Here is a 230686-nt window from a genome sequence, read left to right on the forward strand (position 1 = left end):
GCTTTCGTGGTGATCGTGCCACTTATGATCCTTATGCTTTTTGTGCTTCCAGTCAGAGCTTTCTTTCTGGTCGTAATCGCTGCTCTCTATATGCTTGAAATATTTGCGTTCTTTTTTTCTTTTGCATTTGCTGCATTTACAATTATGCTCATAATGTTCATGGTCAGTAAACATATCGGACTCTCCTTCCTTTTATATTAATCGATCTACTACAGCATATGGGGAAAAGCCGTTTCCGTATGGGGAAATAACTACTTAGAAAAAATTCTTATCATAAAGAGGCAGTGTGAAATTTGCTATTTGTGTATTTTAGATTCAAAATTAAAGTACAAAATAAAGTTACCGTTATTAAGTGGAGGTCTGTAAAGTGTTAAAAAAAGGAATGGAGCATTATATCCAAAAAAAGCTTAGTGAAAACAAAGACAGCATGGAACTTTTTCGAGAGGAAAAAGAGTATGGAATTAAACATGATTTATTCGATCAGGGCTCGGTTTCAATCATTGAGATGCCATCTGAAAACCGATTTAAAGACGCGTATATCGAAAGGGGAGATAAGGCAACAGATGAGTTTCTTGCCCGTGAAGATGAAGACTTCCTTGAAGAAAAGATAAATTATTTTGATAAACATAAAAATGAATTTTTGTATGTAGAATCACAATGGTGGGAAATGGTTGGCGCTGATGCTGTATCATTTGAAAAAGACGATGTATTTGGTAATTACGACGTTATGCTTGGTTTGAAGCTGCAAAAGAAACAGGATTCGAAAATCCGGCAATTTCTAAGCGAGAATCTTGCAGGTGAAGGTGCCGCGTACGATTTAATCTTTGATGGAAATGAAGGGGTTTGGAGTCTTAATTTTTCTTTAAATGATCTCGAAGGATATGATGAAGAACTTACTGTTGGCCAGGCTTTCGGGTTGATTTACAGCTTTTTAATGAAACTTGCTGAATCAATCGAAGTCTAATAAAGAGATTAAAAGACGCCTTATGGCGTTTTTTTTAAGGTTTTCCCTTAAATTTTGCTGCTTCTCATAATTCCCACTAATGAACTATCCTTGAAATAGCCAGTTGAATCCAGAGAACGCTGCTTTCTTTTAAATAAACTCTTTAGTTTAGCAGTGTGTTACTATGCTAATATACTAAAATTTACCATATTGGGTTGACAGATAAGCAGTTAGCCACATAAAATTAGGTTAGTTATTAGTTAATAGTAAAAATTCTGAAATCGGGGTAAATAATGAACCGGAATATTGGAATAGGGAAGGCAGCGATCCTGCTGGCGACCTTGTCAGAAAATGAATTGGAATTATTGAGCCCTGCTTTAGATAACATTAGTTTTTGTCTTGGTCAGGTTGGCTCTATGAATATGCAGAAAGTCATTTCTGCAGTTGAAACGGCTGCAAAGCGAAATGGGCTTATACACTCTGGATTGTATCGCGAAACACATGCACTCTATCATGCGATCATGGAAGGGATGGAAGGGGTAACTAGAGGCCATCTTGCAATTGGCGATATGAGCAGGACAGTTGGTCTTCGGTTTGCTGTTGTCCGGGGAAAGCCTTTCTCAGCGGCTGCCGAAGGGGAATGGATTGCAGTAGCTTTTTACGGAACAATTGGAGCTCCAATAAAAGGCTCGGAGCATGAAACAGTTGGTTTAGGCATTAATCATATATAGTTTTGCATTGCCTATAGTCAAAAGTCAGAAGGAGGCGATGATGGTATAAATATGCCATTGTCGTCTCCTTTTTATATTAATTATTTCATTAGGAGGCAATTATTATGGTGGTATTAACCGGGGCATCGCTGAATCTTCAACATGTTAAGCGTGTATGCTTTGACGGAGAAGCTGTTGAAATCAGTCCGGAAAGCATGCAGAAAGTTCAAAAGAGCAGGGATGCAGTAGATAAAATTGTTAAAGAGAAGCGGACAATTTATGGCATAAATACGGGCTTTGGAAAATTCAGCGATGTAATCATTGATGAGCAGGATGTTAATGCACTCCAGCTGAACCTCATTCGTTCCCACGCTTGCGGAGTAGGAGACCCTTTCCCTGAAATTGTTTCAAGGGCCATGCTGTTGTTGCGCTTAAATGCTCTATTGAAAGGTTTTTCCGGTATAAGGCCTTTGATTGCGGAACGGCTGGCGGCATTGTTGAATAATCATATCCATCCAGTTGTTCCTCAGCAGGGATCACTCGGGGCTTCAGGTGATTTGGCACCACTTTCGCATCTTGCGCTCGTATTGATCGGAGAAGGTAAAGTCTTTTACAAGGGAAGGGTTTGCGCGACAGCAGAGGCATATAAAGAAGAAGGTTTGAACCCGATCTCATTACATGCTAAAGAAGGGTTAGCTCTAATCAACGGCACCCAGGCTATGACCGCAATGGGTGTGGTTAACTGGATAGAAGCGAATCAGCTGGCACTGCAGAGTGAATGGATCGCCGCTTTGACAATGGAAGGACTGGAAGGTGTAATTGATGCATTTCATCCATCAATACATGAAGCCAGGGGCTATAAACAACAGAAAGATGTTGCCGAAAGGATGCGCAGATTACTGGAAGGGAGCAAGCTTACCACAAGACAGGGAGAAAAACGAGTGCAGGATGCCTACTCGTTAAGATGCATTCCCCAGGTTCATGGTGCTTCCTGGCAGGCCCTTGATTATGTGAAAGAAAAATTAGAAATAGAAATAAATGCTGCTACAGACAATCCGCTAATATTTGATGATGGGAATCTGGTCATTTCAGGTGGAAATTTCCACGGACAGCCAATCGCAATTGCAATGGACTTTATGAAAATTGCAGTTGCAGAATTTGCAAGTATTTCCGAGAGACGGATAGAACGTTTGGTAAACCCGCAATTAAATGATCTCCCTCCTTTTTTAAGCCCCCAGCCAGGGCTGCAATCAGGAGCAATGATTCTCCAATACAGTGCGGCGTCGCTTGTGTCAGAGAATAAAACTCTTGCCCATCCGGCTAGTGTAGATTCGATTCCTTCTTCCGCAAACCAGGAAGACCATGTCAGCATGGGGACAATCGCTTCCAGGCACGCCTACAGCATCATACAAAATGCAAGGAGAGTGCTGGCGATTGAGTGTATATGCGCACTCCAGGCTGTCCAATATCGCGGAATTGATAAAATGTCACCTCATACAAAAAGCTTTTACGAGGATGCGAGAAATATCATTCCTTCTATCACCGAGGACAGAATCTTTTCTGAGGATATCGAAAGACTTTCAGAATGGCTTAAAAAAAATAATAGACAGTGGACAGCTATAGGGCAGAGAGAATTAAATATGGTATAAAAAGAGCTTCTTTTGGCAGGCCAGAAGATTCAGGAAATAAGTTGTTACTATCAAGGGAATCAATGTGATTCCAGTCATTTTTAGTTTTGGAAGCCTCTCCATGGACAAAATCATCAGTCCCATTTTAAAAGAGTAAAAATCAAATAGAATAAAGGAGTGTTTTAACATGAAAATAGAATCTTCCAAAGAGATTCGCGCAAAAAAAGGCCTGAAGCTAGAATGCAAAGGTTGGGAACAGGAAGCAGCTTTGAGAATGCTTTTCAATAACCTGGACCCTGAAGTAGCTGAAAAGCCGGAAGACTTGGTAGTCTATGGCGGAATAGGGAAGGCTGCGAGGAATTGGGAGTCATTTGAAGCGATCGTGAATACTCTGCGCCGCCTGGAAAACGATGAAACATTGCTGATTCAATCCGGCAAACCAGTCGCGGTATTTAAAACACATAAAGCTGCTCCTAGAGTATTATTATCCAATTCAGTACTGGTGCCTAAATGGGCAAATTGGGAACATTTCCATGAACTTGATCAAAAAGGCTTGATGATGTATGGGCAAATGACAGCAGGAAGCTGGATCTATATTGGTACACAAGGTATTTTGCAGGGAACGTTTGAAACATTCGCAGAGGCAGCCAGACAGCACTTCGGCGGCTCACTGAGAAATACGATTACATTAACAGCAGGGCTAGGAGGGATGGGTGGTGCCCAGCCGCTCGCCGTCACGATGAACGGCGGCGTATGTATCGCTGTTGAAATCGATCCTAAGCGGATCCAAAAGCGGATTGATACCCGGTATTGCGATAAAATGACGGACTCAATAGAGGAAGCGATGAGATGGGGGACGGATGCAAGGAATAAAGGAGAAGCTTTATCCATTGGACTTATTGGGAATGCAGCAGAGGTACATTATGACTTACTTCAGCGTAATTTCAAGGTAGACATTGTTACGGACCAGACTTCTGCTCACGATCCTTTAAACGGATACATTCCGGTAGGTTATACTCTCGAGGAAGCTGAAAAGCTTAGAAAAGAAAATCCAGAAGAGTATGTTAAGCAATCTTCCCGCTCCATGACTAAGCACGTTGCCGCTATGCTGGAGTTCCAGAGGAAAGGGGCAGTCACATTTGATTACGGAAACAACATACGCCAGGTTGCCAAAGATCAAGGAGAAGAGCATGCCTTCGATTTCCCTGGATTTGTTCCTGCATTTATACGGCCGCTTTTTTGCGAAGGCAAGGGACCTTTCCGCTGGGCGGCTTTATCGGGAGACCCAGAAGATATTTACCGTACGGATCGGCTGATTAAGGACCTTTTCCCAGAGAATGAACCACTCCAGCGCTGGATTGAAATGGCTCGTGAAAAAGTGGAGTTCCAGGGGCTTCCTGCCCGCATTTGCTGGCTGGGCTACGGTGAACGAGTAAAAATGGGATTGGCAATTAATGAATTAGTCCGTAAAGGTGAGTTGAAAGCGCCCATTGTAATAGGACGTGACCATCTTGATTGTGGTTCAGTAGCCTCTCCAAACCGGGAAACAGAGGCTATGAAGGATGGGAGTGACGCGGTCGGTGACTGGGCTATCCTTAACGCTCTTATTAATGTTGCAGCTGGCGGTTCATGGATATCAGTACACCATGGCGGCGGCGTAGGAATGGGTTATTCTCTTCATGCCGGTATGGTTGTGGTGGCCGATGGGACCGACCTGGCAGAGGAAAGATTGAGAAGAGTCCTGACAACTGATCCAGGCATGGGAATCGTACGCCATGCGGACGCCGGGTACGATAAAGCGGTTGAGGTTGCAAAGGAAAAGGGCGTCGACATTCCAATGTTGAAATAAAGTCATTAAGAAGAAAGGTTGGTTCATTTGGACTTTGATTTGCTAGTACACAATATAGGGCAGCTCATTCTGCCTGAATATACTGGAAAAGCTTTAAAAGGGAAAGAAATGAAGCGATTGAATGTAAAAGAGTCAGCAGCATTTGCAGTAAATGATGGCAGGGTTGCATGGATAGGATCAGATGCAGAAGCGAAATCCTTTAACGCCAAAGTAAAGCTCAACGCAGAAAAGAAGGTTGTTTCACCGGGCTTGGTCGATCCTCATACACATTTGGTCTTTGGGGGGTCCCGTGAGCATGAACTGGCGTTGAAGCAGGAGGGAGTCCCTTATCTCGAAATACTGGCAAGTGGGGGAGGCATTTTGTCCACTGTGGAAGCGACAAAAAGTGCTACATTGCAAGAACTCATAGATAAAGCAAGCTTCCATTTAGAAAGAATGCTTTCCCATGGTGTAACAACTATTGAGGCAAAGAGTGGATATGGACTGGAAAGAGAGACTGAACTGAAGCAGCTAAGAGTCGTGAAACAATTGAATGAAAAGTATCCTGTTTCCATCGTATCCACCTTCCTGGGACCGCACGCCATCCCGCCATCCTATAAGGGAAATGAAGATGTATTCTTACAGGAAATGACGGCTTTGCTTGAGGAGATCAAAGAAAAGAATCTGGCGGAATTTGCGGATATTTTCTGCGAAACAGGTGTATTTTCAATTGAACAATCAAAGTTGTTTTTACAAAGAGCAAAGGAAAATGGTTTTGGTTTGAAGATCCATGCCGATGAAATTGACCCCCTTGGAGGAGCAGAATTGGCGACATCACTGGGAGCGGCGAGCGCCGACCATTTAGTGGCAGCCTCTGATAAAGGAATCGCAATGCTTAGTGAGAGCGAGACAGTTGCCGTATTGCTTCCTGGGACGACCTTCTATTTAGGGAAAGACCATTATGCAAGAGCAAGGAAAATGATTGATGATGGAGCCGCTGTAGCCCTGGCAACAGATTTCAATCCAGGAAGCTGCGTAACCGAGAATTTACAATTGATTATGTCCCTGGCAGCACTGAAATTAAAAATGTCATCTGAAGAAATCTGGAATGCAGTAACCATTAATGCAGCACACGCAATTGGCAGAGGTGAAAAAGCTGGAACACTTGATGTCGGCAGGCAAGCGGACTTCGTCGTATGGGACGTTCCAAATTACAAGTATATTCCTTACCATTACGGTGTGAATCATGCAAATTGCGTATATGTTTCGGGAGAAATCATATGGGAGAGGATGCCTTTTGGAAAATTTCAGTTATTTGAATCCAGGTAAACCGGCAATGTTTAAGGACCAGTATGTTACGAAGGTCAGCGAGTGTATTGTCCCTTTTGCAGCTGAGCAAAGCGGTGATGTCGGATTGGTCGGACTGCCCTTTTCTAAAACGTCCATTTCATTTTCCCAGGCAGCGGAGGCACCAAAAACCATCAGGGCCTGCCTGGGCAATTTTTCTACTTACTCAGGAGAACAAAACAAAGACTACAAAGATGTAAAAATTATCGACTTCGGGGATGTAATCACACATCCAACAAATACTGAAGCAAGTATTGATCGAATGTATATCAGTGTTAGGGAAATGCTGGATAAGGGTGTTTGTGACCGTTATATCCTTTTAGGAGGTGACCATGGAGTAAGCTATCCGTCCATAAGAGCCTTTCAAGAAAAATATGGAACAGTGGGGATCATCCAGTGGGATGCCCACCATGATGTCCGCAACTTGGACGATGGGGGAAGAACAAATGGAACACCTTTCCGAAGCCTATTGGAAGGAGGTTTTATTAAAGGGGAGCACCTAGTGCAAATTGGAATCAGGGATTATGCAAACGCAAGGATGTACCATGAATACACAAAAGAAAATGCAATTTCTGTATACACTATGGCTGACGTGGAATCTCAAGGCATCATTCCAATTGTAAGGCGGGAGGTTGAGCGTCTGTCCCATCTTGTGGACTTCATTTACTTATCAGTAGACATGGACGCAGTAGATCAGGCTTTTGCACCTGGCTGCCCTGCAATTGGTCCTGGGGGATTGACAAGCAGGGAATTATTGGCCAGTATTTCTGAAGCCTCTCATCATGAAAAGGTTATTGCCATGGATATTGTAGAAATCGACCCATCAAAAGATTTCCGTGATATTACAAGCAGACTCGCAGCAAACGCCATGCTTAAATTTATGTATGCAAGGATAGAATGAAAATTAACAACAATATTAAAAGCCTGTAAACCTTATGATAAGTTTACAGGCTTTTGTTCGTTATTTATTTTTTAACAATTGATCAAGCATGTCGGAGAGAGAAGAGTTTGGCTGAAGGTTTTCCGGAGAAAATTGTTTCTTCAACTCATCTCTCATTTTCCCCTGGCTAATGTTTAAATTGTCCTGGAGTTTTTTGTAGTTACGCTTCTGTTCGCGCTGCCTCATCAGGTTGTCCATGAGCTGTTCATTCATCTTGCGCATTTGTTCGACCATATCTTTGCTGTTTTGATTATTCATCCCTTAACCTCCTTCTCAACCGTTCTGCCTTATTACAGAACATCCAATTTAACGACTACAGCGATCAGGATTTGCAGAAGGGCTTGAATATTAACGGCAACGTCTGTGTCAGTGGTAGTTACTTTTACGTTCTTGGAACTTTCAACAATCGTTTTTTGAGTGTTTCTCTGCTTATTTTTCATTACTTGTTTGATATCCTGTACTACAGCATTTCCGCGATCAGTATCCCCGATTGTAATGCTGATTACTGCTGCAATCGCTGCCTGTAGACCTAACTGTAAGGAGACAGCAGCTTGAGTATCAGTTGTTTGTACATCTACACCCTCAGAATCCTTGATGATAATCCATTCGAATGATTGTTGGTCAGTTTTCATGAACTGATCACCTTCTTGCAAAACCGTTGCGCCGTCATCGCATTTGTCTTTTCCTTTATCACAGTGGTCCAATGCTCTCCACTTTTTATCTTCACTCATGTTAATTTCACCTCTTTTATATAAATTTTTAATTACAATACGTCAAGCTTTACGACTACTGCAACCAGTACCTGAAGCAATGCCTGGATGTTGACAGCCAAGTCTGTGTCAGTAGTAGTAACGTTAATATCTTTAGAGTTTTTAATGATGATTTTTTGCTTGTTCGTTTGCTCTGAATCTAGTTTCTGGGATATCTCTTGTGCAATCTTGCGGCCCCTGTCTGTATCACCAACAGTAATGCTTACGACTAGTGCAATTGCTAATTGCAACCCTACTTGAAGAGAAACCGCTGCCTGTGTGTCAGTTGTCTGGACACAGATATTACAAGAGTCCTTGATCCAAATCAGTTCATCAGAATCCTGCTCAATCCCTGAAAACTGAAATCCATCCTGTACTACGTCTTCATCTTCTTCTTTTTTGGACTTATGTTTCCCGTCGTCGTATTTATCGCCGTGGTAGCCATAGTCCTGAGGTTTGCCAAATTCATGGTAATTCTTGCTTGCCATTTATTTCACTCCCTTTTACTTGGTATGGAATATCATATTAAGTTGCATGCTGTATAGATTGTGTGTATTCACTAGTTGCCTAGTAATATTTCAAAAAAAAACGCCCTTTTTTTAAGAGCGTTTAAATTAGGATTACTTATCTGTACTAGAGTTCTTTTTTGAATGATTTGAATTCAGGAAGGTATCTACCTGCTTACTTAGATCTTCTACTAACTCTCTGATTGCTTGCTTCTTATCGTCAGTTATTTGGTCTTTGACTTCTTCCGTGTTGATACCGTTTTTCTTGAATAAATCGTTTACAAGCAAGTCAATGATACTGTTTGGAATCCCGTTAGGCTTATTCTGGTCGGCCATAATCTTCTCTCCCTTTTGTAGAATATCGTCGTTTTAGACTATGCGAATAAGTCTTAAGAAGACACAACGAAGTTTGGGGAAGAACAGCAAATATAAGCCTATTTTCCATTTATTGTGGATTTCCATCCCGAAACGTCGGGGTTCTATATAGAGATTAAAGGGAAGGGGACCCATTTTCTTGCTATGCTATCTACAGCAATCAGGGGTACAGGGGGTTACTGAAATTCAGTTAAGCAAAAGGAGAAGGACCTAATGGCGGTCCTTCTCCTTTTGCTGAAAACCAATATGTCAATTAATGAGACGGTTTATCCTTTAGCTTTTAAATACATCAGAAACCATTTCGAAGGATTTCAGTCTTGCTTTATGGTCAAAAATTTGCGCATTGATAATCATTTCGTCTGCCTGGGTTTCATCCAGGAATTGCTGAAGTTTCGTTTTAATGGTTTCGGGACTTCCAACGATTGAGGAGCCAATACGGCTGCCCAGCAGCATTTTTTCATACTCGCTCAGCTGATCCTCCAGGTTCTTGACAGGAGGAAGCAGGGGACTTGGGTTATTCCTGAACAGGTTAAGGAACTGCTGCTGCATGGATGTTGCCAGGAACTCTGCTTCCTCATCAGTTTCGGCTGCAATCACGTTCACACCCACCATCGCGTATGGCTCTTGCAAAACATCTGAAGGCTGGAAGTTCCTTCGGTAAAGCTTTAATGCACCAATTGTATTTTCCGGCGAAAAATGGCTGGCGAATGAAAATGGCAGCCCGAGTTGTCCCGCAAGCTGCGCACTGTAGCCACTGGAGCCTAATAGCCAGATTGGAATGTTCAGTCCTTCACCGGGTATCGCCCTGACACTGCGATATTGCGAATCGATTTCCGGATTGAAATAGGCGCGAAGCTCATCCAATTGCTCTGGGAAGTCCTGACCATCACTTCGACGTTCGCGCCGTAGCGCATAGGCCGTCACCTGATCAGTTCCTGGAGCGCGTCCGAGTCCAAGGTCAATGCGACCCGGGAAAAGAGATTCAAGTGTTCCGAATTGTTCAGCGATAACAAGTGGGGCATGGTTAGGAAGCATGATCCCGCCTGAGCCGACTCTGATGGAAGAGGTTCCCGCTGCAACATGGCCGATTACAACCGAGGTAGCGGAGCTTGCGATGCCAGGCATATTATGGTGCTCTGCTAACCAATATCGGTTATAGCCCCATTTTTCAGCATGCTGGGCAAGGTCAAGTGTGTTTTTGAATGCATGCGCTGCTGTGCCCCCTTCTAGAATCGGGGACAAGTCGAGCACAGAATACTTTATATCGTTTAAACGTTTATTTTCTGTCATTTTTCCATCTTCCTTCATTTAAAAATATTAACTGCCAGGAATAGCATTTTTCCTGTTACCAGCGTTTATACAATAGTATCAATTATCTTTCGGCAATCAAAATAAAATGTTTTGAGAAGGCTCTTTTCTCAAACTTTGTTGCTTTGGACTACTAAATAGGATTGTTTGACCTATTTTTCTTCACAAAATTGAATCTTTTGGGAGAAAAGAGCAGCAAACTTAATACTGACAGCAAAATAGCCTTATATTACGTTAAAATGGGTTTTAGGTTTTTAACAACAATCTTTACGAAAACAGCCTTTGAGAAAAAAGGAATACGGAAATTCTGGTGAGGGAATTGGGGAGGTAGGGGGAACAAGCTTATCTAATCAATGATAAATATTCATAAACCTCCCGCATGTTTTGGTAGCCTTGTTCCCGGGCTTTTTGAATATAAAAAGCCCAAAGCCTTGCTGCCATTTTTGCATCCGCAAGTGCATGGTGCCGATCTCTCACTTCAATCCCGCACTCAAGGCAGATTTGTTCCAAAGGCAGCGAATAGACTAATGGCTGGAATAATCTAATCAAAAATGAAGTATCAATTACTCTGTGGTCAAAATTCAAGCGCAATTGTTCACTTGTACATTTCTTCATAAAGGCTTGTTCATGCTTTGCATGGTGAGCCACAAGTACTGAGGTGCCTATGAAATTTAAAAACTCCATCAGAACCTGAGAGGTTATTGGGGCACTCCTTAGTTCCTCCTCGGTGATAGATGTCAGCTTAAGGACAGCAGGCGATACGGGGATTTCAGGGTTGACCAAAGAGTAAAATTCCTCGTTATCAAGTATTCTGGAGCCAATTACCTTAACAGCTCCTATAGAGAGGATTCTATCGCCTTTTTCAGGATTAAAGCCAGTTGTTTCGAGGTCAAAAACGATGACTGGCAGTTCTTCCAGCGGACAGTCCAGGCTGTTTTCTTTCTTCATTTCTTTTTGCAGCTGCCTTAGAAACGACATTTGCTGTCGGTTTGCATGAGGGGGCATTCCAGCATAGATGTTCGATCCAAGCCTGCCAGTCATTTGCCGGAAAAAACGAACCATATCATTCATTCCCATATATCTTACATCCTCTCAAAAAGCTTTCTGACATGTTCATAAAATTGTTCACCAACTTTAAGAATGTCCTTCAATGATTTCTTTTCTCCTTTTGTGAGCTTACTGGTATTTACATAATGGCCGGAGTCATAATCTCTATGGGCTCCATGTTTTAGCCGGAAGTCAAGGAGAGCAGAGAAATTCTTGCTGTATAAAGAATTATCATGATAGGGCAGGACCTTGTCAGACACACGGCTGATACGGGAGAGTGTGGGAGTTTCTTTTATCCCTTCATAAAATGACAACAGCCTTGCTGCATTTACAAATGGTAAAAACGCTGTCTCCTTTAAATTAATGGATCCAGAAAAGGCTCCATGACTTTCTACTATCAGCTGACCAAGTACTCCGACCCCTTTTTTCAGATACATTGTGTTATCGAGCATCCTTAATAGTAATTGCTCTCTGTTAACTTCATTAAAAGCTTTATCTTTTAAGCTGCTTAACAGGCAGGAATCCCCGTGAATAGACCTGGCATCTGCAAATATTAGTAAATAGCGGATTGATTCCCAGGTAGATTGACCAGCCCAGAGTCCTAGTTGATCCTCCCAATCTTTCATTGATTTGCACCACAATGGATTGCTTGCCATAACAGCTCCGGGACATTTTTTATAGCCAGTGAGCTCTAATCCTCTGGAAATCTCTTTACCTAACTGTAAAAAATAGTCCTTCGCATCATCATTGTGAGCAGTGAACACAAGTCCATGGTCCTGGTCACTCCAAATCGTTTGCTCCATTCGCCCGGCACTGCCCATGACGAAGAATGAGAAAGGGGAAGGGGGACTCCCGTATCCTTCTGAAAAATTGCTTACTGCAGCGGAGATGACTTGGTCATAGATTAGGTCATGGAAATGATTTAATTGTTCATTGTTAAAAGAAGCTTCCGTCAGTCCCTTGGCTTTTAATGTGTTTATATTAGAATAAATATTGAGGTTCATAACCTGAATTCCCCTTTCGCCATCATCAAAAGACGGCTGCCCACGATATGGGCCGCCGTTCGAAAGTGTTAATTTCCATTAATCTAATTAACAGATGGCTGCTGTGAATTTAAAGGGACATTGGTTGTACTTTTAACATCCACAGATCCCTTAGCCGCTGCTTCCTTGTTGACTAATTCCGGATACCCATAGCTCCCATGTTCACTAATGTCCAAACCGATGATTTCTTCCTCTTCGGTTACCCGCAAGCCCTTCATTGCGACCTTCATTATCGATAAGATGATGAAGGATACGATGAAAGCGAACGCACCTGACGCAATTACACCTAGCGCCTGTACTCCCAGCTGTTCAAAACCGCCTCCATAAAGCAAACCCGGATTGCCAACCACGGCCAGCTCTGGTGTCGCGAAGAATCCTGTAGATAGAGTACCCCAAACACCAGCTGTTCCGTGGACTGATAGCGCGAAGATAGGATCATCTATCTTTCTGCTTTCAAAGAAACGAATACTATAGAACACTAGGATGCCAGCGATCAGTCCAATCACAACTGCTGCCCAAGTATCAACAAAAGCACATGATGCTGTAATGGCTACAAGGCCTGCAAGTGCTCCGTTCAGCATCATTGGAACATCCGCTTTGCCAACGACAATCCACGAGATGAGCATAGCTGCAACGGTTCCAGCAGCTGCGGCAAGATTCGTGTTAAGCGCAACAAACCCAAAGAATGCTCCATCGACAGAAACGGTGCTTCCAGCATTAAATCCAAACCAGCCAACCCATAATAACAGTACGCTCAACGCTGTGAAAACCTGATTATGCCCTTCGATATTATTAGCAGAACCATCCTTATTGTATTTTCCAATACGAGGCTTTAGAAGAATGGTGGCAGCCAGTGCTGCCATAGCTCCCGTCAGGTGGACAACAGTTGAGCCAGCAAAATCCTGTTTTCCATGTTCAGCAAGCCAGCCGCCGCCCCAAATCCAATGGGCAATGAACGGATAAACAAAAATGGAGAATAGGAGTGCAAAAACAAGATAGACAGATAATTTTGCCCTCTCAGCAAATCCTCCAAAGGCAATCGTTAAAGAGATCCCCGCAAATGCAAGCTGAAATAGAAAGAATACAGCACCTGAAAGTCCTAATCCCTCTACATCATAGCCTGAATAAAAAAAGTCTGAAAATCCAAGAATTGAGTTTCCTTCTCCAAAAATAAGTCCATAGCCTACAGCCCAGAAAACGATTGATGAAATACCAAATGTCAAAATTGTTTTTCCGGCAATGTGGCCGGCGTTCTTCATTCGTGTGGATCCAGTCTCAAGAAGGATGAAACCTCCAATCATCAAAATAACTAAAACCGCGGAAATCATAACCCAAAGACTATTCATTACAAATACCGTATCCATTTGTTTCTCTCCTTTCAAATTGTGAATGTAGTTTGTATTCTCGCATGTATTTTTTTAACAATCTACAATCGCGTAAGGAAACCTAACATGATTTTTAGTAAAGGCTCTTTTCTCAAACTTTGTTGCTATTGACTACAAAATAGGATTGAATGACCTATTTTTCCTCACGAAGTAGAGTTTTTTGTGAGAAAAGAGCATCTCAACTTAATACCGACCTGCAAAGTGGCTTTATATTACGTTAAAATCGGCTTTAGGATTTTAACAACAATCTTTACGAAAACAGCCTTAGTAAAGGCTCTTTTCTCAAACTTTGTTACTATTGACTACAAAATAGGATTGAATGACCTATTTTTCCTCGTAAAGTAGACTTTTTTGTGAGAAAAGAGCATCTCAACTTAATACCGACACGCAAAATGGCTTTATATTACGTTAAAATCGGCTTTAGGATTTTAACAACAATCTTTACGAAAACAGCCTTAGTAAAAAAAGAAAACCTCCCGAATTGGAGGTTTTATAGTTTAATATTTTCGAACGCCGAAACGGGCATTCAATTGACCCTGAATCATTTTCTTATGAGCTTCTTCATCAGTCCGTTTCTTTTCCCGGATCATTTCCTGTCGAATTTCGTATGTCTGGACACCATCTTCAATCTTATTGGCAATCTCGACTAATTGTTCAACATCAGCAAAAGAATACCTCCTGCTGCCGCCAGGGGTCCGGTCCGGGAAGATCAGCTTCCTTTCTTCGTAATAACGGATCTGCCGCTCTGAAAGTCCAGTTAATTCTTTTACAATACCTATCGTGATTACTTTTTTATCTTTATAGGAAGATTCATTTGCCAACCTGATTCACCACGTTTCAATTGTTAATTTATTTTATGTTATATTTTCTCACATGAACACTATACTTGGCAAAGATTATCATTAAATATCATTTATTAAGCCCGTTACAGATATTTTGAAGTTCTGTGATTGTCATTTTTTTCAAGTTTTCTTCTGTTTCGTCAGTAATTCCTGATGTAAGCAAGTGGCGGATATAATGGTCCTTGAGCTTTTCAATTGCAGAACGTAAATGAAATGACATTTTATCGCCTCCTAATAAATACCATTTTGTGCTGCTCTCAACAAATCCTGAGCATGATTTCCTTGTCGTTCCAATAACTCTTCGAATAATTCATCCCGAAATGTATCGATCAGGATAATTAAGTAAGCCAAATCCAAATCACTTGGTTGGTCCATCTTTGTTCCTCTTTTCCATACCTTAATTTTTTTCTATCATAAAGGCGTTTTTAAAAGTAGTCAGTAAATGTGTTAGAAATTCTCACCAGATTTTTTGGCTGATGACTAATGAATGAGTAAAAATAAGGTAAACCTATAATGATTTGTCCATAAGGAGGAATAAAAGATGGAACAGAATATGCAGCCGGAAAATAGAGGGTATGTCATAAATGAATATGATGTACTTAAAAAGGTCATTCTTTGCCAGCCGCAGTATATGACAATCCGTGATGTGATAAATGAAACCCAGAAACACTTCAAGGATGAGGGCATACATATAGAAGTTGCCTTGGAACAGCACAGTGAATTTGTGAATACATTGAAAAATTTCGGAGTGGAGGTCATCCTGCTTCCATACCATAAAAAATACCCTGAGCAAGTATTCACTAGGGATATCGGTTTTACAATCGGCCAGACCATTTTTGTTGCTGACATGGCGAGTGATGTCCGCAAGGGAGAAGAAGATGTCCTGAAACAGTGGCTCGAAGATGAGGAAATATCTTATTACAATTTGTTAGGTGACCAGATCGAGGGCGGAGATGTTGTCATTGACCAGGACACAGTGTATGTAGGGTTAAGCAATCGCACCAATCAGCAAGCAGCAGATCATTTACAAGGTTTGCTGCCGCAGTTAAACGTGCGAGCCATTCCATTTAAAGCAGAGTATCTGCACCTGGATTGTGTCTTCAATGTCGTATCACCGGAAGTTGCACTGATCTACCGCCCGGCATTGACAGAGGAAGATATTAAATTATTCAGTTCGCGCTATGATTTAATTGACGTTAGCGAGGAGGAACAATTCACTCTAGGGACTAATGTACTTTGTATAGGAAATAAAAGAATCCTAAGTCTGCCAGTAAATAAAGATGTGAATGAACAACTCAGAAGTAAGGGATTTGAAGTAATTGAAGTCGATATCACAGAAATTATTAAATCAGGCGGGTCATTCCGCTGCTGTACACTTCCGATTTTGCGCGAGAAAGGTGTACATTAATACCTGATGGAATGAGCGGGAGACGATCGTCCTCTCGCTTTTTTATTTGGCTCTTTTCTCAAACTTTGTTGCTATTGACTACAAAATAGGATTGTATTACCTAAGTTTCTTTACAAAATTAAGGCTTATTATGAGAAAAGAGCTTGCAAACTTAGTACCGACATACAAAAAGACTTTACATCACGTTAAAATCGGCTTTAGGATTTTAACAACAGTCTTTACGAAAACAGCCTTTCATTTTAAAGGATACAAGGCCAACTTCAGACAGCTTTGCAGAGAACCAGCGAAAACATGTCCGAACATGGAGCAACCTAGTGTAAGGACAGCATGAAACCAGCTAAATCCCTGACCGGACTTGTGTTTTTATACAGTTTAAATAATAGTTTACTGTTAAATATCAGTTTTTGATTGTCCTTTAGCCTAAATTATCTTATAATTCAAAATAGCAAGAAATCAAATTTGTAAAGGGGGATTCATTTGGAAGCTTTTGTTTCTTGGCTCAATGGGATTTTGTGGAGCAACCCGGTCATTTACATCATTTTGGGAATCGGCTTGCTTTTCTCAATCCTGACACGTTTTCTGCAAGTTAGACTTCTGAAAGACATGGTTAAACTAATGTTCACAGGAAGAAGTTCCGATGCTGGTGTTTCATCTTTTCAGGCCTTATCTATCGCTTTATCTGGCAGGGTCGGAACAGGTAATATCGCAGGTACTGCCACGGCTATTGCAATGGGTGGTCCTGGTGCTGTTTTCTGGATGTGGACGATTGCGTTTATCGGGGCAGGAAGTGCATTCGTAGAATCAACTTTAGCCCAGATCTACAAAGTTAAGCAAGATGGTCTCTACCGAGGCGGCCCGGCATACTACATCGAAAAAGGTCTTGGAATCAAATGGTTCGCGATTGTATTTGCCATAGCTGCTTTGCTGGCAATGTCTCTGCTAATGCCGGGAATTCAGTCGAACTCGATTGCACTTGGTCTTGAAAACGCTTTTGGTGTAAGCAAGACAGTGACGGGTTTTATCGTAATCGCACTTTTAGCACTAATCATTTTCGGAGGCGTCAAAAGGATTGCAACAGTTGCCCAATATACTGTTCCATTTATGGCTGTTGGATATATCCTTGTGGCCCTTGTCATTATCGGCATGAATATCTCTGAGGTTCCTGCAGTTTTCTCCTTGATTTTCAAAAGCGCATTCGGTGCTGACTCAATGTTTGGCGGTATTCTTGGCAGCGCAATTGCATGGGGGGTAAAACGAGGTATCTACTCCAATGAAGCAGGACAGGGTACTGGTCCGCACGCAGCCGCTGCTGCAGAGGTTTCACACCCGGCGAAACAGGGTCTGGTCCAGGCGTTCTCTGTTTACATTGATACTTTATTTGTTTGTTCCGCTACAGCATTCATGATTCTGTTCACAGGAATGTTCAACACGGTTGGGGCTGACGGTGCATTCATTGTCGAGAACCTTAAGGGTGTTGAAGCAGGTCCAGGCTATACACAGGCTGCCGTTGATGCGGTTCTTCCAGGATTCGGGGCGGAATTTGTTGCTGTGGCATTGTTCTTCTTCGCATTCACAACAATCATGGCCTACTATTACATGGCTGAAACAAACATTGCCTATCTCCTTAGAGGAAGAGATGGAAAAGTGCCTATGTTTATCCTTAAGGTTGTTATTCTGGCTGCAACCTTCTATGGTGCGGTCAAGGAAGCGGCTCTTGCATGGGCGCTGGGAGATGCAGGTTTGGGATTAATGGTGTGGCTCAACCTCATAGCCATTGTCCTGCTAGCGAAGCCGGCATTGATTGCTTTGAAGGATTATGAGGAACAGAAAAAGCAAGGCCTCGATCCAGTCTTCAATTCAAAAAAGCTAGGCATTAAAAATGCTGAGTACTGGGAAGAAGAATATTCCTTCAATCATGATAAAGAAAAAGTATCATAATATTGTCATATCGGAAGAGCTGCCTCTTATGGGCAGCTCTTTTTCAATACTAATCCAGTTTATTTATATTGTTTTGGTGGAATGGGAAGGATGATAGTATTAAGGTTGTTGCGGGGGAATATCATGAAAATGTTGTGCATTGACGGTGGCGGCGTAAGAGGTGTTTTTCCGATTGCCATCCTGCAAGCGATAGAAGAAGAGTATGAAACGCCTGTAGGTGATCTGTTTGACATTATATCAGGGACCAGCACCGGAGCCATCATTGCTGCATCCGCAGCGTTGAACACATCAATGCAAGAGGTGATGGAAAGGTACGAAACCTATGGAGAAAAAATCTTTGAAAGAAAGTCAAAGGTCGGACTTTTCAAAAGTGTCTATAGTGACAGGTATCTGCGGCGGCTGTTAAAGCAGGCCTTCAAGGATCTATCACTGAAGGATATCGAAAAACCTTTACTGATTCCTGCTGTGGATATTACTCACGGAAAACCCTATATCCATCGAACGGACTTCGGTTATTCGTCAGAGAATGAATTATCGATAAAATTATGGGATGCCGTTTTATCGTCCTGTTCAGCACCCATTTATTTCCCCCCAAACAATGTGAACAATCAGTATTTATCTATCGACGGAGGATTATGGGCTAATAACCCTTCACTGGTTTGTATAACAGAAGCCTTGCATCATTTTAAAACGGACTTAAGTGATATCCGGATACTGTCCATTGGCACAGGCCAGCAGAATATTGATTTCACAATAGAAGAGGATCGATACTGGGGAATCCGTCAGTGGCTCCCATTCCAGCTACCATCCTTGAAGGTCATGCCAAAGCTTTTGGATCTGGCTATGGATCTTTCTTCTGAATCAGTTTCCTATCATTCCAGACTATTGCTGCGTGAAAATTACCTCCGCTTAAATACGGCTTTAACGGAGGAAATCCCGTTTGACGATTTTACTTATATGTCTCAATTAAAGGAATTGGGACGGCAAGTGTTCGACGGACACAAGAAACAGATTGCCGCATTCTTAAATGAATAGTTGATGATACTTTCTGTTTAGATTACTCTTAAAATGGAATATTGAAACGATCGATTAGAAATACTATTCGGTGCAGAAGGACAGAAAAGGGAGGAATTAGATTGGAAAAGATTGAAATAGGCGAAGTATTCACAATCAGTGACGAGAATGATGTAGAACAGGAGGTCGAGGTGATCGCTACGGTCACGATTGAAGGATCTGATTACGCAGCAGTAAGCTTTGTAGAAGATCTTCAAACCGAGACGGACGAAGATATTGACATCTTTTTCTTGAAGGTGGATGAAGACGGAGACTTTGGGGCAATTGAATCTGATGAGGAATTTGAAAAGGTGTCTTCCGCATTTGATGAAATGATGAATGAAGAAGAATAATGAACAGGAGGGAGGTTAAGCCTCGCTCCTTTTTTGGTATTATAAATAGGAGTAAAAAGCTTTATTGGTAAAAAATCTGTAAACAGAAGGAAATCAAACGATTTTGTCGAAATGTTCTTAAAGGAGTTGATTCAATTGGATAGCGTCGTCCTTGTTACTTTTAAAATTAAGGGAATTCCGATTCCTATTAAAATAGCATCTACTACCGAACCAAGCAGGGAGCAAATACTTAAGAAAATTTCGGATTTGGCCAAGGGATATGACCTATCAGGCGAGATCCAATTCAAGAAGCTCCTTAAGGAAAACGGCCATAAAATGTATATATATGAAATTGGCGACAGGAAATGCATGGTACTGGTAGAAAGGCTTGAGAAAATAAAAGAGTTTGAAGAAATCGGCTCCTAGCACTTCAGCAGCTAAAAGAGAGGCTACCCTCACCTATTTGAGCCTTAGTAAAAGGAGTTACTTTTTATTATCTCTCTCCTAAACAGTTTCGCTTTCATTATGAACGGTATTTCTCAAGAATTGAAAAAAGAATGTTTATCACTGGAACTGAACTGGACAACTGAATCTGCAAAAAAAAGGGAAGCCCATAACGGCTTCCTTCACTATTTCCTGGTATAGTACCGAGGATCTTCCTGTGTTTTTAATTCACCTGCGATTAAAGCCGTGGCACTGTGATCCCCTTTAGCATCAAGACCTGCTTCCCATACCATCAAGCCTCCCAGCTGTTGGGAGAGGGCAAGAGTTGTTTTCTTTTTCAAAGTGGGATGGCCATTATAATGGTATGTTGTCCCATTCATTTCGACCTGGTCATTTCCGGCATTAGCAGGGTGATGTTGGATAAGAGCTTCGTATGAGACCTGTTTGATCGAAGGATCCTCAGGCTGTGCATATAGCGGCACACCCAGGACAAGTTTCTCCCTCGAAAATCCATGCTTGTCAAAAAGGGCTGTCCAATAGGCTACTATATTAGCAGAATAAGAGTAAGGTGATAAATTCGCAGCGTTATATTCTCCATCCCATTGGCCATCATAAGCCATCAAATTGACATGATCAAAGTACTTGAACATGGAAGGCTCAAAAACGACAGAGTGAATTTCAGTCCCTGTGACACTATGCACCTTGGCGTTTACCGCGATCGAAAGTTCTTTCCCATTTGGTTTCAGCTGTTCACTTAATTCCTTTGCGAAGTAAGCTAGATAGCGGGCATCTTCTGAAGAGCTAGGATGCTCAAAATCAATATCGACTCCATCAAGCTTTTCTTTTTCTGTAAAACTTACAAGCTCGCGAACTAGTCTTTTTCTTGATTCAGAGTTGGAAATGGCCGCCTTGAAATAATCATAGGATTCTCCGCCATTAATGTGGTACCAGCCGCCGATTGCCAGCATAACCTTCGTATCGTACTTTTGCGCATTAGCAACAACCGCCCTTAAATTTTTAACGGAATAATCGCCATTCATTAACAGGCTTCCATCCTTGTTTGGATGCGCAAACGAAAAAACAACATGTGTCAGATTTTTATAATCGATGTCTTCAGGCTTCCTGAAATCCTGAACATATCCAATCAAAACCTTTGCTTCTCGCTCTTTCAGTTGTGGTTCTTTTTTAACTCCAGGTAGTTTGGTTGAATGTGCAGCTTCAGCACTGATTGCGATCGTTTTGATTTTTTGTGTATTTGAATATAATGTTCCAGTTATAAAACCGCCCATGAAGGTGAGTAAAACAATCATCATAGGCAGGAAACGTTTTTTCATAAGGTATCCTCCTGTGTTTTATCAACCTCAAAATTGTAACAGAGAATACACCTTTATAGCTGTGGAAATATCAGCCTGTATATGATGGCGATAGATTAATAAACGAGTTTCAGGGAATATAATGAATATACTTAAATGATAGGAGCGGAATGTATGGACACAAAGGTAGTAAGGGTTGGGAGTACGGAAATGAGTTTTATTGATGAAGGCAAAGGAAATCCAATTCTTCTCATACATGGATTTGCCGGCAGCAAGCACTATTGGGATAAAATCATTCCTCAAGTCGCCAACGAGTACCGGGTGATTGCACTTGATCTGCCTGGACACGGGGAGTCAGGCATGTCAAAAAACAACTATTCAATTGAGGACATGGCCGGGACAATTAAAGAATTACTTGATCAAATAGGGTTGGATAAAGTGACCATGTTCGGTCATTCACTCGGCGGTTATATCACCCTGGCATTTGCAGAGTTATATCCTCAGCATTTAAACGGCTATTCTTTAGTACATTCGACGGCTAATCCGGATTCCGATGATGCAAAGGAAGCTAGAGAAGCAAATGCAAAGAAGATTCAGGAAGAGGGAGCGGAACCATTTATCGAAGGACTTTCCAGAAAGCTATTTTCTCCTGAAAATACTGTAGAAAATTCAACGGAAATCGAAGAGACTGTGAAAATTGGCATGAATACAATAGCGGAAGGCCTTGTCAGCGCATTGATCGCCATGAAAAATAGGCCAGATAGGAATCATGTGTTGGAAGACACTGAACTGCCTGTTCTTTTGGTTGCAGGCGAAAAGGATCAGATTATTCCTGCTGAAAAAACATTTACTGTAACGAAACCGAATATCGAAAAGCAAATCATTGAAGGTGCCGGCCATATGAGCATGTACGAACAGCCGGAAGAACTTGTCAAGGTAATGAAGGATTTTCTCTCAAAAATATAACGGTCCAAGGCAGCCTGTCCGCGTAGGGCAGGCTTTTTTATTTATCTTTCAGGGATGATAAAATATATTCAGCAAGTGTAAAGGAGTGAATGTTTTGGGGGATAGAATAGTTTTAGATGGCCATCCCATCTTGGTCAAAAGTTTAGAAATGGGAAATCAAGGCGGACTCAAGCGAATTGCAGTGGAATTTTCCGTTACAAGCGAAGACTATCATGATGTCACCACATTATTATATAAAGGAGAATTTGATGTGCAGGTTCCTGCGCGAGATGCAGCCTTTAGAGGAAAAATCGTCGAGTACTCGACCTCTGTTACGAATTTATATAAAAGCGGGCAGGTCGGTACCTTTAAATTAGCCTTATTGGAAATAAAGGAGTAAGCCATGAAGTTAAGTATACTTGACCAGGCACCGATTTCGGCGAATCAGATGGCCAGAGCTGCATTGGAGCAATCCGTTTTGCTTGCACAGACTGCCGAGAAATTAGGGTATACACGTTACTGGATCGCTGAGCACCATAATATACCTGGTTTGGCATGTCCAGCACCTGAGGTCATGCTGCCCTATATCGGGGCAAGGACAAGCAAGATTCGAATAGGTTCTGGCGCTGTATTGCTTCCACACTACAAACCGTATAAAGTGGCGGAGCTTTATAATTTGCTTGCAACATTGTTCCCAGGCCGGATTGATATCGGAATCGGCCGTGCTCCAGGAGGATCTGCAGAAGTAACAAATGCTTTATCAGACAACTTCCTGCAAAATGTTTGGAAACTGCCTGAATCATTGAAGGACTTGCTTCATTTTATTAATGACAATCATCCGGAAGACAGTGAACTTGCTAAAATTACAGCCGCACCCTTACCAGAAGTCCCTCCTGAACCCTGGCTTCTCGGCACGAGTAAAAAAAGCGCGAGGCTCGCGGCTGAGTACGGAATGGCTTATGCGTTTGGTTTATTTATGAGCGACAAGGACCCACAAGACATTTTGCAAGGATATTATAATTCCTTCAAGCCAGGAAGCACAAAATCTCCGCATACCATTTTGACTGTTTCGGCCATATGTGCTGAAACCACTGAACAAGCGGAAGAAATTGCATTAAGCTCGCTTATATGGAACATCCAGCAGGGAAAAGGAGAAGGTTTATCTGGTGTACCTTCTATGGAAGCCGCAAAGGAATACAAGCTTACTGGAGAGGATTATCAAACTGTAGAAAAAATGAAGCGAAAAATGATTATAGGGAATCCAATGCAAGTAAAAGAGAGATTGCTTGATTTGCATCAGAAGTATAACGCTGATGAAATAATGGTCCTGACTATCACATATTCACCAGAGGACCGCATAAAATCCTATGAACTAATTGGGGGTGAAATGCTTTAGCGGCGAGTGGACATTTCGTGTTTCAATAACCCGTATTGAGACACTTTTTTCATTCTGGTATTCTGTTTCGTGCTCCAAGAGTGCCTATTTGGACATGAACACTTTAGTTCCACCGTATACTAACCTCTTAACAAATCTTCCATTTAAGGTATAATATTATCTGTGAGAAGATGCTGCAGCATTTATCTAAATAATTGCGGCTATCTGATATAAGTTGAAAGAGAGTGGAATTTATGGGTCGTAAATGGAACAACATTAAAGAGAAGAAAGCGTCCAAGGATGCAAATACAAGCAGGGTTTATTCAAAATTCGCGCTTGAGATTTATGTTGCAGCCAGACAAGGTGAACCAAATCCAGAATCCAACCAGGCGCTGAAATTCGTCCTCGAAAGAGCGAAGACATATAATGTACCAAGAGTCATTATTGACCGTGCAATCGATAAAGCCAAGGGCGGAGCCGAAGAAAATTATCAGGAGCTTCGATACGAAGGGTTTGGCCCTAATGGATCCATGGTGATCGTTGATGCACTTACAAACAACGTAAACCGTACTGCTTCCAATGTGCGAGCTGCTTTTGGTAAGAACGGCGGGAACATGGGAGTAGCTGGATCCGTATCTTATATGTTCGACAAAACTGCAGTAATCGGATTTGAAGGAAAGTCTGCTGATGAGGCATTGGAAATATTGATGGAAGCGGATGTTGATGCACGCGATATCCTTGAAGAAGATGAATCCATCATTATTTATGGTGAGCCTGACCAATTCCACGCAATCCAGGAGGCATTCAGGAATGCCGGTATCTCAGACTTTACTGTAGCTGAACTTACCATGCTGCCTCAGAATGAAGTGGCTCTGGACCCAGATTCGCAGGAACAATTCGAAAAGCTCGTTGATGCGCTGGAAGATTTAGAGGATGTACAGCAGGTATATCATAATGTTGATTTAGTATAATTAAACGTAAAAAACAAACCCATCAAAATTGAATGGGTTTGTTTTTTTTGAAAAAATTTAACCTGCCAATTTATGTTTGTCCAGTTCCTTGTCCAGTTTACCTAATAAGATTAACCTGTACATGCGGAAATCTGCACGGAGTGACCAGACGGGGTGCCCGAATGTGGCTGGCTTGTTGCCTTCGATAAAGAAATGGCTGAACCATGCGAACGCGTAAGCAGTGACTGGAGCCAACAATATTAACCAGAAGTTAAACGTAATGAGAGCAGCGATCAAAAATACGAAAACGAAACTTGTACCAACAAAATGCCATCCTCTTGTTGAACGTTTACTATGCTGCGATAAATAGAAAGGCCAGAACTCTTCATAATCTTTAAACTCCATTGTCAACCTCCTAATATTATTTACTAAATATAGTTCTATGTGATGCTAAAAATTCCTCTAATTTTCAAGAATACAGATTTCTTGCGGGAAGAAAGGGTAAATTAATAAAGGCTCTTTAGGAAGGCTGTTATCGTAAAGTTTGTTGTTAAAATCCTAAAGCCGATTTAAACGTAATATAAAGCTATTTAGCAGGTCAGCATTAAGTTTTCATCCTCATTTCTCCTTATTAAGTCAACTTTGCAAAGAAACATAGTTCATTCAATCCTATTTTGCGTTCAATAGCAACAAAGTTTGAGAAAAGAGCCTTTCGGAAACGTTGTTCTTTCCCTGCCAAATAGATTTTTACGGTTATTCAGAGCGCTATTCAATGCACGAGGGAAAAAATCCGAGACAATAATTGGCTTTTAAAATATTGGAGGTGCACCATGGCTTCAAAAGGCGATCTAGTCCAATCCATTAAAAATCATGCAGTAAGATTTGATACATATGATGACCTCGACGCAATTGTAGAAGCTGCTGCAGAAAAACAGTATGTGATGCTGGGAGAGGCTTCTCACGGAACATCCGAATTCTATACCATCAGGGCAGAAATCAGTAAAAGATTGATTGAAGACCATGGGTTTTCTTTTATTGCTGTAGAAGGTGACTGGCCATCGTGTTTCACTGTGAATCAATATATTAAAGGGTTTAGTGACACCGACTCTCATACAGCACTTAAAGATTTCGGCCGCTGGCCCTCATGGATGTGGGCAAATGAAGAAATACTTGAACTTGTAAGATGGTTAAAGAACTATAATGAGTCAGCAGAAAAAGCAGTTGGTTTCTACGGTCTGGATGTTTACAGTCTGTGGGAGTCAATGGAAGAAATCATCCGGCAGCTTGAAAAAATTTCGCCAGGTGATGTCGAGTCGGCGAAACAAGCTTTTTCCTGCTTCGAACCCTTTGATCGACGGGGGGAGACTTATGCAATTTCATCAGCATATTATGGGGAAAATTGTACAGAGGAAGTTATAAAGGTTCTGATTGACCTTCAGAAAAAGCGGAAGAGTTACCCTAAAGGGCAGGAGGGTGACTTGAATTTGGAGGTTAACAGCCTTGTCATGCTAGACGCTGAACGTTACTACCGGGCAATGGCCAAAGGCGGTGCAGAGGATTGGAACATCCGTGATACCCACATGGTGAGCGCTCTTGAAAAAGTCGTGCATGCCCATGGAGAAGGTGCCAAAGCAATCATATGGGAGCACAATACCCATATTGGAGATGCAAGGGCAACAGATATGGCGGATGAAGGCATGATAAATGTTGGACAAATTCTAAGGGAAAAATATGGCCAGGGTGTTTACGCAATTGGTTTTGGCACACACCATGGCACAGTGATTGCTTCTGACCAGTGGGGTGGTTCTGTCGATGTAATGGACGTTCCGGAGGCCCAGAATGGAAGCTGGGAGGATGCTTTGCACCAGGCAGGGGCATTCGATAAATATATCTTATTCAGCCAGGAAAACGAAAGGGATTTTGATCGTGTGTTGGGTCATCGGGCAATAGGAGTTGTCTATGATCCAAAACTCGAACATTTAGGGAACTATGTTCCATCTTATATTGCCAGAAGATATGATGCCTTTATTTTTATCGATGAAACCAGAGCCTTATCACCAATATTCTTATGAACCTAAAAACGTCCCTTAAAATGGGACGTTTTGTGTGTAAGCTTTACGGCTTCAGGACAACTTTAATGCAGCCGTCCGTCCTGGTGTCAAAAATTTGATAACCGTGTTTCGCTTGATCTAGAGGAAGAACATGAGTGATGACATCGCTTAGATCCATTTTCCCATTAGAAATAATATCATAAAGGTAGGACATATAAGGGATTACCGGTGCCTGGCCCATCTTGAGATCCACGTTTCTCTGGAAAATGTCGCCTAGAGGAAAAGCATTATATCTGCCTCCATAGACACCGGTGATTTGGATTGTACCAGCCTTGCGGACAGCCTGGGAGGCTATGACAAGACCGCCCATCGCACCACCATGCAGCTTCAAGCCAGTAGCCAGGTATTCAAGCGGAGACATTTTTCCGCTCATACCCGTGCAATCAATGACAATATCAGCTCCGCCTTTGGTGATCTCCTTCAGGTATTCGCCGGTATTCTGGTGTTCCTCTATGTTAACTTTTTCAACTTTATTTGTCTTTTTTGCATGCTCTAAACGGTAGTTCAAATGATCAACAGCTATTACTCTCTTCGCTCCTTTAAACCAGGCGAATTTTTGCGCGAGCAAACCCACCGGACCGCAGCCTAAAACCACCACTGTGTCGCCTGATTTGACACCTGCATGGTCAACGCTCCACAATGCTGTTGCTGCAGCATCTGCCAAAAGTACAAGTTTTTCATCCTCAACTTCACAATCCTCGGGGATTTTAAAAGGAGTGAAATTCCCGTAAGGAACACGCATATATTCAGCCTGGCCGCCAGCGTAACCGCCCGTTGTTTCCGAGTAGCCAAAGAAACCTCCCATTTCTCCATGTGGATTGGAATTATCACACTGTGAAGTGATGTCATTTTTACAATACCAGCATTCTCCGCAGCTGACATTGAAAGGAATGATCACTCTGTCGCCTTTCTTTAGCTTGTTCACACCAGGTCCAACTTCTTCGACTACACCCATTGGTTCGTGCCCAATTACGTAGTCTGTAGGCAAATTCGGGATCATTTGATGCAAAAGGTGCAAATCAGACCCGCAAATAGCCGAAGCTGTTACTTTTATGATGATGTCATCTGAATTCTTTATTTCAGGATCTTTTACATTCTTGACCTGTATATTTTTGCTCCCTTGATACGTAACGGCTTTCATAATAGACATTCCTCCTTTATTTATCTGGTGTCGCGAACATTCCAAGCCGATCCGTGTCAATTGGGAATAGATCCATCTCTCCGATACTTACTGCCATGTCCGCAGATTTTAAATCCAATTCCACTTGCTTTCCAACATCATGGGGGTACAGCCAACCCTTCTTCATCATCAAATCGGAAACTTCAGCGTGAAGGTCAATCGCTTGTTCCATTTGATTGTATAGGGATTTCCTAAGCTCTCCATTGGCTGTTTCAGTGATGGCAATACCGTAAGTGTGTATACCAGTTTTGATCCAGAGGAGAAAGTCCAGCGCAAATGATGCATCGGCCATCTCGGGCATGTGCTCAGCACCCTGGGGATCAAGGTAATCCATTTCCATCAGACTTCACCTTCCTTCAATGGTTTTGTTCTAGCACCTTTATAAAATACTTTCAATTCATCAATTGCTGCGATCGACTGTTGGACATCTTTTTCCATCAATGCTTTCAGGTCGTTATCAAAACAGAGACCCTGCATCAATTTTGATTTAAGGACACTGATTGTTTTAAAATTCAATATTTCATGAGCTTCCATCGTTTCATGGAAGGCAAGTGTTTCTTTCTCCATAAATTCACCTCCAATAAGAACATATTTAATTTTCCAATTATGGAGGGTGTTTATACAGAATGTCAGAATAATGGAATGTATTAATGGAAATATAACAGGGAGAGCTTAGAAATAGGAGAGATTGCTTATGACGAAATATTTAGGTATACATGAGACCCTTGAATTGCTGGAGGTTATGACGTTCAAAAGTGTCACATTAACAAAAGCAACAGCTATGGGCTTGCTTGTTAAGGACTTAAGGCTAAAAGAAATCTTAACCGATGAAGTGGTGGCATCAACCGCACATATCAATCGGATGAAGGAGCTTTTGACCAAGAAGGAGGAGAATCGGGCATGACGAACATCTTGCACAATCTGGCGGGCATGGCAGGGATGACAGACCAGGTAATCGCAACAGATTATTTAATTTCCATTAAGTCAGGGATCCGAAACCTTTCATTCGCAATAACGGAAACTGCCACACCCGAATTAAGGGAGGCATTTCGAGAACAGCTGAGGGCGGCAGTAGAAGCTCATGAAAACATTTCAGAGTATATGATTGAAATGGGATTTTACCACCCGCATAATCTTGGAGAACAAATCAGAGTGGATTTGGATACTGCTGATACCGCTTTGAACCTAGCGGATTAAACTGTAAAGACTGCATACGCAGTCTCTTTTTATACGGAATTTTTGTAACAAATTTCGTTTGTAGTTGTCCAACTGCAGTGCTTTTAAACCCGTTAAGTTTAATCCGCTTGTTTTACAGGAATAGACTGATATATTGGAATTGCAGGTGGGACACATGGTAGATACTTTTATTAGGGACATTTCTCGCGGGGATATTATCAGACTTGCTGTATTTTTAGTGATCATTATAGTAGGAAATTGGCTAATAAAAAGGGTTGCTAAGGTTTCGGCTGCACAAGATTCGAGATTTATCCAAAGATCTCTGCCGATAATCGATTCGCTTGCGGACTGGCTAACTTTTTATGGGATTATCATTTTACTCCTATTAACCTTCTCAGAGAATGAATGGTTATTTGAACCGCTATATACCCATGGGGAAGTAAAGGTGACAATCTTGCTGATTGTCATAGCCTTCCTGATCGTTTCGCTGGCACACAGGCTAGTTAAGCTTTTCAATAAGTATATTTTATCCTCGATCTACGATTACTACGGAGTGGATAGAGGATTGGGCTACACTTTCAACCAAATCATATACTATACTGTTATGTTTGCCGCACTGGCTGTAAGTCTGACCAGTGTCGGGATCAACCTGACTGCGATAGGAGCCGTTTTTGGAGTTCTTGGCATTGGTATTGGTTTTGGCATGAGGAATGTTGCTGGTAACTTTGTATCGGGTATCATTATTTTGTTTGAAAGACCAATTGAGGTAGGGGAAATCATTGAGATCAATGATAAGGTCGGACGGGTAGAAAATATCCGCTTAAGATCTACAATTATCCGTACTGCAAAGGAAGGGACTTTGATTGTTCCTAACCAGTATTTTATCGAACAGATCGTCAAGAACCGAACCAGCGCAAGAATGATGGCTCAGGTAAAGGTGAGTGTCGCTTTTGGAACAGATACCCATATGGTGCAGGCACTGCTTGAACAAGCGGTAGACGAAATTAAGGAAAATGAGGAGGGCATCCTTGATTCTCCGGAACCTGATATCCGTTTTATTGATTTCCACAGCAAGGCAATGGAGTTCCTGATCGAAATTCCGGTCGTTAACTTTGAAATTAAAGAGAAAATCGAAAGTAAATTGAGACATATGGTAGCAGCGATTTTTGTCGATAAAAATATTCAGCTGCCAGCAATAACCTTCCAAATGAGTGATAAAACTAACCATTTCACATCAGAAGAAGCAGAATAAGAAAAAGGAGAGTTTACCAGCATGGCAAACTCTCTTTTTGATGCTGATTAAATGTTTTTAAGAGCATCAACAATATCAGTTTCTCCAGAAATTAAATCAAAAGATTTCTTGAATGTATTTTTCGCTTTTAAGCATGCCAATACGGTTTTTGCTACATCAACTCTTGGAATCGAGCCCGTTTTCAGGTTCTCAGCAACCTCAATTTTACCCGTACCTGCTTCGTTCAGTAACCCGCCAGGCCTGATGATTGTATAATTCAGGCTGCTCTGCAATAAAGCGCGATCCGCATAGTGTTTTGCGACATAATAAGGCTTAATGGCTTCAGACCAATTCTCTCTTTTGTGTGCTTGCAGGGCACTGACCATTATGAACCGGTCAATCCCAGCCTGTTCTGCAGCCTCCACCGTTTTCACAGCGCCGTCAAGATCCACTAACAGAGTTTTATCCAAACCTGTATGTCCTCCTGAACCTGCCGCGAACACAATGGCATCGCAGCCTTTTGCTGCAGATGCGATGTCTTCAACGGTACCTTCAAGGCTTGCGATTACAGTTTCAACACCTTTTTCTTCAAACTCCGGAGTTTGTTCCGGTTTTCTCAGCATCGCTCTTACATCATGTTCGCTGCTTTCTTTAAGCAGATCAACGAGTTGTTTGCCAATCTGTCCATTTGCACCTACGACAAGTACTTTCATCAGATAACCTCCTTGAAAATTCTTAGGTCATACAAAATAAAACTCTGGTTCACATTAAGGTTTGTATAACGCACATGTATATAATCTACCCTTTATTTACTATTGTAAAAGGTATGAATTGAACTATTAAATCCAATTAGGTATGGATTATATGAAATGGGGAAAATAAAGAGAAACTTTTTATTCTTATTGGAGGGGGACAGGATGGTGAATTACAGTGGACTAATAGAGAAACAAAGACAGTTTTTTTTCAGTGGAAAAACAAAGGAAATTCCATTCAGGCTTGAGGCTCTGAGATTATTAAGAAGCTTGATCAAATCCCATGAACAGGAACTGATGGATGCCTTAAAGGCGGACTTGAATAAGACTGAGTTTGATTCATACCTAACCGAGATAGGAATAGTACTTGAGGAGTTGCGGTTTACCATAAAGCATGTCCGCAAATGGGCAAAGCCAAGAAAAGTAAAATCTACTCTGACTTTGTTAGGGTCTAAAAGCTATATTTATCCCGAACCGTATGGAGTAGCTCTTGTCATTGCTCCATGGAACTATCCTTTCCAACTGGCGGTAGCCCCTTTAATTGGAGCTATCGCTGCCGGGAACTGTGCCATCTTAAAGCCTTCAGAGCTTACTCCCCGTACCTCCGGGGTCCTCGCGAAGCTCATTCATGATAATTTTCCTGAGGAATATCTGGCTGTTGTTGAAGGTGGAGTGGAAACCAGCCAGGGACTTTTAAGAGAGAAACTGGATTATATCTTCTTTACAGGAAGTGTTCCGGTGGGAAAGATCATAATGGAAGCGGCAGCTAAGAAACTTACTCCCGTTACCCTTGAATTAGGAGGTAAAAGTCCATGCATTGTACACCATGATGCCCATTTAAAGTTTGCAGCAAAGAGAGTTGCATGGGGCAAGTTCATGAATGCAGGACAAACCTGTGTTGCTCCGGACTATCTTTATATCCATAGAAGTGTAAAAGATGAATTTTTAAAGCTGTTAAAAGAATCAGTAGAGGAATTATACTCATTGGATGCGATTTCAAGCGGAAACTTTACGAAAATTGTAAGTGAGCGGCATTTTAACAGACTAACGGGTTTCCTCGATAATGGTGACACATTCTTTGGCGGAAGAACAAATGAAGAAAAGCTTTCAATAGAGCCTACCGTTCTAACCAATATCAATTGGGAAGATGAAGTGATGGAGGACGAAATTTTCGGTCCGATTCTTCCTGTCCTGGAATACGATGATTTGTCTGATATGATAACGAGAATCAATGCTCGGCCAAAGCCGCTTGCACTCTATATCTTCTCTGAAAGTGAACAGGTCCAGAAAATGATTCTTGAACATATATCCTTTGGCGGTGGATGCATCAATGATACCGTCTACCACTTAAGCTCACCGTACCTGCCATTTGGCGGTGTAGGTGAAAGCGGTATCGGGGCTTATCATGGGCAGGGCAGCTTCGATGTATTTTCACATGAAAAAAGCATATTGAAGCAAACCACTCGCTTCGATCTTCCATTCCGGTATCCTAATACCAAGAATGCGCTAAAGAAAGTGAAGCTGTTTATTAAATAGGCATGGATTTGCAAATTGTAAGGAGGATGGAACACATGGGTGCAGTAGAACGCAGCGGTTATATTTTCGAACCGGAATACAGTGTGATTAACCAGGATGGAGCAATTCATGTATATCATAAAGGGGAATTCATCGAAGAGCTGAGATTTTCCTTCCAAGGCGAAGCTCCTGATCCCAGTCTTACTGAGCGACTAATCGACCAATACTGTGAAAAGCATGGAATTGACTAATGGGTTTTACTCACTGTGAACAAAAAACAGCTGCTCCGAAAAAGAGCAGCTGTTTTTATTTTCAGCATATAAGAAAGAAAATTAACTTATGCAGTAACATTCTCGTCTATTTCAACCTCTTCTAAAGTTTCCCCTTCAGAGCGGGCAACATAGACGGCGCAGGCAGCATCACCGGTAATGTTCACAGCGGTTCTGCACATGTCAAGGAGACGGTCAACCCCCAGCACTAAAGCTATAGCTTCAACAGGCAAGCCTACTGAAGTTAATACCATAGACAGCATGATCAATCCCACTCCAGGGACGCCTGCTGTTCCGATACTTGCCAGTGTCGCAGTCAATATGACGGTCAATAATTGTCCCAGTCCCAGTTCGGCTCCATAAACCTGAGCAATGAAGATGGTAGCAACCCCTTGCATTATGGCTGTTCCATCCATATTGATCGTGGCTCCCAGCGGCTGCACGAAACCACTGACACTTTTGGAAACTTTGAGATTATTTTGCAGTGTTTTCATCGAAATAGGAAGGGTAGCAGCACTGCTAGAAGTACTGAATGCAACAATCATAGCTGGTGAGAATTCTTTGATGAATTTAATTGGATTCAGTTTTCCAAGCAAAGATACCGCTGACCCATAGGTGATAACAAGGTGAAGCAGCAGGACGAAAAGAACCACGAACATATATTTACCCATTGCTGCGATTGCCTCCAGTCCCTGGCTGCCGATTGCCGTTGCAATCAAACCGAAAGCGCCGTATGGAGCGAACTTCATGATCGCCTGAACTAAATACATTAGTACTTCATTGGCCTGTTCGACCAGTTTAATCAATCCAGCTGCTTTTTCACCGACTCTTGCTATACCAAAGCCAATGATAATTGAAAATGCAATCACCTGGAGCATTGAACCCTCGACCATGGCTCCAAGAGGATTGGCAGGAATAATATTCAATAATGTTTCAATAACCGGCGGTGCCTCAGCAGCTTCAAAGCTTGCGCCCTCCAATTGGAAGCTGCCTGAACCTGGTTGAACCAGAAGTGCCATTCCAATCGCCAGAACTAATGCAATTGCGGTAGTAATCAGGAAAAAAGAAATCGTCTTGCCGCCGATCCTGCCGAGCTTCTTAGGATCACTAATTCCCGCAGTTCCTAGTATAAGAGAAACGATTACAATAGGGACGACAAGCATTTTAATCAAATTGACAAAGATTTTTCCAAGAGGGACAAATACATAACTATTGACTGTTTCGAACACTTCAGGCAACGCCAAGTTAAAAATAAGACCGACAATAATACCCAATCCCATACCATAAAGGATTTTGCGCGTGAGTGACATTTCATCTCCTCCTAATAAAAAATAATAATAAATGAAAGCGCTTACTAAAATAACTGATAATTATAAATATTTTGTTACACTTAAAGTATGACTATTTTCGCTTGAAAAGACAATATGTTTTCTGAATATTTTAAAAACATATGTTGTGAATGAGAGTGAGGTATATCTATGTTATATTTTAGTTAACTTTTCTTTTGAAGGCAGTGATATAGAGTGGATGCTCAAGGTAAATGGAATCGAAAATACATGGATAGGTTAATAGACGGGAAGCCTCCGGAACCGAATAGAAGGCTGCTAAGGATGGCTGCTTATTTGAAAGGCGGGACAGCAATAGACTTTGCCTCAGGACTGGGAGGCAATAGCATTTATCTGTCAGAACTAGGCTATGACATGACTGCAGTTGATATTTCCGACGTTGCTATAAACTATGTACAAGCGGAAGCAGCCAGACGAGGGTTGAATATTACGGCTAAAGTAACTGATCTCACAAAAGAAAGATCCTTTTTAAAAGACCATAAGCATGATTTAGCGGTAATGACCTATTATCTGGACCGTTCTGTATTTCCACTACTAAAACAAGTTATCAAGGATAATGGATATTTATTCTTCGAAACGTTTTACAAACATAAAACTGCAAATAACGGGCATATTTCGAGTCAATACAAGCTGGAATCGAATGAGCTGCTGAAAGAATTAGGAGATTGGAAGATTCTCTTTTTTGAGGAAGATGAACAGGAAGGACGACAGACAATTTTTTGCCAGAAAAAGAATGAATTCCAATAGAATTTAAGGTTAACCCCTGCTGATCTATGAAAGAAGCAGAAACAGTAAGGACCTGTTTCTGCTTTAGAAAGACTAACTTTATATAGATTCTGCTATCACTTTACGTTCGAATTTTAAAGCTACAAACAGGAAGGAGAAGGCGGCAATCACCCGGAACAGTGATATCAGATTCATCGCCGCATTCATTCCAAAACCATTAAGGAGCAGGACACCCATCTGCGGGGCAATAAACCCGACGATCGAAAGCAGGAAGTTATAATTGGCAATATAATTCGTTCGGTCTGTCTCTGGAGAAGCTTTAAGGAGCTGGTTGAACAACAGCAGATTGGTTCCAGAAACAAACAAGCCAATCCACAGATTAATCATTGTCAGGTAGACGAGATTTGTTGAAAGCATCGTCAAAGCAGGAGCAGTTGCCATACCGGCTGCTGCAATAAATAAAACGAAGCTGTTTCCCCGGCGGTCTGCAGCATTCGCCCACCATTTTATACTGATGATTTGCGCCAGCTGGTTTGTGACAGAAAACAGGCTCAGCCACAATGCAGTGGCATTTGCCTCTTTGATCTGATAAATACTGAACAGGGACCAGGCCATCTGCGCGGAAAAGCCGAACAATAAGGCAGAAATAACGAATGCTAAGAACGGCTTATGCTTATATACTGCGAGCGAAAGCTTCTTGCTTTTCTCGTCTGTAACTTTTTCATTCATAGGCCTTTCAGGTTCCTTGTGTTTAAAAAGATAATATATCTCAAACACTGCAAATAAAAATGCAGCAATGAATAATAATTGGTAAGGAAAAGCGTTATCTTTATCAAATTGCTGCAGGAATACTCCAGTACTAAATGTGACAGCCATTGCTGCTATCGTGTTGTATCGGTTACGGGAGCTAAAAAATTCCCCTCTGCGTTTTTCAGGAACCAAATCCCCAATCATTGACTGCCATGACAAACCAGATAAGGCACCAGGAAAGTTTAGCAGTGCAATCAGGATCACCAGTGCCCATGCTGCATAAGGACTTCCAAGGAAGGGAACGAATAGGATCAAGCTGAATATTAAACGGGTGAGCAACGTTGAAATTACAGCAAAATTCTTTTTGCTCTGCACTCGATTAAGCCAAATAGCTCCCGGAATCAATGCAAGCATGCCTATTATGGAAGGCAGGGAGACAATCAAGCCGATTTGCTGGTTGGTTGCTCCCAGAACTCCAATTGCAAACAAAGGGATATAACCGTTAACCATGTTAGTAGCTGCAGTTGAAGCAAGCCCGCTATAGATGCTCAACTTCTCATTTTCATTAAATTTCAATCCTTATTTTTCTCCTCTCAAATAAATTGCACGAATTGGATTGTACGATTTTGCTTCTCGATTGGCAATAGAAGCAGATAAAAACGGTACATTAAGCATACCTTCTCAATAAAGAACAGAGAGTTTCCTGCCCTATCTTTTCTAAAAGGATTCGCCGATCGTTTTACTCGTACCACAAAAAAAGAATGCCTTCGAAAGCATTCTTTTTCACTTTAGAAAAATCTTTTCAGAACTGCGTCTAAATTCTCGATCCGTCTTGAATAGCTTGAAAGCTGTATGTGGAACTCTTTCAAGTCCTTTTCACTTGTTAGGAAGCTCAATACAGCCTCTTCAATACCAGCAATAGGGGCTTTCATAGCGAGTTTCTCCTCAAGCAGGAACTTTTCGTTTTGCTCCTCGGGACCTGGAAGTGATTCAAGCAAGAACAAAGGAATTTCTTTGCGGAGGCATTCACTGACAGTAATACCCCCAGGCTTGGTTAAGGCTGCATCAATCCGGTCGTATAATTCATTCATTTCCTCTCTATCTGCAATATAAGAGACCGGGATGATGCGCGGATTTTGAAGCTTTTCTATTTTCCAGAACAGCTTATTATTTTTTCCACATAACACATAATAATTTAATTCAGGAGCATGTCCCAGCTGTTTAACAATATTTCCAATTTGCCCTACGCCCATATTCCCCCCAGCCACTAACACGTTAAAAAGTTTTTTGTTTTTATTTTCCGTTATTTTCTTTTTATCTGTGATTTTCGGATGAACAGGGATTCCTGTAACAACAATCTTACTTTGAGGGACTCCGTTTCGTTCAAGAAATTGCTTAATTGTGTTACTGCCAGCAAAATGCAAATCAATATTCCTTAGTCCCCAAACGGAGTTGATAAAGAAATCCGTATAAGCGTTAATTACAGGTATAGGAAAATGATGCTGCTGCTTCAATACATTTAAAAGATATGAAGGGAGGCAATGTGTGCAGATAATAAGATCGGGATCTTCCGCATTGATAAGCCTCTTCATACTTCCCAAGAACATAAATTCGTATAATATATACCGTTTCTCTTCCTCATAGTTTTTACATGCATTTTGGCGGTACAGCCAGCTATAAAACGAAGGACTTAGTTTCAATGCCTTTAAATAAATATTGGTAGAAATGCTTTCCGCTATACGGGAGGTATAATGGAAAATGTCTATTTTCCTGACCTCTATTGTCCGATCTATTTCTTTGAAACAGTAACTTAATGTATCAGCTGCCTGGTGATGTCCCGAAGGCATTTGTAAAAACGGCAATATAAGAATTTTTGTCATCTATTCTCAAAACCCTTTTTTTCATACTATTCGCTTCCATCTCCAAATCCATTCCAGAATGTTTAATCCTTTCATTACCATTTCTAAAAAATAGGCAATTTAACCAACCTATAATTGTACGAATGGAAAGGAGCTAGGATAGAAATGGTAAGATCAATTTTTATATCTATGTGGAGCTGGATAGATCCTTTATACTTCTGGTTTACCCGGCTGCAATATATATGTCCTGAAAGTAAAGATAAAGGCATGTTCAGGGTTCGTCTAACGCGATACAAAGGAAAGGAAGTTATTTTGTCAGATGGAATAAAAATTCGCAAAAATGATCTTCTGCTTAAAATCCATTTACATAATGTCAGGATTTTTAAAGATGTTGCCAGGATAAAAAATGACGTTTCTAGGGGAAGATTTGTTTTTCGCGGTGTGATGGAATCTATGCCGCTTTTGAGTGATTACATCCTAAATCATCCGGAAAATTCAAACATAAAAGGAATTATAGGTATTACCCTTATCAATAAAGGTTTTAAGCCACTCGGCTTTGAGTGTATCCAGCCGGATAGCAAAATTTATGCAAGGTTTAAACAATTAATGCAAACTCCAATCTGGCTGCTTTCGAATTCACATCCGCTTTCTGGCAAAAAAGGAATACAATGTCCGGTATACTTAATGATGTCAAAAGAAAAGCTGTTAGAAAAATATAAAAGATAGTATTTCCTTCAACTCCCTCTAGCCCTTTCTCCTCATCCTTACTATACTGGATAGGAGGGAGGGGAGACTATGGTCCTGTTTTTGATTTTTTCAGCTTTAATTGGAGTGGTATTTTTCTTCGCAAACAGAAACACCAAGAAGGTCGAAATTAATACGATTTCTGTATCCAGACCTAATATCGAAGTTTCATCAAACAACTTGAAAATTCTCCACCTATCTGACCTGCATCTTGAAAATATCTCTGTAAATCCAAATGAGTTATATAATATAGTTTCGGGACAGCCTGTGGATCTTATTGCCCTTACGGGAGATTTTCTCGACCGTAAAAGGAGCATTCCAAAGCTTAGAGGTTATCTAGAAGTATTAAATAAGCTGAATCCCAAGTATGGTATGTATGCAGTATTCGGCAACCACGATTATGTTTTAAAGGGGAAGAACTTTGAAGCTTTGAAAAGGACACTTGAGGATAATGGGTGTCAGACACTACAAAATGAGCACATTACCATTAAAGTAAATGGGGAGAAGTTGAATATCATAGGTATTGATAATTACAGTACTCATCATAGTGATGTTCATAAGGCATATCTCAATGTGCCTGAAGGATACAACCTTGTTTTGACCCATGATCCTAATGTCGTACTTGAGATGGAAGAAATCCACTTTGATTATTTATTATCCGGGCATTTCCATGGCGGTCAAATCCATTGGCCGAAGCCTTACCATCTGATCAAAATGGGCAAGCTAGTCCGTATGAAAATGGTCAAAGGCCTGCATTACCATGGAGGGAAGCCGTTTTATATCAGTGAAGGGCTTGGCCAAACAGGGGTCAATATCCGTATTGGAAGCCGTCCAGAAATAACTTTCCATGAATTATCGTAAAAGATGAAAGCTTGCCATCCGTACTATGGCAAGCTTTTTTCTGTTTCGTTACCTCAGCTAAAAGCTAACTAGGATCAACTTCGTCAAGGGAAAGTGAATATACATTAGTAAACTCTCCTTTTTCTTTCTCCTCTTTTGAAGCGTCCATATCCAGTTCCTCTTGATCATCCATTCCGGGAGCAATGGTCGGTTCTTTCATATTTTCTTGTTTCTTTTTCACGAATTCGTTACCTCCATCAATAAGATCATGCCAATATAGTTTGTGTGAAATAAAGAGATATTATTAGCCAATCGGTAAATACTGAAAATCACTGAATGAATGGACCCAGGGGTTTCATATAATATGACTATGACCAAACGGGAGAGGGATGCATATGTATAATATACTTTTGTTTACCGATTCAGGTGTCGATGACTCACTTGCACTGATGTACGCACTTTTACGCCCAGAATTAAATGTTGTTGGTGTTGTAACCGGATATGGAAATATCACGAAAGAACAGGCAATAAATAACACAGCCTATTTATTGCAGCTGGGGGGAAGAGAGGATATACCGATCATCGCAGGTGCCTCTGGTCCTTTATCAGGGGAGTTAGCCACTTTTTATCCTGAAATTCATGGTCCAGAGGGGCTTGGTCCCATCAGGCCGCCCGAGGACCTTGGGGAAGTTAAGGTATATGATATTAATAAAATTCTTGATATTGTGAATCAGTACTCCGATAATCTAGTAATCGTTGGTGTTGGAAGGCAGACCGAGCTGGCCATACCCTTCATACTTTATGGCACGGAAGCTTTTAAAACGGTCAATGCCGTGTATATCATGGGAGGAGCTTTCCTCGTTCCAGGTAACGTCACAGCGGAAGCCGAGGCAAACTTTTATGCTGATCCAATCGCTGCAAATCAAGTGCTGGAAAAGGCAAGGAATGTATTCTTGCATCCGCTGAACATTACCAATAAAGCAATCATTCCTCCTGCAGTGATCGATTATCTTGCTCAAAACAGCCAGTCTCCTTTTAAGGATCTGATAAAACCTGTTTATGATTATTACTTTGAAGCTTATAAAAAGAATGTTCCTGGCATTACCGGGGCACCACTTCATGATGTCATCACATTAAGCGCTCTTGTTAACAAGAACATGGTAAAATATTTGCCAAGGCGGGTCACTATTGAACTGTTTGGACGGGCAAGGGGTAAAAGCATTGCTGATTTTAGGCCGAAACCTGAGCCGGAGCCGGAAGAGAATTTAGATTGGATCGGCATGGAAGCCGATATCCCTGCCTTTATAGAGGATTTCACCCTGACATTTATGGGAACGACCACAACTAAAAGCTAAAAATGAAGTCACGGCAAATCAATGTAACGAGTTCTCTTTTGGAGTGCAAACGCGAAATTACTATTCAAATAGCAAGTTAAATTGTTTACGATTTAGCATGCTATTTTTTATTGGTATAGAACGTTTATGACCAATTTTATTTGATAATCAATACTTTACTTAGCAAACCAATTAGTAAAGTGAGAATGAATATTCTCATGGTGTAAGTTTATATGCAAAACGCTTGTTCATACTTCGTTAAATTTGATAGGAATGGCAAATTTCCAAATGTAAAATAGATGCACCAGGAGAAAGAAGTTCCGGTCCTTAGATAAGAAAACAGCGAAAGTAAAATAAGCGGAGGTTTTCCGGTTATATTCAGAATCAAGCATGTTTTTGGCTGAATAAGCGGAGTATTTCCGGTTATGCCAAGCAATATCAACCAATTTAATGTATTTCGAGTAAATAGACGGAATTTCTCCGTCTATTTAGCCTATTTTCAATGCAATTTACTTATTAAGCGGAATTTTTCCGACTATTTATCAGATCCGGTATTTCTTTGAAAACTCCCCAAAATGTAATTCCAATTATAACGACTTTGAATTATAAAATTCAGAAGTTAAAAAGCATGATGATTTAATTGCTAATCACCATGCTTTTTCTACATTACTTGTACTGTTATTTATGATTTCGCACTCCCAAAGAAAATCCAGATCTTTGCCGGGAGTTCTTTTCGATCACTGGTCTATATACTTTGCTTGATCTCATGCAGTTTATTTTGTTTACCACTTGAATAAATCATCACTAATATGCTTGTGGTTATTAAGATTCCATGGAAAACCCAGACCATTTTTGCCAGTGTGAGGGCTTCGAGAAGAAGAGGGGCAATCACAAAACCAAGTGCAAAGCCTAATGATTTTAACAGCATGCCAACTCCAAATATTCTTCCTCTTATGTAATTTTCCGTTTTCTGGAGGATTGTGGCGTGCAGAGTCGTAAAACAGGCATCAAAGACGCCGGTAAAAAAGGCAAACAGCAGGACAATCCAAACATTCTTGTTTGACAAAAAGATAATAAATCCAGTTGACATCATAACCGCTGCAAGAAAATATGTACGATACAAGTTGTGGCCCTGCAGAAATTTCAATCTTGGCAACAGAAGGGTGGCCAACACAGAGCCAACTCCCCAGATACCCCAGATCAGTCCATAAATCAAGCTTTGTTTGCTCGAATCAATTGAGTCTGCCAGCAAAGGAATACCTAGATTGTGAGAGGCACCTGCAAATGATCCCACGAGGAAAACAATATTTACGTACAATAACATCGGCACAGAAAGGATGAAAGAATATACTTCTTTTAAATCCTTACCAATCTGGATAACCTTTTGTTTAACTCCATTCGTTATCAAACCTGGTTGAGCTGGATTAGATGTTTCCCACTTAATTTTGATCAGTACTGCTGCAGATATTAGATAAGTAGCAGCATCGATAATCAGGGTAACCTGGTAACCAAGAAAATCCGTGATCACTCCTGCACCAATGAACCCAAAAACCAGGCTGATCGATGTCAATCTCGAGATCAGAGCATTGGTCTCTAATACCTTATCCTGGCCAAAGATTTGCGGTATTTCCGCACTGTAGCTGACAGCAAAAAAGCTGCTCGTCAACCCTATCAAGAAGCAGACGATCAGGATCATGACTGGATCAGGAAAGGGGATCAAGCTCAGGATGATGAATGCCCTAAAAACATCGGTCCATATCATGATTTTCCTACGGTCAAAACGATCTGCGAGAACACCTGAAAATAAGCTGGATAAAACTCCGCCCAATGTCCGGAATGCCATGGTAGCAGCAAGCCAGGCAGGACTTCCTGTTGCCATATACATCAAAACATTGATTGCGATTAAATCCATAAAGGTTCCAAGGTCGGAAAATGCTTTTACATAAAGAAAAACTTTGCGGTTCATAGGATCTCCCTTAATCATGAAGTTTAGTTATTCTGTTATATTTTAAAGATTTTAAATTTACTTCGCAATACGAAATTTCAGTTTTTTGCTATAATAGAATAAATTTCTTCATTGAAAGGGAGAAACTCCCTGGCCAACGGGGAGCTCTTTTTATTTTGCAATTACCACCATGACCTGCCATACCAGGGGCGACAACCGAAACCATACCATGGACGGCGGCCAAATCCGTACCACGGTCTGCGGCCGTACCAGTACCCAGGTCGGCCATAACCATACCACGGACCGCAAAATCCATACCGCCATAAAATGCAGGTGCAGCAGCAAGGAATAATAACGGAATAATCCTTTCATCATTCTGATGATCTTGCCTGTGAAAATAAGTTTGAGGATAATTCATTGAGCAACCTCCTATATTTTATTCAATATAGGATATGTGACTAAAAATTTGATGGCATAAAAATAAAAAAATAGACAGTTGCCCATGCTTCTAAGAGAATGGAACACTATAAAATCAAAGGAGGAACACAAAACATGATTCAATTAATCAATCAAACTGTCATGCATAGTTATCCAGGAATGGTCGCACTGGTTACAGTGTCTCATAAGGAAGAAAATAATATAATGGCTGCTGGCTGGCATTCATATATATCATATGATCCGCCAATTTATGGAGCAGCTATTGGCCGTGAGCGATATACTTATCAACTGGTAAAATCAGCAGGGAAATTTGCCATTAATTTTGTGCCTTTTGAATATTCAAATCTTATTCAGCAAGCAGGCGTGTATTCAGGTTCGAAAATCAACAAATTTGATATGGCGAACATCAGTGTTGACCACGGGTCAGCTACAAACTCACCGATACTGCGTGATGCTTATATTGCGTATGAGTGTGAAGTTATCGATCGGAATACATACGGAGACCATGACTGGTTTGTGGCAAACATCGTGGGTTTTTACCGGGATGATGATAAATTTCTTGCTAACGGATTGCCAGATTTCGAAAAGCTTTCAATTCCGCTATACATAGGGAGGTCAACTTATACAAAAGTTGATAAAGATAATCATTTTATTTCCCACCCGGTAAAAGAAATATAATTGAAATAAGTAAGCTGATGATTCAAAAAGAGAAAAGCTGAATTAGAAAACAGCTTTTCTCTTATACTATATTAAATGCGTGTCTTTTAGTTATCCCGCGAACATCCTGCAAGCCTGTGCACAATGAAAACAAATTTCGGCACATTGCTGGGACATCATGTCAGGGAATTTTGCACATTCATTTCCGCAATTTTCACAGATAGCAGCACAAATATGGGCTAATATCCTTGCATGGCAGCTGTTTCGTGCAAGGTATTTGGCCATGATTGTACATATATCCGCACAATCCCTCAATAACTGGATTTGCAGATCTCTTCGATTATCATGGTGTGCACAAATTAGGTGCGTGACCATATGCTCGCATGTTGCTTCACAAAGCTGGACCATTGCCAGCAACGAATCGTGGCCTCCCATCACGCCTGCGACAGATGCTTTTTGATTATCCATATGACTTCCCGATTGAATAGGATTCATATCCATACCTCCTTTTTCTATACGGTTCATGTATATGGAAGAACTATCAAAACTGTGCTCCTTTACATTCTGCAAAAACCAGTGGGGCAATGGGGCGCATATAGATACAAATCCAAGCGAAGCAGTGATGGATAACCATTAAATTTTTTTAAGAAGGGGAATGGGATGGGAAACATAAAGAAACATTTATTTGTTTCATTTCTGGCATTTTTATTGAGTTTAATATTTTATTATAGCCGATCTGGCTGGAATACAATGCATTCCTTGAACAGAGCATTTGCGGATGTGGCCTTATTATATCTGATTATTACGATGATTCTGGGTCCGCTAAGCAAATTTCATCCTGTTTTTCACCGTTTTTTATCCTGGAGAAGAGAGCTGGGAATATGGTGCGCAATAATGGTATTATTTCATCTTTATATCCTTTTCAAAGGGTGGTTTTACTGGGAGCCAATTAGATTAATTATCGGAGTTAATCAGGTAACAGGCCAGCTTGATTTTGATCCTGGCTTTACACTTGCCAATCTAATTGGGTTTGTCAGCTTGTTCTATCTGCTTTTGCTTAGCCTGGTATCAAATAATCGCTCTGTCAAGATATTAGGGGATAAAGGGTGGGAGCACCTTCAAAGACAAAGTGGCACTCTGTTCGTGTTGGTTATATTGCACACCACTTTCTTTCTGTTCTTTTTTCGATTCGGGCAGTATAACTGGTTACAAAAGCCATTTCTTGTTATTATTGCAGCTATATTTATATTGAAATGGGCCGCATTTATACTAACTGTAAAAAGGAATCGACCTAAAAACGGCAGAGAAAAAAATTAATTAAGTAAAAAGTTCATAGGCCAGTGACCGGAATCAAACTAATCAAGCATTAAAGCCAAACAACGTTAAGCCATCACTTGTAGATGAGTGCAGGTGGCTTAACGTTCATGAGCATAACTCATAATTTGGTCGTTGTTTGCAATTGAAAAAACGGGAGGAGGGTTGGCTCGGCCGTTTCTATAAAAATCATTTTACTAGTTTACATAACATAAATTCTAGGAAGTTGCATAAAATCATTATAGTATTGTCTCACTAACTAAGTATACTTAAACTAGTGAGACGCAATCGAAAATTCACCTGGATTCTCATGATATTAATTTGTTTCTGCTTAAAATAATGACTTCTAATTTAATTAAATTTTTTTTGGTTAGTTCAAGTCTATTGCTTCAGTTCATTCCAGTTTGCATCTGGGTCTTATTAGAAAAAACTTCTTATATCTCGTTTCGCGCCAGAAGTTTTCCATTCGCTTTATTTATGGTATTAATCATACTGTTAACTGTCTCTATCCTCTTTAACAATTTCCCTTAGTTTACATAATATTATTATGTACCTTCTTTTCCGGTTCATGCATGCTGTATTTAAAAAAGCACAGGTCTCATGCCTGTGCTTCTGGTGTTCTTTCTTTATTCGCTTTGTTAAGATACGTTCTAGGCGTACCATAGCAGCGGATTTGATTAAATTCTGGATAGATCGATGAAAACTGTACGTAAATTGGCGCATCAAGCAGCCATGGATAATATGTGAAAAAGCTTCTATCTCCATAAATCATCGCAGTCAATGCTAAATCCAATTCTTTCTTGAAAATCATGTATCGGATTCTGGACATATTCAAATCGTATTCGCCGTTGCTGATATAAACCTTTCCATACAGTAAGTATTCACCGTTGAGTGTCACCCAGTCGGCCAGTACTTCATCGCGCATTTCATAATTGATGGCCTGGTAGTCATAGACATTCCCGATGGCAAGAAATAATTCTCCAGTAAGGTCAGAATGAGTAAAAGTATATTTCCTGCTGTCTATAGGCACAAAAGCAGTTGCTGGTGGAATAAAGGTAACTTTCAGTCGTTCTGGCTTGAATTTGCTCACGTCAGAAGGCTCCTTCCTGATAAAAGAATCCTTTTCCGATAGCTTATGCCAGTTGTGGGAATTACGTGACAATCGCCTATTTTATTGAGCTTTCAGGGGTTTGACTTCAGCACTTAATAATTCCCATTTTCCGTTTTCATATAACCAGGAAGATTCAAGATTGGCGATTCCATCAGCATTATACGCTCCATTTATCCGCTGGCTCCCTTTTAATCCGTAAAGGCCATTTTTGACCTTCTCTGTCTCTAATAATCCGAATGGAAGAACCATTAGTTCTGCCGGTTCATTTAATTTTCCATCCTGATATAGCCCGAGCCTTTCATAATCATCTTTCCTGTCGCTTAAGTCAAAGCTGTACGACTGGCCTGTTTCCTCAATCGTAATGGAAGCCTTGTATCCATCCTCAAATTGACTGCTGACTGCCAAAGGTTCTGGCACAGTGAGATTGGTAACTTGGAAATCCCTTAAACTATATAAGTAATAATTCGAAAGACCTCCGCTTCCTCCCGTAGGAACACTGATAAATATGTCTTTTACAGAATCGTGATTCAAATCTTTATATATAGCAGCAGGATCGTAGCCACCCTCTAGATCGATCTTATAGATTTCTCCATTGGAGGCTCTGATTTTCAGGAAAATATTATTGAGATATTGAGCCCCTTCTTCATAAGGCACGCCTTTCACATAAATCAAATCTTTCTTCCCATCGCCCGTAACATCCACTTTTCCCTCTGATATTGTCACCGTTTTCTCACTGGATTCCCCTGCGTATACGCCGGTGAAGGCGGTTAACGACATAAAAAAGAATGCGCCAAACGTGATTAATAGTTCCCTTTTCATTTTAAATCACCCCGTTGAAGTTATCTTCTCCAGAAATGGTAAAAAAATGCATAAAAAACCCCTCTGACCGAATCAGAAGGGTTAGTTACTATTACTTATTTTTGGACTCTACAGCCTTTTGATAATCCCAGGACTCTATTCCTGTCAAACCATCAATTGAATCAGCATAGAAAACTGGATCTTTTCCTTGTTTTCGCTGTTCCCTGTAATCCTTTAATGCTGCCATAGCAATCTTCGCTAGCAAGGTTATGGCTATAAGATTGATCAATGCCATGATACCCATGAAGAGATCTGCCAAATTCCAGACGATGGCTAGCTCGGCAATTGAACCGAACAAAACCATTCCTATAACAGCAAGACGGTAAATAAAGAGAGCAGTAGGGCTTTTCTTGATGAATTCAATATTCGTTTCACCATAATAGTAATTTCCAATAATGGAGGTGAATGCAAAAAGGAAAATAGCTCCGCCGACGAACGCTGGTGCCCATGAACCGACATGAGCTGTCAGAGCTGCTTGAGTTAACTGTATTCCATCCAAATCAGGGTTCGTATATTCGCCCGACATAATGATGATAAAGGCTGTTGCCGTACAAATCAGTAAAGTATCCGTAAATACACCTAATGTTTGGATTAGGCCTTGTTTTACTGGATGGGTTACAGCCGCAGTAGCAGCTGCATTTGGTGCACTTCCCATCCCGGCCTCGTTGGAGAATAGTCCTCTCTTGATTCCCATCATAACCGCTGCTCCCATTCCACCGCCTACTACTTCCTGCAGGCCGAATGCGTTCTTGACGATCAGTGAGAGCATTGCAGGGATTTCTGTGAAATTCATGATCACAATGATCAATGCAAGGATTAAATATAACACTGCCATGATTGGCACGATAATTTGAGAGACAAAAGCGATCCTTTTAATTCCGCCAAAAATGACCGCCGCAGTCATAACAGCCAAAATGACTCCCATCCAAAAGCGATCGAATCCAAACGCCTGGTCAAAGGCAAGGGAAATGGTGTTGGATTGTACAGAACTAAACACCAAGCCAAAAGTAAAGACAATAATTATAGCAAATAAGATACCCAGCCATCTCTTATTTAACCCTCGTTCCATATAATAAGCTGGACCGCCGCGATATTCTGCCTCGTCTTTATCTTTAACCTTATAAATTTGGGCTAGAGTACTTTCGATAAAGCTTGATGCTGCTCCTATTAACGCAATGATCCACATCCAAAAGACGGCTCCTGGCCCTCCGGCAGAGATGGCTGTCGCAACTCCAGCCAGGTTCCCTGTACCAACCCTTGAAGCTAAGCTGACTGTAAATGCCTGAAATGATGACCTGCCCCGTTTCCCTTCAGAAGATACAGTGGCTGGATCTTTAAGTACCTTGATCATTTCAGGGAAGTATTTGAATTGAACAAATCTGGTTCTGAACGTAAAATATGTACCCAATACAACCAGTACAGCAATTAATACATAGCTCCACATATAATTGTTTAATTCGGATATAATGTTGTTGAAAATCTCCATAAAAAACTCCTTTATTATGTATTAGACAAAGATATTTTAGTATAGTTTTTAATGTACCAAAATTGTAATCGCTTTACAATGGTACTTCACTCCCATTATCAGATTTGCCTCCGAAAGACAGGAAGCTACCTACCTATTACCCTGATTATTGGATTAAAAACAAAAAACACAGCAAATACACTGTGTTTTTTGTTGGAACTGGTATTATTGCGAGCCTTTTGCTTGTTCATTCTCACTTTTCCAGATACCTGTAAGCTTTCCAGTTTCACTATCATCCACAAGGAAGGATCCATTTGTATATCGATCGCTGAACCTTAATTCTGTAGCTTTCACTGAAACAATTTGCTGTTTTTCTGACTGGAAGAATAATTCTTCATCGTCCTGGACTGCCTCCACACCAATAATACGGTGAGGGTTTGCTTTCAATTCACGCAGCATGACAACACCGCGTTTAGCCCTGGAAGTCTTCTCGAACTCAGACATCTTCATTTTTTTAACGGCACCACGCTGCGTAGCTATGACGATGGAATGGCTGCGATTGTTGTCAATAGTTTTCCCGCCGACAACATAATCCCCATCCTTCAGGTTCATCCCCTTTACTCCAGCTGCCCTGACTCCAATTGGACTAATTTCTTCTTCGCTGAACCACAGACCATAACCGAGATGTGATGCAAGGAATAAATCCTTCTCACCATTGGTTACATGTACATCGATGACACGGTCGTCACCTTTTACATTGATTGCGGTTAGCGGCTTGGAGTAACGCTGGGCTTTATAAAGGTTTAATTCAGATTTCTTTACCATGCCATTCCTGGTCACAAATACAAAGAAAGAATTCTGTTCGAAATCCGTGACAGGGACAGCCTTTATGATTTCTTCATCCCGGTCTAACGGCACAAGGTTTGCAACATGCTGGCCAAGGTCTTTCCAGCGGATGTCAGGAAGTTCATGGACAGGCAAGTATAGGTAGCTGCCTTTATTTGTGAACAACAGCAGGACATCCTTTGTATTCATATTCAACTGTGATAAAAGCCTATCCGTGTCCTTCATCGCAAAATCCTGCCCATTGGAGGCGGCATATGATCTTTGGCTGGTTCGTTTAACGTATCCATCCTTCGTCACAGTAACGATGACATCCTCGCTTGCAATCAGTACTTCAAGGTTAATCTTGATTTCCTCAATCTCTTCCTCGATTTTTGTTCTGCGCTCATCAGAGAACCGCTTTTTGACATCCTTCAGTTCCTTTTTGATGACAGATAATAGCTTTTTCTCACTGCCGAGTATCGCGGTAAGCTCCTCTACTTTCTTGGCAAGCTCCTCTGCCTCGGCTTGAAGGGCAGTAATATCGGTATTCGTCAGGCGGTATAATTGCAAGGATACAATTGCTTCAGCCTGTACTTCAGTGAATTCAAATTTCTTAATCAAATTATCTTTGGCGTCACGCTTATCCTTTGAAGCACGGATTGTTGCGATCACCTGGTCGAGGATAGATAAAGCTTTCATAAGCCCTTCAACGATATGCTCTCGGTCACGAGCTTTTTGAAGGTCATATTGGGAACGCTTTGTCACAACATCCTTCTGGTGGTCAATATAAGCATCAATCAATTCGGCAAGTCCCATCAATACAGGTCTTTTCTTGTTGATGGCAACCATATTGAAATTATAGGTAATCTGCAAATCGCTGTTCTTATACAGGTAATTCAAAACACCATTTGCATCAGCTTCTTTTTTCAGCTCAATTACGACACGGAGCCCTGTGCGGTCGGTTTCATCACGCACTTCCGAAATGCCTTCCACTTTACGGTCAAGCCGGAATTCATCAATCCGTTTGACTAGATTGGCTTTATTGATTTCATAAGGAATTTCTGTGATGACAATCTGCTGTTTGCCGCCGCGGATGTCTTCGATTTCGGCTTTACCGCGAACGATGACCTTTCCTTTACCGGTTTTATAGGCTTTAGTGATTCCCTCAACACCCTGGATGATTCCTCCTGTGGGGAAATCCGGAGCTTTAATGACTTTCATCAAATCTTCCACAGTGCACGCAGGATTGTCCATCCTCATGATGACCCCATCAATCACTTCCGCCAGGTTATGAGGAGGAATATCTGTCGCATAACCGGCGGATATCCCGGTAGAACCATTGACTAGCAAGTTTGGGAACATCGCAGGGAGTACCGTAGGCTCACTTGATGTGTCATCAAAGTTCGGGATGAATTCGACTGTTCTTTTCTCGATATCCCTTAACAGTTCACCCGCAATGGCAGACAATCTTGCTTCTGTATAACGCATCGCAGCTGGAGGGTCACCGTCTATGCTTCCGTTGTTACCATGCATTTCGACAAGATAGTTCCGCACTTTCCAATCCTGGCTCATACGGACCATGGCTTCATATACAGAGGAATCACCGTGCGGATGGTAGTTACCAATTACGTTACCGACTGTCTTGGCTGATTTCCGGAAGCCTTTCTCACTTGTGTTTCCTTCCACGTGCATAGCATACAAAATCCTGCGTTGAACAGGTTTGAGCCCGTCCCTCGCATCAGGAAGTGCACGTTCCTGGATAATATATTTACTATAACGGCCGAAACGGTCGCCTAATACATCTTCTAATGGGAGGTCACGAAATTTTTCAACTGAACTCATTCGCCAGCAACCTCCTCTGTAACTGAGATATTTTCATTTTCAAGGATGTTTCCATCTTCCTCCAGGCCGAACGCTACATTGGATTCTATCCACTTCCTGCGTGGTTCCACCTTATCCCCCATAAGGGTTGTCACTCTTCGCTCCGCTCTAGCTGCATCGTCAATTCTAACCCGGATCAATGTCCTTGTCTCAGGATCCATCGTGGTTTCCCAGAGCTGATCGGCGTTCATTTCCCCGAGACCCTTATAACGCTGGATAATATAGCCTTTACCGACCTTCTTCATCGCGTCCTTCAGCTCTTCGTCGCTCCAGGCATATTCGATGACTTCTTTTTTGCCTGTTCCCTTGCTGACTTTATATAGCGGCGGCAGGGCAATGAATACCTTACCGGCTTCAATCAGCGGCTTCATATATCGGTAAAAGAATGTCAGCAACAGCACCTGGATATGGGCACCGTCGGTATCGGCATCCGTCATGATGACTATTTTGTCATAGTTGATGTCTTCTACATTGAAGTCAGAACCTACTCCGGCACCAATGGCATGGATAATCGTATTGATTTCTTCATTTTTGAAGATGTCCTGAAGTTTTGCTTTTTCGGTATTAATTACTTTACCCCGCAATGGAAGCACAGCCTGGAATTTCCTGTCGCGGCCTTGTTTGGCAGAACCACCAGCGGAATCACCCTCTACCAGGTAAAGTTCATTTTTCGCAGGGTTCTTGGATTGTGCTGGCGTCAGTTTGCCAGACAACACCGCATCTGATCTCTTTCTCTTCTTCCCGCTTCTTGCATCCTCGCGCGCTTTTCGGGCAGCTTCACGCGCCTGATAAGCTTTGATGGACTTTCGAATCAGTAATGTACTGAAATCAGGATTTTCCTCAAGGAAATATGATAAGTGTTCAGAAACGACAGAATCAACCGCGGATCTGGCTTCACTTGTTCCCAGTTTCCCCTTTGTCTGGCCTTCAAATTGCAGCAGCTCTTCAGGAATGCGCACGGAAACAATGCCCGCCAACCCTTCCCGAATGTCAGCGCCTTCAAGGTTCTTGTCCTTCTCCTTAAGCAACCCAACCTTGCGGGCATACTCATTGAATACCCTCGTCATCGCCGTTTTGGCACCTGCTTCATGTGTACCGCCATCTTTTGTCCGGACATTGTTGACGAATGAGAGCACATTCTCAGAGTACCCATCGTTAAATTGGAAGGCAAACTCAACTTCTATTTTGCTGTACTCACCTTCAAAACTGACAACTGGATGCATCACATCTTTTTCTTCGTTCAAATATTCTACGAATGCCTGTATTCCAGTCTCATAATGAAAAACATCCTTAGCATCATTACGCTCATCGATTAACTCTATTTTAAGTCCTTTTAACAAAAAGGCAGACTCTCTAAGACGTTCAGAGAGGGTATCATAGTTATAAGTTAACGTAGAGAAAATTTCCGGGTCAGGCTTAAAGTGGATTGTCGTTCCTGATTGGTTGGTTTTTCCGATCTTTTCAAGGGTTGTCACTGGTTTTCCGCCATTTTCAAAACGCTGCTCATAGATGAAACCATCACGCTTGATGGTTACAACCAGCCATTCTGATAATGCATTTACAACGGATGCACCTACACCATGAAGGCCGCCGCTCGTTTTATATCCACCCTGACCAAACTTTCCGCCTGCGTGCAGGACAGTAAGGATGACCTCTGGAGTTGGTTTGCCTAGCTTATGCATCCCCGTTGGCATGCCTCGGCCTTTATCCTGGACACTGATGGAATTATCTTTATGGATTTTGACGATGATTTGATTACCGTAGCCGCCAAGTGCTTCGTCTACAGAGTTATCAACGATTTCGTAAACGAGGTGATGAAGTCCCCGTGTATCCGTGCTGCCGATATACATACCCGGCCTTTTGCGTACCGCTTCAAGGCCTTCAAGCACCTGTATGGCATCATCATTATAATCAAAAGCTTGCTGATTTCTTGCCACAAACATACCCCTTTCATTTCTAGCAATCAACATTGACGGTTTTTATGTATAGTGTCAATGAATTCGTTAAGTATTCGTCTTTTTTTATAAGGCTTTTTCGTATTGATAGTTGCTTTTCGTAGAAAATGTCTATTCCAGCGCGTATTTTAGCTTCGAAACTGTATTCTTGGTTTCTAAAATGAAGAAAGACATTAGACTCATACAAACCCATAAACCCGTTTTCTTTAGCTTGTAAAACAACACGTTTACGAAAAGAGCCATTGAAAAAGTAGTAAGGTTCTTATCTCCTTTTTCAGAATCAGAACAATTGTTCTCTTAGTTATTTTACCATAAGAATGGCGTCTATGCTTAATTGTAGCGATTAATTGGGATTTGGCAAACGGATTTCAAGAATTAATTGGAATTTTGTCATAAAAAATCGGTTATTTGGGGACTTATGTGAAGCTTTCATGTCATTTTTTTGCTGTTAAATTCGATTCCATAGAGAAGTAAACCTCTTTCACCCTTCCACTTTCACCGGCCATTTAAACTCCCAGAGATTTCCGCCGTTAATTTTTCAATTGTACTGCAACATAAGAACAAATACATTTTACGGAGGCCTTTTATTTATGAGAAGAGCGAAGGTGTTCATTCTTGGATCGTCATTCATCCTTCTTCTCGCCCTTACTGCAGGCGGGGTGTTCAGGAGTGATGATGATCAAACAGGACATGGAGCACGAACCCATTCCTCGGGACAGCAAAGTATGTTGACACGGTCTATGGCAAAGGTTAATAACGTGAAGATAGGTGAGGAAATCAAGCATCAACTTGACACTCAAGAAGAAGTCACACTAATTTTTCATAATAAAAAGGATACAAGCCATTATTATGACCATGAAGCCACAGTTGACTTTGTTAACGAACCCAGTGTTGAGGAATTAGACCAAATTACACGCGATATTAAAGGCTGGGTCATCAAGCATCTAAACTCAATTTATATTTTCAGGTCAACGGTGATGGAAACGCCGGAAATGATCGATTACTTTAATCAGAGAAAAAATATAGAATATGCTGAACCCAATTTTATCTTGATGCAAAATGAAGTGAACGGTCCCAATGACCTGCTCTACCAGGAAAATTATCAATGGAATTTGCCAGTCATAGGTACTGAGCAAGGATGGAAGGTAACCCGCGGAAATGAAGATATTGAAATAGCGATTGTCGATACAGGTGTTGATTTGGACCATCCCGATTTAAGGAACCGCCTTGTTAAAGGCTATAACGTGATTGATGAAAAATCTGAACCGGATGATGACAACGGGCATGGAACCCATGTAGCGGGAATCATTGCTTCGGAAACGGACAATAACGAAGGTGTGGCGGGCATGACATGGTTCAGCAAAATCATGCCGATAAAAGCAATGGGCGCAAAAGGCTATGGCACAACCTTCGATATCGCAAAAGGGATCGTCTGGGCGGTCGACCATGGTGCCGATGTCATCAATCTTAGCCTTGGCAATTACCAGCCTTCAAGGGTTCTCGAAGAATCTGTACGTTATGCCTATAAGAAAAATGTGGTCATGGTTTCTGCAGCTGGCAATGATGGTTCAGACCAGCCGACCTACCCTTCTGCATATCCTGAAGTATTGAGTGTTTCTGCAGTAGACTATAATGGGAACAGAGCAAGCTTTTCAAACTTCGGGGATTATATTGATATTGCCGCTCCGGGTGTGTATATTCCCAGCACGTATTTTAACCAGCAATATGCTGCCCTTTCCGGGACCTCAATGGCCGCACCGCATGTCGCTGGCCTTGCTGCTTTAATTAAATCTGCCAACCCTGACTTAAGCAGTTCTCAAGTGATTAGGATCATAAAGAATTCCGCGATCGATCTGGGGGAGCAAGGGAAAGATAGTAACTATGGAAATGGCTTAATTGATGTTAATTCAGCACTGCAGGAAGCAGGCAGAGAAAAGCCAAGCCTTCGCAAACAGGAGAAGTCGTTATTTGACTGGCTCAGATAATGCTTAATCTGTAAAACAACAAGCCGCCATTGATTTTTGGCGGCTTGTTGCTGTCAGACGAGATTATATAGTTGTTCATCAACCTGTTCAAGAAGCGGACTAAGCCTTCCTTTAGAAAGGACATACAGCTCATGCATTGCCCTTGTGCAGGCGGTATATAACAATTTCCTTTCTTCAGCTCTTGTGTAGGACGATGAATCGTAAATGATCACCGCGTCGAATTCAATCCCTTTAGCCAGGTATGTCGGTACAACATTGACACCATTTTCAAACGTCAATGTCCCTTTTTCGATCAATCTCGCATTATACGCTTTTTTGACTTCCTCGAAAGCTGCTTTGCTTTCTCTGGCAGTTTTGCAAATAACCGCGATATTTTTATGTCCTGTTTTCTGCAAATCGGAAATAATTTCATTTGTCATCAAAATATGATCGCTGTCTTCACGGCTTTGAACGATAACCGGCTTTGGTCCTGTTCGATTGAAAGGCTCAATCAAATCTCCTCCCTCGATCAATTGGCAGGTAAACTCTACAATTTGTTTCGTTGACCGGTATGTCTTCGTAAGCCTGTAAAGTTCCTTTTCCCCAAATTCAAGGGCTGATTCCGCAAGAATAGTGGGGGCGCCTGTTGGTCCCGAGTAAATTGCCTGGTTAATATCCCCTAGCAAAGTCATCTTGCTGTATGGAAACAGCATTTTAATATAGGCAAATTGGAAAGGGGTATAATCCTGGGCTTCATCAATGAATACGTGGCGTATCGAAGTATTCGATTTCCTTCCTTCAATCAAGTCTTGAAGGTACAGAAAAGGAGTCGCGTCCTCATATGCTATATATCTGTTTTCCAAGTTACTTATGGCTTGTTCACAAGACACAGTCCAATTTTTAGGCATTGAGTCAGTTTTTAGCTGATCATCCTTGAAGAAATTCATGTAAACGGCTCTGATATTAATGAATTTTAATCTTCTAACCGCATTGAACAATGGCTTAAAACGTCTTTTAACTACCATTTCCGATAGCCACTGCTGCTCACGATCATAATCATGGAAGGTATCATCAGCTCCTCCCTGTTTTTGCTGACTTTGTTTGAAGGCCTCCAGATAATCTTCCTTTTCAAGGAATTGAATCTCTTTTTCAACCCATTCCTGGGACAATTCTGCTTTTGCTTTTTTCTTTAGTTCCTTTAACAGCCATTCCTTCACAAGCTGAACTCTATTTGGAATTGAAATATTGCTGTCGAGTGAGTCATAGTAAGCCGCTATGTCCTTCTTTGATATGATCGACCGTTTATTTAACCCTAAACTCTTAAAAACAAGAGTCTCCCTGGCAAGTTTCGCGGCGTACTGATCCAATAATTCTTTAAATTCCAAACTCGCCTTAAAACGGATGCTTTCAATCCTGTCTAAATAACTTTCATTTTTTTCTGCTTCAAGCAGAAACTCCATCTGCTCAAAAGAATCTTCCAGTTGATAGTCTGAGCTAAAACGAGTTGAAAGATATTCCTGGAAGGTGGCCTGCTGCATATTTTCCTCGCCAAGCTCGGGCAAAACCGTTGCAACATAGCTATTGAAAAGTGGATTTGGTGAGAATAACATGATATTTTCTGATGTAATGATATTCCTGTACTTGTATAGTAAATAAGCGACACGCTGCATGGCTGCAGAAGTTTTGCCGCTTCCGGCCACACCCTGTACGACCACAAGGCTGCTGGAGTCATTGCGGATGATTTGGTTTTGTTCCTTCTGGATGGTAGCCACAATGGTTTTCATCTGGGAATCGGCATTGTTGCCCAGGACTTCCTGAAGCATTTCATCACCAATTGTTACCCCGGTTTCAAACATTGCTTTAATTTTGCCGCCTTTAATAACGAACTGGCGTTTTATCTCCATTGATCCTTCAATTATATCTGTTTCTGTTTTATATTGTGCCGGACCGGGGGAGTAGTCGTAATAAAGACCCGAAATTGGCGCTCTCCAGTCATAAATCAGGAAATTTTCTTCCTTTTCATCCATAAGAGTTGCAATCCCTAAGTAAATTCTATCAGTTTCGTTTTCCCCATCTTCTTTAAAATCCACTCTGCCGAAGTAAGGAGAAAACCTTAGGCGGGATAATGTTTGCAGCTGCTTGATCATTTGTGATTGTGTTCGCTCACGTTCTGATAAAAGAGCGGCCTGCTGCTTGATGCTCGTGAAGGTTTCCGCTACGTCATCAGCTTCATCAAAGTTAACCGTAACATCCTCCCAGAAGGTTTTTCTGATTTGAAGAGCATCTGAGCCTACATCACTTGAACTTTCATTCCATTTTTCTGCTTTTTTATCAATTTCCTCAATGATTGAATCGACACGTTCCTGTTCCATTTCTAAATCTTTAAGCTGCTTTTCTTCCACAAAAAATCACTCCCAAACTCAAAGCTCTTATACTTGACTGCCTCTTCATTTTGTGTTATTGTTATGTTAGAATCTTCATGCATGTAACACTTTACCTAAATACTGCCAACTTTCATTTTACTATGTACATATCTCTATTACAAATATCTAATACCTAAAACCACCTTAAGGGTGCTTTTTTATTTTTTACATTAGTTTTAATTATATTTATTCTATTACCAACCTTTTTAAACATAAAAACCGCGATGCTGATTTTGCTGCACGCGGTTTTTTCATGTTTTTTTATTAATCGTTTATTTGCTTAGTTTGATTACGGATGCAATATTTGCTGCAATTCTTTCGACATATGTGTGAGCGTTTTTAAATGCGTCATCCAAAGTAATGACACCTGGTACTATGCTGAACACAGCGTCGATCCCATGCTCGTGGACAACCTGACTGTCCGAGGCTACATTCCCTGCGATGGCAATGACAGGTACATTATGTCGTTTCGCTGTCTTGGCAACGCCAATAGGAGTTTTCCCGAAAATTGTCTGTCCATCAATCTTGCCCTCACCAGTAATGACAAAATCGGCATCTAGTAAGTGGGTTTCTAGATTGGCAGCTTCAAGTACAATGTCCACTCCTCTTTTTAACTCGGCTGACAGGAATGCCATCAACCCGCCACCAAGTCCCCCTGCTGCTCCGGCGCCGGAAACATGTTCGATATCCTTGCCAAGGTCTGTAAGGATAATTTCAGCGAAATGGCGGAGGTTGTTGTCCAATACTTCAACCATTTCAGGGATTGCTCCTTTTTGCGGTCCGAATATATGCGAGGCGCCTCTTAAGCCTGTTAACGGATTATCTACATCGCAGGCAACATCAATCATTACTGTTTCCAGCCGTTTATCTATTCCATCCATGTTAACTGAGGCAAGAGAATCTAAAGCTCCTCCACCCTCGCCAATTTCATTTCCACCGGAATCCAGAAGCATGATCCCTAGGGCTCTTGCCATGCCGGCACCTCCATCATTAGTGGCACTCCCGCCGATTCCAATGATGATATGTTCAACACCATGATCCAGAGCCGCAGCAATCAATTCGCCTGTTCCCCGAGTGGTAGTAACCAGCGGGTTTCGTTCTCCGGGAGGTACAAGATGGAGTCCTGAGGCCGCGGCCATCTCTATGACCGCGGTCTTTTCGTCGCCGGATATACCAAAAAAGGCATCAACCGGAGTACCGAGCGGCCCTGTTACTGTTTTCGTGATTATTTTCCCGCCAGTGGCATCAACAAGGGATTGAACAGTTCCTTCGCCTCCGTCTGCCATCGGTACTTTTACGAAATTTGCTTCAGGAAGGATGTTTTTCATTCCATTTTCGATCGCTGTAGCTGCTTCAAGCGCTGTAAGGCTCTCTTTAAAAGAATCTGGTGCAATTACAATTTTCATGCTCGTTTCTCCTCTCATAGTATACCCGAGTATCAATCCATTGAAATGAAAGGTCCGGACTTAGAAAAAATCCAGACCGCTTTTTATTTATCCGAAAAACTTGAAGATACCAAAGATTAGCGTCGATACGATCGCAAGAGTTAAACCGACTGCTGTTTCGTAAGGAATCAATTTTAGACGCTCTTTAATCTCCATGTTGACACTTCCGCCTGTTGCGTGGAAAAAGCTTCCGTGTGGCAGGTGGTCAAGTACGGTGGCGCCAGCGTGAACCATGGCAGCACCGGCTAAAGCAGTGACACCCATTTCCAAAATGGTTGTTCCGAATACCTGGGAAGCAACTGCTGTTCCCGCAGTTGTCGAAGCAGTAGCAGCGGACATGAAAATACCGGATACTGGAGCTAGGACGAATGCTGGAAGACCAAGTGCATCCAGGCTGTTAATCAAAACGTCCTTTAACCCTGAATTAGCGATGATTCCCGCAAGTGTACCTGTACCAAGGAGCATAATAGCTACACCAGACATTTTACCGAGACCTGCAACCGCATAGTCATTGATATGCCTGATTCGGCCCATTGCAAGTGCTCCGGCGATCCCCCCTGCTGGCAGGGCGATCATAGGATCGATGTTAATATCAAACAAAGGTCTTAGTGCAAGCAGAATGATTGTTACTAATGGTGCGACAATCGCTGGGACAACTGCCGGAAGTATCCCTTTAACGGTTGTTTCACTTTCTTGAGCTGTAACCATAGCACCTTTATTAACTAGCTTCTTTGCTAAAATATACGTAACGGTCAATCCGAAAACAGCTGGAATGATTCCAGCAGCCATCACAGATGTCAATGGGATTTGGAACGCATCCGCTGCAGCTATTGCATTCGGATTCGGTGACATAATATTCCCAGCCTTACCGCCGCCAATCATCGCAAGCAGGATAGCTGTTTTGGAAATACCTGCTTTATTGGCGATTGCCAATGCGATTGGCGCAACAGTGATAACTGCAACATCAACGAATACCCCAACAGTAGTCAAAATCATTGTCGCGATGGCCAGGGCAAGCAACGCTCGTGTCTCCCCGACCTTCTTAACAATTGTTTCAGCGATTACGGCAGCAGCACCTGATTCGATCAGGACGCCTGCAAGCACACCGGCAGCCAGAATTCTTAATACTGCAGGTATAATCCCCTTCGCCCCTTCCATCATCAGGGCAACTGTGTTCGTGACATCAACTCCGCCTACAAGGCCACCGATCAGAGCACCGGCGATCATTCCATATGCTGGTGAAACTTTCTTTAAAATAAGGAAAATAGCTACTACTAGTGCTACAATAGCGCCGAAAGCGCTTACTTGAATATCCACGGTGATTCCTCCTCTAAACTTTTTCGTAACCCAATTGTAAGCGCTGTCTATTCTTATTACATTAGTCAAACCATCAAAAAAAGACCTGTAATAGAACAGATCTTTTGTGCAATTGCACAATTCATTCCAGCTCATTATTAAGAAACGACAAATACAGGTGAAGCAGGTCAGTCGTTTTGCGTGGGTCCTTACCTGTTATTTCTGTGATTTTATCAAGACGGTATCGAAGCGTGTTCCTGTGAACAAATAGTTTCTGTGAAGCCTTATTCATGTCGCCGTTTGTTTCGATAAGTGCTCTTAAAGATTCAGTCAGCTCACCCTTTACATCCTTTTCTTTCAAATTTTCATAAAACGGCTGCAAATCTTCCGTCAGCCCTTTTTTAGCAGCACTTAAAAGAAATACAGGGAGGTAATAATCCTCATAAAAGTAAATGTCATGCTGGGAGCTCAATTTCAACCCTGAATTCAGTGTGAGGACTGCCTGCCAGTAGGACGCTTTTACCCCTGACAATCCTTCACGGTATTGACCAACCCCGATTTTCACCTGTATATTATCATTCTTTCTTAAACCATTAAGCCATGTTTCTGTTATGGTTCTTATGAATAGATCTATGTCGTTGCGAGGAACCACTTTTAAAACAACGATCCTATCGTGCTGCATCAATAATAAATCATCTTTTTGCAGTCGGTTTTTTAAATAGCCAAATGTTTTCTTTCTGTCAGGAGTCATGATGACGATAGCTGTCCTCGCTAATTCAATATCAATACCCAGACGCATAGCTCTTTCAAGAAAGAGCGAGTCATGTTTGCCTTCAGAATGGATGATTTGGCTGACAAGCTCCTCCTTCAGCCTTTCATCCCATTGGATCTCATTCATCAAAACCGCTTGCTGAAGACTTAGCTCAGCAGCGATGCGAACAAGTTCTCCGTAACTTCTTATTTCATCCGGGGAGCCAGTTATACCAATAACACCCATGATTTTGCTATCAAAAAAGATGGGTAGGTTTATTCCAGGGCGCACTCCATGGAGCCTTTTAGCCTCCTCTTCGGTTATTTCAAAACCAGTTCCTTGTTTGATTACGATGACTGCGCCCTCATGGACGTCATCTATGCGGTTTGGGTCGCCTGATCCAATAATCACGCCCCGGTTATCCATTATATTGATATTTTTCCCGATGATCCCCATTGTCCTGTCTACAATTTCTTGAGCCAGCTCTTTGTTTAAAAACTCCATGTCAAAATCCCCGCCTTGCGAAAGCTATACTGTCTTTTATTATGGCTGATAATTTGCCGAAACAAAAGTAAAGCGTGAGAACATAAGTCCTCACGCGCATGTTATTTCGTTAAAGCGTGTTCTACCTTGATGCACCTGTCCATGATCACGGTATACCCTTTTTCTTTTAGGAAGTTATAGGCCTCTTCGTTCTCTAGACCAAGCTGTGCCCAGAATATCTCAGCATCGATTTCGGCAAATTCTTTCGCAACCTCCATCAAGTATTCCGAACGGCGGAACACATTGACAATATCTACATGCCCGTCGATTTCTTTAAGTGTTTTAACAGCTTTCACGCCAAGAACCTCGTCAACAGTAGGATTGACAGGGATGATTTCAAAGCCTGCTGCCTGCATTGCCTGTGACACCATATAGGAAGTCCGCTGCGGATTATCGCTCAATCCGACAACTGCAATCCTTTTTGCCTTCTTAAGGATTTGGCCTATTTCTTCGCGGCTTGGATTTTTAATTGCCATATTATATCACTCCTAAGGATTAATTTGACCCTAACATTTATTTTATCGTACTATTCTGCAGTCTCAAATCAACTTGCCTAAGAATCCCATTCTCTTTTTCTTAGGCTCTTTTCGTAAACTTTGTTGCTTTCTCTAATAAAAGTTAAAATCGGCTACGGATTTCTAATGATATGGAGCGGCAGGGAAGTTTTATACGAAAAGCTGCATTCAATGCGAAAACAGCCTTTTCTTGTGAAGTGTGAATTGATCCACGGCAACAGCAATCAACGTGCCTAGGATTAAACCATTATTAAGAATTGAAACAAGGACAGGCGGAATATTGCGGAAAGCCTCGTCCGGAATGAACATTGCCCCTACTCCGGCCAGAAGGGAGGTTCCAATAACGACCCTTATCTTTTGTTTATCGTTCTCACGATCAAATTCCGAGAATGCGATCCCGGTCATATTTACAAATATAACAAAAGTAACGGAGTAACCGACGGGAGCTGGAAGCGCCGCGAATAAATACATCACATGAGGCAGCATACTGGCAAGGACGATCAACAATGAACTTATGATAAAAGGCAGGGTTCTTGTGATACCGGTAGCAGAAATAAATCCTGCTGCTCCAGAGATTGGAACAGACCCAATCGCCGAGAACACTCCTCCAAGCAGCTGATTGATTCCTGCTGTATAACCGCTGGCCCGGTACCGGAAATCCTTAATGTCTGACCCCATATCTTTTAAAACTTGTCCGGTAACCCTTATGCTAGCTAACATATTGGTAATCAACAGGAACGTTATAAAAATAGAAGTCACAATTAAACCGGAATCGAAAACAGGCTTCCCGAATGCGAAAACTTCCGGAAGTGCGATTGCTGCTCCATCGTATCGTTCGTTTGCTTTTCCCAGGTCAAAAATTTCAAAAAGCGCCCAGCCAGCGGCCAGGCTGATTAAAATGGCATACCGACTGACCCACTTCATATGATGCCTTGTCAGATAGAATGTAATCCCAAACAGAATTAAGCTGAAGAACGCAATCGGAAGGCTGACTTCAGTATTTCCGCCATCTAGTCCTGCCATTCCATTCAGGAAGGATCCGCTGAGCTGAATGACAAGCAATAGTAAGTATATCCCGCTGACTACAGGTGTGAATAACACTGCCAGTCTATCGATAAGTTTGAATAAACTTAATAGGAAGAATACAATACCGCTGATGATCATGGCTCCTTCTAAAGCCTGCAAGGTTTCAATTCTGGATGAAAAAAGTGTCGTACTCAATCCTGCATATATGGTAAAAACACCCCACCATAGTCCCGCAGGACCCTCATTAATTGGCATACGATGTCCGAACAAGGCCTGCAGCAGACTCGAAATGCCTAATACAAACATCGTCCTTTGAACCAGTCCGGTCGTCTCTAAATCATTCAATTGGAATAAATCAGCGATCGCAATTGGTGCAACGATTGAACCAGCAATGATAAACGCCATCCACTGTATGGCTGATAATATTGTCTTCATCCTAAAATCTCCATCTTCTTGCTGTAATAGATTATAGTTCAGATATTCTGATATTCCACTCAGGTATTTATCCTGATTCTATAATTGAAGTCCATTTTCCTTCGCCTTTAATCATATCGTACTTAAGGTTACTGTAAATGAGAATGAATTTTTTTAGTAAAGGCTGTTTTCGTAAAGATTGCGTGATCAAAAGCCATTTTGTAGTACGAATTAAGTGTGCAAGTTCTTTTCTCATCATTAGCTTTAATTTTTTGAAGAAACATAGGTCATTCAATCTTATTTTGTAGTCAATAGCAACAAAGTTTGAGAAAAGAGCCAACATAAAAAAGGGCATCCACATGGGGTGCCCTTTATGTTAATAGCTAGTAAACCATAATATTCTTTGAATCCAATAGATTATATATTTAAATGGCGTCATCTTGTCCTTATTTTCTTCATAATCCAGTGTATACTTTGCCCGTTCGTTATTCCAGATTCTATTGAAATACTGGTCAATATCTTTGATGACTTGACTGTCAGAGTCCGCTGTAACCTTAATGTTGGTTTCAAGATTTAAATCATCGAGATTCCGTCGTGTAAAGTTGGCGGACCCTCCGAGTATCACACTGTTATTTCCTCGGTCAAAATAAATCAATTTAGTATGATATTGCTCCTGGCCAGCATTGTACCATTTAATCTTGATATTTTCGCTGCCAAATTCCATTATTTCTTCTGATACCGGAATGTTGGGCAAACCTGATTTCTGGTTGCCAAATGCATTGGTATTAGGATCAAGTATAATATTGATTTTCGCTCCCCGATCGGCGGCCTTGTCCATCTCGTCGATGACTTTCCTCTCGGCAAGGTAGAACATACCTATCCAAATATGATCGCCTTTTCCCGTATTTTTCAACTCGTTCAGGAGATGCTTGAGGATTTTCCCTTCCGTTAAAATCTGGACCTTAATATCCCCTTTATCTTTTACAGGTTTGTAATCAGGGAGGTCGCCGCCTCCTGAGAAATTGATTACAGCCTGCTCGGACTCCAGGATGTCTCCTATTATATTTCCGCTCGTTTCAAAGGCTATGTTGGAGTGGAAGCCGCTTGCATCATGCGGGTTCGCGGATGCAACGATCGCTGTCTTTTCAGTGACGAACACTTTCCTGTGATTAGCCTTTAGGTTCAGCAGTTCAAGATAGGAGCGGAGCGTTACGTCAGGTGCATTCTTTGCCATCGGGTTTGGAATCCATCCTTCCCCCGATTGGCCAAACCACTGGAGAAACACCCGCCAAAAAGCAGTATATATTGGATTGGAATCCCTTAATGGATCCAGATTGGTGAAAACAATTTTTATATCATTTTCCCGAAGTTTTTTTAACACACCGGATTTATGGGATCCATAGGTCAAATTAATTTCATCAGTTATAAACACAACCTTAAGGTCTTTATTCTTTTTTTTCTGGGCAATAAGTTTATCACTGATAGATTCGCTTATCTCCGGATAACCCATATCCTCCTTGTAATACCCATTGAATAAAAACATATCCAGGACGATGAACTCTTCCGCTTCTTCAATCCTTTTAATGATGGTATCGAATATTTCATGCTCGTATTTTTTTTCACCGTCCATCCCCTTGTAGGTTAAATCAGATAAAAAGCGGACATCCTTGACGTGGTGGACTTCCCCTTCATATGATAGGCCTTCGGGGAGCTCTTTGTTCGTTTGGTAGACAGCGGTTATCCCAAGTATTATTGCAAGGATGATTAGGAACAATAATGGTTTCCTATTAGCTGGATTTTTCCCGATCCTCATTTAGAAGGGCTCCTTAATATCGTTGATATACTTACTTATTCACTTATTCAGCAATTTATAAACTTAGCCAGCAGGAAACTTCAGCCATTAAGGAACAAGTCAGTTTTTGTTCAAGATTTGCATGGAGTTTTTAAGAGAACATGGTAAAATAAAAGAACCTTAAAATCTTAAAAGGAGAATATTTCATGGCATTAAACGCAATCATCATTATTCTAGCTTACTTGCTGGGATCAATACCTTCTGGCCTCATTATCGGAAAAGTGTTCTATGGCAAAGACATCCGTGAACATGGGAGCGGGAACTTAGGCGGTACAAATACCTTCAGGACGCTGGGAGTGAAAGCTGGTTTAGCAGTAAGTATTGCTGACGTCTTGAAAGGGACCCTGGCGGCAAGTCTGCCTTTGCTGCTGAATGCTGATCTCCATATGCTTTTAGTGGGGGTTTTTGCTGTAATTGGCCACATGTACCCTGTTTTCGCCGGATTCAGAGGAGGTAAAGCGGTCGCTACTTCAGGTGGTGTTTTACTGGCATACATACCGGTATTATTCTTATTCATGCTCATTATCTTTTTCATCAGCTTGTACATAACAAAGTATGTTTCCCTATCATCGATCCTGACCGGTATAGCCGCGTTCATTTACTCGCTGTTTACACAGGACCTTCCATTGATACTGGTTGTCGCTGTCCTGGCCAGCTTCGTCATTTACAGGCATCGCGCTAACCTTGAAAGAATCCGCAACAAAACAGAGCCGAAAATCAAGTGGCTTTAAAGCTTTAGAAAATAAAAAACAAGCCGGCAAACCATTTAAATAGGTTTGCCGGCTTTTTATTTTCGGACGATTCCAAAGTCTTTCAATGCCTGTCCAAGATTGTTATACATTTTTACATTATCAAAATTGATGCCTAGAGTAACCACTGAATGAGCCAGTTCCGGTCTCATCCCGGTCAGGTTCACGTCTACTCCGGTCAATTTAAGACTGTCAATTATTTTAAATAATTCCTGGGCAACCATTGTATCCACTATGAATACGCCTGACAGATCTATTATCAGACAATCTACTTCATTATCCTTCGTTTCTCTAAGCGTGTGTTCCATCAGGATCCTTGCTCTGTGTGTATCTATATCACCGATGATCGGCAGGACGGCTACTCCGTCCACAATCGATATAACAGGTGTGCTCAGCTCATCAATAACCTCCTGCTGCGCCCGCAGACGTTTATTGGCCTGTCCAGTGTAGGAGTTGGTGAAAATGATTATCTGCCCGTCAATGAACTCATTTATAAGATTACCCAACCTCAAACTTTCTTCTGTACTAAGATTTTCACTTTTTTCGGCCATTACCGAGAGTTCCTCCCACAATACACCGCGGATACTATTAAAATGCTGAATGGATTCACTGAGAGAGAGACCCAAACGCACTTTATCTTCACTCATCCTTTTACCCCAATCCTTGACCTTTTCGTCGTCTGATTCCCCGATTAATTGACTTTCTAGCAAATGGATTAATTCTCTGATTTGCTCTTTATATAACTTAATTTTGGGTTGGTTGGTTAACTTGATAAATGCTTCTGGCTGATTTCCATCAATTGAATCCAATATATTGTTCAGAATTTTTTCTTCTCTGTCATTAAGAAATTCTCTAAAAAACTGAATGGCTTTATCCATTTCACAGCTCCTTTTGCTAGTTCTATATAAAATATTTTTTGTTCTTTATAAAAAATAGAGCGTTTTTGCTGGTATAATATAGATGATTATGTCATATACATTCGAAAGAAATCGAATTTAAACTGCCCAATTTAAAGGACGTGAATTCCTGATGAAATTACCCGAAACTATTATACTTCAAACTAATCAAGTCCCAAACACACCGGAAAAAGAAGTGAACGAAATCATAGCAATAGCATGCTCTAAACCCTTTCAATTCAGCGCTGAAATGGAAAGACAACAGTCGGTATCCCAAGCTGACCCAACAAGCAAAAAATATTTCTTGCCTCATAAAGTCGATATATCTAAGGAGGAGTTGACAATGAATGATTTAGATGCAAAAAAAGCAGATCTCGAAAGCAAAAATTTAAAACTTGAACAGGAAATTATTGAAAAAGAGCAGACATTAATGATCCTGCAAAAGGCCATTCAAACTGCCACAAGTGATTTTCAAGCGATTTCAGCAAGCCATTTGGCAGCCGGGTTAGCCCATGAAATTAGAAACCCGCTGACAACACTAAAGGGTTTTATCCAGCTGCTGAAGCCGGAACTTCAGGCTGTTGGCAAGCAGGAGTTCGCAGACGTAGCTCTTGATGAAATTAACCGAGCCAACAGCTTACTAACTGATTATCTTTCTGTTTTAAAACCTGGCTCTTCTGAGAAAAGGAAGCTGTCTATAAACGAGTTGGCAGCAAGTATGATCAAACTATTCTCAAGCGAGGCGATTTTGAAAGATATCGAAATCAGTGGTGAATTTCCCGGTAAAGAGTTGTATGTATTGGCAGATAAAAATGCGATTAAACAGGTCTTGGTCAATTTGTTGAAAAATGCAATCGAGGCTGTTGAAGGAAATCATAATCCAAGGGCTTCTATAAAATTAATGGTTAGTAAAGATAGGGATTTAGTTGCCGTAAGTGTGATCGATAACGGCGGCGGAATTGATGAATACTCCCTAAAGAAGATTTTCTCTCCATTTTACACTACAAAAACAGGGGGCACAGGGATGGGATTGGCAATCAGCAAGCAAATAATCGACAATCACGGGGGCGAATTGAGTGTAACCACTCAACCCTTTAAAACGATATTCAAATTTTCGCTTCCTGCTGTTTAATTTGCCGGACTTCCGATAATTCGAAAAATTGTCATATTGAAAATCGTTCATTTCTTCCTATGACTGATAAAATGTAGGTAAGAACAAGGGAAAGAAGGCGGATTGTAATGGAAGAAGTTATTAAGCAGGCTGAAAGTTTTGTGTTTACAACCACAACCGCTGATGTAACGACGCCTGATGATTTTATTGTAGAATTTCTTACTGAAAATCCTGACAATGAAAAAAATCATCCTTCTGCGATCAAGATAAAGAATATAGATGAACTACTCGATTTCCTGGAGATCATGGAATGGTAATCTGATTTGTTAAGCTATTCACTGAATTTTGGATTTTCCCTATTTGAAAAAAGACTAAAAATTACACCCTCACAAAATTAGATATTAGAAAAATGCGATTCCGGATAGAACCGCATTTTTTTTGCATATATTGCTTACACTTTTAGCAATTTGAACTTTCCCGTACCAAAAACATCTTTTACATAATCCAGTTTTGTATCAATGAAATAAACTGAATCACCTTCATGAATCAAGATAGGAACCTCTTCAAATGTAAAAATCTGATCATTCTTTAATGGCTGCTCTTCCAGAGCAACCCGAAGCTGAGGTCCTCCTCAGCCGATTCCCATCGTCAGTCTGACATATAGCTTTTCTCCACCCTTGCTCTCTTTGAGTACTGCATGATGCAATATTTTATATGCACTTTCTGTTATTTTGAACAATTCCTCTCCCCTTCCTTAGTCATTTTCTTTCATATCCTTTTTGTAAAAAGCGATTATCGAATTATGACAAAATAATTAACATCATATTGAAATTTATTCATTTACCACCATTCTTATAATATATTATCCTTAGAGGCGACATAATAAAAATGCCTCATTCTAATCTGGGGAGATTAACATGAGAAAAAAGGAGAATAAAACTTATGGATTGGCCTTGTTTGCTGGCTTAGGTGTTTTGGCATCTGTATTAACATTCCAGATGTACCATGAAGCCGAGGCAAAGGCACCGAGAATTAAAATGCAATCTCAAAAATCTCATCTTGAAAGAAGCTTTGATGTTAGCGGCAAGAGTTTTGTAGAAACAGTGAAGCTTGGAGCTATCGGTGATATCCTGATCCACGATACAGTTTATGAAGATGCCTTTGTGAATCCAGGGTATGACTTCAAACCAATGCTCAGTAATGTCAAAAAACACTTAATAGAACCTGATCTTTTGCTTGCGAATCAGGAAACACTTCTTGGCGGAGAAGAAATCGGTTTATCAAGTTACCCAAGTTTCAATAGCCCGGTTGAAGTTGGAGAGGCATTGATCGATGCAGGAGTGGATATTGTATCGAATGCAAATAATCATTCCCTTGATAAATCTGAAAAGGGTGTCCTTGCATCCATAAAGAATATGGAAGCTGCAGGTCTTCCTTATGTTGGTTCGTACAAGGACGATGCAGACAAGCATGAATTGCGGATTTTAAATAAAAATGGGATATATGTTTCTTATTTGTCTTACACCTATGGAACAAATGGCATCCCAGTCCCTTTTGGAAAGGATCACCTTGTGAACCTCATTGACCGTGAAGCAATGAAAGCGGAGATACACCGCGCCCGAACAGAATCAGACATTGTCGTTATGAGTATCCATTGGGGAAATGAATACCAGCGTTTCCCTACCAGTGATCAAAAGGAGCTTGCCCAGTTTCTAATCAATGAAGGTGTTGACATCATCTTTGGCCATCATCCTCATGTTCTGCAGCCTATGGAGTGGCTGATGGCAACTGACGGCAGAAAGGCATTGGTCGTCTACTCTCTGGGAAATTTCCTGTCAGGACAAATGTGGGACTATAAAGATATCGGCGGTCTTGCTACTGTTGAAATAACAAAAACCATCACACCGGATGGCAATAAAGTAATATTGCAAAACCCTGATTTCCTTCCAACCTTCGTTTCGAGCAGCAGGCAAAGTAATTACCGAGTTGTTCCATTGCAAGAAGCCAGTCAATACGGCCTTGCTGGAGCTGAAAATAAATACCATGAGATCATGCATCATATGACTCAATTAATAAAAGAATAATTGTGAGAGAGCCCGGTCCATGAAGACCGGGCATTGCTTATGTTATAATCATTCTATCTGGTATGGAAGGAGAACAATATGAAAATTACAATTAATAATGATGCAGCAGCATGGTATGAAAATGAAATGGACCTTTCAGCCGGAAGCTATTTGCGATTTTTTGTCCGGTACGGCGGTTTCAGTTCAATCCAGAAAGGTTTTTCATTAGGTGTCTCCAAGGAAGAACCGGATCACATTGGCGTAAAGACAGAAAAAAATGGGATCACCTATTATATTGAAGAAAAAGATATTTGGTATTTTGACGGCCATGATATGATCGTGGAACTACACCCGGTTGGCCATGAACCTGACTTCAAATTCGAAAAGAAATAAGGCAGACGCGCAGTCTGCCTTATTTTCTGTCATTTAGTAGAGGGTTTTTAATTCCCTCCTGTTCAAGGATTTCAGCTTGCTTCCCACCTAATAAATCAAAATGAGGGTAGGCAGGCTTTCTCTTGTCAATCCACTCTGGCCGCAAACCATACTTTCTCCCCCACTCAGCTAATCTGTCAAGATCGCTGCATCCTACCTTCGTAACCGTTGAACAGTCCGGGAAGCGGTCATCAATCCAGTAATGGGTCAGGAAGGCGAGCTCTCCTCTTTCAACCTTATTCTTCCATTCCTTAAGCTCGTGGCGCTTTATCCCGAAAGCCAATCAGACCTGCTCCTTTACATCTTCAGGCTTTTTCACCGCCTGTAAATACGCTTCATGCCAGTCAGGATAGCTCCTTTTTAGCGAGATTGGCCGGAAGCTATCTTTTTTAACACAGACATGTTTTGAACTGCCTGTCAATGCCAGCTCCCCTTCACCATTGAAGATTTCATATTTATAGACAGAGCGGATCCCATCATACTCCTCCACCCAGGTCTTAATTGTAGCAGTATCTCCATATCTCAATGGTTTTTTATAGGAAGCCTGTATATCAAGTACAGGTGAAATGACTCCACCCTTCTCCATCTCTGCATAATTAAAGCCGAGCTCTTTGATCAATTGTGTTCTGCCCAGCTCCATCCACACCAGATAATTAGCGTGATACACGACCCCCATCTGGTCTGTTTCCGCATAACGAACCTCAATCTCCCTTGTAGAAATTATCATTGGTATTCCCCTTTATTTTTCAAGAATTTTTATCCTATAAGTTTTTTTAAAGCCGCTTCAAAATCCTGTTTTTCCAGGTATAAAACATCCTCATCCAAATCCTCAAAATTATCGTGGTCAATCAATCGATATGCCTGGGATTGAATCGCTTCATCCACTAAGTTTGTGGCGAATCGCCCATTCCCTTTTATTTCTGTTTCTGAAAGTTGCTCAGACAAAAATGCTTCTGCTTCTGTACCCATTCTATATTGATACTTGCCAGCGTAGTTCCTGATGATGAGCAGCAAATCACCCACATTATAGTCAGGAAAGTGGAAAAACTTCTTGAACCGTGACCTGAGGCCAGGATTGCTTTCCAGCAGCATATCCATTTCAGCAGGATAGCCAGCAAGAATCACGACGAGATTTTCATTATGCCTTGTCATTTCATCGACAAGAGTATCAATAACTTCCTTGCCAAAATCACCCGAGCTTTGGCCAAGCAAAGAGTATGCCTCATCAATAAATAATACTCCTCCTAGTGCCTCACGGATTTTTTTCTTTGTCTTGATGGCTGTCTGTCCAACATAACCAGCGACAAAATCCGCTCGGCTGCTCACGATAAGGTGCCCCCTCTTCAACATGCCGCACTCCTTCAAAAGTTCTGCGTAAATCTTAGCTACAGTCGTTTTTCCTGTTCCCGGATTTCCGGTGAATACAGAGTGAAGCTGAATCGGCACAGCAGGCAGTCCTTTTTCCTTTCGCAGCTGCTGCATCTTTACGAAGGAGATCAGGGAGGTAACCTCTGCTTTTACAGTGTCCAATCCTACGAGTGCATTCAGTCTGTCGAGTGGTTTTTCAGTTGAAATATTTGCTGTAGCTTCAAAATCCTCTTTTTCCAATAAGGTATAGGTCGAAAAGTCATGTTCTTCACTTTGCCTTGATCCCTTTTTAAAAATCGCTTCCAACACAAGGTTGCGAACCGTCCTGGCATTTCCAAAGGTATCGTCGACTCTTTCCTTTTCGATCCGATCCGTAAGCTCAAGCTTTGCCGCTTCTGTCATGGCATAATCGTTATCCTGTGCAGCTTGCTCAGCGATTTGTAATAGCTCACTATTCGAATAATCAGGAAGATGAATTAAATTTGATTGAGGGAAACGTGATCTTAAACCTGGATTCGCATCAAGAAATTGTCTCATCTCCTCTGGATAACCAGCAAGAATCACGGCGAATTTACCGCCATACTCTTTCCCGGTCATTAAGGAAACGAGAGTATCAATAGCAGTTTGGCCATAATCATTCCCCGTCTGGCCTTCCCGCTTAAGACTGTAAGCCTCATCAATAAAAAGTACCCCACCCAGGGCTTGCTCGATGATCTTCCTGACATTTTCTTCTGTTTGTCCAACATAAGCCCCTACAAGCTGGGAACGGTCCGCCTCGATTATTTCTTCTCGCGGCAGTACTCCAAGCTGGTGATAAATTTTGGCGAGCAATCTTGCCAATGAAGTTTTCCCTGTTCCTGGATTTCCGGTCAGGACCATATTCAAGCTTTGATCATCCTTCGTTTGCAGTCCAAGTTCTTTCCGTTTTTGCTGATATTTCAAGAACCGGTAAAAATCATTCACTCTCTCCTTGACCGATTCAAGTCCTATCATTTTGTGAAGTTCAGCCAAAGGATCAATGTCAGATAGTTTTTGGCTTTCCGATTCCTCCGCAAATTCTTCTTCCCAGTTCAGCTTGATTCCTTCAAGGGTTTGCAGTCTTTTCTGCATTTCTTCAAAGTGGACAGCTGTGTGAAAAACGCCGGTAACCGACTCTTCATATAACTCAGTTGCTTTCAGGAGAGCTGCAGTCTCTTCTATTGCCTTTTCCAGCAAATTGGTCAGCCTGTTGAATTTAGCTTCAGCTTCAGAGCCTGTTTCAAGCTGCTGGGCTTGAAGGTCATCCAGCTCTTCTTCAGCATGTGACAGGAATTGCTGCGAAATATTTATGTACTGCTCTGCAGTTTTCTTTTTTAACGCCCGATTATCAGTTTCCCTGATCCGAGGGTACACTAGCTGGCCAAATAGGTTACCCTTATTTTTCCATTGATTACCTGACAGCAGGGATTTTGCTTTCTTGTTTGCTGTATCGTGTTCAATCGCCGTCCTTAACCACTCAAGGGCGAGAGAATCATACCCGTTTCGCTGGGCTCTCGATTGCGCAGCCAAAGTCAGGGTTTGAGACAGTTGCTTATGGTTTTCCATTTTTGACAGTTTCCTGATCGCGGTGATCAAACTGGCTTCATCCTGAATAAAACCTTTTGTATTTATCTCCTCTTCCCATAGCTTGATCTGTTCATCCATAGGAATTTGCTTTTTTTGTCGATCCATCTAAATCACTTCTTTATCTAAAGAGTTTTCGTTGTTTTAGTTTACATTCCGTATATTATCACATTTTCAACCAAACGGAAAAAGACCCGCCTGTTGACGGGTCCTTTGGATTTACTGCTGGTTATGCGCTTCATCCTTGATTTCAGCCCTGAAGGCATCGATACTCTCTCTGCGGCGCTCATTCTTTGTCTTGATTCTTTGCTGGTCTTCAGGACTGGAGTTGACCATTGCAGCTTCCGCATCTTCCATATTCTCAATCGTATGATGGATCATAGACTGCAGCTTTTCTACATTATCGCTTCGATCATCTGGCTTTGGTGTATTGTTTGCCATGGTAATGTACCTCCTTCTAAAAAGTACACCAATAGTATGCAACTAGTCATATCAATTATTAGCGGAAAACAGTGGATATCTTTTATTGGCAAAAATAAAGGCCCGCCAAATCATTGGCAGGCATATTCACTCGGTTATTCACCTTTAGTTTGTATTACCTGGGCATGTTCACCCGACTTATCATTCATCTTCTTCCCTTTATTGCCACTGAATCCACGCGGCTGAGTGCCAAGGTGGCTTGGAACATAATGCTTGCTGTCCCTTTTAGGATTGCTCATGTATATCCCTCCTCTAGAATAAGTTTCTCCTAAAGAAGAGGTATTCATAAATGGTAATGTATGATATTTACTCAGCCTTGCCCAAGTGTTTTTGCTCCAATTTAGCCTCGATCTTCTCGAGTGCATCACGGTCATTCAGAAGTTGGCGTTTATTTTCCATAACAAGCTCTTGAAAAGAACGCTTTCTAGGTTTTCTCATCGTGTTCACCATCCTTTGTCATCATTGTAACAGTTATTATGTCCGGAAACGGTTTCAATTATTACAACTTTTTGAAAATTTAATCGTATTTTATTCATACCCACTAATTTCGTGTATTGCCCATGCAATTTTTACCATAAAAAAACACCAGTAGACTGTACTGGTGTTACTTCATGAGTTCCTGCATTTGATCGTATGTCATCGAACCGATGTGTTTTTTTAAAATCAATCCCTGCTCATCGATTATAAATGTTGTAGGAATGGAAATGATCGAGTATGTTTGCTGTGTGGATCCATCATGATCAAGCAGTATAGGAAAGGTTAAATCATTATCCTTCACAAATGATTGTACATTGTTCTGGGGATCCAGATTGACGGCCAGAATTTCAACATCCTTCGACTTTTCTTTGTAAAATCGCTCCATCGCCGGCATTTCTTCTTTACAGGGCGGACACCAAGTAGCCCAAAAGTTCAGCATCACCTTTTTACCTCTGTAATCTTTCAAGCTTACCTCTTCACCGGCAAGGTTTTTCAATTTGAAATTTGGAGCTACCATCCCGGCATCAATTCCTGTTGCTGCTTTTGATGCTTCAATTGCTTGTGGTTCCTCGATTGTATAAAACTGCTGGAAAATGGCAAACAAAACCAGGCCAGCAAGAATACCAGCCGCAATCGCTTTTTTGACCATAGGAAAACCCCCTTCGGTTAATTTACAAGTAGGATATCCCAAGTATACAAAGATAATGAAAGTGGAAAAGTGAGAAAATTTGAGGATTATGTGAATTTTAATGAAGAACTGCACTCGCTCTGTTTTGTCCGAACCTCGGTCATCTTCGGACAAAATCAACCTGCACTCGCTCTGTTTTGTCCGAACCTGGGGCATCTTCGGACAAGATCACCTGCCACTCACGGAGTTTTGTCTGAACCTGGGTCCTCTTCAGACAAACTCAACCTGCACTCGCTCTGTTTTGTCTGAACCTAGGTCATCTTCGGACAAAATCAACCTGCACTCGCTCTGTTTTGTCCGAACCTGGGTCATCTTCGGACAAAATCAATCGACACACACGCTATTGTCTTAGAACTCTGCCCCATCTTAATCCAAACTATCCATGCGCAAAAAAAGCCAGGGAGTGCATCCCTGGCATACAACCATGCTTATTGTTCAAACAAACGTGGCAGTTCTTCGATGTAGTTTCCTCGCATGATTCCTTTTTCTGTAATGATTGCGGTTATTAAGTGATGTGGCGTTACATCAAATGCAGGGTTGAAAACCTTGACGCCTTCAGGTGCTGTTGATTTTCCAAAACCAGCAGTGATTTCTTCTGCTGCCCGTTCCTCAATAGGTATCTCATCACCTGTTTTTGTATCAAGATCAATTGTAGATAAAGGCGCAGCGACATAGAAAGGAATATTATGGGCTTTTGCAAGTAACGCGACACCATAAGTCCCGATTTTATTGGCTACATCTCCATTGGCTGCTACACGGTCACAACCTACGATGACTGCCTGGACCTTTCCCTGTTGCATGACCATGGCGGCCATACTGTCAGTGATAAGGGTAACATCGATTCCAGCCTGCATTAATTCCCACGCTGTCAGACGCGCCCCCTGGAGCAACGGACGGGTTTCATCCGCGTACACCTTTATATCCATTCCGCGTTCTTTAGCCAAATAGATTGGCGCAAGCGCTGTTCCATATCTTGCTGTGGCAATGCCACCAGCATTGCAATGAGTTAACACAGTCATGCCGTCTTTAAATAATGTTAAAGCATTCTCACCAATGGAATTGCAAACATTTTCATCCTCCTGGCGAATAAGATGGGCTTCCTGTTCCAGTAGCCTTTTTATTTCAGCTACAGGCTTAGAGCTTGATTGCTTAGCACATGTATCCATCCTCTTCAATGCCCAGAATAAATTGACTGCAGTAGGTCGAGATGTGGCAAGATAATCTGCTTTCTCTTTAAAAAACTCATAAAATGCATCATATTCACTTTCAGGGGCATGCTTGATGCCAAGGGCCAGCCCGTAAGCAGCTGCAATGCCAATTGCTGGAGCACCTCTTACTTTAAGCTGTTTAATCGCATCCCATACATCTTCAATATTCTTGATTTCAAGGAATTCTGTTTCCTGGGGAAGTTTTGTTTGGTCTAATATATATAGTTTCTCACCATCATACTTGACGGACTGTAAAAATGATTCTTCCATGGTGATCCTCCTTCTGGCTTTTAAGACAATTCTGAACTAAATATCATTTTATCAATTATAGGCTCCATGGCAAGTGAAAATTATTTTTAAAGAAATGTTTTTACCTTCAGCAAGAGTCGACACATACAAAAAGCAGCGCCAATTGACGCTGCTTTTACTGTTTACCGGTAATATAGTATGGTGGAACTCTTAACCATCCTTTTTCCTGCATAAGCGATTTAAATGTCAAAGAAAAGGTGATTTTCATCATATGGTATTTTGCAAATAAGTAACCAACATCCGACCTGACAGATTCAGTAATTCCCCTTGTTGCAGAAGTGATTCCGACTACAAGATTGTAAGCAATCAGATTGGCAATTTCCTCATCATTCATCTTTGCGCCTTCAGGAAGTCCCTGGTATTCACCGACCATCTTTTCCGCTCCAACGTCAGGGAGAGGGATTCCTTCATCCTTGAAAAACTGTGTTAATTCCTTGATCATTGGTCTGTGTACATTTTCGATGATATCCGTGATTTTTTCTTTGAGTTCAGGATCTTGCGCTAAATTATATGCGTGCTGATCGTAGCGGAGAGTTTGTTCGGTCCCATGGAGATAAAACCATAGATTCATTACTTCTCCAACATGTAATGGCTTTTTGTCACCGTCCATAAAAGGGACGAATGCATCCTTCATCACTTCAAGAAGATTCAAAGCATGGCACCTTCCTTTCTGCAAAAGAATTTGCAGTTATTATTGGAAGAATAAAACCCTTTTATTCATGACCGTTTTCAGTGATGCCAAGCCTGTGTTTTACCAACTCGATAAAATTTCTTGCCGGCCTGGAGAGGTGATGTTGTTTTAACCAGATCAGCCCTACAGATGAAACCAATTCAGCATCTGAAATATTACGGGCAAAAAGATCAGAGTATCCATATGATTGAAAAACAGATTCAGGAACAATTGTTGACCCAATACCTGAGGATACCATTTGCATTAGGACATTCATATCTGAGCATTCACAAATGACCTGAAGCGGCAGCTGTACTTTTGTAAAAGCGTCGTGGATTATATTGAAGCTGCCCAGTCCCTCTGTAGATGGAAGAATTAACGGGTAGTTGCTGATTTCTTTTATGGATATCTTGTCTTGTCCGTTTTGCCTGCAAACGAAAACGAATGATTCATTATATAAATGAAGGTAGTTTAGATCTTGATTGGCCAATGGAAGCCTGACCAGCCCCAGTTCAATTGTTCGGTTTTTTACAAGTTCAGCCAAGTAAGCCGAATCATTTTGTACAATTCGCAAATAGACTAGCGGAAAGGAGGAATGAAATGCTTCCAGCCATTCGGGAAATTCCGGCACAGATAGAGTGTTGATCCCAACTGATAAATTCCCCTTCCTCCCTTCATCCGTTTCCTGGAGTTCATTCTTCACTTCCTCAAAAGCATGGACAATGTTAAGTGCATGTCTATATAGCAGCTGACCCTTATCAGTCAATTCCAGCTTTTTTCCATGCCGCTCAACGAGCATCACTCCTAGTTCTTCTTCCATTTGTTTTAATTGTAGGCTTAACGGCGGCTGGGACATATGAAGTCTATGTGCTGCAGCAGTAATATTCTTTTCTTCGGCGATTGCGATGAAATAACGCATTTGTCTAATATCCATAAAAACTCCTTCTATTTAAAAAAGATATGATTTTAATATAAATTATATATTTTAAATATAACTCAAGTCTATGGTACGATATTTTCATTCGTTTCAAAACGGAAAAATTTATCTGTAAAAGAGAGAGGAGAAAAAATGGATAAATTATTTCAATTACAGGCACATGGTACAACGATTGGGAGAGAGTTATCTGCAGGCCTTATTTCCTATATCACAGTTGTATACATCATCATTGTCAACGCAACAATATTAGCAGCAGCAGGCATCCCGCTCGAAGCAGGGATCATCGCTACGATCCTTACCGTGTTCGCAGGCTGTTTGCTCATGGGATTCTGGAGTAACACTCCAATTCTAGTGATTCCGGGTATGGGGTTAAATGCGATGTTTACTTATACAATCGTGCAGTCGGGCGGTTTCGCATGGCAAGAAGCTCTTGCAATGGTTTTTGTATCTGGTATCCTGTTCATGCTATTAGCCTTCACTCCGCTCGCAAAAACAATCATTGCATCCATTCCTGACTCATTGAAAGAAGCAATCACAGTCGGTATAGGAATACTGTTGATCTTAATTGGTTTTGATAATAGCGGGATTATTACAAGCTCAGAGCATACCCTCCTAGAAATCGGGGATCTAAGCAGCTCAACTGCGCTAATCACATTGGTTGGTTTAATTGTCACAGTTGTTTTATTTATTAAAAATATTCCAGGCAATCTATTGCTCAGCATAGTTTTCACTTCTGTACTTTCCCTTCTTTTCGGGGACTTCGGAAGTGGTGGAGTTTCGTGGACCATGCCGTCTATTGGCGAGTATACAATGGTTTTCGGGCAGCTGTCATTTGCCCAGGCAGGTAATTTTGTTTTCTGGCTGACTGCCTTTTCTCTTGCAATGGTCGTCATTTTTGAAAACATCGGTCTGATCCATGGCCATACAAAAATGCTTAACCAGACTCAAAAAAGTAAGAAGGCACTCCAGGCTAATTCGATTTCGGTTGCCACTGCAGGGATTTTCGGCACGAGCCCAACAGTATCATCTGTAGAAAGTGCTGCAGGGATAGCGGCTGGGGGCCGAACAGGATTAACAAGCATTACTACAGGTGTCCTGTTCCTGGCTTCGATCGTGCTTATTCCTGTTATTAAAGTAGTCCCTGAAAGTGCGGTATCACCTGTATTGATTTTAATAGGAATATTGATGCTTCAGAATATAGCAAATATCAAGCTTGATGATTTAATGGAAAGCTTCCCAGCACTTTTGATTATTGTTCTGATCCCATTAACCTACAGCATTGCTGACGGGATGGCGATTGGATTTATCCTATACCCGCTAATAAAACTGCTGATGGGCAAAGGCCGGGAAATACAGCCTGCACTTTATATGATTGCTTTGCTGTTCCTTGGCAATTTCGTGCTGCAGTATGCACTTTAATACAATCAAAAGCCTCGAAAAACCCAAAACTGTTCGGTTTTGGGTAGCATAGGGCAATAATGACAAGACAAATGGCGCGGAAATTGTCCGCGCCATTTGTCTTATTGTTCGACCTTTTATTTGAGTGAAGATTCGCTTTCTCAGTCGGACTGCTTCACACTAAGTACAGTGATCGTAGCCAAGATAACCATCATTCCAACAAGTTGAATGGTGGTCAAATGATCTCCCATAATCAGTACGCCAAATAATGAAGCTGTCACTGGCTCTACCATAGCAACCATGGAAGCAGTTGTTGGGGCAGTCCTACGAATGCCAATCACATAAAATATAAATGACAATCCAGCACCCACGATCCCTAATAGAAGAAACCATCCTATGTCGCTTGACGTAGCCACAGCAGCTGCTTCCTCTTTGTCTGCGAAAAGAAAAAGGATGAGACATAATGAAAAGAATGCAATGGTTAATGTTGTCTGCGGCTTTCCGATAGACGAGGCATTTTTGAACCCAAATATAAATAATGCATAGGAAAGACCAGCAGCTAGCCCCGTTGTCACTCCTAGAAAACTCACTGAAACCGATTCGGTGTTGTAGGCACCTGTAAGCAGGGTAATGCCTATAAGTACACCTGCAATACACCCCCATTTAAACCAAGTTGAACGTTCTATTCGCAACAAAAAAGATATTAAGAGGACAAAGACAGGTGCCGTGTACATTAAAGTAGCAGCAACAGCAATGCTTGAAGCTTGAATACCCAGAAAATAAAAAGTGAAATTTCCAGCAACTCCAACACCCGCCAACAGGGACCAGATGTATAAGCGAGTGGAGAAAGTCCAATTTTGTCTAAAGTGAAAGAGAAACCAAGCAAAAAAACATATAAATCCAACAGCACCCCGGTATAGTGAAATCACAATAGGATCCCATCCCTTGGTCATTAAAATATCGGCAATTCCTCCACTAATTCCCCAGCATATTGCGGCTAGTATAACTAAGCCTACCCCTGCAAATTTCATCTTGTGCCCCCTTATAGTGGCTTGAATTTTTTGATCCCGCGCCCTTAATAACGAAAATTAAAGTGCAAACAGTTCTCTTTAAGCTCTCATCATCAATATATGTTTTAAAAAAGGTATTAACGATAATTCCCTTGTTTTCCAAACTAAAACCTAAGTCAGATTACATGAAGCAAGGACCGTATTCCCTAAAGGAATTTATGAAACAACAAAAGCATTGTCTGAGAAGAATTGAATCGGAAATAACACTCTAGGTAGAATAAACTTAAGGAAGAGGATATTACTGACATCGTTGAGACTGGTTAATGGTGATTATTTTGGATACGTAAAAAAAATAAAAATGGCGTGTCAAAACTGATGTCAGTTTACACGCCATTCTTATTGTCATTTATAAGTTATGCACCCAAGATCAGAAGGTTAAAAAAATCCCAAGGCGGTTTTAATTTGCTCTTTTGAGAACATGTGATGATGCGTTTGTATGAACGTTTGGTATGAACTTTGAAGCTTCCTGCAACAGATGGATTTGTGCCGCTTGCGCCTGGTCAACTGTCCCCATGCCATACATCTTCAAGGACTTCTCAAGTACAAGCATAGATTCATGACCGTTTACATAGTAGAGACTCTCACCAGCACGAGGGTAATAGGATTCAAGGGGTTTTATATTGGAGATGACATGATACTGTGCTTCTCCGTTTTGAGAGTACCCCGCGATCACAGCTTCAAAGGGCTGTCCATCTACCATTAGCGTGGGATTATTGATCAATAATTGAATTGATTCAGCCATTTTCTTAAGACTGAACCCTTGCATAACAAGAGTTTCAGCAGCGCTGATGGCCATCATGGCATATTCTTCATCACCAGAGTAAGCAATTACGGCTGTATTTGGTATTAACTCTTTAAATCTGATATCATCGAGTTTCTGATGAATCCCATAATCCGTTACCAATGAAATAAAATCCTCTCTTGCTACTATTGATACAAGGCCCATAAAAACCACTCCTTATATTCCATCATCTACCTTAAACATACCTCTTTGGGAGTAAATATCAATAGGAGAAGTTGTCGACTCATCAGAAGTTTTCGCGGATTTTGTAAGATTAGTGAATGAGGAGAATTTTACAAGCTTAAAGTAGTCTAGGAAGGTAAATTTAGTCATCATTTTACTCTATCAATAGCTTTAACAGGTCCAAGAAACCAACATCGACAACGGGTGAAAAGCTGTCATGAATAACCCATTATCTTGACAGGTTCAGTTCCTTCAGATGAAAAGCTGTCATGAATTACCCATTATCTTGACAGCTTTAGCCCAACAGGCAAAAAGCTGTCATGATTTACCCATTTTCTTGACAACTTTTGCTCTATCAGGTAAAAAGCTGTCATGATTTACCCATTATCTTGACAGGTTCACCCCATCCAGATGAAAAGCTGTCATGAATAACCCATTATCTTGACAGCTTTAGCCCCATCAGGCAAAAAGCTGTCATGAATTACCCATTATCTTGACAGCTTTAGCCCCATCAGGCAAAAAGCTGTCATGAATAAGCCGTGATTTTTTTCAGGTCTTATACCGAATTAAAGGCAATGATTTTGTGCACTACAATACACAAAAACCCCCTGGTCCGCTTAAGGATTCAGGGGGGTTATTTTTATTATTTTACGCTTTTAATTTATCACGAAGAACCATTTGCAGGATCCCGCCGTGACGGTAGTAGTCGATTTCGACTTCTGAATCGAAACGTACAAGAGCTTCGAAAGTCTTCTTGTTGCCGTTTTCGTCAGTTGCTGTCACAGAGATGATGTCGCGTGGGCGAACCTTTTCATCAATCTGCACATCGAATGATTCTCTTCCTGTCAGGCCAAGAGTTTCTGCGTTTTCACCAGCTTTGAATTGAAGTGGCAGTACGCCCATCAATACAAGGTTAGAACGGTGGATACGCTCGAAGCTTTCAGCGATAACAGTTTTGATTCCTAATAGGTTAGTACCTTTTGCAGCCCAGTCACGGGATGATCCCATACCGTAATCTTTTCCTGCGATAACCATTAGACCAGTGCCTTGCTCTTTGTACTTCATGCAAGCATCAAAGATGGACATTATTTCGTTCGTTGGCCAGTAAGTCGTGAAGCCGCCTTCTGTGCCAGGAGCGATTTGGTTCTTGATACGGATGTTTGCGAATGTACCACGCATCATGACTTCGTGGTTTCCACGGCGTGAACCGTATGAGTTGAAGTCACGAGGCTCTACACCCTTTTCACGCAGGTATTTTCCAGCTGGTGTATCTTTTCCTATCGCACCTGCAGGAGAAATATGGTCAGTTGTAACAGAGTCACCGAACTTGCCGACAATACGAAGGCTGTTCAATGGAGCAACTTCCCCAGCCTCTGGAGTCAAGCCTTCAAAGAATGGCGGGTTTGCAATATAAGTTGAGTCATCATCAAATGTGTAAAGTGGATCGCTGTTTGTTTGGATCTCGTTCCACTTCTCATTGTCAGTGAATACTGTTTCATACTCCCTGCGGAATAGTTCTGGAGTAACAACGCGGTGAACGACTTCGTTCACTTCTGCAGTTGATGGCCAGATATCCTTGAAGAATACATCGTTGCCATTCTTGTCTTTACCGATAGGATCATTCTGAAGGTCGATGTCCACAGTACCTGCAAGAGCATATGCAACAACCAATGGCGGTGAAGCCAGGTAGTTAGCTTTTACGAGCGGGTGGATACGGCCTTCAAAGTTACGGTTACCAGAAAGGACAGAAGTAACTAGAAGGTCGCTTTCAGCAACAGACTTTTCAATTTCCGGCTTCAATGGACCAGAGTTACCGATACATGTAGTACATCCATACCCAACAAGGTTGAACCCTAGTGTTTCAAGGTAAGGAAGCAATTCAGAATCACGAAGGTATCCAGTAACAACCTTTGATCCTGGTGCCAATGAAGTCTTGACGAACTTAGGAACTTCCATTCCAAGCTCAACAGCTTTCTTGGCAACAAGGCCTGCACCTACAAGTACGTATGGGTTCGATGTATTTGTACAGCTAGTGATCGCAGCGATGGCGATTGCACCAGTCTTCATTGTCGTTTGATCACCATTAGCGAACTCAACAACAGCTTCTTTATCGATTTCTTTCTTGTCTAAGCCAAATCCCTGGTTTCCTGCAGGAGCAGTCAATGCTTCCTTGAAGGACTTTTGCATATCTGATAGCGGGATCAAGTCCTGTGGACGCTTAGGGCCGGAAAGGTTAGCTTCGATTTCTGAAAGGTTGATTTCTACAACATCAGTATAAACTGGCTCCAATGCAGGATCGAAGAATAGTCCGTTCTCCTTGCAGTATGCCTCAACCACTTTAATGTGATCCTCCGTGCGTCCAGTTAATCGCATGTAATCCAATGCTTCTCCGTCAACCGGGAAGAAACCGCAAGTTGCGCCGTATTCTGGTGCCATGTTGGCAACAGTCGCACGGTCAGCAAGTGGAAGTGTGACAACGCCAGGTCCGAAGAACTCGACGAATTTACCAACAACGCCTTTGCTGCGAAGAACCTGAGTCACTTTTAATGCAAGGTCAGTTGCAGTAGCGCCGTTCGGCATATCTCCTACTAATTTAACACCTACTACTTCTGGAACCGGGAAGTATGAAGGCTGGCCAAGCATTCCAGCTTCTGCTTCGATACCGCCTACGCCCCATCCAAGAACACCAATACCGTTGATCATAGTAGTATGAGAGTCAGTACCTACCAATGAATCAGGGAAAGTTTCAAATTCGCCATCTGCATTTTCAACAGCATGGACAACGCTTGCAAGGTACTCAAGGTTAACCTGGTGCACGATACCTGTTGCTGGCGGAACAGCACGGTAGTTATCGAAAGCTTTCTGTGCCCAGCTCAAGAACTGGTAACGTTCAGCATTACGTTCGAATTCAAGCTCCATGTTTACATTAAGCGCGTCTGGAGTTCCGTATTTATCAACCTGTACAGAGTGGTCGATTACAAGATCAACCGGCTTCTCTGGATTGATTTTTTGTGGGTCTCCACCCATGTCAGCCATTGCTTTTCTTAGGGAAGCAAGGTCAACAACTGCAGGTACACCAGTGAAGTCCTGAAGAATGACACGTGAAGGCTTGAAAGGCACATCCACTTCTTTCACTTCGCTAGTTCCCCATTTTGCTAGATTTTCAACATGCTCTTTAGTGATTACAAAGCCATCATGCTGGCGAAGCACGGACTCAAGCAATACCTTAACAGAGTAAGGCAGTTTTGATACATTGCCGATTCCAGCCTTTTCTAGTGCTGCCAGGCTATAGTAATGATAGCGTTTCCCGTCAACTTCAAATGAACTGCGGGCGTTAAAAACATCTTGGTTTGACATATGTTTACCCCCTTCTTCTACGTAAACATCATAAACTAAATAAAAGTAATTGTCGAAAAGTTTGAATCTTGTATCCCATCCTAACTTTTCTCACAATTTCATATTAATATAACCTTGTGTATAAGTAAATAACAAGAAAGTTATTGCGGTTGATAAGTTTTTCTTATTATAAAAATCATATACATGATTAAAATAATCTTAATGGGATTTTATCAAAGAAGAATTCCTGGTCTATTTTACTCCGCTTGAATCGAAAACTATTTTACAAAAATGAAAAGGTCGGATTGTGCAAGGCTGAATGGGAAAAAATATGTCAGATGGAGGTGAATTTTATGGTGAAAAGAAAAGCAAATCATGTTTTTCCAGGTGCTAATGCTGCAAAAGCTCAAGGCAACGGTGCAGGGTTCAACGAAGAAATGGCTAACGAACCATTATCTGAACTGGAAAAACAAAATAATAAGAAACGAAAAAAGAATCAATAAAATCACAAAAGCGGAAGGCCTCTTCCGCTTTTACTATTACTCCATGTTTACTTCTTTTACAATGCTTTGCAAGTCCTGCTGGAACCTTTCAAGCTGCGCACGTTGATGTTCAGATGCGTTTTCAAGAGCATTTTCGATTTGCTGGAATGCTTCATTCACTTCATTTTTAAGATGCTTTAGCTGGTGACCATAGCTTGCGCTGTCCCGGACAATTTCCGAGTACAGCCCTTGTGCGTCTTCGAAGCCTTGCTGTGCTGCCTGAAAGGCTTGCTGTTTATCTTTATTATAAGGCATGTGTGATTCCTCCTGATGTAATAAATCTATACCGTTAAATTGCTCATTTACAAGTAATTTATTCAGTATAAATTCGCTTGAAAATCCAATCCTAAAGTCAGGAGGGATGAGCAATGAACAAAAATGATTCCAAGGATATGCGCAAAAATGCTCCTAAGGGTGATCAAGACAGCCAGCCTGCTCCATTAAGCGGATCAAAAAAGGTTAAAAACCGAAACCATACTCGTCAAAAACATAACTCACATCACGACATGTAAATGCTTAAGCCGCTTCTGCCGAACAAACCAAAAGAAAGTAAGGTCTGCCAGTAAAAATGGCAGGCCTTACTTTCTAAATTAGTTTAAACGCATCCAAAAGAAATCTTTCTTCTTTAACTGTAACCGTCCGAAGATCGACATTAACCTCTTCTTTTTGTATCCGTACAACGATTGCCGGTGAATATTCCGTCCTTAGCTTTCTGGCAATATGTTCAGCGCTGACCTCCGGATGGCTGACCGAGACTAGATACGTGGGCAGCTGGACATCAGGCATTGTCCCGCCTCCGACCTGGCTAGTTCCTTCAGTCACAACAGCTTTTAGCTCACCCACAAAAGAATTAATTTCCTGGGCAAAGCGCTCCGATCTTCCTTTAAGTTCATCTGCGGGAGCAAGTAAGTCTCTTAGTGTCGGAATATTGAATAACCCCTGCTCTCCCCTTAGATAATCCATTAAAGTACCCTCTAGTGCCGCTAGTGTCATTTTATCGACTCGAACTACTCTCGCCAGCTGGTGTTTCTTTAACTTATCAATCAGTTCTTTTTTCCCGGCGATAATACCAGCCTGTGGTCCTCCGAGCAGTTTATCTCCGCTGAAGGATACAATGTCGGCCCCCATTTTAAGCACTTCACCGACAACGGGTTCTTCCCCAATCCCATGGCGAGTGAAATCATAAAGAACACCGCTTCCAAGATCTTCGTAAAAAATAACCTGATTGTGCTTACCAGATAGTTGGGCCAATTCATTTGTTTCAACTGTTTTTGAAAATCCATATATTTTGAAATTGCTCGTATGAACCTTCAGGATCATCGCAGTATTGTCTGTAATCGCATGCTCATAGTCATATAAATGTGTTTTGTTGGTTGTCCCAACTTCCACTAAATGAGCTCCGCTTTCTTCCATAATAGAAGAGATCCGGAATGAGCCCCCGATTTCAACAAGCTGCCCACGTGAAACAATGACATCTTTGTTTTTGGCGAGTGCACTCATGATTAAATAAACAGCTGCTGCGTTATTATTGACGACCATCGCTGCTTCAGCGCCGGTGACTTGTTTAACAAGGTTTTCAACATGGCTGTGCCTGGATCCACGCTCACCTTCCTTAAGCTTATACTCAAGGTTGGAATAATTCCTCGCGGTTTCTACCACATGCTTCACTGCACTCTCACTCAACCGTGCCCTTCCAAGATTCGTATGTAAAATGGTCCCTGTTGCGTTAATGACCCTTTTAAGTGTATAGTCAAATCTTTCTGTTGCTGATGAATCGATCAAATTAAAAAGCTCGTCAATAAACAGATTGGTGCCAGGCTCTGGACCACTCCATTTATCGCTGACAATTTCTTTCCTGATTTTATTTAAAACATCTTTGATGATGTCTGTGAAACGTTCTCCGTCTGCATCATGCTTCTTGATTAAATCAAGAAACCTGGAATCCTTCTGTAATTCATGGACAGCAGGAAGCTGCCTTAATAATTGTTTCAAAATCTATCTCCCCCACCACGGTTGTGCATTCATTAATTATATCATTATTGCCCATATAAAAGTTTTTTCAAAACGGTGAACTTGAATGGTATGAAAAAAGCCCGGCTAAAAAAGCCAGGGCATTAATTCATTGCTTCCATTTTTTTGATGATTTCGTCTGAATCAGGAAAAACACCTGTATCAAGTTTTGAATAAATTGTCTGGCCATTTATAGTAACTTCAAAAGCTCCCTTTGAAGCCGGAATCAACTCCATCTTTTCAATTCGGCTTCGAAAATGAGTGAATAACTCTTCCGCGAAACTCGCGGCTTTTGGTGCGTAGTTTCATTGCATGCAAAATTGGATGGTTACCTGAAAATTCTCCATTATTGAATCCCCCTGTATAACTATATATTATATTTATTGTCATTTTAGTGTAAAGTCAATGTCAGTGCAAATAATAATAGCTTAAGGATGATTTTAAAAACAAGAAAGAGTATACTTTTTGTGGAGGTGATCAGGTTGAGTGAACACGAGAAAATCCGTTTGACTTCACTATCAACAAAGGCTGGCTGAGGATGCAAAATCAGTCCCGAGGACTTGACGCAAGTTTTGCGTCTATTGCCAGAACAGGATTATGTTCCTGAATTGCTTGTCGGACATGAGACTTCCGATGATGCAGGTGTATATAAACTTACAGAAGATATCGCCCTGATTCAAACAATAGATTACTTCACCCCTGTAGTGGATGATCCATATATGTTTGGACAGATTGCTGCCGCCAATGCACTAAGCGATGTCTACGCAATGGGCGGCGAACCTAAAACAGTCCTTAATATGGTGGGATATCCTATCAAAAAGCTTGGTCCGGATATGCTCGCTGAAATATTAAGAGGTGCCAGTGACAAAGTGAAGGAAGCTGGAGCAGTGACGGTTGGCGGTCATTCAATTGATGACCAGGAACCTAAATTCGGCTTATCTGTAACTGGGCTTGCCCACCCTGGTGCCATCTGGAAAAATATCGGTGCAAAACCAGGTGATGTGCTTGTTCTTTCAAAACCAATCGGTGTTGGAATCCTGACGACAGGAATCAAGCGCAACGCAGTAACTGCTGAACAAGAGCGGGAAGTGACCGAAACTATGGCTTTACTGAACAAGTCTGCTGCAGCTGCGCTGAAAGACTTTACCCCCCACGCCGTAACCGACGTCACAGGGTTCGGCCTGCTTGGGCATGGTAGCGAGATTGCACGTGGCAGCAATGTCAGCTTTGAGATTTCTTTATCGGATGTACCTGTATTAGATGGTACATATGAGTTGGCTGCAAGAGGAGTCGTGCCTGGAGGCTCAAAATCCAACCATAAATGGCTGGATGGCGATGTGGAGTATGAAGATATTTCTACAGAAGAGCAATTAGTACTCTGTGATGCAATAACTTCTGGAGGACTACTTGTTGCGCTTCCTGAAAACGAAGCTGGTAAGTACGTGGAAGCCTTGAAGAATAAAGGGCTTGTTCATGCAGCTATAGTCGGGAAAGTCATAGAAAAGCAGGATAAACTAATCTATGTGAAAAGGTGAAATCAATGAGATTTCACCTTTTCCTTTTATCTATAGCTTTGCTTTTAATTTTTCCAGCATGTCAGCAGTCATACTTGAAAGATCATATTTCGCTTTGAAACCCCACTCTTCAGCTGCAGCTGATGCATCAATGGAGTTTGGCCAGCTGTCCGCGATTGCCTGGCGTACAGGGTCGACATTATAGGATATTTCAAATCCAGGAATATGCTTCTTAATTTCCGCTGTCAGTTCCTCTGGATCAAAGGTCATTGCCGTCACGTTGAAAGCATTTCTGTGAATCAGCTTTGAAGGATCAGCTTCCATCAGATCGATGATCGCTCCAAGCGCATCAGGCATATACATCATGTCCATATAAGTACCTTTATCTATATATGAGCTGTATTTCCCATTTTTGATTGCTTCATAGTAAATTTCAACGGCATAATCAGTTGTACCTCCGCCTGGAGGGGTTACATAGGATATCAACCCAGGGAACCTGACACCCCTTGTGTCTACTCCGAAACGGTGGAAATAGTAATCCGCCAGCAGTTCTCCGGCAACCTTGTTGACACCATACATTGTGGTTGGACGCTGAGTTGTGTCCTGAGGTGTTTTGTCTTTAGGCGTATTCGGCCCGAATGCCCCAATGGAGCTTGGCGTGAAAAACTGCAAATTTAGCTCTCTTGCCGTTTCAAGAGCGTTCATCAATCCGCCCATGTTAAGGTTCCAGGCAAATACCGGCTTTGTTTCAGCCGTCGCAGATAGCAATGCTGCCATATGCATGATGGTATCGACTTCATATTTCTTGGCCAGGTCGGCCATTTTATTTGCATCCATGACATCAAGGATCTCGAATGGACCGCTCGCTGCAGCAGCTGAATCGGTTTTCCTGATGTCCGTCGCGATTACATTATCCTGCCCGTAAATGTCACGTAGTTTAACTGTCAATTCAGAGCCAATTTGGCCAAGCGCGCCAGTGATCAAGATTTTTTTCATTCTATGTATTCCTCCCGTTATCCCCCAAAAATAAAGCCGGCTTGTTAATCAAACCGGCCTATTCAATTAAATAATTTCTAATTCCTTGCCTACTTTTTCATAAATTGAAATGGCATTGTCTAGCATTTCCTTCGTATGTGCCGCCGAAGGCATATTCCTTACACGGCCAGTTCCGCGGGGTACGGTAGGAAATACGATTGACTTAGCGTACACTCCCTCTTCGTACAGCCTTTTGCTGAACTCTTGTGTCTTGACTTCATCCCCTATGATACATGGGGTGATTGGCGTTTCAGAATGGCCAATGTCGAAACCAAGCTTTTGCAGTCCATCCTTCAGATAGTTTGCATTGTCCCATAGACGCTCGTTCAATTCTGTACTGTCCATCAGGATTTCAATGGCTTTAATGCTGGCTGCAACATCGGCCGGAGTGAGCGAAGTCGAGAAAAGGAATGGACGGCTTCTTACTTTCAGCCAGTCAATTAAATTTTGTTTACCAGCTACATAGCCTCCGACTACACCAATAGCCTTCGATAAAGTCCCGATCTGGAAATCGACTTTATCTGAAAGGCCGAAATGCTTAACAGTTCCAGCACCTTCACCCAATACACCTGAACCGTGTGCATCATCCACATATGTAATAAGGTCGAATTCTTCTGCGATTTCAACAATTTCCGGAAGTTTTGCGATGTCACCGTCCATAGAGAACACGCCGTCAGTGATAACCATGATTTTATTGTATTGGCCTGACTCCTTCGCTTCCTTCGCTTTTGCACGAAGGTCTTCCATGTCTGAGTGATTGAAGCGGATGATCTTAGCTCTGGATAAACGGCACCCATCAATGATTGATGCATGGTTCAATTCATCAGAAAGGATGGCATCATTTTTATCCATTACTGCTGAAATGGCAGCCATATTGCACATGAATCCTGATTGGTATGCAATCGCAGCTTCTGTCTTTTTGAATTTCGCCAGTATTTCCTCAAGTTCTATATGCAGCTTGAGTGTACCGTTGATTGTCCGTACTGCACCTGCCCCCACTCCAAATTTAGCAATGGCTTCATCAGCAGTCTTTTTCAATCTCTCATCTGTCGCAAGGCCAAGGTAATTATTAGAGGAAAGGTTGATCATTTCTTTCCCATTAATGGTTATGACTGGTCCATTAGGGCTTTCAAGCGGGTCGATAACATTATATAAACCCTTCCCTTTTAAATCCTTCAGGTTCTCATTTAAAAACTGATCCAATGTTTTACTAGACATCGTAAATCCCCTTTCTGCCGTCACATTTGGCATGTCATTATATTGGATACATCTGTATTTCTGGAGAGGACAATGAATTAGCCTCTTTTTCCATAATTCATGTATGTTCACAAAATATACTTTATCATATTTATTTTATTTGTACATCTATGAAGGACAGAAAACGCTTTCTTTTTTTACCTGTTTATTTTCCCCTATTTTTCGTCACAATGCATGATATTTTGTGAACTGCCCTTACAATGAAGACAAGGTTTTTAATTAACCTTAACATTGGCTTTTAAAAGGGGTTTTCTGGACTTTAGGCAAAACTTTAGTCAGGGGAATTCTTAAATTAGGTTTGAAAGTTTATTTAAGGGTATAGAAAAGGGAGCCATTCTGCAGGCAAGCAGTCTGGCGGGGGCAGTGAAATTTGAGTTCTACATAATAATCACTTCCTCCTTATTTCATAGAGAAATAGATACTGAATATGGAGGCTGCATATATGAAATACCCTTTGAATGTAACATCTGAAATTGGCGAGTTAAAATCCGTGGTCCTTCACCGGCCAGGAAAGGAAGTCGAAAATCTTACACCTAAGTACTTAGAGAGACTTCTTTTTGACGATATCCCTTATTTACCCGCCGTCCAGAGAGAACATGATTATTTCGCTGATGTATTAAGAAACCGCGGGGTTGAGGTTCTTTACCTGGAAAAACTAATGGAAGAAGCACTGAATACTGAAGAAATCCATCAACAGTTCATCGATCAAGTATTGAACGAAAGCAAAAGCAACTTGAATGGCTCAAGGCAAACGGTTGAAGAGTATCTTCATTCTCTTTCAACTGATGAAATGATTCGAAAAGTCATGTCTGGAGTTCTTAAATCAGAAATCGAGCAAGAAAAAAAATTACATTTACATGAGCTGCTCGATGATTACTACCCATTCTTTCTTGATCCAATGCCAAACCTTTATTTTACTAGGGACCCGGCAGCTGTAATTGGAAATGGCATCTCTCTTAACAGAATGTGTGAAGGTGCAAGAAAAAGAGAATCGTTGTTCATGGACTTTATCATTAAACACCATCCACGGTTCACCAATCATGATATTCCGCACTGGTATGATCGTGATGAATATTATCCATTAGAAGGCGGAGATGAGCTGGTACTCAGTCCTGAGGTAATTGCGATTGGGGTTAGTGCAAGAACGTCCGCGCAGGCAATTGAAAAATTGGCGAAACGAATCTTTTCAAGAAACAACACTATTAAAAAAGTAGTTGCTGTTGAGATCCCTAAATTAAGAGCCTATATGCACCTAGATACTGTTTTTACCATGGTGGACCACGAGAAGTTCACGATCCATCATGCTATTGAAGGACCTAATGGAAATATGAAAATCTATATTCTCGAAAAAGGAATGGATCCTGACAAGCTGAACATTTCGGAGCGCTCCAATTTAACTGAAACACTGAAGGAAGTGCTGAGCCTGCAGGAGCTCGTATTAATCCCATGCGGAGGGGGACATGAAATCGCAGCGGCCCGCGAGCAATGGAACGACGGCTCAAATACTCTGGCTATTGCCCCAGGTGTAGTCGTCACATATGACAGAAACTACGTCTCGAATGACTTGTTGCGCAAAAATGGCGTGGAAGTAATTGAGATTCCAAGCTCGGAGCTATCAAGAGGACGCGGCGGCCCGCGCTGCATGAGCATGCCTATCTACCGAAAAGACTTGTAAATCAAAAAGCAGTCCTGGAAAAGCAGGACTGCTTTACATGTATATTCTAGTTGGTTGCCAGGTAGCTTTGCAGCTCTTTGATTAACTGCTCAGCTCCTTCTTTGCTTAAGACGATCCTTCCATCTGCCAGTGACATATTATCATTGCTGATTGTACCGGTTATGAGGCAAGTCAAATCTGGCTGATATTTCTTCAGGATAATCATATCCTCATCAACAAATATTTCGAGCGGATCACTTTCACCGATGCTCAGTTTTTTCCTAAGCTCCATCGGAATGACCACTCTGCCCAGCTGATCTGTTTTCCTCACAATTCCTGTAGCCTTCATAAAGCATCCTTCCCTTCTAAAAAGTATGGGATGTGGATGTCAGTTCTTTGAATAAATTCTAGCCCAATACAATTATAGCAAAACAAGGCATTATTTTACATTTAAAATGTGTCAGTTTTGGTTCTGCAACCAGCGTTTACTCCAGGAAATATGATTAATCAATCTATATGAATTGAAAAAAAAAGAGCACGCAATGGTTGCGTGCTCTCCCCGCACTATTCCATACCGTGTGTTGCAGCGGAAGAACTGTTGTTCTTAAGCAATACTTTCAATCCTGATCCAATATCAGAGGCAAGAATGTAATTCCTGTCAACAAACACTCCCCATACATCACTTTGTTCTGGAACATACTGTCCAACCTGAACAGGATTTGCAGGATCTGTTATATCCACCGCATATACTCCTCCTGCATAATGGGACAAGTACAATGTGTTTCCATGGACTTTAGGATCGTGGACCGTGTTTGCGAACGTAACACCATCCTCAACCTTATCAACTAAATCAGTTTTGAACTCACTTAACAATTTAGGATTCATTTTATCCTTTATATCGAAAATCCTTGTGTAACCATAGGATTGTTCATAGCCTGATTTCGTAGGATTATAGACTTCCCTGGTCTCAATCAGTACGTTGCCTCCTTTAGCCAGGGTTGCCGAGTGTGCGGACCCCTGCTGGTCGGAACTGAAATCTGTACGTCCCAGGTATTGAGGGTTTTCAGGATTGCTGATGTCAAAAATGACTGTTCCCAAATCCCACATGGAGACATAGGCATACTTTCCGGTTTCATCTATCATCGTGCTGTGGTTGAATACTGAACGGGTTTTTCCGTCAGGAGATTTCCAATGGTAACCGTTAAAATCGTCCGGAATTTCTTCAAGCATTCTTGGATCGAATTCCCATAGTTTTTGAGGGTTGGCAGGGTCGCTGACATCCACGACCTGGAAGTCCTTCTCCTCCCCATGGCTATAATAGTCTGCATAAGGATTGGCAGCAAGTACGATTGCGCGGTTCCCCTGCATCGTTAAGTATAATTCATGTGTTCCATTTGTCTTTTTCGTAACTTCATAGAATCCTAGCTTCTTTGGTTCTGTAGGGTTTGTAACGTCATAAAGCAAGAATCCGCCTTTTGAGTCAGGGTTATTACGGCTAAGCTGCTGGACACTCACTACGGCAAGATCACCTTTAAACGATGGAGTGTTGACGCTTTTTACGATTACTTTTTCCTGCCAGGTTCCAGGGATATCATTATTGGCAAAAACAGCAACCTCTTCAGGATTTGACGGATCCTTCATATCAAATACCCTTACCCCGCCATTTCCGCCATTTTTTGTGTGTGTTCCAAGATAGGCATATCCTTTATGTGCATAGACATCTGCAAAGCTGTTCTGCTTTCCGTCAGCTCTTACCGTCTCCATTTCAGGATCGGCTGCTTCATGTAAAAATTGAAGGTTTTTGCTGCCCTCCATTACCGGGACAGAAACGTTGCTATATCCAGCCCTCTCTCCTTTTTCAATATTGACATCACCAAGTTCGTCGTGGGCAAGGACATTGAATGGGACTGAAGAGACCGTCAAGGCACCAGCTAGAATCAGACTAGATAACAACCGTTTTTTCATTGTATAAACCTCCTTCTATGTATTGAATAACAATATAGCAGAGGTGTAAACTCGGCTTCAATTAATAAACTGTATATTATGTAAATTCAGTTATTTTATCCTAATTAAGTAATTTTCTTCTAAGTCTATGGTAGTTGTTTCGAAAACCGAATTAGGTAAAATTCCATAAAGCTGCGAGGTTCAGTTTCCATTTCTTCCAACCTAGAAAACGCTGGTCGAAAACCAGAGATTTTAGTATGATTAATAAATGTGATTGTAAAATATTTGTTCTCTTAAAATAGATTAAAGCGAGGATTTTATCATGAGTTTATTAAATGTAGAAAATTTAAGCCACACATTTGGGGATCGCACCCTTTTTAAGGATGTTTCGTTTCGTTTGCTGGCAGAAGACCACGTTGGTCTCGTAGGAGCGAACGGTGTAGGGAAGTCGACCTTGATGAATATCATTACCGGGCAGTTAATACACGATTCCGGTAAAGTTGAATGGACACCAGGTGTTGAGTATGGATATCTTGACCAGCATACAGTTTTGACACCAGGAAAAACAATTCGTGATGTATTGCGGGATGCGTTTCTTCCTCTTTTTAAGAAAGAAGAAGAACTGAATGAAGTGACAGCAAAAATGGCGGATGCAACACCCGAGGAGCTCGAAAAGCTGCTTGAACAAATGGCCGAAATCCAGGATGCTTTAGATGCAGGAGGCTTCTATTCGCTTGATATGGAGGTCGAAGAAGCTGCGCGGGGTCTTGGTTTGGACGCAATCGGTATAGACCGCGATGTTTCTGCTTTGAGCGGCGGTCAGCGCACAAAAGTCCTGCTTGCAAAGCTTTTGCTTGAAAAACCAAAGGTTCTCCTGCTTGATGAGCCCACCAACTACCTTGATGTCGAGCATATCCAGTGGCTTACAAGATACTTGAAGGATTACCCTTATGCATTTATCCTGATTTCACATGACACTGAATTCATGAACCCTGTTTCAAATGTTATTTTCCAGCTGGAATTTTCAAAGCTGACGCGCTATACTGCTACCTATGAAAAATTCCTGGAATTGGCCGAGGTTAACAAGAATCAGCATATTAACGCATATGAAAAGCAACAGGAATTCATAAAGAAGCAAGAAGATTTCATATCCAAAAATAAGGCGCGCTATTCGACAACGGGCCGTGCAAAGAGCCGACAGAAACAGCTTGACCGTATGGAACGGATAGACAGACCAGAAACAGCGGTCAAACCTACTTTTGAGTTCAAAGAATCGCGAGCTAGCAGCCGTTATGTATTTGAAGGCACAGACTTTGAAATTGGATATACTCACCCACTTCTCCCTAAAATGTCGGTTACGATCGAGCGCGGTGAGAAGATTGCGATTGTCGGGATGAATGGTGTCGGTAAATCAACCTTGTTAAAAACGATGCTCGGGAAAATCCCTGCGTTGAGCGGCAAGATCGAACGCGGTGACTTCCTCTTCCCTTCCTACTTTGAACAGGAAGTGAAAGCAGGAAGCATCACTCCGATTGAAGATGTCTGGAGCGAATTCCCGGGCATGGATCAGCATCAAGTCCGCGCGGCATTGGCACGCGGCGGCCTGAAGAATGAACATATATCCCGTCCGTTGAACCAGCTTAGCGGCGGTGAACAGGCGAAAGTCCGCCTGACAAAATTGCTTATGCACGAGAGCAATTGGCTGTTGTTTGACGAGCCTACCAACCACCTTGACATCACAGCGAAAGCAGAATTAAAACGAGCATTGAAGGCTTATAAAGGAACGATAGTCCTCGTCAGCCACGAACCAGATTTCTACGAAGATTGGGTAACAAAAGTCTGGAATGTTGAAGAATGGGCTGAAAACTCGAAATAGAACCCTTAAGAACCTGACGGCAATTTCCGTCAGGTTCATTATTTTTATTGAACGCAGGAATGCTGGTTTATAAAATGATCTAACAGCTATATAATCCTTCCCTTCCATAATATTCATAATAAATTTCTTCAAAAAGTATTGAGTTATCTACATGTTATTGATAAATTTTATAGGGATCATAAAATTTATTTATAAAGGTGATAACAAATGAAAAAATTGATCACATTATTAAGCTTATTGATGGTCTTTACCCTTGCGGCTTGTTCTGCCAATGGTACAGATGAAGGACAAAAAGACGCAAAAACTGAAATTATCAAAATCGGTGCGATTCCTGACCAGAATGCAGCAGACTTGAACAGGAGCATGGAGGATTTTGCGGAGGACTTAGAAGAGAAGACAGGATTAAATGTTGAGTATGTCCCTTCTGTCGATTATTCGGCGCTTGTCACTGCCTTTGAACGCGGCGAAATCCAACTTGCCTGGTTTGGCGGTCTTACTGGTGTACAAGCAAGAAACTTAGTACCGGAAGCTGAGGCATTTGCACAGAGACCAATCGATGAAAAGTTTAAATCCGTATTTATTGCCCAAAGTGATGTTAAGATTGATAACCTGGAAGATTTAAAAGGAAAGTCATTTACTTTTGGCAGTGAAAGCTCGACTTCCGGTCATTTAATGCCGCGCTACTTTATGACGGAATCTGGAATAGACCCGGATCAGGATCTTGATGGAAAGCCTAACTACTCCGGTTCACATGATAAAACATATAAGCTTGTGGAATCAGGTGCGTTCCAGACAGGCGCATTAAATATTTCTGTATGGGAAGCAGCTGTAAAAGAAGGTAAAGTAGATGAATCAAAGGTAAAAGTATTTTATACAACTCCTGAGTACTATGACTACAACTGGACATTAAATAAGATGGATGCAGATACCAAAGCTAAACTCAAAGAGGCTATACTTTCCATGACTTCAGAAGATAATGAAATCATGGAATTATTGCAGACAGATAAATTCATAGAGACAAAGAATGAAAATTACGAAGCGATAGAAAAGGTCGCAAAGCAACTCAAGATCATCAAGTAGGTGGAATACATGCAAGAAATAATAAGTCTTCATCAAATATCGAAAATCTATGAGCGGAAGATAGCCTTATCTTCCCTTTCTTTTACTCTAAAAAAGGGAGAATTGGTTGGGCTTATAGGACCAAGCGGAGCAGGTAAAACTACTTTGCTGAACATGCTGGCAGCGATTCTATCACCAGATCAAGGTCAAATCCTGGTAGAAGGCCGCCCTTTATCCGAACTTATGGATCAGAAAAAGAGAGCAAAGAAAATCGGCATCATTCGTCAGCAGTTTGACCTTGTCGGTGAGCTTCCGGTCATTCATAACGTCCTTGCTGGGAGGCTGTCTGAATGGGGGATTTTTAAATCGCTTCTTTCCATGCTGATCCCTCAGGATAAGGAGTATGCTATCCAGGCTTTGAGCCGGGTGGGATTAACAGATAAATTATATGAAAAAACTTCATCCCTCTCAGGGGGAGAACAACAACGGGTAGCGCTTGCCAGGCTCCTTGTCCAGAGTCCTGAGATCGTCCTGGCCGATGAGCCGGTTGCCTCACTTGATCCAGCTCGTGCGGAAGACGTGCTGGAGCTATTGGTTAAAATCGCTTTAGAAGAGAACCAAACACTTATCGCCAGCCTCCATTCTGTTGATTACGCAAGAAAATACTTCGATAGATTGGTAGCACTTAAAGATGGTGAACTTTTCTTTGACCTCCCCGCTTCCTCTGTAACTGATGAGCATATCAAGAGCCTTTACAGACTAAAGGAGCTGTCTTGATATGGATAAAAGATGGTTGAGTTTTGAGCTCCATAAACGCAAGATTCTAACACTGATTCTAAGTTTAGCATTCATGTTGAGCCTTTTCTCTGTTGAATGGAATAGCAGCTTGATTCATAGCGGAGGATTCATAACAGCCAAACAAATTGCGGGAGCCTTTTTCACACCTGATTTATCGGGTGACATCCTCCTATTGGCGTTGGAATCAAGCTGGACTACTCTTTCTTATGCAGCCGCAGGTATGAGTCTGGCGATTATCATTGCCTTTTTCCATGGCATTTTTGCTGCAGGGATTGTGGTTTCTGATGGAAAAATCAAAAGGTATATCCGGCCTTTTTTTAGAGGGCAGCTCGGCTTCATGAGGGCCATTCATGAACTCGTTTGGGCCTGGTTGTTCGTCGCCTCGATCGGTCTCTCTCCTTTTGCCGCTATTTTTGCCCTGGCTATACCCTATGGCGGCATCCTTGGCCGAATTTTTGCCGATATGCTGGAGGACGTACCCAGAGAACCTATTAAAGCTTTGGAAGCAGCAGGCGCCTCTAAACTGCAGGCTTTATGGTATGGTTACTTGCCTATGGTCAGGGCGAGCATTACCAGTTATGCGATGTACCGATTTGAGTGCGCGGTTCGTTCATCTGCTATTATGAGCTTTGTCGGAATCGGCGGCCTGGGGTATCAAATACAGTTGAGCCTTGATGACCTGCATTATAATGAGGTCTGGACTTTCGTCTTCTTTTTAATCATCCTTGTTATCGTGATCGACCTGTGGAGCAATCAATTGAGAAAGAGGCTGGTCCAATGAAGAAACGGAGAATAAGCTTTGTGACATTCTCTATTTATGCTTTGCTCCTCCTTGCGGGGGGATCCTGGTTATCGATATTTACCTTGGAAAAGGCAAGCTTGTCTTTACTGTTTTCAGAACAGAACCTTTTTTATGCAGGCAAGTTCTTTAAAGGCCTATTGGGTTTCGGAGAAGAAAGCCCTGCTTTTCTAAATGCTGAAAACTGGAAAAACGCACTCGAACTTACAATCGAAACTTTGGTCATGAGTGTGATGGCAACTGGCTTCGCGACAATTGCCGCACTTATAACGGTTGTTCCGGCAGCACGGAATGTTGCTGACGGATCTCTTACTCTGGTAAAAAAATGGCATGGATGGATTTCATTTGGTACGATCCGCGCCGGTTATATATTTTCCCGGGCCGTTCCAGAGCTTGTTTGGGCGATGATCATTATCTTTATCTTCAAACCAGGAATTTTGCCTGGAGCAATCGCGCTTGCTCTTCATAATTACGGGATTCTCGGAAAGCTTTTTGCAGAGGTGATCGAAGATTTAGACTCAAGACCGATTCGCAATCTTTCTTCATCCGGAGCAGGCCGTTTTCAGCTCTTGCTGTATGGAGTGCTGCCAGCTGCTCTTCCTCGATTCTTGACATACATCCTTTACCGATGGGAGGTCATCATGCGGACGACGATTGTCGTTGGTTTTGTTGGCGCAGGGGGGCTTGGTCAGCAATTCAAGCTGAGCATGAGTTTTTTCCATTACACAGATATAGCTCTCTTGTTATTTTTCTATCTTGCCCTGGTATTTGCCGCTGACTACATTTCAGAAAAAGCGAGAATTTTCATAAAATAATCCGGCCTGGATGCGGCCGGATTTTCCTTTACAATATATCAATCTTGTCCAGTCCATTTTCGAGGAAGTATTTTTCATAACGCGCTTTCAGCTGGAAAAGTCGATTGATTTTTTGTTCTATAGAAGCATTGATGCTGACTTCGCGCTTCAAATCAATCGTTGCGAGCTTATGGGTTAGCTGGTCCCAAAATACGTCTTCCTCGTATTCGTCTATAATCGCTTCAACCGTATTTTTAAGGTCCTCGGAAAGGTAATAATACTCTTCTTCCTTGTCATAGTAAATGCCATCACCAGCTTCAAAGTCGCTTGCGAGCGAAAAAATGTATTGTTCAAGATCCTCCGCTTTACTCACCAGTTCCTTATTTGCTTCAGTCAACCCAAGCGGCCAATTTCCAAGCTGCATTAATTTCACGAGTGTTAAATATTGTTCTTTCGAAAGGTCAATTCTCATATATAACCCTCCCCTTTCATATGCTTGTTTCATATATATGAAAGAAAGATGGCTGGCTTTCCTAAATATAACTGCAATTAAGACCTTTTTGTTAACCAACCTCTGAATACTATCTGGGATTTATGCTCCCCAAATAAAAACGGCAAGCCGCTGTTCAAGGGCTTGCCGGAATCTATTTTGAACCTAGTTGCTGATATTGATTGCTTCACCTAAAAGCTGAATATCTTTATAAATCTCATTTTTCAGTTCCTTATTCTCGCATTGTGCGTACTCATCAAATAAACGGCCAAGTTCCTTTATAAATAACAGATGTTCTTCGACTGCAACCATACAGAGACTCCTTTACACAGAAGATGACCAGTGGCTAATGCTGCGATTCTATTTCTGTTGACCAGAATATTTACCCTTTAAAACTTATATCAAACTACCAATTTTTATAATTATATGAAGGTACTGTCCACTATATGACAACCAGTTTGTTTAGCGGCCAATCCAATAAGGTATGTATTAAAAAGAGACACAAGTAATCAGGGGGTAACCATATGTGGATTCAACGACCTTTTTTTAAATACGCAACAGGTACGATCATGCTGCTGCTTATCATTTTACTCTTTGGGAAGATAGACTACTTCGTTTGGCCTCTGCAAAACTTTATTGTTGCCATTTTCTTTCCTGTTCTGATTTCTGGCCTCATATATTATATATTGCGGAAGCCAGTTCAATGGCTTGACCGATTCATGCCAAAGATTGCGAGTATATTGATTGTATTCGCCTTAGTAGCAGGGTTGTTCACAGGATTTATTTATTTTGCGGGATCCCTATTAGGAGGACAGATCAGTGACTTTAGTGAAAATTTCCCTCAGAAGGTAGAGGAAATCGCGGAAGAATCGAGAAATGTCATCAATGATAATCAGCTTGGTTTTATTAATGCAGAGGAAATCAAGCAAAGGGCACTAAACTATCTAAGCAGGGTTTCAAAAAACCTCGGGGAAAATATTATGACAGTATTTTCCGTGATTACGAGTATCGCGACTGTACTGGTTGTAGTCCCGTTTCTTGCATTTTTCTTTCTGAAAGATGATGAAAAATTAAGGCCTTATATTATGAAGCTGATTCCTGATGAACATGAGCAGGAAGGCAATAGAATCTTGAAAGATATAGATAAAACACTGTTCACTTATGTAACGGGACAATTCATCATTGCACTTGTGGATGGTACGCTTATGTATATTGGTTACAAGATTATCGGGCTTGACTACGCTCTTATTTTAGCTATTTTTACGATGTTTTTGACAGTCGTTCCCTTCCTGGGACCGATTATTGGTGTCATTCCAGCGTTGTTTGTAGCTCTCACAAGCAGTCCAATGATGATGTTGAAGGTATTGGCTGTCCTGGTAGTCGTGCAGCAGCTTGAAGGGAATCTGGTCACTCCTCAGGTAATGGGGAAAAAGCTCAGCATCCATCCGATTACCGTCATCCTTCTGTTAATCGCGGCAGGATCCTTGTATGGTTTCATAGGAATTCTAGTTGCCATACCACTTTATTCAGTTGTAAAAATCGTCACAAAGGATGTCTGGAAATTTTACAAACTTAGGGAAAAGAAGAACCTTATCAACCCGGATTCATAAACGCAGCACAAAAGGCCAGCCGCGCAGCTGGCCTTTTTACTGCTTAGTTTGTATTCTGTCCCCCATCCTCCAAGCCATCCAGGATCAGAGGCCTTACTGTTGAATCAGTCAACAAGCCGCTATGACTTACACCACTAATTTCGATATTTTCTGCACCCTCAATGATTGAACTCGTATAAGGGTTAATGACTGTATCAGCACTGCTGTATATAGATGTATATTGAATGACAGCTGAAGTGTCACTCCCATTAGGAGTTTCGTCAACACTGTTTAATTCGTTAAGGAATGCACTTCCAGGAACCATTTCTCGTGCTCCTTCCGTCCACAACCCAAAATACGAAGAATTCGTTCCATGGTGAGGCGAACCTAAAGTGACTATATCATCGACATTTTGAGCACCTTCCAGATATTTTACATAGTATCGAGTACTTAGCCCGCCCATACTGTGTGCGACTATATCTACTTTTGATGCTTTCGTCTGGCGCAAGACGTTTTTCACGAATGTTTGCAATTCGTACGCATTGTCAACACTGCTTCCTGTAGTATCTGAATATTGAATAGCATAAAGGTAATTGGATGGCCATCCCTGGCTGATAAGCCATTCTTTCATGTTGTCAAAACTGGAGGACGAACCCGTAAAACCGTGGACAAAAACGACTGGGTCCTTCTCAGAAGCAACAGGCACTTTTTTAGCCGCTTCGGCTGTTGAAAAGATAGAAAGAATGAAAACAATTGTCACAGCGATACTCACTAAACTCCTGGTCTTTTTCATTGATAACCTCCTAAGATTTTATTCTATAAATCTTATGGCAGCGCTTTCGTAAAATTCCTCCATCTTGTTTTTATTCGCATTCCCATGTATCCCAACACACTCGGCCATCAAATAATACTCTTTACCCGCCTTAGCAAGTTGGGAAATTCTGAATAAAATCCCTTCGGTTTGGACATTCTATTTGCGATTCAAAAATGAGGAGGATTTGCCAATGAAACGAATTAGCGTACAGTTGCTTATTCTGATTATGACCGTCCTTTTGTTCACTGGGTGCAATACATATACGGATGAGGGAGCAGAAACTTATCAGATAAATAATGGCGGTGCACAAATCCAGAAGATCAACCAGGAGTACACCTCCAATTCATATAATCAAACATACAGGTTGCATGTGGAGGAAGATGCGGAGGAGCAAGTAGAAATGCTCAATGAAGTTCAAAGCGCAACTGTCATCACCGGGCAGCGAAAAGCTTATGTGGCCGTAGTTCTCGAAAACGGTGATACAAAGGGTATTCCGGCAGATTTAGAGAATAAAATTTCTCAACAGGTTAAAATCGCCGATGAGTCAATTACTCATGTATATGTATCATCCAATGCAGACTTTGTTGTCAGTATGACAGACTATAGGGAACAACTTCAGACCGGAAGACCGGCCGTCGGGCTTACTGAAGACTTCAATGCTACAATAGAAAGATCTTTCCCGGGCACTCGCTAAGCCTAGCCTGGTCATGAGATTGAAAAAGAGCATCGGGTAATAAAACCGATGCTCTTTTTGTATGACTGTTTTCGTAAAGATTGTTGTTAAAATCCTAAAGCCGATTTTAACGTGATAAAAAGCCATTTTGTAGTTCGGTATTAAGTATGCAAGCTCTTTTCTGATATTAGCTTTAATTTTGAAGAAACATAGGTCATTCAATCCTATTTTGCAGTCAAAAGCAACAAAGTTTGGGAAAAGAGCCTTTTGTATTTAAGAAGGCAATTGTGTTCCTCCCCCGCTCTCACCATTCATAAGCACTTCATCAATCATTTTATCGAGCCTGATAATGCTTTGTTTTGCTCGTTCATGTTCTATTTTCCTGTAATGATGGTTTCCGCCTTCTTCTTCGTCTTTCTCATCTGCCCATTTCACTACCTGCTGAAGCGGAGTACGGACAATATCATTTGAAGGCAAAAAGGAGTCTGTGTGGAAAAGGATTGCAAGTGAAGTGGCTTTCGCCTGCACGGGGTTTTCACCCAAACGGATCAAGAGTTTATGCGCTCTCTCTGCTCCCTTAATTGGATGGATGTCATTTTTACGGTAGAGCTCATAGTCCCATTTGCCGTTCCTGTACCAGGTGAAATGCCCGATGTCATGCAGGAAACCGGCTTTTGCGGCAATATCAACATCAACATTATGCTCCCTGGCAAGATGGAATGCGTGGTAAGCAACAGCAATAGCATGGGCCATGCCAGAACGCTTCAGATATTTCTGGGCAATATGATGTTCAAATACGTCCAAAAGAGTTACATCCCTCATTTCATAACCTCCTTAGCTGATGTGGTACCCTCATTTTTATGAATGTTAACAGAAATCATACAGAAATGCACTTTATTGCTTTCTTACTTTAACCATACTTTAATACTTAAAACCCGTTTAGAAAGCATCAAAAATTACGAATAGTGCGACACAAAAAGACAAAGCTGGCAAAAGATTATCCTTTGCCAGCCTCTATCAGTTCCAGTTTTTCAATTTCAACAGTAAGTTTTCTTTTAACTTTAAAAGGAAGGTTCGCTCCCCTTTTGCTCCTTGTTGTTTATTCCATTCAATGAAGCTGGCAACACTGATCAGGATTGATCCTGCAATCAATAAGTAACCCCACCATGGAAGATTTCCCCAGAATGGTCTTGTTTGCATGACCACATTAAGGAGCAAGACGCCTGCTCCAACGAAGAAATAGGCTTTTACCTTCAGCAACATTCCTGCCAGCATTGAAATAAGCGACAGCGAACCAAGAAGCAAGGCATCATAAACCGTATTGCTGTCGAGGCCATCCTGAATGAGCAAGAGCGAGACCATAATCAAAACTGCCCATTGGATATAGCTGGTGATTTGATTGCTTCTCTCTTTAAAAATAGACCGTAAAAATATCGCAAGAGCCACGAACGGAAGTACGTATACCTCCCTTTCCAATAAGGCAGGGATTGTAAGCTGCTCTACGGCTGCATAATAAGGAACCAGCAGATACGCACCAGCGATACAGAGAATGACACTTACTCCTCTGCCATGAACCCTGCTCCTCTGCAGCCATAACCCTGCAGAGATAAGGAGTCCATGGACAATGAGCGCCCAGAAGGTTTCGCCATTCATTAATGCCACGGAAACAATGAACAAGAAGCCGGCTAAGGAATAAGCGTCCATGCTTTGCAGTCCAAAAACTGCTCCCTTTTCCCAGAGATTCTTATAAATCCTTCTCCCTGAAAAAATAAGCAAAATTCCAGACCCTGAAAGAATAGCCATATCCCAATAAACATGCAGCTGTGCCAGGAACATGATCTGGATTGTGCCGTAAAAAATCATCAATAACGGGATCAATGCAGCTATATCCCATTTCACTCTATGGAGCAAAACTAATGTCGCTGCTGCATAACCAATTGTTAATCCGTACAGCAGCCAGCTGTATGGATATGCTGTAAGGAAGCTTGCTACTCCTAATAGCGAAATCGGAATTAGGTAAAATACAGTTCTTTGTTTGTAATTTGTGGAGGACAATACCCAGAATACAGTCAACACAATACTTGTCATCAGGAAGGCATAGTGGCCAGAATCTGTTTCGGTAAAATAACTGATACCAGTCTTGATCGCTAAGAACAACGTTGTGAATGCTGCGTATAATAGCGTTTTCACTTTCCATTCCCTTTTTACAAAGAAAATGCCCGCAGCATAGACTCCAGTGGCAATCACATAGCTTAAAATCGCTTCCTCGCCATAAAGGATGAATTCAATGACCATTATTGGAGCGAGGTAGATATGGGCTATCCATGAATAAGCGACTGCGAGCCCTCTCTGCTTTTGAAAAAGTAAAGCAGCTGCCCCCAGCAATAACCAGCCGCCTCCAGGGAAGAGTAGAGACTCTATTGTCGAACTAAAATTCAAGATCTCTTCATTAATTGAGTCTATTGATATCAGGTACCAGACAAGGCTGACTACACCGGATAAAAATGCGGCCATTGACTCTCTTGTCACTCTATAAAGCAAAAGAGACATCAAGATTCCGCCAAACCAAATTAGCGATTCTCCGTAAATATTTGATATAGGAAATACGAATGTATAAAAGAGGCTTGCTGCATAGAACCCATTGCCACTGAAAAAAGCATTCCGCGCAAGCATGGTTTCCTTTGTTTTGCGAAGGCCAATACTGACAACCAGTAAAAGAATTCCCGCAAGCGCTAAATTTCCTGGGATTCCGAGCAAGTCGTTATAAAGTCCGGAATGGATCCGTATCTCCTCACCGATTGAAGCGGCTGACAAGCCAAGTGCGATAGGCACTGCCCATTGAGCAAATAGCGGCAAAAACGGTCTGTTGTCGATTTTCATCATGACATACAAAGCATAGCCGGTCAGGGAGAACATCAGTGCCAGCTCCCACCAGTCGAACATGGAAAAAGTAACAAGAATCATGAAAAGCATGATCATCATTCCGACATCCCGCGAACTGGTTTTAATGGCTTTTAGATAATTCATCTTGACCAGCCAGCCTGCAAGAATGAAGAGAATGAAACCAATGAAATAAATTGGCAAAACAAGGTTTTCAAAACCGATATATTTCCCAATCTGCAAGACTGCTTCAAACATAGCGGCTGCAAGAAAAACCGGACTTAAATAGTTGAAAATGATATTTTCATTGGTATTCGCAAGATAAATGAAGTTCGCTGAAATGATCAGGTAAGCTGACATAAGAATATAGGATGGATTTTCTGTATGAATCATCATCCCTTCAGCTGTGATGAATAAAAAAGCAAAACCTGATACAACTGCACTAGTCATTTGGAAAGTTCTTTTCAAGGCGTATGTATTATCCAGGAACCTTGGAATGAACAGAAACACGAAACCAAGAAGCGCATAACCTATTAAGCTTATCTCTGTAAATCGCCAATTTTCAAGAATTTGATATACACCATAAATGAACATGGCACTGAAGACAAAATGATATTCTTTATGGCCATTAACGAATATCATCGACAGATAGACAACAGCAGTCAAAATCAAATTGAAGCCATTGAAAACATGATTTTCATAAAAGAAAAGCATTAATAAGGTAGACAGGACTAGGTTTGCCTGTGAATAAAGGGCAAGTTCCTTTGTGAACAACGGCAGCTGAGCATTCTTTTTAAGCTGGTGGTAGGCTGCAATCAGAAGTGTATTGAATAAAATCAAGCCAAGGTAAAATCCATCTGTTTCCAATCCAATCGTTCTCAACAGGTATGCTGCTGCAATGGATGTCGTAATTAAGGTAAACCACACAAATAACCTTGACGATAGCTTTCTGGCCAGAAACGCATAAATCGGGATCAAAATACAACTGCTAATTGTTCCTAAGATGAACCGCCCTCCACCATTGAACGATAAATAAGAACCTAGCAATTCAAACCAGCCTAATGATAGGGTGAAAATTGGCAGGAAAAGGCTGCCAAGGACAACGAACGCAAAGGCGGTCTTATCGATTTTTATGATCTTGTAGCTCATATAGGCAATTCCGTAAAATAAAACCGAAACAAGTGCGATTAACCCAGCCTTCATCCACGGAGTCATACTTTCCCAGTTGCTTGTTGCTACGTACAAACCGCCAATCAATAGCATGATCACCCCAATATTCAATGACCAGGAAATATTCCGTTCACGAATCTCTTCTGCTGTTTTCTTTGGTCTGACCTTTGCTGGGCGTGATTTGGGTTTTTCCTTCATCGTTACTGAAGGCTGGACTTCAAAGGCTATAGAATCTTCCTTTTTGTTCCTGGCGGCCAACTCTTTCTCCTGCCGTTCCTGTGACAGTAAATTAAGGAAATATTCATTATGGGCTTCTGATACACTCTTATATTCCTCTGCTGAAACATAGCCTAATTCTTTTAAATTATAGAGCTCGTTACGGAAAATCCTGCGTCTTTCTTCTCTAGGAGCATGTTCCATTTTTATCCCCCCATCCCTCATTAATCCAATTTGGTTCGTTTAGTGTAATTTTACACCTTTTATAAATTATTTCAACATTCAAATCAAAAAAATCAAAAGAGATTTTTCGACAATTTCTATTCCAACATTGCGCATGCGCCTTTATAATAGGATAAGTGTGTTTATAGGTTGTGTGTCTTGGACAATGTGTCTCTCTTTCCGCCATTCTGTTCCGTTTTATAAGTTTCGGAATCTAGATCAAGTCACTCTGGCAGAAAACTAATTAAAAGATTACGAGGTAAGAAGATGACTGATTTTTTATGGTTAATGTATTTAGGGTTTATGGGTACGACGGCAATTTGGTTTTTGCTTAAAGGGAAATATAAAAACAATGTCACCAGGCTGGATTTTGTCATTTCAATCATCACTTGGCTTGGTTTATTCGGATATGTGACTGAAACAGAAATGCTAACCCCTTTAGTATGGAAAATCGTCTTCGTTTTCGGTCTCCTTTGGGATGTAATCTTTACCATATTCTTTGCGGATCGGTTTGCAGGGGATTTTGGCATGGAAGAAGAGGAAGAACCCATGCCGCTTGGTGCTAAGCTGAGTGGATTGATATTTGTTATGCCCCTTTATTATGGGTTATTCCAATATGCTTTTTAAAACGGCTTAGGACGTTTTTTTGTTGTTTTTTAAAGTTATATCAAAATAATATTGTTGTTTTTTAATATAATAATAGCCAATCCAGAGGCTGAAACAGCATGAATCAGCGGTATTTTTCTAAATGATTAGCACTAGGTACTAGTAGTGATCATCAGTGTACTTTCCAGGAGGACAGTTCGATTTTTGTTTGAATTTGCTGTGAAATAAACAGCTGTTTTCGTAAAGATGGTTGTTAAAATTCTAAAGCCGTTTTTAACGTAATATAAAGGTATTTAGCAGGTCGGTATTTAATTAAGTTTGCATGCTCTTTTCTCATTAGTGGGTCAACTTTACAAAGAAACATAGTTCATACAATCCTATTTTGCAGTCAAAACAACAAAGTTTGAGAAAAGAGCCAAATAAAAAAAGAGGATAAAACCTTTGCTGGTTCTATCCTCGGAATGATTATGGATTTGTCGACCACATTCCAGCTGTCTTGATGAAGACGCGGCGGTTCAATTTTAATTGCGCTACCATTAACTCGGCCAGATCTTCTGGCTGCATGACTTTATCCGGATTGCCATCTGTTAAATTCGACTCAATGGCAAGGTCTGTAGCAACGGTACTTGGAGTAAGCGCGCTGACACGGATGTTATGCTTTCGAACTTCAAGCATTAGCGATTCAGTCAACCCAAGTACTCCGAATTTTGATGCACTATAGGCACTTGTTACCGGTGCTCCCTTTTGCCCTGCAGTTGACGCAACATTGATTATGTCACCTGTCTTCCGCTCAATCATTCCTGGCAAGACCGCACGGGTCACATAGTATGTTCCCAGCAAGTTGACCTGTATGATTTTTTCCCACTCCTGTGGCTCAAGGTCAAGAAAGCCGCCAAATTTTGCGATTCCAGCGTTGTTAATCAGGATATCTATAGGACCTAGCTCTTCTGTTACATGCTCGACAGCGTGCTGTACAGATTCCATATCAGATACATCGGCTACAGCCCCAGAAACATTTACCCCATATTCCTCAAGCTCAGTTGTAACCTTCTCCAGATTGGCAAGTGTCAGCCCAATCATGCCAATATTCACGCCTTCTTTTGCAAGTGCAATTGCGGCAGAACGCCCAATGCCTCTGCCAGCACCAGTAATTAACGCCGTTTTCCCTTTTAAAGATTCCATATGATGACTCCTTTCAATTATGTAGTCAAGGGTTAATTATAGAAAATCTTTTGGGCGAAAACAAATCATGTGATTCTTATAAGTAAGAGATTGTGAAAATATCGGCTAAAAGACGAAAAATCTACACAAAAAACCAGCAGTAACTATTACTGCTGGTTTGAGAATTATAATGGCAACAATGCCACAGTTTCTTTATTCTTAAGCTGATCGACCATTTTATTCCACTTCTCTGGCTTGTTTTCAAGTACGGAATAATAAGTTGTAAGAAAATCTGTAATCAATGCTGCAGGGAGTTCATGAGTATTCTCAACTGCTGGCATGAAGCATAGATCAAGTCCTTCTACAGCTTCTCCATTATTCTCCCAGGAAGGGTGGACGTATTCCATATCAAGTCGCTTATACCCGAGATGAGATAATACTTCGCGTCTTACAAACGGATCCATTGTTTTTACTCCGCCAAAATTATGGTCTTTCTTTCGGTATGGGTCATAGATTTCTGCAAACATCCCGAATAACTCTACGCCTTTTTCGCCTGCAAGGTTTTGCAGGTCTTCCATTCTTTTGTTTGCAAGAAAACGCCCAAGGCTGAGGCCTGGCTTCCCAATAATGGTGAAATCTGTCATTGCGATATTCCAGTCTGGATAGTATCGGTATTCGGTTACCCCAACTACCTCATCCTCATGTACAGCAACAAATACTCTGATGCCTGGATCCTCTAGCGGCTCTTTCCATAAATCGAACTCCAGTACCTCTTCAGGTGGAAAGACTTCCTTCATTAAGTTATGGAGCTTTGTAAAAAGCGGATCTTCGATACTGTTAACGCGAATATATTCCATGAAGATTTCTCCTTATCATATTAAATTTTTTCTGTCTTTTCCCAGTCCGGATAAAGGTCAGTGCGGCGGTCACGCCATGTAGTGACTGAACCACGCTCACGCACTTCATATAATAGTTCCAGATCAAGGTCGGCAGTTACGATCATGTCATCATTAAGTTCACCTTCGGCCTGAAGGCCTTTTGGAGGAAACGGGATATCATTTGGCGTAATCACAGCTGCCTGGCCAAAGTTAGCCCGCATAAAGTCAACTGTTGGCAGTGCACCTACTGTTCCTGTTAAAACAACATAGACCTGGTTTTCAATAGCTCTTGCGTGGCTCGTATAGCGAACACGGTGGAAACCATGGCGATCATCCGTACAGGATGGAACGAAAATGACATCTGCCCCTTTAGCTTTAGCCATTCTTACGATTTCAGGAAACTCAATATCATAACAAGTCAGCAGTGCGATACGCCCCTTCTCTGTATCAAATACCCGGAAATCCTCACCCGCACTCATATTCCATTCATTCACTTCTGTAGGAGTGATATGAAGCTTCGCCTGCTCAACAATCCTTCCATCCGGATAAAACATGTGCGCAACATTATATAATTTTCCTTTACGTGCAATGACATGTGTTCCGCCAATGATGTGCATGCCTGTTTGCAGGGCGAAATTTTGGAACAGGTTTAAGTACTGTTCAGTAAAACCGGGAAGTTCATTGATGGTCAGCCTCGTACCCTGCTCACTGCCGATTGATAATAATTGAGTAGTAAAGAACTCAGGAAACAAAACAAACTCTGATCCATACTCCTGTGCTGTTTTTACATAATGCTCACATTGCTGAGCAAACTCTTCGAACGATCTAATCGTGTGAAGATGGTATTGGACTGCAGATACTCTCATTTTCATCAATCATTCCCCCTGTATCTATAAAAATTACATTTTGACTTCAAAATTTCAGAAATACGAAAATCATTATATAGCATTTTACTTTTTATGAATACATTTTTCAAAAAAATGGGGCAATAAATTTATTGAGTAACATTTATTGCCCGGTCACTCAGATTTGATGAGGAAAAAATGTTCCAATTCCAGATAAATTAGATTATAATCTAATTAGATTTATTTCTAATTGGAGGGCATTATGTTTAAAACTTTCAACCTTGAAAAATCCTACCAGAAGCTATTCTTTGCTGGAATCATTAACGGAATTGGTGATCGGTTCAGCCAGGTTGCGCTGTTAGCTTTAATATTGCAGATGACTGGTTCTGGCCTGTCCGTCGGGATTACAATGGCTCTCAGGATGATTCCGTTTTTATTCTTCAGCCCTTTGAGCAGCGGTCTTGCCAGAAAATTCGGAAGAAAAAATATCATGATCGTTACGGACCTTGCCAGAGCAGTATTAGCCTTGTCTTTTCTGGCGGTCAATAATCCTTCTGATATTTGGATTGTTTATGTCACATCCTTCATGCTGGCCTCAGGCGAAGCCATATACGCACCGATCAGAAAATCAAGCATCCCTGCCATTGTTTCGTCTAAATCATTAAAAGACATAAATGGATGGGAACAGGTATTAATTGGGATTGTTTTAATCATCGGGGCACTAAGCGGCGGGATTGTCTCATACCTCTTAGGAGCAAAAGCAGCTTTTCTGCTTAATATTGTGTCCTTTTTAGCTGCCGGCTGGATTTTATCGACCTTGCCTTCCCTGGGCGGTAAGATCGAAAATGAACAAATCAGTAAACCAGACATGGAAAAGTATAGCGAATTGCTCCCTGTTATTGCGGCTTCATCCTTCCTGATAATGTTAATGATGTTCGAGTTGATCATCCCTCTGATTAATGGGATTGAGAATGTATTATTAAGCGTGTATGCCGTTCAAACGTTTGAAAAAGCTGACCTCGGAGTAGGAATCTTCTACAGTGTTCTTGGTCTGGGTTTAATGATCAGTCCATTATTGACTAAGATGGTTAAAAAGAGGTTGTTATTATTTTCTTTCATTTGCATTATAGGTGAAGGTTTGTTCTTGACTTCGATAAGCCAGACAAAAGCTTTCTGGGTGGCCGCTGTTCTGTTTGGCGTGACCGCAATATTCAGCGGTGTCGGTAACGCGCTTCTAGATACGGTGGCAATGGAGACAATTCCTTCAAAATGGCATGGAATGTACTTCGGTATTACTAGCATGCTGTCTAATACATTCATTGGAGTCTCTATGTTCTTAACCGGTATGGCCCTGGAATGGTTCGATCCAAGATTGGTGGGTATGATTGGCGGAATCATGTATATATCTGCCGGAACCTTGTTCTTGATATGGTCCCTTAAATATAGGGTGGATCAAGAGAAAGCAAGTTTAATGCAAAAAGTGGTGTAAGTAAAAGAACAGGTCCATCGTTTACAAGACGATGGACCTGTTCTTTAAGAAAACCTCATTCTGTACTTTTACAGACTTCAATCCTATTACGGCCCTTTTGCTTGGCTTGATATAGTGCACGGTCTGCGATTTCAAGAATCAGTTTCATTTCGACTGTTTCTATAGGAGTCACCGAAGATACCCCGATACTGATAGTTAAAATCTCACCGACTTTGGAGTTTTTATGCTCAATATTCATCTTTTGGATGGTTGACCGGAATTCCTCTGCTAATTGTTTTCCTTTGGATACATCCGTATTTGGAAGGACTACAGCGAATTCTTCGCCCCCAAACCTTGCAGCAAAATATCCTTTTTCATGAAAAAACCCTTCGAGCTCAAGGGCAACAGTTTTCAGGCATTCATCTCCCTGGATATGCCCATATGTGTCATTATATTTTTTAAAATAATCGATATCCACCAGAAGCAATGATACCGGCGTTTTATGCTTGCAGGCGAAAGCCCATTCTGTCCTTAGGAATTCATCGAAAGCCCGTCGGTTATAAATTCCAGTCAATCCATCAAGAGACGAAAGCTTCCTCAGAAGTGAATTGCTCTCCCTCAATTGATTTTCTATGGTCCTCCTTGCCGTCACGTCTCTTGTGGCGAACATCATTCCTGAAGACTTTCCTGATTTGTCCTTTACCGGTCTTACTGTAGTCTCAGCCCATATAAAACCGCCATTTTTATGCAGCATCCTGTAACTGGAAGTAACGATACCGTTTAATTCTCTTGGGTTTCCATATTCCTCAAGCAGGATCTGGCGGTCTTCTGGATGAATTTTTCCAAAAAGATTCGTTCCAATCAATTCATCATTTCTATATCCCAGGATTCCCTTGCTCGAAGGAGATATATAAATAATCATTCCTTCACTTGAAAGCCTTCCAATCATATCTGATGAATTTTCAGCAATAAAGCGGTACTGTTCTTCACTTTCGCGCAGAGCTCTTTCCATGCTCTTGCGCTTTGTAATTTCCTTTATAACAGTCAGAACAGCTTTTTCTCCTTGATAGGTAATCAAAGAAGATGAAACTTCAATATCGATATATGAATCACCCATTTTTAACTGTTCTTCAAAGCTGATGACTGTCTTTTCATTAAAATCCAATTTAGAAATGATATTCGGATGGCCATCAAAAAAAGAACGAACAGGTTTGCCGATTATATCTTTTAGGTTTGTGCCAAATAAAGCCTCAGTGTGCGGATTAGCATAGGCCACCTTATCAAATTGCGTAAGAATGATGGCATTCGGTGAAAGTTCTACTAGCGTCCTGAATTGCTCCTCCCGTTCCTTTACCTGCTGCGAAAGCATTTCCACTTCGGTAAGATCCGTATAGACAGCCAGGTAATTTACCAGTTCTCTGTCTTCATTGAGAATTGAAAAGATATTCACCTTCATTAAATAATGGCTGCCATCTTTGCGTTTGTTCCATAACTCGCCTTCCCAGCATCCCCTAGTCGAAATAGAGTCCCACATTCTCTTATAAAAAATCGGAGTGTAGCTGTGGGACTTCCATATTCTCGGGTTTTCCCCGATCACATTTCCCTTATGATAGCCTGTCAACCGAGTGAACGATTCGCTGACAGCTTGTATCTTGCCATCTGGTGTGGTGATGACAATGCCTTTGTTCGCGCTAAGTTTAAGTGAACCTGCATCTTCCGGATCATTAAGATCTAAGGAAATGGGTGTGATAAAGCAGAGACACGTTCTGATTGCGGCTTCTCCATTAAATATGGCAGTTTCGGAACGAACCTGGAAATCCATTGGAATACCGTTAATTAAAAAACTCATAATGCTTCCCTGTAAATTTGTTCCTTGTTCGATTGCAGCAATTCTGGCTGTAATTGTTTCTTTGGTGGTATCTGATAAAAAGGAAAAGATCGATTTACCTATTAATTCACCAGGATATTTATAACCGAGCAACTGAGTGCCGCCTTCATCTATGGAAAGAATCAAGGAATCTCTATGTATACAAACAAAATAGAGTGATAGATTATTGGCAGCACCAGCATCAACGATATTTGCCCCAGTCCTGTTTTCCTTTACTGTCATTTTATTTCTCCTTGCAAAAATCAAATGGTTTATCTCTTAATTTTAATTCTGTTGATTTTGTTATTCAATAAAGAATCCGATTCAATACCTGCTAAATTTCTACAGAACCCTCTCTGGATGCGTAGTATCAAATTGCTAGCTGTTGATATCAACTTCTTAGCGAAAGCTATCAAATGAAGTCGATTCAGGTCGAAATCCCTGCTATAAAGCTGTTTATAAGTTTCCCAACCTGCCGGATTGTCGATTTTCCTGAATCAGGTTCTATTAATTCATCAATCAAAACAACAATAAAGGCCTGCTTCTTACCATAGATAATGATGCCGCAATCATGTTCGACTCCCGGAAGTTCTCCAGTCTTATTTCCAATTTTCAATAGAGTATCATCCATATAAACCGGCAGCTTTTCTTTGAATTGCTGTTGCAGCAGTAAGGAATGAAAGATGCTTCTTGACTCATGGTTAAGTGAACCTCCATAAGTGCCTTCCTTCAGGCATAGTGCGATATCTGCGGCTGATGTATAGTTATCAAGACCAGATTGAATAGCTGCGAAATCCAGCATTTTACGCTGCAAAATAGAATTCCTCATTCCTAGCCTGGATATAGTTGAGTTAATCGAGCCTTTGCCGATCAAATCAATCAAGAGATTAGTCGCAGAATTATCTGACACGATGATCATAAGGGACAATAGATCCATAACTGGCAGCTGTTTGACTGTCATTAGCTGAAGTACACCGGTATCTCCAATTCTGTCTTTTTCTTCAATGCACACTTGACTCTCTTTTTGCAGCTTGCCAGCTTCAATCTGTCTCAAAGCTTCGAATAATATCGGCAGTTTTATCAAACTTGCAGACTGGTATACTTCATTGCTGTTAATTTCTATTATTACTTCTTCAATTTCCAAAAACAAACTCGCCCGGCCTTTGCACCCAGCGAGTTCTTCTAATAGTTTTTTTCTTAAATCATCTATGTTCATGTCATTTCTGTTCATTATCTGATATTGACAAGCATTTCTTTTTTGGGTTTTCCACCTAAATGTTCATCATATAAATGACAGGCTACGAAATGGTCTTTGTCAATCTCCTGCCAGACTGGTTTCTTTTGAGCACAGATATCCATTGCGTGCTGACATCTGGTCCTGAAGACACAACCGCTCGGCGGATCCATCGGGCTTGGCAGTTCTCCCTGCAGGATGATTCGCTCCCGCTGGTCTTCCACATCCGGATCTGGTATCGGTATGGCGGACAGCAAAGCTTGAGTGTAAGGATGGAGCGGTTTTTTGTATAACTGGTTACTGGCTGTGAGCTCAACAATATGTCCAAGATACATAACACCAATCCGGTTGCTGATTTGCTTTACCATAGAAAGGTCGTGAGCAATGAAAAGATAAGTCAATCCCTTTTCCTCTTGAAGCCGCTTCAGCAGGTTGACGACCTGCGCCTGGACTGATACATCAAGTGCGGAAATTGGTTCATCCGCTATGATAAAATCAGGATCAAGCGCAAGAGCTCTTGCGATTCCGATTCTCTGCCGCTGCCCGCCGCTGAATTCGTGGGGATAACGGTTCGCATGGTCACGATTTAAACCTACATCCTCCAGGAGCTGATAAATTCTCTCCAAACGTTCTTTTTTGTTTGGAAACAATCCATGGACTTCCATCGGTTCAGATATAATTTCCTTTACCGTAGAACGCGGATTGAGTGAGGCATAAGGATCCTGGAAGATCATTTGCATCTGCTTATGGAACTGGAACTTCTCTTTCTCTGAAAGCGAATGTACATCTTTGCCATTGAAAACAACTTCTCCATCTGTACGGTCATAAAGTCCGATCATTGTTCTTCCGGCAGTGGATTTTCCGCAGCCAGATTCACCAACAAGGCCAAAGGTCTCACCTTTGTATATATCGAATGAAATGCCATCCACTGCTTTAAGGATTTCATTTTTTCCCATAGTAAAATGCTTCTTTAAATCTTTAACACTTAATAAAACTTCATTTTCCATGATTATTCCTCCGTATCAATCCAGTAGCGTCTCGCTGCACAGAGTTCTTTTTCGTAAATTGTTCCTTCAAGAGAAATGATTTCAATATTCTTTCCCGTATTCGGTGAATGGAGAAGCTTGCCGTTTCCATAATAAATCCCTACATGATGGATTCTGCCTTTTCCTTCTTCATAGGCGAAGAAAAGCAAGTCTCCTGGCAGTATGTCTGTAAGGAGTACGTTTTCGCCCGCAGCGGCTTGTTCATGGGCATCCCGCGGAATAATGTAACCATTAGCCAGGCACATATTATAGCTAAAGCCAGAGCAGTCATAGCCATAGCTGCTCATTCCGCCCCAAAGATATGGCAGTCCGAGGAACTGCTCGCCAGCAGCCACAATTGCGGCCCCATTTTTCTTAGGAATATCCTTTGCTACAGGTATTACTGTTACATCCTCTGCTCGTAAGATCCCGATACCTGTTGGAGTCTTAACGCGGATTCGATCGACTATATCCTCCACAATTGGCAATATCGTCTGGTAGCTTAATTCCATCAGCTTTTCGTTCTTTTCGGAAAATAGCAGGGCTTTCTTAGCTGTTATCACTGCTTTTGGCCCTTGCTTGATATACCAATCTGATTGTTGAATCAATTGATCCTTTGGTATCCACCCTGGGTACCCTCGACCATCTTTTCCGGATGGCTGGTCTGGGAGAATAACATGTGCCCAATCATTTATTTCATCAATGATCAAGACCTCCTGGCCGAACAACACCTGTGATTGAACCAGATTATCATCGCACAATTGGAGTCTCGGCTCATATGTAAGCTTTTCAAGCCATTTTGCTATATTCGGGGTTCCTGAAATAGCATCCGTGTCGATTTCCCTCGCTGAATCATGTGAAGTCCACAAAGTCGCCACGGGCACATTGACTAGCCAAATGTTATTGCTTTCCATTTGAATTTCCTCCTTCTGAAAGAAGCTTTTCTATTCCAAGACCTGGCTGGTCGGGAAGTTTTATTTTCCTGCCATTATACTGTATACCGCCCGAGATCGCTTCATTTGCCAGCATTAATGGCGCGTCAAAATCAAACCGAGTGATGTTTTTCTTGCTTGCTGCGAAGTGGGCAGCGGCGGTAATCCCCAGCCTTGTTTCAATCATGCTGCCTACCATGCATTTAATACCGGCGATTTCAGCCATTTGGTTAATCATTTGTGCCTGATAAATGCCGCCTGACTTCATTAATTTAATATTGATGAGGTCTGCACCTCTCCTTCTGATCACCTCAAATGCCTGTTTAGGTGAAAATACACTTTCGTCAGCCATGATTAAGGTATCTACTGAATCAGTTACCTGCTTTAAACCATCCAGATCTTCTGCTTTAACTGGCTGTTCAACCAGTTCAATATCAAATCCAAGGTCCTCCATTTTTCGGATTGCCCTGACTGCATCCTTCGGTTTCCACCCCTGGTTCGCATCAAGCCGAATTTTAATATCACAGCCAACCCTGTGCCGGATTTCCTGAATCCTGGCAATGTCCGTTTCGATTTCACCGATTCCTACCTTCACCTTAAGTACGTTGAATCCATTGCTTACATAGTGAACAGCATCTTCGCCCATTTCTTCAGGGCTGTTGACACTGACGGTAAAATCAGTTTCAATTTCGTTTCTGTAGCCTCCAAGGAATTGATAAAGCGGTAAACCGCAGTTTTGCGAGATACAGTCATATAATGCCATATCAACTGCTGCCTTTGCGCTGGTATTGTTAATAAGGATGGTTTTTAAGCCCTGGAAAACAGCTTCATAGTTCAATAGGTTCTTTTTTATTAAAAATGGCTTGATTACGTCATTGATTGCACCCTCGACACTTACGAGGCTGTCCCCGGTAATAACCAAAGTAGGCGGTGCCTCTCCCCAGCCCGTAATCCCGTTATCACAAGTTATTTTCACAATAATGGCTTCTGCAACAGTCACTGTGCGGAGTGCGGTTTTAAAAGGCTTTTTCAAAGGGACAGCATTGCGGAAGGTTTCGATTTGTTCAATAATCATCACTCTATCTCCTTTGGTTCTATTTGATCCCGCTCTCGACAAACAGCGTTTTTTCTTTGGTATTCATTGAAGCATTCGCTCCAAGCGGAACACCAATGTGCGGGCTGCAATGCCCCATATTGAATCCTTTAAGTGCCGGCCTTCCGGCAAGTTTAATGTAGTGTTCTATTACTTCATCCAGAGATAAAGAAAGCTCCCTTTCAGGTACACAGTTATTAAAGTCACCAATAAGGATCCCTGATGACCCCTGAAGCTTCCCTGCCATATATAGCTGATTCAGCATCCGGTCAACAGCCCGCGGCTCTTCATTTATATCTTCTATTAGGAGGATCCTTCCCTCTGTATCAATTTCAAACGGTGTGCCCATGGAACTTGAAAGAAGTGAGAGGTTTCCTCCAACCAATGAGCCTTCGGCGGATCCAGGCACCAGTTCTTCAAGGTGCGAAATCGCAGAACTATAATTCAGGTCTGCTGGTATGAACAATTGCTGGAAAGTTTCCTTGGAAATTTGATCGGCCTCTTCTTTACCTATGTCCGAAGCGAGCATTGGACCGTGAAAGGTTACCATTCCTGTCTGCTGCCTGATTGCAGTGTGTAAGAATGTAATATCGCTGTAGCCCCAGAAGATTTTAGGATTATTTTTAATAGCATCATAGTCTATCGCTGAGGCAATTCGCGCTGTGCCATAACCCCCGCCAGCACAGATAATCCCTTTGATTTCCTTATCAAGGAACATTTCCTGTAAGTCACCTAATCTCTCTTCATCATTCCCGGCAAGATAGCCATATTCTGTATACAGCGATTTCCCTAATTTATAATTTAGCCCTAAATCCTCGACGAATTTTAAGCCGCGTTTCAGATTTTCTTTATTAGGAGGACTAGCTGGCGCTATGACAGCCACAGTGTCGCCTTTTCTCAGGCGCTCAGGTTTGATTGGCATGAAATCAACCCCCTTTAGTTTTTGGGTATCATTCTTTTCAAGACTATTCGATCAAAAGGACCCGGTTTGCCCCAAATTCAGTTCACGACCTTTGCGGCAAAATAAAAATTCATATGTTATAAGATATTTTTAAAGAGTATGTACTAGTAAAAAAGAGGTGTTCCAAGATGAACACCTCTTTCTTAGAAGCATAAGAAAGTATAAAAATTCAACTTAGAGAAATGTCCAGCTCCAGCGCCTAGCCCCTCGAGACGTTTCGGGGCTGAACAAGGCGCTTCTGGTTTTCAATGAATCATTACTTCTTATCTGCCCACTTAAGTTCAAGGTATCCAACTGGATGGCGGACAACATCTGTTACTGCTTCATTTTGCAGATATACCTGGTTATAGAAGTGAACTGTGAAGATTGGTGCTTCTTCAAACAGGATCTTCTCTGCCTGATACATTAACTCATAACGTTTTGCTTCGTCAGATTCATTCTTTGCTTGCTGAATCAGCTCATCATATTTCGGATTCCCCCAGCCGGTACGGTTCATAGAATGACCTGTCTGGAAGTTTTCCAGGAAGTTGATTGGATCAGCATAGTCAGCCAGGAATGAGCTGCGGGAAAGCTGGTGCTTCAGTGCTTTTTGTTCTTCCGCGAATACATTCCATTCCATGTTCGCAAGCTTGACCTCTACGCCAAGGTTTTCTTTGAACATTTGCTGCAGAGCTTCAGCGATTTTCTTGTGGACATCGCTTGTGCTGTAAGTCAAGGTTACTTCTGGGAGTTCAGTGTAACCCTCTTCTTCCATTCCTTTTTCAAGTAAAGCTTTCGCTTCTTCTACATCCGTTTTATTGAAATCTCCATTCACTTCACGGAAATCCTTGCCTGATGGATCCTGGAATCCAGGAGAAACAAATCCATAAGCAGCTTTTTCCTTATTCTTTGTGACAAAGTCAACGATCTTTTGCTGGTCAACAGCAAGAGCGAACGCTTTACGGATATTTACATTCTGGAATGGTTCCTTTGTTACATTGAAGCGGTAGAAGTAATCTCCTGCCTGGTCTTCAACCTGTACCTTTCCTTCTTTGAATAACTTATCACTTAATTCAGCAGGTACATCGGAAACATCCAGATCCCCAGCCTGATACATTTGATACTCAGTGTTTGTGTCGTCTACGATTGCCCATTCAACACGATCTAATTTAACGTTTTCAGCATCCCAATACTCATCATTCTTTTCCATGACGAATTTTGTGTCATGCTCCCAGCTAGCAAGGTTAAACGGACCATTGCCTACGAAAGAGTCGGCTTCGGAAAACCATTCAGGCTTTTCTGTAGCGACCTTTTCATTGATTGGGAAAAACGCCGGATTGGCAATGACACTTAAGAAATATGCCTGCGGACTTGTTAAAGTTACTTCAAACGTCTTGTCGTCAACTGCTTTTACTTTTACATTGTCAGCAGAACCCTCTCCGCTGTTGAATTCCTCTCCGCCTTCAATGAAATAGCCGAGGAAAGCCGCGGCTGATCCCGTTGCAGGATCCAATAGACGCTTCCAGGCAAATTCGAAATCCTTTGCTGTTACATCATCACCATTGGACCATTTTGCATCTTCACGGATGTGGAATGTATATGTCTTGCCATCTTCAGAAACATCCCACTTTTCTGCAGTTGCTGCTTCTGGCTGGTGGTCTTTACCCAGACGTGTAAGACCTTCCATCAGGTTGTTCAAAGCGTTCCATGAAGCTGAGTCGAAACCGATTGGCGGGTCAAAGGACGTTGGTTCCTGGCCGTTGTTCAGGTAAAGGACCTTTTCTTCGCCTTTTTCACCATTGTCTTTTCCGTCTGTTTCTTTACCTGTGTTTTCATTTGCGGTACATGCAGCCATCGTGAATACAAGCATTGCTGCCATGAGCATGGTTAAAAACTTCTTCACTCTGTTTCCCCCTTATGTTGATCTAAAATTATATCAAAAAGGCATTAGCCTGATTGAACATTACCTGCTTGCAATCAATTTTTGCGCTCGCTCATCCTGCAGCCAACAGTCAACTCCGTGGCTGGTGGATAGCTTTGTTTCTGCAGGATAGACTTTGTCACAAACCTGCATGGCAAATGGACAGCGGGCTGTAAACGGACAGCCGACTGGCGGGGAGAATAAATCAGGCGGTGTACCACCGATCGGGATCAACTCCGCCCCGTCTTCATCCAGACGCGGAACAGAGTTCAATAACCCTTTCGTATATGGATGCTGAGGATTGTAAAAAATCTCTCTCCTTGTTCCTGTTTCGACAATTTTGCCAGCATACATGACGGCGATTCGATCAGCGACTTGGGCAACCACTCCCAGGTCATGGGTGATCAGGATAATCGATACGCCTGTTTTTTTTTGAATATCGCGGAATAATTCTAAAATTTGAGCCTGGATTGTCACATCTAGCGCTGTTGTCGGCTCGTCCGCAATCAGCACCTCCGGCTGGCAGACCAGCGCCATGGCGATGACAATCCTCTGCCTCATCCCGCCGCTAAATTGATGAGGGTATTGTTTCAGGCGAACTTGAGGGCTTGGGATTCCAACCAGGTCCAGCATCTGTACCGCTACTTCCTTTGCCTGCTCCTTTGACAGCTTCATATGCTGGAGAATCCCCTCTGTCAGCTGATCACCGATTGTCAAGGTTGGGTTCAATGCTGTCATTGGATCCTGGAAAATCATTGATATATCTGATCCGCGAATTTTCCGCATTTCGGAATCTCTCAGTTTCGTCAGATCCTTCCCTTTAAAAAGGATGGATCCGCCATCAAACTTGCCCGGCGGTTCCGGAATCAGTCTCATGATACTTTGGGAAGTCACGCTTTTACCGCAGCCGGACTCCCCTACAATCGCTAAAGTTTCCCCTTTATGTAAATCAAAAGTAACCCCACGGACAGCTTTTACTTCACCGCCGTATGTTTTGAATGAAACATGAAGGTCTTTTACTTCCAGTACCTTTTCCATGGTGCTTACCTCCTTAGCTTCGGGTCAAGTGCGTCCTGAAGCCCATCACCTAAAACGTTAAACGAAAACATTGTCAAAGAAATGAAGAATGCCGGGAAGAACAGCCTCCACCAGTCACCGGATAAAATAACAGGCAAAGCGTCACTTGCCATCGATCCCCAACTCGCTAACGGTGCCTGGATGCCTAAACCCAGGAAGCTGAGGAAAGCCTCAGCAAAGATAGCAGATGGAACGGAAAGTGTTATTTGTACAATGATCGGCCCCATCGTATTAGGCAGCAGATTTTTGCGGATGATTCTTGCTGTTTTCGTTCCGAAAGTTTTCGATGCTAATACGTATTCGTAGTTCTTGATCTGCAGTACCTGGCCGCGAACAATCCGTGCCATGCCGATCCATCCAGTAATGGTCAGTGCAAAAATGATTGTGGCAAGGCTTGGCCCCATAACGACGCTTATTAAAATAACAACAAGCAAATATGGAAGACCATAAAGAACTTCAATGATCCTCATCATGAAATGATCTGTTCTTCCGCCCTTATAGCCAGCAATCCCGCCATAGATGACCCCGATAAGAAAGTCGATCAATGCTGCAGCAATTCCAACAAACAATGATATGCGAGCGCCATACCATGTCCGGGTGAATACATCGCGCCCGAGCTCGTCGGTTCCAAACCAGTGCTCACTTGATGGCGGAAGATTCTGATTGACCAAATCTTGATGGTCAACTGTGTGAGGCGAGATGATAGGCCCGAAGATAGCCATAAAGGTCAAAACAGATAAGAAGAATAACCCCATCATTGCCAGTTTGTTTTTCAGGAGTCGTCTCCATGCATCCTGCCAATAAGACAGGCTGGGCCTGACAACGGCTTCTGCTTCCGAGTCATTTTTATCAATAGGAACAAACCAGTCGTCAGGAATGGGCGAGCCTGCTGGCGGTTCCTGATGTTTACGCAGAGCCATCATTTTCCCTCCTTTTTATGAAGCTTGATCCTTGGGTCAAGTATTCCGTAAGCGAGGTCTACCAGGAAAAGCATGACGATCAATACTGTACTGTAAAAAATCGTTGTTCCCATTATGACTGGATAATCACGTTGGTTGATGCTTTCGACAAAATACTTGCCCATGCCTGGAATTGCGAAAATCTTTTCAATGACGAAAGTTCCTGTAAGTATGCTCGCTGCCAATGACCCAAGAATTGTGACAACCGGCAGCAATGCATTTTTCAAAGCATGTTTGAACACGATTTTTACAGGTGACAGCCCTTTTGCCTTTGCTGTTCGTATGTAGTCTTGTGTCAGAACCTCAAGCATGCTCGACCTCGTCAAGCGGGCGATAATTGCCATTGGCCCGGTTGCAAGAGCCAGAGTTGGCAGAATCATATGCTTTGGACTGGTCCAGGTGGCAACCGGCAGGATCTCCCAGGTAACGGCGAGCTGCTGGATCAGCAGGGTGGCCATTACGAAGTTTGGTACTGAAATACCGACTACTGCAACAGTCATCGCAAGGTAATCGATCAAGCCATTATGGCGAAGTGCTGCAATGATTCCCAGCAGGATGCCAGAAAATATAGCAACAATCAGAGTGATCATCCCAAGCTCGAATGAAACAGGGAATCCTCTTCCAAGCATTTCGTTTACTGTCTGTGAAGACTTTTTGATAGAAGGTCCGAAATCGAATGTCGCGACCGATTTTAAGTAAATGAAATATTGAACGTATAAAGGCTCATCCAAATGATAAAAGCTTTCAAGATTTTTTTGGACCGCTTCGCTCGTCGCCCGCTCCTCATTGAAAGGTGACCCAGGAATGGAATGCATCAAGAAGAAGGTCAGAGTGATGATGACCAGCAGGGTGACTGCCATAGAGCCCAGTCGTTTGAGTATGTAATGAAGCATTAATCCACATCCTTATCATGTCTTTGTGTAAGTTCTTGAGGTGGAGGGAATCACCCTATGAAAATGTCGTCCTCATTGCAAGTTCAGTCATCACAAGCATAGCTTGATAGGCTTCGAGAATGTCCTTAGCCTGGTACCTTACAATCGTTGACCCTTCTTCAATTTCTGTACCCGGCATCAAGTTTGCCCATTCTGCTTGTCCATAGTTGGCAAATTCAATTCTTAAAACAGGGTTATCAGGAGGAGTAAGCGGTTTCATTTTATCCAGATTCTTAATAGCCCTCTCTGTCTTTTCGGCAAGAAGTTCACCAGCTTTTACTGGAGTCAGGGACTTTGCAGCAGACCGCGATATTGACTGTTTAACTACGGCAGTTGTAATGTTAGGGATCAATGCCTCAGCTTCACGGGCAGCACCATCATCCCCTGCTACCATGATGACAGGTACTCCAAAATGGCCTGCTACATAAGCATTGAATCCAAGCTCACCTATTTGCACATCATTTATCCACATATGGCGGACACCAAAAATCATCGAATGCGACATTACGCCACTCATTGAGGCTCTTGCATGGTAGCCGACAAAAACGGCTCCTTCAAAGCTGCCATCAAGACCCTGGACCATAGAGTAAGGCTTCACATCGCCGGTAATCAATTGTGTTTCCGGATGAAGATCCTCTATTAAAAGGTTGTTCATCTTGGAGTGACTATCATTGACGATGACTTCCTTACAGCCAGTTTCAAATGCTTTAGCAATCACAAAGTTTGCTTCCTGGGTCATGATTTTTCGGCCTCGTTCGTAATTGTGTTTTGAAGAATCCACATGGGTATGGTCAACTAGACCAGTAATCCCCTCCATGTCCACTGATATGTACAGTTTCATTTTTTCACCCAACTTTCTATGAATAATTATCTTAAAATTATAAATAATAAAACTACCAATCGCAACCTTTTTTTCCTATTAATTTCTGTAATTTCAAGGAAATAGGAGATTTGTCATTAGTTTCTCAACGCCAATAATACTATTCTATTAATAATATTTTTAGCCTGATTTTTTATAAATGCGCGTAAGAAATGAATTTCCTTAACCTTTCCCGTACCTAGGGTAGTTTTAATAACAGTTTTTTTAAGATAATGGTTTTTGGGCAAAAAAAAAAAGCGCAACATCTGCGCTTCTATTCCCTGAGTTTATGTTGCTCCAACAATTCAATAAAATGGGTCAGCACCCTGGCTGTAAGTCCCCAAATCACCTTGCCGTTTGCGTGGTAGAAGTATTCATCCATTGTTCTTGTCTGCCAATTGTAATTCTCGCCGCCGATGATCAGATCGAAAGGAAAGCCGTCTTCTGGTTCCACTTGGAAATTGATTTTATAACTGTCGGGCTGGTTCTTTTTAAAAAATGACAGAGGAACTGTAAATACCTCGCCCACTTCTGCTTCATTAGGAATAATCGAATTCAGATTACTAATTCTTCCAACAAAGGGGTAAATGATTGTGCCGAATGCTGATACCATGTAATCCAAAGGAAAAACATCGATAATCTCTCCTTCAGGTATGCCAAGTTCTTCCGAGGTTTCCCTGACCGCTGCTTTTTGAGGATTTTCTCCCTTTTCTATCTTTCCGCCTGGGAAGCAAACCTCGCCAGGCTGTCTCCTCATCGTAAGGGATCGCACCTCAAATAAAATATGGACTTCATCTTCGACTTCCACTAATGGTAGCAATACTGCGAACTTGATAAATTGTTCATGGCCCAAAATTGAAGGTGTACGCCCCAATAAAGTTTTTGAAATCTGATTTATATTCATTATTGGACATCCACTCTCCCTGTAAAAGTATGTATTGTCATTGTATTATGAAAGACCGATGAAAATAAAGGAAATGGCTCTTATGAATAATCGGGATTTGAATGAAACTCATCGATATTTAAGATTGGATGCGGATTTGAATGACAGAACACCATAAGGATGGATCTAAGAGCTCCTGGTTCCGGACAACATGGCATAAAAAAGCATGATTGGTGGCTTTATTTATAAACATAGTATCAATACAATCGATTGGTGACCTTATTTCCCATATATTCCCACAACACAGCAACAATAAGCCGGATTGGCTGCCTAAAAACCTACTTATTTCCAAAATCACGCACCAATAAACCCAATTGGTTAACTAAAATCCCACATATTCCCATAATGCAGCACCAATAAGCCGGATTGGCGATCTAAAAAACCACTTATTTCCAAAATCACGCACCAATAAACCCGATTGGTTAACTAAAATCCCACATATTCCCACAATACAGTGCCAATAAGCCGGATTGGCGATCTAAAAAACCACTTATTTCCAAAATCACGCACCAATAAACCCAATTGGTTAACTAAAATCCCATATATTCCCACAATACAGCAACAATAAGCCGGATTGGCGGCCTAAAAACCCACTTATTTCCAAATTCAAGCACCAATAAACCCGATTGGTTAACTAAAATCCCACATATTCCCACAATGCAGTACCAATAAGCCGGATTAGTGATCTAAACCCCTATATATTTTAAAAAGGGGCACCAAAAAGCCCGATTGATATATGCATGCAAAGTAAAAAGCAGCGACGATTTGCCGCTGCCCTTAAATCTCATATCAACCGGAAGCCCGTCCTTTGATCGCTTTATATGCAATCAAGATAATTCCGATTACCAGGAGGATATGAATGATTCCGCCGGCTATTTCAAAAATCAGTCCGAGCAGCCAGAGCACCAGCAATATTCCTGCAATTGTCCATAACATTAGCAACATCTCCTTTCCTATTGGTCTCTTGATTAAAGTTTACCCTTTTGTTAATTCTATTAAACAAGGTTCCCCTCACCTTCCAGATGTTCAAATATTTGATAACTTCATGGTCATTGTGTAACACTTATACTATCCTTTTAAAGTCAGGAGAAATTGCCATGGGACAATACAAGATTTTATTTTTGGATATAGACGGAACGATCTTAAGACCCGATGATACGATAGAGGACTCTACGAAGACAGCCATCAATGAAATGAAGAGACAAAATATTGAGGTGGTTTTAGCTACAGGACGCCCCCTCCATGAGATATCCGATCTTGCAAAGGAACTTCAGATTACTTCTTTTATAGGATATAACGGCGCATTGGGCATTTATGAAGGCGATACGATTTTTGCCGAACCCATGCAGCCTGAGGATGTCAAATACATATTGGATGTGGCATCAGCAAATGGCCATGAAGTTGTATGTTATACGCATGAAAAAAATTACTTGACCAATCTGGAAAGCGAACCGGTACAAGCTTTTCTCAAGCAATTCCATTTGCGCCAGAATGCCGTATTTACTGAGGATGCGGTGGAACAAATTCTCGGCATGACAATCATCAGTGCTGGAAAAAAAGGGGATTCACTATACGAATTCAAGAATGGCATCCATTTGTCTCAGGTGAACGTCGAAGGTATGCAGCATTGCTACGATGTCATTCGTGATCATGTTAATAAAGGAATTGGTGTCGAATTCCTTATAAATAAACTGGGAATTAAACGGGAAGAGTCGATTGCCTTTGGAGACGGAATGAATGATAGGGAAATGCTGAAAAGCGCAGGTGAAGGATTTGCGATGGGCAATGCCCACCCTGACCTGTTTCAATATGCAAAGCATAAGACAACTACTGTCACAAATTCCGGGATTTACAATGGTTTAAAATCTCTTGGATTATTATGAAATTAGCCCGTGAAAAAAATGGAACCTCTGACAGAGAGGTTCCATTTTTATTTACCTGCTGCCCGTTTTTTTGCGCTTGCCTTTGAAAATTGATCCTCAGGCTGTGCAGCAGACTTTTTTAGGCTGTCTTTATAACTCATCCAGTAAATCAATGCTACGAAGACACCACCTCCAACTGCATTCCCTAAATAAACGGGTACAAAATTGGCAAAGTATGCCCCCCAGGTATAATATCCAGCAAAAATAGCTGCCGGGATGACGAACATATTTGCGACTACGTGCTGGAAACCGATTGCAACAAAGCCCATGATTGGGAACCAGATGGCCAAAACCTTCCCCGTCATGTCAGATGCCCCATATGAGAGCCACACCGCTAAACCAACAAGCCAGTTACAACCTATTCCTGAGAAAAAAGCCGCCCAGAAACTAGCATCCAGTTTTGCACCTGCTACTGAGACTGTTTTTTCTAGATAAGGACCCGTTTCGGTCAAGCCGACAATATGTCCAAAAAAATAGGCTACAAAAAGCGCACCTACAAAGTTACTAAGAGTAATCCAGAACCAATTTTTCAATAGCATCTTTACTGTTACTTTCTTTGCAAGACTGGCCATTGAAATAGCAGTCATATTCCCCGTCAGCAGCTCTCCTCCAGCAAGAAGGATCAGAATCAGCCCAAGAGGAAATACCGCGGCACCCAGGAATGTTCCAAAAGTACCCCACTCGTGCGGGAGATTCGCAATTACCCTGATGTCCAAAAGATACCCTATAGCAATAAAAGCTCCTCCCAAGAATCCCAGTGCCAGCATGTTTTTTACGGGCATAGCAGCCTTGTATGTGCCAGAATCAATGGTCACTTGAGCAATTTCCTGGGGTTTACGAAATGCCAATTCAAATTCCTCCTGTTCTTATGTGCATTATTTCATTCGGTTATTGAACATTTCTTTAATGGCTTAATTCCCCTTTGTCCAGCAAAAAAACAGCGTTTTATTTATTTTTTGACATTTTTCCAAAAGAAACATATCATATTGATATATCAAATTGATATATATATATATATATGTATATATAAACCAAAAGGAGAAATGAACATGTCAATCGAACATTCGATCCTTGCAGTGATTAGCTTCCGTCCCAGCACTGGCTATGACATTAAAGCTGAATTCGAGCATAAGGCAGCAGGTCTTTACTGGGGTATGAGTTACGGCAGTCTCTATCCAAAACTTAAGAAGCTTGAAGAACAGGGGTATATCATCACTATTGAATCAGAAGCAGAAGGCCGCAAGAAAAAGCTCTATGAACTGACTGGCAAAGGCTGGACAGAATTGGATAGCTGGCTTGCCAGAAAGCCTGAACCTCCTTCGATAAAGGATGAGTTATTCATTAAAATGGCTGCCTGGCATAATGAAATGGATTTAAATATCCTGGCAGGCCATTTAAAAACAAGAGCGGTCGAGTCAAAGGAAGTCTTAGGCTATATCAAGGACTGGAAACAAAATAATACATCATATATAAACAGTGTCGGGATGTTGGCAATAAGATACGCTGAGCTGAAACTGGAGGCTGAGCTTCAATGGATAAGAGAATCACTTGCCTCCCTGGAGAATGATGGACTTCCTGTGGGTCAAGATCCGAAGAAACTTGGAGAGAAACAAATGGAACGGAGAAAAGCAGCACTAAAAGCAGACCATTAGGGGGGACAGTATGGAGACTGGCATTTTTAAACCGTTGAAAAACAAGGCTTATCGTTCTCTTTTTGGCGCACAGGTATTTTCCGATTTGGGAAACTGGCTCGACTTTATTGCAATACAGGTTATAGTGGCCTACCATTGGGGTCTTGGCGAAGGAGCAATCGCTTCCGTCATAATCGTCATGGGAATACCATGGGTGATCATCGGTCCGCTTGCCAGTGTGTATGTTGACAGACTTCCGCAAAAGATGCTGATGATAACATGTCTCTGGTTAAGAATTCTATTTGTTGCCGGTTTGTTTTTTGCGCCAAACCTTTATATTTTGCTGTTCTTTGTTTTCCTCAAGGCGACTGTAGCTGCATTGTATGATCCCGCAAGGCAAAGCGCGATCAGGCATACTGTTGCCGATGAGGAACTTCCTGAGGCTGTAACTTTGAGTCAGCTATCAGTCAATACAATGAAAATAATCGGCCCCGCCTTAGGTGGCGGCATCATTGCCCTTTACGGAGTTAAGAGTCCATTTATTTTTGAGGCAGCAGGTTTTTTGATCGCAATTGCGATATTATTCACGCTGCCTAAAATTGAAACAGAAGCGGCTGAACATACGCAAAATAAAAACTCATATATAGAAGATCTTACAGAAGGAATCCGGCATATTTTCTCTGCCAGGATTCTAAAAGCTGCCATCATCCTCTCCTCCATTGCCTTTTTCATAATCTTTTTGTATGACGGTTTATTTATCTTTGTTGCCCAGAATCTAGGATTCAGCGGTGAAGAATTCGGCTTGCTTGTCAGCTCTGTTGGGTTGGGCAGCGTCATTGGCGCACTTTTCCTCGGCCGGTATACTGCCTGGAAAAATAAGCCCATTCAGCTGATGGCCTCGGCTTCTTTGCTGAGTGGTATCTTGATCCTTATGATCGGAATTGGCGTGCTGGGGATATTTGAACTCCCTAAGTTTTTGTGGATGACTGGTGCTTTTGTGCTTGGACTTCTAGCTTCTGCAGAAGGTGTTCCATACGGTTATGTCCTGCAATCGGAAACACCTAAGAACATAATGGGCAGGGTATCTTCAGCAGCTGCATCCCTGCAGACATTCTCCATGCTCGTCGCCCCTGCTGCGGGCGCATTGCTGGCGAAGTGGATCGGTGTTTCAGGCGTGCTGATTGGTGCAGGAATCGCCACCTTTTTTCTCGGGACAATTGCTTTAGCTATCCATTTAAGAAAAAAAGAAAACGTAAAAAGCCTTGAAGCATAGAAAAAACAGCGGCTGACCCAGCAGGAGACATAATAAAAGGGTGTCCCAAAAGCTTAAACCTTTTGGGACACCCTTTTCGCAATCAGTCTTTATTCAGCAATTCTTCCCCTGCTATACCAGGGTTGGTCATTTCATATGGGTTCAGGATCAAATCAAGCTCTTCTTCTGTAAGCACATCATAAGCAAGGCAAAGTTCCCGTACAGACTTTCCTGTCAGGATTGCTTCCCTTGCAATTCTTGATACAGCTTCATAACCAAGGTGCGGATTGACAGCGGTGATAATGCCTACACTTCTTTCCACATCTTTTTCGAGCTTCTCTTTGTTCGCTTCAATCCCTACGAGACAATGGTCAGTAAATACCTTAAAACCATTGTTCATGATGCTGATCGATTGAATCAAGTTGAAAATAAGCACCGGTTCCATGACATTCAACTCAAGCTGACCAGCTTCGGAAGCAAGACAAATCGTATGGTCGTTTCCTATAACCTGGAAAGCAACCTGGTTGATAACCTCAGGCATGACCGGGTTCACCTTACCAGGCATTATAGATGAGCCTGGCTGCCTTGATGGAAGGAAAATCTCGTTAAAGCCCACTCGAGGACCAGAAGCCATCAATCGTAAGTCATTGGATATTTTCGACATATTCATCATACAAACCTTCAAAGCAGCAGACACAGTTGTATAAGCATCTGTGTTTTGCGTCGCATCCACTAAATGGTCAGCGTTCCTTAATGGATATCCGCTGATTTCTGAAAGGTGACGGACAACATTTTTGATATATTTAGGATTGGCATTAAGCCCGGTCCCTACGGCCGTCGCTCCCATATTCACTTCAAACAGGTGGCCGCGGGTATGCTTGATTCTATCAATATCACGCTCGATCACCCTAGTATATGCTTCAAATTCCTGGCCGAGACGGATTGGCACAGCGTCCTGCAAGTGTGTCCTGCCCATTTTAATGACAGCATCAAATTCCCTTGCTTTCTGGGAAAAAACATCGCGCATGATTTGCATCGTATCCAACAGCTTGTCCAGAAGCGACAGAACAGATATGTGCATCGCAGTAGGAAATGCGTCATTCGTTGATTGAGCCATGTTTACATGAGAGTTGGGACTTAATGTGAAATAATCCCCTTTTTTCTCCCCAAGCAATTCCAGCGCTCGGTTGGCAATTACTTCATTCGTGTTCATGTTGATGGAAGTCCCTGCGCCTCCCTGAATGGGATCCACGATAAACTGTTCATGCCATTGCCCCTGGATGATTTCCTCAGCTGCTTTTACAATGACCTCCCCCAGGCCTCCGTAAAGCCTCCCTGTTTCCATATTGGCGAGTGCCGCTGCTTTTTTCACCATAGCCATTGCCTTTATGAGTTCACTGTGGATTCTGTATCCAGTAATCGGGAAGTTTTCCACCGCCCTTAAGGTTTGAATGCCATAATACGCATCCGCTAATACTTCCTTCGTACCCAGAAAATCCTTTTCAATTCGGACTTTAACCTCAGACATTTATCTATCCCTCCAAAAACCGTAAATGTTCGTATTGTTCCTAAAATATGTATTGAGGGCAAGCGTTTTTCGACAAATTTATTTGTTACTTTTAATCCCCCTTAGCCTATAAATTGGCCTACATGACTATTGTAAATCAAAACGAAGAAATCATCACGATAAATGGATAAATTCCTGAATGAATGTTTGCGAACACTGTATGTTTTCAGGTTGTTATGCTGAAACACCACTACTTTTGATAGCTTTTGTCACCATGCAGGAAAACAGGAATGTTCATGCTGAATTGTAATAGGACATCTAATTTTCATAAAACCAAAACAGAAAGGAATGTGCATGATGACTGACACTCAATTCATGAAGGCATATACAATCAAAGAGGTGTCCAAGAAAATTAATGTTCCATCTGGCACCATTAGACAATGGGAAAAGGATCTTGCCGGGCTTCTGGTTGTTCCAAGAACGAAACAAGGCGCAAGATTCTATACGGATATCGAAATAGATCAATTGATGAAAATAAAACAAATGCGCGATAAAAATCTAAGCAAGGATATGATTCGGGAGTTATTACAGAGACATATGGGTACTGATCCGGTTTTCGAACAAGCTCAAAATGAAAACAGCCTCACTGTAAAGACAAATATGCCAGTCGCTCCCCCGGAAGGCAGTCAATATGATTATGCGGCATTTATGATGGCAATGGAACACTATAAGGAATCCTTGCTCGAAGAAGTCAAGGCAGAGATCAGAAATGGAATCCGAAAGGAAGTGTTGGAGGAAGTAAAAAAAGAAATCTCAAGAGGTACTCTTACAACAGTAAAAACACTTTCCGATTCTATCTATAAAACTGGTGAAAAAACCAATGAACATATTATGGTGCTATCTGAAACGGTGGCCAAAAACTCGGAAGAAAGTTTTGAACGTCTCGTAACCATATCATCAGAGCTTACGAATGTTTCAAAGGGCACTTCCGAAATCAGTTCAAATCTTTCAAAGGTTTCAAAAGGCACAGCAGAGATGTTCGGCAAGCTTACAGATCGAGTAACGAAAGCTTCGCAGGGCACGACAGAAAAAATAGCCCAATTATCTGAAAATATCCAGAAAAACTCTAAAGGAACGACGGATACAATTACCAAGCTGACCGAGAGTGTTGCGAAGGTTTCAAAAGGTACTTCCGAGAAAATCAATGCCCTATCGGGAAGTATTTCGAATGTCTCGAAGGGCACTTCCGAACGAATCGCTTCTTTGACTACCAGTTTGACTAGAACATCGAAAGGCACAAATGAAAAAATCAGTAAGCTAGAAAGTACGGTGGATAAGCTATCATCGGGCACAAATAAGGAATTGACACTTTTGGCAAAACGCTTGAACGAGACCACCGAGACGGTTTCCGAGGAATTTAAAATACTTGCAGATTATGTTTCCAATAGTCGTGAGGCAACAAATCAGGAGTTATCGAATTTAAACCAGGTCATAAGTCAGGAACGGGATTATCTTGTCCGTACTCTCCAGTCTGAACGCGAAGAATTACGCAGGGAAATCAGGGAGCGGGACGAAACATTTAAAAATATGGTCGATAGCTTCAGGGAAACTGCAGCTTCTAAGCAATCCAAACGCAATTGGTGGAAGGTCTGGAAGTAGTTTTCATGTTCCTGACATATAACTTGCAAAGATGTAAATAATATTCACACTTAAGCACGCGCTTTTTTCTCCGTAAAAGCATGGAAAACTCTTAGGAGGGACAATTGGAGATGGTCGGATATTTTCGCTGGATGGCAATAGCAACATTGGTCATCTACTTATCAGGGGCGTCATCAGATTTAGTTACTGCGGAAATCTCCTCGGATTACGGGCAAATAAAGGCATTCAATATTTCTCACCGTGGGGCATCAGGCCATGTTCCCGAACATACACTTCTCGCTTATGAACTTGGAAATAGCATGAATGGCGATTACATTGAAATCGACCTTCAAATGACGAAGGATGGAGAATTGATTGCTCTGCATGACGAAACCATTGACCGGACCACGGACAAAAAGGGACTAGTCAAAAACCTTACTCTTAAGGAAATAAAAAAACTTGATGCGGGCTCATGGTTTAATGAAGCGTATCCTGAAAAAAAGAATACCGAGCATATGGGGCTTCAAATCCCTACCCTGCGTGAAGTGCTTGCGAGGTTCGGTGCAAATTCAAAGTTTTTCATCGAAACCAAATCACCTGAAGTCTATCCAGGTATGGAAGAAAAACTAATAGATATACTGAATGAATACAATCTTACCGGTGCTCAGCCATTCGGAAATGTTATTGTTCAATCATTCAGTGCCGAAAGCTTGAGAAAAATACATCAAATGGATGAATCAATACCACTGGTCCAGCTGTTGTCCTACTATGCACCAGCGGTCATTACTGATCGCGAGGTAAATAAAATCAAAGAATACGCGGTTGGAGTCGGTTTGCATTATACTGCAGTCAGCCCAGGGTATATTCAAAAAGTCACAGGATCTGATTTAATGATTTTCCCTTATACAGTCAATGAAAAGAAAGATATGTATATGCTTCTGGATTGGGGAGTTACAGGTATGTTCACTAACTACCCTGACCGGTTGGACCAAGTCATACAAGACAGATCACTCAGGAACTCGTAAACCATTGGATGACTGAGAACAAGCTGCGAAAGGGCAGCTTTGTTTTTGACCGAACTTGTATAGAAAGTATCAAAAGTGTCGAACGGTACCCTTATGCAGGACGGCTCCGCTCCATAAGGGTATCTTTCAACCATAATGGTACCCTTATGCGGGCTGGCTTCGCTCCATAAGGGCATCTTTCAACCATAATAGTACCCTTATGACGGCCGGCTCCGCTCCATAAGGGTATCTTTCAACCATAATGATACCCTTATGCAGGCCGGCTTCGCTCCATAAGGGCATCTTTCAACTATAATAGTACCCTTATGACAGCCGGCTTCGCTCCATAAGGGCATCTTTCAACTATAATAGTACCCTTATGACAGCCGGCTCCGCTCCATAAGGGTATCTTTCAACCATAATGGTACCCTTATGCGGGCTGGCTTCACTACATACGGGTATGGAATTGTCCCTAATTGCACCCTTATATTTAGTAAAATCGCCGCATTTGGTTGCTCTTTTCCCTCTTCAAAGAAGTTGCAAATAGACAGAACCATCCTATCCAGCTTACTAATAATTATACCTGGCAGTTCCTCAATAAAGCCTGTTTTTATATCCTTCTTCCAATCTTCCCCTTATAGCAGCTTCTGAGCCTTCGGGCATTTTAGAGTGTGCTGCCAGTATTTCAGCACCTTTTGGTAAAGTTGATGGGTCTGCCCAGCTTGCAGGATTCCATAAGCCTGACCGCTTCAATGCTTTTCCGCATTGTATATAGCATTCTTCAACTTCAATTACGATTCCGAGCAAAGGTTCCTTTCCGCCGGCTTTCATTCTTTCCAGAAGCTCTGGTTCCCTTGTCAAGCTGGCCTTTCCGTTACTCTTAATGTCTCAAGCATCCCCGGAATTAGAAATAATAGTCCTACCCTCTCATTTGATAAGATATTTTTCAATGAATCCATTCTCTTATTTCCGGGTCTCTCCGGAATCACAATCCGGTTTTTGTCCAGAACATGCACAAAGCCAGGTGCATCTCCCCTCGGAGAAGCGTCAGTGCACCCATTTTCGTCTGAGGTAGATAAGACAAGAAATGGAGAATGGGATATGTAATTGCGGCAATGTTCATCTACCATTGAGATAACCTTCCGTTTGGCCAACTCGCTTGGCTCTCCAAATAATGTTCTTAATTCTTCAAAGCTACTAATCTCGTGACTCATTAAATCATCTCCCCGAGCGGTTTATATTGTTTATTTTAAAAGCAAAAAGGCCTATCTTGCTTTCAAGTGGTAAATATGATGTGCTAGGATGGTATTACCACATTTTGGAGTATCAATTTATTTAGAAGGTGCAGCATTGATAAAGAGCTTACGTAATCATTCATTTATAACAGCATTTTTGATAGCTTTGGTTGGCGGCCTGGTGTTTTCATTCCTATCCATTCCAGTCCCCTGGCTCCTCGGGCCAATGTCGGCAATTTTGATCGCTAATCGCTTTAAAGGAATTACATTATATTGGCCTCGCGCATTAAGAGATACAGCATTAATTCTGATCGGATACTCTATCGGCCTTTCGTTTACACGCTCATCTGTTGAGAATATGGCCGAAAACCTTCCGGCAATGCTGTTCATGACAGTGATTCTCGTGGCGTCTGCTGCTTTGATTTCCAAAGTAATTTCACTAGTATCTGGAGTAGACTATCCAACGGTATTAACCGGGAGCATTCCGGGCGGATTGTCACAAATGATCGTTTTTGCAGAAGAGATGAAGGGAATCGACATTACAACGGTTACCTTTCTTCAGGTCTCCAGATTATTGATGATTGTTTTCGTCGTACCTTTTATCATATTCGGTCCAGTTTTCAATATTAGTCTTACGAACACAGAAGTGTCCGGTTCAGCCCAATTCGATTTTGAACCACTAATGCCTGTTGTATTTTTGATCGTGAGCATCCTTGGAGTGTTGATCGGTAAAAAATTCCGCCTGCCTACTCCATTTTTACTTGGACCTATATTAGGCACAGGTTTTTTGACTTATGCCGGCTTCACCGGCCCAACACTGCCATCCTCCGTCATGGATTCATCACAGCTAATGATAGGCGGATATATTGGCATGCTTTTAAAGCCTGAGAAATTAGAGAGGAAATTATTAACGATCTCTCTTGCATTGTTTAGTGGGTTCCTCCTTGTCATGGAATCCCTGTTGTTAAGTTTCTTTTTATCAGACGCTTTAAATATCAATATCGTTACAAGTTTTCTTAGTTTGGCTCCGGGTGGAATGGATCAGATGGGAATCATTGCACATGAGGTCAATGCTGATTTATCTATTGTTTCGGGATTTCAGCTATTCAGGCTGTTCTTCATCTATTTTGCAGTACCTCCGATATTAAGATGGTATTTTAAACGAAATATAAACTGAAACGAGGATTCTCTTTGAGATTCACGGGTATATTAACTAACATCTGAAAAAATGCTTAGTTGGAGGAATGAAATTGAATCTATCTTTTAACCATTTGCTAAATAAAGCAAAAACAACATTCAATCACGCATTTGGCCACGCCAAGGAAACCCTATATTCCATTACGGGTACATCTTCCGCATCTGTCCAGCAAATAGCTGATTACGTCAGGAACCATCCTGATGCAAAAGTTGTAAGGAAAGAATATATAGGGGTTTCAATATCATTTTACGAACTCATCCAGGGTGACATGAGATACTATCTAGAGCTAAAAAACGAAAAAATTTTACAGCTTGATGTGCATTCACATAATCACACTGTTATCGCTTACCGTTCATATCGGGATAGTTCATCGGTAAATACGCCGGTCAAATTTCCTGATTTGCAAAATGCAAAATAATATCCGCCTCTGGGCGAAATGTTTACCTATCCTGAACAGATAGATAAAACTAACTGTGTATAAATCGCATAAAATAAGAGGATGTCCCCGTGCCATTAAGGGACATCCTCTTATTTTGAAGTCAATCCGGACAGCTGGTCCCGATCGTCAGCCATTGGAGGTTCCTCCAGCCAAGAATTTTGGATCATGATATTTGCCCCATCCTCCGCATACAGGGCTATCTCAGGAATCAGCGAAGCATATTTCATCCCTATATCCTTCCGAGGACTTGCAGCCATGGCGGCTCCATAGTTCCCAATCCCTGCGGCAATCATAGCTGTAATATGAAATAAGATAAGCTTATCTGAAAAAACCTGAGTTGTACTGTCTGTCACAGCAGTATCCCAAGACATTGGCGCTGGAATATCATTGTTCTTGAGGATGTCACTAAACAAGTCGACATGTTTTTGAGAAATTTTCTTCCCTCTCTGCAAATATGCCTTGACCCCTTTGTCCTGCGCCACTTGTAAAAATCCCATGATTAACGCTTTTCCTATTTGGTTTGTTTGTATATTCATAAATAAATGAGTGATTTCAACTGAGGTGAGTGCACGTCTCCTGCTTTTGATTCCGGATAGGAATTTTTGTTTCTCTACAAAGTCAACCTTATCAGGCACAGAAATAAAAGGTGGCCTGATATAAGTCCCTTGTTCCAGCATTAACTCTCTTGTCAAATCTTGCAGCCCGACCGCAGATTTCAAAACGCTTTTATGCAGGGAAATCACGTCTGGGCGAGTCCCAAGGCCAATTGCTGCACTATTTGCCGCCATTCCGAGTATCGTCATATGCCTCAAATACATCATTACAAATGTATCGGAGAAAAGCCGCGGTGCACGTACATTAACATCTTTCTCAGTAAAACCCAAAGGGTACGGAAATTCTTCTCGATCAAAAATCTCTTTCATAAGAGAGATGTTTTTTTGTGATGCACCGATAGCAATCTCAACGATTTCTTTAACCTTTTTGTCGTCTACGCTGTTCATAAAATAGCTTAATACACAAACTGAGACTTTATCGTTTAGATATTGCGTCCACAAACTGGACATTTCTGCCGAAGTCAGCCGGATTTTTGTCTTGTCCTCCATCTATACACCTCAATATACTGATGATATATTTATCTTTCCATAACCGGCCAAATTTTATTTAGTCTCTATTTGAACTTGTCCCCTTTCATAATCAATAGCATGATTGATTTTGTTCAAGCCACAGATAAAACAGCCTATCAATTTTTCAAAAAAATAGTAGAATGGATATAGGATTCAAATTAGGAGTGAGCAAGCTGGATGCTATTATTATATTAATCATTGCAGCTGTTAGCATATCACTGACAGCTAATTTAATCAGATTACATGTAAGCGCTTTTCTGAATCAATTGATCTTCACTGTCTCATCATTGATCTTTATTGAGCTTTCTGTTTATCTTTATGGAAGTAATCATTTAAATTGGAGTATCATATTATTTATCGCGACAGCGGGTTATTCCTTTAAATTAATCGGTGGTATTTTAGCAGCCATTTTCAGCATGCTTCTTGTTTATATACAAACAGAAGAAGTTGCTTTGGTTCTTCTGCCGGTATATCTGCTAATCGGTACGAGTGCTGGCTATATCTCACAATATTTACTGAATAAGAAAAGAGATCACCATCGCTGGCTCAATATGCTTATGGAACAATCAAAGCATTTACAAGTCTTTCGAGAAGTAAGTACGACGATGCAGCGCACCCTGCAGCAGGATTTACTTTTAAAAGTAATCCTGACATCTGTTACCGCCGGTCACGGGCTTGGCTTTAACAGAGCGATGATTTTCCTTGCTTCCAATGAGGCCAGGTCGCTGAAAGGAATCGTGGGTGTTGGCCCTATGGATGTGAAGAAAGGCTATGAAGTTTGGGAAAAGATTACGGAAGACAGGCTGAAACTCAGCGATTTAATTGAGCACAATTTTGACAGCAATTTTACCGATCCGGAATTGAATGCTCTTTTGCGTTCACTGGAGATCCCTATCGATGATCATAATGTCTTCGGATTAGCGCTATCAAGCCAAAAACCAGTTATAGTCAAGGGTATTCAGAAAGAGGACTCATCACAGGTTTTAATTTTTGACTTGTTCCAAACTGAGGAGTTTGCAGTGATTCCGCTGATTAACCAGGGAAAGAATATTGGTATCCTTCTTATTGATAATATTGTAAATAGGAGACCTATTACATTGATGAATACAGAAAATATCCTCCCTCTGGCTAACCAGGCGGCTATTGCACTTGATCATGCCAATCTCTATGAGCAGATCGAGGAAATGGCTTTGCGTGACGGGTTGACCGGTCTTCTTAACCAGCGGGCATTCCAGACAATCCTTAATGAACACTTTCCGTTTGAAGGAAAAGTGGCAGCACCCCTCTCGCTAATCATGTTGGATATCGACTTCTTTAAAGTTTTTAATGATAAAAATGGTCACCTGCTTGGAAATGAAGTTTTGATAAAGCTGGCGAGGGTGATCGTGGATTCATTAAGACCAGGAGATTTTTCCTTCCGTTTTGGCGGGGAAGAATTTGTTGTCCTTCTTTCCGAAACCAATTTGAAACATGCTGAAATAATTGCTGAAACAATTCGTTTTAACGTTGAAAAGACAATTTTCCCCGGGGAAAAAACTCAGCCCAATGGGACTTTAACTGTTAGTGTTGGAACTGCCTGTACAGATCATTCTGCAATTAAAAGTAAAAATGATTTAATTGAAGCCGCCGACCAGGCCCTTTACAAAGCTAAAAATGCAGGCAAAAATAAAGTGATTTCTTTTAAGGAGTTCGTGAGCATTGATTGAACTGGCATTGATTCTGGCATCCCTATTCTTTTTCTTGGTTTCCGCTTTGACTAGCAGGCCATTGTACAACCTATCGCAGAAATATTATTCCAAACGGGTAACCGCACATTATGGATTCAAGGTTTCAGACCTGCATTATTCCTATGATCAAATGATCTACTTTATCTCAATGCCCACTACATTGCCATATATCAAGGATGCGCTGAAGGAAGATTTGGTTATTGAACAAGATTATTCATCTTATTTTTTTCCTCTTTTAAAAGGAATCAAAATCTCATTAAAGCAACATGGGACGAAGTTGTATATTGCCTATTTGCCAATTGGCAACTTTCGTTTGCCACATCTAGATAAATTGCAGCAGGAAGGCATCATTGATGAACAAACATATTTAAGAATAAGCACCAGCAAGCTGCTCCATCGTGACACATTGCAGGAAGTGCGCGAAGAAGTTTACAAGCAGCTTCAGGTGGGCCGCTACTAGCTATAAAGAGCCAGCATTTTGTGATAAACTCCAAAGTTAAAAACTAACTATTTGGGGTCCTGAACATTATATGCCGGCTCTTTTAATTTCCTCGTTATTTGATTTGCCACATCTTTATATATCCACCTTTTTAATAAAACAGCCCACAAAATCATCGAAAAGTGGATTGCATTATTAATAACAATATGTCGGAAATTTTGTTTCGCGATCCCTGTTTTCAAAACCAGCATATCCATAATCTGTGTAAAGCCAAAAGATCGGAATACCCCTTTCCAGCCGCTGTTATCCTTAATGATCAATGTTGTTGCCGCAGATAAAATAAACGAATAGATTGGTGCTATTTTAAAATGTTCTTCCCAGCTATGCCATTTTTCCAGACCAAACCTGAATTTCCTGAATATCGACAAAGAATACATCAGGTTCAGTCCATTGACCAGTACGCCAAGGAATAGCGAGCTGAAATGGAAAATAGGTGTCCCAAGCCTAAGCTGTTGATACCAAAAATCAATGATGTAAAAGAAAATCGGAATCAGGGTCATCGTATATTTTGTCTTCCACCAATTATTTTTATGGACCCCCATAAACAAGAAAAGCTTCTCGACCAGTCCGAAAAATATAGCGAATAGTAATTTGCCCTTCCACCCAACTTTAAAAGCTGTAAGGAAAATAGCGGTAAAGGGAACAAATACAGCCTGGGACATAATCGCACCAAAAAAATTATCCAAATCCTTATTCTTGAACAACATTGGCTTGTAGCGATAAGCTTTAAATTGACTTAAAATAAAGTATTCAAAAATAAAACAAAGACCCATACCAGATAAAAGAGTAATGAACAGCAGCTTGCGGTCTCTCCTCTTATAAAAAGTATAGATCAATAAAGAAGAGTGGATGAAAAGGAGGACGAAAAACGGCAAATAATGTTTTTTGTTCCTTTTCATATAAAACCGTCCACCTTCCGTGATTGAATATCTCTTTTAAGGTTGGACTGATTCGGAATGGATTATTCAAAAAGAAAATAGAGTGAAAATGCCCAATCACCTGACTCGGTTGACATATCACTTTAAATTCCCAATAAAATTAAGTGTTTCTGCGTTTGCTATACTCGAAGGGTTATCAAGTATTCTTTTAACATCATTCAAGGTTTCGTGGAGCTTCACATCCTCTCCCTTCTTGCCAGTAAAAGCTTCGGCTACAAAGAATGGCTGAGTCAGATAGGCTTCCAATTTCTCCCCCTGCTGATAAATTTGCGACTCTGAGGCTGGCAGGCGTCCAATACCATGGACATTGACAATCGAACGCAATTCTCTATACCTGCGTAAAAGCTTTTGAGCTCTTTGTTGAATGCTATGATGTACAGGGTCTAAATAGGACCCTTCTAAGATGGAGGAAGTCGAATAGATTGGGTTGATAGCAGGGTATTTATGGCGCGCTGCAAGGTCCGCATCAAATTGCCACAAAGTATCAAGCGGGCCGTACGGAAGGTCTTCATCGACAGCCTCACCCTTTAAATCTATCAGGAAAGTTGTTACGCTGCTGACTCCTTTGTCATCGAAGGTTTCCTGCAAAGTGAACATCTCGCCTGATATGACATAAGATCTATCGGCTGTAAGTGCGTAATCTTTTTCTATTCCTTCTCTTAGCATGATCTTAAGTGTCTCTTCAATATTGCTTGTAACATAATCAACGTCTTCCAGAACATCGGCTAGCTCCGGATGATCCCCTGCTGGTTTAATGAGGATAGTCACATACCGTTCTCGTTTCAACCGATATAACATCTCTGCAAGTACCACTAATTGCCCCATCCCTGGCCTTGCAACGAGCCCAACAGTTCCCCCTTTTGATATCGGCGCAAATAAATCCAATGTTTTTATGCCGGTTTCAAACATTTCCACACTCTCCCCCCTTAAAATCAGTTCATCCAAGCTGCAGCCAGCAAGTTCTGCAAGAGCGACTATTGTCCGTACCTCTGCCCTGCCGACCGGTATTTTACCGGTAGATAAATTCGAAACGGTTGCTGGTCTAAGGCCAACGGACTTAGCTGCTGACGTCAAGTTTGGCACCTTTTTTCTAAGTAACGCTACGTTCAGTCTAATTTTTTCCATTTATTCCACCTCCTTACTTTAAATAGTAATTTATTTTACTTTAAAAAACAATATCGATTACTCCAAAAAGTAATTGATATTTCTTTGAAAAGAGTGTTTATTGCAGAACGGAGGGTAAACTATCTAAATCAAATGCTGTTTTCGCATCGTTTCTTGCTTTTCGCATAAATACAGTTAACCGCATTGCTGTCGAACTCTTTTCGATGATGCTTACCAATCGAAGATGCGATGATAAGGTGTAAAAGCAACAAAGTTTACGAAAAGAGCGAAAACAGACAAAAGTTAAAAGGAGAGATCGTATGATTCCAGTCGGTGTATCAAATCGGCATATTCATTTGAAAAGAGAGGATTTAGATCAGCTTTTTGGAGAAGGATATCAGCTCACAACAGCCAAAGAGCTTTCACAGCCGGGGGAATTTGCAGCCAATGAAACAGTTAGAGTCCTTGGTCCAAAAGGACAATTTCCAGAGGTCAGGATACTTGGTCCTCTAAGAAAGTTCACCCAGCTGGAAATTTCAAGAACTGACTCTTATTCACTTGGTGTAAAAGCACCATTAAGGGCTTCAGGGAATATAGAAGGAACTCCGGGAATTAAACTTGTCGGGCCAAAAGGAGAACTGGAAATACAGGAGGGCGTCATTATAGCGGAACGGCATATACATATGACAACTGGAGACGCTGCCAAGTTTAATGTCAAAGATGGAGAGTATGTAAGTGTTAAATGTGAAGGAGAAAGAAGCTTAATCTTCAATCAAGTTCTGATAAGGGTAAAAGATTCCTACGCTCTCGATATGCACATTGATACAGATGAAGCGAACGCAGCTGGTTTGCGAACGGGGGACCACGTTGAAATAGTTAAATAATCGCGGCCCACACCCCTGCGAAGTATGTTGAACTATAAGGGTCTATTTCGTCATGAAGGACATGGTTTTTCTATCCATTCATTTTTCTGTCCGCCATTCTCTTGATGATGGATAGATTATTCAGTTATTTAGATTTGCGCCGCCTCTCATCACCCTTAAAAGTTTGCGTTGATTGGTTCAGGGTATAAATGAATATACTCAAATAAGGAGGCCATAATCATGAATGACAAACAAACAAAAGGCGCTTTTGACCAGGTTAAAGGTGAAGCTAAAAAGCAATTCGGAAAGCTTACAGACAATGAATCGATGGAAGCAGAAGGCCGCCTTGATAAAGGAAAAGGAAAACTAAAAGAAACCGCTGGAGATATGAAAGAAGATGTATCCCGCGCATTTAACGACTCGTCAAGAGATTAATAACACCCGATAAAAAAAGCCTTTGCTTGAAAGCAAAGGCTTTTTTGTGTGCTAATCAATATTATTTTTGTTTTTCCCTTTCACGAAACGATAGGCCAAATACGCAACATATAATGGGGTTGCAATATATATTAAGTATGGGAATTGGCTGTAGGTCCCTTTCCAGATGACGAACAGCAAAGAACCAAGGAAAATCGTCACGATTGTTCCATATTTAGGGAGTGGTACTTCTTTAAAGCTTGGAATCCTTATTCTGCTCACCATCAGGAAGCTCAATGCCGTAAAGACGACAGTAGTGACGATATTGGGGATCAAGTCTCCAAATAAAGTAAGAATCGCCATGATTCCGCCCGCTGCAGTTATTGGAACACCAATAAAGTAATTAAGAGATGATTTATCTGTACTGATATTGAACCTTGCCAGGCGATAAGCACCGAATAAAGGGAAAAGCCCTGCTACCAACAAGCCCCACAGTCCAAATTGATAGAAGTATGTATAGTAAACCAGGAAAGACGGTGCTACGCCGAATGTAACAATATCCGCAAGTGAATCTAGTTCCTTGCCGAGCTGGCTGTCCGCTTTTAGCATCCTCGCCAGTCTTCCGTCCATGCTGTCCAGCATCATGCCGATTAAAATTAATATGGCAGCATTGTTAAATTGGCCATTTGCCGCGAATCCGATTGACAGAAAACCACAATACAGATTCCCAAGTGTAAACATATTGGGGATCATTTTTGTAAACCGCATCAGTTGTCATCACTCTCCGAACCTTTTTCATATTTTGCTTATGCCTATTTTTACCCCAGCCACCTAATAATCATGTTTATTTTATTAGAGAATCGCCGAAAATATAGTTTAACTATATCATTTTTTCTCCTTTTGGATAGAGGTTAGCAAGAAAATTCCTCTCCTGAAATCGCATATCGTAACGCTTTGGAATAAATATGTCAAAAAGGCTATTAAAATGATTCATCAAATTGTATACTAATTTGGGGCTGGTGAATTATGATCAAAAAAAACTTGCGCAGATTTAAATTCCTTCTTATAAAATTATTCAGAATCAAAGAGAACGCACATAATGTGTCTTTGGGATTTACCCTGGGGTTTTTAATCCACTTTATCCCATCATTCGGAATGGGCCCTATTCTTTCGACCGTTGGTGCCAAACTCTTTAAAGGAAATCCGTTAGCTGGTTTCATTAGCGGTGTCGCACTCATATGGCTTTTCCCATTTTTATTTTATTTGAATGTGGTTGTTGGTGAGACCCTGTTTCCTTATGGGATCTTCCCCTCTGCATCGGGTATGCCTTCTCATGGTTTAGATGCCGGAATCCATTTAGGGGCCGTCTTTTTTATTGGCATGATCATTAACATTATTCTTTTCGGGATGTTCGTTTACTATATCATTTATACAATCATGAGAAAGTATCGTTCAAACTTCCTTGCTTTAGTAAAGAAATGGGATATAAAAAAATAAGGAATGGAAAAGAACATTACTTTTTTCCATTCCTTGATTTTACTGCACGACTTCGATCCATTCAATCGTCGGGGAATAGAACGAATTAAAAAGGCTGCAAATTGGCAGCCTTTTTTCATTGATTAATCCTCGATCAGATATACGATTGCTTCATAGGGCCTTAATGTTATTACAGAACCGTACTCTTCGTCTGCTCCGTAATTTGAGATCAGGATTTCATTTTTCTTTCCTTGCAGCTCATCAGGAACTGCAAAGCCTTGCTCCTCATCAGTAAAGTTCAATAGAACAAGCAATTTTTTAGTCTCGAGTGTTCTTGTATAAACATAAATACTCTCATCCTCAGGAACCAGGATATCGTACCTGCCATGGACAATAATCGGATGCTCTTTCCTTAGCTGGATTAGCTTCCGATAATAGTGGTAGATGGAATTTTCATCAGCAACTGCCTGCCTCGCATTAATCTCTTTATAGTTTGGATTAACCTGTATCCACGGGGTGCCTGCTGTAAATCCTCCATGTTCGCTATCATCCCACTGGAAAGGAGTACGTGCATTGTCTCGTCCTTTTACATAGATGGACTCCATGACTTTCGCTGGATTTTCCCCATTTTGTTTTACTTTTTCATTATACATATTAAGTGTTTCTATATCTTTATAATCATCGATAGAATCAAAACGGACGTTGGTCATCCCGATCTCTTCACCTTGATAAACGTATGGCGTTCCTTTCAGCATATGGAGGAATGTAGCCAGCATCTTAGCGGATTCAATTCGGTATTGCTGGTCATCCCCGAACCTCGATACCATTCGTGGCTGGTCATGATTGTTCAGATAAAGGCTGTTCCACCCGAGTTCCTCGAGACCTGTTTGCCATTTTGTGAAGTTATTCTTTAAGTCAGTAAGCTTAAGCGGCTTAAGGTCCCATTTCCCGCCCGGGCCAGAATCCAGGTCCACGTGTTCGAATTGGAATACCATATTCACTTCGTTCCTGGATTCATCGGTGTAAAGCTTGGCTTGCTCGACATTGACACCAGGCATTTCACCAACAGTCATCACATCATAATCCGCAAGAGCCTCTCTGTGCATTTCCTGAAGGTAGTCATGTATTTTCGGTCCGTTCATAAAGTGTCTGCTTCCAGACACATATTTTTTCCCATGAGGATTTGGCGCATCAGGAAGGCCATCTACTTTTGATAAGAAATTGATAACATCCATCCTGAATCCATCAATTCCTTTGTCCAGCCAGAATTTCATCATATCATAGACTTCCTGGCGAAGCTTTGGGTTTTCCCAGTTCAAATCAGGCTGCTTTTTACTAAAGATATGTAAGTAATACTCTTCAGTGTTTTCATCGTACTGCCAGGCAGAACCGCTGAAGGTAGATTGCCAGTTATTTGGTTCCTTGCCATCTTTACCAGGTCTCCAAATATAATAATCCCGATAAGGATTATCTTTCGATTTTCTGGATTCAACAAACCATTGGTGTTCATCAGAACTATGGTTAACGACCAGGTCCATGATGAGCTTCATATCTCTGTTATGCATCTCTTTTAATAAAAGCTCCCAGTCTGCCATCGTTCCAAAGTCATCCATGATTTCACGATAATCACTGATATCATATCCGTTATCATCATTAGGAGACTTGTATACTGGTGAAAGCCAGATCACATCTGCTCCTAAATCTTTTAAATAGTCAAGTTTTGATATAATCCCAGGGATATCTCCAATACCATCACCATTGGAATCCATAAAGCTTCTAGGGTAAATTTGATAAATGACTGATTCCTTCCACCAATGCTTTTTCAAGAAAGTCACTCCCAATTAGTTTCTTTTATATAGGCACTTTTCGTAAACTTAGTTGCTATGACGATTATTATTTTATCCCTCTATTCTTGACACGCTTCATTAGAGTCTCAATGAGAACTAGAAGTATGGAGAAGATAGGATGAGTTTTAAAAGCAACAAATAATGCAGAGTACTAGCCTTGGTAAACGTTTACGTATCAGGTAAATATAATTTTCTTAACACTTTCTCGCTCAACTACTGAGTGAGGCATTATTCTGCTCTCAACCCTTTTTCCTTGCTCCATGATTGTAAAAAGCATTTCTGCCGCAACCATTCCCATTTCTTCCAAAGGCTGAGCTACGGTTGTAAGCGGTGGTATCGCCATTTCCGCAATCGGCAAGTTATCGTAGCCAATAATAGAAAGATCGTCTGGTATTTTAACTCCAAGTTTATATGCAGAAGATATAGCACCAAGGGCCAACGGGTCACTGGCTGCAAAAACAGCAGTCAAATCGGGGGACTGCTCAAGGAGCTTTGGCAATCCAGCAAAACCATCTTTAAACGAAAATCCTTGTGAATGGATTATATTTTTATCGGTTATGTCAAGGCCTCTTAGCGCTAACGCTTGCTTATAACCATCTATGCGCGGCTGGCCGGCTATGATATCCTCTTTATTCCCGCTGAGCATCCCGATTTTACTATGCCCCATTTTCACTAGATAATCAGTAGCAGTGAAAGCTGCGTGCTTATCATCAACCTTTACGAAAGGCAAAGGATATTGATAAGATTCAGTCGAGACCAGGACGACTGGTATTTGCATTGATTCAAGAGTGTTATAATACTCCTCCGTAATCACTTCACTGACAAACAGGACACCATCCACTCTTTTCTCGGTTAAAAGCTGTAAATACTTCATCGTTCTCTGTCCATGTGATGCCGTATTGCATACAATGACACTTGAACCATGATGGTGGGATGCTTCTTCCACACCGCGAAGGATTTTTGAGGAAAATTGGCTCGAAACTTCTGGAAATAAAATTCCTACAGTATTGGATTTTTTACTGATTAAACTACGGGCAAATGCATTTGGCTGATATCCAAGCTCTTTAATGGCGTTAAGAACTTTTTCTTCAGTCGCTTTTGAAAAGCCGCTCTGCCCATTGAGAACCCTTGATACGGTCGCAATCGAGACATTTGCAAGTTTTGCTACGTCTTTTATTGTATAACTCATAAACAATCAAACCCTTTACGTAAACGTTTACGTTTCCATTTTTATAATATTACCCTTTTCGGTGAATATCAAGCCAATTGGGTAAAAAGTTCATAGATTGACCTAATATAAAAAACTTGAAGGACAAAGCCTTCAAGTTCACTTTAGTTTTTCTGTTGATTTTCTTCCTTTACTTTTGCCGGCATTGGTCTTACATCAGTAGTAATACCGGTTAATACATCTCGGTCAAACTTACTGCGATCTTCCCCCATACCTGGCAAAGTGTTAGCCATTGGCAGCTGTTCAAGCTCTTTTCCTCTTGGCAATGTAGACACCTCCTGCTTTTAAAGTTCCTCATTTCGCTCGAACTAACACAGATAATTCAAGAAGGATTTTGGGATCATTTGGTGAATTAGTAACAATACTATATTGATTAGGATGATAATGATGAAAATAGGATTGTTACGCCATTTTAAAGTGAGTTTAGGGTATCCAAATAAACTTGTCACCTCCCAGGAGCTTCTTGTTTGGCAGCAGGAGTATAATCAGTCCCGAATTGAGGAAGTTGAAATTGATCATCATGAGCATAAATGGGTAAAATGCTATTCAAGTGATCTAGAAAGAGCGAAAATTACTGCAACCAGAGCGTTTAATGGAGATATCATGTTTTTGGAGGACCTGCGGGAGATGTCTCTTTACCCGGTCATCAAAACCGAATTTCGCCTGCCACTCTGGCTTCATGTAGCTTTAATCCGGATTGCCTGGTATTTGGGACACAAATCACAGCAGGAGAGTAAAAAAGAAGTTATAACGAGGATTAACAGGGTTTTGGATGAAGTGATCGCTCACGATCAAGATATTTTAATTGTTGGCCACGGGGGAATCATGATGTTCATGAGGAAGGAGTTATTGAAAAGAGGGTTTTCAGGCCCCAAATTCAAAAGGCCCGAAAATGCTAAAGTATACACTTTTACAAACAAACATTAGTTGAAGACGCTCAAATTTAAGCGTCTTCTTTTATGATTGAGTACATCTTGACATCATAATGCGCACCTTTAAGATAAATGAACTTTCTTAAGATGCCTTCGAATTTCATTCCGGCCTTTTCCATTACACGCTCAGAACCAATATTTGCTACAAGGCTTTTCGCCTGAATCCTGACCAGATCCATTTCTTTCATTCCAAACCTGATGAGTTCTTTAGCAGCCTCTGTAGCAATTCCTCTTCCCCAATAGTCAACGGAAAGTGCGTAACCGATTTCTGCAGTCCTATGCTGCGGCTGCCAGGAAACAAAATCGACTGTGCCAATCAGTTTGTTGTCCTCTTTAAAATGAATGCCCCAGGGAGCAATTTTCCCCTCTTCATACAGCGCAAGGAGCATCTTTACGTATTCCTCAGTCGCCGCTCTTGTTTCATGTGCCCCCCAGAAAACATATTTTGATACCTCAGGGTTGGAAGCATAAGTATGTATATCATCAATATCCTCATATCCAATTTTCCTTAATAACAGGCGCTCCGTTTCAAGCTGCGGGAGATTTCGATAAATATCTTTTATTTGCAAGACTGTCACTCCTGAACATCTTCATTTATAACTCTTATAATACCCTATCGGCATACTATTTCATGAATGATTTGATTAAGTAATGGAAAAAGTAACGACGAGCCATTTATAACAGGAGGTACACCAATGGAGAATACCCACGAATTTGTTCAAAAGCTGCACGATAAACAGAGGAAAGACGAACAGAATAGAAAGCGGCAGGGAAAAGAAAATCCTAGTGACAAGCTGCCAAATAAACAGCATTAATTAAAAAGCGGAGACGTGCCCGCCTCCGACAAAGAACTTGGTTACAAAAAGAGACCGCAAAATCCGGTCTCTTTTTGTGTCTTCTACCTGCTCCTGCGGCTGCTTGAACCGCCTCTTTTGGCTGTTCGTCCTCCAGGAGAGCTGGAGTTCCGTCTCTCTCTGCCTTGTATTTCGCGAGTCGGTCTTTCACCACTACTTCTTGTTGCTGTTTCATTACCTGCACGCGTTGAAGCTTTTTCCACTCTTCTTCCACCTGAACGAGGAGGATTTGATTGATGTCCTTCAGTAGAGTTTCTTCGTTCACTCCTTGATGGCGGCTGTTCCCTATCCCAAAGGCCCTTGCCGCCGTAACGAACTTCACGTCTATCGTCTGTCCGCCTCCGGGTAACTGTCTCTTTATTTATTTTTTCACCCCGATGATCCCTTTCAGGTTTTTTATCTTCCCGTCTTCTCGATCGGGTATTCTTCCCCTTGTAATCACCAGACCTTTGTTTGCTTTTGTTGCCGGCACTGTAATCATCATTTTTGGATTCACCTGTTTTGGCGTTCCCCATGTTTTTCTTTTCAATTCTTATATTGAGCTCTGTTTCAATTTGATCCAACTGAGGTCTATCTTTAGGCGAATAAAACGTTAGAGCAAGCCCTTCACTGCCTGCCCTGCCAGTACGGCCGATCCGATGGATATAACTTTCAGTATCCAGCGGGATGTCATAATTAAAAACATGCGTAACACCTTCTACATCAAGCCCTCTTGCGGCTACATCAGTAGCGATCAGATACTGGATCTTTGCTTCACGGAATCTTTTCATCACCTGTTCCCTTTTTGCCTGGGAGAGGTCACCATGCAGCTCATCACAATTAAAATGATTGGCTTTCAATACGTCATTCAACTTGCTGACCCTTCTTTTTGTCCTGCAAAAAATGACTCCTAAAAATGGCTGATATAATCTCAGTGACTCAATTAAATCATTTTGTTTTGCCCTGTCTGTTGTACTAATGGCAATTTGTTTGATGTTTTCCAGCGGGGCCTGGGTTTTCTCGACCTGGATATATTCTGGCTTGTACATATGTTGTTTAGCAAGCCTTTTAATTTCATCTGGCATTGTCGCTGAAAATAGTAAGGTTTGCCTTGTTTTGGGAGTTTGTTTGATGATTTCTTCAACCTCATTCAGGAAACCAATGTGCAGCATTTGATCCGCTTCATCCAGTACGAGAAAAGCTGCATTTGAAAAATCAACCGTTTCTCTGCGTATATGGTCAAGCAACCTTCCGGGAGTCCCGATAACAATATGAATGTTTTTCTTCAGCTTTTTAAGCTGTGATTCGACATCCTGACCTCCATATACAGCAAGAACATTTATACCTTCAAATCCCTCAATCAGTTTTTTTATTTCATTGGTAATTTGCAATGCAAGCTCTCTAGTTGGGGTAACAATCAATGCCTGTATATTTGGTTTCTCGATATTGATTTTCTCCAGGATCGGCAGCACAAAAGCATAGGTTTTGCCAGTACCCGTCTGGGATTGTGCAATGACATCCTTGCCATCAAGCAATAATGGTATTGCTTTTTCCTGGATTGTCGTAGGCTCGGTAATCCCCTGTTGGCTGAGTGTTTCTGCAAGTAGTTCTGAAATACCTAAAGATTTAAATTGATTCAAATTCAATCCCTGCTTTCTTTAATAGGCTGGGTTGGACCAACCATCCTTCTCATTATTGCTTTTTGCGAAGGAAAATATCAAGTATTGCTCTTTGATATTTCGCTTTATGTTTTTTCGCCAAACCGAAGTTCTGGCCACAGTGTAAATAGGAGAGAAAAAAACATTATACCATTATTAGGAAGGAAGAACTGCAACTTAATAAAAACCACTTCTTTCGTCACGCGAAATAAAATATCCTCGCACTCCTTTGTGTTCAATTTTCGGAATTAACATACTTTTCTATTAACTTTTATACTTTTCTCAATTAAACTAACTCTACCCTCCCACATACATACTGAATGATAATAGTACTATTTTGACAATGGGGGGGAATTTTTCGTGAACTGGAGTGTTAAGAATGGAGAAGAAAAAATTAGTAATCCCGATGCTTTTATCAACAGCTTTAATGGTTAGTCCATTGGTTGGTTCAACCGTTAAAGCGGTCCAACCTGATCATGTTTCAAGTACTATTTTACAGAATGGACTATCTGAAAAACAGCCAAACCCTTCTATATTCATGAAAGCTGATAAGGTCTCAAAATCAGGGGCAGTAGAGTATGTTGAAGAAAATAAAGAACTGTTAAAACTGAAAAATCCCGGTCAAAGCCTGAGGGTTAAAGGTGAGGAAAAGGATCAATTGGGAATGAAGCATGTAAGGCTGCAGCAGACGATTAACGGAGTTCCTGTAGAAGGTGCAGAGATGGTTGTCCACTATAATCAAGATGGGTCTGTCAAATCGGTAAATGGACAATATAACAATGAGGTTGCAGACAAAGAGATCAGCACCCAGCCTGAAATTTCAGCTGAGAATGCCCTGGAACTGGCTAAGCACACTGTTTCCGCACCTGACCAGCTCGAAACTCAACCGAAAACCGACTTAGTTATTTATCCTTATAATGATACGGAATATTTAGCTTATAAAGTAAATGTGAATTTCCTGGGTGAGCATCCCGGAAACTGGTTTGTTTATGTAGATGCTAAAACCGGTAATGTAGTGGATCAGTATAACGCTTTGATGCACGCCGGAGAGTATTCTTCTTCTAAAGGGTCCGGACTGGGAGTGAAAGGGGACCATCGCGTCCTGAATATTTCCCATCAAAACGAAGCAGGCTCAAATCAAGGCTCCACCTTCTACCTTTATGATAGTTCCCTCGAGAATGCCCAAGGTATTTTCACGTATGATTTTAAAAATCAATGGCGCTCTAGCTCAGCCAGGCTTCCAGGAGATCTCTTCGCCTCTAGGGATGCAGCCTGGACAAGTAACTATGAACGGGCAGGTGTCGATGCACATTATAACTCAGAAAAGGTATACCACTACTTCCTGAACGAACATGGACGAAATTCCATTGATGGTAAAGGTATGGCTATCGTCTCGACTGTCCATTACGGGGACAAGTACAATAACGCATTCTGGAATGGCTCTCAGATGACTTATGGTGACGGGGATGGCGAATTCATGATTTCCCTTTCAGCTGGCCTGGATGTAGCTGCCCACGAAATGACACACGGGGTAACGAACACTTCTGCTAATCTTAAGTACCGTTTCCAGTCCGGCGCATTGAATGAAGCATTTTCTGATATTTTCGGTGCTCTGATTGATGAGGATGATTGGGAGCTTGGTGAAGATATTATGGGAGAAAGTGCTGTCCAAGGTGGACGTGATGCTTTAAGAAGCTTGAGTGATCCAAGCAGGTTCCCTGTTGGCAGTGCTTATGTGCCTTATGGAAATGGTGAAGGAATGTATCCAAAGCATATGGATGAGTTTTATGACCTTCCACTGAATCTCGACAATGGCGGAGTGCACATCAACTCTTCCATCATCAATCATGCAGCCTATATAACTGGTGAACAAATTGGCAAGCAGAAGCTTGGAAAAATTTATTACCGGGCACTGACTGTTTATTTAACTCCTGATTCTAACTTCAGCGATGCTCGAAACGCACTGCTGCAATCCGCAGATGACTTGTATGGACCGAATAGCCCTGAATATGAAGCAACTCAGGCTGGACTTGATGGTGTCGGGATAACTGAATAAACAAAAGAAATTGTAACCGAGCCTGCCCTAAGCGGTTTTTCCTGCCGCTTTTTGGGTCAGGCTCTTTCTGTTTGGGTAAAATAATAATATGTGGATTTTCACTTTTGCCTGTGGTACGATTTACTAATTGAAGAATAGGAAGTGATTATAAGTGATTAAGATTGAACTGCCAGCACCAGACGTAGTCATTACACGAAGCAAGCAATTAGGAGAAAAGGTAGAAGCTGTCATTAGCAGTGAATATGGTTTTACGGATTACCACCGGATCCCAAGGGATAAAGGCGGAATCATCATGTTTTTCGACGCAGATGATGAATTGATGTTCGTAGGGAAAGCGCGTAAGCTTAGACCACGCGTAAAAAAACATTTCGAGGATAATGTCTCCCCTATTAAAAACCATCGTCATGAAGTCAACAAGATTGCTGTCATTACTGTGGTAGATCCTATAGACAGAGAAATCTATGAAACCTATGCAATCAACGTACTTAAAGCCAAGTACAATATTGATAAGGTGTTTTATAAATAGGCATTGTTATAACCGATTTTTCATTTCATAGTACTTGAAGAATAAACGGAAAAATTCCGCTTAAATTGGAAACTCCCCTGATTTTTTTAAAATAAGGGGAGTTTTTCCGTTTATTTAATTCAGATCGTTGGATTTTTTCAATTTTATATCAGTTAACCGGAATTTCTCCGCTTATTTCTCCTTCATAAGCGTCTTCTATATTAATAACAGGAAATTCTCCGCTTATGAATTGTTATAGCTATACGAAAATCAAGGTATAAATAAGAAGAGCCTGATTTCAGGCTCTTTTCATTACTTAAACCACCCTTTTTCCTTTGACTGGGTGATTGCTTCAATCCTGTTGGTTACTTGAAGCTTATCCAGGATCGTTGAGATATAATTTCTTACTGTGCCGGTCGTTATACTCAACTGTCCCGCGATTTCCTTCGTATTTTTTCCATCTGCAACAAGCTCAAGCACTTCCATTTCACGTTCAGTCAATGGATTTTCTTCGCTGTATACATCGTCCATGAGTTCAGGGGCATATACGCGTCTCCCGCCCATCACGCTGCGTATAGAGCTTGCAAGCTCTTCTGACGGACTATCCTTCAGCAAATATCCGCTCACCCCTGCTTTTAAGGCTCGCTGGAAATATCCTGAACGTGCAAACGTAGTCAGGATGATCACCTTGCAACCAAGCGCTTTCAATTCTTCCGCTGCTTCAAGTCCAGTTTTTCCAGGCATTTCAATATCCATGACGCAGACGTCTGGGCTAAGCTCCTTTGCCAGCGCTACTGCTTCCTCTCCATTGCTCGCCTTTCCCACGACTTCCATATCATCCTCAAGACTCAACAGGGAGCCTAATGCCCCCAGCAGCATACGCTGATCCTCTGCAATGACTATCCGAATCATATCAGGTCCTCCCTGCCAGTTTGTCTTAATACTTTCGGTATCTTAATCAAGAGTGTTGTACCGTTCTTAGAGAATATATCGAGGGTGCCATTCACGAATTCAAGACGTTCTCTCATGCCATGAAGTCCACTGCCTTTATATAGGTCCTCATCAGTTATATTCCCGACCCCATTATCGCTTACTTCTGCAATCAGCTCCTTCTCTGTTTGCTTTATCGAGATGCTGCAGGCTGATGCTTTACTATGCTTTACTACGTTGGTAACTGCTTCTTTTAAACACATGCTCAGGATATTTTCTGACAGCAAGGATACGTTGTTGAGATTGAATTCCTTTTCATCCCCGATAAACTTGATCTCAGCAGCTTTTAACATTTGGTTGACATGTACCAATTCGTCACGGACCCGGATTCCCCTCATTTCGGCAACCATTTTTCTTACTTCATTCAGTGCGGTTCTCGCCGTCTGCTGGACATCCTTCAATTCTTCTTTTGCCAATTCCTGATCTTTATTGATTAATTTTCGTGCTAAATCACTTTTGAGTCCTATCAGTGATAGTTTTTGACCGAGGGTATCATGTAAATCACGGGCAATCCTCTGTCGCTCCTCTATTTTGACCAGCTCAGAAATCCGCTTGTTCGCATCCTCGAGCTTCTCTTCTAGCTCTCCTCGTTCATTTCTGTTATGGATACTGAACGGAAGGAGTATGACACCGATCCAAACAATCACGATAATCGGAAGCTGCCTTATGAAGAACTCCTCCTTAAGGACAATTTCAAAGTTAATGACAATCGATGTCCCCACAAGATGGATGAAATACAGTACAAGGAAGGGCAGCCGATCTTTGATATTCCCAATAAAATAGGCGATGAAAAAAGCGAAATATACGTAACTGAACAGACTTGCTGACGCTATGGAAATACCTATTAAAATGCAAGTCCATAGATATACTGTCCAGCCTTTCGAGACAAAGGCCACCCAGTATACAAGAAAAAACATAAGAGTCAGGATGATGCCGACCACTTTGCCAATCGTCGTTGGCAGCTGCCATATAAAATAAAAAGGCAATATTCCAAGGATCGTCCAAATGTAAGGCGAAATCCCAGTGCTTCTAAGTGAATTGAAAAACTTTTTGATCATATCAGAACCTCAGCTTTACTCATAACTGCATTTATTTTAACATAGGCTGTTTTACGAAAGGCTGTTTTCGTATAGATTGTTGTTAAAATCCTAAAGCCGATTTTAACGTGATAAAAAGCCGATTTGTCGTTCGGAATTAAGTGTGCAAGCTCTTTCTCATAATTAGCTTTAATTTTGCCAAGAAACATGGGCCATTCAATCTTTTTTTATAGTCAATAGTAACAAAGTTTGAAATGAGCCTTAACACAAGAAAATTTTGTCTGCTCATAAAAAATTACTCCCCTTATTCCAGGAAAGAATACGTCCTGATTAAGGGGAGTTTAGTTTATAGTTCAGGCTTAGACTGAGGAGCCAATTTGCTGTTTTGTTTATATGCTTTCATTTCCTTGAAGCTGATAAACTGCTTTTTCCGTTCATCCCATAAGCGGAATTTCAGTGAAGTCAAGCTTGTGGAAAGTGTTATTGTCGGCACATTTTGCAAAGGCTTGGTATTATTATGGACCTCTTCAAGCTTATAGTTTGGTACCCTCGGGCTTAAATGGTGAACGTGGTGATAGCCGATGTTGCCAGTAATCCACTGGAGTACCTTTGGAAGCTGATAATACGAGCTTCCTTCTACCGCAGCCCTCACGTATTCCCAATCCTTATCAGCTTCGAAATAAGAATCTTCAAATGTATGCTGTACATAGAAGAGCCAGATTCCGAACATTCCTGCTATGAAGAAAATTGGACCTTCTACCATGATGAAAGCTTTCCAGCCAATTGCCCAGATCATAAGACCAGAAATTCCAAAAATCAACACATTCGTTAAATATGTGTTCAGGCGCTCTTTCATTCTCGCACCTTTCCTGTTGAAACGGTTCGTGATTAAAACAATATAAATCGGACCCACTACAAACATTACAAGTGGATTGCGGTATAATCTGTATGCAATCTTCTGCCACATCGGGGCAGCCATGTATTCATCAACTGTAAGTACCCATATGTCTCCTGTCCCACGCTTGTCCAAGTTGCTGCTTGTTGCGTGGTGGACAGCATGCTCATGCCCCCACTGGCTATAAGGGAACAAAGTCAAAACGCCAGTCAGCGTACCTACCACTTTATTGGCTGTACGGTTTTTGAAGAATGAGTGGTGAGTACAGTCATGGAAGATGATAAAGATCCTGATCATGAAACCAGCAGCAAAAACTGCAATTCCAAGTGTTAGTAAATACGAAATCTCAAGGCTTTGATAGGCCAGAAACCATAAAACCAAAAATGGAACAACCGTATTGATTATTTGAATGATACTATCTTTAGTGTTTGAGCTTTCATAAGGGGCGACCTGTTTTCTAAGTTCTTTTGCATTGTGAGTTGCCATCTTGATATAAATTCCCCTTTCGGATTTGTTAGTTAACCAAATTATAAATAAGGGAAATGATCCTGTGCAGTAGCAGGTGTCATATATGATATATGACAAATGTCATGTTTCGATAAATTTTCCCCTTAAAACCTTGATATATCAAGGTTTATTTTTATGACCAGGTAATGATATTTGTTAATATTTTTTTAGCAACAAGTAAATAACTTCCTAATTATTAGAGACTTTTCTAAATAGCTGCAACCTCCTTGAATTATGCATTCCTTTTTCACCTGAAAAATTACCCGCCACTTTCAGTATTAAAACCAATAAATCACTGTGTTTCGTGAGCATCACAAAAACTTTTAGCACTTTTGTGGCCTAAATGAATATTCGTTCAACCATTCTAATTTTGTGACTTCATTATTTGCATTGGCTATAAGCCCATTCAATGTAGGAGGATATGGCTGCTTCCTCATATGCAGAGCAAGGTTCTCTAATAAAATGCTGTAATCCATTGACTCGCATTTGGCCATCCACCTAAGAACCGTTTCACTTTTAATTGTTACAAGCGGATAAACACTTTCGATCAGATACAGGATCTTAAGTGTGTCTTCCTTCGTCATATGCATGCTCCTTTTCATGGAAAATCCACAGTATTAGATTTTTTCCATGATTCCCGGAAAGATACATTGGTTTATGTTCAAAATAATCATTTACCTGTAGAATTGAAAAAAAAGATGATGAAGTGGGTGATAAATATGAAGACTGCTATTGTGACGGGCTGTTCGAGCGGTTTTGGTGAACTGATCGCCATCGAGCTGGCTAAAACAGGTTATAATGTGATTGCGACGATGCGGAACCTCAAAAAACAAGATACTTTACTTAAATTGGCCGCTGCTGAAAGCGTGACAGATAAAATTACTGTTTTTCCACTGGATGTAACACAGCAACAATCAATCGAAGAATTAAAAGTTTATCTGGAATCTCTTGTTTCTGTAGATTTATTAGTAAACAATGCTGGCTATGCACAGGGCGGCTTTTGCGAGGAATTGTCAATGGAAGAATATCGTAATCAATTCGAAACAAACTTTTTTGGTGTTATTGCTGTCACCCAGGCTGTCCTGCCTGTGATGCACAGGCAGGGATCGGGCAAGATCATAAATATGAGCAGCATCAGCGGGAGGTTTGGATTCCCTGGATTGTCTGCCTACGTTGCATCGAAACATGCTCTTGAAGGATACAGTGAAAGCTTAAGGCTCGAGCTCAAGCCTTTTGGGATTGAGGTCGTCCTTATCGAACCGGGTTCCTACAGGACAAATATTTGGAAAAGTATCGAAAATGTTTCAATGCCAAATGAGTCGCTATATGAGGGGCTGAAAGATTCTATAATGAAAAAATTAACAGCAGGGCAAGATTCTTATGGAGATCCGCTTGATGTTGCCAGGCTTGCAGCGGTGATTGCTTCAAGTAAAAGCGCACCAACCCTAAGATACCCTATTGGAAAAGGTGTCAGGACCATGCTTCAATTAAAGAACTATCTCCCATGGAAAACAATCGAAAGAATCGTATTGAAAAAATTAAAGTTATAATGCTTCCAGCGACTATGTTCATATTTTGAATGCTTGAGCTCTTCATAAGGCGTGCTTAGATTTTATAAGCATCCTTATGAGGACCAAAAACCCCGCATAAGAGTATGATTCGATCCTAATCGTACCCTTATAAACACCAGTTACCCTCCATAAGGGCATGATTCCACCCTAATCGTACCCTTATACAGATCGGTTACCCTGCATAAGGGCATGATTCCACCCTAATCGTACCCTTATACGGAGCGGTTACCCCGCATTAGGGCATGATTCCACCCTAATCGTACCCTTATTCAGAACAGTTACACCGCATAAGGGCATGATTCCACCCTAATCGTACCCTTATACAGATCGGTTACCCTGCATAAGGGCATGATTCCACCCTAATCGTACCCTTATACGGATCGGTTACCCTGCATAAGGGCATGATTCCACCCTAATCGTACCCTTATACAGATCGGTTACCCTGCATAAGGGCATGATTCCATCCTACTCGTACCCTTATAAACACCAGTTACCCCGCATAAGGGTACGATTCAATCCTCAGAGCTCCATACAAGAATCACCTCTGCTATTCCCCATCAAAAATGAAATAATCGCCAATATAGAAAGGCACACTAACAATCAGGCATAGTCTTTCCCAAAACTAAACAACAAGATATCAAAGCAGGCTATGAAAATATTACTCCTTCAAATTTCATCCCAATCAAACAAAAGGTGCACGGCCAATAGAGCCGCGCACCTTTTTTTATGCTAGTTTGACATCGCTTTATTATTGAAGAAGCTACTAATTGGGTTAAGCAGCATTGCTCCAACTCCCTGAATGATGGTTTTTACGATTACCTGGCCTAATATTGCGGCTGGAACTGCTTCCCATGGAAGGAAATTTGCTCCTAGCGGACTTAATCCAATCACGACAAATATGACAGAATCCAGCAGGCCGCCGACTAAACCACTGTAGAAGACTCTCCAGCTCATAGGGAGCTTTAGTCTCGAATAAATCTCTGTATCAGTTGTTTCAGCCACAGCAAAGCTCAATGCCGAAGCAAAGACGATCGTAAGTGTATCTCCAAGAATATACGAAACGATAGCTGAAAGAACGAGTGCCAAGCCGATGAACATATAAGTTCTCGCACGGCCGTACTTATTCTGTACAAGGTCACGGAAAATGAAGGTCGCCCCTATCAGCAATGTCCCCATCGGCACAATGAACATGCCAAATTGCAGCGGTGCAAGCGCCGCTGTAATCACATTGGCAGTAACAATTGAAATTAAATATAAAAAGATTCTCATCATTTTACCTCCTGGTAGTCTAAACCCCTCTTTTATTTCCCCAAACATAGACATGAAGCTGCGGAAGTACTCTTACATTTTTCATTTCCGCGTCACACATAACCTCATTTATCAGCGATTCATACTTATCGACCAACGATGACATTAAGTTCATCTGGTCTTCTGTTGCAATGTCGTCATTTCCTACCTGTAAAAAAAACGCTAAGTCCGGATAACGTTGATGTACCAGTTTGGCAAATTCATAGTCAACTGCATCGAAAACGACTATTTTGAGGCTGGCGTTTTTTAAAGACCCGTTCTTTTGCAAACCTTCTACGATTTGGTCCAAAACTACAAAATCTGTTTCCATACCCGAACTTGGCGGTTTTGGGGAAAGGGTCAATGCGTCAACTTTCAAGAACCAGTCCTGCCATTTGCTCCCCTGTGTCTCCAGGCAAACACTGACCTTGTTTTCCTTTAATAATTCAACCAGTCCAGATAGATTCTTAATGAGAGCAGGATTTCCGCCTGAGATGGTGACATATGAAAAACCATCTCCCCCCAATGCTCTCAATTCACTCCAGACTTCATCAGCATCCATTTGCCTGACTAAGTCCTTTCCAGAACCATCCCATGTAAAGGATGAGTCACACCAGGCACAGGAATAGTCACACCCTGCCGTACGAACAAACATTGTCTTTTGTCCGATGACCATTCCTTCTCCCTGAATCGTCGGTCCGAAAATTTCCATCACGGGAATCTTAGTCAATCTCCATCCACTCCCTTCTTGCTTCAGCATAACTAGTTGGAGTTTCATAGAGTTTCACAAACTCTACCCTTGCATCTTGGTATAAATGCTGTCTATTCGACAGGGAATCAGACATTTTTTCATAAATCCAGGCTACCATGTTTTCAGCAGTTGTATTCATAGGCGGCAAAGTTTCATTCAAATATCTGTGATCTAGATAAATTTCTATTTCTGATTTCCAAATATCTTTAATATCACCAAAATCAATCATTAATCCACGGTCATCGACAAAACCACTTAAGCCGAATATAACTTTATAAGTATGGCCGTGGAGGTTTTTACATTTCCCTTCATATTCATGAAGGTGATGAGCGGCATCAAAGGTAAATTCCTTGCTGACGAGCACACGCTTAGAATGATATTTTAATTGTTCTCTCTTAATATCTTTATCTATTTTCTGAAGCTGGTCGACGATCCTGAATTCGTACATCAAGAAACAACTCCTTCCAGGTACTCATCCAGCCCGTTTTTCCGTAACTTACAGGCAGGGCAAATCCCACATCCATCTGCAATGATTCCGTTATAGCAAGTCAATGTTCTTGTCCTGACAAATTCAAAAGCGCCCAGGTCATCAGCCAGCTTCCAGGTTTGTGCCTTATTCAGCCACATTAATGGTGTATGGATGACAAAGTTCTGGTCCATAGATAGGTTTAGGGTTACATTCAATGATTTAATGAACACATCCCGGCAATCGGGGTAGCCGCTGAAGTCCGTTTCGCATACACCTGTTACGATGTGCTTAGCGTTCACTTGACTTGCAAGCACGCCTGCAAAGGATAAGAACAATAAATTCCTCCCTGGCACAAAGGTTGATGGCAGTTTCCCTTCTTCCCCATCCTTCACCTCGATATCACTCCTGGTAAGTGCGTTAGGCGCCAGTTGGTTAAGCAGGCTCATATCGAGAACATGGTGTTTCACCCCAAGCTGGCTTGTGATGTCTTTTGCGCATTGTATTTCTGTGCGGTGACGCTGATTATAATCGAAAGTGACCGCTTCAACTTCCTTGAATTCCTTCATGGCCCAGAACAGGCAAGTCGTACTATCCTGTCCTCCGCTGAACACGACAACCGCTTTTTCATTTTTCATTAGAAAACTCCTTTACAACAGAAAAAACAGTACCACTAAGACAGCAGTACTGTTTTCCCTTAGTTTTTTTGAGAGGGTAGCTAGAACCTCTTCCGTAAAAACGGAATATGTAATTTTAACTTTCTCATTTTATCACATATTTTATAAAAAGAAAGCCTGTATTATTCCATCACTTTTTTGATTTTACCAGATCCTGATGCCTGAACCTTAGTGCTGACCATTTTTCGTCCATGGAGACATTGCTGACAGCTCTATAGTCAGATATATCTTGGACCAGCCTGAATAATGCGTCGCGGTTAATATCAGTTTTAACTTTTGAACTTTTCTTTGGGAAGGCAATCCAGAATACAGCATCCTCTTTCAATCCAGAAACAGCCTTCGGAAACCATTCCCTAACTTCCTGACTGTTGTTGGAAAATAATAGCATAAATTCATTTTTGTCTGATTCATCGCCAATATCTTCAATTAATGACTCGTATTCTTTCGGTGCGTTCATCACCCTGGCTGTCCCCTGTTTGTATCGTAATTTTTTTAATAATTCATCCATGGCAACCACCCTGATATTTAGTATTTGATTCATTTTCCAAATGGTGTAAACAGCTAAACCAACGTTATCTATAGCTTATTACATGATATTTTGAATGGTCAAGTTCCCCCATAAGGGCATCTTGCTCATTCGCAAATTTTTTAAAGGAATAAAATGATTACAAGCACCTATTGTTTTCATACTAAATAAAGGAGGATACAGATGGATAATGGAGCTTACTTTTCTGGAAGCCGGGATTTTTTAGGACAGGATTCTCTTGAAATCCAAGATTATGATCATCCGGAATGCCAAAGTCATGAATCAGCATTTTCCTGTGGCTCATCTGCAGAATTCCCATCAATGGATGAGCAGCTGGAATCAAGCTCTGATTATGGATATTGCCATAGCTACAAGGATGATTGTAACCCGGTTATTTTCGACCGTCGTTATAATTTCGCCGATCGCGAGTTATGCAGCAGGCATTTCAGCGTACGCTTGGGTGGTTTGCGTAATAAGATGGCAGCAGTTTTGCGAAGATATATCGGATGCAAAGTTATTATTGGGACCGAGTGTGACAGCAAGTTTAAAAAAATCAGTGGCAAGATTTCCTTTGTTGGAAATGATTTTGTCGAGATAGTCATCCTTAAAAATCCCGAGGGCAAACAAAAGCACTCGAAAAAGAAATACAGGATGATACCATTTGACACAATAAACTGGTTTGAAAGGGATCAAGGATCATAGAGACAACGCCTGAGCAAATGCTCAGGCGTTTCTGATTGTGATCAGGATTTTTTCAGATAACAGAAGGATGTTAAGGGTATTCCTTTAACCTGCCCATCCTGGCTGACTAGATGGATGTTGCCGTTTTCAATGCACTTTAATAAACCAATTTCCTTTTTCGAATTATAATAAACCGATACTTTTTCATCAGCAAATGTTTTAAGGTACATGGATAACTTGATCCTGAAGAAAATCTGGACTAATTCATGATCATCAGCAACTGTTTCTCCAAATTTGAATGTCAGGTCCCTGCGGAAACATGGATCAATATCAGCCAAAGGCAGTTTGTGAACAGGAGGTTGATATCGCTTCTTAGTCAAAACCAGGCAAACACTTTTGAAAGGGATTAAAAAGGTCTTTCGGTTCTTTTGGAGCTGGACAAAATCTCTGCCAACTAATTTTACGAATCCTTCCAGGTAATTTTTGCTCAGTTTCTTCTTTTTGTATCTATGCTTAGGCTTCAATTTATGCTTATTGGCCAGCCTCTTCTTTTTGTAATGTTTTGTCTTCTTAGTCTTCTTGTTTAATATTTCCTCGATTGTCTCTTCCGGACTGGTGTCTGCATTGTTCTCATCTGGATTTGAACAGCTTATTTTGATTTTCACCATCTCCCCTGCCAAGCCATCGAATAATATCCTGCGGCCAAATTCAAGCTGCTCGTTTGATAGTCCGAGATCCAATAGCATGCGATTGGCTCCATCGATTTTTTCCTCTAGTTCATGCAGCCGCCCTGCAGGCAAACAAGATGTTGGCGAAGGAATTTTGGGAGTTTCGATTTGACCGGGACAACCGTCCTGAAAGCAAAAATCGTCTTCCGGATTGTTTGCTGAGGAGGAACTGCTTTCCGTCATCTCCTGGCTTGAAGACTCCTCATCTGGAATTTCAATTTTATGCCTTTTCTTCATTGTCCCACTCCCCTTCCACTTCCTCTAGCCGCGGCAGGTTTTCCTTCGAATCCTTATGAACCCGGAAGATTCCCCACATTCCCAATTCTATGTCCCAGCGGATATTACCGGACCGGTACAAGTAATCCCCTGGGAAATTGAAAACTCCTCCTGCTCCTCCAATCAAGCGCAAATCATCAGTATGGCCCGTAACCATATGGCCTAAAAATGACTGAATCCGTGAATCAAGATCCTTGCTGTCGAATTTCCAATAATGTCCGTGAAGGTGGAATGTATGAGCTCTTCGCCTTTCTGCTGGAGTGGTAATCCGTATCACCACTGGCTCACCAGGATATGCTTCAAATACAGGTGTTGCTGGGTCCCCAAAAATTTCTGATGAAAAAAGCTCGTGCATTACCGGGTGTTCCTTATATCGATTGATGAGCCTTTCACTCCGGTAGTTAAAACCCCTTGATCCATAATCGTACGTATCGACTTCTTCAAGCTCTTCAGTATAAGGTACAACCCCATCCATCGGATCAATAATCACTTTTCCAGCTTTGTCCTCCAGCCTTACACCATCATGTAAAATGAGGACAAATTCTCTGGTTGCAGGAAGCAAGGGGTGGCGAAGAATCACATTTTCCGCTGTAATTACTTTTTCCAGGCTGTATGGATCCAGGTAGGTTGTAAACCTGGATTCGGCAATGAACGCACCGAAGGTACCAAACGACCGGTGATTTCTCAAATCGGCCATGTCCCACATCGAACACATTCCGAACTGGCCATCGACAAACCATCTATAAGTAATCGTTTCCCCTGGACCGACTGTCTGGTCAGGGTTGTAACCAACTGTATCTCCACTGGAAGTCTTAACGTCATAATTCAGCAGGCTTGTATGGAGTGATATTCTTAGAGAAGGAGGATAGTATGATTGTTCTTTTACCGGCGGGTACGGATGAATCCCATCTTGAAATGGAAAAAGTTCTTTCTTTAGCTCACTTGTCAGTGTTACCTCTACAAGGTCCCCAACATTTGCCCTCAGGATAAGTGGCACTGGGTTCTTTTTGCCAGAAATAATATCTTCTACATCCTCTTTTAAAGCAAAAATAATTCCAAATGGATCATGATCGCCATAAGAGTTATATTGGATTGGTGTCTGGAAGGCGACTACCTCGAATTTCTTGACAGGTGAGCCATGGTAAGCCCCTGGCGGCAGACTGGCAAGAGGATTTGCTTTTTCAGGCGGTTTGCCCGTTGGCTTTGGAGTTTCAGCCGATCCTTCCGGCAGCGCTTCTCGGTCAGCTAAGACGATTAAATCTTCCATTCTATCCTTATACGCACGGATCAATCCCCATGTACCAAGCCAAACATCTTCCTCATCCTCAAAGGCCCAAAGATAATCACCGGATACAGGAATCTCAGTCTCAAAAGTAAAGGACTCAGAAATTCCGATATGCTGCTGCGCTTTCATGGATGATCCCAAATCCGGGCGCTCTTCTTTCCATCTCAGCCCATGGATATTGAAACTGTGGGATTCTTCATGTGCTCCCTGCAATAGCCTGATCCTGATCGGGTCGCCTTGATATGCCCTCAGTATCGGGGTAACAGGATCACCGTGAACATAGGAACTGAAGGAATAAGCAGGATCACAATCCTCACCTAGCCTGAACTTTAAGGGTTCACATTTAAAATTGACTCCAAAGACACCTGGATCGTCCTCCGATCCTGGATATCTTGGCGGCTGGATTGGGCGGCCGTTTTTATCGAATAAAAGGGCAAAATCATGGACGAAAAGTGTCTGGTCACGATAATCCGGTATTAACGGGTGTTCGACAGAAATCTGGGTTCCATGGTCCACCTCGTCACCAGTTCTCGAATCAAGGAATTTTGAAAACCTCGGCTGTATCACGCCTGCCCCGAAAACTCCATGCTGCTGATGGGAGTTAGCAAATAAATGGTCATGGAAGAAAAATGCTTTTAATTCGGTTTCCGCATACCATTCATAACGAATGGTTTGGCCAGGAAGAACCCCACTATCATAATTCCACCCAACATTACCACCATCGCATGCAAGAACATCAAATTTTACAAAGTGAATGTGAAAACCATTTTCATACGTCCTGGTCACCAGCTGGAATGCATCACCATCGAGAATATGGGGCATACGATTTGTATAGTTCATCCTTATACATGTACCAGCAGGAACATGGAAGACTAACGGCTCAGGCTCTTTTTTTCCCGAAAGGATATCATCAAGGTCTTCGTCCATCACATAAAATCTTGCCTTCGGGTCATGCCAGCCCTGTCTGTTATAAACGACAGGCATTTCAATAGCAGAGACATTGAATTCGACTACCACTGGGTCCTGTTCTAGGCATGGGTCAACAAAAACTGCTCCCGGACGTGGATTTTCAATCGCTGCATTCCGTTCCAGTTCAGTCATCTCCCGCCCCCCGACAATGCCCAGAGGCGGCCTGGGTGCTTTATAGCCTACTTTTCCTGGAATGAAATTAGGGAATCCTGGTTTTTCAGGAGTTGGCTTTGGTGGTGCCGTACGGTCTGGCAACGGCTTTAGGGCATTAATTCTAACACCATTTGGATAACACTGGCTTCCATCCTGCAGAGTATCAAAAACCCTGTTGATTCCCCACATGCCTATGCCGAAGTGGGGATACAGATGGCAATGGATGATAGAATCTCCAATGGCACCATGCAGGCTGCCGAGTCCATAAAGCGGCTGAATCGAATAGTGGGTTTGAGGGCTTATCGATTGAGCATCGAGTATTTCAGCATTAATATTGCTCGAATCCCCGAGCCATTGATGGACATGGTAGTGAAAAACATGAGTTTCTTTTACCCCGCCGTGGATCAATCTGATGACTGCAGGGTCCCCCACATATCCTCTTAATATCGGAGTTGCAGGATCACCAAAAACCCATGAATCATGGTGGACTTCTTCTGAATCACAATCAGGGCAAACTACTCCCGCTTCCATCAGCCTTTTACGGTTTGTCATAGGTTCATAGCGAAGATTCACTCCATGAAAGGATTCTGCTTCCTGGTTTGTCATTGGGTTCAAAGGATGGTCCCCTGTAAGATCCCTAATTTCCATTTCGTCATTGAAAAACCAGGCGTACTCCCTGAATGATGGCAGAAAAGGATGGTGTATGTCTGCAAAAACACCACTGTTGATTGGGCCTCCCGTTACAGGATCGGTCCAGGCTGAGCCCCTTTTTTGGACAAGCAGCGCCCCGAATAATCCCTGGACACTTGATCCTTGTTCGGTGCTTGAAATATTTCCAAGGTCGGTGAAGAAGCAGATACCTTCCTGACTTGCATTAAGCCTGTAAAGAATTTGTCCACCCGGTTTTACCGTTGTATCCGGGTTGTAGCCTGCATCCGCTCCATCGGAAGTCAACACATTGTAATCCGCTTCCTGGAAGTGCATCCCTGCTGAAAAAGGAAGCTGGTTTTCAAAAAGTATTTCGACTATATCTCCCTCGTTTGCCCGAATAGCCAACGGTTGAACAAGATCAATTGGCTTATAAGGATTCTTTCGTACGAGGTCTTTAAGCTTTGACTCATTTTCCTTCAAGACATATATTCTGCCACTAGGATTGTGGTCCCCGAACGTATTAACTACTATCCTCGTGGAAATTCCGACAACATGATATTTTCGAAACATCTATTTCCCCCCTTCATAGGAATCTAATAGTCTTCAAGCTTCGGTATTTTAGGTGCTCCAGGCCTTTCAATATAGAAAACTTCAATATTATGAATGTGAATGCACCATTCGCGGTTTTCTAATTGAGCAAAGTGAGTGGTCTCCACATCGATCATAACCGTATCACCTATCAATTCCTTGATTATGCCAACGAACATGTATGGATAGGATGGAGAAATCACAAGCGTTTTGTGGCCAATTCCATTTCTGAAGTGTTCCAAAATGGCTGAGTCATGGATTTCATTTACATTTGTCATCTGTGAATAATCTGTGGACATAAGAAACAACGCCTCCATTACTTGAATGTTTAAACTAACGGAATTCTCATCGAACAATCGACGTCTGTCGTGAAATGGGCAATTTTTTCAAAAGGAATGGATAACGGAATTGGGAACTTATGAAACGGTGCATTCAAAATTTTGATTGTTATGGGAGAAAGAGTTAAATGTCCAGGTTCAACTTCAGCTACATTTCCGCAAAAAATCGGTCTGAAGGTTTGCCCTAATATGTTTAGTTGTGATGATTCCGTAATAATCAGGATCTGTTTGCCCATATGCTTGTTAAAGAAATCAAATAATGGGTCATTGACACTACCGACGCTAGAAGCAGCCGATAATGATTTTAATGGCCAGTCATGCATGTTTTGTCACCCTTTCTCGTAAATAGGACTTCTGCAATTAATGTCTTAACGAAAGGCTGTTTTCGTAAAGATTGTTGTTAAAATCCTAAAGCCGATTTTAACGTGATGTAAAGTCATTTTGTATGTCGGTACTAAGTTTGCATGCTCTTTTCTCATAATAAGCGTTAATTTTGTAAAGAAACTTAGGTAATACAATCCTATTTTGTAGTCAATAGCAACAAAGTTTGAGAAAAGAGCCTAACGAAAAAATACTCTTGATCATGTTCTTTCCCATCAAAAGGATCTGGATTAAAAGGCGGGCAGAACGAATATGTGTTACATCCGTTAAGGCAATTTCCCTTTCTGAGCCAAAAGATTGTAATAAAATACTATCTTCAGTAACAGAAGCGATCTTCCCCATTACGATTTCATCAGGCAAAACTACCTTAACCCACACTCCTTGCCATCTATGAAGGTTGCCTTTCAATGACTCTTCGAAAAATTGCTGTATTAAGACCTCTCGATTGGCAACTGTTTCACCAAAATTCGTAGTCAGTTTTCGTTTTAAGTCATTATCATAAATGAAATTTTGATGGGCATTTTCATATGTCGGCACTCCGGATGGAGAATTTGCTGATAATATCGTTTTATACGGGATCCAAATCCGATCCTTTAAGTTCGTCAATATGACAAAATCTCTTCCGATGGCATTCACCTTACCGGAGATTTCCTGTGTGTTATCTTGGTGGTCAATATAGACTATTACTTCCTGATTCCGCCTCATCTTAAAAAACTTCTTTAAAATCAATGGTTTTTTAAATTCAGGAACGGCATTCGCAAGTGTTTGCAGGTTTTTTTGCTCCAGGTAATCGGAAATGATTTTATTCTCCTCAAGCGGTGTGGCACTAGGCGGGGAAGTTATTTCAATTCCGACTTCATGAATCGGATCTACCTGCCTGACTTCCTTCCTTCTGTCCTCTAACAAATATTTCAAATAATCCGAATGGCGTATACCTTTTCTCAACGAATTGCCCCCTTTCGCAGAAAAGCGCAAGCGTCTTGGTAAGCCCCGACAGCGCTGGAGGACCGACCGGTGAAGTCGTTCTTTGACTTCATTTGGGCGGACACCGAAGCGACTCGAGGGGCTAGGCGCTGGAGTTAGACACTAATCTAAATGCGAACATTTAATACCTTCTTATAAATGAACAAATTTCCCCACTATCATATGAGGCAAATATCATAAATGTCATTGCAATTGACAAAAAATTCAAACACCACAAATTTTGTTGTGAATACATTGAACAGTAGAGGTGATATGTCTTGCCGGAATGGATTGTGATTTTTTACCCAATTAATTTCTTGTCCGCATACGTTCTATATATCTATCTATACAATCGAAGAAAACAAATCGGTTTTCACTTAGGGATGAATATAACCATGGTGGCAGCTGGAGGTTTGGCTCTCGGAACAGGGATAATTTTTATCAACATGTATCCTTTTTACTTTTTGGAAGCGACCATGTTTTCAGTAATCATAGGGGGTATTTCAGGAATATTGTTTGGCAACCTCTTTGACTATCAAACTTTATTGTCTGGTTATATAACTGGGCTTATGATGGGAATCATGGCGCCTATGGTTGGAGCTTCCGCATATGAAGGTGTAAATTTTTTAATCATGATCGAGATTTTCATCATCAGCTCTTTTTGCATAGCGGCCTCCTCGGCCTACAAGACCTGATTCAGTAATCTGGAGGGGGTGTCTTATGCAGTTATTATTAATCTCCATAACTATCATCAATTTTTCAATTGGAGCCTGGCTATATTATGTACTTCGTAAATCGAGATTTCTGTTTAGTGACAGGTTTGGATATACAGCCTCTTATTTTGCCAGCAGCATACTGGGACTGGTTGCTTCACTAAATTTCATGCTGCTATTCCCTAACCATTTCGGAGTTGTTGGGGTGCTTAACATTTTACTTGGTATCACGATCGGTTTTTTATATGGCTCAATGTTTAATGCGCAATCATTGATTGCAGGAATTTATAACGGGGGCATAAGCGCAATAATGGGAACGATGCTTGGATTGGTGGTAAAAAATCCAGCTATTTGCGGTCTTCCTGGTACCATTGCCTCCGAACAAGAAATGATAATCTTCTTTGCCCTTTTCAGTCTGTGTATCCAGGGAATATCTGCTCTATTGCTCCAATTTTCTTTCAAAGTATGAACAGTTAATGTCATTTTAAGGGACTTAATGTGGCCTTAACGGGAGCAAATCTCTCTTGATCGTCACATTAATGAGCTTAACGTGACCTAACGGGAGCACTTCGCTATTTTTGGACACATTAAAGAACTCAAACAGGCCCTTCGCTGAATGGAAACCCGGAGTAAAGGACAAAAGCAGCCTCATTCGGGCTGCTTTTTTTTACTTTATTGAAAAGCCGTCAAATAACCTTCCCCCAAAGGGTTCTAAAATCTGTTCGGCCAAATCTGCGACCATATTTTTATTACCTGTACTGTAATAATGGGAAAAAGCTTCTACAAATTGTTCAGTGAATACGGGGTCATAATGATGTAATTCTCTCACCAGCCATTTCGATTTTCCTACCCACCGCTTGTTTGCTCTTAACACAAATTCCTGCAGCTGTTGCGCCAGCGTGCCTGCAATGAAGATTTCCTCTGCCTTGTTGCCAGATCCAATGAAATCATCAAGCGTATCTGTAATGAAATACCGTTTTACCTCGATTTCTTTCTTAGACCACTCCTCTGGTCCCAGCTCGATTAACCTTTTTGCTTCATCAATTATTTCCGGCAGAAATTCGCTTTCCCTAATAACCTTACCTTCTGAAACCATTCTCGGTAAGCTTGGCCTTGCTCTTTTTATATCACTTTCAAAAAAAAGCTTATAGGACTGTAAATTATGGATGAAAACCTCGATCGGCCACCCATATGCTATTAATGACTCCCTGCGGGGTGATGAAATATCCTTATCGAATATCACGATATCCAAATCAGATGTAACAGTTGCTTCTCCCCTGGTTACACTCCCGGCCAGCAGTGCTGCATCACAGTCCGGGAACCGCTCCTCCACAAACTTTTGCGCTGCTTCAAAAGCTGATAATCTAGTATGCATGTACATGTACAAAATCCTCCATTAACTATTCATAAGGTTATTATTAGTGATAACAAAAAATTTGTCGACAACATTGCGAATGTTTTATAAGACAACTCTAGTGGTATCCTACAGTATAAAAGTAGTTGAATCAGGAGGATATACTTATGCCATTTTCATTAAATAAATTGTTTATACCTGCAGGATTGGCAGTTTTGCTCATTACTGGCTGCAACAACGATGAGGCAGAGCAAGGAGTGAAGGAACTTGAAGAGGAAACAAAGAACGCTGCCCAGGAAACCGAGGAAAAATCAAAAGAGGTTGTGGATAAGGTAAAAGAAGAGACTCCGGGAATTATCCAAAACATGAAGGACACATATAAAGAAAGCGAACAAGAAGTTAAAGATAATACACTTCAGGCTGGGGATAGGGCAACTGTACAAAAAGATGCCTACCTCGCACTTACACCGGAAGCATATGATGAGCTTTATCAATTGATTGAAATTAACGACGTAGAAGGTGTAGACAAGATCGTTCAGGATAATAAAGTGAAAGAAATCAATAAAGGCAGTGAAGCAGAAATCTTAGAAAGAGAGATTAGACGAACTAAAGTAAAGATGACAGATTCCGGTGAGGAAGGATACCTTCCCACTACCATGCTGGAACCTGTCCAATAACCAGATTAAGACCCTGAATTTTGTTCAGGGTCTTATTATAGGTACTATTATTTTCCCGTAAAAGTATCAGGCATCACAACAGCGATTACTTCCCCTTTAGCGCAAAAAGTTTCCCCTGCATATACTTCTGTTTCAACTCGGTATTTCTTTGGATGGATTTCATGTACGGTTCCTATTGCTTTTAAGGCTGTTCCTTGAGGAGTTGGCTTCATAAAATCCACATGCAAGGATGCTGTGACAAATCTTGGCGGTTCTGCTCCGTCACCTGGTTCATATCCATTTTTACGATGCAGGTAGAGTGCAGCTGAACCAGTACCGTGACAATCCACAAAAGAGCCAATCACACCGCCATAGACAAACCCTGGCAGTGCCATATGTTCTTTTTGGGGATTGTAAATTGATATTGTCTTGTCACCATCCCAGCCTGTCCGAAAATGATGTCCCTGCTCGTTCATCCTCCCACACCCATAACACCATGCAAAATCCTCCGGGTATTCATCCTGGATGGCTTTCAACACTTTTTCTTCCATTGTGCTTCCCCCTTGTCAATCCGAATCTATAATACTTTCTTCAATTGTTGTTTGAATTCCTTTAAAAAATTTGATTTCCATTTGGGTGAATACAATGGATATATTCGTGCAACCTAGTTTTGTTCAAAACGTTCAAATGATAAGATTGATGTAAATTCTCTTAGGGGTGATGGAATGAAGTACAGACGCTTAGGCAATACAAATCTTGATATATCTGTAATTGGTATCGGAACCTGGCAGTACGGCGGTGAATGGGGAAAGGATTTCAGACAATATGAGGTCGATGCGATCCTGGATAAAGCTAATGAAAAAGGAATCAACTTCCTCGATACAGCCGAATGTTATGGGGACCATTTATCGGAAAGCCTTATTGGAGATTACCTTAGACGGGGCAATCGCGAGGACTGGATTGTGGCAACAAAATTCGGCCATCATTTCCATGGTAATTTTGAAAGGACACGTCACTGGAGTGCAAATGATGTATTGCAACAGCTCGATTCCTCACTAAAAGCTCTAAAAACAGATTACATAGACTTATATCAGGCCCATTCATGTACAGATGAAGAATTCAACAACGACGAGTTATGGACAATGCTCGATAAGCAAGTGGAAAAAGGAAAAATCCGCAGCCTCGGGATCTCACTGCGATCGAATGAAGAAAGTTATCAAACGGATCACGCAACTGACGTAAACGCATGTGCCATTCAGGTTGTATACAATCGCCTTGACCGGAAGCCAGAAGAACACATCTTCCCTTCAAGCCAAAATCAAAATCTCGGGGTACTAGCAAGGGTGCCCCTGGCAAGCGGATATTTGAGCGGTAAATATAAACCAGGTGCGTCCTTCAGCGCCGACGATGTTCGCTCAAAACATGACAGCGAGGAAACAGCGAGATTACTCAAACAGGTTGAAGAGATACAAAAAAACGAAGTCCCGGAAAATGTTTCAATGGCTACCTGGGCATTATCCTGGGTCTTAAAACACCCTGCAATAACTGCCGTCATTCCAGGCTGCAAGACACCAGAACAAGTGGAACTCAATGCAAAAGCAGCACAACTGGCCGAGGGTCACCATCCTCAGAGTATAAAATAGATAATTTTTGCCCCGGCAATTACCGGGGCATTTAAAGTTGAACGATTAAATATCAATTATTCAATCTATAAACTAAAAATCTCTCATTTGGGTTATTTTCCGGCAGGTTCATTTCACTTACAAGTACAAACGGAGTCTGATTCTCCAAATAAAATATATAATCTTCAGATGGATAATATAGAATGAGGTCAATCTCCCTTTGATGTTTTTCAAAAGAAATCATAATGTTCTTTATTACTCTCATTAGGATTTGAACCGTAAAAGGGTTAAAGAAATAGAACTTGTTTTCATAAGGGAAAATATCGTATTCCTCTGCCAACACACAATAAAAGTTGATCCTATCTCCCTTGTTTCGAAAGGACTTTAAGTAACTCTGTTTGTTTTCGAGGGCTTCCATGTAGAATGTTGCATTCATTTCAATACCCGTGACATTGGTATTAAAATGATGATTCAGATAAAAATTCAAACGCCCTTTTCCACATCCAAAATCAACTACATGATCATGACGGCTCAATTTGTATTCATTGAAAAATAACTCAAGAGCACTATAGGGAGTGGGTTCATACCGATGATAGTGCAAAGAAGTCAAGAATCCTTTTTGTTCACCAATTGTTCTGACATTCAGCAATTTATCAAATTGTGTTTCATTCATAATGATCGAACTCCATTCATTAACAGTTCGTGTAAAATCATATTCCATGCTCTTGGCTTAGTGATCGGAAATGATTTGCGAGACCATTTCTCTATGGCAGTCCCCATGTAAATGCTTGTAACTCTTTCATTTCCCCACCTCTTTAGGTAAAATTACCGTGTTGTGCTTTCAGCATACATAAGATTATTTTAACTTATTCAATTCAACATAACTATTATTATGAGGGGAATCGGAGCAAGGATGTTTTCTAAAAAAATGAACAGAAATAGAGCTGTGGTGGTAGGTGGCAGCATTGCTGGCAAGCTGGCTGCAAGAGTGCTTTCTGAGTTTTTCAAGGAAGTGATAGTAATTGAAAAAGATAAAAAAAATGATCATGTCATCAATAGAAATGGAGTTCCGCAGGATGAGCAGGGACATGTATTGCTGAAAAGCGGCGAAGCGATTTAGTAACCGATGCATCAGGTGCTGCCGCACTCCATAACCAATGGCTAAGGGACTCAGGTTACGGCATTCCAGCCAAAACAGAAATCAGGGTGAATTTATTTTATGCTAGCATGGCTTTTAAGGAACTCTCTCATGTATCAATGGATTGGCATAGTCTGCTCGCCTACCCTAATCCACCGGTAACTGATTGTGGAGGTATGATTTCTCCCGTTGAAGGAAATCGTTCGTTAGTTACCCTGATTGGATACGGATCGAAGGAAATTCCTAAAGATATAGACAGTTTTAAGGAATATGCAGAGAAACTTGAACAACCTGAATTGTATGAAGCAATTACAAATGCAGTACCACTCTCCGGGAAAGTAAAAGTCTACCGATTTCCTGCCCTGCGCCGGTATCACTTTGAGAAAATGAAAGACAGCCCCTCTGGATTGCTGGTGATTGGATATGCTTTTTGCCGGATTGATCCTGTTTTTGCACAGGGGATGAGCCTTGCTGCAATGGAAGCCAAGGCATTAAGGGGTCTATTAATGAAGGGGTTAAACAAGAAACAGTTAGCAAATACCTATCATAAAAATGTAAGCAAGATTATCGAAATACCTTGGCTAATCGCTATATCAGAAGACTTTCGTTTTCAGACAACGACCGGAAGAAAACCAATAGGCCTTCCGATATTGCAATGGATATGTAAAAAAAGTTGTGGCGGCTTGCTCACATGAAGAAAATGTTTACTCCCAGTTCATCCAGGTCCTTCATCTAAAAGCACATCCAATCAGCCTGGCCCGTCCCAGTATTCTTGCTAAAGTACTTAAATCTTCTGATTGATCAAAAAAATCAAACCCCCAAACAGCTAATGTTCGGGGTGTTTTTATTTGTCCCAAATACGTATCATCGCTACTTCCGGCAGATGCTTGAATAATTTCCCAAGCTGAAATTGTCCTTTTAAATCATAATGTGTGTTAGGCTCTAGATAGTGGGAACTTAATTCGGGCGATCGACTTTTCTTAGTCACCCCCTTTTTGAAAGGAGTGCGGGAAATGGAGAAAATCAATGTTTTCCTGGATGATTACCGTAAACCCCCAGAAGGTTATGTTTTGGTAGAAACTATTGATGAATGTCTATTCTTCCTAAATAATTATGATATTGATCATCTGTCACTGGATCATGATCTAACCAGCCATGTAAGAAATGGCTTAATGCTTGTCAAGATTATGATCAATAAACAACTTTATGCCAAACGGATCACGATTCACTCTGCAAATTCTACTGGCGGCAAGGCTATGTATCATTCTTTAAAACAAGCTCAACTTGACTACCTTATGCCTCAGTCTATTAATATTCATTTACGTCCTATGCCCTTACGTCCTTTTACTTCTCGAATGCTATCGATTTATAATAAATAAATTGCCCATCTGAATAATTTATCTTTAAATCACGGGAATCTGGGTAAGCTCAGGAGATGTCTCCTTCTGGCAGCAGAATTTATATACTGGGATCGAGCGCCTTTTCTACAGCCCCATGTGCATGTATTAAAGTGGTGTCAAACATTGGAATTGTTGTATCCTCCTGCTTTATCAATAGGCCGATCTCTGTACAGCCCAGAATGATTCCTTCTGCCCCTTCTGCAGCGAGGCCCTCAATAACCCTCTTAAAGGAATCCTTTGAGGAAGGCAAAATCGTTCCAAGACATAATTCATGGAAAATCGTTTTATTAATTAGGTCCCGATCCTTTTCGTCCGGGATCAGCACCTCAATATTTTCTGATTGTATTCTTGATTTGTAGAAATCCTGCTCCATCGTGTACTTGGTCCCAAGCAAGCCTACTTTTTTAATCCCGAGCTTTTTGATTTGTGCTGCAGTCTCCTCTGCTATATGAAGAATTGGCAGGCTTGTCTTCTGTGATATTTGGTCAATCACTTTATGCATCGTATTGGTGCATATCACGATAAAGTCCGCTCCTGCCTTTTCCAGTGAATAAGCCGCTTCGCCTAATATCTCCCCCGCGTCATCCCACCTGCCCTCTGTTTGGCATCTTTCGATTTCATTAAAATCAACACTGAAAAGAATAATTTTGGCAGAATGCAAACCTCCAAGCCGCCGCTTTACTTCCTCATTGAATATCCGGTAATACTCAGCTGATGATTCCCAGCTCATACCGCCGATCATTCCAATCGTTTTTATATTGATCACTCCTTTAATTTTATTTTTCCCGTTATGCTAAGAGTGCCATGAACATATGAAAAAGACATTATAAATATGAAGTTTTTTAAAAGAGACAGAAATAATAAAAAGACTATAAACAAATTCCAATCAGAAAAGTTTGTTTACAGTCTAAAGGTATTTCCCTTTAATGTCTAAAATTAAAATCTGCCTTTATACCAGTCCCTGGCAGCCTCTACCTCACTTAGTGTCAATTGATGTCCGCTGCTCTCCCAATGCATTTCTATATTGGCATTGGCGGTAGACAATAGGATATTCAGTTCCTCTGACTCATGAGCGGAGCAAATTGGATCATTTTTGCCGGCAGCTAAAAACACCTCTGTACCTGACAAATTTGGCAGCTCAATCCCTCTTCTCGGCACCATAGGGTGGTGAAGGATTGCTCCTCTAAGGGCATTCTTATAATGGAAAAGCAGACTGGCAGCAATATTGGCACCATTTGAATAACCAATCGAAACAATGTTATCGCGGTCAAAATCATATTTTTCCGATGCTTCAGCCAAAAACTCATGCAACTCCTGCGTACGGAATATCAAGTCCTTTTCATCGAATATCCCTTCAGCAAGCCTCCTGAAAAAACGCGGCATCCCATTTTCTAGGATATTCCCACGAACACTCAACACAGATGCTTCCGGGTCAATCATATTCGCCAAAGGGAGCAGGTCATTTTCATTTCCACCTGTTCCGTGCAGCAATAATAAAGTTGGTTTGGATGTATTACTTCCTCTTTTATAAATATGTTTCATATCAACTCTCCTTACATTTTAATATGGCCAAAAGTCACTAAAGTGTACATTACTATATATCTAACTCGTTTACTTCAATTGGAACTAATGACTTTTCAAGCTCTGGACGATTTGTCTCATATTTTGGTGGAAGCATGAGCCTTTCACCCATCCTATCATGAGGTTCATCAATGGCAAAGCCTGGAGGGTCAGTGGCTATTTCGAATAGAATTTCGCCGTGCTCCCTGAAATAAATAGCATTGAAATAATTCCTGTCCTGGACTGGTGTTACTCTATAACCATGTACCTCTAAATGCTCTTTCCAAACAAGCTGATCTTTATCGTCAGCAGCTCTCCAGGCAATATGGTGTACTGTCCCGATTCCCATCAATCCACGGACGCCCGTACTTGATTTTAAGTCAATGATATTCCCGAATTCTCCTGTGGATTTAAACCTGATGAAGTCCTCTTCTTCACTTACACGTTCAAAGCCCATTACATCTTCAAGCAATGTTGCTGTTTGCTGCGGATTGGAAGAAAAAAGTACAGCGCCTCCAAACCCCTTAATCGCTTCATTTCTTGAAACTCCGTTAAACTCCCAGGTATTCACGTGTGCGCCATCGCGTTCTACAAGCTCCAGCTTTAGACCGTGCGGATCCTCGAATCGCAAGTATTGTTCGCCAAAACGGTCCATTTTTACCCAATCAATACCGAAGGCCGTCAACCTTTTTTCCCAAAAGCCAAAAGCTCCTGAAGGCACTATATAGGTGGTGATTCCAACCTGACCATCGCCAATTCTCCCTTTATATGAACCTGACCATGGAAAGAATGTCATGATGGTTCCTGGTGTTCCATGCTCATTTCCAAAATATAAGTGATAGGTCTCAGGGTCATCGAAATTCACTGTTTTCTTCACTAAACGCAGGCCCAGTATACTCGCATAAAAATCAACATTTTCTTGTGGATTCCCTACAATTGCTGAAATATGATGGATGCCGGCAGTCATTTTCTTCATTGTGTTGTACACCAGCCTTTCTGTTAACCGCTTATGCTGACAAAATATCTCGAATTCAAGATAATTGTATAAATTAAAAGTGCTTATGTCAAGAATCTGAGATTAAGCAAGCTTGCCATACGATACAGATTTTACTTTGGTTATCTATACGATTGAAGCAAATAATACAAAAGGGTGAAGTCTATCTGCTTGAAATAGTATCAAAAGATAAAATATAGGCGCTTACCGTAACAGCAATGACAATCAGGACAGCCGCAAGCCAAAAATTGACCTCAAAAAATAATATCGTTCCCAATATGGAAATCCACATCAGGCTAAGACTTAACACCTTATTTTTTAAGGTAATTCCGTTTTTCTCCCGAAAATCCTTTATATAACCGCCTAACCATTTATTTCTGATTAGCTTTTGGTAAAGTTCGTCTGACGCCTTTACATAACATGCTGCACCAAGCAGGATCAACGGTGTGGTCGGCAAGAGAGGAACCACGATTCCGATCACTCCCGCGATTATTGAAAGTGTCCCTATGATGATAAATATAGCCTTTACTGCGATGTTCACCGTGTATCCCCCTAGAGTTTTTTCATTAAGCATTATACAAGATGTTGTCTACTCAAACTGGCTGACAGGAATTCCAGCCTCTATATAACTTCTGATAAGCTTCCATCCAAAGTCATACGTAAATGTCTGAAAAAAGAGATTACTAGTCTCCATGCTTTTCCCGTCGAGGACCAGCCTGGCAAGGATAATTGCCATTACCTCATGCTCCCTAATCTTTATGCTGTCTATAACTGTTAGGTCCCAGCTTCCCTTATTTCCTATGACAAAATTAAAACCCTGCTCCCAGCCTCTGATCGATTCATCATACCCAAAATCAGATATTTTACCATTTGTAATTTCCCTTGCCTGGTATTCACCAGAAATCATCATCTGTAATTCTGGCAAGGAAGAATTTTTCCAAACATCTAGATATTCATCAAGAAAACGATTAAATGTCTCTTCCATTTCCATCCCCCTTTAACAACAATGACAAATTATCCTATAATATTATGATGAAAGCAATACCTCCGATTGCAAAGAACTAAAAAAGCTGCTCCCCGGGGAACAGCAGAATTATTTAAGAGTTATGGAATGTCTAGTATAGTAATGGCTATACCTATAGAAAAATTCCACAATCGTCTCTCTTCCTTCGACGGTAATGGTGTAAATAGTTTTGGTAGACTCCGACTTTTTATCGAAGTCAATTCCATGTTCTACAGCATATTCTTCTATATACGACTCGATTTCTTTCTTCTTAATAGTATTAGGAGTTTCCGAGCGGAATTGATGCTTTTTTTGTACAAAAGCATCAATATATGAACCTATTTCATGTTTGCTTGTACTCATATTAATATGATCATTCCCTTCCAATCATTTTATCCAATAATTGGCAATAAAAAAAGTCAGAAAAGGATTAATCCACGTTAATCCTTTTCTGACTTATGGTTTGGTTCTATGCCCATCCATTGCTATCAGATTTATATATTTAGTTATTCATTATAAAATACGTTCTGGTTCCGAATAAGCAAGGTTAAGAGTTTTAACCTTTACCCTATTGAGTATGATAGCATTTTATCATCAGCAAATCAATAGGCTCCTCATTCAGGACTTTAGTATAAACAAAGTGTAACTTTTGTCTTTATCAAAATTCCAGTCAACAAAGTAATCTGTTATTTTTGCGTTTAGGTACCTTTCATATGAACTTTGATGCTGGGTAATCACTTTCTTTTCCAGCTTCCTTTTTGCAATCTTCAGCGTTTCTTGAAACCCTAATTGAATAAATTCTTTTTCCAGGCTTATTAGTATGCCGTGGCGTATGATTATCAGAGTCCGCTCATTAAGCAACTTAGAGTGGGTTTCTTCTGGGGCTTTCTGAATTTCCATGCTTAATTCTATTGTTTCTTCCTCAACCAGGTTTTTATTGTCGTATACATCGAAATTATATGGCTGGTCATTTTCAAAAATGAATAATAACATTCCTGATTTTTCGTCTAGATTCCAGTCATAGTAAAATTCTTTTATTTTATCTTGTGTATTCAATTCGATATAGGATTTGATTTCTTCTTCAAGGGTTTCCATCATCAAATCTCTTGTCTTTTGGACATATACGCTTTGGTGATTAGTTAGTAGAGTATTCTCCATCGGGGACAAAAAGTTGGTAATATAGATGGATGCGAAAGGCTTCGAGATAGTACAAAACACATTACCCGGCCCACGGCCAAAATTCTCCCTTAACATCTTCCCAATATATCCGCTGATTTCTTTTTCAAGCATTGCTATTTCCATAATATACCTCACTATGTAATTTACTCCTCTTTATCTCTTCCCTAATCCAGTACTGGCAAAACCATGAATACGTCGTACTTAATTTAGAACTAAACTGCAGATTTATGTATTAAACATTAAAGGTTTATCGTTATATTCAAAGCTGGCTTCGGGCATATTATCTTTAAGTAAGGCTCTTGTCTCAAACTTTGTTGCTGTTTGACTACAAAATAGGATTGAACTTCGTAAAGTTGACTCTTTTATGAGAAAAGAGCAGACAAACTTAATACCGACCTGCAAAATGCCTTATATTACGTTAAAATCGGCCTTAGGATTTTAATAACAATCTTTAGGTAAACAGCCTAAAGTAAAGGGGCTCAATATCTTGGATAGCACTCATAATTCCATTAAGATGACAGCTGCAGAGATTTCATACCTTTGGACAACCTATCTGTCAGATACGATGTCTATTTGCGTTTTAAGGTATTTCCTACAGCATATAGACGATTCTGAAGTAAAAGGGCTGGTAAAGCATGCACTTGATTTGTCTTATCAGCATGTGGAGATTATTAAAGAATTATTTGTTCATGAGCGAATAGCGGTTCCTTATGGTTTTACTGATCAGGATGTAAATCTTAAAGCTGAGAGATTGTTTTCTGATATTCTTTACTTAAAATACATAAAAAACATGGCTGGCGGCGGTTTATCTGGTTACAGCAGGATGCTGCCAAATATATATCAAAAGACATAAAAAGCTTTTACTCGAAGGCATTAACCTCCTCAATGGAGCTGGAAAATAAGGCTACATTGATCCTTCTGGACAAGGGACTGGCTACACGTCCTCCCTTCAATCCTTATCCGGATAAGGTGGAATTCATCCAAAAACAATCCTTTTTCCTTGAGAGTCTGGGCCGCAGAGGAGCATTATCTGGCACAGAAGTAACTCATCTTCACTTTAATATTGAAACGAATCAATTAGGAGCCGCACTGTCAACAGGTTTCATTCAGACAGCCCAAAACAAGCAAGCACGTAATTATTTTATTAGAGGAAAGGAAATAGCTCTAAAACACACTAAGGTCTTTAGGGATTATTTAGAAAAGCATTCCCTTCCGGCGCCTGGCGGAATTGAACCAGAAGTCACAGAATCAACTGTACCAGTTTTCTCAGATAAATTAATGATGTTTCATTTCAGCGTAATGATTTATGCTGGTATAGGCAATTATGGCGTTGCCATTTCAGAGAGTCAAAGAAGCGACCTTGTGATTGATTATTCGCGATTGAACGCAGAGATCCTTAAATATTCCGAAGACGGGATCAATATCTTGGTTGCTAATGAATGGCTTGAACAACCGCCTTTATCAATTGACAGACAAAATTTTTCAAAAAACTAATTGCAAAAAAAAACACCCAATGGATGTTTTTTCTATATATGCATTGAATAACTTATCCAATTCTTTACGTTAATAAAGCTCTGAATCTATAGGCCATAAATAGCTCTTAAGCGGCAGGGATCTTTCTGTATTAAAGTGGATTCCTTCAGATTCCAGCAACAGTTTCTGTGTAATGAACATTTCTTCATCCCGGAAGCCAATTTCGCCTTTTGAATTAATTACCCTATGCCACGGAAGACCATGTTTTTCTGACATCGAATGGAGTATTCGGACAACTTGTCTTGCGGATCTTGGGCTTCCAGCCGCTTTTGCTATTTGCCCATATGTCATAACTTTCCCATTTGGGATTGCCTGAATGATTCTTATAACGTTATTAGTAAAGCTGGTCATTATTCCACTTCCTTTTCTACAAAGGCTGTTTTCGTAAAGATTGTTTAACGTGATCAAAAGCCATTTTGCAGGTCGGTATTAAGTATGCAAGCTCTTTTCTCATAATTAGCTTTAATTTTGTGAAGAAACATAGGTTTTTCAATCCAATTTAGTATTCAATAGCAACAAAGTTTGAGAAATGAGCCTCTTCAAAACAAATATATCATAAAAATCCCTAACCTTAAGCCAGGGATTTTTATTTTTATCATATAGAAGAATAAGATTTAAATTTTTTTATGATTGCCCAGCAAATTAGTCCTATTAACCAGTAAATCGGAAATGAATAAATGTGTTTCCAGGTAATTTCTTTATAAATCCCCAGGTACACCATGAAAGGTTCTGCAACAAAAGCCAGGAAAAGGGATAACACACCTGTAGCGAAAAAAAACTTTTTAAATGACATACTGAATTTTTGATAGACCATCATAAAAGGGATTATCACGACCCCCACATCATATGGATATAGCTGCGGATTTAAATACGGAGTGAGCCTGACCGGATATGTCCATACCATAGCGTTGCTTCCGATTGAATCCAGGAAGATGGCTGTAACACCATAGAATAAGCCGTAGGCTGTATTTTCAATCAGACTCGTTTTATCAACTTGTACCCACCAGACAATTGCCGGGACGATGGAAAGAACCACCAAAAACCACCATTTATAGGTTAGGAAATTATTTTCATACCAGTACGTCCTTAATACTTTATGAAATTTCTCCTCAGCATCCAATAGTTCCTGGAGCGAGATAGAGCTTATAATCATATAATCATTCAATTGGTATCCAATTGCGCAAAAAACTAATGAAAGCATAAAATCACACCCTTTGTATATAGAGTGTGATTTTTGCTCTTTAATATGTAGATTTCAACTAATTTTGATGCTTTATTTCTTTATATAACTCGATAAACTGATCAGGCTTTGTATTCGTAAAATAGGAATACACTCCTCTTGTTGTATGCAGATAAAGAAACCCTTTCATCCCTGACATTTTCTTGAATGTAATATCTAAAATGTCATGTAGATGAAAAATGTCAGAAGCAGTGGTGATCCTGTCATGATACATCCGTATGAATTGTTCGTTTTCAATATAAACTTGCTCATTATCCTCAATTCTGCGATCCACTTTTAAGTATCTATGTGAACAGAGCATTCACAGCTTCCTCCCTTCTGATCATTTTTCTTCCTTTTTTTATTTTACTCATGTTGTTTAACAATACCAAATATATTTAACAATAATAACAGGTGTTTCATATTGAGGAGGATATTTTTGAAGTGCATCGGTGAACTTTTAGATCAGGAGAAGTACTCGGTCAATGGGAGAATTGCGATTATCGAAAATAAGGAAGCCGTATTAAATGTGTTTGGATTCAGGAGTGCCAAATGGCTTGATTTATGGGATATCGACTCACGGATTCTGACACTTTTTTATAAATCATTTGAAGCTGATTTCGATTGGTTCATCGTGGTATATGACTATCCAAATTTCTGTGCAGACAAAGATATAAAAGAAGCGATTATCTGGCATGAACTGGGTCATATTGATTTCCCGGTGCTTGAGCAGCAGCTTAATATAGAAAATGAAATACAATGTGATGGTCTAGCTATCAAAAATGGGCACCAGGAAGGCATCCGAAAAATACTGAATCTTACCATGAAGATGGCTAAAACACTTAACCATGAAATTTTAACTCATATTACGTTCGAACGGCAACTGAAACTGCCTGGCTGAAAAATGATCTTAAGACTTGAAGAATTTTAATTTACGATTTCACGCTTTAAATTCCCTTCATCTTATTAAAAAACCTGATTTTAGCAGGAGACAAGCTCCTGGCTCGCCCTTCTAAAATGGTTCCACAAAATAAAGATAAAGAAGTCCCAAAAAATCACTTTTGGGACTTCTTCTTTACATCAACCAGTATTCCTTAGTCCAGCAGCAACGCCGCTGATTGTTAATAAAACCTGAGTCAATAATTCATCATCCGGATTCTCATCCTTGCGAAGCTCTTTAATCAATTCCACCTGAATGAAGTTTAGGGGATCGACATATGGATTTCGTCTATGGACTGAATCTTTGATATTTGGTGTATGGTCAAGAAGTTCCTCATCCTCTGTAATCTGCAGAAGGATGTTCTTGGTTCGTTCATATTCCTCCAGAATATTGCCAAAGATACGGTCAGCAATTGCTTTATCTTCCACAAGTGAAGTGTATTCCTGTGCAGTAGTTATATCCGCTTTCATTAAAGCCATTTGAAGATTATCAACCGTACTTCGGAAAAAAGGCCATTCTTCATACATTTCCTGTAAGACTTTCAAATTCTCTGGATTTTTCTGTACGAAGCTCTGCAAGCCTGTTCCAGCCGCATACCAGGCCGGGAAAAGCTGTCTGCTTTGTGTCCAGGCGAATACCCAAGGAATCGCACGAAGATTTTCGAACTTGGCACTGTTTTTACGGCTCATCGGACGTGAACCGATATTCAATTCAGCAAGCTCTTTCAATGGTGTAGCCTGATTGAAATAGGAGATGAAATCAGGATCCTCGAACACTAACGCCTGATATTTCCTTAAAGAAACGGCAGAAATCTGCTCGATGGCATCTACCCATCTTTGGTCACGCAGGTGGCCTTGCTCTGATTCTTTCAATACATTGGCTGCTGCCTTCATCATAGTTGAGGTTGCCTGTTCGAGACTTCTATAGGCAATATCCTTCAACAGATAACGAGAAGATAAGACTTCACCTTGCTCGGTAATTTTGACTCCCTGTCCAAGTGTCTCGACAGGCTGGGAAAGCAGGCTCTTGTTCAATGGACCGCCTCCACGGCCGAGAGAACCCCCTCTGCCATGGAAGAACTTAAGGCCGATTTGATATTTCTTCGCCATTTCATTGATCTCCAGCTGGGCTTTGTAAAGCTTCCAGTTGGCTGTCAATGTTCCCCCATCCTTGCTTCCATCTGAGTACCCAAGCATGATTTCCTGCTCGTCGCCCATTTTTTCCAAATGGTTGCGGTAAATTGGCAGTTTGAATAAGGTTTCCATGATTTTAGGGCCAGCTGTCAAATCATCGATTGTTTCGAGTAATGGAGCGACGTTCAGATCGGTCTCGAATGTACCATCGGCATGGAGTCTGTATATACCGGCCTCCTTTGCAAGGACTAGCACTTCTAGCAGGTCGCTCGCTGATTGAGTCATACTCACTAGATAAACGGAGATTGAACGTTTCCCGAATTCATTGTGCGCACGCTTGATCATCTCAAAAACTTGAAGCATTTCCTGCGTCTCTTTTGAATAATCCTCATGAAGGAGGAGCAATGAACGTGGATCTTCAAGAATTTTGACAAGTAATTCCTGTTTTTCATCTTCAGTAAGTGATGGGTAATGCTGAGCGATTCCGACCTTTTTCAGTATTTCTGCGATTGCTGCTTCATGTTCACCGCTGTGGTTTCGGATATCCAGTGTAGCAAGATGGAATCCGAACAGCTGTACTTGCCGAATCAGCTTTTGCAAAGTTTTAAGCTCATGGTGCACTGGATGGTGCTGATAGATGCTTCGTTTGATCACAAGAAGATCCTCAAGCATTTCCTCTGATGATTTATAGCCGATATCTGATTTTCCAGCTTCCTTAAGCCTTTGAATGATAACAGCAAATTTACGGCGATAGACCTCGCCCTCAATATTCCACTTTTGATCATTTGTTAAATATTTTCCCTCATCTTTAATGACAGATGCCATTAGCTCATCACTGACAGCTGCTCTTGTTGTTGAATGGCTGAAGCGCTTCATCAAATCAACCAGAACAGCTTTATATTTTTTAAGCACCAGGCGTCTCTGTCTTTGCAATGTCTCCCACGTAATATCCGGAGTCACATTTGGGTTTCCATCCCTGTCGCCGCCGATCCATGATCCAAAACGGAGGAAGTGAGGTACTTTCCATTCATGTTCTGGATAATGATCCTTAAGGCTGGTTTCTACTTCCTGATGGATTTCAGGCAGCACATCGAATAGGGTCTGGTCAAAATAATAAAGTCCGTTCCTGACTTCATCAATTACAGTAGGTTTGCGGTCTCTTAATTCATCAGTCTGCCACAGGACAGAAACCTCATTGAACAGGCTTTCCTCAATCCTTTCACGCTCTTTCCGGGATAGGATAGGATTGTCCAGACTTTTAAGGATATCTGCAATCCTTTTTTGGATTTCCAAGATTGAACGCTTGGTGGCTTCCGTAGGATGGGCTGTAATAATCAATTCTAAAGAAATGGTATTTAGTACATTTTGGATGATATCAGAGGATATATAATTGTCTTTCAATGAAAGGATGGCTGCTTCGATAGAGCCTGGCTGTGCGCTGATTTCAGACTTAAGCAGATAGTCGCGGCGCCTGCGGATCCGATGATTTTGTTCTGCTGCGTTGATTAAATGAAAATATACTGAAAAAGCTCTGATAACATTTTTTCTCATTGGAACGGACAAACCTGCGATCTCCTCTTTTAAAGCAGGATATGTATCGCGATCATGTTCATTTCTGAGCGTTTTGCACATCGCACGTATTTTTTCTACTTTTTCAAATAACTCCACTCCGCCATGATATACGAGAATATCTCCAAGGATGTTTCCAAGCATCTTCACATCCCTGCGTAATGGCATACTGCTGTCATTCACTTCAATTCCTGATGTCATTTTGTCACCTTCCTATTACTTGTAAGAATATTTTAAATATTAATATATCATAAAAGTACCTAGAATGTGAAATAATAAGCATATTAAATGGTATTATCCGTTTTTTTCTTTTTGGTTAAGGCTGTTTTCGTAAAGTTTGTTGTTAAAATCCTAAAGTCGATTTTAACGTGTTATAAACTTCATTCGCAGGTCGGTATTAAGTTTGCCTGCTCTTTTCTCACAAAAGAGTCTACTTTGCGAAGAAAAATAGGTCATTCAATCCTATTTTGCAGCCAATTGCTACAATGTTTGAGAAAAGACCCTTGGTAAATAACTAATTATAAGTGTAAGTATTCCTTACTTCTTTTTCCACCTAAACGCTCCAGAAATATACTCTTATTTAAAAAACGCTTCCCAAAAGGGGAGCCTTTTTCATTTCATGACTCCTTTGGTTGGCTTGAATAGTCTTTACTTTACTTTCAATGCTTCACTCTCTTGTTTTACCCGTTATACAAAAAATGGGTCACTTACCCAGGTTCAAATGCCCTCATTGTAATAAAAGATAGTTTTTAAAATAAAACATCCTTAGTCGCTTGGCTTTACAGCTATGGCTGTAAAAGGGCTCCCGCTTACTTTTAATCCCCGCGACTGTCCATTCTTTTTTCATTTTCAAGCATATACATATAAAAAACTCTTTTAGTCAGCCATATCTTTTTTGTTGATATGTCCATGGAGTAAAAGGATGTGAAAAAAATGATTATTCTTATTAGTGATCTCCACTTGATGGATGGGACTGCGGGAAGGCATCAGCTTGATGCGGAGGTCTTCATGGATACCTTTGTTGAGCTCGCCCGGCAAGCAACGGCAGCTGTAAAGCATTTAAATGAAAAGGATCAAGATATTAAAATTGTTCTTTTAGGAGATATTTTTGATGTGATCAGGACAGAAAGGTGGTTCCTGGAAAAAAGCAAAAATAAAATAGTTGAAGTTCCTTTGTCAGACCGGCCTTGGGGAGGTCCTGAGGATGAAAAAACAGAGATAATAGCTGTTGATATTCTTAAAAATATTATGAAAACAAATAGAGAAATAGTATCCATTCTATCTGGACGGGCTTGGCAAAGTATGGGCTTTCCAAAAAAGCCTGATATCGTCTATATACCAGGAAATCATGATCGATTATGTAATGTGTATCCATCAATGAGGAGACTGGTGATTGATGAACTCGATCTGCAAGATTTGTCGTATATAGATAAATTCCCAAACTACTATCTAAACGAACAGCATGGAATTTTAGCACGTCATGGCCATGAATGGGACCCATTCAATTTTGAAGGTGACCATCAAAATCCACAGAGTTACATGGCAATCCCAATAGGTGATGTTATTGCTTCAGAGATTGCCTCAAAACTTCCTGTCCTTGTTGGTACGAAACTGAAAGATATTAACCTTCCAGAAGAAGATATCAATCAAATTTGTGATAATTTCAGGAACCTATTCGACGTCCGTCCAATGTCAGCTATCATTCCTTGGCTATCTTTCCAAGTCAAGCGGTATGAACAATATGGCAGACTCGTTCAGGATGCAATCAACTCAGCTTTTAGACAAGTTGGAGATGAATTTATGGAAATTCCATTTGTTAAAGGCTGGATAAAGGAACATGATCGCTTCTGGCATCCCCTGGATAACGGTGATAAGGTACAGCTGTTGGGAACCCTATTGAGAACATTTGATATAACCAATTCAGAATGGAAGCTCAAGCTAGTTGACAAATTTAATATAATCAAAGAACTTTGGACAGATGATAAATATTTAAAGGGAGCAAAAAAAGATTTTGAAGCCCTTCCTAAAACATTCCAATACGTACTATATGGCCACACGCACAACCCGTTTAAAGGTACTGTAGAAATTATTAAAGAAAAAAATAAATCAAAACAAAAAGAAAGGGTTTATTTAAATACAGGTACTTGGAGACCAAGATATCATCATTCCATAAAGGAAAATGGTTTTTCAAAGTGGAATAACCTTACCTATACAATTATATATAAACCTGGGGAGATGTTTGCCGGCATACCTGTAAAACATCCCGTATTTGAACATTGGACAGGTACAATAAATAACTGAATATAGTTATAAACTATACAAGATAATATAAAACGAAGCATACTCAAAAGACCAAATATGGTCTATTTTTTAAGTGCTTTTCTTGGAAAAGGTGGAAGACTCCTTCTTATTAAGTTCATTAGGGTTATCTCTTCACACCTCTGGATGGATAAGTTACAGTTTATTTATCGGAATTACTTGAGCATTGCATGCTCTTTCGTAAAATTCGATTGGGCCAGCCTGGTCAATTATCACTTCCTTAAAACCTATAAGCCTCATCTCATCAAGGCAGGAATGGAGAAGCGCTTCCCCTATCCCTTCGGACCTTCTGCTAAGAGCAACTCCCATCGGTCCAAAATATCCATTCGTTTTATAAGCGGCAAATCCGACAATTTTGTCCGATGAATCCGTTGCAATAAAAATTGCAGGCTGGGTGTGGGAAAGGGCGGTTTTAATTGATTGAACCCATTTTCCGGAGAATTCATCTTCTATAAATCGAAGTAAGTTTTTTCCATCATCATTAGTCACTTTCCTGATATTCTGATAAAGTAATGAACGCATGGTATAGCCGGATAGCGTCATCCGCATATCTCGTGATACCACTGCTATACTTAACAGAGCTTGCTGTTGTTCCTCCGTCAGCAGCCCGGATGCATGGCCTGCAGCCATTAAAGACTTAAGTACATGACCTTCATTTAAATAAACTTGATTATAAGAATTCATATAACCAATGGATACCTCCATCACCTGCTTCGTTTCCGCACTCACAGGAAAATGAAAAGGTTCATAGGATACTCCCTTAACATCTTGAGGTTTAGCGGCACTCCTTATAGAATCAATACCAATCCCGCTTTTATCTTTAGATTCTTTAACAGGAAATGAACCGTCATCCAAACAACCGATCAACAAATGAACTGGCAGCAAACATTTACTTCTCGTCCTTGCACATTCCTGTTCAGCAATCCATAAAGCCCTGGCCATTTGTTTTGTAAGCTTCACATTCTTTAAGTCCATAGACTTCCCTCTTCCTTGATCATTCATTATATGAATGTTACCAAAAAACATTTAGGTTACTGATAATTTTGCCGCAGAATTCATTCTTTCCTTCTACCATCAGGCACTTACTCTTAGCTTCTCATCTTTTCTCCTGAAAGTTGTATAGCTGTGAAGAGCCATTCCGAGCATAACGAGGATGATTCCGACCCAGGATAATGGAGTTGGCAGCGGCAGTGATAAGATTAAAAATTCTCCTGCCAGGGCAAAAAGCACCTCCATTGCCTGGGTTGCTTCTACGGCAGCGAGTTTCTGCATATTGCCCCTCACTAAATCTGTTGCCTTAAAAAATAAAACAGTCGCTATTACGCCAGAGGTGATGGCTACTAAAAGGGACTGTAAGCTTTGGTTCATTGTAGGAGGACCCTCCGTCAAAAGACCATATAAAGCTAAGAGCAGCCAAAAAGGCAGACTGGCCAGAGTCATTCCCAAGACACGCTGATACGCATCAAGACTGCCGTTGGTAACTTCCATCATTTTTCTATTTCCCAATGGATAAGCGAAGGAAGCGATTAATACTGGGATCACTCCAAGTAAAACCATTTCGATCGGAATTTGCCTGGCGTGTTCAAATTGCATAAGCAGTATCCCTGCTAGGATGATTACGGACATCCCGAGCCCCTTAAAAGGAATTTTAGCCCTGACAGAAACTAAACCTTGGTTGGTCATTGTTGCTTCATAAAACAATGGACTGAGCAAAGCACCCGATATGATTGTGATTTGCCATGTACCAGCAATCAGCCAGCCAGGAGAAAAGGCTGCGGCATATGTAAGCGGCGCATAGAACAAGACAAAGCCAACGAAACTCCAAATAAACCATGGATACGGGTTTTGTATGATATTCTTGATTAATGGCTTCAAATTCTTCCTTGCTGCCACTATGGCCACTAGAAATGGAACCATGAAAATGTATCTAAGTGAGGCACTCCATATCCAGCTTCCCCCTGATAATTCCATAGATTGATTCAGGACAAAGGTGAACGCAAAAAAGAAGGCTGCTAAAACTCCTAATAAAATAGGTCCCATTAACTCTATCCCCCCTTTGAATTAGGCTCTATTTGTAACTTTATTTAAACAATATACCATATGCAGAGTATAGTTTTCACCAAGTTTTCCCATAAAAAAACACCTGGCATGCCAGGTGTCCGAACTTTATTGTTCTACTGTATTTCATTTGGTTTTTCATAAGTTACATATGTTCCTGCAATGAAATCATGGATCGCTCTTTTATCCTGACGGATTCCTACCATGAACGCACTGACGATAACACCAAGCCCCAATGTTAGTACATAAACGAGACCTGCCACAATTGTACGCATTAGCATCGTACCAAATCCAAGTTTCTCTCCATTGACCTTTGCGATTCTTACACCGACAATTTTCTTGCCTACTGTATATCCTGACCACACTACAGGAACAAGCAAAGTGTATAGCAAGTTCAGTGAGGAAGTAAAAGCATTTTCTTCCGCACTTCCTGTTACTAAGTAGCTAATGATCGAGAGCGGGACACCGATAATTAATCCATCTAAAATGGCTGCACCCAGTCTTACCCAAAAACCTGCTGGTCTGTTCATTGATTTACCTCCTAGTTGCACAATTATTTATTTTGGCTGTTTTCGTAACGATTTTTGTTAAAATCCTAAAGCCGATTTTAACGTGATAAAAAGCCATTTTGTAGTTCGGTATTAAGTGTGCAGCTCTTTTCTCATTAAGCTTTAATTTTGTGAAGAAACATAGGTCATCCAATCCTATTTTGTAGTCAATAGCAACAAAGTATGAGAAAAGAGCCTTTATTTTAATAAATCTGCGATTTCCTGCTCACCTGATTGCAAAGCGTGCATCCTCGCAGTCATACCCGAATAATCTGTTAGCCCGATCTCTGCACCTAGCTCTATCAGTAGTTTTACTTTGTCGGTTTCACCACTGAATATTGCGTAAGTCATTGCTGTATAACCCGAGCCCATTTCTTGATAGTTTGGATCTCCGCCCGCATCATACAGTATGTCGATCATTGAGACATTCCCTCTTTCAGCAGCAGTCATGAAAGGGGTCATGCCATAATCGGATTCGTAATTCGGATCGGCCTTTAAGTCCAACAGCAATTGAACCATCTCGACATTATCATCCATAACAGCCCAATCCAATGATGTGTACCCATTATAGTCTATTTGATGGATATCTTCCCCATTTTCTATCAAACTTTCAACCTTCTTCGGATTTCCATTGATAACAGCTTCTATTAAGGGAGGAACTTCTATAGCTTCATCATTTTCTAAAGAGAAAGTCGTATTCACCTTATTATAGAGGATGAGTCCACCAACCATGGCCAAACCAGTAAGCATAAATGAAGCAGCCACAAAAGCTATAAGCGCTTTTGAGTTTTTGGAAGGAACAATGACTGAATCTTTTCCACCAAAAAAGAGGCTGATTTCATTCATTCTTTTTGGAAGCGGTGGGTGCGTTGATAGGATCTCTGCAAGCCAGACCACCAATCCTTTTTCCTTATTGATTTGGTCAAGGTATTCAGTTTTGTTCACCCTTCTAAATAAAACTTTTCCGATGGCCAGCATGGTAAGCCCGTTTTTCGCAGCAGCAGGGTTTCCTATATAGAAAGCTGCATAGCGGTCACAAGTATACTCACAGGCACGCAAATACATTTCTGCAATTCCTGGTATCCACATGGATGGAAGGATAAACATCAATTTGCCTAGGTGATTACGTTTTATATGGGCCAGTTCATGGGCAAGGACAAATTGAAGCTCTTCCTCAGCATTTTGTTCAATAAGTTCGAAAATCTCGGAGTAAACTACGACCATATTCCTGCCGAAAAAGCGCGTCGCAAAAGCGTTCATTATTCCGCCAGACTGCAGAACGTATATATCAGGGGTGCGTTTTATTCCCATTTTGATACACAGTTCTTCGACGGTTGAATGAATAAGCGGAAACTGATTTCCGCCTATTTTCACTGCATTGAGCCGTATCTGGCCAATCATCAAAGCATGAAGTACTAATGACATTATCAAGAATGCTGCAATTATCAATATCCCTGCAATGGATAAAGCAAACAGAATGTAAGAAGCAATACTTATACTTAATACAATCCAGAAATATTTATTCTCATTTTTATGTACCAGTTTTTTCTCGTTGAAGGTTCCCTCTGTCATTCCCGCTATCTCCTTAATCACAATTAAATAGATTATAGGAGATTTTTATTAATTGGAATAGATGTTTTTTATAGGAATATAACCCTTAATTTACCTGTTTTTCAAAGGGTCCTTTACAACAGACGGCCTTATTTGTCTTTAAAAAAGATGTTCCATTTTAAAATACTTTTTTTGCTGTTAGTTTCAGTATCTGCCTTTCTATTTTGATATTGGTCAATCAGTTCATTCAGTCGGTCAAGCTGAAATGCATAATCATAAATCGCAGAACCAATGATTGTGAGTCGAAGTCGATCATTCCGTTCGATGGACCTATCCTCGATGATAGTTTCAAGGAATAACCCGCTATTATTAAGAATATTGTCCCTATCAATTCCCCGGATTTTCCCCGAATATTTTAGAAGAATCATCTCATGGTATTGGATCAGTTGTTCGAATTGAGCATCAAATTCGTCTGTCTCATGCGGTTCAGGACGGCTTTGAAAAAAATGGTCCTCGACGATATCCAAAAGTCTCAAACCTTGATGAAGGCAGGCAAGCATTTGCTTGAACACTACCAGTTCCCTCACATCAAGAGGTTTCACCTTTGATATTTTTTCTCTTTCCTCATCGAGTATTTTATAGAGATCTTCAAGCTTGGCTATGTCCTTTCTCAGCTGGCTCCATTGACCCTGAAAAGTTTTCTCTGTCAGTTCATTGGATATGGCTGTCCTGATCAGCAAGGACATGGTTCTAAAGCTATTATCCATTTTTTCGGTAAAATTCTTGTTGAAATTTGGAGGTGAGACGATTAGATTAACAAGGAAAGCAGACCCCATCCCAACAAGGACAATGACAAATTTGTTTGCTGCTGTTAAAATTCCGTTGAATTCATGTGAACTCATCATGATTAAAACAGTGATTAGTGTTAAGGATATTGAACTTTCCATTTTGAGCTTTAAGCTTATGATAATGACAATAACTGTAACTAACCCTATGACAATCGGGTTGTTTCCGAATAGATATATTGCTGCGATTGCTATGATCGCACCAAGCGTATTTGCCTGGAACTGCTCCAATACTTGTTTCCATGATCGATAAATCGATGGCTGAATCGTAAAGGTTGCTGCGATTGCAGCAAAGACCGGAGGCTCCAATCCAATCCATTTTGTTATGTATAAAGCGAGTGCAACGGCCACTCCTGTTTTTAAAACTCTTGGACCTAAAGTTATCATTTAAATCACTCACTCCCTAATGAGAACGCTTATATTTTAACATACCTTCCTTGTTGGAATAAAACATATATCAATTATACTTTTGATGAATCAAAGATTGGTTTTTTTAGAAGACAAAAAGATTAGCATTTCCTCAAGCGGGAAATAATATTCAAGCAGCTTTTTTAAAAAAGGTGGGGATAAGATGGTAATGCTGGATAAAAATCATGACCCGAGAATAAATGCTGAACTGATTGGACAATTATCAGGAAAAACTTTAAAAATACAGGAACTGGTTGAGGAGACAAACGAATTATTCGAAGAAGCAAGTGAGCATTACAAACCTTTAAAAATGAAAATAAATTCAGGTATTTCTTCTTTTTTCAGTAATTTCACTGCTAGTTTACGCAGAGTCATCCAGACAAAATCTGCTTTCGATAACGCTTTATCCTATGAAACCGTTGTTGATAAAAACGGCAATGTCTTTCCTGAATGGATGGAAAGATTGAATGAGCAGTATCAAACTTTACTCAAGGAAATTGATCGCGAGGTCAATATGGAGGATTTTGGTGCGATTGGGGATGGAAAAACGGATTGTACAGAAGCTTTCAGAATGGCTCTTGGCAAAGGGCGGGTAAAAATATATATACCTGAAGGTGTTTATATCGTCAGAGAGATGAAACTCCCCTCCTTCACCTATCTGGTCGGTGCCGGAAAAGGAAAAACGGTTATCAAACTGCATGATTCCGCACCAAAAAGCAGAAGACTCATAACAAATAGAAACCACCGCACTGGGAATCGAAATTTATATGTGAAAGGATTGACTCTGGATTGGAATGTTGAACGTTTGGGGAAGGTCGAAAAAACCAGTACTTGGGGTAACCATTCCAGCTGTCTGCTTTATGCCAATGTAAAATATGGCTGGGTAAAGGATGTAGAAGGCGTTAACCCTGGACTTCACTGTTTTGATGTTTCTTCTCCTCAATATAATTATTATGGTGATGGTTATCGAGCCCGTGGAGGAAGTGAGTTTATCTGGCTCGATAACCTCAATGGCCATGGTTTCGGTGATGACGGAATTACAACTCACCATAGTGATAATATCTTCATTTCAAATTGCCATATGAGTGATCCAAGTGGCAAAAATCATAAAAAAGGATTTTCAAATTCAAACGGAATCGAGATAGATGATGGTTCGCGAAATGTCTGGCTATTGAACAACTCCTCCGCAAGATGCTTTGGCGGAATTGAAATCAAAGCCCACCATACGTCTTCTGCAGCCAATAATGTCGTCATCATAGGCCATCTCTCTGTAAATGACAATCGATCTTATAATTTCAGGCATATAGGCCACCACAAGGAAAATGATCCTGAATCAAAAACTGCTATCAACATACGAGCAGCAAATATCATATCATATAAACCGATTCATACTGGGTTATATGCAAACTCTTCACCAAGAGCAATGGTAGTGTCAGCTTATAAAAATGTGGCTGTGAACCAATTTACTGCTATTGGGGATCCTTCCTATGACTATGGTGGTGAACCTGCAATTGCCATTCAGTATCGTTCAAGAAATGTGGTTTTAAAAAATGTGGCAATAAGCGGCTTTTCAAATGCAGGCAGCGATATAAAGGTATTTGGAGGCAGCAACCACGCTGATAATGTTAGAATTCGAAATGTCCTTTCTAGACATTCGGCACCCAAAGCCATTCAAATAGGGAAAGGTGTCTCCATGGCTATAGTTGAAAAGGTCTTCGCTGAAGCTGTCAATGGACAGACTGTAGTGGAACTTGCAGAAAATCAAAATAAAGCCCTGGTAAAGGAAATTGACTCAAAAGGATTCAAAGAGGTAATTTGGGGAGGTTCTCCCAGAAATCAGACAACCGTTTAAATTATATGGCAAAAGGAAGCAGTTCAATCTGCTTCCTTGATTTATGAGAGCACCCATTTTTCAATTGCCTGTGCAACTCCGCTATTCTGATTAGTACCTGTTATATCATCCGCAGCTTCCTTTACTGTTTCCTGGGCATTGCCCATCGCGATTCCAAGACCCGCTTCAGTAATCATGGCAATGTCATTCAGACTATCTCCCACCGCCATTACATTGCCCATTGATATTCCCAATAGTTCGCAAACCTTCTGCAACCCCACAGCCTTATTGATGCCTAGGGCATTGACTTCGATATTTTTGAGGCTTGAATTGCTAATTTCGAATAAACCTTTATCTTGTAATTCTTTGAGTACACTTTCTCTTATTTCATCTTCTTCTATATGGAAGCCAAATTTAATCCATTCTTGGGAAAATATGTCCTCTGGCATATTATTCCTCCAGACGTTTTCACTGCTTGTCGCCCAAAACCCCGTCTTATGCTTTTGGGACAGTTCAAACATCCATTGGATATGCTCGGTATCCACCTTACTTCTTTGTACCAGTTCCCCATTCGGCCCCCATATCTCTCCGCCGTTAACCGTCACGAGATAAGAAGACAGTTTAAGGGATAATAAGTAATCCCTTGCTGTTTTGAGACTGCGGCCAGTACTGAGTACAACACGCACCCCTCTATTTTCGGCTTCTTTAATCGCTCGTCTATTATTCTCTGTAACCTCATGCCTGTCATCTAGAAGTGTTCCATCCATATCCAGTGCAATCAGTTTGATATCAGGCTTTTTATTAATCAAGATGAACCTCCTTTAGTTGCTTTTATCTTTTTTATTGAGACTATCAATGGCCTGCTTTACTGTAGCGAAGGTTTTGATGTTTGAAAAATCTACTCCACCCTCCACCGCAGCCTGCGCAAGCTCTGGTCTCATTCCAGTAGCAATTGAACTTACACCCAACAGCCGTAAAACATTGTGGATATCAAAAATGTGCTTGGCAATCGTTGCATCAATTGTAACGATTCCTGAAAAATCAATTATTAAAGACTGTACTTTTTGGTTTGCAACCAAAGGTATTGCCCTTTCCAATATCAATCTGGCACGGTCATGATCCAGTTTTCCTACTAAAGGGAGTACCGCTACGTTTTCTTGTACTGGTACGACTGGAGTGGATAGGATATCCACTTCAGCCTGGACTTCTTTCATCAATTTTGAGGTTTGCCTTTCAAATGCAAATACGGTTTCATTTATGCTAATATCAAGCATACTGTTCACTCTTTTATTGATCCAAATTAAATCTTCCATGTTAACGCCATGCCTCAGACTAATTTCCGCCATTTTATCGATAAAAACAACCCTCGTAGGAGGATACCTAAAAAGGATGTCAGAAATCCTGCCTCCTTTGGCTGCTTCCCGTTCTCCATTTTGTTTGCTCCATTCAAGAAGTCTCTTAGAAGTTGTTTCATCTTTATTCTTGATAGAGTCACCAAGAAAACTAAGATACTCCGTATATACTATGATTGCCTGGTCAACTTCCTGCTTTGGTATCTCCACACCAATCAGTTCAAGTATGGAATTAACCATTTCCTTTGCGATGAATTCGGAATTTTGCTGAAGTTCATTTGCTACTGCTGAAGTTGGATTCACAAAGGTCACTTCCTTTTTCACTTAAGTTATTTCGTAATTATTGCGGATTTTACAAAAAAGATTATGAGTAATCCTGTATTAGCTGTTCAAAAATCCCTGGATAAGCTCGGTTGCAAGGAAATCTTTGTTTGGCACAGCAATTCGGCAATGGCCTATTTATTAATATTAGGATACATCTTTAACATAAATTAATCTTCTTTAAACCTGTTAAAACCTTCTTTAGTTATAAAAATGATCTTGTTGACCTAGGTATATAATACTCCTGGTGTATATGGAATCCAAACCAATGAGTGTTTCGTTCCATAACTCAATATTCCTTGGATATTCTCGTCAGTTCAAAAAACTCTTTCTCTGGTTTCATCCATTTCGTTCCTTTATCAGAAACGAAATAAATCCCTTCTTCCAAATCGTAGTATACTTCAACTGTTAAGCCGCCAAAATCAATTACGCTTTTCCCGGTATAATAAACCTGTTTTCGGTCTGCTTCCAAAGCTCCATTTATCATACTGATTACCTGTGGAATTGCTTGCTTATCCTTCATTTTGTAGCACTCGCCGCTACGGTCCGGCTGTTCGTTAATACAAATTTCTGAAACCTCCGCCTCGATCCATCTGTCAGAATTCAGTCCTTCTCTTTTATCAAAAATGACTTCTGTTTGATTAAGGTTCTTATAATAGGCCGCACTTATTGATAGTACCCAGGTTGTGTTATCTTTTTCCCAAAAAGAAGTAAATCCCGCTCCATCTTCTGTGTTAGTTTTGGAGGATTGTGACATAGTTAATCTCCATCCATTGTTTGGGAGTTCCTTCTCGTAAAACTGCTTGATTTCTTCCCACTGATCCCCTTCGGCTCTATAAATCGGACTGGCTGGCTTCAATTCACTATAAAGTGGAATATCTTCTGTCCGCTCTGGTATTATTGCAAGCCCGTCATATTTCTCTTCCTGTTTTATTTGAAAATAAAAAAGTCCGCCAAGAAATGATAAAATGATTAAAATTAATACACCCGGTTTCCAAAATTTCAAGTCGATCCCTCTTTGCCTTATTACTATATATTTTAGAATTAATTGCTGCTTGTCAAATAATCATCCAAGTCGAATGCCGAATCATTAACGCTGTTCAAGTCGATCCACACATGACTCAAAATCACTTTTTGCTTTTGCAGGGAAAGACAGCAACAAATTTACGAAAAGATCCCTACTTTATAATAATGTAAAAAATGGTAGAATTGAATACTCATTGGGTGCTTTATATTATATAAAAGATTATATTTAAAAAGGGCTGTTTTCGTAAAGATTGTTGTTAAAATCCTAAAGCCGATTTTAACGTATATAAAGCCATTTTTATGGTCGGTATTATGTATGCATGCTCTTTTCTCATTATAAAGAGTCAAATTTGCAAAGGAAAAAAGGTCATTCAATCTTATTTTGCTATCAATAGCAACAAAGTTTGAGAAATGAGCCTTATAAATAAAACTGTGGAGGGTTATGTATGTCGAATAGAAAAGATGGCAAAAACCGAAATGAAATCAAACCCGGCTCTAAAGTAAATATTGTCCTAAAAGCTGACCAGAAAACCGGTAAGCTCACTCCAGGAATCGTGAAAGATCTCCTCACTAAATCCAGCTCACATCCTCATGGCATTAAGGTCAGGCTGGAGGACGGACAGGTAGGCCGTGTAAAGGAAATACTGGAGTAAGACTTTACCTTGCCAATCCTGACTCGTATGGAGTTCCAGGCAAGGCTTCATAGACAATAAATTAAGCATTAAAGGGCAGTCCCTTTAATGCTTAATTAGTCTTTTCCTTTACTTTTTCAACAATCATTTTATTCAACCTCGGCGCCAACTGGAACATGATCGTTCCTATGATGGCAATCACCAAAATATAAATGCTGGCAAAGATCTTTAGCTCTCCGGTTGCCAGCGCAGCTATGATCACCGAGAATTCCCCTCTTTGTGTAAGGGATAGCCCTGCCTTCAATGAATCACTTCTTGAAAGGCCATACCATTGCCCTCCAATATAACCTACGATTAATTTATGGATCAGTGACCACAAAACGAGAACAATCAATAGTCCTAAATAAGGGATGTCGCTTGTCATTTCAATATGAAGGCCAAAATTCAGGAAGAAAAAGGGAAGAAAAATATTCCTTACTGGCAATGCAGCTTTTTCTATCTTGTCCTTAATTGAAAGCTCAGACAGCATCATTCCGGCAAGAAAAGCTCCGATAACCTCTGATAACCCAAGAAGCATCGCAATCCCGCCGTATGTTAACGCAATACCCGTAATCAACACAATAAAAATATCATCCTGGTCAATTTCTCTTAAAATAGACTCTGCCTTTTTGAAAACCACCCTGGCAAAGAACATGGCAACCCCCGCGAGAAGTACTATTTTCAAAATAATTAACAGAAAATCAATTAACGTAAAACCTTTCCCGGAGAGACCAATCAATACGGTTACAAGAATAGGAGCAATCAAATCCTCGAAAACCAGGATCAGGAGCATGAATTCGGATTCATTGTTTTCAGTCCTGTTTTTATCTTCAAGCAATTTCGCTGTGATAGAGGAACTGGTAGCGTAGACAATACCTCCGACAATTAATGATGAAACCCAATCCAGACCGAACAGCAGGGCTATTCCCGCAGTTACAAATATCCCAAGTACAGCATCCAGGAGGCCGCCTCTCCATACCTTCGCACTGTTCGAAACCAACCTGTTAACCGGGAATTTCAATCCTAGAATAAAGAACAACAGGACCAGACCGATCTCCCCTGCCACTTCAATTACCTTTGATTCTTTAATAACCAAGGATAAAACGAGGCCAAGCAAAATATATAATAATATATCCGGTATTTTTATTAATTTGATGCCGATTATACCAATCAAAAAAAGCACTAATAAAAAAAGTCCAATGACTAAAGTCAGATTCAACCCGCAACAACACCTTTTCAATTTTTTAAAGCAATAACCTGTCCTAATTACTACCCACTTTCCATGAAATCAACACTAGAAAATTAAATTCAGAAGGGCCTTTCTTTTAATTTGTCAGAAAAGCTGTGGTAAAATTAGTTATAAAAGTCATATGGAAGAATCTATTAAGGGGGAAGAAATGAACAGCATTCCAGAACAAGCCCTTGTTCAGCAGCAGCATAAGGGCATCACGAAGACTAAACTCGCAAAGAGAATTTTTTTCATCATTTTCGGTGCTGTCCTGATGGGCGTTGGAATTGAAGAATTCCTGGTCCCCAATAAAATTCTTGATGGCGGTATTGTCGGTATCTCAATCATCCTCTCACATCTAACGGGCTGGCGACTCGGCCTCTTTATATTTATCCTGAACATCCCTTTCTTTTTCATTGGCTATAAACAAATTGGCAAAACATTTGCGCTATCAACCGTATTGGGGATCACTGTTTTATCTTTAACGACCAGCTTCCTCCATGATTGGCCTGTTTTTACAGAAGATTTACTCCTGGCTACTGTTTTCGGAGGAATCGTTCTCGGTGCTGGAGTAGGAATCGTCATTCGGTACGGCGGTTCTTTGGACGGTACGGAAATACTTGCGATTCTGGCAAACAGAAGACTGCCATTTTCAGTCGGGGAAGTAATCATGTTCTTTAACATCTTCATCTTTGGTACCGCAGGCTTTGTCTTTGGTTGGGACCGGGCAATGTATTCCATCCTTGCCTATTTCATTGCCTTTAAAACGATTGATATAGTCATCGCAGGACTCGATGAATCAAAAGCAGCCTGGATTATTAGTGAACAGCACAAGGAAATCGGTGATGCAATCATGGCTCGTCTTGGCAGGGGAGTCACATATTTGACTGGCGAGGGAGCATATACAGGTGATGACAAGAAAGTCATCTTTTGTGTTATCACTCGTCTTGAGGAAGCGAAATTGAAATCCATTGTCGAAGAATTGGATGAGTCAGCGTTTCTTGCTGTAGGCAATATTGCAGAAGTGCGTGGCGGCAGGTTTAAAAAACGGAATATACACTAGAATACAGCGAATAAAAAAAGCTCAGAAATCTGAGCTTTTTGTTTTCAAACAGGTCTTTTAAGCTTGCTGATCAATTGGATCAGTCAGTTAAAAGGGTTGAAATAAAATGACATTTCCAAGCTCAATAAGGAGCTACTAATGAATACACATTAGTATCATAGGAAAGTCCGCCTTGAATCATATAACTCCTCAGAACCCCTTCTTTTTGAAAACCGAGTTTTAGGAGCAATTCATTCGAATTTTTATTTTCAAGAAATACAACGGCCCCAATCCTTAATAATCCCATTTCTTTCAACCCATACTCTATAGCCATCCTGATCGCTTCCTTAGCAAGGCCTTGACCCCAATACTCTTGGTTAAGCTCATAGCCAATCTCTGCTCTTCTATGTTTTGATGACACGGCATGAAAACCCACAGTACCTATGAGGGTTTTTTGGTTTTTTAATTGAATGCCCCATCTTATCCCTTTATTTTCAATAAAGCCTGCCTTGAAAGAATGAACCAGACCTCGTGCTTCTTCAATATTATCAACCGGTTCTGATCCATAATGCTTCATAACTTCAGCGTTCGAAAAATTGATAAATAAATCCTCAGCATCCTCTTCTGTAATTCCCCTAAGAATGAGCCGATCTGTTTCTAAAATTGGAAATTTCATATGTCCCCCAAATTAAATAAAATGATCTTTTTTATTTCTATATCAGATACAAAAAATCCTTCAAAGAAAGCCGCCCTATTTGGGCGGCTCTACTCAATCTTCCGCAGGTGCGGCGTCAACAGCAATTTGATAGGCATCCAGCAAATGCGACTTTTCAATGTCGCTATCCAGGCCAACGAGATATTGTTCGCCACCCTGCTCTTCTACTTTCATTAACATTGTTCCTTCTTCATCCCTAAGCATCGCGTAAGATTCTCCGTTCATATCAAATAACGCTTCTACTTCGAATTGTCTTTCCCTGCCCCTATCATCTGTTACAGTCACCAGGTCCCTGATTGAATCATTCTCCATAACTGCTTCACCTCCAAATATCGTCATTATATCTTCCCCTTCCTTGCCGGAAATATGATTCTTCCAAAGAAGGGCATCGCAAATCGAAATACTTAATGAATTTTAAATAAACTTTTAAATTCACTTCTTTATTTTCATCTATATAATATTTTTTAACACACTGTTTTTTGGAGGCGGCGTTTTTGAAGTCAGCAGGAATTATCTTTGGCTCAATCATTGTTTCATTTGCATTCAACCTTTTCCTGATCCCCCACGGAATCATGAGCAGCGGGATTAGCGGTCTATCCATCATTTTATCAATGCTCACATCTATCAATACTGGCGTTTACAATTTCCTTTTAAACTTCCCCCTGCTAGTTTTAGGATATTTAAAACTGGGACGGAATTTCATCTTTTATACGATTCTTTCCGTCATCACAATTTCTATCGCTCTTTATGTTATACCGGTGTTTAAGCTTGCAGAGGATCCGATATTATCCTCGATTTTTGGCGGTGCGATCGTTGGTTTGGGGATAGGGATAATCTTCCGTTCATCAGGATCTTCGGGCGGCTTCGATATTATCGGGATGCTTCTGGCAAGACGCAAAGACTTCCCTATGGGAACACTATTGTTCGCGATGAATTCAGTCGTTATCTTATTATCAGGTTTTTTGTTTAGCTGGGATGCAGCTTTGAATACGCTTGTTTCCATTTTTGTCCTTGGCAAAGTGATCGATAAGGTACATACACATCACGTTAAGCTAACTTTGATGATCATCACTAGAAAAGGGGAGGAAGTAAAGCAGCATCTACTTGGAAATGTTTATCGTGGTGTAACGGTGATGGACTCTGTTGGAGGTTTTTCGAATGAGAGGAGCAACGTCATCATTACAGTCATATCCCGTTATGAACTTACAGAAGTTAAAACACTAATAGAAGAAATAGATCCAGAAGCATTTGTCAATATCACTGAAACCCTGGAAGTGATGGGGCTATTTCATAAAAAGCAGCATTAATGACATTCAAGAAGCTGGAAATACAGCTTCTTGGTGCTTTCCGAATTTTTATAGGGAAATTTCTCTTGAATTTTTCACAGATTCATCGTATAATAATTGAGTCGCTGTAATTAGTGAATGATCATGTATTTACTTTCTCAATTTATAACTTTAATTCGATTCACTTTCTAATACTTCATCTTAATTCTAATCATGTCCCAGTAGCTCAGCATCGACGAATTCGCATCTTTGAAATTGCTTCAGCGTACTCATCGAGATGCCTCTTGGTTTACTTTCTGAGATGAGGACGGGATATAACACTAATCGATTCACTTTCTAATAATACTTCATCTTAATTCTAATCATGTCCCAGTAGCTCAGCAGGATAGAGCAACAGTTTCCTAAACTGTAGGTCGGGAGTTCGAATCTCTTCTGGGACGCTTAAAACCTTGATTTTGAATCAAGGTTTTTTTATTTTTCGCAAGATGTTTCATTCCCCCTCTTTGCATCTTTCTTCTTCCTGAGAAATGCGAAATGAAGCCGAAATATACCTCTTCGAAGGATTATTTAATGACACTACTCATAGCCCCCTTTAAATAGAATTTACTACTTTAAATTTTGGTGAAAATGGCCAAAAAAAGTTAGTTCAATGGAACTAATTACATTTTTAATACGTCTATTATATTTGAAGCTCAATCTTATTCTATTAATATACCAATATTTTGTTTTTGGATTAAATAAGTTTGTTTGTGGTATTTATATTCCATAAGCAATTAAGCAAAAGGGGTAGTAACATGAAAAACAAAATAAAAGATTTGCCATATTTATTGTTTTTGCTGGTTATGCCAGTACTGGGCTTGATTTATAAGATCTTGAATAACAACCCTCGGGAAGCTGTAATCCTTTCAACTGATCTTGACGATAAGATACCTTTCCTTTCAATTTTCATTATACCGTATATCATTTGGTACGCCTTCATATTAGGTTATCTGATTTATTTTTGGTATAAGGATACACGGATCTATTTAAAGACATTGACTTTAATTGTTATTGGAGAGTTAGTTTGTTTCGTCATTTACTTCTTCTTCCAGACTACTGTTCCTCGTCCAAACCTGGTTGGTGACGGAATCCTTATAGAGCTTGTCGGCATGATATACAGTCATGATCAACCATACAATGCTTTCCCCAGCATTCATGTATTAACTACATTTGCCATAATTCTTGGCAATATCAACATCCGAAATAAACATATCATCCATTCAATCTTCGTTCCAGTAATGGGTTCGTTGATTATTATTTCTACACTGTTTGTTAAACAGCATTATATACTAGATATGTTCGCATCCATGTTTTTAACTTCATTTATTTATGGGATTGTCTTTGAATTATTTGAAGTTAAAGTTGCCAAAAAAGCCGATACAGTTTATGTAAAAGACTGAACAAGTATCTTTATAACGAAAGTGAAGAAACATAGGTCATTCAATCCCTATTTTGTAGTCAATAGCATCAAAGGTTGAGAAAAGAGCCTTTAAAAAAGAGCTGCGTCTGCAGCTCTTTTTTCGTTATTTATCGGTATCCTCTTCGCTTCTTACATCCGGTTTAACAGGGTATAGTTCTTCAGAAGCTTCTGTTTGGTACTGATAGTTTGTATTTCGATGTTCCCTCCCGCCATCTTCGAAAACATTCCCAGCCATATACTTATGAAAGAAGTACTCAAACAAAGCGATTCCAGCGGCTGATATTAGAGATGCCAGCAGTAAACTCTCTCCGTATGTCAAACTTTCTCCCAAAATCCAGATGATCATAAAGGCAAGTCCAAAATCTGCTAATGTTGCGATTGTATTGTTCGTTTTTGGCAAGAGGAACAAGTCTCCAATTACATAAGACGCTAACCCAAGCACCAAGGATATCAAAAAAACATTGGTAAAAGACATATCGTACATCAGGCCAAGAATGACATATAGGAGTACCAGGCTGGCAAGGAACTTTATTGCCAGTGCTCTAGGATGTTTCATTAAAATCCCTCCATAAACTTTTACTGTATCCGTTATGTTGCTCCACTTGCTTTATTCCATACTTTTTTCTGTAAAAAAAGAGAAATCATCCCTATAAGCAAGACAACGACTACACTAATGAAAAAACCCATTCGAATGCTCTTTTCCATGATCGTCCCGCTCACAGCTGCCAGGATAAGAGTTATCCCAATAAAAGAAATGATTTTCCCCCATGCTTTTAATTCAAGCAATTTTAGAGCTGAGATAATGATAAACGCCCAATTGAATAAAATCAGGATGCCTGCGGCTGTAGTGATATACTCATAAATTTTGCCCGGAAGAAGCAAGGCTGTAATGATTGATGCAATTAAGCCAACCACCGCCAATCCCAGCGATGGAAGGGGAAGCTCTTTCAACTTTTTAATTTTCTTGGCGAAGACCTTTGGAGCATCTCCATCATCCGCTAACGTAACGAGCAAGGTGGTCACTCCAAACAACGAAGCTGTCATGGTTGAAAAGCCTGCCACGATGATCGCTGCGTTGAACACATGAGGAAAAAAGGCCAGTTTGTATGGGTCAAGTGCTGTAACAAATGGACTTTCCTTATGGTGAAAGGCACCGTGCGCGGCCATAATGACCGCAAACCCCAAAGCAAGTACGTAAATGATAACCAGCAAAATAAGCATGATTACCCCCGCTTTTGGAGCATCTTCTTTATTTTTCAGCCTCGTTGCCATTAAGCCGATTACCTCTATGCCTCCATATGCATAAAATGCGTAAATCAAGGATGACCAGAACCCCTTAAAGCCTTCAGGAAACAGTTTTTGAGTTGAATTTGGCACAATCACCTGTTTTGTTTCAAAGTTGAACAAGCCAAAAAGAGCTGCTGCAGCTATTAATATAAACATGATGATTGCTGCAGTTTTAATGATGGCTAATAAATCTTCTACCTTGTCAAATCCCTTATTCCCGGTAAGTACGACACCGATCGAGAGGATGGCATAACCGGTAGCGAAAAGCCACAAAGGGATATTAGGAAACCAGAATTGTGACAGAATTGAAAGAGCCGTAAGCTGGCTTCCCATGATCAAGATATTGGAACTCCAGTAATTCCAGCCACAGCTGAACCCGGCCCATTGACCATAAGCTTTTTTGGCATAATAGCAAAACGAGCCATCCTGGGGATCCTGAGCTGTCATTTTTGCCAATAAATTATAAACGACGTATGTGCCAAAAGCGGCAAGGATGAAAGAAAAGACGATGGATGGACCGGTAATTTTAATCCCAATAGCGGATCCAAGAAAAAAACCAGTCCCTATCGTACATCCAACACCAATCAGTGACAGTTGCCACCATTTTAAATCTCCTTCATTTGCGCTATTTCCACTTCCCGCCTTTGATGATGGCAGAAAATAATCCATTGCTGTACCCCCTTCCTCAACAAGTATTATCATTCGAGAATCAACTGCATTTTATGTATTGGCCATTCAGGTATGAAAAAAGTCGAGTCCCGAGGGATTCGACTTTCCACATACTATTTCTTATCTTTTTCTGATTCGGAGTCACTGCTCAGACCAGTCATCGTGCGATACATTTGAGTGTACATGCTTCCTTGCACGATATTTTCCAAAAAGAACTCACCGATGAGCTTTTTATATTCCTCATCCTCAAACATTTTTTTGTTTTGCAGCTCCATTTCAGCCAGACCTTCATATGTGGATATCAATGCATAAGTATGGTCTTCACCAGAAATCGGCGATAAGAGCTCTACCCTGTGGTCATATTGCTCGTTCCTGAAATTTTGGATTAGTCGTAAATTTTTGATGCCATCAGGAAACTTATCCTGTTTCATTTCAAAAGTTTGAATAACAATAACTGACATATCCTATCCCCCTGTAATGTAATGGATAGGATTAATTTTTCCAATGTTAGATAATCTATACATTTACAATTCCAGCTGCTAAATGCTGTCATATTTCCTCATCCTACACTGGTAACACTTAGCACATATAAAAGCTATATTTGCTTTTCGAATAAGGTATTACGATCATTATATTTGGTCATCATTTTTAATAAAATGAAATTTAAAATTAAAAGGATAACACCTATCAAAGCAAGTAAATAAGGGTTAATGATAAGAAAGCCCGTTGCCTGGCCTATGAAGAGAGCCATGATTGGAAGAATCAGGATGCCTCCGAGCTGCTGTGCCTCCTGAAAGCCTTTTGCCCTGGCGGAAACGAAGACATTCACCAGGATTGTGAGGATAGTAATCATTGGGACAACCAATAACATCAGAACGAGCCAATTAGAATTTGGAAAAATGAAATACCCAAACATTTTGTAAGTTAAGCTTGCAGTGATAACTCCAAACAGGAAGAAGCTCACCCAAGTGATAATAATTGAAGGAATTAATGCTGCAAGTACTTTGCCAATAAATAATTCCTTCACAGTTATAGGAGAAAACAAAAGTGTTTCCATGGTCCGTTTTTCTTTTTCGCCAACAAAGCTATGGAGAGCAATCATCATTGCATTAATGGTCGGTATAAGTAAGAAGATCGAACCAAGCAGGTAATTCACAATGACGAAAATAATTTGGTGTTTCATGCTTGGAAGGCTTCCTATCATATCTCCGCTCTTTGTACCACTAAGCCCCTCTATCACTTTCTCCACTAAGTTGATCAAGTCTGGGGATGAAATTGGTACATTCTTTACCAAAAGAATAAAAGCTAACGGAAAGATGACCGAAAAAATCAGCGGCAATAAGATTAAACCTAGCCATACCTGAACCGAGCTGGTTATTCCTCTGATATCTTTAGCAGCTATAAGCCATATCAGTTTTTTATTCATTGATCCCACTCCTGATTTTAAAATATAAGGATTCCAAATCGTTATTTTCAATCTCCACATGATGCACCCAAGAATCAGTGATGATTTTTTGAAGCAGTGGCGTTATATGCTCACTTGAAGGCAGTAGAAATTGCAATGTATTTTTATTTTTTCTTAAAACCGGGTAACCTCCCCACTGAGGTTCAGTTGGTAACAGATTAGTAGTAACTTTCAATTTAATTTGGCTCACATATTTTTTTTGAAGTTCATTTATTGTGCCAAAGTCAGTTATTTTCCCGTCATTTAGGAAATAGTATTCTTTACATACATGTTCAAGCTGGTGCAAAATATGTGAACAAAGAAATATTGTCGTTCCTTCCCGCTCATTTAAATCCTTGAGAAATGCAAGCACCAAATTTATCCCTTCTGGATCCAGCCCGTTCGTAGGTTCATCGAGAAAAAGGAGTTTTGGCTTATGCAGGATCGCCTTGATGATTCCTAACCTTCGTTTCATCCCTGTACTATAAGTCCCTACTTTTTTATGCATATGCTCGTCAAGTTCAAATTCCTCCAGGTAAAGGTGGATTCGCTTTAAATCAAAGTTTCCATATAGCTTGGAAAAAAAGATTAGATTCTCTAATCCAGACATTTCATGATACAGACCGGCATTTTCTGTTAGAATTCCTGCTGCTTTCCTAACTGTATCTCCTTCGATTCCCGGGTCCATGCCAAGAATTGACAACTTTCCGTCTGTCGGGTTGATGACACCGTTCATAAGGCGGATCATAGTTGTTTTCCCAGAACCATTTGGCCCAAGAAGACCTACAACATCTCCTTCTTTTACGCTCATAGATACGTTGCTAAGTACGACTTGATCACCGAAATGCTTTGAAACTGCATCCAGTTTGATTACACTCTGCGACATATTGTTCCCCCTCTATTTGCTTACCGCTTTTTCATAAGACGGCCGATAACTGAAAAACGTTCAATCAACTTTTAGTTTGTTATTGGGGAGGCGAAAAGGAAGAAGACGCTGGTCGTTGTTCACTAGACTTACATACCAACACTTGCTCTTTTAATGACCATAAAAAAGGACCAGTAGTCGCGACTGGTCCTTAACATTATCTTCTATAATAAACTCTATTGGTGACCTGTTTTACCACAATCTAGATTTCTCAGGTACCAACCGGCTTATATTAGTTACCCGATCCCTAGTTTATCAAAAGTTGCTTCTTATACTTCCCTTCTCATTGCCTGTAGAACATCTACTTTAGTGGCACGCTGTGCAGGACGCAGGCCGGACAGAATCGTGACAAGGTAGCAGATGATAAAACTGATGATTGGCAAGGTATATGGGATATGGCTGAAGATCAGCCCTTCTGGAGGTTCTTCGCCGAATGCCTGCTTGATGATCATCGGCAGTCCAAAATTCACGATAAAACTGATGGCATAAGCAACAAGGGTTCCGACCGCTGCCCCGATTAGTCCGATATAGCTGCTTTCGAGCAGGAAGATTTTTTTGATTGTCTTTGGGTTAGCCCCAATTGCCTTCATGATACCGATGTCAGGTGCCCTTTCTGTAACGGCCATAGTCATTGTGTTATAAATTCCTATCGAAGCAATAATGATTGCAATTGTGCCTATAAAAATCAATCCTGCTTTAACAATCGTGAACATGACGTTTACATCCTTGAGCTCATTTATGACCGAGTAAGAGGGGTAATTATTTTCCTCTAATTCAGCAGTGATGTCTTTCACTGATTCCATATCTTTGGCATATAGTTTCACTTGATCATATTGGTCTAAAGGGATATCTGGCAGTTCCATGTCAGGATTATTTGGATCCTTCATCATTCCGCGGGGAGTACCAGTAAATTCTTCAACCTGCTCAAGAACTCCTTCAGAAACAAATACAATACTATCGTACTCCCACTCCTTGGTTGGTTTCTTCCGGATTCCGACCACTGCCACTTCTAGCGGTTCTGTTATCTCTTTGCCGTCTTCAAACTTAATGACATTCATAGTTATTTTCTTGCCGATCAAACTCTCTTTATAGCGGAATTCTTCTTTTATTTGTCCCTTCTCATCATAGAGCTCCTCAGACAATTCTCTATTTGGACGAAGATTTTCTACAAAATGGTACCCAACGACCACTTCATTTTCTGCTTTTGGCAGCCGCCCTTCCGAAAGTTCGAGCCCTGCTTTTGTTTCAGATGGCATATGGGCAACTATCGCCTGTGCATCGGTCAGGTGGTCGTCCACTTCAAACATATATTGCTGCAGGCTTTTTCGTCTTGTTACAGCCTTTACATCGTCCATTTCTTCAAAGTAGGAAATATCCTCATCCGTCAGCTGTCTGAAGCCATTATTCGGCTCCTCTTTTCCAGGGACCTCAATTTCTGTCACAATCCTTCTTTCCAGCGTTTCTTTTACGATCGATTTATGGAGACCAAACCCCACTGAAGCAAGCACAATCAGGAATGCTACGCTCATAGCCGTGGCTAGTATGGTCATGAACAACCGTGTCCGGTTCTTTTTCATATTTTGCCTGACGAATTGAAATTGATCTTTAAGCCTCATTTGCTAGTACCTCCTCAACAACTTTGCCATCCCTTAATTCAATGGTACGATGGCCAATTTCGGCAACCTTGTCATCATGGGTAATGATTAAGAAGGTAAGGCCAAGCTCTCTGTTTAATTTTATGATGAATTTGAGTAAATCTTCTTCTGTTTCCGAGTCCAGACTGCCGGTGGGTTCATCAGCAAGAATGATTGGCGGATTGACAATAAGTGCACGGGCGATGCTCACCCTTTGCTGCTGCCCTCCTGAAAGTTCGCCAGGATAATGATCTCGATAGGCAGATAATCCCACCATATCAAGGATTTCATTGGTTCTAAGTTTCCTTTCCTCTTCTTTCACACCCTTAAAAATTAGAGGAAGCTCAACGTTCTGATAGGCCGTCATACTTGGGATCAATTGGAAGCTTTGAAAAATGAAACCCAGATGCTCAATCCGGAAATCGGCAAATTTCGTTTCGTTTAGAGTAGATGTTTTAATCCCATTAATTGTGATTTCTCCCTCTTTTGGCCTTATAAATCCGCTGACAAGGTTGAGTAGTGTCGATTTACCAGAACCGCTCCTGCCTACAATCGTCACGATCTCTCCTTTGTTCACTTTTAATGAAACATTCTTCAACACAGGAATTATTGTTTTTCTCCCTTTTTTGCCGATTTCAAACTCGTGACTCAAATTGTTGATGGTAATCATTGACGCACCTCTACTTCAAAATATTTGAATAAATTATATATTTTCCCAGTAAATAAGTTGAAAAAAATAGGCGATTGGTTAATCGCCCAAATAGAACTTTTAGGCTGGGTACTTCTCTGACATAACTTTTTTCAATTGTTTCCGAGCTCTGTGGAGACGTGTTTTGACTGTGCCTGATTTAATATTCAACCTGCACGCGATTTCATCTTCTTTTAATCCGTATTGGAACCTCAATACCAGCACCTGCTGGTACTCTCTTGTCAGTAAGTAGAGCATATGCTGAATTTCCTCTTTAAACAGGATGATTTCAACTTCCTTTTCTAGCGATTGATTTGTATCATAATCACTGAAAATTTGCTCCATGATGCTCTGGTCAGATGGAAGCCATTTTCTTCTTTTCTCTGCCCGCAGATAATCAATGGCGGTTCTTGCTGCGATTGCCGCTAACCATGCCCCTAATTTATGCGTATCAATGATCGTATCTGCTTTTTTATATGCCTTTATGAAAGTCTCCTGGACAACATCTTCTGCAAGATGTTTGTCTTTAGTAATACTGAAAGCAATTTGACAAAGCTTTTTACCGTGGATTCTGTAAAGCTCGTCAAAATCAATCTTAGCCATATCCATCCCCCTTGCCCTGTTACTAATCTTGCAAGCTTCGCTGCTTACAATCTTTGTCTGTTTTTTTACTTATTACTGTTTTCTAATTGATTGTTGCTCTTCGTACACATCCACTAACCCGCATTGTGAAAGGTTTCGAGACTCTTTTCGAAGGTGGTGCAGAATCGGATAGGCAAACGATTCATAAAAACCCAGAAGCCGTTTTTTTTAATACAGGTGTGTAAGCAGCAAAGTTTACGAAAAGAGCCTTACTTAAAATGCTCCTTGATGAACGGTGGTACATCTTTATCGCTAAATGTTCGAATCTCTTTGTGATTCCCTGTTTTGTATACGAAAATAGCGGTGTACGGTGCTTCATTAAACCAGCCATAGCCAGCATTCTCAATCGCTGAAAGCACTTGGTCATGTTCAATCAGTTTAAGGGTATTTTTATCGTTCATAATACGATTAATTATTTCTTCTTCAGGGTATTCTTTGAATTGTTCCTGTTCTATTGAATCATTTGTTACGACAATATAGTCTATATCATCAGGAGTCACAATCGCTTCTTTCAGCATGTCGTTTTCCTCCAGCCATGTGATGAAGCTTTTATATGAATGCTTTAATTCAATATGGTCGTAATCGTTTATACCTGACATAATTTCAATTGATGATGTATTCCCTTTTGAATAAAAATCAACGGAAAAAGGTTCTCGCTCAATTTCCTTTTTCAGTATTTCAATAGCCTGGTTAATTTTCTCCTCATCGTTTATCGTCAACGGGCTTTCGGTTATGTGTTTGTTTATTCTAATGGAGGTAATTTCCTCGGTATTCACTTTAAAAATAGGCTGGTGTGCATGCTTATACTCAAGTGATTCAAAAATTTTCTTCATTTGCGGTACATAATCGAATCGATCGATTGTGTACTGACGAACCAGTTTATCTCCATTTTTCAATTCATAGATAAAGAGAGCAAATTCCTGGGATTCCATTCTTATTTCATTCGTTTTTTCATTCTTAATGATACTTTCATGGAACTTTCGGACTGCCTCAATATTTTCTTGCTGGGATAGAGGTTTAGGAGCAAATCGATCATTCGGATCCATATAAACTTGGTTCGCGTAAGTAACACTTTTGATTTCATCCAGTTCAGGCACCTTTTTTTCATATGGAGCAAACGCTTGAGTTATCAAGATCAAGACCGCCATCGTAACCGCAAAGGATCCAAGACCTTTAACCCTTCCAAAAACCCTCCATGTTTTCTGAAGAAGCATTTCGGCAGCGAAGTATCCGATGATCCCGCCGGCTGCGTATCCAAATATCAGCCAGGCAAATTTATTCTGCATTGCATCGAAATACATGCCGCCCAGAAGCATCGTGCAGAAAGCCACACCGTATTTAAAAACAACCTTTAATGCTCTAAAAGCAATTGCTTCCGAAGCTGCTTCTATTTTCCTTTTTTTATAGATTAGCAGGGACAGCACATATGAGATCAACACAAACACTATATACAAGAGGACTGCTTTTGCAGATATTGCCTGGCCCTCTAAAATAGTCAAATGGGAAATAGGTGAAAGATATTCTATATTCCTGATCTGATAATAATCACTAGGAAACCCATACAGCATTAATCCAAGATTATAAATGACCAGCAGAGTGAACCCAGCCGGAAACAGGAGCATGATGTATGTCAGGACCCCCTGGACCACAGAGATTCCGGTCACCATTGCTATAAATACTCCTGACAGGTAAAATACAGCATTAAACAGAATGACGATACCTGTCCACCGGAAGATATCCTCAAGCTGAAAATAAAGATTCAAGTCATATGCACTGTGTATAATGGCAGTAATCATCGCAATCAAAATGACTGGGATAATTTGAAACACAAAGCCTGTTAGTGTATAAAAGTGAAAGATATGCTGCCGTTTCAGTGGCAAACTATGAATTAAATCAGCTGCCTGCTTGACGTGCAGGAAACGATAAAGAAAGATTGTCATAATAACTGGTACTGTAATGAACATAATGAACTGTATTGAAAAATTGAAATCAAACAATCTTTGCACCGGCATGAAATCACGGTAGTTCTCACCAGAATAAAGCATCAAAATCCTTAATGGGATAGCAAAAAATAAAACAAGGAAGTAAATGACAGAAATCCAGCCAATGTTTCTTCCGACCTGGAGGATCATTTCTTTGTTAAACAATGATATTTTTGATTGCATAGCCGATATCCCCCATCTCATATATAAAAATTTCTTCTAATGTCAATGGTAGGATATCAAAAATAACGGGCTCGGTCTCATTGATAACCTTCTCGATTTCTTCCTCTTTCCCCCTTATGATGCATACCATGACACTCCCCCTTCTTTCGCAGTGGAGCATTGTCAGTTGATTTTCCAAATGTTTTGGTGTTTCTCCTCTATAAGCTACCTGGACCTTATGTATATCAGATTTGAGATCATCAAGATCTTTTTCCAGTAGGAGTGATCCATGATGCAAAATTCCAATATGGTCGCAAATATCTTCAATTTCCCGCAAGTTATGCGAGGATATCAAAATCGTCATCTCCCTGTCGGCGACATCCTGTATCAAGAGGTTCTTTACTTTCTTCCTGGCCACAGGATCCAATCCATCCATAGGCTCATCAAGGATCAAAACCTCTGGCATCGTAGATAAGGCAAGCCAGAATGCAGCCTGTCTTTGAATGCCCTTTGAAAAAGTGTGTAATTTTTTGTTCATGCTGAAACCGAACACTTCGGCTAATTTTAAGAATCTATCTTCATTCCAGGACTGGTAAATGCTTTTATAAAACTTAGCCATCTGCTTGACTGTGTACTGCGGAAAGAAATATGGCTGGTCGGATATGTAAAAGATTTTCTCTTTTAAAACCTGGTTTTCAAAAATCTGCGAGCCATCCAAAAGCACCTTTCCAGAGTCTTGTTTGTATATTCCAGCCAGCAATTTAATGATGGTTGTCTTCCCTGCGCCATTGGATCCAATCAGCCCATATATTGAGCCTTTTTTTATCGACATATTGACGTTTTTTACAGCCTCATGTTTTTCAAATGTTTTATTTATCTCAATCATTTGAATCATCTTGCCCGCTTCCCCCTTTCGAACCATCAAAGCTTCTAATCATCTCATGCAAATCTGCTGCAGGAATGCCCAGATACAATGCCTCCTGCAGCATCTTCTCAAGATCCTGCTTCACTTGCAGAATTTTATCAGCATCTTTGTCAGGATCCATAGGATTGACAAAGCTCCCTTTGCCCTTTAAGGAATAAATGAATCCCTGTACCTCGAGCTCCCTGTATGCCTTTTGAATTGTATTTGGGTTTATTGTCAATTGCTGTGCCATCTGACGCACGGAAGGCAATTGTTCATCAGGTTTGAGCACTTCATTTATGATCAGCTCTTTCATCTTATCTACCAGCTGTTCGTATATCGGTTTTCGGCTCCTCAGGTCAAGCTCAAACATAATGACCCCCTATCTGTACTAAGTGTACTATTATTATTAATACAGTTTAATTATATGACAGGTTATTCCAAAATAATAGGGGGTAAATTCTTAATAATTTCTTAAGGAAAATTAAGAATCGATTTCCATATGGCACTTATGGATAATTTATCTATTTAGTGTAATTTTACACAAAAACAAAATCAAATAACAGTTTTTTAATAAAAAAACCAATAAAAAAGCACCCTAGATTGAACTAGAGTGCTAATTTATAAGTACAAATCCATACTTTTCCCCTCTTATAATGTGGTAATTTTCTTAAAATCCTTCTTACATTGTCTGAAAACCAATTAACACTATTCCTACCCAAACATAGTTACTATTCGACAACTCAACCCGAAAACCTTTCCAATAAACACCATCAAATCCAAAATACATTAAACATGACCAGCTTAACCATAATAAAACGGGAGGTGAAGAAGTTGAAATGGTTACTGGCAATTGGACTTATTCTTTCGAGCAGTACAGCAGATCATCATGATGAAATAGATTTAGTTTGGAATGGGGAATCAATTGTAGAAGTTCAGCGGTCAGACTTTTCGATTCCATGGTTTGGATATCCAATTCTTAACCATACGATGCTGGAAACATTAAATAAACAGCTGTCTCTCCAGATCATGAAAGAACCAACAAACGCAGGTTTGGATGATTACGGTAAAATCATACCTGAAGATGTAGGATATATTCTTGATGAGAAAAAGTTCAAGAAAGAATTCACGGCAAGTTTTTTTGAGGACGATCATACCAGAATCCAAGTTCCTACTTTACCTGTTTATCCCAAGGTTGACAGTGAGATCATCGCCAATATTCGAACAAATCTAATTGGCCATTATATAACCTATTTCAATAGCAGAAACAAACAACGTACGCATAACATTAGCCTTGCCGCAGAAGCAATCAATAACCATGTCGTTTTTCCCGGTGAAACCTTCTCCTTCAATAAGGTTGTCGGCAAACGTACCGCCTCACGCGGCTATCAGCCTGCACCCATCATTGTCAGAGGAGAGCTTTCAGAGGGAATTGGCGGAGGTATTTGCCAGGTATCATCCACCCTTTTTAATGCTGCTGACCGTTCTGGTATGAAAATCCTTGAGCGATACTCCCATAGCAAACAGGTTCCCTACGTTCCTCCAGGCAGGGACGCGACAGTCAGTTGGTATGGTCCGGATTTTACATTTAAAAACAAATACAAACAGCCCATTCTCATCAGGGCAAAAACATATCCTGGAAAAATGGTTGTGATGATTTACTCATCTGATGAAATCAATATAGAAAAACGAAACATCCCGAGTACAGACAGCAATATCACCATACCCGAAAAAGCATTTTGATTTTCTAAGGAATCCTTGCAAACTAAGGATTCCTTTTATTTTACAGGAAAACCTTTACAATGATGTGAATCTTTACGTACACTATTGGTAATAGATGGTTATGATACTTTCATAGGATGTGAGATAACTTGCCTAAAAAAAAGAATACAACACCTGTCCGGGTTAATATTTTGTTTTTTTCAGTCTTTATTCTCTTTTCATTGCTGGTCCTCCGCCTCGGAATCGTGCAAATTGTCCATGGCGAAGATTATAAACGCGAAATTAACCGGAAAGAAGATGTGACAGTCAATAACCCTGTCCCGCGAGGAAAAATGATTGACAGAAACCATAAGGTTATTGTCGATAATAAGCCTCTGAATGCAATTACTTATACGAATGATGGAGATTCCCAGAAGGAAATGCTCGAGGTGGCCGCAAAGTTGGCCCGAATCATAGACAAAGATACAGACAAAGTCCGGGAAAGAGACATGAAGGATTTCTGGATGATCAAGTTTCCCGAAGAGGCAAAAAAACTAATAAAAGCGAAAGAAATGGAGCTTTTTAAAAATAAAAAGCTAAAAAATAAAGATTTATATAAGCTCCAAATTAAAAGAATTACAGATAAGCACCTTAGTCAGCTAACTAAGCAGGATATAGAAGAACTGGCCATTTTCAGCATCATGAACAGCGGCTATAAATTTGTTCCGCAAATCATCAAAAACAAGGATGTCACACGGAAAGAATTTGCTGTGGTAAATGAAAATCTGGCATTGCTTCCTGGCGTCAATGCTGCCACAGACTGGGACCGGGAATATAAGTATGAAGACACCTTCAAGCCTGTACTAGGCAGGATTACAACCAGCAGTGAAGGTCTACCGGCTGAGAGACTCGATTATTTCATGTCACGGGGCTATACAAGAAATGATCGTGTAGGAAAAAGCTATCTCGAACTGGAATATGAGGATGTACTTCAAGGTAAAAAAGAAAAAGTTGTGAATGTGACTGATAAATCCGGTGAGCTTTTGGAAAAGGAATTAGTTTCAGAAGGCCAGCGTGGAAAAGATTTAGTACTTAGCATCGATATGGATCTTCAGCTTGCTGTAGAGGAAATCATCGAGAAGGAACTCTGGGCAGCAAAAAGTTCTCCAGGGACAGGATTACTTGATAGCGCTTATGTTGTATTGATGAACCCAAATACGGGTGAAATATTGACAATGGCAGGGAAGAGAATCGTAAAAGATAAAAAGACAAAAGAAGTATTCCTCGAAGATGATGCTCTGGGCAACATATCCAAAACCTTTAACGTTGGTTCTGTAGTAAAGGGTGCGACTGTTTTGACAGGCTATAAAGCAGGTGCAATCAATTCATCTACCAGATTTGATGATAGAGCACTTGATATAAAAGGTACTCCGATTAAAAAATCATATACCTATTTAGGGACCCCTAATGATATTGAGGCATTGAAGTTATCATCCAATGTCTTTATGTTCCACACAGCCATACGGATTGGAAATGGTGTCTATCGATATCAGCAATCATTGAATCTAGACCCGAAAGTTTGGGATACGATCCGCAATTCCTTCGCCACTTTCGGCCTTGGCATCCGGACAGGCATTGACCTGCCAAATGAACAAACCGGGGCAAAAGGGGGAAATTATCCAGTTGGTAAAGTACTCGATTTAGTGATTGGGCAATATGATACGTATTCAAATATGCAGCTTGTCCAGTATATCTCTACGATAGCCAATGGAGGCTACCGTATGCAGCCAAGGATCGTAAAGGAAATCCGGGAGCCTTCAAATAATGGCGAAGAGCTCGGTCCAATCTATAAATCTTTTCCTCCAAATGTACTCAACAATATTGACATAAAGGATCAGTGGCTTGAACGTGTCCATACCGGTTTCAAAAAAGTTATGCAGGAGCCCGGCGGTACGGCATATAGGTACTTCAGCACAGCAACTTACTCGCCCGCTGGGAAAACCGGAACTGCTGAGGCGTTCTACGATGGCCAATACCGGGTAAAAGGTGAGCAGCTGATTCAAACAATGAATCTTAGCCTTGTTGGCTATGCACCATCCGACAAGCCCGAAATCGCCATGGCTGTAATCGTACCATGGGCCTACCAGGGCAATGTTGACCACGGAGCCAATAAAAAAATCGGCCGTGCTGTGATGGATGCATACTTTAGCATGAAAAATGGAGCGAAAGAACATGCTGATGATACTGATGAATAATTAAGGCTCCTCTCGCAGGACAAAGAAAAGCTGTGCCAATATGGCACAGCTTTCAGCTAATTTCCCAATTATTTCATTTACAATTCTTTCGCAAGAGAAGGCCTGTTCATATCAAGGCTTTCAAATGCAGCGCCAATCTTTTCTTCACCTTGTGCGAATTTTTCATCGGCAGTATCAAGAGCTGGAGCATCTTTCTTTAGCTCTTCTGCTTTTAACTTGTATGATTCTGCAATATCTGAAAGTGCAGCTTCAAGATCCGCTTTTTGATCTTCTAATTCTGCAGGTACTTCCAGGCCTTCAACTTTAGCAGCAACTGCAGCTGCTGATTCACTTGCTGCTGCTTTCAATTCAGCTTGAGCCTTGGAATCTTCTTCTCCTTCATATGCATTAAGTTCAGCATCAGCCTCGTTGATAGAGCTCACAAGGTTCATGTAGAATTTGTACATAACACTCTTAGGATTAGCAGCTGGCTCAGCAGCCTCTTCTGTTTCTTTCTTTTCAGGTTTTGCTTCTTCTTTTTCAGCTGAACATGCAGTCAGCCCAATTGCGAATGTAATCGCTAAAAGTAAAACCAAAAACTTCTTCATACTTATACTCCCCTTCAATCTATATATATCGCTAAATGTGAAACCAGAATTTCACACAGCTTTTTCATTATAAAAGGATTATTTAACAAACTCAAATAATTTATGGTCCACTTTATGAAAAAGTCCCCACTTGCTAAAACGCAATAACGAATTACTTTTTCACCACTTTACCATGATAATGAATTCGGTAATATCCGTTTTGAAATGATACTTATCTCTAAAACCCACTTTTTCATATAGCTTAATTGCCCTTTTATTAAACCCAGCAACAGTAAGCCTGAAAATCGCATGTGAGCCTAATGCCGCCAGCTCATTTAATACAAATGATAAAAATAAATAACCATTCCCCTTTCCTGTTAACTTAGGGTGTATTCCAATTCCAACGTCAATTGCCGGCTCAGTATATGCACCAAGCATTCTTCCCTTAGGAACCTGGGCAGAATGGCCACTGCAATAAAACCCGATTAAATTCCCTTCTTCGTCTTCTACCGCGGTATATCCCTCATTAAGTAATTCATATATAGCATCATTGTTAACCTCATTGTTATAAAAATCATACGGCGGGTCATAATGCCAGCTTAGAATATCCATTGCAAGCTCTTTCGTCATTTCTCTGCTATATAAATTCAAGACTTTTCCTCCATTAACTATTTTGTCATTTTTTCGTAATAATATGTTTACTAGATTCCTCTGCGGGAATATTAGTAGTAACAAAACAAAAAACAACTAATGACAGGAGCGATTCATAATGATCACTACATTCGCATTACTTGGAGGAGCTTTCGCAATCGCCGCTGGACTCAATTTCTTCGCAGTTAATGAAAATGCATTTATAGATGACGAGGCAACTAACTAAGAGACGCTGATTGCAGCGTCTCTTTTTCTGTGATTTAGAACATTTTTTGTATTTTTAATCTGTCGCAGGAAATACTAGAATGAAAGAGAATTAGTAAAGCATAAGTGTCTAGCCTCATATCTATTAAGGAGGTACGGAAAAAATGCAGACACCAGAAATATTATCAGGCGAACAGGTCATATTGTCCAAGATTAAAAATCAAGATTTAGACACATGGTGGGGTCTGATCCACAATGATGAGCATCCTGAATGGAAAAAATGGGATGCACCCTACTATCCTCTTAGGCGGATAAGCCTTGATAAGTTTAAAGAACAAATGACGAACCTTATCCATCAGGGATATGACAGAAAGTACCTTATTAAGGTAGACGACGAAATCATCGGAATGGTGACATATTATTGGGAACATGAATCTTCACAATGGCTGGAAATCGGAATAGTCATTTATCTTCCAGAATATTGGAATGGCGGCTATGGGACAGATGCATTAAAAATATGGATTGCACACCTTTTTGAAACCTTCCCTATTCCAAGAATCGGATTTACAACCTGGTCCGGCAATTCAAGGATGCTTACGGTCGGCAAAAAACTGGGAATGGTTGAAGAGGCTAGAATCAGAAAATGCCGGCTTTATAACGGGAAATACTATGATTCAATAAAAATGGGATTATTAAGGGAAGAGTGGGAAGCCCAGCAACATTCATGAATTGAATGTGTAAGTAACTTCACTGGATAAAAAACTTAAATCATTTCAAAAAAAGGCTAAAATGGCTTGGTACCCCAAGCTTATTCAGCCTTTTTATTATGTCTCTTAACTGTCACCCCAGATTACTGTATCACAGAATTCTAGCCATATAGAACTCATCTTTATATTGGCCATCGACAAGCAATGAATCTTGCTTCACTCCTTCAACTTCAAAGCCCATCTTTTTGTATAAAGTGATTCCTGCCCTGTTCTCTGACATCACTGTTAATTCCAGCCTGCGAATTCCAGCTTCTTTCCCCCAGCTAAAAAGCTCTTCAAAGAGCTTTGTGCCAATCCCGGCACCGCGGAAATCTTCCTTTATTCCAATAACAAGATAAGCTGTATGCTTATTTCGGCTTGCACTCCCTCCTTTTGCAATTAAATAACCTGCGAGTTCGTTTTCAGATTCAGCCAGGAAAATATTCGAGTTTTTTTCAGCCGTAAAAACCTTTATCATCTTCCTTTGAGCTTCAGGATTGAATTTCCTTTCACCAGGCCCAAAAAGCATAAAATTCGTAGTATTTTCAACCTCTCGAATGAGAGTGGCAAAACTCTCTGTATCTCGACCTTCCGCTTGTCGTATTATCAATTAGATCTCCTCACTTCACTCAATATCTATACTCTATTCAAAAAAACAGAGGGCAGTCCTCTGTTTTAAGAAAAGATGCTCTTAATGCTATCAATTAACTCTTTAAAGAAGTTAGAGACTGATTCCAGGAACCCTTTGTCTCCAACTGCTTCCTCGATTCTCTTTTGGATATCAGTTGAAAGATTTTCCAACTGAGTTTTAACATTATCAAAATTGATATTCAAGTCCCGCATCTTATTGAACAAGTCAACTAGAAGCTGTCTGTCTTCAGGGCTAAGCTGTATCTCAAGGGATTTTAGCTTTTCATCAATAATCTTCTCGATTTCTTCTTTTGTTGCCGGGTTTTGAGCAGCAATCTCTTTTTTGATTTCTGTCAGGAGCTCGCTCACTTTATCTTGATCAAGCCCCTCTTTTTTTGCCAGTTTTGTCGCCAGGTTCAATTCCTGGTTCGCAACTTCGGTTCGATCCTTATCCAAGGCAGTTCCTTCACCCTCATCATATGCCTTATAGATTCCCACTAGAGCCGAGTGGCCAGTAACCTTGACCGGTGAAGCGACATCTACAATAGCGTCCTCAATCCCAGCAGTCAACAACGCATTGGCATACATCTCGTCAGTAACTTCAGTAATATTCTCAGGAGTGACCTGGTTGATAACCAGTCCCTCTCCAGTATCCTTCCTGGTAATTTTGGCAGATGAATACATATTCGAATGTTCATCTCCGTTTATATAGGTTACAAGATCTTTTCCTGTTACGACGATTTCCTTAACCTTTGAAGAATCTTTGACTCCCAACAGCTTCCTGACCTCATCTTTTTGCTGATCAGAAAGTGCTTCCCCATACACAACAATGGGAGGACCGTATTTCTCGTTAATGACATCCTCGTCATTGTCATTGGAAGCAAATGCAGGAACAGCAGCATTCCCCAGTAAGATAACAAATAGGCTCAGTACTAGCGAGATTTTTATCAAGTGTTTAACTTTCATCATATGTTTCTCCTTCTTCTGCTTATTTCACCTACATATTTACCCTGCTTACACCATTTAGAACCTGAAAAATGACCCCGCTCATTTCAGCTCTTTTTTCAAAGGCTCCCTTATTAATACGAATATTTTCGCAAGAAAGTTTCATAAAAAAGAATAGCTCCTGAAAAGGAACAGGGAATTTCGTTTCACTTCAATTTCCACACAAGCATTTTGCCTTACTGAAATATATCATTTTCATTTAAAAATCTAAGATTCTCTGTTGATGAACCACCACTGCCAAACCCATTCATGTTAGGGTAAGAAGGGGACTCAGTGATACCTTCAGTTGTTGTCGATTGCCAGCCAAAGTAATATTGAGCTGGCGGAAAAAAATCAGCAAATAAAGAATCCGGTATCATTGATGCCATCAGTTTATTTTCTGCTTCCATATACTTTTGCCAATCTTCAGGAATAGAAGTATAGCCATATGACTTCTCTCCAACCTCTGCCCTGAAACCCATTTGTATACCGGGATCATAATGATGCTTCCCTTCACTGACAGAAAACCCGCGTTCTTTTATCAAATATAACGTCAAATAATCCAAATTATTCTCCGGATGAAAATTCCACATAATATAGTGTGATGCCGGGTCATCAGTATCAATCTTCCAGATTTGCGGCATGCTCCCGGTAGAAAAGCTTGATAATTGCCACTCATGCTTTTTCCACTCCCAAAAGCTTATACCATGACCTTCCTCTTCAGTAATGAAAGGAATATACACATGCTTGTCATCAAGAAAAATCCTGTCCTGTATTTCCGCAATTCCAACTCTATTATAAGGGTCATTCAAGGTTGCCTTTATTTTCTCCTGATCCGGAAGGGTTCCTGGAGACGCTAGATAATACCAATAAAAAACCCCGCCAGCAACCATTAACATCAGGATAAGCAAAAGCGGCACGAGCACCTTTTTGCGCATGAAGTTACTCCCCCTTCTTCAGCAAAGATTTTTCTGCACGAAAGTATACTTGCTTTTGGCCAGTAGAAACCAGAATCCCTTTTCCATCTTGTTCTATAAATAGCATTGGTTCGATACCGCTGCCCCATTTTGCTGTGATTCCTGCCAGCTGATATGGAAACCTTTCTTCAGCTTTAGAAAGCTCACCTGCAGACTCAAAGGCATCGTAGTACCATTTTTCACTATATACAGCCTCTTCTTTGAAACTGTCTAATTGATCAAGAAAAGAGTCCCTGTCCAATACCTTGCTTCCAGCAGAGGGGTGCGTTTTAATGACCTTAGCTTTGTTGAGATCTGAAAGATAGGTTGATATTTCATTTGCAGGGAATATAGCCGAATGGATTAGAGGATTGATTAGCGAAACTGCCAAAAAGATAAAATTGGCCAAGAAACCTAACCAGGCATATTTACGATACTGATCCCAGCTTATGCCCTCATTTTTCCGCGAATAAATCCCATATAAAATCCAAACACCAAGAGGAAGAATGGCTAGTTTTATTTGCTGGTCCATGTATGGCAGGTTAATAGAGAAAGAGAATAAGCCAACAAAAAGAACAACTGCCAGTTTCCATATTATTGGTTTTACATCCTGCTTCCTATAAATCCGCCTTGCCAGAATAAAAATTGCACCCCAAGCCAATAAATTCAAAACAACACCCGGAGCGTGCATATGTACCACCTCATTTTCTTTTATTTCTTATTCTTAATTGAATAGACTGATGATAAAATATTTCGTCAACGCTAAATATTCCCTTGTATATGACTTGATTACTGCCTGAATTGGCGTCTTTGCAGGTAAACCATGTAAGGTCAATTCTTCATTGTCTGCAATCATCTTTGCTCGGTAAATATGGAAATCATTTGTCACTACTAAGCCGGCTTCTGCTCCTTCGGGTATGATTTCTTTTGAAAATCGGATATTTTCATATGTGTCAGTCGATCTATCTTCCAACAGCACTCTGGATTCTTCAATTCCATGCCCGATCAGTTCCCTTTTTATTGATTCGGCTTCAGATATATCCTCCCCTGGTCCTTTGCCGCCAGAGGCTATTGCAATAGTATCGGGGTTGTCTTTTAGATACATTGCTGCATGGTCAATTCTGTATTGCAATGCCAGGGATGGAACAGTTCCTTTCACACGTGCTCCCAGAATGATCATATAATCTGCATTCTCTGGCACATCCATTTTAGCGTTTTCAACTATTTTATAATGCAGGAAACCTACATAGAATACTGAAATGAGAAGGCATGCTGCCACAAGCTTTTTTAACAATGCTTTTTTTTTCATGAATTTCCCACCCTTCAAATTGCTAATCTAATATTACCATCGTTTACCATAGAAGGTTTGCAATTTTATTAAAAAAGGATAAAAAACATCAAAAATCGACTGTTAATCCGAATAAATTCACGGTCCTTTTCCCAAGAAGAAAATATGGTAGTGTTTCTTCACTTTCTTTGCCGAAAGCCAACTAGTTTTGTCACCAGGAAAGGAAAAGATAAAGAAAAAGCGAAATTTTATTAAAAGGCTGTTATTGTAAAGATCGGTGTTAAAATCCTAAAGCCGATTTTAACCTGATAAAAGCCATTTTGTATTTCGGTACTAAGTTTTTCAAGCTCTTTTCTCATAATAAGCGTTAATTTTGTGAAAAAACTTAGATATTTCAATCCTATTTTTGTAGTCAATAGCAACAAAGTTTCAGAAAAGAGCCTATTATAATGAGGAGGGATCAAGATGAATACTAGTGCAGTCGCAAAGCTGCTGGGGGTTTCACCGAGCACAATTCAACGCTGGGTGAAGCAGGCAAATCTTCAAATGGAGCGAACGGAGTTAGGTCATTATCAATTTTCTGAGGAAAGCATCGAGATCTTAAAAGACATCAAGGAACAGCTTAATAAAGGGGTTCTTTTGCAGGATTTGAAAATAAAAGGAAAAAAACACAGAAAAGCGGTTGTACCAGCTGTGAAGCGGGATTTCTCAGTGGATAAGCTGCTGAAGCGCATGGAGGAATTTGAAAGCAGGCTGGACAGGAAGGCAGATGAAGTAGTATCTTATCAAATTCTTCAGCATCGCAGGGAAATTGAGGAACTGCAAAATGAGGTAGCCAGGCTGAAAGAAGTGATTTCAGGCACGGAAGAAGCCGCAGCACAGCAGGAACACTTGGCCAAGGAGGAGAAACAACCATCTTTAACACCTATTTCTTCCTTAAGGAAATTAAGAAAGCGAAATATAATCAGTTCCTTTTTTGGATTTTAATTTGGCACATCAGGGATGTGTTCTTTTTTTTGCGAAGGCTCTTTTCGTAAACTTCGTTGATTTCACAATCAGAAGCTTATACTGGCTACTGGGTATTTTACGATTATTAATCCAATGTCCTGAATTCACCACAAGTACCGCATTTGTAAAAGCCAATAATAAACGATCCTTTTTCATTGATTAATACAGTTTCTGGAGAATCCAAAGAAAAAACAGACCCAGCAAATCTGAGTCTGTTTTAGATATCCTTAGTTAGACTTTCTGTACGTTTGTCGCTTGAGGGCCACGCTGGCCTTGTTCAACATCAAATGTAACTTCTTGTCCTTCATCTAAAGATTTGTAACCTTCGCCCTGGATCGCTGAGAAGTGTACAAATACATCTTCCCCGCCTTCACGTTCGATGAATCCAAAGCCTTTTTCGCTGTTAAACCATTTTACCTTACCACGTTCCACAATTGTTGCCTCCTAGCGATTAAGAAAATTGCAATTTAACCTTGCGTAATTATTATATCCTTTCCAAAGCATTTTAAACTTAAAAAAGAATATTTTTATCAAACATTTAGCTTCCGGCAATTTTTTTATATGTATCCTCATCGCATATGACAAACATCTGTGTACCTTCGGGAATTTGTTCATTATGTTTCCTGGCAATATCAAGCGCCTGTCCGTCTGAAATGAGTGTTGCACCCATGTCAAAGAGCTCCATTGCCGCTTGTTTGTAGTTGGTCCAATGCGGCTTCTTATCAATTTTGTAGAGATTTTCCCCCTCCATATTGCTGAGCAGCTGTTTAAACAATTTGCTCGATCCAGGATAGATTGCCGCCTGAGCCATCAATTTAGATACGGATTCGTTGGATAAAATAAATTCATCAATGTTGGCATGTTCGAACAAGGCAATATGCTTTTCCTTCATGATTTCTGCAATCGTATAAATATTTTTATTGGATTGTTTCGAGATATGCTCCACCCTTGATGCAATGAGAAGTGTTTTTCCATCAGCATATTCAGGAAGTTCAATACGATCATCCGTAAAGACTGCTACAGACTTGGACTTCAGGATGTTTGCCTGCATGAGTATTTCTTCTTCTGCAGGATTTCCACTGACAAAATGAACGCGGTCATGCTGCACTGGCGACTCATTGCTATGATCGACAATGACTATATCACACTTTTGATTGGAGTTCAGGATTTCCTCAACGACATT

At 40.9% G+C, this 230686-nt stretch carries 230 protein-coding genes, 1 tRNA gene, 2 pseudogenes and 1 riboswitch (1 of these 234 cut by a window edge); of the genes and pseudogenes, 85 read left to right on the top strand and 148 right to left on the bottom strand.

Features of this window, described 5'->3' with window-relative positions; genetic code table 11:
* Positions 1–367: 367 nt before the first annotated feature.
* From J7E35_RS08805 to hutG, 6 genes are all read left to right on the top strand, one after another.
* Positions 368–964 (top strand): branched-chain amino acid aminotransferase, encoded by a 597-nt coding sequence (locus J7E35_RS08805; RefSeq protein WP_214778947.1) that lies wholly within the window; start codon positions 368–370, stop codon positions 962–964.
* Positions 965–1236: 272 nt separating this feature from the next.
* On the top strand, positions 1237–1674 hold the full coding sequence (gene hutP / locus J7E35_RS08810) for a histidine utilization transcription antiterminator HutP (RefSeq protein WP_214778949.1): 438 nt from the start codon (positions 1237–1239) through the stop codon (positions 1672–1674).
* Between the two features lie 104 nt (positions 1675–1778).
* The gene (hutH, locus tag J7E35_RS08815; RefSeq protein ID WP_214778951.1) at positions 1779–3302 is read left to right on the top strand and encodes a histidine ammonia-lyase; all 1524 of its coding nucleotides are present in this window, start codon (positions 1779–1781) and stop codon (positions 3300–3302) included.
* Positions 3303–3468: 166 nt separating this feature from the next.
* A complete protein-coding gene (gene hutU / locus J7E35_RS08820) occupies positions 3469–5130 on the top strand; it encodes a urocanate hydratase (protein WP_214778953.1) in 1662 nt (553 codons plus the stop codon).
* Positions 5131–5157: 27 nt separating this feature from the next.
* Positions 5158–6438, top strand: coding sequence for an imidazolonepropionase (hutI, locus tag J7E35_RS08825; RefSeq protein WP_353050343.1), 1281 nt, complete (start codon positions 5158–5160; stop codon positions 6436–6438).
* Complete coding sequence (gene hutG / locus J7E35_RS08830; RefSeq protein ID WP_353050345.1) at positions 6425–7357, top strand: formimidoylglutamase; 933 nt, start codon at positions 6425–6427, stop codon at positions 7355–7357. The genes hutI and hutG overlap by 14 nt, the downstream gene beginning before the upstream one ends.
* 60 nt (positions 7358–7417) lie before the next feature.
* Here the strand turns inward: hutG and J7E35_RS08835 are convergent, their stop codons facing one another.
* From J7E35_RS08835 to J7E35_RS08885, 11 genes are all read right to left on the bottom strand, one after another.
* Positions 7418–7654, bottom strand: a complete 237-nt coding sequence (locus J7E35_RS08835; RefSeq protein WP_214778957.1) for a hypothetical protein — start codon at positions 7652–7654, stop codon at positions 7418–7420.
* A 32-nt stretch (positions 7655–7686) separates the two neighbouring features.
* On the bottom strand, positions 7687–8127 hold the full coding sequence (locus tag J7E35_RS08840; protein WP_214778959.1) for a spore coat protein: 441 nt from the start codon (positions 8125–8127) through the stop codon (positions 7687–7689).
* 32 nt (positions 8128–8159) lie between these two features.
* Positions 8160–8633 (bottom strand): spore coat protein, encoded by a 474-nt coding sequence (locus J7E35_RS08845; protein ID WP_214778961.1) that lies wholly within the window; start codon positions 8631–8633, stop codon positions 8160–8162.
* 132 nt (positions 8634–8765) lie between these two features.
* Entirely contained in the window at positions 8766–8987 is a 222-nt protein-coding gene (locus J7E35_RS08850; RefSeq protein WP_214778962.1) for a spore coat protein, read from the bottom strand.
* A 312-nt stretch (positions 8988–9299) separates the two neighbouring features.
* On the bottom strand, positions 9300–10316 hold the full coding sequence (locus J7E35_RS08855; RefSeq protein ID WP_214778964.1) for an LLM class flavin-dependent oxidoreductase: 1017 nt from the start codon (positions 10314–10316) through the stop codon (positions 9300–9302).
* 360 nt (positions 10317–10676) lie between these two features.
* On the bottom strand, positions 10677–11411 hold the full coding sequence (locus J7E35_RS08860; RefSeq protein WP_214778966.1) for an exonuclease domain-containing protein: 735 nt from the start codon (positions 11409–11411) through the stop codon (positions 10677–10679).
* Positions 11412–11416: 5 nt separating this feature from the next.
* Positions 11417–12385 (bottom strand): DUF294 nucleotidyltransferase-like domain-containing protein, encoded by a 969-nt coding sequence (locus J7E35_RS08865; RefSeq protein ID WP_214778968.1) that lies wholly within the window; start codon positions 12383–12385, stop codon positions 11417–11419.
* An 83-nt stretch (positions 12386–12468) separates the two neighbouring features.
* A complete protein-coding gene (locus J7E35_RS08870) occupies positions 12469–13788 on the bottom strand; it encodes an ammonium transporter (RefSeq protein ID WP_214778970.1) in 1320 nt (439 codons plus the stop codon).
* Positions 13789–14306: 518 nt separating this feature from the next.
* Entirely contained in the window at positions 14307–14630 is a 324-nt protein-coding gene (locus J7E35_RS08875; protein WP_213367635.1) for a MerR family transcriptional regulator, read from the bottom strand.
* Positions 14631–14718: 88 nt separating this feature from the next.
* Positions 14719–14871 (bottom strand): Fur-regulated basic protein FbpA, encoded by a 153-nt coding sequence (gene fbpA / locus J7E35_RS08880; protein WP_214778972.1) that lies wholly within the window; start codon positions 14869–14871, stop codon positions 14719–14721.
* Between the two features lie 11 nt (positions 14872–14882).
* A complete protein-coding gene (locus J7E35_RS08885; protein WP_214778974.1) occupies positions 14883–15026 on the bottom strand; it encodes a hypothetical protein in 144 nt (47 codons plus the stop codon).
* Positions 15027–15192: 166 nt separating this feature from the next.
* On the opposite strand from J7E35_RS08885, the gene J7E35_RS08890 reads away from it, so the two are divergent.
* The 5 genes from J7E35_RS08890 to J7E35_RS08910 all read left to right on the top strand — a co-directional run bounded on the left by J7E35_RS08890 (position 15193) and on the right by J7E35_RS08910 (position 19808).
* A complete protein-coding gene (locus J7E35_RS08890) occupies positions 15193–16059 on the top strand; it encodes a dimethylarginine dimethylaminohydrolase family protein (RefSeq protein WP_251040850.1) in 867 nt (288 codons plus the stop codon).
* Between the two features lie 477 nt (positions 16060–16536).
* Positions 16537–17997 (top strand): alanine/glycine:cation symporter family protein, encoded by a 1461-nt coding sequence (locus tag J7E35_RS08895; RefSeq protein WP_214778976.1) that lies wholly within the window; start codon positions 16537–16539, stop codon positions 17995–17997.
* A gap of 123 nt (positions 17998–18120) precedes the next feature.
* The gene (locus tag J7E35_RS08900; protein WP_214778977.1) at positions 18121–19032 is read left to right on the top strand and encodes a CBASS cGAMP-activated phospholipase; all 912 of its coding nucleotides are present in this window, start codon (positions 18121–18123) and stop codon (positions 19030–19032) included.
* A gap of 101 nt (positions 19033–19133) precedes the next feature.
* Positions 19134–19403: a DUF1292 domain-containing protein gene (locus tag J7E35_RS08905; RefSeq protein ID WP_214778979.1), complete on the top strand. Its 270-nt coding sequence runs from the start codon at positions 19134–19136 to the stop codon at positions 19401–19403.
* A 135-nt stretch (positions 19404–19538) separates the two neighbouring features.
* A complete protein-coding gene (locus J7E35_RS08910) occupies positions 19539–19808 on the top strand; it encodes a hypothetical protein (RefSeq protein WP_214778981.1) in 270 nt (89 codons plus the stop codon).
* 203 nt (positions 19809–20011) lie between these two features.
* Here J7E35_RS08910 and J7E35_RS08915 read toward each other — a convergent pair whose 3' ends face one another.
* On the bottom strand, positions 20012–21160 hold the full coding sequence (locus J7E35_RS08915; protein ID WP_214778983.1) for a glycoside hydrolase family 18 protein: 1149 nt from the start codon (positions 21158–21160) through the stop codon (positions 20012–20014).
* 153 nt (positions 21161–21313) lie between these two features.
* Between J7E35_RS08915 and J7E35_RS08920 the strand changes: the two genes are divergently transcribed.
* From J7E35_RS08920 to J7E35_RS08935, 4 genes are all read left to right on the top strand, one after another.
* Positions 21314–22105, top strand: a complete 792-nt coding sequence (locus tag J7E35_RS08920) for an alpha/beta fold hydrolase (RefSeq protein WP_214778985.1) — start codon at positions 21314–21316, stop codon at positions 22103–22105.
* An 85-nt stretch (positions 22106–22190) separates the two neighbouring features.
* The gene (locus tag J7E35_RS08925; protein WP_483297654.1) at positions 22191–22484 is read left to right on the top strand and encodes a DUF3219 family protein; all 294 of its coding nucleotides are present in this window, start codon (positions 22191–22193) and stop codon (positions 22482–22484) included.
* A 3-nt stretch (positions 22485–22487) separates the two neighbouring features.
* Positions 22488–23480: an LLM class flavin-dependent oxidoreductase gene (locus J7E35_RS08930; protein ID WP_214778990.1), complete on the top strand. Its 993-nt coding sequence runs from the start codon at positions 22488–22490 to the stop codon at positions 23478–23480.
* 233 nt (positions 23481–23713) lie between these two features.
* Positions 23714–24430, top strand: coding sequence for a YebC/PmpR family DNA-binding transcriptional regulator (locus J7E35_RS08935; RefSeq protein WP_214778992.1), 717 nt, complete (start codon positions 23714–23716; stop codon positions 24428–24430).
* Positions 24431–24487: 57 nt separating this feature from the next.
* On the opposite strand, the gene J7E35_RS08940 is transcribed toward J7E35_RS08935, so the two are convergent.
* Complete coding sequence (locus J7E35_RS08940; RefSeq protein WP_214778994.1) at positions 24488–24814, bottom strand: Mpo1-like protein; 327 nt, start codon at positions 24812–24814, stop codon at positions 24488–24490.
* Positions 24815–25239: 425 nt separating this feature from the next.
* Between J7E35_RS08940 and J7E35_RS08945 the strand changes: the two genes are divergently transcribed.
* Entirely contained in the window at positions 25240–26481 is a 1242-nt protein-coding gene (locus J7E35_RS08945; protein WP_214778996.1) for an erythromycin esterase family protein, read from the top strand.
* Positions 26482–26524: 43 nt separating this feature from the next.
* Here the strand turns inward: J7E35_RS08945 and J7E35_RS08950 are convergent, their stop codons facing one another.
* Genes J7E35_RS08950 through J7E35_RS08960 form a run of 3 tightly spaced genes read right to left on the bottom strand, consistent with a single transcriptional unit; the run spans position 26525 to position 28267 of the window.
* Positions 26525–27661 carry a zinc-dependent alcohol dehydrogenase gene (locus J7E35_RS08950; RefSeq protein ID WP_214778998.1) on the bottom strand — a complete coding sequence of 379 codons (1137 nt, stop codon included), beginning with the start codon at positions 27659–27661 and terminating at the stop codon, positions 26525–26527.
* Positions 27662–27677: 16 nt separating this feature from the next.
* A complete protein-coding gene (locus J7E35_RS08955; protein ID WP_214778999.1) occupies positions 27678–28040 on the bottom strand; it encodes a spore coat protein in 363 nt (120 codons plus the stop codon).
* Complete coding sequence (locus J7E35_RS08960; RefSeq protein ID WP_214779002.1) at positions 28040–28267, bottom strand: spore coat protein; 228 nt, start codon at positions 28265–28267, stop codon at positions 28040–28042. The genes J7E35_RS08955 and J7E35_RS08960 overlap by 1 nt, the downstream gene beginning before the upstream one ends.
* 127 nt (positions 28268–28394) lie before the next feature.
* Between J7E35_RS08960 and J7E35_RS08965 the strand changes: the two genes are divergently transcribed.
* The 3 genes from J7E35_RS08965 to J7E35_RS08975 all read left to right on the top strand — a co-directional run bounded on the left by J7E35_RS08965 (position 28395) and on the right by J7E35_RS08975 (position 30128).
* Positions 28395–28604 carry a hypothetical protein gene (locus J7E35_RS08965; RefSeq protein ID WP_214779004.1) on the top strand — a complete coding sequence of 70 codons (210 nt, stop codon included), beginning with the start codon at positions 28395–28397 and terminating at the stop codon, positions 28602–28604.
* On the top strand, positions 28601–28897 hold the full coding sequence (locus J7E35_RS08970) for a spore coat protein (RefSeq protein WP_192472070.1): 297 nt from the start codon (positions 28601–28603) through the stop codon (positions 28895–28897). The genes J7E35_RS08965 and J7E35_RS08970 overlap by 4 nt, the downstream gene beginning before the upstream one ends.
* A gap of 154 nt (positions 28898–29051) precedes the next feature.
* Positions 29052–30128: a mechanosensitive ion channel family protein gene (locus J7E35_RS08975; protein WP_214779006.1), complete on the top strand. Its 1077-nt coding sequence runs from the start codon at positions 29052–29054 to the stop codon at positions 30126–30128.
* 47 nt (positions 30129–30175) lie between these two features.
* Here the strand turns inward: J7E35_RS08975 and J7E35_RS08980 are convergent, their stop codons facing one another.
* Positions 30176–30820, bottom strand: coding sequence for an SDR family oxidoreductase (locus J7E35_RS08980; protein WP_214740023.1), 645 nt, complete (start codon positions 30818–30820; stop codon positions 30176–30178).
* Between the two features lie 204 nt (positions 30821–31024).
* Between J7E35_RS08980 and J7E35_RS08985 the strand changes: the two genes are divergently transcribed.
* Both J7E35_RS08985 and J7E35_RS08990 read left to right on the top strand, forming a co-directional pair.
* Positions 31025–32395: an aldehyde dehydrogenase gene (locus tag J7E35_RS08985; protein WP_214779008.1), complete on the top strand. Its 1371-nt coding sequence runs from the start codon at positions 31025–31027 to the stop codon at positions 32393–32395.
* A 35-nt stretch (positions 32396–32430) separates the two neighbouring features.
* Positions 32431–32625: a YbxH family protein gene (locus tag J7E35_RS08990; protein WP_214740019.1), complete on the top strand. Its 195-nt coding sequence runs from the start codon at positions 32431–32433 to the stop codon at positions 32623–32625.
* Positions 32626–32711: 86 nt separating this feature from the next.
* Here J7E35_RS08990 and J7E35_RS08995 read toward each other — a convergent pair whose 3' ends face one another.
* The gene (locus J7E35_RS08995) at positions 32712–33953 is read right to left on the bottom strand and encodes a dicarboxylate/amino acid:cation symporter (RefSeq protein WP_214779010.1); all 1242 of its coding nucleotides are present in this window, start codon (positions 33951–33953) and stop codon (positions 32712–32714) included.
* A gap of 246 nt (positions 33954–34199) precedes the next feature.
* Here J7E35_RS08995 and J7E35_RS09000 point away from each other — a divergent pair, with 246 nt between their 5' ends.
* Positions 34200–34736 carry a class I SAM-dependent methyltransferase gene (locus tag J7E35_RS09000; protein WP_214779012.1) on the top strand — a complete coding sequence of 179 codons (537 nt, stop codon included), beginning with the start codon at positions 34200–34202 and terminating at the stop codon, positions 34734–34736.
* A 78-nt stretch (positions 34737–34814) separates the two neighbouring features.
* On the opposite strand, the gene J7E35_RS09005 is transcribed toward J7E35_RS09000, so the two are convergent.
* Positions 34815–36041, bottom strand: coding sequence for an MFS transporter (locus J7E35_RS09005; RefSeq protein WP_214779014.1), 1227 nt, complete (start codon positions 36039–36041; stop codon positions 34815–34817).
* Positions 36042–36253: 212 nt separating this feature from the next.
* Complete coding sequence (locus J7E35_RS09010; RefSeq protein ID WP_214779016.1) at positions 36254–37312, bottom strand: MGDG synthase family glycosyltransferase; 1059 nt, start codon at positions 37310–37312, stop codon at positions 36254–36256.
* A gap of 177 nt (positions 37313–37489) precedes the next feature.
* On the opposite strand from J7E35_RS09010, the gene J7E35_RS09015 reads away from it, so the two are divergent.
* Both J7E35_RS09015 and J7E35_RS09020 read left to right on the top strand, forming a co-directional pair.
* The gene (locus tag J7E35_RS09015; protein ID WP_214779018.1) at positions 37490–38050 is read left to right on the top strand and encodes a YkoP family protein; all 561 of its coding nucleotides are present in this window, start codon (positions 37490–37492) and stop codon (positions 38048–38050) included.
* Positions 38051–38119: 69 nt separating this feature from the next.
* Positions 38120–38929, top strand: a complete 810-nt coding sequence (locus tag J7E35_RS09020) for a metallophosphoesterase (RefSeq protein ID WP_214779020.1) — start codon at positions 38120–38122, stop codon at positions 38927–38929.
* Positions 38930–38993: 64 nt separating this feature from the next.
* Here J7E35_RS09020 and J7E35_RS09025 read toward each other — a convergent pair whose 3' ends face one another.
* The gene (locus J7E35_RS09025; RefSeq protein ID WP_214779391.1) at positions 38994–39149 is read right to left on the bottom strand and encodes a hypothetical protein; all 156 of its coding nucleotides are present in this window, start codon (positions 39147–39149) and stop codon (positions 38994–38996) included.
* Positions 39150–39303: 154 nt separating this feature from the next.
* Here J7E35_RS09025 and J7E35_RS09030 point away from each other — a divergent pair, with 154 nt between their 5' ends.
* A complete protein-coding gene (locus J7E35_RS09030; protein ID WP_214779022.1) occupies positions 39304–40263 on the top strand; it encodes a nucleoside hydrolase in 960 nt (319 codons plus the stop codon).
* Positions 40264–40987: 724 nt separating this feature from the next.
* Here the strand turns inward: J7E35_RS09030 and J7E35_RS09035 are convergent.
* Positions 40988–42208 carry an MFS transporter gene (locus J7E35_RS09035; protein WP_214779024.1) on the bottom strand — a complete coding sequence of 407 codons (1221 nt, stop codon included), beginning with the start codon at positions 42206–42208 and terminating at the stop codon, positions 40988–40990.
* Between the two features lie 88 nt (positions 42209–42296).
* On the bottom strand, positions 42297–42605 hold the full coding sequence (locus J7E35_RS09040; protein ID WP_214779026.1) for a hypothetical protein: 309 nt from the start codon (positions 42603–42605) through the stop codon (positions 42297–42299).
* A 134-nt stretch (positions 42606–42739) separates the two neighbouring features.
* Here J7E35_RS09040 and J7E35_RS09045 point away from each other — a divergent pair, with 134 nt between their 5' ends.
* Complete coding sequence (locus J7E35_RS09045) at positions 42740–43303, top strand: flavin reductase family protein (RefSeq protein ID WP_214779028.1); 564 nt, start codon at positions 42740–42742, stop codon at positions 43301–43303.
* A 90-nt stretch (positions 43304–43393) separates the two neighbouring features.
* Here the strand turns inward: J7E35_RS09045 and J7E35_RS09050 are convergent, their stop codons facing one another.
* The 6 genes from J7E35_RS09050 to parE all read right to left on the bottom strand — a co-directional run bounded on the left by J7E35_RS09050 (position 43394) and on the right by parE (position 52673).
* Positions 43394–43777 carry a four-helix bundle copper-binding protein gene (locus J7E35_RS09050; RefSeq protein ID WP_251040851.1) on the bottom strand — a complete coding sequence of 128 codons (384 nt, stop codon included), beginning with the start codon at positions 43775–43777 and terminating at the stop codon, positions 43394–43396.
* A 1417-nt stretch (positions 43778–45194) separates the two neighbouring features.
* The gene (locus J7E35_RS09055) at positions 45195–45686 is read right to left on the bottom strand and encodes a staygreen family protein (protein WP_214779029.1); all 492 of its coding nucleotides are present in this window, start codon (positions 45684–45686) and stop codon (positions 45195–45197) included.
* A gap of 81 nt (positions 45687–45767) precedes the next feature.
* Complete coding sequence (locus J7E35_RS09060; RefSeq protein WP_214779030.1) at positions 45768–46526, bottom strand: hypothetical protein; 759 nt, start codon at positions 46524–46526, stop codon at positions 45768–45770.
* 91 nt (positions 46527–46617) lie between these two features.
* Positions 46618–48051, bottom strand: a complete 1434-nt coding sequence (locus tag J7E35_RS09065) for an alanine/glycine:cation symporter family protein (RefSeq protein WP_214779031.1) — start codon at positions 48049–48051, stop codon at positions 46618–46620.
* Between the two features lie 204 nt (positions 48052–48255).
* The gene (gene parC, locus J7E35_RS09070; protein ID WP_214779032.1) at positions 48256–50697 is read right to left on the bottom strand and encodes a DNA topoisomerase IV subunit A; all 2442 of its coding nucleotides are present in this window, start codon (positions 50695–50697) and stop codon (positions 48256–48258) included.
* Positions 50694–52673: a DNA topoisomerase IV subunit B gene (parE, locus tag J7E35_RS09075; protein WP_214779033.1), complete on the bottom strand. Its 1980-nt coding sequence runs from the start codon at positions 52671–52673 to the stop codon at positions 50694–50696. The genes parC and parE overlap by 4 nt, the downstream gene beginning before the upstream one ends.
* Positions 52674–53281: 608 nt before the next feature.
* Here parE and J7E35_RS09080 point away from each other — a divergent pair.
* Positions 53282–54676, top strand: a complete 1395-nt coding sequence (locus J7E35_RS09080; protein ID WP_214779035.1) for a S8 family peptidase — start codon at positions 53282–53284, stop codon at positions 54674–54676.
* A gap of 53 nt (positions 54677–54729) precedes the next feature.
* Here the strand turns inward: J7E35_RS09080 and helD are convergent, their stop codons facing one another.
* From helD to J7E35_RS09115, 7 genes are all read right to left on the bottom strand, one after another.
* The gene (helD, locus tag J7E35_RS09085) at positions 54730–57057 is read right to left on the bottom strand and encodes an RNA polymerase recycling motor HelD (RefSeq protein ID WP_353049999.1); all 2328 of its coding nucleotides are present in this window, start codon (positions 57055–57057) and stop codon (positions 54730–54732) included.
* 293 nt (positions 57058–57350) lie between these two features.
* The gene (locus J7E35_RS09090; protein ID WP_214779036.1) at positions 57351–58484 is read right to left on the bottom strand and encodes a glycerate kinase; all 1134 of its coding nucleotides are present in this window, start codon (positions 58482–58484) and stop codon (positions 57351–57353) included.
* Between the two features lie 87 nt (positions 58485–58571).
* Complete coding sequence (locus J7E35_RS09095) at positions 58572–59840, bottom strand: GntP family permease (protein WP_214779038.1); 1269 nt, start codon at positions 59838–59840, stop codon at positions 58572–58574.
* Positions 59841–59961: 121 nt separating this feature from the next.
* The gene (locus tag J7E35_RS09100; protein ID WP_214779040.1) at positions 59962–61074 is read right to left on the bottom strand and encodes a sugar diacid recognition domain-containing protein; all 1113 of its coding nucleotides are present in this window, start codon (positions 61072–61074) and stop codon (positions 59962–59964) included.
* Positions 61075–61175: 101 nt separating this feature from the next.
* Positions 61176–61589 (bottom strand): CoA-binding protein, encoded by a 414-nt coding sequence (locus J7E35_RS09105; protein ID WP_214779042.1) that lies wholly within the window; start codon positions 61587–61589, stop codon positions 61176–61178.
* Positions 61590–61796: 207 nt separating this feature from the next.
* Positions 61797–63089 carry a purine/pyrimidine permease gene (locus J7E35_RS09110; protein WP_214779044.1) on the bottom strand — a complete coding sequence of 431 codons (1293 nt, stop codon included), beginning with the start codon at positions 63087–63089 and terminating at the stop codon, positions 61797–61799.
* 355 nt (positions 63090–63444) lie between these two features.
* The gene (locus J7E35_RS09115; RefSeq protein ID WP_214779046.1) at positions 63445–64881 is read right to left on the bottom strand and encodes a phospholipase D family protein; all 1437 of its coding nucleotides are present in this window, start codon (positions 64879–64881) and stop codon (positions 63445–63447) included.
* A 185-nt stretch (positions 64882–65066) separates the two neighbouring features.
* Between J7E35_RS09115 and plsY the strand changes: the two genes are divergently transcribed.
* Positions 65067–65651, top strand: a complete 585-nt coding sequence (gene plsY, locus J7E35_RS09120; protein ID WP_214779048.1) for a glycerol-3-phosphate 1-O-acyltransferase PlsY — start codon at positions 65067–65069, stop codon at positions 65649–65651.
* A gap of 56 nt (positions 65652–65707) precedes the next feature.
* On the opposite strand, the gene J7E35_RS09125 is transcribed toward plsY, so the two are convergent.
* Positions 65708–66547 carry an STAS domain-containing protein gene (locus J7E35_RS09125; protein ID WP_214779050.1) on the bottom strand — a complete coding sequence of 280 codons (840 nt, stop codon included), beginning with the start codon at positions 66545–66547 and terminating at the stop codon, positions 65708–65710.
* 151 nt (positions 66548–66698) lie between these two features.
* On the opposite strand from J7E35_RS09125, the gene J7E35_RS09130 reads away from it, so the two are divergent.
* From J7E35_RS09130 to J7E35_RS09145, 4 genes are all read left to right on the top strand, one after another.
* Positions 66699–67697 (top strand): ATP-binding protein, encoded by a 999-nt coding sequence (locus J7E35_RS09130; RefSeq protein WP_214779052.1) that lies wholly within the window; start codon positions 66699–66701, stop codon positions 67695–67697.
* 107 nt (positions 67698–67804) lie between these two features.
* Positions 67805–67993, top strand: coding sequence for a hypothetical protein (locus J7E35_RS09135; protein ID WP_214779054.1), 189 nt, complete (start codon positions 67805–67807; stop codon positions 67991–67993).
* A 600-nt stretch (positions 67994–68593) separates the two neighbouring features.
* Complete coding sequence (locus J7E35_RS09140) at positions 68594–69760, top strand: CapA family protein (RefSeq protein WP_214779056.1); 1167 nt, start codon at positions 68594–68596, stop codon at positions 69758–69760.
* Between the two features lie 78 nt (positions 69761–69838).
* Entirely contained in the window at positions 69839–70132 is a 294-nt protein-coding gene (locus tag J7E35_RS09145; protein ID WP_214779058.1) for a HesB/YadR/YfhF family protein, read from the top strand.
* A gap of 19 nt (positions 70133–70151) precedes the next feature.
* Here the strand turns inward: J7E35_RS09145 and J7E35_RS09150 are convergent, their stop codons facing one another.
* The 10 genes from J7E35_RS09150 to J7E35_RS09195 all read right to left on the bottom strand — a co-directional run bounded on the left by J7E35_RS09150 (position 70152) and on the right by J7E35_RS09195 (position 77907).
* The gene (locus J7E35_RS09150; protein WP_214779060.1) at positions 70152–70454 is read right to left on the bottom strand and encodes a hypothetical protein; all 303 of its coding nucleotides are present in this window, start codon (positions 70452–70454) and stop codon (positions 70152–70154) included.
* On the bottom strand, positions 70455–70898 hold the full coding sequence (locus J7E35_RS09155) for an acyl-CoA thioesterase (protein ID WP_214779062.1): 444 nt from the start codon (positions 70896–70898) through the stop codon (positions 70455–70457).
* Positions 70899–70927: 29 nt separating this feature from the next.
* Positions 70928–73249, bottom strand: a complete 2322-nt coding sequence (locus J7E35_RS09160) for an AAA family ATPase (RefSeq protein WP_214779064.1) — start codon at positions 73247–73249, stop codon at positions 70928–70930.
* Positions 73250–73360: 111 nt separating this feature from the next.
* Positions 73361–73582: a small acid-soluble spore protein Tlp gene (tlp, locus tag J7E35_RS09165; RefSeq protein WP_214779066.1), complete on the bottom strand. Its 222-nt coding sequence runs from the start codon at positions 73580–73582 to the stop codon at positions 73361–73363.
* 134 nt (positions 73583–73716) lie between these two features.
* Positions 73717–73860 carry an acid-soluble spore protein N gene (locus J7E35_RS09170; RefSeq protein WP_023627804.1) on the bottom strand — a complete coding sequence of 48 codons (144 nt, stop codon included), beginning with the start codon at positions 73858–73860 and terminating at the stop codon, positions 73717–73719.
* 67 nt (positions 73861–73927) lie between these two features.
* Positions 73928–74059: an FbpB family small basic protein gene (locus tag J7E35_RS09175; protein WP_144480839.1), complete on the bottom strand. Its 132-nt coding sequence runs from the start codon at positions 74057–74059 to the stop codon at positions 73928–73930.
* Between the two features lie 166 nt (positions 74060–74225).
* Complete coding sequence (locus J7E35_RS09180; protein WP_214779068.1) at positions 74226–74747, bottom strand: redoxin domain-containing protein; 522 nt, start codon at positions 74745–74747, stop codon at positions 74226–74228.
* A gap of 467 nt (positions 74748–75214) precedes the next feature.
* The gene (gene mtnA, locus J7E35_RS09185) at positions 75215–76264 is read right to left on the bottom strand and encodes an S-methyl-5-thioribose-1-phosphate isomerase (protein ID WP_214779070.1); all 1050 of its coding nucleotides are present in this window, start codon (positions 76262–76264) and stop codon (positions 75215–75217) included.
* 154 nt (positions 76265–76418) lie between these two features.
* Complete coding sequence (locus J7E35_RS09190; RefSeq protein WP_251040853.1) at positions 76419–76979, bottom strand: DUF3231 family protein; 561 nt, start codon at positions 76977–76979, stop codon at positions 76419–76421.
* A gap of 37 nt (positions 76980–77016) precedes the next feature.
* Complete coding sequence (locus J7E35_RS09195; protein WP_214779072.1) at positions 77017–77907, bottom strand: LysR family transcriptional regulator; 891 nt, start codon at positions 77905–77907, stop codon at positions 77017–77019.
* A 135-nt stretch (positions 77908–78042) separates the two neighbouring features.
* On the opposite strand from J7E35_RS09195, the gene J7E35_RS09200 reads away from it, so the two are divergent.
* Complete coding sequence (locus J7E35_RS09200) at positions 78043–79329, top strand: NCS2 family permease (protein WP_214779074.1); 1287 nt, start codon at positions 78043–78045, stop codon at positions 79327–79329.
* A 140-nt stretch (positions 79330–79469) separates the two neighbouring features.
* On the opposite strand, the gene J7E35_RS09205 is transcribed toward J7E35_RS09200, so the two are convergent.
* The 3 genes from J7E35_RS09205 to acnA form a co-directional block, all read right to left on the bottom strand.
* Positions 79470–80339, bottom strand: coding sequence for a DMT family transporter (locus tag J7E35_RS09205; RefSeq protein ID WP_214779076.1), 870 nt, complete (start codon positions 80337–80339; stop codon positions 79470–79472).
* Between the two features lie 436 nt (positions 80340–80775).
* Positions 80776–81324, bottom strand: a complete 549-nt coding sequence (locus J7E35_RS09210) for a hypothetical protein (protein ID WP_214779078.1) — start codon at positions 81322–81324, stop codon at positions 80776–80778.
* A 666-nt stretch (positions 81325–81990) separates the two neighbouring features.
* A complete protein-coding gene (gene acnA, locus J7E35_RS09215) occupies positions 81991–84699 on the bottom strand; it encodes an aconitate hydratase AcnA (RefSeq protein WP_214779081.1) in 2709 nt (902 codons plus the stop codon).
* 332 nt (positions 84700–85031) lie between these two features.
* Between acnA and sspO the strand changes: the two genes are divergently transcribed.
* The gene (gene sspO / locus J7E35_RS09220) at positions 85032–85181 is read left to right on the top strand and encodes a small acid-soluble spore protein O (protein WP_214779083.1); all 150 of its coding nucleotides are present in this window, start codon (positions 85032–85034) and stop codon (positions 85179–85181) included.
* 36 nt (positions 85182–85217) lie between these two features.
* On the opposite strand, the gene J7E35_RS09225 is transcribed toward sspO, so the two are convergent.
* Complete coding sequence (locus tag J7E35_RS09225; RefSeq protein WP_214779084.1) at positions 85218–85475, bottom strand: hypothetical protein; 258 nt, start codon at positions 85473–85475, stop codon at positions 85218–85220.
* A gap of 113 nt (positions 85476–85588) precedes the next feature.
* On the opposite strand from J7E35_RS09225, the gene J7E35_RS09230 reads away from it, so the two are divergent.
* Positions 85589–85732 carry a small acid-soluble spore protein P gene (locus J7E35_RS09230; protein WP_023614207.1) on the top strand — a complete coding sequence of 48 codons (144 nt, stop codon included), beginning with the start codon at positions 85589–85591 and terminating at the stop codon, positions 85730–85732.
* Positions 85733–85805: 73 nt separating this feature from the next.
* Here J7E35_RS09230 and selA read toward each other — a convergent pair whose 3' ends face one another.
* The gene (gene selA, locus J7E35_RS09235) at positions 85806–87212 is read right to left on the bottom strand and encodes an L-seryl-tRNA(Sec) selenium transferase (protein ID WP_214779086.1); all 1407 of its coding nucleotides are present in this window, start codon (positions 87210–87212) and stop codon (positions 85806–85808) included.
* Positions 87213–87334: 122 nt separating this feature from the next.
* Positions 87335–87523, bottom strand: a pseudogene (locus tag J7E35_RS09240) (Rdx family protein); the annotation flags it as partial.
* Positions 87524–87664: 141 nt separating this feature from the next.
* On the opposite strand from J7E35_RS09240, the gene selD reads away from it, so the two are divergent.
* Positions 87665–88765 carry a selenide, water dikinase SelD gene (gene selD, locus J7E35_RS09245; protein ID WP_214779088.1) on the top strand — a complete coding sequence of 367 codons (1101 nt, stop codon included), beginning with the start codon at positions 87665–87667 and terminating at the stop codon, positions 88763–88765.
* Between the two features lie 30 nt (positions 88766–88795).
* Here selD and J7E35_RS09250 read toward each other — a convergent pair whose 3' ends face one another.
* Positions 88796–89740, bottom strand: coding sequence for an L-threonine 3-dehydrogenase (locus J7E35_RS09250; protein ID WP_214779090.1), 945 nt, complete (start codon positions 89738–89740; stop codon positions 88796–88798).
* A 66-nt stretch (positions 89741–89806) separates the two neighbouring features.
* Positions 89807–90997, bottom strand: coding sequence for a glycine C-acetyltransferase (locus J7E35_RS09255; RefSeq protein WP_214779092.1), 1191 nt, complete (start codon positions 90995–90997; stop codon positions 89807–89809).
* Positions 90998–91478: 481 nt separating this feature from the next.
* Between J7E35_RS09255 and arcA the strand changes: the two genes are divergently transcribed.
* Positions 91479–92711 carry an arginine deiminase gene (gene arcA / locus J7E35_RS09260; protein ID WP_214779094.1) on the top strand — a complete coding sequence of 411 codons (1233 nt, stop codon included), beginning with the start codon at positions 91479–91481 and terminating at the stop codon, positions 92709–92711.
* Positions 92712–92757: 46 nt separating this feature from the next.
* Here arcA and J7E35_RS09265 read toward each other — a convergent pair whose 3' ends face one another.
* Together J7E35_RS09265 and J7E35_RS09270 are read right to left on the bottom strand one after the other, a co-directional pair.
* On the bottom strand, positions 92758–93039 hold the full coding sequence (locus J7E35_RS09265) for an AbrB/MazE/SpoVT family DNA-binding domain-containing protein (RefSeq protein WP_192472366.1): 282 nt from the start codon (positions 93037–93039) through the stop codon (positions 92758–92760).
* 215 nt (positions 93040–93254) lie between these two features.
* Positions 93255–94655, bottom strand: coding sequence for an LVIVD repeat-containing protein (locus J7E35_RS09270; RefSeq protein WP_214779096.1), 1401 nt, complete (start codon positions 94653–94655; stop codon positions 93255–93257).
* Positions 94656–94956: 301 nt separating this feature from the next.
* On the opposite strand from J7E35_RS09270, the gene J7E35_RS09275 reads away from it, so the two are divergent.
* The 5 genes from J7E35_RS09275 to J7E35_RS23235 all read left to right on the top strand — a co-directional run bounded on the left by J7E35_RS09275 (position 94957) and on the right by J7E35_RS23235 (position 99981).
* Positions 94957–96510 (top strand): ABC-F family ATP-binding cassette domain-containing protein, encoded by a 1554-nt coding sequence (locus tag J7E35_RS09275; RefSeq protein WP_214779097.1) that lies wholly within the window; start codon positions 94957–94959, stop codon positions 96508–96510.
* 207 nt (positions 96511–96717) lie between these two features.
* Entirely contained in the window at positions 96718–97590 is an 873-nt protein-coding gene (locus J7E35_RS09280) for a putative selenate ABC transporter substrate-binding protein (protein WP_214779099.1), read from the top strand.
* 9 nt (positions 97591–97599) lie between these two features.
* Positions 97600–98346 carry a phosphonate ABC transporter ATP-binding protein gene (locus tag J7E35_RS09285; RefSeq protein WP_214779101.1) on the top strand — a complete coding sequence of 249 codons (747 nt, stop codon included), beginning with the start codon at positions 97600–97602 and terminating at the stop codon, positions 98344–98346.
* A 1-nt stretch (position 98347) separates the two neighbouring features.
* Entirely contained in the window at positions 98348–99148 is an 801-nt protein-coding gene (locus tag J7E35_RS23230) for a PhnE/PtxC family ABC transporter permease (protein ID WP_251040854.1), read from the top strand.
* Positions 99145–99981 (top strand): PhnE/PtxC family ABC transporter permease, encoded by an 837-nt coding sequence (locus tag J7E35_RS23235; RefSeq protein WP_251009722.1) that lies wholly within the window; start codon positions 99145–99147, stop codon positions 99979–99981. Before J7E35_RS23230 ends, J7E35_RS23235 begins: the two co-directional genes overlap by 4 nt.
* A gap of 28 nt (positions 99982–100009) precedes the next feature.
* Here J7E35_RS23235 and J7E35_RS09295 read toward each other — a convergent pair whose 3' ends face one another.
* Both J7E35_RS09295 and J7E35_RS09300 read right to left on the bottom strand, forming a co-directional pair.
* Positions 100010–100432, bottom strand: coding sequence for a hypothetical protein (locus tag J7E35_RS09295; RefSeq protein ID WP_214779103.1), 423 nt, complete (start codon positions 100430–100432; stop codon positions 100010–100012).
* A 183-nt stretch (positions 100433–100615) separates the two neighbouring features.
* The gene (locus J7E35_RS09300) at positions 100616–100762 is read right to left on the bottom strand and encodes a hypothetical protein (protein WP_214779105.1); all 147 of its coding nucleotides are present in this window, start codon (positions 100760–100762) and stop codon (positions 100616–100618) included.
* A gap of 212 nt (positions 100763–100974) precedes the next feature.
* On the opposite strand from J7E35_RS09300, the gene J7E35_RS09305 reads away from it, so the two are divergent.
* Positions 100975–102060, top strand: coding sequence for an AI-2E family transporter (locus tag J7E35_RS09305; protein WP_214779107.1), 1086 nt, complete (start codon positions 100975–100977; stop codon positions 102058–102060).
* A 43-nt stretch (positions 102061–102103) separates the two neighbouring features.
* Here the strand turns inward: J7E35_RS09305 and J7E35_RS09310 are convergent, their stop codons facing one another.
* Positions 102104–102832 carry an esterase/lipase family protein gene (locus J7E35_RS09310; protein WP_214779109.1) on the bottom strand — a complete coding sequence of 243 codons (729 nt, stop codon included), beginning with the start codon at positions 102830–102832 and terminating at the stop codon, positions 102104–102106.
* Between the two features lie 211 nt (positions 102833–103043).
* On the opposite strand from J7E35_RS09310, the gene J7E35_RS09315 reads away from it, so the two are divergent.
* Positions 103044–103547 (top strand): YhcN/YlaJ family sporulation lipoprotein, encoded by a 504-nt coding sequence (locus J7E35_RS09315; protein WP_214779111.1) that lies wholly within the window; start codon positions 103044–103046, stop codon positions 103545–103547.
* Positions 103548–103799: 252 nt separating this feature from the next.
* On the opposite strand, the gene J7E35_RS09320 is transcribed toward J7E35_RS09315, so the two are convergent.
* Positions 103800–104348 (bottom strand): HD domain-containing protein, encoded by a 549-nt coding sequence (locus J7E35_RS09320; protein ID WP_214779113.1) that lies wholly within the window; start codon positions 104346–104348, stop codon positions 103800–103802.
* A 195-nt stretch (positions 104349–104543) separates the two neighbouring features.
* Positions 104544–107996 carry an SCO7613 C-terminal domain-containing membrane protein gene (locus tag J7E35_RS09325; protein ID WP_214779115.1) on the bottom strand — a complete coding sequence of 1151 codons (3453 nt, stop codon included), beginning with the start codon at positions 107994–107996 and terminating at the stop codon, positions 104544–104546.
* 285 nt (positions 107997–108281) lie between these two features.
* Here J7E35_RS09325 and J7E35_RS09330 point away from each other — a divergent pair, with 285 nt between their 5' ends.
* Positions 108282–108641 (top strand): hypothetical protein, encoded by a 360-nt coding sequence (locus J7E35_RS09330; protein WP_214779393.1) that lies wholly within the window; start codon positions 108282–108284, stop codon positions 108639–108641.
* Between the two features lie 444 nt (positions 108642–109085).
* Here J7E35_RS09330 and J7E35_RS09335 read toward each other — a convergent pair whose 3' ends face one another.
* From J7E35_RS09335 to J7E35_RS09345, 3 genes are all read right to left on the bottom strand, one after another.
* Entirely contained in the window at positions 109086–109802 is a 717-nt protein-coding gene (locus J7E35_RS09335) for a 3-ketoacyl-ACP reductase (RefSeq protein WP_214779117.1), read from the bottom strand.
* A 164-nt stretch (positions 109803–109966) separates the two neighbouring features.
* Entirely contained in the window at positions 109967–110638 is a 672-nt protein-coding gene (locus J7E35_RS09340) for a GNAT family N-acetyltransferase (RefSeq protein WP_214779119.1), read from the bottom strand.
* Positions 110639–110658: 20 nt separating this feature from the next.
* Positions 110659–111531 carry a carbon-nitrogen hydrolase family protein gene (locus tag J7E35_RS09345; RefSeq protein ID WP_214779120.1) on the bottom strand — a complete coding sequence of 291 codons (873 nt, stop codon included), beginning with the start codon at positions 111529–111531 and terminating at the stop codon, positions 110659–110661.
* A 235-nt stretch (positions 111532–111766) separates the two neighbouring features.
* On the opposite strand from J7E35_RS09345, the gene J7E35_RS09350 reads away from it, so the two are divergent.
* Positions 111767–112993: an MFS transporter gene (locus J7E35_RS09350; protein ID WP_214779122.1), complete on the top strand. Its 1227-nt coding sequence runs from the start codon at positions 111767–111769 to the stop codon at positions 112991–112993.
* A gap of 55 nt (positions 112994–113048) precedes the next feature.
* Here J7E35_RS09350 and J7E35_RS09355 read toward each other — a convergent pair whose 3' ends face one another.
* From J7E35_RS09355 to J7E35_RS09415, 13 genes are all read right to left on the bottom strand, one after another.
* The gene (locus tag J7E35_RS09355; RefSeq protein WP_214779124.1) at positions 113049–115082 is read right to left on the bottom strand and encodes a sensor domain-containing diguanylate cyclase; all 2034 of its coding nucleotides are present in this window, start codon (positions 115080–115082) and stop codon (positions 113049–113051) included.
* A 184-nt stretch (positions 115083–115266) separates the two neighbouring features.
* The gene (locus tag J7E35_RS09360) at positions 115267–116070 is read right to left on the bottom strand and encodes a serine hydrolase (protein ID WP_214779126.1); all 804 of its coding nucleotides are present in this window, start codon (positions 116068–116070) and stop codon (positions 115267–115269) included.
* On the bottom strand, positions 116070–117080 hold the full coding sequence (locus J7E35_RS09365) for an ABC transporter ATP-binding protein (protein ID WP_214779128.1): 1011 nt from the start codon (positions 117078–117080) through the stop codon (positions 116070–116072). The genes J7E35_RS09360 and J7E35_RS09365 overlap by 1 nt, the downstream gene beginning before the upstream one ends.
* 2 nt (positions 117081–117082) lie before the next feature.
* Entirely contained in the window at positions 117083–118012 is a 930-nt protein-coding gene (locus J7E35_RS09370) for a C40 family peptidase (RefSeq protein ID WP_214779130.1), read from the bottom strand.
* Positions 117999–119105: a dipeptide epimerase gene (locus J7E35_RS09375; RefSeq protein ID WP_214779132.1), complete on the bottom strand. Its 1107-nt coding sequence runs from the start codon at positions 119103–119105 to the stop codon at positions 117999–118001. The genes J7E35_RS09370 and J7E35_RS09375 overlap by 14 nt, the downstream gene beginning before the upstream one ends.
* Before the next feature lie 19 nt (positions 119106–119124).
* On the bottom strand, positions 119125–120045 hold the full coding sequence (locus tag J7E35_RS09380) for a S66 peptidase family protein (RefSeq protein ID WP_214779134.1): 921 nt from the start codon (positions 120043–120045) through the stop codon (positions 119125–119127).
* Between the two features lie 295 nt (positions 120046–120340).
* The gene (locus J7E35_RS09385; protein WP_214779358.1) at positions 120341–121948 is read right to left on the bottom strand and encodes a peptide ABC transporter substrate-binding protein; all 1608 of its coding nucleotides are present in this window, start codon (positions 121946–121948) and stop codon (positions 120341–120343) included.
* Positions 121949–122026: 78 nt separating this feature from the next.
* Positions 122027–123022, bottom strand: coding sequence for an ABC transporter ATP-binding protein (locus J7E35_RS09390; RefSeq protein WP_214779136.1), 996 nt, complete (start codon positions 123020–123022; stop codon positions 122027–122029).
* Positions 123023–123027: 5 nt separating this feature from the next.
* Positions 123028–123981, bottom strand: coding sequence for an ABC transporter permease (locus J7E35_RS09395; protein WP_483297221.1), 954 nt, complete (start codon positions 123979–123981; stop codon positions 123028–123030).
* Positions 123981–124913, bottom strand: coding sequence for an ABC transporter permease (locus J7E35_RS09400; protein WP_214779139.1), 933 nt, complete (start codon positions 124911–124913; stop codon positions 123981–123983). Before J7E35_RS09400 ends, J7E35_RS09395 begins: the two co-directional genes overlap by 1 nt.
* A 55-nt stretch (positions 124914–124968) precedes the next feature.
* Positions 124969–125793 carry a M55 family metallopeptidase gene (locus tag J7E35_RS09405; RefSeq protein ID WP_214779141.1) on the bottom strand — a complete coding sequence of 275 codons (825 nt, stop codon included), beginning with the start codon at positions 125791–125793 and terminating at the stop codon, positions 124969–124971.
* Positions 125794–126085: 292 nt separating this feature from the next.
* Positions 126086–126715: an NUDIX hydrolase gene (locus J7E35_RS09410; RefSeq protein WP_214779142.1), complete on the bottom strand. Its 630-nt coding sequence runs from the start codon at positions 126713–126715 to the stop codon at positions 126086–126088.
* Positions 126716–127543: 828 nt separating this feature from the next.
* Positions 127544–127690, bottom strand: coding sequence for a lmo0937 family membrane protein (locus J7E35_RS09415; protein WP_167830891.1), 147 nt, complete (start codon positions 127688–127690; stop codon positions 127544–127546).
* A 161-nt stretch (positions 127691–127851) separates the two neighbouring features.
* On the opposite strand from J7E35_RS09415, the gene J7E35_RS09420 reads away from it, so the two are divergent.
* Positions 127852–128637, top strand: a complete 786-nt coding sequence (locus J7E35_RS09420; protein WP_214779144.1) for an HAD family hydrolase — start codon at positions 127852–127854, stop codon at positions 128635–128637.
* A 47-nt stretch (positions 128638–128684) separates the two neighbouring features.
* Here the strand turns inward: J7E35_RS09420 and J7E35_RS09425 are convergent, their stop codons facing one another.
* Positions 128685–129524: a formate/nitrite transporter family protein gene (locus J7E35_RS09425; RefSeq protein ID WP_214779146.1), complete on the bottom strand. Its 840-nt coding sequence runs from the start codon at positions 129522–129524 to the stop codon at positions 128685–128687.
* A gap of 201 nt (positions 129525–129725) precedes the next feature.
* Between J7E35_RS09425 and J7E35_RS09430 the strand changes: the two genes are divergently transcribed.
* Together J7E35_RS09430 and J7E35_RS09435 are read left to right on the top strand one after the other, a co-directional pair.
* Entirely contained in the window at positions 129726–130328 is a 603-nt protein-coding gene (locus tag J7E35_RS09430) for a PadR family transcriptional regulator (protein ID WP_214779148.1), read from the top strand.
* A 10-nt stretch (positions 130329–130338) separates the two neighbouring features.
* Positions 130339–131580: an MFS transporter gene (locus tag J7E35_RS09435; RefSeq protein ID WP_214779150.1), complete on the top strand. Its 1242-nt coding sequence runs from the start codon at positions 130339–130341 to the stop codon at positions 131578–131580.
* An 82-nt stretch (positions 131581–131662) separates the two neighbouring features.
* Here the strand turns inward: J7E35_RS09435 and aspA are convergent, their stop codons facing one another.
* Positions 131663–133087, bottom strand: a complete 1425-nt coding sequence (gene aspA / locus J7E35_RS09440; protein WP_214779152.1) for an aspartate ammonia-lyase — start codon at positions 133085–133087, stop codon at positions 131663–131665.
* Between the two features lie 336 nt (positions 133088–133423).
* On the opposite strand from aspA, the gene J7E35_RS09445 reads away from it, so the two are divergent.
* Together J7E35_RS09445 and J7E35_RS09450 are read left to right on the top strand one after the other, a co-directional pair.
* Positions 133424–134725, top strand: a complete 1302-nt coding sequence (locus J7E35_RS09445; RefSeq protein WP_251040856.1) for a MerR family transcriptional regulator — start codon at positions 133424–133426, stop codon at positions 134723–134725.
* 110 nt (positions 134726–134835) lie between these two features.
* Positions 134836–135729: a glycerophosphodiester phosphodiesterase gene (locus J7E35_RS09450; RefSeq protein ID WP_214779156.1), complete on the top strand. Its 894-nt coding sequence runs from the start codon at positions 134836–134838 to the stop codon at positions 135727–135729.
* Between the two features lie 573 nt (positions 135730–136302).
* On the opposite strand, the pseudogene J7E35_RS23850 reads toward J7E35_RS09450, so the two are convergent.
* Positions 136303–136922, bottom strand: a pseudogene (locus tag J7E35_RS23850) (pyridoxamine 5'-phosphate oxidase family protein).
* Positions 136923–137058: 136 nt separating this feature from the next.
* On the opposite strand from J7E35_RS23850, the gene J7E35_RS09460 reads away from it, so the two are divergent.
* Together J7E35_RS09460 and J7E35_RS09465 are read left to right on the top strand one after the other, a co-directional pair.
* Entirely contained in the window at positions 137059–138120 is a 1062-nt protein-coding gene (locus J7E35_RS09460) for an AbrB family transcriptional regulator (RefSeq protein WP_251040857.1), read from the top strand.
* 73 nt (positions 138121–138193) lie between these two features.
* The gene (locus J7E35_RS09465) at positions 138194–138559 is read left to right on the top strand and encodes a hypothetical protein (protein ID WP_214779159.1); all 366 of its coding nucleotides are present in this window, start codon (positions 138194–138196) and stop codon (positions 138557–138559) included.
* Positions 138560–138669: 110 nt separating this feature from the next.
* Here the strand turns inward: J7E35_RS09465 and J7E35_RS09470 are convergent, their stop codons facing one another.
* Positions 138670–139683, bottom strand: coding sequence for a DUF3231 family protein (locus tag J7E35_RS09470; RefSeq protein WP_214779161.1), 1014 nt, complete (start codon positions 139681–139683; stop codon positions 138670–138672).
* Positions 139684–139844: 161 nt separating this feature from the next.
* Between J7E35_RS09470 and J7E35_RS09475 the strand changes: the two genes are divergently transcribed.
* Positions 139845–141410 (top strand): GGDEF domain-containing protein, encoded by a 1566-nt coding sequence (locus J7E35_RS09475; protein ID WP_214779163.1) that lies wholly within the window; start codon positions 139845–139847, stop codon positions 141408–141410.
* Positions 141403–141891 carry a hypothetical protein gene (locus tag J7E35_RS09480; protein WP_214779165.1) on the top strand — a complete coding sequence of 163 codons (489 nt, stop codon included), beginning with the start codon at positions 141403–141405 and terminating at the stop codon, positions 141889–141891. Before J7E35_RS09475 ends, J7E35_RS09480 begins: the two co-directional genes overlap by 8 nt.
* 47 nt (positions 141892–141938) lie before the next feature.
* On the opposite strand, the gene J7E35_RS09485 is transcribed toward J7E35_RS09480, so the two are convergent.
* Together J7E35_RS09485 and J7E35_RS09490 are read right to left on the bottom strand one after the other, a co-directional pair.
* Positions 141939–142829 (bottom strand): hypothetical protein, encoded by an 891-nt coding sequence (locus tag J7E35_RS09485; RefSeq protein ID WP_214779167.1) that lies wholly within the window; start codon positions 142827–142829, stop codon positions 141939–141941.
* Positions 142830–142946: 117 nt separating this feature from the next.
* Positions 142947–143993, bottom strand: a complete 1047-nt coding sequence (locus J7E35_RS09490) for a P-loop NTPase family protein (RefSeq protein ID WP_214779169.1) — start codon at positions 143991–143993, stop codon at positions 142947–142949.
* A gap of 299 nt (positions 143994–144292) precedes the next feature.
* Between J7E35_RS09490 and pduL the strand changes: the two genes are divergently transcribed.
* Entirely contained in the window at positions 144293–144856 is a 564-nt protein-coding gene (pduL, locus tag J7E35_RS09495) for a phosphate propanoyltransferase (RefSeq protein ID WP_214779171.1), read from the top strand.
* A gap of 219 nt (positions 144857–145075) precedes the next feature.
* Entirely contained in the window at positions 145076–145270 is a 195-nt protein-coding gene (locus J7E35_RS09500) for a CsbD family protein (protein ID WP_102262928.1), read from the top strand.
* 51 nt (positions 145271–145321) lie between these two features.
* Here the strand turns inward: J7E35_RS09500 and pssA are convergent, their stop codons facing one another.
* Positions 145322–146017 carry a CDP-diacylglycerol--serine O-phosphatidyltransferase gene (gene pssA, locus J7E35_RS09505; protein WP_192471565.1) on the bottom strand — a complete coding sequence of 232 codons (696 nt, stop codon included), beginning with the start codon at positions 146015–146017 and terminating at the stop codon, positions 145322–145324.
* A gap of 273 nt (positions 146018–146290) precedes the next feature.
* Here pssA and J7E35_RS09510 point away from each other — a divergent pair, with 273 nt between their 5' ends.
* Positions 146291–146746 carry a DUF2062 domain-containing protein gene (locus tag J7E35_RS09510; protein WP_214779173.1) on the top strand — a complete coding sequence of 152 codons (456 nt, stop codon included), beginning with the start codon at positions 146291–146293 and terminating at the stop codon, positions 146744–146746.
* A 122-nt stretch (positions 146747–146868) separates the two neighbouring features.
* Here the strand turns inward: J7E35_RS09510 and J7E35_RS09515 are convergent, their stop codons facing one another.
* From J7E35_RS09515 to J7E35_RS09525, 3 genes are all read right to left on the bottom strand, one after another.
* A complete protein-coding gene (locus J7E35_RS09515) occupies positions 146869–148551 on the bottom strand; it encodes a glycoside hydrolase family 13 protein (protein WP_214779176.1) in 1683 nt (560 codons plus the stop codon).
* A 196-nt stretch (positions 148552–148747) separates the two neighbouring features.
* Positions 148748–149761, bottom strand: coding sequence for a LacI family DNA-binding transcriptional regulator (locus J7E35_RS09520; protein ID WP_214779178.1), 1014 nt, complete (start codon positions 149759–149761; stop codon positions 148748–148750).
* Positions 149762–149904: 143 nt separating this feature from the next.
* The gene (locus J7E35_RS09525; RefSeq protein ID WP_214779180.1) at positions 149905–150066 is read right to left on the bottom strand and encodes a hypothetical protein; all 162 of its coding nucleotides are present in this window, start codon (positions 150064–150066) and stop codon (positions 149905–149907) included.
* A gap of 121 nt (positions 150067–150187) precedes the next feature.
* Between J7E35_RS09525 and J7E35_RS09530 the strand changes: the two genes are divergently transcribed.
* Complete coding sequence (locus tag J7E35_RS09530; protein ID WP_214779181.1) at positions 150188–150727, top strand: histidine phosphatase family protein; 540 nt, start codon at positions 150188–150190, stop codon at positions 150725–150727.
* A gap of 16 nt (positions 150728–150743) precedes the next feature.
* On the opposite strand, the gene J7E35_RS09535 is transcribed toward J7E35_RS09530, so the two are convergent.
* Positions 150744–151301, bottom strand: coding sequence for a GNAT family N-acetyltransferase (locus J7E35_RS09535; protein WP_214779183.1), 558 nt, complete (start codon positions 151299–151301; stop codon positions 150744–150746).
* Between the two features lie 126 nt (positions 151302–151427).
* Between J7E35_RS09535 and J7E35_RS09540 the strand changes: the two genes are divergently transcribed.
* A complete protein-coding gene (locus J7E35_RS09540) occupies positions 151428–151547 on the top strand; it encodes a DUF4023 domain-containing protein (protein WP_041965366.1) in 120 nt (39 codons plus the stop codon).
* 83 nt (positions 151548–151630) lie between these two features.
* Here the strand turns inward: J7E35_RS09540 and J7E35_RS09545 are convergent, their stop codons facing one another.
* Positions 151631–153205: a DEAD/DEAH box helicase gene (locus J7E35_RS09545; protein WP_214779185.1), complete on the bottom strand. Its 1575-nt coding sequence runs from the start codon at positions 153203–153205 to the stop codon at positions 151631–151633.
* A 397-nt stretch (positions 153206–153602) separates the two neighbouring features.
* Here J7E35_RS09545 and J7E35_RS09550 point away from each other — a divergent pair, with 397 nt between their 5' ends.
* On the top strand, positions 153603–155279 hold the full coding sequence (locus tag J7E35_RS09550) for a M4 family metallopeptidase (protein WP_214779188.1): 1677 nt from the start codon (positions 153603–153605) through the stop codon (positions 155277–155279).
* A 151-nt stretch (positions 155280–155430) separates the two neighbouring features.
* Positions 155431–155805 (top strand): nucleotide excision repair endonuclease, encoded by a 375-nt coding sequence (locus J7E35_RS09555; protein ID WP_023614140.1) that lies wholly within the window; start codon positions 155431–155433, stop codon positions 155803–155805.
* Positions 155806–156096: 291 nt separating this feature from the next.
* Here the strand turns inward: J7E35_RS09555 and J7E35_RS09560 are convergent, their stop codons facing one another.
* The 4 genes from J7E35_RS09560 to J7E35_RS09575 all read right to left on the bottom strand — a co-directional run bounded on the left by J7E35_RS09560 (position 156097) and on the right by J7E35_RS09575 (position 159797).
* Positions 156097–156696 carry a response regulator transcription factor gene (locus tag J7E35_RS09560; RefSeq protein WP_214779190.1) on the bottom strand — a complete coding sequence of 200 codons (600 nt, stop codon included), beginning with the start codon at positions 156694–156696 and terminating at the stop codon, positions 156097–156099.
* Entirely contained in the window at positions 156693–157832 is a 1140-nt protein-coding gene (locus tag J7E35_RS09565; RefSeq protein ID WP_214779192.1) for a sensor histidine kinase, read from the bottom strand. Before J7E35_RS09565 ends, J7E35_RS09560 begins: the two co-directional genes overlap by 4 nt.
* Before the next feature lie 325 nt (positions 157833–158157).
* The gene (gene desA, locus J7E35_RS09570) at positions 158158–159192 is read right to left on the bottom strand and encodes a Delta(5) desaturase DesA (protein ID WP_214779194.1); all 1035 of its coding nucleotides are present in this window, start codon (positions 159190–159192) and stop codon (positions 158158–158160) included.
* Between the two features lie 344 nt (positions 159193–159536).
* Positions 159537–159797 carry a hypothetical protein gene (locus tag J7E35_RS09575; protein ID WP_214779196.1) on the bottom strand — a complete coding sequence of 87 codons (261 nt, stop codon included), beginning with the start codon at positions 159795–159797 and terminating at the stop codon, positions 159537–159539.
* A gap of 129 nt (positions 159798–159926) precedes the next feature.
* On the opposite strand from J7E35_RS09575, the gene J7E35_RS09580 reads away from it, so the two are divergent.
* Positions 159927–160763: an SDR family oxidoreductase gene (locus J7E35_RS09580; protein ID WP_214779360.1), complete on the top strand. Its 837-nt coding sequence runs from the start codon at positions 159927–159929 to the stop codon at positions 160761–160763.
* Positions 160764–161513: 750 nt separating this feature from the next.
* On the opposite strand, the gene J7E35_RS09585 is transcribed toward J7E35_RS09580, so the two are convergent.
* The 5 genes from J7E35_RS09585 to J7E35_RS09605 all read right to left on the bottom strand — a co-directional run bounded on the left by J7E35_RS09585 (position 161514) and on the right by J7E35_RS09605 (position 164506).
* Entirely contained in the window at positions 161514–162053 is a 540-nt protein-coding gene (locus J7E35_RS09585) for a VUT family protein (protein ID WP_214779198.1), read from the bottom strand.
* A 19-nt stretch (positions 162054–162072) separates the two neighbouring features.
* Positions 162073–162801 (bottom strand): 7-carboxy-7-deazaguanine synthase QueE, encoded by a 729-nt coding sequence (gene queE / locus J7E35_RS09590; protein WP_214779200.1) that lies wholly within the window; start codon positions 162799–162801, stop codon positions 162073–162075.
* Positions 162794–163270, bottom strand: coding sequence for a 6-carboxytetrahydropterin synthase QueD (gene queD / locus J7E35_RS09595; protein WP_214779203.1), 477 nt, complete (start codon positions 163268–163270; stop codon positions 162794–162796). The genes queE and queD overlap by 8 nt, the downstream gene beginning before the upstream one ends.
* A complete protein-coding gene (queC, locus tag J7E35_RS09600; protein WP_214779205.1) occupies positions 163270–163926 on the bottom strand; it encodes a 7-cyano-7-deazaguanine synthase QueC in 657 nt (218 codons plus the stop codon). The genes queD and queC overlap by 1 nt, the downstream gene beginning before the upstream one ends.
* Positions 163927–163979: 53 nt before the next feature.
* A riboswitch (PreQ1 riboswitch) is annotated at positions 163980–164022 on the bottom strand.
* Positions 164023–164095: 73 nt separating this feature from the next.
* Complete coding sequence (locus J7E35_RS09605; protein WP_251040858.1) at positions 164096–164506, bottom strand: hypothetical protein; 411 nt, start codon at positions 164504–164506, stop codon at positions 164096–164098.
* 168 nt (positions 164507–164674) lie between these two features.
* Between J7E35_RS09605 and J7E35_RS09610 the strand changes: the two genes are divergently transcribed.
* A complete protein-coding gene (locus tag J7E35_RS09610; RefSeq protein WP_214779207.1) occupies positions 164675–165193 on the top strand; it encodes a hypothetical protein in 519 nt (172 codons plus the stop codon).
* A gap of 41 nt (positions 165194–165234) precedes the next feature.
* Here J7E35_RS09610 and J7E35_RS09615 read toward each other — a convergent pair whose 3' ends face one another.
* The 5 genes from J7E35_RS09615 to J7E35_RS09635 form a co-directional block, all read right to left on the bottom strand.
* Positions 165235–166137, bottom strand: coding sequence for a hypothetical protein (locus J7E35_RS09615; RefSeq protein ID WP_214779209.1), 903 nt, complete (start codon positions 166135–166137; stop codon positions 165235–165237).
* Positions 166121–169804 carry a multicopper oxidase domain-containing protein gene (locus J7E35_RS09620; RefSeq protein ID WP_214779211.1) on the bottom strand — a complete coding sequence of 1228 codons (3684 nt, stop codon included), beginning with the start codon at positions 169802–169804 and terminating at the stop codon, positions 166121–166123. The genes J7E35_RS09615 and J7E35_RS09620 overlap by 17 nt, the downstream gene beginning before the upstream one ends.
* A 23-nt stretch (positions 169805–169827) precedes the next feature.
* Positions 169828–170121 (bottom strand): hypothetical protein, encoded by a 294-nt coding sequence (locus J7E35_RS09625; protein WP_214779213.1) that lies wholly within the window; start codon positions 170119–170121, stop codon positions 169828–169830.
* Positions 170122–170150: 29 nt separating this feature from the next.
* Positions 170151–170483: a hypothetical protein gene (locus tag J7E35_RS09630; protein ID WP_251009600.1), complete on the bottom strand. Its 333-nt coding sequence runs from the start codon at positions 170481–170483 to the stop codon at positions 170151–170153.
* 208 nt (positions 170484–170691) lie between these two features.
* Positions 170692–171486: a hypothetical protein gene (locus J7E35_RS09635; RefSeq protein WP_214779215.1), complete on the bottom strand. Its 795-nt coding sequence runs from the start codon at positions 171484–171486 to the stop codon at positions 170692–170694.
* A 296-nt stretch (positions 171487–171782) separates the two neighbouring features.
* On the opposite strand from J7E35_RS09635, the gene J7E35_RS09640 reads away from it, so the two are divergent.
* On the top strand, positions 171783–172199 hold the full coding sequence (locus tag J7E35_RS09640; protein ID WP_251009599.1) for a hypothetical protein: 417 nt from the start codon (positions 171783–171785) through the stop codon (positions 172197–172199).
* 25 nt (positions 172200–172224) lie between these two features.
* Positions 172225–172686 carry a hypothetical protein gene (locus J7E35_RS09645; RefSeq protein ID WP_214779217.1) on the top strand — a complete coding sequence of 154 codons (462 nt, stop codon included), beginning with the start codon at positions 172225–172227 and terminating at the stop codon, positions 172684–172686.
* 198 nt (positions 172687–172884) lie between these two features.
* Here J7E35_RS09645 and J7E35_RS09650 read toward each other — a convergent pair whose 3' ends face one another.
* Positions 172885–173598 carry a nucleotidyltransferase domain-containing protein gene (locus tag J7E35_RS09650; RefSeq protein WP_353050007.1) on the bottom strand — a complete coding sequence of 238 codons (714 nt, stop codon included), beginning with the start codon at positions 173596–173598 and terminating at the stop codon, positions 172885–172887.
* 140 nt (positions 173599–173738) lie between these two features.
* On the opposite strand from J7E35_RS09650, the gene J7E35_RS09655 reads away from it, so the two are divergent.
* Positions 173739–174248 (top strand): hypothetical protein, encoded by a 510-nt coding sequence (locus tag J7E35_RS09655; RefSeq protein ID WP_214779220.1) that lies wholly within the window; start codon positions 173739–173741, stop codon positions 174246–174248.
* A 47-nt stretch (positions 174249–174295) separates the two neighbouring features.
* Here the strand turns inward: J7E35_RS09655 and J7E35_RS09660 are convergent, their stop codons facing one another.
* On the bottom strand, positions 174296–174778 hold the full coding sequence (locus J7E35_RS09660; RefSeq protein ID WP_214779222.1) for a PaaI family thioesterase: 483 nt from the start codon (positions 174776–174778) through the stop codon (positions 174296–174298).
* 174 nt (positions 174779–174952) lie between these two features.
* Here J7E35_RS09660 and J7E35_RS09665 point away from each other — a divergent pair, with 174 nt between their 5' ends.
* Positions 174953–175870, top strand: coding sequence for an aldo/keto reductase (locus tag J7E35_RS09665; RefSeq protein ID WP_214779224.1), 918 nt, complete (start codon positions 174953–174955; stop codon positions 175868–175870).
* A gap of 52 nt (positions 175871–175922) precedes the next feature.
* Here J7E35_RS09665 and J7E35_RS09670 read toward each other — a convergent pair whose 3' ends face one another.
* The gene (locus J7E35_RS09670; protein WP_214779226.1) at positions 175923–176522 is read right to left on the bottom strand and encodes a methyltransferase; all 600 of its coding nucleotides are present in this window, start codon (positions 176520–176522) and stop codon (positions 175923–175925) included.
* A gap of 255 nt (positions 176523–176777) precedes the next feature.
* Here J7E35_RS09670 and J7E35_RS09675 point away from each other — a divergent pair, with 255 nt between their 5' ends.
* The 3 genes from J7E35_RS09675 (at position 176778) to J7E35_RS09685 (ending at position 178366) form a co-directional block, all read left to right on the top strand.
* Positions 176778–176969 carry a hypothetical protein gene (locus J7E35_RS09675; protein WP_214779228.1) on the top strand — a complete coding sequence of 64 codons (192 nt, stop codon included), beginning with the start codon at positions 176778–176780 and terminating at the stop codon, positions 176967–176969.
* 107 nt (positions 176970–177076) lie between these two features.
* On the top strand, positions 177077–177682 hold the full coding sequence (locus J7E35_RS09680; protein ID WP_214779231.1) for a hypothetical protein: 606 nt from the start codon (positions 177077–177079) through the stop codon (positions 177680–177682).
* Between the two features lie 318 nt (positions 177683–178000).
* Entirely contained in the window at positions 178001–178366 is a 366-nt protein-coding gene (locus J7E35_RS09685) for a cyclic-phosphate processing receiver domain-containing protein (protein ID WP_214779233.1), read from the top strand.
* A gap of 79 nt (positions 178367–178445) precedes the next feature.
* On the opposite strand, the gene J7E35_RS09690 is transcribed toward J7E35_RS09685, so the two are convergent.
* The 6 genes from J7E35_RS09690 to J7E35_RS09715 form a co-directional block, all read right to left on the bottom strand.
* Entirely contained in the window at positions 178446–179144 is a 699-nt protein-coding gene (locus J7E35_RS09690) for an aspartate/glutamate racemase family protein (RefSeq protein WP_214779371.1), read from the bottom strand.
* Between the two features lie 179 nt (positions 179145–179323).
* A complete protein-coding gene (locus J7E35_RS09695; RefSeq protein WP_214779235.1) occupies positions 179324–179929 on the bottom strand; it encodes an alpha/beta hydrolase in 606 nt (201 codons plus the stop codon).
* Between the two features lie 52 nt (positions 179930–179981).
* Positions 179982–180923 carry a ring-cleaving dioxygenase gene (locus tag J7E35_RS09700; RefSeq protein WP_214779236.1) on the bottom strand — a complete coding sequence of 314 codons (942 nt, stop codon included), beginning with the start codon at positions 180921–180923 and terminating at the stop codon, positions 179982–179984.
* Between the two features lie 181 nt (positions 180924–181104).
* Positions 181105–181482 (bottom strand): YbaN family protein, encoded by a 378-nt coding sequence (locus J7E35_RS09705; protein ID WP_353050352.1) that lies wholly within the window; start codon positions 181480–181482, stop codon positions 181105–181107.
* A 48-nt stretch (positions 181483–181530) separates the two neighbouring features.
* Entirely contained in the window at positions 181531–181926 is a 396-nt protein-coding gene (locus tag J7E35_RS09710) for a flavoprotein (RefSeq protein WP_214779238.1), read from the bottom strand.
* A gap of 636 nt (positions 181927–182562) precedes the next feature.
* Positions 182563–183234 carry a Na-translocating system protein MpsC family protein gene (locus J7E35_RS09715; RefSeq protein WP_251040859.1) on the bottom strand — a complete coding sequence of 224 codons (672 nt, stop codon included), beginning with the start codon at positions 183232–183234 and terminating at the stop codon, positions 182563–182565.
* 376 nt (positions 183235–183610) lie between these two features.
* Between J7E35_RS09715 and J7E35_RS23240 the strand changes: the two genes are divergently transcribed.
* Positions 183611–183976, top strand: a complete 366-nt coding sequence (locus tag J7E35_RS23240; RefSeq protein ID WP_251009598.1) for a DUF3231 family protein — start codon at positions 183611–183613, stop codon at positions 183974–183976.
* Between the two features lie 32 nt (positions 183977–184008).
* Positions 184009–184617: a DUF3231 family protein gene (locus J7E35_RS23245; protein ID WP_251040860.1), complete on the top strand. Its 609-nt coding sequence runs from the start codon at positions 184009–184011 to the stop codon at positions 184615–184617.
* Between the two features lie 69 nt (positions 184618–184686).
* Here the strand turns inward: J7E35_RS23245 and J7E35_RS09725 are convergent, their stop codons facing one another.
* The 3 genes from J7E35_RS09725 to J7E35_RS09735 form a co-directional block, all read right to left on the bottom strand.
* Positions 184687–185007 carry an MGMT family protein gene (locus J7E35_RS09725; protein ID WP_214779240.1) on the bottom strand — a complete coding sequence of 107 codons (321 nt, stop codon included), beginning with the start codon at positions 185005–185007 and terminating at the stop codon, positions 184687–184689.
* Positions 185008–185251: 244 nt separating this feature from the next.
* The gene (locus J7E35_RS09730; protein ID WP_214779242.1) at positions 185252–185857 is read right to left on the bottom strand and encodes a CBO0543 family protein; all 606 of its coding nucleotides are present in this window, start codon (positions 185855–185857) and stop codon (positions 185252–185254) included.
* A gap of 58 nt (positions 185858–185915) precedes the next feature.
* A complete protein-coding gene (locus tag J7E35_RS09735; protein WP_214779245.1) occupies positions 185916–186197 on the bottom strand; it encodes a hypothetical protein in 282 nt (93 codons plus the stop codon).
* Between the two features lie 117 nt (positions 186198–186314).
* Between J7E35_RS09735 and J7E35_RS09740 the strand changes: the two genes are divergently transcribed.
* Positions 186315–186776, top strand: coding sequence for a hypothetical protein (locus tag J7E35_RS09740; RefSeq protein ID WP_214779247.1), 462 nt, complete (start codon positions 186315–186317; stop codon positions 186774–186776).
* 179 nt (positions 186777–186955) lie between these two features.
* On the opposite strand, the gene ppc is transcribed toward J7E35_RS09740, so the two are convergent.
* The gene (gene ppc, locus J7E35_RS09745; RefSeq protein WP_214779249.1) at positions 186956–189718 is read right to left on the bottom strand and encodes a phosphoenolpyruvate carboxylase; all 2763 of its coding nucleotides are present in this window, start codon (positions 189716–189718) and stop codon (positions 186956–186958) included.
* Between the two features lie 723 nt (positions 189719–190441).
* On the opposite strand from ppc, the gene J7E35_RS09750 reads away from it, so the two are divergent.
* Entirely contained in the window at positions 190442–191818 is a 1377-nt protein-coding gene (locus tag J7E35_RS09750) for a metallophosphoesterase family protein (RefSeq protein ID WP_214779250.1), read from the top strand.
* 153 nt (positions 191819–191971) lie between these two features.
* On the opposite strand, the gene J7E35_RS09755 is transcribed toward J7E35_RS09750, so the two are convergent.
* The 5 genes from J7E35_RS09755 to J7E35_RS09775 form a co-directional block, all read right to left on the bottom strand.
* Positions 191972–192811 carry a GNAT family N-acetyltransferase gene (locus tag J7E35_RS09755; RefSeq protein ID WP_214779252.1) on the bottom strand — a complete coding sequence of 280 codons (840 nt, stop codon included), beginning with the start codon at positions 192809–192811 and terminating at the stop codon, positions 191972–191974.
* A 99-nt stretch (positions 192812–192910) separates the two neighbouring features.
* Entirely contained in the window at positions 192911–193876 is a 966-nt protein-coding gene (locus J7E35_RS09760; RefSeq protein WP_214779255.1) for a DMT family transporter, read from the bottom strand.
* A 134-nt stretch (positions 193877–194010) separates the two neighbouring features.
* Positions 194011–194424: an RDD family protein gene (locus tag J7E35_RS09765; RefSeq protein ID WP_214779256.1), complete on the bottom strand. Its 414-nt coding sequence runs from the start codon at positions 194422–194424 to the stop codon at positions 194011–194013.
* 216 nt (positions 194425–194640) lie between these two features.
* Positions 194641–196014, bottom strand: a complete 1374-nt coding sequence (locus tag J7E35_RS09770; protein ID WP_214779257.1) for a M48 family metallopeptidase — start codon at positions 196012–196014, stop codon at positions 194641–194643.
* A 128-nt stretch (positions 196015–196142) separates the two neighbouring features.
* Entirely contained in the window at positions 196143–197225 is a 1083-nt protein-coding gene (locus J7E35_RS09775) for an FUSC family protein (RefSeq protein WP_251040861.1), read from the bottom strand.
* Positions 197226–197409: 184 nt separating this feature from the next.
* On the opposite strand from J7E35_RS09775, the gene J7E35_RS09780 reads away from it, so the two are divergent.
* Positions 197410–199098 carry a glycosyl hydrolase family 28-related protein gene (locus tag J7E35_RS09780; protein ID WP_214779258.1) on the top strand — a complete coding sequence of 563 codons (1689 nt, stop codon included), beginning with the start codon at positions 197410–197412 and terminating at the stop codon, positions 199096–199098.
* 41 nt (positions 199099–199139) lie between these two features.
* Here J7E35_RS09780 and J7E35_RS09785 read toward each other — a convergent pair whose 3' ends face one another.
* The 3 genes from J7E35_RS09785 to J7E35_RS09795 all read right to left on the bottom strand — a co-directional run bounded on the left by J7E35_RS09785 (position 199140) and on the right by J7E35_RS09795 (position 201756).
* The gene (locus J7E35_RS09785) at positions 199140–199889 is read right to left on the bottom strand and encodes a Cof-type HAD-IIB family hydrolase (protein WP_214779375.1); all 750 of its coding nucleotides are present in this window, start codon (positions 199887–199889) and stop codon (positions 199140–199142) included.
* Between the two features lie 9 nt (positions 199890–199898).
* On the bottom strand, positions 199899–200732 hold the full coding sequence (locus J7E35_RS23685) for an STAS domain-containing protein (protein WP_353050353.1): 834 nt from the start codon (positions 200730–200732) through the stop codon (positions 199899–199901).
* 307 nt (positions 200733–201039) lie between these two features.
* On the bottom strand, positions 201040–201756 hold the full coding sequence (locus tag J7E35_RS09795) for a hypothetical protein (protein WP_214779259.1): 717 nt from the start codon (positions 201754–201756) through the stop codon (positions 201040–201042).
* Between the two features lie 466 nt (positions 201757–202222).
* On the opposite strand from J7E35_RS09795, the gene J7E35_RS09800 reads away from it, so the two are divergent.
* Positions 202223–202429, top strand: coding sequence for a YwbE family protein (locus tag J7E35_RS09800; protein WP_214779260.1), 207 nt, complete (start codon positions 202223–202225; stop codon positions 202427–202429).
* 91 nt (positions 202430–202520) lie between these two features.
* On the opposite strand, the gene J7E35_RS09805 is transcribed toward J7E35_RS09800, so the two are convergent.
* The gene (locus tag J7E35_RS09805) at positions 202521–203630 is read right to left on the bottom strand and encodes a cation:proton antiporter (protein WP_353050355.1); all 1110 of its coding nucleotides are present in this window, start codon (positions 203628–203630) and stop codon (positions 202521–202523) included.
* 214 nt (positions 203631–203844) lie between these two features.
* On the opposite strand from J7E35_RS09805, the gene J7E35_RS09810 reads away from it, so the two are divergent.
* Positions 203845–204738: a YitT family protein gene (locus J7E35_RS09810; RefSeq protein ID WP_214779264.1), complete on the top strand. Its 894-nt coding sequence runs from the start codon at positions 203845–203847 to the stop codon at positions 204736–204738.
* Positions 204739–204859: 121 nt separating this feature from the next.
* Here the strand turns inward: J7E35_RS09810 and J7E35_RS09815 are convergent, their stop codons facing one another.
* Complete coding sequence (locus J7E35_RS09815) at positions 204860–205393, bottom strand: GNAT family N-acetyltransferase (protein ID WP_214779266.1); 534 nt, start codon at positions 205391–205393, stop codon at positions 204860–204862.
* Between the two features lie 93 nt (positions 205394–205486).
* Positions 205487–205771, bottom strand: a complete 285-nt coding sequence (locus tag J7E35_RS09820; protein WP_251009595.1) for a DUF1292 domain-containing protein — start codon at positions 205769–205771, stop codon at positions 205487–205489.
* 155 nt (positions 205772–205926) lie between these two features.
* Between J7E35_RS09820 and J7E35_RS09825 the strand changes: the two genes are divergently transcribed.
* From J7E35_RS09825 to J7E35_RS09835, 3 genes are all read left to right on the top strand, one after another.
* Positions 205927–206739 (top strand): YitT family protein, encoded by an 813-nt coding sequence (locus tag J7E35_RS09825; protein ID WP_214779268.1) that lies wholly within the window; start codon positions 205927–205929, stop codon positions 206737–206739.
* A 345-nt stretch (positions 206740–207084) separates the two neighbouring features.
* A tRNA-Arg gene (locus tag J7E35_RS09830) sits at positions 207085–207158 on the top strand.
* A gap of 354 nt (positions 207159–207512) precedes the next feature.
* Complete coding sequence (locus J7E35_RS09835; RefSeq protein ID WP_214779270.1) at positions 207513–208157, top strand: phosphatase PAP2 family protein; 645 nt, start codon at positions 207513–207515, stop codon at positions 208155–208157.
* A 123-nt stretch (positions 208158–208280) separates the two neighbouring features.
* Here J7E35_RS09835 and J7E35_RS09840 read toward each other — a convergent pair whose 3' ends face one another.
* The 11 genes from J7E35_RS09840 to J7E35_RS09890 all read right to left on the bottom strand — a co-directional run bounded on the left by J7E35_RS09840 (position 208281) and on the right by J7E35_RS09890 (position 218887).
* Positions 208281–208733, bottom strand: a complete 453-nt coding sequence (locus tag J7E35_RS09840) for a YndM family protein (RefSeq protein ID WP_214779272.1) — start codon at positions 208731–208733, stop codon at positions 208281–208283.
* A 32-nt stretch (positions 208734–208765) separates the two neighbouring features.
* The gene (locus J7E35_RS09845; protein WP_214779274.1) at positions 208766–210133 is read right to left on the bottom strand and encodes an amino acid permease; all 1368 of its coding nucleotides are present in this window, start codon (positions 210131–210133) and stop codon (positions 208766–208768) included.
* Between the two features lie 113 nt (positions 210134–210246).
* Complete coding sequence (locus J7E35_RS09850) at positions 210247–210594, bottom strand: hypothetical protein (RefSeq protein ID WP_192471625.1); 348 nt, start codon at positions 210592–210594, stop codon at positions 210247–210249.
* Between the two features lie 134 nt (positions 210595–210728).
* Positions 210729–211559: an ABC transporter permease subunit gene (locus J7E35_RS09855; protein WP_214779276.1), complete on the bottom strand. Its 831-nt coding sequence runs from the start codon at positions 211557–211559 to the stop codon at positions 210729–210731.
* Complete coding sequence (locus tag J7E35_RS09860; RefSeq protein WP_214779278.1) at positions 211552–212463, bottom strand: ABC transporter ATP-binding protein; 912 nt, start codon at positions 212461–212463, stop codon at positions 211552–211554. Before J7E35_RS09860 ends, J7E35_RS09855 begins: the two co-directional genes overlap by 8 nt.
* A gap of 308 nt (positions 212464–212771) precedes the next feature.
* A complete protein-coding gene (locus J7E35_RS09865; protein ID WP_214779280.1) occupies positions 212772–214118 on the bottom strand; it encodes an ABC transporter permease in 1347 nt (448 codons plus the stop codon).
* On the bottom strand, positions 214108–214806 hold the full coding sequence (locus J7E35_RS09870) for an ABC transporter ATP-binding protein (RefSeq protein ID WP_214779282.1): 699 nt from the start codon (positions 214804–214806) through the stop codon (positions 214108–214110). Before J7E35_RS09870 ends, J7E35_RS09865 begins: the two co-directional genes overlap by 11 nt.
* 99 nt (positions 214807–214905) lie before the next feature.
* Positions 214906–215427, bottom strand: a complete 522-nt coding sequence (locus tag J7E35_RS09875; RefSeq protein WP_251009594.1) for an RNA polymerase sigma factor — start codon at positions 215425–215427, stop codon at positions 214906–214908.
* A 248-nt stretch (positions 215428–215675) separates the two neighbouring features.
* On the bottom strand, positions 215676–217631 hold the full coding sequence (locus J7E35_RS09880; protein WP_214779284.1) for a DUF6449 domain-containing protein: 1956 nt from the start codon (positions 217629–217631) through the stop codon (positions 215676–215678).
* Positions 217606–218505 carry an ABC transporter ATP-binding protein gene (locus J7E35_RS09885; protein WP_214779285.1) on the bottom strand — a complete coding sequence of 300 codons (900 nt, stop codon included), beginning with the start codon at positions 218503–218505 and terminating at the stop codon, positions 217606–217608. The genes J7E35_RS09880 and J7E35_RS09885 overlap by 26 nt, the downstream gene beginning before the upstream one ends.
* A complete protein-coding gene (locus tag J7E35_RS09890) occupies positions 218489–218887 on the bottom strand; it encodes a GntR family transcriptional regulator (RefSeq protein ID WP_214779287.1) in 399 nt (132 codons plus the stop codon). Before J7E35_RS09890 ends, J7E35_RS09885 begins: the two co-directional genes overlap by 17 nt.
* 422 nt (positions 218888–219309) lie before the next feature.
* On the opposite strand from J7E35_RS09890, the gene J7E35_RS09895 reads away from it, so the two are divergent.
* Together J7E35_RS09895 and J7E35_RS09900 are read left to right on the top strand one after the other, a co-directional pair.
* On the top strand, positions 219310–220257 hold the full coding sequence (locus tag J7E35_RS09895; RefSeq protein WP_214779383.1) for a VanW family protein: 948 nt from the start codon (positions 219310–219312) through the stop codon (positions 220255–220257).
* A 128-nt stretch (positions 220258–220385) separates the two neighbouring features.
* Complete coding sequence (locus tag J7E35_RS09900) at positions 220386–222470, top strand: peptidoglycan D,D-transpeptidase FtsI family protein (RefSeq protein WP_251040864.1); 2085 nt, start codon at positions 220386–220388, stop codon at positions 222468–222470.
* 77 nt (positions 222471–222547) lie between these two features.
* Here the strand turns inward: J7E35_RS09900 and J7E35_RS09905 are convergent, their stop codons facing one another.
* Together J7E35_RS09905 and J7E35_RS09910 are read right to left on the bottom strand one after the other, a co-directional pair.
* Complete coding sequence (locus tag J7E35_RS09905) at positions 222548–223057, bottom strand: hypothetical protein (protein ID WP_214779289.1); 510 nt, start codon at positions 223055–223057, stop codon at positions 222548–222550.
* A gap of 159 nt (positions 223058–223216) precedes the next feature.
* Complete coding sequence (locus J7E35_RS09910; protein ID WP_214779290.1) at positions 223217–223687, bottom strand: GNAT family N-acetyltransferase; 471 nt, start codon at positions 223685–223687, stop codon at positions 223217–223219.
* Between the two features lie 368 nt (positions 223688–224055).
* Here J7E35_RS09910 and J7E35_RS09915 point away from each other — a divergent pair, with 368 nt between their 5' ends.
* Positions 224056–224619: a GNAT family N-acetyltransferase gene (locus J7E35_RS09915; protein ID WP_214779292.1), complete on the top strand. Its 564-nt coding sequence runs from the start codon at positions 224056–224058 to the stop codon at positions 224617–224619.
* Between the two features lie 130 nt (positions 224620–224749).
* Here J7E35_RS09915 and J7E35_RS09920 read toward each other — a convergent pair whose 3' ends face one another.
* The 5 genes from J7E35_RS09920 to J7E35_RS09940 all read right to left on the bottom strand — a co-directional run bounded on the left by J7E35_RS09920 (position 224750) and on the right by J7E35_RS09940 (position 228516).
* Complete coding sequence (locus tag J7E35_RS09920; RefSeq protein WP_214779294.1) at positions 224750–225247, bottom strand: GNAT family N-acetyltransferase; 498 nt, start codon at positions 225245–225247, stop codon at positions 224750–224752.
* A 65-nt stretch (positions 225248–225312) separates the two neighbouring features.
* Complete coding sequence (locus tag J7E35_RS09925) at positions 225313–226233, bottom strand: DUF1002 domain-containing protein (RefSeq protein WP_214779387.1); 921 nt, start codon at positions 226231–226233, stop codon at positions 225313–225315.
* A 215-nt stretch (positions 226234–226448) separates the two neighbouring features.
* Positions 226449–227189, bottom strand: a complete 741-nt coding sequence (locus J7E35_RS09930) for a hypothetical protein (protein ID WP_214779296.1) — start codon at positions 227187–227189, stop codon at positions 226449–226451.
* A 4-nt stretch (positions 227190–227193) separates the two neighbouring features.
* Positions 227194–227868 carry a hypothetical protein gene (locus J7E35_RS09935; protein WP_214779298.1) on the bottom strand — a complete coding sequence of 225 codons (675 nt, stop codon included), beginning with the start codon at positions 227866–227868 and terminating at the stop codon, positions 227194–227196.
* A 63-nt stretch (positions 227869–227931) separates the two neighbouring features.
* Positions 227932–228516 carry a YdcF family protein gene (locus tag J7E35_RS09940; RefSeq protein WP_214779300.1) on the bottom strand — a complete coding sequence of 195 codons (585 nt, stop codon included), beginning with the start codon at positions 228514–228516 and terminating at the stop codon, positions 227932–227934.
* 444 nt (positions 228517–228960) lie between these two features.
* On the opposite strand from J7E35_RS09940, the gene J7E35_RS09945 reads away from it, so the two are divergent.
* On the top strand, positions 228961–229482 hold the full coding sequence (locus J7E35_RS09945; RefSeq protein ID WP_214779303.1) for a MerR family transcriptional regulator: 522 nt from the start codon (positions 228961–228963) through the stop codon (positions 229480–229482).
* Positions 229483–229734: 252 nt separating this feature from the next.
* Here the strand turns inward: J7E35_RS09945 and J7E35_RS09950 are convergent, their stop codons facing one another.
* The gene (locus J7E35_RS09950) at positions 229735–229935 is read right to left on the bottom strand and encodes a cold-shock protein (protein ID WP_101641882.1); all 201 of its coding nucleotides are present in this window, start codon (positions 229933–229935) and stop codon (positions 229735–229737) included.
* A gap of 106 nt (positions 229936–230041) precedes the next feature.
* Positions 230042–230686: the 3' portion of an ion channel gene (locus tag J7E35_RS09955; RefSeq protein ID WP_214779305.1), read on the bottom strand. Its footprint extends 387 nt past the window's final position; 645 of the gene's 1032 nt are visible here — the last part of the coding sequence; the start codon falls outside the window, past its right edge; its stop codon occupies positions 230042–230044.

The sequence above is a fragment of the Bacillus sp. ISL-45 genome (assembly GCF_018613195.1).
Lineage (GTDB): Bacteria > Bacillota > Bacilli > Bacillales > Cytobacillaceae > Mesobacillus.

What these genes read in the sequence shown, in the direction of transcription:
- hutP (WP_214778949.1), top strand. Translation starts at nt 1,237, where the DNA reads ATGAACCGGAATATTGGAATAGGGAAGGCAGCGATCCTGCTGGCGACC.
- hutH (WP_214778951.1), top strand. Translation starts at nt 1,779, where the DNA reads ATGGTGGTATTAACCGGGGCATCGCTGAATCTTCAACATGTTAAGCGT.
- hutU (WP_214778953.1), top strand. Translation starts at nt 3,469, where the DNA reads ATGAAAATAGAATCTTCCAAAGAGATTCGCGCAAAAAAAGGCCTGAAG.
- J7E35_RS08835 (WP_214778957.1), bottom strand. Translation starts at nt 7,654, where the DNA reads ATGAATAATCAAAACAGCAAAGATATGGTCGAACAAATGCGCAAGATG.
- J7E35_RS08840 (WP_214778959.1), bottom strand. Translation starts at nt 8,127, where the DNA reads ATGAGTGAAGATAAAAAGTGGAGAGCATTGGACCACTGTGATAAAGGA.
- J7E35_RS08845 (WP_214778961.1), bottom strand. Translation starts at nt 8,633, where the DNA reads ATGGCAAGCAAGAATTACCATGAATTTGGCAAACCTCAGGACTATGGC.
- J7E35_RS08850 (WP_214778962.1), bottom strand. Translation starts at nt 8,987, where the DNA reads ATGGCCGACCAGAATAAGCCTAACGGGATTCCAAACAGTATCATTGAC.
- J7E35_RS08855 (WP_214778964.1), bottom strand. Translation starts at nt 10,316, where the DNA reads ATGACAGAAAATAAACGTTTAAACGATATAAAGTATTCTGTGCTCGAC.
- J7E35_RS08860 (WP_214778966.1), bottom strand. Translation starts at nt 11,411, where the DNA reads ATGGGAATGAATGATATGGTTCGTTTTTTCCGGCAAATGACTGGCAGG.
- J7E35_RS08865 (WP_214778968.1), bottom strand. Translation starts at nt 12,385, where the DNA reads ATGAACCTCAATATTTATTCTAATATAAACACATTAAAAGCCAAGGGA.
- J7E35_RS08870 (WP_214778970.1), bottom strand. Translation starts at nt 13,788, where the DNA reads ATGGATACGGTATTTGTAATGAATAGTCTTTGGGTTATGATTTCCGCG.
- fbpA (WP_214778972.1), bottom strand. Translation starts at nt 14,871, where the DNA reads ATGTCATTTCATTTACGTTCTGCAATTGAAAAGCTCAAGGACCATTAT.
- J7E35_RS08885 (WP_214778974.1), bottom strand. Translation starts at nt 15,026, where the DNA reads ATGGACCAACCAAGTGATTTGGATTTGGCTTACTTAATTATCCTGATC.
- J7E35_RS08890 (WP_251040850.1), top strand. Translation starts at nt 15,193, where the DNA reads ATGGAACAGAATATGCAGCCGGAAAATAGAGGGTATGTCATAAATGAA.
- J7E35_RS08900 (WP_214778977.1), top strand. Translation starts at nt 18,121, where the DNA reads ATGAAAATGTTGTGCATTGACGGTGGCGGCGTAAGAGGTGTTTTTCCG.
- J7E35_RS08915 (WP_214778983.1), bottom strand. Translation starts at nt 21,160, where the DNA reads ATGAAAAAACGTTTCCTGCCTATGATGATTGTTTTACTCACCTTCATG.
- J7E35_RS08920 (WP_214778985.1), top strand. Translation starts at nt 21,314, where the DNA reads ATGGACACAAAGGTAGTAAGGGTTGGGAGTACGGAAATGAGTTTTATT.
- J7E35_RS08930 (WP_214778990.1), top strand. Translation starts at nt 22,488, where the DNA reads ATGAAGTTAAGTATACTTGACCAGGCACCGATTTCGGCGAATCAGATG.
- J7E35_RS08935 (WP_214778992.1), top strand. Translation starts at nt 23,714, where the DNA reads ATGGGTCGTAAATGGAACAACATTAAAGAGAAGAAAGCGTCCAAGGAT.
- J7E35_RS08940 (WP_214778994.1), bottom strand. Translation starts at nt 24,814, where the DNA reads ATGGAGTTTAAAGATTATGAAGAGTTCTGGCCTTTCTATTTATCGCAG.
- J7E35_RS08945 (WP_214778996.1), top strand. Translation starts at nt 25,240, where the DNA reads ATGGCTTCAAAAGGCGATCTAGTCCAATCCATTAAAAATCATGCAGTA.
- J7E35_RS08950 (WP_214778998.1), bottom strand. Translation starts at nt 27,661, where the DNA reads ATGAAAGCCGTTACGTATCAAGGGAGCAAAAATATACAGGTCAAGAAT.
- J7E35_RS08955 (WP_214778999.1), bottom strand. Translation starts at nt 28,040, where the DNA reads ATGGAAATGGATTACCTTGATCCCCAGGGTGCTGAGCACATGCCCGAG.
- J7E35_RS08960 (WP_214779002.1), bottom strand. Translation starts at nt 28,267, where the DNA reads ATGGAGAAAGAAACACTTGCCTTCCATGAAACGATGGAAGCTCATGAA.
- J7E35_RS08965 (WP_214779004.1), top strand. Translation starts at nt 28,395, where the DNA reads ATGACGAAATATTTAGGTATACATGAGACCCTTGAATTGCTGGAGGTT.
- J7E35_RS08970 (WP_192472070.1), top strand. Translation starts at nt 28,601, where the DNA reads ATGACGAACATCTTGCACAATCTGGCGGGCATGGCAGGGATGACAGAC.
- J7E35_RS08975 (WP_214779006.1), top strand. Translation starts at nt 29,052, where the DNA reads ATGGTAGATACTTTTATTAGGGACATTTCTCGCGGGGATATTATCAGA.
- J7E35_RS08980 (WP_214740023.1), bottom strand. Translation starts at nt 30,820, where the DNA reads ATGAAAGTACTTGTCGTAGGTGCAAATGGACAGATTGGCAAACAACTC.
- J7E35_RS08985 (WP_214779008.1), top strand. Translation starts at nt 31,025, where the DNA reads ATGGTGAATTACAGTGGACTAATAGAGAAACAAAGACAGTTTTTTTTC.
- J7E35_RS08990 (WP_214740019.1), top strand. Translation starts at nt 32,431, where the DNA reads ATGGGTGCAGTAGAACGCAGCGGTTATATTTTCGAACCGGAATACAGT.
- J7E35_RS08995 (WP_214779010.1), bottom strand. Translation starts at nt 33,953, where the DNA reads ATGTCACTCACGCGCAAAATCCTTTATGGTATGGGATTGGGTATTATT.
- J7E35_RS09000 (WP_214779012.1), top strand. Translation starts at nt 34,200, where the DNA reads ATGGATAGGTTAATAGACGGGAAGCCTCCGGAACCGAATAGAAGGCTG.
- J7E35_RS09010 (WP_214779016.1), bottom strand. Translation starts at nt 37,312, where the DNA reads ATGCCTTCGGGACATCACCAGGCAGCTGATACATTAAGTTACTGTTTC.
- J7E35_RS09015 (WP_214779018.1), top strand. Translation starts at nt 37,490, where the DNA reads ATGGTAAGATCAATTTTTATATCTATGTGGAGCTGGATAGATCCTTTA.
- J7E35_RS09020 (WP_214779020.1), top strand. Translation starts at nt 38,120, where the DNA reads ATGGTCCTGTTTTTGATTTTTTCAGCTTTAATTGGAGTGGTATTTTTC.
- J7E35_RS09030 (WP_214779022.1), top strand. Translation starts at nt 39,304, where the DNA reads ATGTATAATATACTTTTGTTTACCGATTCAGGTGTCGATGACTCACTT.
- J7E35_RS09035 (WP_214779024.1), bottom strand. Translation starts at nt 42,208, where the DNA reads ATGAACCGCAAAGTTTTTCTTTATGTAAAAGCATTTTCCGACCTTGGA.
- J7E35_RS09040 (WP_214779026.1), bottom strand. Translation starts at nt 42,605, where the DNA reads ATGAATTATCCTCAAACTTATTTTCACAGGCAAGATCATCAGAATGAT.
- J7E35_RS09045 (WP_214779028.1), top strand. Translation starts at nt 42,740, where the DNA reads ATGATTCAATTAATCAATCAAACTGTCATGCATAGTTATCCAGGAATG.
- J7E35_RS09050 (WP_251040851.1), bottom strand. Translation starts at nt 43,777, where the DNA reads ATGAATCCTATTCAATCGGGAAGTCATATGGATAATCAAAAAGCATCT.
- J7E35_RS09060 (WP_214779030.1), bottom strand. Translation starts at nt 46,526, where the DNA reads ATGAAAAGGGAACTATTAATCACGTTTGGCGCATTCTTTTTTATGTCG.
- J7E35_RS09065 (WP_214779031.1), bottom strand. Translation starts at nt 48,051, where the DNA reads ATGGAGATTTTCAACAACATTATATCCGAATTAAACAATTATATGTGG.
- parC (WP_214779032.1), bottom strand. Translation starts at nt 50,697, where the DNA reads ATGAGTTCAGTTGAAAAATTTCGTGACCTCCCATTAGAAGATGTATTA.
- J7E35_RS09080 (WP_214779035.1), top strand. Translation starts at nt 53,282, where the DNA reads ATGAGAAGAGCGAAGGTGTTCATTCTTGGATCGTCATTCATCCTTCTT.
- J7E35_RS09090 (WP_214779036.1), bottom strand. Translation starts at nt 58,484, where the DNA reads ATGAAAATTGTAATTGCACCAGATTCTTTTAAAGAGAGCCTTACAGCG.
- J7E35_RS09100 (WP_214779040.1), bottom strand. Translation starts at nt 61,074, where the DNA reads ATGGAGTTTTTAAACAAAGAGCTGGCTCAAGAAATTGTAGACAGGACA.
- J7E35_RS09105 (WP_214779042.1), bottom strand. Translation starts at nt 61,589, where the DNA reads ATGGCAATTAAAAATCCAAGCCGCGAAGAAATAGGCCAAATCCTTAAG.
- J7E35_RS09110 (WP_214779044.1), bottom strand. Translation starts at nt 63,089, where the DNA reads ATGAAGACAATATTATCAGCCATACAGTGGATGGCGTTTATCATTGCT.
- J7E35_RS09115 (WP_214779046.1), bottom strand. Translation starts at nt 64,881, where the DNA reads ATGAGGATCGGGAAAAATCCAGCTAATAGGAAACCATTATTGTTCCTA.
- plsY (WP_214779048.1), top strand. Translation starts at nt 65,067, where the DNA reads ATGGCATTAAACGCAATCATCATTATTCTAGCTTACTTGCTGGGATCA.
- J7E35_RS09125 (WP_214779050.1), bottom strand. Translation starts at nt 66,547, where the DNA reads ATGGATAAAGCCATTCAGTTTTTTAGAGAATTTCTTAATGACAGAGAA.
- J7E35_RS09130 (WP_214779052.1), top strand. Translation starts at nt 66,699, where the DNA reads ATGAAATTACCCGAAACTATTATACTTCAAACTAATCAAGTCCCAAAC.
- J7E35_RS09135 (WP_214779054.1), top strand. Translation starts at nt 67,805, where the DNA reads ATGGAAGAAGTTATTAAGCAGGCTGAAAGTTTTGTGTTTACAACCACA.
- J7E35_RS09140 (WP_214779056.1), top strand. Translation starts at nt 68,594, where the DNA reads ATGAGAAAAAAGGAGAATAAAACTTATGGATTGGCCTTGTTTGCTGGC.
- J7E35_RS09145 (WP_214779058.1), top strand. Translation starts at nt 69,839, where the DNA reads ATGAAAATTACAATTAATAATGATGCAGCAGCATGGTATGAAAATGAA.
- J7E35_RS09155 (WP_214779062.1), bottom strand. Translation starts at nt 70,898, where the DNA reads ATGATAATTTCTACAAGGGAGATTGAGGTTCGTTATGCGGAAACAGAC.
- J7E35_RS09160 (WP_214779064.1), bottom strand. Translation starts at nt 73,249, where the DNA reads ATGGATCGACAAAAAAAGCAAATTCCTATGGATGAACAGATCAAGCTA.
- tlp (WP_214779066.1), bottom strand. Translation starts at nt 73,582, where the DNA reads ATGGCAAACAATACACCAAAGCCAGATGATCGAAGCGATAATGTAGAA.
- J7E35_RS09170 (WP_023627804.1), bottom strand. Translation starts at nt 73,860, where the DNA reads ATGAGCAATCCTAAAAGGGACAGCAAGCATTATGTTCCAAGCCACCTT.
- J7E35_RS09175 (WP_144480839.1), bottom strand. Translation starts at nt 74,059, where the DNA reads ATGAGAAAACCTAGAAAGCGTTCTTTTCAAGAGCTTGTTATGGAAAAT.
- J7E35_RS09180 (WP_214779068.1), bottom strand. Translation starts at nt 74,747, where the DNA reads ATGGTCAAAAAAGCGATTGCGGCTGGTATTCTTGCTGGCCTGGTTTTG.
- mtnA (WP_214779070.1), bottom strand. Translation starts at nt 76,264, where the DNA reads ATGGAAGAATCATTTTTACAGTCCGTCAAGTATGATGGTGAGAAACTA.
- J7E35_RS09195 (WP_214779072.1), bottom strand. Translation starts at nt 77,907, where the DNA reads ATGGATATTAGACAAATGCGTTATTTCATCGCAATCGCCGAAGAAAAG.
- J7E35_RS09200 (WP_214779074.1), top strand. Translation starts at nt 78,043, where the DNA reads ATGGATAAATTATTTCAATTACAGGCACATGGTACAACGATTGGGAGA.
- J7E35_RS09205 (WP_214779076.1), bottom strand. Translation starts at nt 80,339, where the DNA reads ATGAAATTTGCAGGGGTAGGCTTAGTTATACTAGCCGCAATATGCTGG.
- J7E35_RS09210 (WP_214779078.1), bottom strand. Translation starts at nt 81,324, where the DNA reads ATGGGCCTTGTATCAATAGTAGCAAGAGAGGATTTTATTTCATTGGTA.
- acnA (WP_214779081.1), bottom strand. Translation starts at nt 84,699, where the DNA reads ATGTCAAACCAAGATGTTTTTAACGCCCGCAGTTCATTTGAAGTTGAC.
- sspO (WP_214779083.1), top strand. Translation starts at nt 85,032, where the DNA reads ATGGTGAAAAGAAAAGCAAATCATGTTTTTCCAGGTGCTAATGCTGCA.
- J7E35_RS09225 (WP_214779084.1), bottom strand. Translation starts at nt 85,475, where the DNA reads ATGCCTTATAATAAAGATAAACAGCAAGCCTTTCAGGCAGCACAGCAA.
- J7E35_RS09230 (WP_023614207.1), top strand. Translation starts at nt 85,589, where the DNA reads ATGAACAAAAATGATTCCAAGGATATGCGCAAAAATGCTCCTAAGGGT.
- J7E35_RS09250 (WP_214779090.1), bottom strand. Translation starts at nt 89,740, where the DNA reads ATGAAAAAAATCTTGATCACTGGCGCGCTTGGCCAAATTGGCTCTGAA.
- J7E35_RS09255 (WP_214779092.1), bottom strand. Translation starts at nt 90,997, where the DNA reads ATGTCTAGTAAAACATTGGATCAGTTTTTAAATGAGAACCTGAAGGAT.
- arcA (WP_214779094.1), top strand. Translation starts at nt 91,479, where the DNA reads ATGAAATACCCTTTGAATGTAACATCTGAAATTGGCGAGTTAAAATCC.
- J7E35_RS09265 (WP_192472366.1), bottom strand. Translation starts at nt 93,039, where the DNA reads ATGAAGGCTACAGGAATTGTGAGGAAAACAGATCAGCTGGGCAGAGTG.
- J7E35_RS09270 (WP_214779096.1), bottom strand. Translation starts at nt 94,655, where the DNA reads ATGAAAAAACGGTTGTTATCTAGTCTGATTCTAGCTGGTGCCTTGACG.
- J7E35_RS09275 (WP_214779097.1), top strand. Translation starts at nt 94,957, where the DNA reads ATGAGTTTATTAAATGTAGAAAATTTAAGCCACACATTTGGGGATCGC.
- J7E35_RS09280 (WP_214779099.1), top strand. Translation starts at nt 96,718, where the DNA reads ATGAAAAAATTGATCACATTATTAAGCTTATTGATGGTCTTTACCCTT.
- J7E35_RS09285 (WP_214779101.1), top strand. Translation starts at nt 97,600, where the DNA reads ATGCAAGAAATAATAAGTCTTCATCAAATATCGAAAATCTATGAGCGG.
- J7E35_RS23230 (WP_251040854.1), top strand. Translation starts at nt 98,348, where the DNA reads ATGGATAAAAGATGGTTGAGTTTTGAGCTCCATAAACGCAAGATTCTA.
- J7E35_RS23235 (WP_251009722.1), top strand. Translation starts at nt 99,145, where the DNA reads ATGAAGAAACGGAGAATAAGCTTTGTGACATTCTCTATTTATGCTTTG.
- J7E35_RS09295 (WP_214779103.1), bottom strand. Translation starts at nt 100,432, where the DNA reads ATGAGAATTGACCTTTCGAAAGAACAATATTTAACACTCGTGAAATTA.
- J7E35_RS09300 (WP_214779105.1), bottom strand. Translation starts at nt 100,762, where the DNA reads ATGGTTGCAGTCGAAGAACATCTGTTATTTATAAAGGAACTTGGCCGT.
- J7E35_RS09305 (WP_214779107.1), top strand. Translation starts at nt 100,975, where the DNA reads ATGTGGATTCAACGACCTTTTTTTAAATACGCAACAGGTACGATCATG.
- J7E35_RS09310 (WP_214779109.1), bottom strand. Translation starts at nt 102,832, where the DNA reads ATGAAAAAGACCAGGAGTTTAGTGAGTATCGCTGTGACAATTGTTTTC.
- J7E35_RS09315 (WP_214779111.1), top strand. Translation starts at nt 103,044, where the DNA reads ATGAAACGAATTAGCGTACAGTTGCTTATTCTGATTATGACCGTCCTT.
- J7E35_RS09320 (WP_214779113.1), bottom strand. Translation starts at nt 104,348, where the DNA reads ATGAGGGATGTAACTCTTTTGGACGTATTTGAACATCATATTGCCCAG.
- J7E35_RS09325 (WP_214779115.1), bottom strand. Translation starts at nt 107,996, where the DNA reads ATGGAACATGCTCCTAGAGAAGAAAGACGCAGGATTTTCCGTAACGAG.
- J7E35_RS09330 (WP_214779393.1), top strand. Translation starts at nt 108,282, where the DNA reads ATGACTGATTTTTTATGGTTAATGTATTTAGGGTTTATGGGTACGACG.
- J7E35_RS09335 (WP_214779117.1), bottom strand. Translation starts at nt 109,802, where the DNA reads ATGGAATCTTTAAAAGGGAAAACGGCGTTAATTACTGGTGCTGGCAGA.
- J7E35_RS09340 (WP_214779119.1), bottom strand. Translation starts at nt 110,638, where the DNA reads ATGGAATATATTCGCGTTAACAGTATCGAAGATCCGCTTTTTACAAAG.
- J7E35_RS09345 (WP_214779120.1), bottom strand. Translation starts at nt 111,531, where the DNA reads ATGAAAATGAGAGTATCTGCAGTCCAATACCATCTTCACACGATTAGA.
- J7E35_RS09350 (WP_214779122.1), top strand. Translation starts at nt 111,767, where the DNA reads ATGTTTAAAACTTTCAACCTTGAAAAATCCTACCAGAAGCTATTCTTT.
- J7E35_RS09355 (WP_214779124.1), bottom strand. Translation starts at nt 115,082, where the DNA reads ATGACAGTAAAGGAAAACAGGACTGGGGCAAATATCGTTGATGCTGGT.
- J7E35_RS09360 (WP_214779126.1), bottom strand. Translation starts at nt 116,070, where the DNA reads ATGAACAGAAATGACATGAACATAGATGATTTAAGAAAAAAACTATTA.
- J7E35_RS09365 (WP_214779128.1), bottom strand. Translation starts at nt 117,080, where the DNA reads ATGGAAAATGAAGTTTTATTAAGTGTTAAAGATTTAAAGAAGCATTTT.
- J7E35_RS09370 (WP_214779130.1), bottom strand. Translation starts at nt 118,012, where the DNA reads ATGGAAAGCAATAACATTTGGCTAGTCAATGTGCCCGTGGCGACTTTG.
- J7E35_RS09375 (WP_214779132.1), bottom strand. Translation starts at nt 119,105, where the DNA reads ATGATTATTGAACAAATCGAAACCTTCCGCAATGCTGTCCCTTTGAAA.
- J7E35_RS09380 (WP_214779134.1), bottom strand. Translation starts at nt 120,045, where the DNA reads ATGCCAATCAAACCTGAGCGCCTGAGAAAAGGCGACACTGTGGCTGTC.
- J7E35_RS09385 (WP_214779358.1), bottom strand. Translation starts at nt 121,948, where the DNA reads ATGCTCATGGCAGCAATGCTTGTATTCACGATGGCTGCATGTACCGCA.
- J7E35_RS09390 (WP_214779136.1), bottom strand. Translation starts at nt 123,022, where the DNA reads ATGGAAAAGGTACTGGAAGTAAAAGACCTTCATGTTTCATTCAAAACA.
- J7E35_RS09395 (WP_483297221.1), bottom strand. Translation starts at nt 123,981, where the DNA reads ATGGCTCTGCGTAAACATCAGGAACCGCCAGCAGGCTCGCCCATTCCT.
- J7E35_RS09400 (WP_214779139.1), bottom strand. Translation starts at nt 124,913, where the DNA reads ATGCTTCATTACATACTCAAACGACTGGGCTCTATGGCAGTCACCCTG.
- J7E35_RS09405 (WP_214779141.1), bottom strand. Translation starts at nt 125,793, where the DNA reads ATGAAACTGTACATATCAGTGGACATGGAGGGGATTACTGGTCTAGTT.
- J7E35_RS09410 (WP_214779142.1), bottom strand. Translation starts at nt 126,715, where the DNA reads ATGAATATAAATCAGATTTCAAAAACTTTATTGGGGCGTACACCTTCA.
- J7E35_RS09415 (WP_167830891.1), bottom strand. Translation starts at nt 127,690, where the DNA reads ATGTTATGGACAATTGCAGGAATATTGCTGGTGCTCTGGCTGCTCGGA.
- J7E35_RS09420 (WP_214779144.1), top strand. Translation starts at nt 127,852, where the DNA reads ATGGGACAATACAAGATTTTATTTTTGGATATAGACGGAACGATCTTA.
- J7E35_RS09430 (WP_214779148.1), top strand. Translation starts at nt 129,726, where the DNA reads ATGTCAATCGAACATTCGATCCTTGCAGTGATTAGCTTCCGTCCCAGC.
- J7E35_RS09435 (WP_214779150.1), top strand. Translation starts at nt 130,339, where the DNA reads ATGGAGACTGGCATTTTTAAACCGTTGAAAAACAAGGCTTATCGTTCT.
- aspA (WP_214779152.1), bottom strand. Translation starts at nt 133,087, where the DNA reads ATGTCTGAGGTTAAAGTCCGAATTGAAAAGGATTTTCTGGGTACGAAG.
- J7E35_RS09445 (WP_251040856.1), top strand. Translation starts at nt 133,424, where the DNA reads ATGACTGACACTCAATTCATGAAGGCATATACAATCAAAGAGGTGTCC.
- J7E35_RS09450 (WP_214779156.1), top strand. Translation starts at nt 134,836, where the DNA reads ATGGTCGGATATTTTCGCTGGATGGCAATAGCAACATTGGTCATCTAC.
- J7E35_RS09470 (WP_214779161.1), bottom strand. Translation starts at nt 139,683, where the DNA reads ATGGAGGACAAGACAAAAATCCGGCTGACTTCGGCAGAAATGTCCAGT.
- J7E35_RS09475 (WP_214779163.1), top strand. Translation starts at nt 139,845, where the DNA reads ATGGATATAGGATTCAAATTAGGAGTGAGCAAGCTGGATGCTATTATT.
- J7E35_RS09485 (WP_214779167.1), bottom strand. Translation starts at nt 142,829, where the DNA reads ATGAAAAGGAACAAAAAACATTATTTGCCGTTTTTCGTCCTCCTTTTC.
- J7E35_RS09490 (WP_214779169.1), bottom strand. Translation starts at nt 143,993, where the DNA reads ATGGAAAAAATTAGACTGAACGTAGCGTTACTTAGAAAAAAGGTGCCA.
- pduL (WP_214779171.1), top strand. Translation starts at nt 144,293, where the DNA reads ATGATTCCAGTCGGTGTATCAAATCGGCATATTCATTTGAAAAGAGAG.
- J7E35_RS09500 (WP_102262928.1), top strand. Translation starts at nt 145,076, where the DNA reads ATGAATGACAAACAAACAAAAGGCGCTTTTGACCAGGTTAAAGGTGAA.
- pssA (WP_192471565.1), bottom strand. Translation starts at nt 146,017, where the DNA reads ATGCGGTTTACAAAAATGATCCCCAATATGTTTACACTTGGGAATCTG.
- J7E35_RS09520 (WP_214779178.1), bottom strand. Translation starts at nt 149,761, where the DNA reads ATGAGTTATACAATAAAAGACGTAGCAAAACTTGCAAATGTCTCGATT.
- J7E35_RS09530 (WP_214779181.1), top strand. Translation starts at nt 150,188, where the DNA reads ATGAAAATAGGATTGTTACGCCATTTTAAAGTGAGTTTAGGGTATCCA.
- J7E35_RS09540 (WP_041965366.1), top strand. Translation starts at nt 151,428, where the DNA reads ATGGAGAATACCCACGAATTTGTTCAAAAGCTGCACGATAAACAGAGG.
- J7E35_RS09550 (WP_214779188.1), top strand. Translation starts at nt 153,603, where the DNA reads ATGGAGAAGAAAAAATTAGTAATCCCGATGCTTTTATCAACAGCTTTA.
- J7E35_RS09560 (WP_214779190.1), bottom strand. Translation starts at nt 156,696, where the DNA reads ATGATTCGGATAGTCATTGCAGAGGATCAGCGTATGCTGCTGGGGGCA.
- J7E35_RS09565 (WP_214779192.1), bottom strand. Translation starts at nt 157,832, where the DNA reads ATGATCAAAAAGTTTTTCAATTCACTTAGAAGCACTGGGATTTCGCCT.
- desA (WP_214779194.1), bottom strand. Translation starts at nt 159,192, where the DNA reads ATGGCAACTCACAATGCAAAAGAACTTAGAAAACAGGTCGCCCCTTAT.
- J7E35_RS09575 (WP_214779196.1), bottom strand. Translation starts at nt 159,797, where the DNA reads ATGACGAAGGAAGACACACTTAAGATCCTGTATCTGATCGAAAGTGTT.
- J7E35_RS09585 (WP_214779198.1), bottom strand. Translation starts at nt 162,053, where the DNA reads ATGAGAATCTTTTTATATTTAATTTCAATTGTTACTGCCAATGTGATT.
- queD (WP_214779203.1), bottom strand. Translation starts at nt 163,270, where the DNA reads ATGTACGAATTCAGGATCGTCGACCAGCTTCAGAAAATAGATAAAGAT.
- queC (WP_214779205.1), bottom strand. Translation starts at nt 163,926, where the DNA reads ATGAAAAATGAAAAAGCGGTTGTCGTGTTCAGCGGAGGACAGGATAGT.
- J7E35_RS09605 (WP_251040858.1), bottom strand. Translation starts at nt 164,506, where the DNA reads ATGAATCAAATACTAAATATCAGGGTGGTTGCCATGGATGAATTATTA.
- J7E35_RS09610 (WP_214779207.1), top strand. Translation starts at nt 164,675, where the DNA reads ATGGATAATGGAGCTTACTTTTCTGGAAGCCGGGATTTTTTAGGACAG.
- J7E35_RS09615 (WP_214779209.1), bottom strand. Translation starts at nt 166,137, where the DNA reads ATGAAGAAAAGGCATAAAATTGAAATTCCAGATGAGGAGTCTTCAAGC.
- J7E35_RS09620 (WP_214779211.1), bottom strand. Translation starts at nt 169,804, where the DNA reads ATGTTTCGAAAATATCATGTTGTCGGAATTTCCACGAGGATAGTAGTT.
- J7E35_RS09625 (WP_214779213.1), bottom strand. Translation starts at nt 170,121, where the DNA reads ATGTCCACAGATTATTCACAGATGACAAATGTAAATGAAATCCATGAC.
- J7E35_RS09630 (WP_251009600.1), bottom strand. Translation starts at nt 170,483, where the DNA reads ATGCATGACTGGCCATTAAAATCATTATCGGCTGCTTCTAGCGTCGGT.
- J7E35_RS09645 (WP_214779217.1), top strand. Translation starts at nt 172,225, where the DNA reads ATGCAGTTATTATTAATCTCCATAACTATCATCAATTTTTCAATTGGA.
- J7E35_RS09650 (WP_353050007.1), bottom strand. Translation starts at nt 173,598, where the DNA reads ATGTACATGCATACTAGATTATCAGCTTTTGAAGCAGCGCAAAAGTTT.
- J7E35_RS09655 (WP_214779220.1), top strand. Translation starts at nt 173,739, where the DNA reads ATGCCATTTTCATTAAATAAATTGTTTATACCTGCAGGATTGGCAGTT.
- J7E35_RS09660 (WP_214779222.1), bottom strand. Translation starts at nt 174,778, where the DNA reads ATGGAAGAAAAAGTGTTGAAAGCCATCCAGGATGAATACCCGGAGGAT.
- J7E35_RS09665 (WP_214779224.1), top strand. Translation starts at nt 174,953, where the DNA reads ATGAAGTACAGACGCTTAGGCAATACAAATCTTGATATATCTGTAATT.
- J7E35_RS09670 (WP_214779226.1), bottom strand. Translation starts at nt 176,522, where the DNA reads ATGAATGAAACACAATTTGATAAATTGCTGAATGTCAGAACAATTGGT.
- J7E35_RS09675 (WP_214779228.1), top strand. Translation starts at nt 176,778, where the DNA reads ATGAACAGAAATAGAGCTGTGGTGGTAGGTGGCAGCATTGCTGGCAAG.
- J7E35_RS09680 (WP_214779231.1), top strand. Translation starts at nt 177,077, where the DNA reads ATGGCTTTTAAGGAACTCTCTCATGTATCAATGGATTGGCATAGTCTG.
- J7E35_RS09685 (WP_214779233.1), top strand. Translation starts at nt 178,001, where the DNA reads ATGGAGAAAATCAATGTTTTCCTGGATGATTACCGTAAACCCCCAGAA.
- J7E35_RS09695 (WP_214779235.1), bottom strand. Translation starts at nt 179,929, where the DNA reads ATGAAACATATTTATAAAAGAGGAAGTAATACATCCAAACCAACTTTA.
- J7E35_RS09700 (WP_214779236.1), bottom strand. Translation starts at nt 180,923, where the DNA reads ATGAAGAAAATGACTGCCGGCATCCATCATATTTCAGCAATTGTAGGG.
- J7E35_RS09710 (WP_214779238.1), bottom strand. Translation starts at nt 181,926, where the DNA reads ATGGAAGAGACATTTAATCGTTTTCTTGATGAATATCTAGATGTTTGG.
- J7E35_RS09715 (WP_251040859.1), bottom strand. Translation starts at nt 183,234, where the DNA reads ATGCTTGAAAAAGAAATCAGCGGATATATTGGGAAGATGTTAAGGGAG.
- J7E35_RS23245 (WP_251040860.1), top strand. Translation starts at nt 184,009, where the DNA reads ATGGAGCTGGAAAATAAGGCTACATTGATCCTTCTGGACAAGGGACTG.
- J7E35_RS09725 (WP_214779240.1), bottom strand. Translation starts at nt 185,007, where the DNA reads ATGACCAGCTTTACTAATAACGTTATAAGAATCATTCAGGCAATCCCA.
- J7E35_RS09730 (WP_214779242.1), bottom strand. Translation starts at nt 185,857, where the DNA reads ATGCTTTCATTAGTTTTTTGCGCAATTGGATACCAATTGAATGATTAT.
- J7E35_RS09735 (WP_214779245.1), bottom strand. Translation starts at nt 186,197, where the DNA reads ATGCTCTGTTCACATAGATACTTAAAAGTGGATCGCAGAATTGAGGAT.
- ppc (WP_214779249.1), bottom strand. Translation starts at nt 189,718, where the DNA reads ATGACATCAGGAATTGAAGTGAATGACAGCAGTATGCCATTACGCAGG.
- J7E35_RS09755 (WP_214779252.1), bottom strand. Translation starts at nt 192,811, where the DNA reads ATGGACTTAAAGAATGTGAAGCTTACAAAACAAATGGCCAGGGCTTTA.
- J7E35_RS09760 (WP_214779255.1), bottom strand. Translation starts at nt 193,876, where the DNA reads ATGGGACCTATTTTATTAGGAGTTTTAGCAGCCTTCTTTTTTGCGTTC.
- J7E35_RS09765 (WP_214779256.1), bottom strand. Translation starts at nt 194,424, where the DNA reads ATGAACAGACCAGCAGGTTTTTGGGTAAGACTGGGTGCAGCCATTTTA.
- J7E35_RS09770 (WP_214779257.1), bottom strand. Translation starts at nt 196,014, where the DNA reads ATGACAGAGGGAACCTTCAACGAGAAAAAACTGGTACATAAAAATGAG.
- J7E35_RS09775 (WP_251040861.1), bottom strand. Translation starts at nt 197,225, where the DNA reads ATGATAACTTTAGGTCCAAGAGTTTTAAAAACAGGAGTGGCCGTTGCA.
- J7E35_RS09780 (WP_214779258.1), top strand. Translation starts at nt 197,410, where the DNA reads ATGGTAATGCTGGATAAAAATCATGACCCGAGAATAAATGCTGAACTG.
- J7E35_RS09800 (WP_214779260.1), top strand. Translation starts at nt 202,223, where the DNA reads ATGTCGAATAGAAAAGATGGCAAAAACCGAAATGAAATCAAACCCGGC.
- J7E35_RS09810 (WP_214779264.1), top strand. Translation starts at nt 203,845, where the DNA reads ATGAACAGCATTCCAGAACAAGCCCTTGTTCAGCAGCAGCATAAGGGC.
- J7E35_RS09815 (WP_214779266.1), bottom strand. Translation starts at nt 205,393, where the DNA reads ATGAAATTTCCAATTTTAGAAACAGATCGGCTCATTCTTAGGGGAATT.
- J7E35_RS09820 (WP_251009595.1), bottom strand. Translation starts at nt 205,771, where the DNA reads ATGACGATATTTGGAGGTGAAGCAGTTATGGAGAATGATTCAATCAGG.
- J7E35_RS09835 (WP_214779270.1), top strand. Translation starts at nt 207,513, where the DNA reads ATGAAAAACAAAATAAAAGATTTGCCATATTTATTGTTTTTGCTGGTT.
- J7E35_RS09840 (WP_214779272.1), bottom strand. Translation starts at nt 208,733, where the DNA reads ATGAAACATCCTAGAGCACTGGCAATAAAGTTCCTTGCCAGCCTGGTA.
- J7E35_RS09845 (WP_214779274.1), bottom strand. Translation starts at nt 210,133, where the DNA reads ATGGATTATTTTCTGCCATCATCAAAGGCGGGAAGTGGAAATAGCGCA.
- J7E35_RS09850 (WP_192471625.1), bottom strand. Translation starts at nt 210,594, where the DNA reads ATGTCAGTTATTGTTATTCAAACTTTTGAAATGAAACAGGATAAGTTT.
- J7E35_RS09855 (WP_214779276.1), bottom strand. Translation starts at nt 211,559, where the DNA reads ATGAATAAAAAACTGATATGGCTTATAGCTGCTAAAGATATCAGAGGA.
- J7E35_RS09860 (WP_214779278.1), bottom strand. Translation starts at nt 212,463, where the DNA reads ATGTCGCAGAGTGTAATCAAACTGGATGCAGTTTCAAAGCATTTCGGT.
- J7E35_RS09865 (WP_214779280.1), bottom strand. Translation starts at nt 214,118, where the DNA reads ATGAGGCTTAAAGATCAATTTCAATTCGTCAGGCAAAATATGAAAAAG.
- J7E35_RS09870 (WP_214779282.1), bottom strand. Translation starts at nt 214,806, where the DNA reads ATGATTACCATCAACAATTTGAGTCACGAGTTTGAAATCGGCAAAAAA.
- J7E35_RS09875 (WP_251009594.1), bottom strand. Translation starts at nt 215,427, where the DNA reads ATGGCTAAGATTGATTTTGACGAGCTTTACAGAATCCACGGTAAAAAG.
- J7E35_RS09880 (WP_214779284.1), bottom strand. Translation starts at nt 217,631, where the DNA reads ATGCAATCAAAAATATCATTGTTTAACAAAGAAATGATCCTCCAGGTC.
- J7E35_RS09885 (WP_214779285.1), bottom strand. Translation starts at nt 218,505, where the DNA reads ATGATTCAAATGATTGAGATAAATAAAACATTTGAAAAACATGAGGCT.
- J7E35_RS09890 (WP_214779287.1), bottom strand. Translation starts at nt 218,887, where the DNA reads ATGTTTGAGCTTGACCTGAGGAGCCGAAAACCGATATACGAACAGCTG.
- J7E35_RS09895 (WP_214779383.1), top strand. Translation starts at nt 219,310, where the DNA reads ATGACCAGCTTAACCATAATAAAACGGGAGGTGAAGAAGTTGAAATGG.
- J7E35_RS09905 (WP_214779289.1), bottom strand. Translation starts at nt 223,057, where the DNA reads ATGAAGAAGTTTTTGGTTTTACTTTTAGCGATTACATTCGCAATTGGG.
- J7E35_RS09915 (WP_214779292.1), top strand. Translation starts at nt 224,056, where the DNA reads ATGCAGACACCAGAAATATTATCAGGCGAACAGGTCATATTGTCCAAG.
- J7E35_RS09925 (WP_214779387.1), bottom strand. Translation starts at nt 226,233, where the DNA reads ATGAAAGTTAAACACTTGATAAAAATCTCGCTAGTACTGAGCCTATTT.
- J7E35_RS09930 (WP_214779296.1), bottom strand. Translation starts at nt 227,189, where the DNA reads ATGCGCAAAAAGGTGCTCGTGCCGCTTTTGCTTATCCTGATGTTAATG.
- J7E35_RS09940 (WP_214779300.1), bottom strand. Translation starts at nt 228,516, where the DNA reads ATGAAAAAAAAAGCATTGTTAAAAAAGCTTGTGGCAGCATGCCTTCTC.
- J7E35_RS09945 (WP_214779303.1), top strand. Translation starts at nt 228,961, where the DNA reads ATGAATACTAGTGCAGTCGCAAAGCTGCTGGGGGTTTCACCGAGCACA.